General features: G+C 70.0%; 194 protein-coding genes, 1 tRNA gene and 3 pseudogenes (2 of these 198 running past the window's edge). 116 read left to right on the top strand and 82 right to left on the bottom strand.

The features are described from left to right. Both ACIOJD_RS18960 and ACIOJD_RS18955 read right to left on the bottom strand, forming a co-directional pair. Positions 1-141, bottom strand: the start of a protein-coding gene (locus ACIOJD_RS18960) for a DUF456 domain-containing protein (RefSeq protein WP_401914762.1). It extends 342 nt beyond the left edge of the window; 141 of the gene's 483 nt are visible here — the first part of the coding sequence; it begins with the start codon at positions 139-141; its stop codon lies beyond the left edge, outside the window. An 87-nt stretch (positions 142-228) separates the two neighbouring features. Next, a complete protein-coding gene (locus ACIOJD_RS18955) occupies positions 229-1221 on the bottom strand; it encodes a helix-turn-helix domain-containing protein (protein ID WP_401914760.1) in 993 nt (330 codons plus the stop codon). Positions 1222-1589: 368 nt separating this feature from the next. On the opposite strand from ACIOJD_RS18955, the gene ACIOJD_RS18950 reads away from it, so the two are divergent. Continuing rightward, complete coding sequence (locus tag ACIOJD_RS18950) at positions 1590-3116, top strand: protein phosphatase 2C domain-containing protein (protein ID WP_401914758.1); 1527 nt, start codon at positions 1590-1592, stop codon at positions 3114-3116. Between the two features lie 110 nt (positions 3117-3226). After that, the gene (locus tag ACIOJD_RS18945; protein ID WP_401914757.1) at positions 3227-4969 is read left to right on the top strand and encodes a pyruvate dehydrogenase; all 1743 of its coding nucleotides are present in this window, start codon (positions 3227-3229) and stop codon (positions 4967-4969) included. Positions 4970-5373: 404 nt separating this feature from the next. On the opposite strand, the gene ACIOJD_RS18940 is transcribed toward ACIOJD_RS18945, so the two are convergent. Continuing rightward, positions 5374-8487, bottom strand: coding sequence for an alpha-mannosidase (locus ACIOJD_RS18940; protein WP_401914755.1), 3114 nt, complete (start codon positions 8485-8487; stop codon positions 5374-5376). Between the two features lie 223 nt (positions 8488-8710). On the opposite strand from ACIOJD_RS18940, the gene ACIOJD_RS18935 reads away from it, so the two are divergent. Next, positions 8711-9133 carry an ATP-binding protein gene (locus ACIOJD_RS18935; RefSeq protein WP_401915539.1) on the top strand — a complete coding sequence of 141 codons (423 nt, stop codon included), beginning with the start codon at positions 8711-8713 and terminating at the stop codon, positions 9131-9133. 207 nt (positions 9134-9340) lie between these two features. Here the strand turns inward: ACIOJD_RS18935 and ACIOJD_RS18930 are convergent, their stop codons facing one another. Both ACIOJD_RS18930 and ACIOJD_RS18925 read right to left on the bottom strand, forming a co-directional pair. Continuing rightward, positions 9341-10393, bottom strand: coding sequence for a DUF2637 domain-containing protein (locus tag ACIOJD_RS18930; RefSeq protein WP_401914752.1), 1053 nt, complete (start codon positions 10391-10393; stop codon positions 9341-9343). Positions 10394-10626: 233 nt separating this feature from the next. Then, positions 10627-11475 (bottom strand): (2Fe-2S)-binding protein, encoded by an 849-nt coding sequence (locus ACIOJD_RS18925; protein WP_401914749.1) that lies wholly within the window; start codon positions 11473-11475, stop codon positions 10627-10629. A 449-nt stretch (positions 11476-11924) separates the two neighbouring features. On the opposite strand from ACIOJD_RS18925, the gene ACIOJD_RS18920 reads away from it, so the two are divergent. Then, the gene (locus tag ACIOJD_RS18920; RefSeq protein ID WP_401915536.1) at positions 11925-12797 is read left to right on the top strand and encodes a GntR family transcriptional regulator; all 873 of its coding nucleotides are present in this window, start codon (positions 11925-11927) and stop codon (positions 12795-12797) included. Between the two features lie 225 nt (positions 12798-13022). Here ACIOJD_RS18920 and ACIOJD_RS18915 read toward each other — a convergent pair whose 3' ends face one another. From ACIOJD_RS18915 to ACIOJD_RS18880, 8 genes are all read right to left on the bottom strand, one after another. Continuing rightward, complete coding sequence (locus tag ACIOJD_RS18915) at positions 13023-13790, bottom strand: enoyl-CoA hydratase/isomerase family protein (protein WP_401914747.1); 768 nt, start codon at positions 13788-13790, stop codon at positions 13023-13025. A 79-nt stretch (positions 13791-13869) separates the two neighbouring features. Next, the gene (locus ACIOJD_RS18910; protein WP_401914744.1) at positions 13870-15123 is read right to left on the bottom strand and encodes a cytochrome P450; all 1254 of its coding nucleotides are present in this window, start codon (positions 15121-15123) and stop codon (positions 13870-13872) included. Positions 15124-15225: 102 nt separating this feature from the next. After that, positions 15226-16593 (bottom strand): cytochrome P450, encoded by a 1368-nt coding sequence (locus tag ACIOJD_RS18905; protein WP_401914742.1) that lies wholly within the window; start codon positions 16591-16593, stop codon positions 15226-15228. 11 nt (positions 16594-16604) lie between these two features. Then, the gene (locus ACIOJD_RS18900) at positions 16605-17195 is read right to left on the bottom strand and encodes a GTP-binding protein (protein ID WP_401914739.1); all 591 of its coding nucleotides are present in this window, start codon (positions 17193-17195) and stop codon (positions 16605-16607) included. Beyond that, a complete protein-coding gene (locus ACIOJD_RS18895) occupies positions 17170-17574 on the bottom strand; it encodes a DUF742 domain-containing protein (protein WP_401914738.1) in 405 nt (134 codons plus the stop codon). Before ACIOJD_RS18895 ends, ACIOJD_RS18900 begins: the two co-directional genes overlap by 26 nt. After that, on the bottom strand, positions 17571-17981 hold the full coding sequence (locus tag ACIOJD_RS18890; protein WP_401914735.1) for a roadblock/LC7 domain-containing protein: 411 nt from the start codon (positions 17979-17981) through the stop codon (positions 17571-17573). Before ACIOJD_RS18890 ends, ACIOJD_RS18895 begins: the two co-directional genes overlap by 4 nt. Beyond that, positions 17978-19135: an ATP-binding protein gene (locus tag ACIOJD_RS18885; protein ID WP_401914732.1), complete on the bottom strand. Its 1158-nt coding sequence runs from the start codon at positions 19133-19135 to the stop codon at positions 17978-17980. Before ACIOJD_RS18885 ends, ACIOJD_RS18890 begins: the two co-directional genes overlap by 4 nt. A 630-nt stretch (positions 19136-19765) precedes the next feature. After that, positions 19766-20581 (bottom strand): hypothetical protein, encoded by an 816-nt coding sequence (locus ACIOJD_RS18880; protein WP_401914729.1) that lies wholly within the window; start codon positions 20579-20581, stop codon positions 19766-19768. A gap of 444 nt (positions 20582-21025) precedes the next feature. On the opposite strand from ACIOJD_RS18880, the gene ACIOJD_RS18875 reads away from it, so the two are divergent. Next, positions 21026-22696, top strand: a complete 1671-nt coding sequence (locus tag ACIOJD_RS18875; protein ID WP_401914726.1) for an FG-GAP repeat domain-containing protein — start codon at positions 21026-21028, stop codon at positions 22694-22696. A 92-nt stretch (positions 22697-22788) separates the two neighbouring features. On the opposite strand, the gene ACIOJD_RS18870 is transcribed toward ACIOJD_RS18875, so the two are convergent. Continuing rightward, positions 22789-24603 carry a PucR family transcriptional regulator gene (locus tag ACIOJD_RS18870; RefSeq protein WP_401914723.1) on the bottom strand — a complete coding sequence of 605 codons (1815 nt, stop codon included), beginning with the start codon at positions 24601-24603 and terminating at the stop codon, positions 22789-22791. 413 nt (positions 24604-25016) lie between these two features. Here ACIOJD_RS18870 and ACIOJD_RS18865 point away from each other — a divergent pair, with 413 nt between their 5' ends. The 4 genes from ACIOJD_RS18865 to ACIOJD_RS18850 all read left to right on the top strand — a co-directional run bounded on the left by ACIOJD_RS18865 (position 25017) and on the right by ACIOJD_RS18850 (position 30186). After that, complete coding sequence (locus ACIOJD_RS18865; RefSeq protein ID WP_401914721.1) at positions 25017-25910, top strand: FAD binding domain-containing protein; 894 nt, start codon at positions 25017-25019, stop codon at positions 25908-25910. Positions 25911-25912: 2 nt separating this feature from the next. Then, positions 25913-26527, top strand: a complete 615-nt coding sequence (locus ACIOJD_RS18860; RefSeq protein WP_401914718.1) for a (2Fe-2S)-binding protein — start codon at positions 25913-25915, stop codon at positions 26525-26527. A gap of 2 nt (positions 26528-26529) precedes the next feature. After that, positions 26530-28914 (top strand): xanthine dehydrogenase family protein molybdopterin-binding subunit, encoded by a 2385-nt coding sequence (locus ACIOJD_RS18855; RefSeq protein WP_401914715.1) that lies wholly within the window; start codon positions 26530-26532, stop codon positions 28912-28914. Positions 28915-28977: 63 nt separating this feature from the next. Beyond that, positions 28978-30186, top strand: coding sequence for an XdhC family protein (locus ACIOJD_RS18850; protein ID WP_401914713.1), 1209 nt, complete (start codon positions 28978-28980; stop codon positions 30184-30186). Positions 30187-30594: 408 nt separating this feature from the next. Here ACIOJD_RS18850 and ACIOJD_RS18845 read toward each other — a convergent pair whose 3' ends face one another. Both ACIOJD_RS18845 and ACIOJD_RS18840 read right to left on the bottom strand, forming a co-directional pair. Then, a complete protein-coding gene (locus ACIOJD_RS18845; protein ID WP_401914710.1) occupies positions 30595-31629 on the bottom strand; it encodes a LacI family DNA-binding transcriptional regulator in 1035 nt (344 codons plus the stop codon). A gap of 214 nt (positions 31630-31843) precedes the next feature. Continuing rightward, positions 31844-33667 carry a dihydroxyacetone kinase family protein gene (locus tag ACIOJD_RS18840; protein ID WP_401914708.1) on the bottom strand — a complete coding sequence of 608 codons (1824 nt, stop codon included), beginning with the start codon at positions 33665-33667 and terminating at the stop codon, positions 31844-31846. 273 nt (positions 33668-33940) lie between these two features. Between ACIOJD_RS18840 and ACIOJD_RS18835 the strand changes: the two genes are divergently transcribed. Continuing rightward, positions 33941-36379: a right-handed parallel beta-helix repeat-containing protein gene (locus tag ACIOJD_RS18835; RefSeq protein WP_401914707.1), complete on the top strand. Its 2439-nt coding sequence runs from the start codon at positions 33941-33943 to the stop codon at positions 36377-36379. 36 nt (positions 36380-36415) lie between these two features. Here the strand turns inward: ACIOJD_RS18835 and ACIOJD_RS18830 are convergent, their stop codons facing one another. Further along, a complete protein-coding gene (locus tag ACIOJD_RS18830) occupies positions 36416-37633 on the bottom strand; it encodes a lactonase family protein (RefSeq protein WP_401914705.1) in 1218 nt (405 codons plus the stop codon). Here ACIOJD_RS18830 and ACIOJD_RS18825 point away from each other — a divergent pair. The 3 genes from ACIOJD_RS18825 (at position 37632) to ACIOJD_RS18815 (ending at position 39992) form a co-directional block, all read left to right on the top strand. Further along, on the top strand, positions 37632-37778 hold the full coding sequence (locus tag ACIOJD_RS18825; RefSeq protein WP_401914702.1) for a hypothetical protein: 147 nt from the start codon (positions 37632-37634) through the stop codon (positions 37776-37778). The genes ACIOJD_RS18830 and ACIOJD_RS18825 overlap by 2 nt on opposite strands. A 79-nt stretch (positions 37779-37857) precedes the next feature. Next, positions 37858-39132, top strand: a complete 1275-nt coding sequence (locus ACIOJD_RS18820) for a VWA domain-containing protein (RefSeq protein WP_401914699.1) — start codon at positions 37858-37860, stop codon at positions 39130-39132. Further along, positions 39132-39992, top strand: a complete 861-nt coding sequence (locus ACIOJD_RS18815; protein WP_401914696.1) for a hypothetical protein — start codon at positions 39132-39134, stop codon at positions 39990-39992. The genes ACIOJD_RS18820 and ACIOJD_RS18815 overlap by 1 nt, the downstream gene beginning before the upstream one ends. 100 nt (positions 39993-40092) lie before the next feature. Here the strand turns inward: ACIOJD_RS18815 and ACIOJD_RS18810 are convergent, their stop codons facing one another. Next, positions 40093-40974 (bottom strand): response regulator transcription factor, encoded by an 882-nt coding sequence (locus ACIOJD_RS18810; RefSeq protein ID WP_401914693.1) that lies wholly within the window; start codon positions 40972-40974, stop codon positions 40093-40095. Positions 40975-41105: 131 nt separating this feature from the next. Between ACIOJD_RS18810 and ACIOJD_RS18805 the strand changes: the two genes are divergently transcribed. Together ACIOJD_RS18805 and ACIOJD_RS18800 are read left to right on the top strand one after the other, a co-directional pair. Beyond that, positions 41106-42920 (top strand): AMP-binding protein, encoded by a 1815-nt coding sequence (locus tag ACIOJD_RS18805; protein WP_401914691.1) that lies wholly within the window; start codon positions 41106-41108, stop codon positions 42918-42920. A gap of 88 nt (positions 42921-43008) precedes the next feature. After that, positions 43009-44634, top strand: coding sequence for an AMP-binding protein (locus tag ACIOJD_RS18800; RefSeq protein ID WP_401914688.1), 1626 nt, complete (start codon positions 43009-43011; stop codon positions 44632-44634). 60 nt (positions 44635-44694) lie between these two features. On the opposite strand, the gene ACIOJD_RS18795 is transcribed toward ACIOJD_RS18800, so the two are convergent. Continuing rightward, positions 44695-45549: a hypothetical protein gene (locus ACIOJD_RS18795; RefSeq protein WP_401914685.1), complete on the bottom strand. Its 855-nt coding sequence runs from the start codon at positions 45547-45549 to the stop codon at positions 44695-44697. A gap of 300 nt (positions 45550-45849) precedes the next feature. On the opposite strand from ACIOJD_RS18795, the gene gcl reads away from it, so the two are divergent. Beyond that, complete coding sequence (gene gcl, locus ACIOJD_RS18790) at positions 45850-47631, top strand: glyoxylate carboligase (protein ID WP_401914682.1); 1782 nt, start codon at positions 45850-45852, stop codon at positions 47629-47631. A gap of 309 nt (positions 47632-47940) precedes the next feature. On the opposite strand, the gene ACIOJD_RS18785 is transcribed toward gcl, so the two are convergent. Beyond that, positions 47941-48762: a TIM barrel protein gene (locus ACIOJD_RS18785; RefSeq protein ID WP_401915535.1), complete on the bottom strand. Its 822-nt coding sequence runs from the start codon at positions 48760-48762 to the stop codon at positions 47941-47943. 260 nt (positions 48763-49022) lie between these two features. Between ACIOJD_RS18785 and ACIOJD_RS18780 the strand changes: the two genes are divergently transcribed. Beyond that, on the top strand, positions 49023-50183 hold the full coding sequence (locus ACIOJD_RS18780; protein WP_401914680.1) for an FAD-dependent monooxygenase: 1161 nt from the start codon (positions 49023-49025) through the stop codon (positions 50181-50183). A 76-nt stretch (positions 50184-50259) separates the two neighbouring features. On the opposite strand, the pseudogene ACIOJD_RS18775 reads toward ACIOJD_RS18780, so the two are convergent. From ACIOJD_RS18775 to ACIOJD_RS18765, 3 genes and pseudogenes are all read right to left on the bottom strand, one after another. Continuing rightward, a pseudogene (locus ACIOJD_RS18775) lies at positions 50260-50564 on the bottom strand (hypothetical protein). 368 nt (positions 50565-50932) lie between these two features. Further along, positions 50933-51940 (bottom strand): 1-aminocyclopropane-1-carboxylate deaminase, encoded by a 1008-nt coding sequence (locus tag ACIOJD_RS18770; protein ID WP_401914678.1) that lies wholly within the window; start codon positions 51938-51940, stop codon positions 50933-50935. An 86-nt stretch (positions 51941-52026) separates the two neighbouring features. After that, on the bottom strand, positions 52027-52740 hold the full coding sequence (locus tag ACIOJD_RS18765; protein WP_401914676.1) for a GntR family transcriptional regulator: 714 nt from the start codon (positions 52738-52740) through the stop codon (positions 52027-52029). A 180-nt stretch (positions 52741-52920) separates the two neighbouring features. Here ACIOJD_RS18765 and ACIOJD_RS18760 point away from each other — a divergent pair, with 180 nt between their 5' ends. The 7 genes from ACIOJD_RS18760 to ACIOJD_RS18730 all read left to right on the top strand — a co-directional run bounded on the left by ACIOJD_RS18760 (position 52921) and on the right by ACIOJD_RS18730 (position 58863). Continuing rightward, the gene (locus ACIOJD_RS18760; protein WP_401914673.1) at positions 52921-53202 is read left to right on the top strand and encodes a thiamine-binding protein; all 282 of its coding nucleotides are present in this window, start codon (positions 52921-52923) and stop codon (positions 53200-53202) included. Beyond that, positions 53199-53585: a helix-turn-helix domain-containing protein gene (locus ACIOJD_RS18755; protein ID WP_401914671.1), complete on the top strand. Its 387-nt coding sequence runs from the start codon at positions 53199-53201 to the stop codon at positions 53583-53585. Before ACIOJD_RS18760 ends, ACIOJD_RS18755 begins: the two co-directional genes overlap by 4 nt. A gap of 245 nt (positions 53586-53830) precedes the next feature. Then, a complete protein-coding gene (gene uraD, locus ACIOJD_RS18750; protein ID WP_401914669.1) occupies positions 53831-54379 on the top strand; it encodes a 2-oxo-4-hydroxy-4-carboxy-5-ureidoimidazoline decarboxylase in 549 nt (182 codons plus the stop codon). Between the two features lie 5 nt (positions 54380-54384). Next, positions 54385-54831 carry a hydroxyisourate hydrolase gene (locus ACIOJD_RS18745; protein WP_401914666.1) on the top strand — a complete coding sequence of 149 codons (447 nt, stop codon included), beginning with the start codon at positions 54385-54387 and terminating at the stop codon, positions 54829-54831. Positions 54832-54836: 5 nt separating this feature from the next. Further along, complete coding sequence (gene pucL / locus ACIOJD_RS18740; protein ID WP_401914664.1) at positions 54837-55784, top strand: factor-independent urate hydroxylase; 948 nt, start codon at positions 54837-54839, stop codon at positions 55782-55784. Between the two features lie 69 nt (positions 55785-55853). Then, positions 55854-57230 (top strand): 8-oxoguanine deaminase, encoded by a 1377-nt coding sequence (locus ACIOJD_RS18735; RefSeq protein ID WP_401914662.1) that lies wholly within the window; start codon positions 55854-55856, stop codon positions 57228-57230. A gap of 94 nt (positions 57231-57324) precedes the next feature. After that, positions 57325-58863 (top strand): nucleobase:cation symporter-2 family protein, encoded by a 1539-nt coding sequence (locus ACIOJD_RS18730; RefSeq protein ID WP_401914659.1) that lies wholly within the window; start codon positions 57325-57327, stop codon positions 58861-58863. A 113-nt stretch (positions 58864-58976) separates the two neighbouring features. Here the strand turns inward: ACIOJD_RS18730 and ACIOJD_RS18725 are convergent, their stop codons facing one another. The 9 genes from ACIOJD_RS18725 to ACIOJD_RS18685 all read right to left on the bottom strand — a co-directional run bounded on the left by ACIOJD_RS18725 (position 58977) and on the right by ACIOJD_RS18685 (position 67924). Next, complete coding sequence (locus tag ACIOJD_RS18725) at positions 58977-59819, bottom strand: chitosanase (protein ID WP_401914656.1); 843 nt, start codon at positions 59817-59819, stop codon at positions 58977-58979. A gap of 140 nt (positions 59820-59959) precedes the next feature. Next, positions 59960-60811: a chitosanase gene (locus ACIOJD_RS18720; RefSeq protein ID WP_401914655.1), complete on the bottom strand. Its 852-nt coding sequence runs from the start codon at positions 60809-60811 to the stop codon at positions 59960-59962. A gap of 264 nt (positions 60812-61075) precedes the next feature. Continuing rightward, on the bottom strand, positions 61076-61666 hold the full coding sequence (locus tag ACIOJD_RS18715) for a TIGR03086 family metal-binding protein (RefSeq protein WP_401914652.1): 591 nt from the start codon (positions 61664-61666) through the stop codon (positions 61076-61078). Positions 61667-61774: 108 nt separating this feature from the next. Continuing rightward, entirely contained in the window at positions 61775-62374 is a 600-nt protein-coding gene (locus ACIOJD_RS18710) for a hypothetical protein (RefSeq protein ID WP_401914650.1), read from the bottom strand. Then, a complete protein-coding gene (locus ACIOJD_RS18705; RefSeq protein WP_401914649.1) occupies positions 62374-64164 on the bottom strand; it encodes an alpha/beta hydrolase in 1791 nt (596 codons plus the stop codon). Before ACIOJD_RS18705 ends, ACIOJD_RS18710 begins: the two co-directional genes overlap by 1 nt. After that, the gene (locus tag ACIOJD_RS18700) at positions 64161-64568 is read right to left on the bottom strand and encodes a hypothetical protein (RefSeq protein WP_401914646.1); all 408 of its coding nucleotides are present in this window, start codon (positions 64566-64568) and stop codon (positions 64161-64163) included. The genes ACIOJD_RS18705 and ACIOJD_RS18700 overlap by 4 nt, the downstream gene beginning before the upstream one ends. A gap of 209 nt (positions 64569-64777) precedes the next feature. After that, a complete protein-coding gene (gene aceB, locus ACIOJD_RS18695) occupies positions 64778-66409 on the bottom strand; it encodes a malate synthase A (RefSeq protein WP_401914644.1) in 1632 nt (543 codons plus the stop codon). A gap of 271 nt (positions 66410-66680) precedes the next feature. Then, on the bottom strand, positions 66681-67400 hold the full coding sequence (locus tag ACIOJD_RS18690) for an NTP transferase domain-containing protein (RefSeq protein ID WP_401914641.1): 720 nt from the start codon (positions 67398-67400) through the stop codon (positions 66681-66683). A gap of 158 nt (positions 67401-67558) precedes the next feature. Then, positions 67559-67924: an SH3 domain-containing protein gene (locus tag ACIOJD_RS18685; RefSeq protein WP_401914640.1), complete on the bottom strand. Its 366-nt coding sequence runs from the start codon at positions 67922-67924 to the stop codon at positions 67559-67561. A 409-nt stretch (positions 67925-68333) separates the two neighbouring features. Here ACIOJD_RS18685 and ACIOJD_RS18680 point away from each other — a divergent pair, with 409 nt between their 5' ends. After that, the gene (locus ACIOJD_RS18680) at positions 68334-68654 is read left to right on the top strand and encodes a DUF5955 family protein (RefSeq protein WP_401914637.1); all 321 of its coding nucleotides are present in this window, start codon (positions 68334-68336) and stop codon (positions 68652-68654) included. Positions 68655-68921: 267 nt separating this feature from the next. Here ACIOJD_RS18680 and ACIOJD_RS18675 read toward each other — a convergent pair whose 3' ends face one another. Next, complete coding sequence (locus tag ACIOJD_RS18675; protein ID WP_401914635.1) at positions 68922-69734, bottom strand: IclR family transcriptional regulator; 813 nt, start codon at positions 69732-69734, stop codon at positions 68922-68924. A 282-nt stretch (positions 69735-70016) separates the two neighbouring features. Between ACIOJD_RS18675 and allB the strand changes: the two genes are divergently transcribed. From allB to ACIOJD_RS18650, 5 genes are all read left to right on the top strand, one after another. After that, on the top strand, positions 70017-71372 hold the full coding sequence (allB, locus tag ACIOJD_RS18670; protein WP_401914632.1) for an allantoinase AllB: 1356 nt from the start codon (positions 70017-70019) through the stop codon (positions 71370-71372). A 47-nt stretch (positions 71373-71419) separates the two neighbouring features. Beyond that, positions 71420-72532 (top strand): allantoicase, encoded by a 1113-nt coding sequence (gene alc / locus ACIOJD_RS18665; protein WP_401915533.1) that lies wholly within the window; start codon positions 71420-71422, stop codon positions 72530-72532. 240 nt (positions 72533-72772) lie between these two features. Next, a complete protein-coding gene (locus tag ACIOJD_RS18660) occupies positions 72773-73999 on the top strand; it encodes a sensor histidine kinase (RefSeq protein ID WP_401914630.1) in 1227 nt (408 codons plus the stop codon). Continuing rightward, positions 73996-74694 carry a response regulator gene (locus ACIOJD_RS18655; protein WP_401914627.1) on the top strand — a complete coding sequence of 233 codons (699 nt, stop codon included), beginning with the start codon at positions 73996-73998 and terminating at the stop codon, positions 74692-74694. The genes ACIOJD_RS18660 and ACIOJD_RS18655 overlap by 4 nt, the downstream gene beginning before the upstream one ends. A 4-nt stretch (positions 74695-74698) precedes the next feature. After that, on the top strand, positions 74699-75889 hold the full coding sequence (locus tag ACIOJD_RS18650) for a cytochrome P450 (protein ID WP_401914625.1): 1191 nt from the start codon (positions 74699-74701) through the stop codon (positions 75887-75889). Positions 75890-75982: 93 nt separating this feature from the next. Here ACIOJD_RS18650 and ACIOJD_RS18645 read toward each other — a convergent pair whose 3' ends face one another. Next, a complete protein-coding gene (locus tag ACIOJD_RS18645) occupies positions 75983-76987 on the bottom strand; it encodes a Gfo/Idh/MocA family oxidoreductase (RefSeq protein ID WP_401914623.1) in 1005 nt (334 codons plus the stop codon). Between the two features lie 101 nt (positions 76988-77088). Between ACIOJD_RS18645 and ACIOJD_RS18640 the strand changes: the two genes are divergently transcribed. Together ACIOJD_RS18640 and ACIOJD_RS18635 are read left to right on the top strand one after the other, a co-directional pair. Further along, positions 77089-77877 (top strand): GntR family transcriptional regulator, encoded by a 789-nt coding sequence (locus tag ACIOJD_RS18640; protein ID WP_401914620.1) that lies wholly within the window; start codon positions 77089-77091, stop codon positions 77875-77877. A 216-nt stretch (positions 77878-78093) separates the two neighbouring features. Beyond that, positions 78094-78971, top strand: a protein-coding gene (locus ACIOJD_RS18635) for an IS5 family transposase (RefSeq protein WP_401915531.1) whose coding sequence is annotated in 2 segments (ribosomal slippage) — positions 78094-78454 and positions 78454-78971 — 879 coding nt in all. Because the reading frame shifts where the segments join, the coding sequence is not laid out codon by codon here. A 15-nt stretch (positions 78972-78986) separates the two neighbouring features. On the opposite strand, the gene ACIOJD_RS18630 is transcribed toward ACIOJD_RS18635, so the two are convergent. Together ACIOJD_RS18630 and ACIOJD_RS18625 are read right to left on the bottom strand one after the other, a co-directional pair. Continuing rightward, the gene (locus ACIOJD_RS18630; protein ID WP_401914617.1) at positions 78987-79544 is read right to left on the bottom strand and encodes an SMI1/KNR4 family protein; all 558 of its coding nucleotides are present in this window, start codon (positions 79542-79544) and stop codon (positions 78987-78989) included. A gap of 239 nt (positions 79545-79783) precedes the next feature. Next, positions 79784-80473, bottom strand: a complete 690-nt coding sequence (locus ACIOJD_RS18625; RefSeq protein ID WP_401914614.1) for a TetR/AcrR family transcriptional regulator — start codon at positions 80471-80473, stop codon at positions 79784-79786. 65 nt (positions 80474-80538) lie between these two features. Here ACIOJD_RS18625 and ACIOJD_RS18620 point away from each other — a divergent pair, with 65 nt between their 5' ends. The 15 genes from ACIOJD_RS18620 (at position 80539) to ACIOJD_RS18550 (ending at position 94031) form a co-directional block, all read left to right on the top strand. Then, complete coding sequence (locus tag ACIOJD_RS18620) at positions 80539-81306, top strand: MBL fold metallo-hydrolase (RefSeq protein WP_401914612.1); 768 nt, start codon at positions 80539-80541, stop codon at positions 81304-81306. Positions 81307-81361: 55 nt separating this feature from the next. Then, positions 81362-81871 carry a cupin domain-containing protein gene (locus ACIOJD_RS18615; RefSeq protein ID WP_401914609.1) on the top strand — a complete coding sequence of 170 codons (510 nt, stop codon included), beginning with the start codon at positions 81362-81364 and terminating at the stop codon, positions 81869-81871. Positions 81872-82004: 133 nt separating this feature from the next. Then, a complete protein-coding gene (locus ACIOJD_RS18610) occupies positions 82005-83021 on the top strand; it encodes a sugar ABC transporter substrate-binding protein (RefSeq protein WP_401914606.1) in 1017 nt (338 codons plus the stop codon). After that, complete coding sequence (locus tag ACIOJD_RS18605) at positions 83018-84085, top strand: ABC transporter permease (RefSeq protein ID WP_401914605.1); 1068 nt, start codon at positions 83018-83020, stop codon at positions 84083-84085. Before ACIOJD_RS18610 ends, ACIOJD_RS18605 begins: the two co-directional genes overlap by 4 nt. Further along, positions 84082-84990 (top strand): ATP-binding cassette domain-containing protein, encoded by a 909-nt coding sequence (locus ACIOJD_RS18600; RefSeq protein WP_401914602.1) that lies wholly within the window; start codon positions 84082-84084, stop codon positions 84988-84990. Before ACIOJD_RS18605 ends, ACIOJD_RS18600 begins: the two co-directional genes overlap by 4 nt. 266 nt (positions 84991-85256) lie before the next feature. Then, the gene (locus ACIOJD_RS18595; RefSeq protein ID WP_401914599.1) at positions 85257-86417 is read left to right on the top strand and encodes an ROK family glucokinase; all 1161 of its coding nucleotides are present in this window, start codon (positions 85257-85259) and stop codon (positions 86415-86417) included. After that, entirely contained in the window at positions 86414-86992 is a 579-nt protein-coding gene (locus ACIOJD_RS18590; RefSeq protein WP_401914597.1) for a hypothetical protein, read from the top strand. The genes ACIOJD_RS18595 and ACIOJD_RS18590 overlap by 4 nt, the downstream gene beginning before the upstream one ends. 91 nt (positions 86993-87083) lie before the next feature. Continuing rightward, positions 87084-88370 (top strand): 4-carboxymuconolactone decarboxylase, encoded by a 1287-nt coding sequence (gene pcaC, locus ACIOJD_RS18585; RefSeq protein WP_401915529.1) that lies wholly within the window; start codon positions 87084-87086, stop codon positions 88368-88370. Positions 88371-88521: 151 nt separating this feature from the next. After that, a complete protein-coding gene (locus tag ACIOJD_RS18580; protein ID WP_401914595.1) occupies positions 88522-89154 on the top strand; it encodes an MBL fold metallo-hydrolase in 633 nt (210 codons plus the stop codon). Between the two features lie 106 nt (positions 89155-89260). Then, positions 89261-90040 (top strand): exodeoxyribonuclease III, encoded by a 780-nt coding sequence (locus tag ACIOJD_RS18575; protein ID WP_401914593.1) that lies wholly within the window; start codon positions 89261-89263, stop codon positions 90038-90040. 107 nt (positions 90041-90147) lie between these two features. Further along, positions 90148-90591 carry a DUF6278 family protein gene (locus tag ACIOJD_RS18570; protein ID WP_401914590.1) on the top strand — a complete coding sequence of 148 codons (444 nt, stop codon included), beginning with the start codon at positions 90148-90150 and terminating at the stop codon, positions 90589-90591. 165 nt (positions 90592-90756) lie between these two features. After that, entirely contained in the window at positions 90757-91500 is a 744-nt protein-coding gene (locus ACIOJD_RS18565; protein ID WP_401914589.1) for an amino acid ABC transporter ATP-binding protein, read from the top strand. Positions 91501-91529: 29 nt separating this feature from the next. After that, entirely contained in the window at positions 91530-92480 is a 951-nt protein-coding gene (locus ACIOJD_RS18560; protein ID WP_401914586.1) for a glutamate ABC transporter substrate-binding protein, read from the top strand. 10 nt (positions 92481-92490) lie between these two features. After that, entirely contained in the window at positions 92491-93135 is a 645-nt protein-coding gene (locus ACIOJD_RS18555) for an amino acid ABC transporter permease (RefSeq protein WP_401914583.1), read from the top strand. After that, positions 93132-94031, top strand: a complete 900-nt coding sequence (locus tag ACIOJD_RS18550) for an amino acid ABC transporter permease (protein WP_401914580.1) — start codon at positions 93132-93134, stop codon at positions 94029-94031. Before ACIOJD_RS18555 ends, ACIOJD_RS18550 begins: the two co-directional genes overlap by 4 nt. Before the next feature lie 162 nt (positions 94032-94193). On the opposite strand, the gene ACIOJD_RS18545 is transcribed toward ACIOJD_RS18550, so the two are convergent. Next, positions 94194-94940: a hypothetical protein gene (locus ACIOJD_RS18545; protein ID WP_401914579.1), complete on the bottom strand. Its 747-nt coding sequence runs from the start codon at positions 94938-94940 to the stop codon at positions 94194-94196. Positions 94941-95045: 105 nt separating this feature from the next. Here ACIOJD_RS18545 and ggt point away from each other — a divergent pair, with 105 nt between their 5' ends. Next, positions 95046-96860, top strand: a complete 1815-nt coding sequence (gene ggt, locus ACIOJD_RS18540) for a gamma-glutamyltransferase (RefSeq protein ID WP_401914576.1) — start codon at positions 95046-95048, stop codon at positions 96858-96860. Positions 96861-97001: 141 nt separating this feature from the next. Here ggt and map read toward each other — a convergent pair whose 3' ends face one another. After that, positions 97002-97769 (bottom strand): type I methionyl aminopeptidase, encoded by a 768-nt coding sequence (gene map / locus ACIOJD_RS18535; RefSeq protein WP_401914573.1) that lies wholly within the window; start codon positions 97767-97769, stop codon positions 97002-97004. A 94-nt stretch (positions 97770-97863) separates the two neighbouring features. Beyond that, positions 97864-98694, bottom strand: coding sequence for a class I SAM-dependent DNA methyltransferase (locus ACIOJD_RS18530; protein ID WP_401914571.1), 831 nt, complete (start codon positions 98692-98694; stop codon positions 97864-97866). A 333-nt stretch (positions 98695-99027) separates the two neighbouring features. On the opposite strand from ACIOJD_RS18530, the gene ACIOJD_RS18525 reads away from it, so the two are divergent. The 8 genes from ACIOJD_RS18525 (at position 99028) to ACIOJD_RS18490 (ending at position 109305) form a co-directional block, all read left to right on the top strand. Then, positions 99028-100338, top strand: a complete 1311-nt coding sequence (locus ACIOJD_RS18525) for an FAD-dependent oxidoreductase (RefSeq protein WP_401915527.1) — start codon at positions 99028-99030, stop codon at positions 100336-100338. Positions 100339-100450: 112 nt separating this feature from the next. Next, positions 100451-100834, top strand: a complete 384-nt coding sequence (locus ACIOJD_RS18520; RefSeq protein WP_401914569.1) for a PPOX class F420-dependent oxidoreductase — start codon at positions 100451-100453, stop codon at positions 100832-100834. A gap of 174 nt (positions 100835-101008) precedes the next feature. Beyond that, the gene (locus ACIOJD_RS18515; RefSeq protein WP_401914566.1) at positions 101009-102574 is read left to right on the top strand and encodes a hypothetical protein; all 1566 of its coding nucleotides are present in this window, start codon (positions 101009-101011) and stop codon (positions 102572-102574) included. Positions 102575-102843: 269 nt separating this feature from the next. Beyond that, positions 102844-103686, top strand: coding sequence for a nitrilase-related carbon-nitrogen hydrolase (locus ACIOJD_RS18510; protein ID WP_401914563.1), 843 nt, complete (start codon positions 102844-102846; stop codon positions 103684-103686). 35 nt (positions 103687-103721) lie between these two features. Continuing rightward, positions 103722-105077 carry an aspartate aminotransferase family protein gene (locus ACIOJD_RS18505; protein WP_401915525.1) on the top strand — a complete coding sequence of 452 codons (1356 nt, stop codon included), beginning with the start codon at positions 103722-103724 and terminating at the stop codon, positions 105075-105077. Between the two features lie 100 nt (positions 105078-105177). After that, entirely contained in the window at positions 105178-106584 is a 1407-nt protein-coding gene (gene hydA, locus ACIOJD_RS18500; RefSeq protein WP_401914561.1) for a dihydropyrimidinase, read from the top strand. Between the two features lie 66 nt (positions 106585-106650). Next, positions 106651-107652 carry a TIGR03842 family LLM class F420-dependent oxidoreductase gene (locus ACIOJD_RS18495; RefSeq protein ID WP_401914559.1) on the top strand — a complete coding sequence of 334 codons (1002 nt, stop codon included), beginning with the start codon at positions 106651-106653 and terminating at the stop codon, positions 107650-107652. A gap of 108 nt (positions 107653-107760) precedes the next feature. Then, complete coding sequence (locus ACIOJD_RS18490) at positions 107761-109305, top strand: NCS1 family nucleobase:cation symporter-1 (RefSeq protein WP_401914558.1); 1545 nt, start codon at positions 107761-107763, stop codon at positions 109303-109305. A gap of 202 nt (positions 109306-109507) precedes the next feature. Here ACIOJD_RS18490 and ACIOJD_RS18485 read toward each other — a convergent pair whose 3' ends face one another. After that, the gene (locus tag ACIOJD_RS18485; protein ID WP_401914556.1) at positions 109508-110200 is read right to left on the bottom strand and encodes an HAD family hydrolase; all 693 of its coding nucleotides are present in this window, start codon (positions 110198-110200) and stop codon (positions 109508-109510) included. Positions 110201-110357: 157 nt separating this feature from the next. On the opposite strand from ACIOJD_RS18485, the gene ACIOJD_RS18480 reads away from it, so the two are divergent. The 3 genes from ACIOJD_RS18480 (at position 110358) to ACIOJD_RS18470 (ending at position 113681) form a co-directional block, all read left to right on the top strand. Next, a complete protein-coding gene (locus ACIOJD_RS18480; RefSeq protein ID WP_401914553.1) occupies positions 110358-111245 on the top strand; it encodes a DeoR/GlpR family DNA-binding transcription regulator in 888 nt (295 codons plus the stop codon). Between the two features lie 104 nt (positions 111246-111349). Continuing rightward, a complete protein-coding gene (locus ACIOJD_RS18475) occupies positions 111350-112699 on the top strand; it encodes an MFS transporter (RefSeq protein ID WP_401914551.1) in 1350 nt (449 codons plus the stop codon). A 124-nt stretch (positions 112700-112823) separates the two neighbouring features. Beyond that, complete coding sequence (locus ACIOJD_RS18470) at positions 112824-113681, top strand: hypothetical protein (RefSeq protein WP_401914548.1); 858 nt, start codon at positions 112824-112826, stop codon at positions 113679-113681. Between the two features lie 50 nt (positions 113682-113731). Here ACIOJD_RS18470 and ACIOJD_RS18465 read toward each other — a convergent pair whose 3' ends face one another. Next, positions 113732-114301: an HXXEE domain-containing protein gene (locus ACIOJD_RS18465; RefSeq protein ID WP_401914546.1), complete on the bottom strand. Its 570-nt coding sequence runs from the start codon at positions 114299-114301 to the stop codon at positions 113732-113734. A 269-nt stretch (positions 114302-114570) separates the two neighbouring features. Here ACIOJD_RS18465 and ACIOJD_RS18460 point away from each other — a divergent pair, with 269 nt between their 5' ends. The 18 genes from ACIOJD_RS18460 to ACIOJD_RS18375 all read left to right on the top strand — a co-directional run bounded on the left by ACIOJD_RS18460 (position 114571) and on the right by ACIOJD_RS18375 (position 139717). Next, positions 114571-115395 carry a transporter substrate-binding domain-containing protein gene (locus ACIOJD_RS18460; protein WP_401914543.1) on the top strand — a complete coding sequence of 275 codons (825 nt, stop codon included), beginning with the start codon at positions 114571-114573 and terminating at the stop codon, positions 115393-115395. Between the two features lie 163 nt (positions 115396-115558). Beyond that, on the top strand, positions 115559-116494 hold the full coding sequence (locus ACIOJD_RS18455; RefSeq protein WP_401914540.1) for a LysR family transcriptional regulator: 936 nt from the start codon (positions 115559-115561) through the stop codon (positions 116492-116494). Between the two features lie 117 nt (positions 116495-116611). Beyond that, positions 116612-117478, top strand: a complete 867-nt coding sequence (locus ACIOJD_RS18450) for an NAD-dependent epimerase/dehydratase family protein (protein ID WP_401914538.1) — start codon at positions 116612-116614, stop codon at positions 117476-117478. Between the two features lie 354 nt (positions 117479-117832). Next, positions 117833-119644 carry a gamma-glutamyltransferase family protein gene (locus tag ACIOJD_RS18445; protein WP_401914537.1) on the top strand — a complete coding sequence of 604 codons (1812 nt, stop codon included), beginning with the start codon at positions 117833-117835 and terminating at the stop codon, positions 119642-119644. Positions 119645-119807: 163 nt separating this feature from the next. Continuing rightward, positions 119808-120668, top strand: a complete 861-nt coding sequence (locus tag ACIOJD_RS18440; RefSeq protein WP_401914534.1) for an inositol monophosphatase family protein — start codon at positions 119808-119810, stop codon at positions 120666-120668. Positions 120669-120852: 184 nt separating this feature from the next. Next, positions 120853-122274, top strand: coding sequence for a phytoene desaturase family protein (locus ACIOJD_RS18435; protein WP_401914531.1), 1422 nt, complete (start codon positions 120853-120855; stop codon positions 122272-122274). A 558-nt stretch (positions 122275-122832) separates the two neighbouring features. Next, positions 122833-123819: a 3-oxoacyl-ACP synthase III family protein gene (locus tag ACIOJD_RS18430; protein WP_401914528.1), complete on the top strand. Its 987-nt coding sequence runs from the start codon at positions 122833-122835 to the stop codon at positions 123817-123819. Positions 123820-123877: 58 nt separating this feature from the next. After that, complete coding sequence (locus ACIOJD_RS18425; protein WP_401914525.1) at positions 123878-125536, top strand: hypothetical protein; 1659 nt, start codon at positions 123878-123880, stop codon at positions 125534-125536. A 5-nt stretch (positions 125537-125541) separates the two neighbouring features. Beyond that, a complete protein-coding gene (locus ACIOJD_RS18420) occupies positions 125542-126654 on the top strand; it encodes a Gfo/Idh/MocA family oxidoreductase (RefSeq protein ID WP_401914523.1) in 1113 nt (370 codons plus the stop codon). An 11-nt stretch (positions 126655-126665) separates the two neighbouring features. Continuing rightward, the gene (locus tag ACIOJD_RS18415; RefSeq protein WP_401914521.1) at positions 126666-127979 is read left to right on the top strand and encodes a B12-binding domain-containing radical SAM protein; all 1314 of its coding nucleotides are present in this window, start codon (positions 126666-126668) and stop codon (positions 127977-127979) included. Between the two features lie 4 nt (positions 127980-127983). Further along, the gene (locus ACIOJD_RS18410) at positions 127984-129090 is read left to right on the top strand and encodes a Gfo/Idh/MocA family protein (RefSeq protein WP_401914518.1); all 1107 of its coding nucleotides are present in this window, start codon (positions 127984-127986) and stop codon (positions 129088-129090) included. Beyond that, positions 129087-129944 (top strand): class I SAM-dependent methyltransferase, encoded by an 858-nt coding sequence (locus tag ACIOJD_RS18405; RefSeq protein WP_401914515.1) that lies wholly within the window; start codon positions 129087-129089, stop codon positions 129942-129944. Before ACIOJD_RS18410 ends, ACIOJD_RS18405 begins: the two co-directional genes overlap by 4 nt. Then, entirely contained in the window at positions 129944-131572 is a 1629-nt protein-coding gene (locus ACIOJD_RS18400; RefSeq protein ID WP_401914513.1) for a serine hydrolase domain-containing protein, read from the top strand. The genes ACIOJD_RS18405 and ACIOJD_RS18400 overlap by 1 nt, the downstream gene beginning before the upstream one ends. Before the next feature lie 30 nt (positions 131573-131602). Then, positions 131603-132691 (top strand): methyltransferase, encoded by a 1089-nt coding sequence (locus tag ACIOJD_RS18395; protein ID WP_401914510.1) that lies wholly within the window; start codon positions 131603-131605, stop codon positions 132689-132691. 163 nt (positions 132692-132854) lie between these two features. Then, positions 132855-133982 (top strand): cytochrome P450, encoded by a 1128-nt coding sequence (locus ACIOJD_RS18390; RefSeq protein WP_401914508.1) that lies wholly within the window; start codon positions 132855-132857, stop codon positions 133980-133982. 675 nt (positions 133983-134657) lie between these two features. Then, positions 134658-137477, top strand: coding sequence for an AAA family ATPase (locus tag ACIOJD_RS18385; RefSeq protein ID WP_401914505.1), 2820 nt, complete (start codon positions 134658-134660; stop codon positions 137475-137477). A 102-nt stretch (positions 137478-137579) separates the two neighbouring features. Beyond that, entirely contained in the window at positions 137580-139157 is a 1578-nt protein-coding gene (locus tag ACIOJD_RS18380; protein ID WP_401914502.1) for an AlkA N-terminal domain-containing protein, read from the top strand. An 11-nt stretch (positions 139158-139168) separates the two neighbouring features. Continuing rightward, the gene (locus tag ACIOJD_RS18375; protein ID WP_401914500.1) at positions 139169-139717 is read left to right on the top strand and encodes a methylated-DNA--[protein]-cysteine S-methyltransferase; all 549 of its coding nucleotides are present in this window, start codon (positions 139169-139171) and stop codon (positions 139715-139717) included. Positions 139718-139861: 144 nt separating this feature from the next. Here the strand turns inward: ACIOJD_RS18375 and ACIOJD_RS18370 are convergent, their stop codons facing one another. From ACIOJD_RS18370 to ACIOJD_RS18360, 3 genes are all read right to left on the bottom strand, one after another. Then, complete coding sequence (locus ACIOJD_RS18370; protein ID WP_401914497.1) at positions 139862-141175, bottom strand: hypothetical protein; 1314 nt, start codon at positions 141173-141175, stop codon at positions 139862-139864. 144 nt (positions 141176-141319) lie between these two features. Beyond that, positions 141320-142519, bottom strand: coding sequence for a MerR family transcriptional regulator (locus ACIOJD_RS18365; protein WP_401914494.1), 1200 nt, complete (start codon positions 142517-142519; stop codon positions 141320-141322). Between the two features lie 89 nt (positions 142520-142608). Further along, on the bottom strand, positions 142609-143106 hold the full coding sequence (locus ACIOJD_RS18360; RefSeq protein WP_401914491.1) for an NUDIX domain-containing protein: 498 nt from the start codon (positions 143104-143106) through the stop codon (positions 142609-142611). A 125-nt stretch (positions 143107-143231) separates the two neighbouring features. Here ACIOJD_RS18360 and ACIOJD_RS18355 point away from each other — a divergent pair, with 125 nt between their 5' ends. After that, positions 143232-144386 (top strand): glycerate kinase, encoded by a 1155-nt coding sequence (locus ACIOJD_RS18355; RefSeq protein WP_401914488.1) that lies wholly within the window; start codon positions 143232-143234, stop codon positions 144384-144386. 22 nt (positions 144387-144408) lie between these two features. After that, positions 144409-146163, top strand: coding sequence for a GNAT family N-acetyltransferase (locus ACIOJD_RS18350; protein WP_401914485.1), 1755 nt, complete (start codon positions 144409-144411; stop codon positions 146161-146163). On the opposite strand, the gene ACIOJD_RS18345 is transcribed toward ACIOJD_RS18350, so the two are convergent. The 10 genes from ACIOJD_RS18345 to ACIOJD_RS18300 form a co-directional block, all read right to left on the bottom strand. Beyond that, on the bottom strand, positions 146147-148060 hold the full coding sequence (locus ACIOJD_RS18345) for an AMP-binding protein (protein WP_401914482.1): 1914 nt from the start codon (positions 148058-148060) through the stop codon (positions 146147-146149). The two genes, ACIOJD_RS18350 and ACIOJD_RS18345, sit on opposite strands and share 17 nt — an antisense overlap. A gap of 112 nt (positions 148061-148172) precedes the next feature. Next, positions 148173-149027 (bottom strand): CDP-diacylglycerol--serine O-phosphatidyltransferase, encoded by an 855-nt coding sequence (gene pssA, locus ACIOJD_RS18340; RefSeq protein WP_401915523.1) that lies wholly within the window; start codon positions 149025-149027, stop codon positions 148173-148175. Next, complete coding sequence (locus ACIOJD_RS18335) at positions 149020-149667, bottom strand: phosphatidylserine decarboxylase (protein ID WP_401914480.1); 648 nt, start codon at positions 149665-149667, stop codon at positions 149020-149022. The genes pssA and ACIOJD_RS18335 overlap by 8 nt, the downstream gene beginning before the upstream one ends. A 180-nt stretch (positions 149668-149847) precedes the next feature. Continuing rightward, on the bottom strand, positions 149848-151053 hold the full coding sequence (locus tag ACIOJD_RS18330; protein WP_401914477.1) for an acyl-CoA dehydrogenase family protein: 1206 nt from the start codon (positions 151051-151053) through the stop codon (positions 149848-149850). A gap of 5 nt (positions 151054-151058) precedes the next feature. Beyond that, on the bottom strand, positions 151059-151565 hold the full coding sequence (locus ACIOJD_RS18325; protein WP_401914474.1) for a MaoC family dehydratase: 507 nt from the start codon (positions 151563-151565) through the stop codon (positions 151059-151061). A 5-nt stretch (positions 151566-151570) separates the two neighbouring features. Continuing rightward, positions 151571-152557 carry an HpcH/HpaI aldolase/citrate lyase family protein gene (locus ACIOJD_RS18320; RefSeq protein ID WP_401914471.1) on the bottom strand — a complete coding sequence of 329 codons (987 nt, stop codon included), beginning with the start codon at positions 152555-152557 and terminating at the stop codon, positions 151571-151573. After that, positions 152554-154566, bottom strand: a complete 2013-nt coding sequence (locus ACIOJD_RS18315; protein WP_401914469.1) for a protein meaA — start codon at positions 154564-154566, stop codon at positions 152554-152556. The genes ACIOJD_RS18320 and ACIOJD_RS18315 overlap by 4 nt, the downstream gene beginning before the upstream one ends. A 16-nt stretch (positions 154567-154582) precedes the next feature. Beyond that, on the bottom strand, positions 154583-155920 hold the full coding sequence (ccrA, locus tag ACIOJD_RS18310; protein WP_401914466.1) for a crotonyl-CoA carboxylase/reductase: 1338 nt from the start codon (positions 155918-155920) through the stop codon (positions 154583-154585). Between the two features lie 557 nt (positions 155921-156477). Beyond that, the gene (locus tag ACIOJD_RS18305) at positions 156478-157290 is read right to left on the bottom strand and encodes a TetR family transcriptional regulator (RefSeq protein WP_401914463.1); all 813 of its coding nucleotides are present in this window, start codon (positions 157288-157290) and stop codon (positions 156478-156480) included. Positions 157291-157372: 82 nt separating this feature from the next. Next, complete coding sequence (locus ACIOJD_RS18300; protein ID WP_401914461.1) at positions 157373-159163, bottom strand: 3-hydroxyacyl-CoA dehydrogenase family protein; 1791 nt, start codon at positions 159161-159163, stop codon at positions 157373-157375. A 380-nt stretch (positions 159164-159543) separates the two neighbouring features. On the opposite strand from ACIOJD_RS18300, the gene ACIOJD_RS18295 reads away from it, so the two are divergent. Continuing rightward, positions 159544-160110 (top strand): HEAT repeat domain-containing protein, encoded by a 567-nt coding sequence (locus ACIOJD_RS18295; protein WP_401914458.1) that lies wholly within the window; start codon positions 159544-159546, stop codon positions 160108-160110. Here ACIOJD_RS18295 and ACIOJD_RS18290 read toward each other — a convergent pair. Together ACIOJD_RS18290 and ACIOJD_RS18285 are read right to left on the bottom strand one after the other, a co-directional pair. Further along, entirely contained in the window at positions 160059-160733 is a 675-nt protein-coding gene (locus tag ACIOJD_RS18290) for a GNAT family N-acetyltransferase (RefSeq protein ID WP_401914455.1), read from the bottom strand. The two genes, ACIOJD_RS18295 and ACIOJD_RS18290, sit on opposite strands and share 52 nt — an antisense overlap. A 66-nt stretch (positions 160734-160799) precedes the next feature. Then, positions 160800-161267: a MarR family winged helix-turn-helix transcriptional regulator gene (locus ACIOJD_RS18285; RefSeq protein ID WP_401914453.1), complete on the bottom strand. Its 468-nt coding sequence runs from the start codon at positions 161265-161267 to the stop codon at positions 160800-160802. 118 nt (positions 161268-161385) lie between these two features. On the opposite strand from ACIOJD_RS18285, the gene ACIOJD_RS18280 reads away from it, so the two are divergent. Then, positions 161386-162129: an SDR family NAD(P)-dependent oxidoreductase gene (locus ACIOJD_RS18280; RefSeq protein WP_401914450.1), complete on the top strand. Its 744-nt coding sequence runs from the start codon at positions 161386-161388 to the stop codon at positions 162127-162129. Positions 162130-162260: 131 nt separating this feature from the next. Here ACIOJD_RS18280 and ACIOJD_RS18275 read toward each other — a convergent pair whose 3' ends face one another. From ACIOJD_RS18275 to ACIOJD_RS18260, 4 genes and pseudogenes are all read right to left on the bottom strand, one after another. Then, positions 162261-163541 (bottom strand): tetratricopeptide repeat protein, encoded by a 1281-nt coding sequence (locus ACIOJD_RS18275; RefSeq protein WP_401915520.1) that lies wholly within the window; start codon positions 163539-163541, stop codon positions 162261-162263. A 631-nt stretch (positions 163542-164172) separates the two neighbouring features. Further along, positions 164173-164330 (bottom strand): annotated as a pseudogene (locus tag ACIOJD_RS18270) (radical SAM protein); the annotation flags it as partial. A gap of 113 nt (positions 164331-164443) precedes the next feature. Beyond that, complete coding sequence (locus ACIOJD_RS18265; protein ID WP_401915517.1) at positions 164444-165142, bottom strand: class I SAM-dependent methyltransferase; 699 nt, start codon at positions 165140-165142, stop codon at positions 164444-164446. Positions 165143-165341: 199 nt separating this feature from the next. After that, entirely contained in the window at positions 165342-166400 is a 1059-nt protein-coding gene (locus tag ACIOJD_RS18260) for an Rv2578c family radical SAM protein (protein WP_401914449.1), read from the bottom strand. Between the two features lie 138 nt (positions 166401-166538). Between ACIOJD_RS18260 and ACIOJD_RS18255 the strand changes: the two genes are divergently transcribed. The 5 genes from ACIOJD_RS18255 to ACIOJD_RS18235 all read left to right on the top strand — a co-directional run bounded on the left by ACIOJD_RS18255 (position 166539) and on the right by ACIOJD_RS18235 (position 174585). Continuing rightward, positions 166539-166988: an SRPBCC family protein gene (locus ACIOJD_RS18255; protein ID WP_401914447.1), complete on the top strand. Its 450-nt coding sequence runs from the start codon at positions 166539-166541 to the stop codon at positions 166986-166988. Between the two features lie 266 nt (positions 166989-167254). After that, the gene (locus ACIOJD_RS18250; protein ID WP_401914444.1) at positions 167255-169810 is read left to right on the top strand and encodes an MFS transporter; all 2556 of its coding nucleotides are present in this window, start codon (positions 167255-167257) and stop codon (positions 169808-169810) included. A 135-nt stretch (positions 169811-169945) separates the two neighbouring features. After that, complete coding sequence (locus tag ACIOJD_RS18245; protein WP_401914443.1) at positions 169946-172408, top strand: SpoIIE family protein phosphatase; 2463 nt, start codon at positions 169946-169948, stop codon at positions 172406-172408. Positions 172409-172867: 459 nt separating this feature from the next. Continuing rightward, positions 172868-173587, top strand: coding sequence for a class I SAM-dependent methyltransferase (locus ACIOJD_RS18240; RefSeq protein ID WP_401914440.1), 720 nt, complete (start codon positions 172868-172870; stop codon positions 173585-173587). A gap of 215 nt (positions 173588-173802) precedes the next feature. Further along, positions 173803-174585, top strand: coding sequence for a thioesterase II family protein (locus ACIOJD_RS18235; protein ID WP_401914438.1), 783 nt, complete (start codon positions 173803-173805; stop codon positions 174583-174585). Positions 174586-174684: 99 nt separating this feature from the next. Here ACIOJD_RS18235 and ACIOJD_RS18230 read toward each other — a convergent pair whose 3' ends face one another. From ACIOJD_RS18230 to ACIOJD_RS18210, 5 genes are all read right to left on the bottom strand, one after another. Then, positions 174685-176256, bottom strand: a complete 1572-nt coding sequence (locus ACIOJD_RS18230) for a fatty acid--CoA ligase (RefSeq protein WP_401914435.1) — start codon at positions 176254-176256, stop codon at positions 174685-174687. Positions 176257-176297: 41 nt separating this feature from the next. Then, complete coding sequence (locus ACIOJD_RS18225; RefSeq protein ID WP_401914434.1) at positions 176298-179402, bottom strand: type I polyketide synthase; 3105 nt, start codon at positions 179400-179402, stop codon at positions 176298-176300. A gap of 5 nt (positions 179403-179407) precedes the next feature. Beyond that, positions 179408-179815 (bottom strand): acyl carrier protein, encoded by a 408-nt coding sequence (locus ACIOJD_RS18220; RefSeq protein ID WP_401914432.1) that lies wholly within the window; start codon positions 179813-179815, stop codon positions 179408-179410. Between the two features lie 293 nt (positions 179816-180108). Continuing rightward, entirely contained in the window at positions 180109-180480 is a 372-nt protein-coding gene (locus ACIOJD_RS18215; RefSeq protein WP_401914429.1) for a nuclear transport factor 2 family protein, read from the bottom strand. Between the two features lie 197 nt (positions 180481-180677). Continuing rightward, positions 180678-181517, bottom strand: coding sequence for a helix-turn-helix domain-containing protein (locus tag ACIOJD_RS18210; RefSeq protein WP_401914426.1), 840 nt, complete (start codon positions 181515-181517; stop codon positions 180678-180680). Positions 181518-182207: 690 nt separating this feature from the next. Here ACIOJD_RS18210 and ACIOJD_RS18205 point away from each other — a divergent pair. The 12 genes from ACIOJD_RS18205 (at position 182208) to ACIOJD_RS18150 (ending at position 193975) form a co-directional block, all read left to right on the top strand. Next, positions 182208-183938, top strand: coding sequence for an aldehyde dehydrogenase family protein (locus tag ACIOJD_RS18205; RefSeq protein WP_401914424.1), 1731 nt, complete (start codon positions 182208-182210; stop codon positions 183936-183938). A 9-nt stretch (positions 183939-183947) separates the two neighbouring features. Next, entirely contained in the window at positions 183948-185087 is a 1140-nt protein-coding gene (locus ACIOJD_RS18200; RefSeq protein ID WP_401914421.1) for an acyl-CoA dehydrogenase family protein, read from the top strand. Between the two features lie 45 nt (positions 185088-185132). Then, on the top strand, positions 185133-186383 hold the full coding sequence (locus ACIOJD_RS18195) for an aspartate aminotransferase family protein (RefSeq protein ID WP_401915514.1): 1251 nt from the start codon (positions 185133-185135) through the stop codon (positions 186381-186383). 39 nt (positions 186384-186422) lie between these two features. Continuing rightward, a complete protein-coding gene (locus ACIOJD_RS18190; RefSeq protein WP_401914419.1) occupies positions 186423-186929 on the top strand; it encodes a type II toxin-antitoxin system RatA family toxin in 507 nt (168 codons plus the stop codon). Next, positions 186929-187426, top strand: coding sequence for a hypothetical protein (locus ACIOJD_RS18185; protein ID WP_401914416.1), 498 nt, complete (start codon positions 186929-186931; stop codon positions 187424-187426). The genes ACIOJD_RS18190 and ACIOJD_RS18185 overlap by 1 nt, the downstream gene beginning before the upstream one ends. Further along, positions 187423-187956, top strand: a complete 534-nt coding sequence (locus tag ACIOJD_RS18180) for a flavin reductase family protein (RefSeq protein ID WP_401914414.1) — start codon at positions 187423-187425, stop codon at positions 187954-187956. Before ACIOJD_RS18185 ends, ACIOJD_RS18180 begins: the two co-directional genes overlap by 4 nt. Beyond that, positions 187953-188909, top strand: a complete 957-nt coding sequence (locus tag ACIOJD_RS18175; protein WP_401914412.1) for a VlmB-like protein — start codon at positions 187953-187955, stop codon at positions 188907-188909. The genes ACIOJD_RS18180 and ACIOJD_RS18175 overlap by 4 nt, the downstream gene beginning before the upstream one ends. Next, the gene (locus ACIOJD_RS18170; RefSeq protein WP_401914410.1) at positions 188906-189916 is read left to right on the top strand and encodes a beta-ketoacyl-ACP synthase III; all 1011 of its coding nucleotides are present in this window, start codon (positions 188906-188908) and stop codon (positions 189914-189916) included. The genes ACIOJD_RS18175 and ACIOJD_RS18170 overlap by 4 nt, the downstream gene beginning before the upstream one ends. Positions 189917-189976: 60 nt before the next feature. Beyond that, a complete protein-coding gene (locus ACIOJD_RS18165; protein ID WP_401914407.1) occupies positions 189977-190228 on the top strand; it encodes an acyl carrier protein in 252 nt (83 codons plus the stop codon). Beyond that, positions 190228-191463, top strand: coding sequence for a beta-ketoacyl-[acyl-carrier-protein] synthase family protein (locus tag ACIOJD_RS18160; protein WP_401914404.1), 1236 nt, complete (start codon positions 190228-190230; stop codon positions 191461-191463). Before ACIOJD_RS18165 ends, ACIOJD_RS18160 begins: the two co-directional genes overlap by 1 nt. A gap of 377 nt (positions 191464-191840) precedes the next feature. Further along, on the top strand, positions 191841-192671 hold the full coding sequence (locus tag ACIOJD_RS18155) for a BTAD domain-containing putative transcriptional regulator (protein ID WP_401914401.1): 831 nt from the start codon (positions 191841-191843) through the stop codon (positions 192669-192671). Positions 192672-192904: 233 nt separating this feature from the next. Then, on the top strand, positions 192905-193975 hold the full coding sequence (locus ACIOJD_RS18150) for an FkbM family methyltransferase (RefSeq protein ID WP_401914398.1): 1071 nt from the start codon (positions 192905-192907) through the stop codon (positions 193973-193975). Positions 193976-194167: 192 nt separating this feature from the next. Here the strand turns inward: ACIOJD_RS18150 and ACIOJD_RS18145 are convergent, their stop codons facing one another. The 5 genes from ACIOJD_RS18145 to ACIOJD_RS18125 all read right to left on the bottom strand — a co-directional run bounded on the left by ACIOJD_RS18145 (position 194168) and on the right by ACIOJD_RS18125 (position 196752). Then, entirely contained in the window at positions 194168-194344 is a 177-nt protein-coding gene (locus tag ACIOJD_RS18145) for an ABC transporter ATP-binding protein (RefSeq protein WP_401914396.1), read from the bottom strand. A 62-nt stretch (positions 194345-194406) separates the two neighbouring features. Next, complete coding sequence (locus tag ACIOJD_RS18140) at positions 194407-195399, bottom strand: bifunctional lysylphosphatidylglycerol flippase/synthetase MprF (RefSeq protein ID WP_401914394.1); 993 nt, start codon at positions 195397-195399, stop codon at positions 194407-194409. A 36-nt stretch (positions 195400-195435) separates the two neighbouring features. Next, a tRNA-Val gene (locus ACIOJD_RS18135) sits at positions 195436-195529 on the bottom strand. Positions 195530-195695: 166 nt separating this feature from the next. After that, positions 195696-196118: a hypothetical protein gene (locus tag ACIOJD_RS18130; protein ID WP_401914391.1), complete on the bottom strand. Its 423-nt coding sequence runs from the start codon at positions 196116-196118 to the stop codon at positions 195696-195698. Between the two features lie 229 nt (positions 196119-196347). Next, positions 196348-196752: a lipocalin-like domain-containing protein gene (locus ACIOJD_RS18125; RefSeq protein ID WP_401914389.1), complete on the bottom strand. Its 405-nt coding sequence runs from the start codon at positions 196750-196752 to the stop codon at positions 196348-196350. Between the two features lie 468 nt (positions 196753-197220). On the opposite strand from ACIOJD_RS18125, the gene ACIOJD_RS18120 reads away from it, so the two are divergent. From ACIOJD_RS18120 to ACIOJD_RS18100, 5 genes are all read left to right on the top strand, one after another. After that, positions 197221-198342, top strand: a complete 1122-nt coding sequence (locus ACIOJD_RS18120) for an aminomethyltransferase family protein (protein WP_401914386.1) — start codon at positions 197221-197223, stop codon at positions 198340-198342. 158 nt (positions 198343-198500) lie between these two features. Beyond that, positions 198501-199334, top strand: coding sequence for a M55 family metallopeptidase (locus ACIOJD_RS18115; RefSeq protein WP_401914384.1), 834 nt, complete (start codon positions 198501-198503; stop codon positions 199332-199334). Between the two features lies 1 nt (position 199335). Then, on the top strand, positions 199336-200676 hold the full coding sequence (locus tag ACIOJD_RS18110; protein ID WP_401914381.1) for a M20/M25/M40 family metallo-hydrolase: 1341 nt from the start codon (positions 199336-199338) through the stop codon (positions 200674-200676). A gap of 55 nt (positions 200677-200731) precedes the next feature. After that, the gene (locus tag ACIOJD_RS18105) at positions 200732-202753 is read left to right on the top strand and encodes a prolyl oligopeptidase family serine peptidase (protein ID WP_401914380.1); all 2022 of its coding nucleotides are present in this window, start codon (positions 200732-200734) and stop codon (positions 202751-202753) included. Between the two features lie 56 nt (positions 202754-202809). Next, the gene (locus tag ACIOJD_RS18100) at positions 202810-203739 is read left to right on the top strand and encodes an LD-carboxypeptidase (RefSeq protein WP_401915512.1); all 930 of its coding nucleotides are present in this window, start codon (positions 202810-202812) and stop codon (positions 203737-203739) included. A 22-nt stretch (positions 203740-203761) separates the two neighbouring features. Here the strand turns inward: ACIOJD_RS18100 and ACIOJD_RS18095 are convergent, their stop codons facing one another. Beyond that, entirely contained in the window at positions 203762-204241 is a 480-nt protein-coding gene (locus tag ACIOJD_RS18095) for a MarR family transcriptional regulator (protein ID WP_401914378.1), read from the bottom strand. Between the two features lie 79 nt (positions 204242-204320). Between ACIOJD_RS18095 and ACIOJD_RS18090 the strand changes: the two genes are divergently transcribed. Both ACIOJD_RS18090 and ACIOJD_RS18085 read left to right on the top strand, forming a co-directional pair. Further along, positions 204321-205535, top strand: a complete 1215-nt coding sequence (locus tag ACIOJD_RS18090; protein ID WP_401914376.1) for an FAD-dependent monooxygenase — start codon at positions 204321-204323, stop codon at positions 205533-205535. Positions 205536-205559: 24 nt separating this feature from the next. Then, a pseudogene (locus ACIOJD_RS18085) lies at positions 205560-205727 on the top strand (GNAT family N-acetyltransferase); the annotation flags it as partial. A gap of 27 nt (positions 205728-205754) precedes the next feature. Here ACIOJD_RS18085 and ACIOJD_RS18080 read toward each other — a convergent pair. The 5 genes from ACIOJD_RS18080 to ACIOJD_RS18060 form a co-directional block, all read right to left on the bottom strand. Then, positions 205755-206120: a VOC family protein gene (locus ACIOJD_RS18080; RefSeq protein WP_401914373.1), complete on the bottom strand. Its 366-nt coding sequence runs from the start codon at positions 206118-206120 to the stop codon at positions 205755-205757. Positions 206121-206125: 5 nt separating this feature from the next. Continuing rightward, positions 206126-206395 carry a methyltransferase domain-containing protein gene (locus tag ACIOJD_RS18075; RefSeq protein ID WP_401915510.1) on the bottom strand — a complete coding sequence of 90 codons (270 nt, stop codon included), beginning with the start codon at positions 206393-206395 and terminating at the stop codon, positions 206126-206128. 286 nt (positions 206396-206681) lie between these two features. Beyond that, positions 206682-207491, bottom strand: a complete 810-nt coding sequence (locus tag ACIOJD_RS18070; RefSeq protein ID WP_401914371.1) for a methyltransferase domain-containing protein — start codon at positions 207489-207491, stop codon at positions 206682-206684. Between the two features lie 121 nt (positions 207492-207612). Continuing rightward, positions 207613-208371: a VOC family protein gene (locus ACIOJD_RS18065; RefSeq protein WP_401914368.1), complete on the bottom strand. Its 759-nt coding sequence runs from the start codon at positions 208369-208371 to the stop codon at positions 207613-207615. A gap of 69 nt (positions 208372-208440) precedes the next feature. Further along, positions 208441-209958, bottom strand: a complete 1518-nt coding sequence (locus tag ACIOJD_RS18060) for a bifunctional phosphatase PAP2/diacylglycerol kinase family protein (RefSeq protein WP_401914366.1) — start codon at positions 209956-209958, stop codon at positions 208441-208443. Between the two features lie 367 nt (positions 209959-210325). On the opposite strand from ACIOJD_RS18060, the gene ACIOJD_RS18055 reads away from it, so the two are divergent. Beyond that, positions 210326-211576: an aminotransferase class I/II-fold pyridoxal phosphate-dependent enzyme gene (locus ACIOJD_RS18055; protein ID WP_401914364.1), complete on the top strand. Its 1251-nt coding sequence runs from the start codon at positions 210326-210328 to the stop codon at positions 211574-211576. Beyond that, complete coding sequence (locus ACIOJD_RS18050; RefSeq protein WP_401914362.1) at positions 211573-212781, top strand: MBL fold metallo-hydrolase; 1209 nt, start codon at positions 211573-211575, stop codon at positions 212779-212781. Before ACIOJD_RS18055 ends, ACIOJD_RS18050 begins: the two co-directional genes overlap by 4 nt. Here the strand turns inward: ACIOJD_RS18050 and ACIOJD_RS18045 are convergent. Then, positions 212761-213522 carry a DedA family protein gene (locus ACIOJD_RS18045; protein ID WP_401915508.1) on the bottom strand — a complete coding sequence of 254 codons (762 nt, stop codon included), beginning with the start codon at positions 213520-213522 and terminating at the stop codon, positions 212761-212763. The two genes, ACIOJD_RS18050 and ACIOJD_RS18045, sit on opposite strands and share 21 nt — an antisense overlap. Before the next feature lie 11 nt (positions 213523-213533). Further along, a complete protein-coding gene (locus ACIOJD_RS18040; RefSeq protein WP_401914360.1) occupies positions 213534-214325 on the bottom strand; it encodes an MBL fold metallo-hydrolase in 792 nt (263 codons plus the stop codon). 209 nt (positions 214326-214534) lie between these two features. On the opposite strand from ACIOJD_RS18040, the gene ACIOJD_RS18035 reads away from it, so the two are divergent. The 4 genes from ACIOJD_RS18035 (at position 214535) to ACIOJD_RS18020 (ending at position 218068) form a co-directional block, all read left to right on the top strand. Further along, positions 214535-214939, top strand: coding sequence for a hypothetical protein (locus tag ACIOJD_RS18035; RefSeq protein ID WP_401914359.1), 405 nt, complete (start codon positions 214535-214537; stop codon positions 214937-214939). Positions 214940-215095: 156 nt separating this feature from the next. Beyond that, positions 215096-217327, top strand: a complete 2232-nt coding sequence (locus ACIOJD_RS18030) for a phage holin family protein (protein WP_401914356.1) — start codon at positions 215096-215098, stop codon at positions 217325-217327. A 91-nt stretch (positions 217328-217418) separates the two neighbouring features. After that, on the top strand, positions 217419-217799 hold the full coding sequence (locus ACIOJD_RS18025; protein ID WP_401914353.1) for a hypothetical protein: 381 nt from the start codon (positions 217419-217421) through the stop codon (positions 217797-217799). A 92-nt stretch (positions 217800-217891) separates the two neighbouring features. Continuing rightward, on the top strand, positions 217892-218068 hold the full coding sequence (locus ACIOJD_RS18020) for a hypothetical protein (RefSeq protein ID WP_401914352.1): 177 nt from the start codon (positions 217892-217894) through the stop codon (positions 218066-218068). A gap of 64 nt (positions 218069-218132) precedes the next feature. On the opposite strand, the gene ACIOJD_RS18015 is transcribed toward ACIOJD_RS18020, so the two are convergent. Then, entirely contained in the window at positions 218133-219182 is a 1050-nt protein-coding gene (locus ACIOJD_RS18015; RefSeq protein WP_401915506.1) for a LacI family DNA-binding transcriptional regulator, read from the bottom strand. Between the two features lie 421 nt (positions 219183-219603). Here ACIOJD_RS18015 and ACIOJD_RS18010 point away from each other — a divergent pair, with 421 nt between their 5' ends. The 5 genes from ACIOJD_RS18010 to ACIOJD_RS17990 all read left to right on the top strand — a co-directional run bounded on the left by ACIOJD_RS18010 (position 219604) and on the right by ACIOJD_RS17990 (position 227629). Further along, positions 219604-220896: an ABC transporter substrate-binding protein gene (locus tag ACIOJD_RS18010; protein ID WP_401914349.1), complete on the top strand. Its 1293-nt coding sequence runs from the start codon at positions 219604-219606 to the stop codon at positions 220894-220896. A 152-nt stretch (positions 220897-221048) separates the two neighbouring features. Then, the gene (locus tag ACIOJD_RS18005; RefSeq protein WP_401914346.1) at positions 221049-222044 is read left to right on the top strand and encodes a carbohydrate ABC transporter permease; all 996 of its coding nucleotides are present in this window, start codon (positions 221049-221051) and stop codon (positions 222042-222044) included. 104 nt (positions 222045-222148) lie between these two features. Further along, positions 222149-223018 (top strand): carbohydrate ABC transporter permease, encoded by an 870-nt coding sequence (locus ACIOJD_RS18000; protein ID WP_401915505.1) that lies wholly within the window; start codon positions 222149-222151, stop codon positions 223016-223018. 71 nt (positions 223019-223089) lie between these two features. Then, entirely contained in the window at positions 223090-224388 is a 1299-nt protein-coding gene (locus tag ACIOJD_RS17995; RefSeq protein WP_401914344.1) for a glycosyl hydrolase, read from the top strand. A 157-nt stretch (positions 224389-224545) separates the two neighbouring features. Continuing rightward, positions 224546-227629, top strand: a complete 3084-nt coding sequence (locus tag ACIOJD_RS17990; protein WP_401914342.1) for an alpha-mannosidase — start codon at positions 224546-224548, stop codon at positions 227627-227629. A gap of 102 nt (positions 227630-227731) precedes the next feature. Here the strand turns inward: ACIOJD_RS17990 and ACIOJD_RS17985 are convergent, their stop codons facing one another. From ACIOJD_RS17985 to ACIOJD_RS17975, 3 genes are all read right to left on the bottom strand, one after another. Next, positions 227732-228019 (bottom strand): hypothetical protein, encoded by a 288-nt coding sequence (locus tag ACIOJD_RS17985; protein WP_401914341.1) that lies wholly within the window; start codon positions 228017-228019, stop codon positions 227732-227734. Between the two features lie 39 nt (positions 228020-228058). Further along, entirely contained in the window at positions 228059-228931 is an 873-nt protein-coding gene (locus ACIOJD_RS17980; RefSeq protein WP_401915502.1) for an RNA polymerase sigma factor SigF, read from the bottom strand. Positions 228932-229102: 171 nt separating this feature from the next. Continuing rightward, positions 229103-229780 carry the 3' portion of a helix-turn-helix domain-containing protein gene (locus ACIOJD_RS17975; RefSeq protein ID WP_401914338.1) on the bottom strand. The gene runs 144 nt beyond the window's last position, so the window shows 678 of its 822 coding nt (coding positions 145-822); the start codon falls outside the window, past its right edge — the gene reads right to left on this strand; its stop codon occupies positions 229103-229105.

Genomic DNA, 229780 nt, shown 5'->3' with positions numbered 1-229780 from the left:
GGCCAGGCGGGTGGGGGAGGTCAGCGCCCACCAGAGCACCGCGGCCCATACGATCGCCTGCCCCGGTACCCCCGGGACCAGCACGCCGAACAGCCCGAGCAGCAGGACCAGGCCCACCAGCACGAGCTGCCACACGTCCATCTGCCAACTGTGCAGGACCCCGCTCCTTCCCGCAGGTCGCGACCCGGCTCGTATCCCCGGGCCCGCCCCGGGGCATGGGCATCCGCTTCATGTCTGCCGCTCGCGTGCCACCCAGCCCTTCTCGTACGCGTGCCAGCCCAGCTGGAGCCGCGTCGTCACCCCGCCCAGCTCCATCAGTCCCCGTACCCGGCGCTGGACCGTCCGCAGACCCAGGTCCAGTTGTTTGGCCACGCTGGCGTCCGTCATCCCGGCGAGCAGCAATGAGAGGATCTCCAGGTCGGTGGTGTCCGGCCCCGGCAGCTCGCCCTCCGTCACCGTGCCGTCCGTGCCGAGCCGCAGCGGCAGCCCTTCGCGCCATACCGCCTCGAACAGGCCCGTCAGAGAGTCCAGCAGACCGCTGGCATGGACGACCAGGGCGGTGGGTTCGGTCCCGCGGCAGGTCAGAGGGACCATCGCCAGACTGCGGTCGGCGATCACCAGTTTCGTGGGTACCCGCTCGGTCGTCCGGACCCGTTCGTGCCGGCCGAGCACCGTGGCGAGTTCGGTCATGGCGGCGGGCAGCGAGAGCACCTCGCGCTCGATCACCACCCGGTAGGCGACGCCCCGGTCCGCCGCCCGCGCCTCGGCCTCGTGGTCGATCCAGTTCACGGCGGTGGGTTTCGCCGTGACCAGGGCGCGGACCTCCTCGGTGGCGCTCAGCTGGAGTTGGAAGAATCGGTGGGCCACGGCACTCGCGCCCGTCACCACCTCCACCAGATCGTGTACGGCAGGCTCGGTGGCCTCCGCGCGGTACTCCTCGGCGAGCAGTACGGCGGTCAACTCGGCCCGTTCCAGCTCATGGCGGTGCTGGGTGAGCAGCGCGCCCAGCGCGACGGCGGGCGACGCCGCGACCCACCGGCCCGTTCCGGACGAGGACTGCGCGGCCAGACCCTGCCGTTCCAGCCTGCGCAGGGCTTCTTCGGTGTCCGGCTCGGGGAGCGCGAGCCGATGGGCCAGATCCACTACATCCGAGGCTCCGACCGCCACCAGCGCGCGATACGTGGACTCCTGTCTCTCGTCGAGACCTATCGCTCCCAGCATCCTGTTCCTCCCTGAAGCGCCGGTCCCTGACCGCCGGCACGGCCTCTGCGACGCGCCTGTTCGGCGCGCCGAGGCGGGTACCGGCCACGGCGTAAACCCGCCACGCCCATCATCCCCGTACGGCCTGACACTCTGCCAGGGTGGGCGCCATCACAGCAGCAACAGACCCCGGTCATATGCGCCTTCGGTGCTCATGGCCTGGATTTGCCCGGGAGAGCGATGCGTGCGGCTCCGCTTCGGCGTATCCGCCCCCGCGCTGAATCTGTGACGGTTCGCCGGGCGTCCTTCCCGTGGGGGGTGGGGCCGCCCGGCGAACTCATTTTCCGTGAGCGCCGTTTCGTACGCACGGGGCGGTCGACAATAGGAGCATGAGCCAGCAGCGGGAGAGGCCGTCCGGCGACGACTGGTGGAACCGGCTGTACGACGGGTCCGTGCCGGACACCGGCACCGGCGCCACGGCTGCGGGCGACACACTCGACGACCGCTTCGACTCGGCGGTGGACGCGGTCGGACACAGCGCAGGGGACGTGCCGGGGCGCGCGGCAGGCGACATGCCGGGGATCCCGGGCGAGACGCCGGACAAGACGCCGGACAAGACGCCGGACAAGACACCGGACAAGACGCCGGACGAGGCCTCGGGCACGAGTCGGGACACGAAGCCCGACACGGAGCCCGACACGGATGTCGACCTCGATCTCGACCTCGACATGGAGACCCTCGCGGAAGAGGGGATGACGGCGCAGCGCGCTTGGTGGGAGCAGCCGGAACCGCCGGCCGTACCCCCGCCGGCGGTGGTTCCACCGGCCGCGCCGCGCCGCGCGGAGCACCCGGATCCCCGCGTCCCGTACCGCGCGACCCCAGCCCGTGTCCCCGTCACCTCTCCGGGCGGCGGACCACCGGCCTATGACCCCGATCCCACCGCGCTGCCCCCGGCGCACGCCGAGCGCGTGGACGAGATCGTCGCCGACACCGTCCTCGACGGCGCGCGTTACGGGACGTACACCCTGCGAGCCGTGTCCGTACGGGGGGATTCCGCACGCGACCGGGGCGAGCCACGACGGGACGCGCTGCTCACCGCCCGCTTCGGGGAAGGCGCCGACGCGCTCGTCCTCGTCGCCGTGGCGGTCGCCCGCAGCACGCGTGCCACCGGCGGCCCCCGCGCCGCTGTCGACGCCTGTCACTGGATGGGCGGCGCCGTCGGACGCAGCCATGTCCGGCTCTCCGAGGACATACGGGCCGGCCGCAGGGGCGAACTCAGATCGGGGCTGCACCGGCTCACCGACCGGGGTCTCGGCCGGCTCCGCGCCCGCGCCGCCGAACTCGGCGTGGAGCCGCGCGAGTACACCGCGAGCCTGCGCTGCCTCCTGCTCTCCGCCGATCCGGAGTGCCGTACCCGGGTGTTCTTCGGGGTCGGCGAGGGCGGTCTCTTCCGGCTCAGGGACGGCGTCTGGCAGGACCTGGAGCCGCAGCTCCCCGATCCCGCGGCCATCACCGGTGAGCCTGTCGTCGGCTTCGGTTCCCCGCCCGCCGAGACCCCGGAGGGCGAGCGGCTCAGGACGGACCTGGGGATCACGAAACCGCCGTCGCCCGCCGCCGAGGGGCCGGTGCCGCCGCCCGCCGAACCGTTCCGGTTCCGGGCCTCCATCGCCCGGCGGGGTGACACGCTCCTGCTGTGCAGCACCGGTCTCGCCGAGCCGCTGCGCGCCGGGCCTTTCCCGGCACACGGACCGGCACACGGACCGGCGGACGGAAGGCCGTTCGGACTGGCCGGTGAGCTGGCCGACCGCTGGAGCCCCGTGGATCCGCCGGGTTTGACCCAGTATTTGTCGGACACCCAGCTCAAGGTGAAGGGGTACGCCGACGACCGTACGGCCGTCGGCGTCTGGGAGGCGTAACCGCGCCCGGCATGGGTTGATGGACACCGGAGGCCGGACCGGGGCCGGGCCGTGACAGGGCACGGCGCACCGCCCGAGGCCCCACCGGAGAGAAGAAAGGGCGCGCTTCCATGGCCAAGCAGAACGTGGCGGAACAGTTCGTCGACATCCTCGTCAGGGCGGGCGTCCAGCGCCTGTACGGAGTCGTCGGCGACAGTCTCAACCCCGTCGTCGACGCCATCCGCCGTACCCCCGCCATCGACTGGATCCAGGTCAGGCACGAGGAGACCGCCGCCTTCGCGGCCGGCGCCGAGGCCCAGATCACCGGGAAGCTCGCCGCCTGCGCGGGCTCCTGCGGCCCCGGCAATCTGCACCTCATCAACGGTCTGTACGACGCCCACCGCTCCATGGCCCCCGTGCTCGCCCTCGCCTCCCACATCCCGGCCGGCGAGATCGGCCTCAGCTACTTCCAGGAGACCCACCCCGACCGGCTGTTCCAGGAGTGCAGCCACTACAGCGAGATGATCTCCAGCCCGAAGCAGATGCCCCGGCTGCTCCAGACGGCGATCCAGCACGCCGTCGGGCAGAGCGGTGTCAGCGTAGTAACCCTGCCCGGCGACATCGCCTCCGCGCCCGCCCCGGAGAAGGCGGTGGAGCACGCGATGATCACCTCGCGGCCGTCCGTACGCCCCGGGGACGCGGAGATCGAGAAGCTCGCCCGCATGATCGACGAGGCGGAACGTGTCACGCTCTTCTGCGGCAGCGGTACGGCCGGTGCGCACGCCGAGGTGATGGAGTTCGCCGAGCGCGTGAAGTCGCCCGTCGGACACGCCCTGCGCGGCAAGGAATGGATTCAGTACGACAACCCCTTTGACGTCGGCATGAGCGGACTGCTCGGCTACGGCGCCGCCTACGAGGCCACCCACGAGTGCGATCTGCTGCTCCTGCTCGGCACCGACTTCCCGTACAACGCCTTCCTGCCCGACGACGTCAAGATCGCACAGGTCGACATCAGGCCCGAACACCTCGGCCGCCGCTCCAAGCTGGACCTCGCCATCTGGGGCGATGTACGCGAGACGCTCACCTCCCTGACCCCGAGGGTGCGTGCCAAGACGAACCGCCGCTTCCTCGACAAGATGCTCAGGAAACACGCCGACGCGCTGGAGGGCGTGGTCAAGGCGTACACCCGCAAGGTCGAGAAACACACACCGATCCACCCCGAGTACGTCGCCTCCGTCATGGACGAACTCGCCGACGACGACGCCGTGTTCACTGTCGACACCGGCATGTGCAATGTCTGGGCGGCCCGCTATCTCACCCCGAACGGACGCCGCCGTGTCATCGGCTCGTTCAGCCACGGCTCGATGGCCAACGCCCTGCCCCAGGCCATCGGCGCGCAGTTCGTGGACCGGAACCGCCAGGTGATCTCGATGTCCGGGGACGGCGGATTCTCCATGCTGATGGGCGACTTCCTCACCCTCGTCCAGCACGACCTGCCGGTGAAGATCGTCCTCTTCAACAACTCTGCCCTCGGCATGGTCGAGTTGGAGATGATGGTGGCCGGACTGCCGTCGTACGGCACGGCCAACCACAACCCCGACTTCGCGGCGATCGCCCGCGCCGCGGGTGCCTACGGAGTACGGGTGGAGAAGCCCAGGCAGCTCACGGGCGCGCTCAAGGACGCCTTCAAGCACAAGGGCCCCGCCCTGGTGGACGTGGTCACCGACCCGAACGCGCTCTCCATCCCGCCGAAGATCAGAGCGGACATGGTGACGGGCTTCGCCCTCTCGGCCAGCAAGATCGTCCTGGACGGCGGGGTGGGCCGCATGGCCCAACTGGCCCGCTCCAACCTGCGGAACGTACCCCGGCCGTAATTTTGGGGCTCGGTTCGCCTCCGGGGCACTCTCAGCCACAGTCGACGGCCGACCGTGCCCCGGTTTGCTCGTACCTCACAAACCTGCGCGCTCTCCTTCGGCTCACTCGCCACCGGACGACCCCGACCTGGACGTACCCTCACCCACCGATCCGGGGCGGAACCAGCTCAACTCCCGCCGGGCCGCAGGCGGAGATCCGGCGGGAGGGGGACGGGGGTGCAGGAGGTGCGTGTCCGGACACTAAAGCGTGATTTGTGGCGCACACTGACAGCACTTCAAAGACGAGACCCGCACGCGCCGTAAATCATGCCGTCCGGACATGTACCTCCGGAGGCCCCGGCCCCCGTACCCACAACGGCGCGCACCGCACCCCCGAACCCCCGCCGGACGGCGACACCGCCTCCCTACGCCGGCGTAAGCCGCAGCGTAAGGATCTGGAACGGCCGCAGCCGCAACCGCAGCCCCTCCTCACCCGTCTCCGCGTCGTGCAGCGGCCGTTCCAGCAGGTCCGTCACCTGGGCGCCGGTCACCGGGAAACCGACCCGGAGCGTCGCTTCTGCCCGGCCGCCGCCCGATTCGTAGAGCCGTACGACGACATCCCCACCGCGGTCGTCGGCGAGCTTGACCGACTCCACGGTGACGGCCGGAGAGTCGACGGTGACCAGTGGCAACTGCTCGGGCGCGGGAGCCACGCGCAGCGGCAGATTGAGCGCCAGGCCCTCCTGCACCGCCTCCTCCGTCGTAGCGCCGGGCAGCAGCGCGTAGCTGAACCGGTGTGTGCCCAGGTCGGTCTCCGGGTCCGGGCTGTGCGGGGCGCGCAGCAGCGTCAGCCGTACGGTCGTGCCGAGCCCCTCCGGGTGCGGCAGCCGGGTCACATCGTGCCCGTACGTCGAGTCGTTGAGCACCGCGACCCCGTAGCCGGGCTCGGCCACCCGCAGCCAGCGGTGCGCGCAGATCTCGAACCGGGCCGCGTCCCAGCCGGTGTTGTCGTGCGTGGCCCGGTGCACATGCCCGAACTGGATCTCGGCGGTGGACCGTTCGGCGTGTACGTCGAGGGGGAACGCGGCTTTGAGGACCTTCTCCGACTCCTGCCAGTCGACCTCGTTCACCACATCGATTCGGCGGCTGTCGGCGGTGAGCCGGATCTCCTGCGTGATCCGCGACGCCCCGAACGTACGCACCACCCGCACCGCCGCCCGCAGCGGCCCCGTCTCGATCAGCTCGACGGAGTCGGCGGCGGTGAGGTCGGTGTGCCGGCGCCGGTAGTGCCGGTCGATGTCCCAGGCGTCCCACTGATTGGGGTGGTCGGGATGCAGTTGCAGCAGATTGCCCCGGCTGCCGGGCGCCAGCACCTCACGGCCACCGGCGGCGAGGTCGCGTACGGAGGACAGCAGCCCGTCCGCGTCGACGACGACCTCCAGCAGCTGGTTGCGCAGCGTGAAGGCTCCGCCCTCCGAGGCAGACGACGCGGCCGACACGGGGGACGGCGCCAGCGAAGTGAACGTGCCCGGCGCCAGCGCCCGTACCAGCGCGGGAGCCAGCACCCGGCCGTCGGCCAGCGGCTGCGTCCCGACGGTCTCCGCCACGTCCGAGGCACGAGCGACGACGACATCGCGACGCGGGTAGGGGGACGCGTTCCACACCCCCACGGCGTCACCGCCCGAGGAAGGGCTCAGCACCGCCAGCGCGTCAGCGACGATGCCCTCCAGCTCCTCCCGTACCAGCTCGTACGTCGCACGGGCCTCCCGGTGCACCCAGGCGATCGAGGAACCGGGCAGGATGTCGTGGAACTGGTGCAGCAGCACCGTCTTCCAGATCCGGTCCAGGTCCTCGTACGGATAGCTGTACGAAGCCGAGCGCAGCGCCGCGGCCGTCGCCCACAACTCGGCCTCCCGCAGCAGGTGTTCGCCGCGCCGGTTGCCCTGCTTGGTCTTCGCCTGCGTGGTGTACGTCGCCCGGTGCAGCTCCAGATACATCTCGCCCGACCAGACCGGGGCCTGTGCCCCGTACTCCTCCTGGGCCGCCGCGAAGAAGGCCGAGGGCCGCTCGACCTCGACCCGGGGAGAGCCTTCGAGCGACTTCAGGCGCCGTGCCCGCTCCAGCATCTCCCGGGTGGGACCCCCGCCGCCGTCGCCCCAGCCGAACGGCACCAGCGACCGGGACGCCCGCCCCTTCTCGGCGAAGTTCTTTTCCGCGTGGGCGAGTTCGCCTGCGTGCAGCTCGGAGTTGTACGTGTCGACCGGCGGGAAGTGAGTGAAGACCCGGGAGCCGTCGATGCCCTCCCACCAGAACGTGTGGTGCGGCATCTTGTTGGACTGGTTCCAGGAGAGCTTCTGGGTGAGGAACCACTTCACCCCGGCGAGCTTCGCCAATTGCGGGAAGGCCGCCGTGTATCCGAAGGAGTCCGGCAGCCAGATCTCGTCGGTGTCCACGCCCAGCTCCTCCAGGAAGAAGCGCTTGCCGTGCGTGATCTGCCGGGCCAGTGCCTCGCCGCCCGGCATGTTGGCGTCCGACTCCACCCACATCGAACCCACCGGGTCCCACGTGCCGTCCGCCACCGCCTTCTTGATGCGCTCCCAGATGTGCGGCTGGTTGTCGCGCACCCAGGCGTACTGCTGCGCCTGCGAGCAGGCGAAGACCAGCTCCGGGTAGTCGGCCGCGAGCGCCGTCACATTGGCGAAGGTCCGGGACGCCTTCCGTACGGTCTCGCGCAGCGGCCACAGCCAGGCCGAGTCGATATGGGCGTGCCCCGTCGCCGAGATGCGGTGCGCGCTCGGGGACGCGGGACGGGACAGCGCGTCGGCCAGCTCGCTCCGGGCGGCGGCCGCCGTGCCCGCCACGTCGTGCAGATCGAGCGCGTCCAGCATGTTCTCCAGGGCGCGCAGGATCTCGTGGCGCCGCGAGCGGTCCGTGGGCAGCTCGCACATCAGCTGCGAGAGGACCTCGATGTCCAGGATCAGATGCCAGACCTCCTCGTCCAGGACGGCCAGTTCGGCGGACGCGAAGCGGTAGAGCGGGCGGTCCGGCGCGGTCAGTACGTCGCCGAGCGGCGTCGGTGTCCCGCCTTGCGGTACGGCGGGATTGGCGGCGGCCTCCAGCAGCAGCCGGACGGACTCACCGCCGGCCGCCGGCGCGGCGACCGGGATGTACCGGTTGCGCGGATGGATGCCCTTGAGGGGGACGCCCACCGAGTCGTATACCAGTCCCTCGGCCTGGAAGCCGGGGCCCGTACCGGTGAATCCGGGGTCGATGACCGCCTCGACCCGGCGCCCGGCCCACCCGTCGGGGACCACACCCTCCAGCCGGAACCAGCTGGTGGACCAGGGCGCGCCCCATTCCGTGCCCGTCTCGAACGGTTGGTAGGTGCCCTGGAGCGCCTGCTCCACCGGCACCGGTTCACCGGGCGCGTGCCAGACGGCGAGGGTGAGCGGCTCCCGGTCCGCGTACTGCGCCGGGCGGATGAACTGGCGCAGTGCGCGTTCCAGGCGCCCTTCCACCTGAGTGCGGTCGTCATGCATCGAGGCTCCTCGGTTCGGCCGGCGCGGTCGGTCGGTCGGTCGGTATGCGTTCGCCCTCCCTCACTTCCCCGGGCGGGCCCCGCGCATCCGCCTCCTGTGGCGAAGAGGTGACGACGGGGTGACGAACGCCATGAGTGGCATTTCCGGGGGAGGGGAATGCATCCGGTGTAGACGTTCGAGGGCAGGGGCAGTCACCGGCACAAGCGGGGGGACAGACGTGACGATGGGGACGGGATTGCGGCGCAGAGTGGGCGGCGCCGATCTCGCGGCCGTTCCGGAAGTGCGGCATGCCTTAAGGGAGATGCTGAGACATTGGAAGGAGCGCGATTCCGCCGACGTGGCCGAGCTGTTGGTGAGTGAGCTGGTCACCAACGCGCTGGTTCACACGAAGAGCGGCGCCGTGGTCACGGCGACGGTCGCGGACTCACGACTGCGGGTGGAGGTGCGGGACTTCGTCGCCCCACTGCCCGAAGTGGCCGCGCTCACCGCGCTGTCCGCGCGAACCGGCTCCGTCAGGCCGGTCCCCGACGACTCCACGCACGGCAGGGGGCTGGCGTTGGTGCGGAGCCTCGCGGACGACTGGGGGATACGGACCCGGCCGCTGGGCAAAGTGGTGTGGTTCGAGCTGAACGGCGAGGCAGCGTAAGGGTCTTGCGGAATCGGGCACCGCCGTCAGGCGCGGGTCGGGACGGGACACAATGGCGAACCGGCGTGACGGTCGTCCGCCACGCCGGTCCTGGGCAACACGCCCTTGGTGCTTTCCGCCGGTGCTCTCCGCTTCCGGAAGGGGCAGCCGTACTGAAGGCCAGCCGTACTGAAGGCCAGCCGTACTGAAGGCCAGCCGTACTGAAGGTCAGCCGTACTGTCGCTCGAGATCCGAGAGCTTGCGCTCCAGGGAGTCGAGCCTGGGAAGTGCCTGGGTGTCGTCCTCCGCCGTCAGGTCCACCATGCGTGTCTCGGGAGTGCCCGCGGGCTGAAGCGACAACCGGGACCGGTGAGGCAGCTGGGCCTTTTCGGCTATGGCAGGCTCCGCGGCTGCCTCGACGGCGGCCGGAGAACCGCCGGCCACCGCGGGCAGCGGCACCTGTCGGCCGCCGCCGCGCCCCCGGCCCCAGGCGACCCGGTGCTGTCGGTTGAGCGCCTTGATCTGCGCGCGGTCCAGCTTCTCCTGCTCCCGCCTGCGGTGCCGGGACTGCTCCTTCTGGCGCCGGTCCTCGCGCACCTCGTCGACCGCCTCGTCCAGCGTCCGCACGTTCTCCAGGAGCATCAGCGACCAGGCGGCGAAGGTCTCGCGGGGAGCGCGGAGCCACCGTACGATCCGGATCTGCGGCAGCGGACGGGGGACGAGCCCCTGCTCGCGCAGCGCCGCCCGCCGGGTCTGCTTCAGCGCGCGGTCGAACAGCACCGCGGCCGAGAGCGACATGCCCGCGAAGAACTGCGGAGCGCCGTCGTGGCCCAACCCCCTGGGCGCGTGGACCCAGTTGAACCAGGCGGCAGCACCGGCGAACGTCCACACCAGCAGGCGCGAGCCGAGGGCCGCGTCACCGTGGCTGGCCTCGCGCACCGCGAGCACCGAGCAGAACATGGCCGCGCCGTCGAGCCCGAACGGGACGAGGTACTCCCAGCCGCCGCTCAGGTTGAGGTTCTCCTGGCCGAAGCCCACGAGACCATGGAAGGAGAGCGCGGCGGCGACCGCCGCACAGCAGAAGAGGAGTGCGTAGGAGGCGGAGCCGTAGATGGCCTCCTTGCGTCGGCGGCGCTCCTCGCTGCGTTCCCAGGAGTCCTCGGTCGCGGCCTTGTCACCGGCGCGCTTGCCGCGGGCGATCACCGCAGCGGCCACCAGGATTCCGACGATCAGCACGCCGAGGGGGAGCAGCCAGTTCAGCGATATGTCGGTCAGTAGCATGCGGTGTTCCTTGCATCGCAGTAGGGCGTTTCGAGCGCCAGTTTGGCGGAAGCGCGGTGCCCCTCAGGGGGTTTCGGGACAAGAGAACACCAACGAGGCGGTGAGGCCCGCAGATTAGCGTGTTTTGTTAGCACTGCCGTGCGGCAAGCTGCTGTCATGTTCGATTAATATCACCCCTGCGGGGGGCGTGGATGACACGGGTGACGGGTAGTCAGACGCTCGCCCTCGGCAAGTCAGACGCTCGCGCTCAGCTTCCGGACCCGGTCGGCGTCGTCCGTGCGGGGGCAGGTGACACACGTGTCCTCGGGGCGCAGTGTGTAGAAGAGGCAGCAACTGGCCCGGTCACGGGTGGGCAGCGATTCGCCGTTCGGCCCCGTCAGTTCGCGGAAACCCGCCGCACCGACGTACGGCTTGGTCGTGCCCGGCAGCAGCCGCTCCAGCTCCGCCATCGCGGTCCGCTCCTCGCCCAGCAGGTGGGCGATGTACCAGAGCCCCTCGACGATCTCGTCGGTCGCCATGCCCCACAGCGCCCGCCGTCCGCGCCGCATGCGCGGGGCGAAGCCTTCGAGGACCGGCCCGAGGTGTTCGGCGACGGCCGTCCGCACCTCGGCGCGCAGGGCCTCCTCGTCCGCGACGACCCGGGCGCCGGGCAGGGACGCCGCGGGGTCGTCCGGCAGGCAGGCGAAGTCACCTATCCGGACGGTCATGCGGCCCAGCGCCCGCTGGAAGGAGACATCCTCGACGGGTACGCGCGGGACCCTGCGGTGCAGGAACCAGGGCACGGTGACCAGCAGGCAGGCAGGCCAGGCGTAACGGTGGAGCGCGAAGCTGGCGACCACGTCGGGGCGGGCCCGCTGTCCGTAGTCCCGCAGCACCTGCGCCTCGTCCCAGGCGAGGAAGGCGTCGAGGGCCGGACCTCCGGCGGCGAGTTCCGCCGCGCTCACCCAGCCGCCGCCGTGCGGGGGCCGCTCACTGCCGGTGAGCTGGTCGACGCGCAGCGCGGGAAACACCTCGGTCAGACGCGCGTACGCGTCCGTCACGGGAGAGGCGAGGAGGCCGGGCAGCAGGGCGGGGACGGTCATGCAGGGGACCACCGAATCGCGATCGTTTGCAGGTAAGCCTTACCTTACCCGATACGAACGATGTTTGAACTGCGGCCCGGTCGGCCTATCGTGCACCTGTGAATCCCGGCTTCCACGAGCCGGCGGACAGGACCTGATGGGCGGAGTGGACCCGAGTGGAGCAGCGCAGAGTGCGGGGAACCGCGGCGCCGCGGCCGAACGTATCCGGGGCGGCCAAGGCGGCCCCGTCCCTACCGTCGCCGGGTTCTGTGCCGGAGGGCTCCGTGCCGCCCGATCGCGTACCGACCGGTTCCGTACCGACCGGTTCCGTACCGACCGGTTCCGTACCGACCGGTTCCGTGCCGGACGGTACTGAGTCGACCGAATCTGTGTCGGACGGTTCCGTACCGACCGGTTCCGTGCCCACCGGCTCCGTGCCGCCGGGGGCGGGCCGGGTGCCGCGGCAGCCGATGACGACGGCCCGGCCCGGTGAGGATCCCGCGGAGCGGGGGCCGGAGCGGGCACGCGGGGAGCACACGCACAGTGAGTACACCGACGGTGAGCACCCAGGCGCTGAGCACGTCGGTGGCGGCCACGCCGGAGGTGGGGGCGTCGACGCTGGAGACGTCGGTGGTGAGCTGCCCCCGACCACGCCGCCTTCCCCGACCACGTCGCCCTCCCCGGTCGCCTCACCTTCGCCGACCGCGCCGCCGCCCCGGCCGGTACGGCGTCACTCCGTGCGCGGTCAGATCCTCGACGCCCTGCGCGGGGCGCTCGTCAGCGGTGACCTCGTTCCCGGCGAGGTCTACTCCGCCCCCACGCTGGGGGAGCGTTTCGGCGTCTCCGCCACCCCGGTGCGCGAGGCCATGCACCAACTGACGCTGGAAGGCGCGGTCGAGGTCGTCCCCAATCGGGGATTCCGCGTCACCGAGCGCAGCGCGCGCGAACTCGCCGAACTGGCCGAGGTGCGGGCGCTGATCGAGGTGCCGGTGATGCTGCGGCTGGCCCGCACCGTACCGGCCGAACAGTGGGCGGAACTCTCCCCGTTGGCGGAGGCGACGGGCCGGGCCGCGGCCGTCGGGGACCGTGCCGCGTACGTGGAGAGCGACCGCGCTTTCCACCGGGCCCTGCTCTCCCTCTCCGGAAACCGGCAACTGGTGATGGTGGCCGACGACTTGCACCGCCGTTCCCAGTGGCCGCGGGTCAGCGCTCCGGCCACCCGCCGCGCCGACCTGGTCGCCGACGCGGCGGAACACTCGGCGCTGCTGGACGCCCTGATGGCACGGGATCTGCCGGTGGTGCAGTCGTTGATACGGGAGCACTTCACGGGCGCGGCCGACTGACCTCGGTGGCCGCGCCCGTGCGCGGAGGGCGTTGAGCGTGTGGTGCTGAGCGTGTGGCGTTGAGCGTGTGGCGTTGAGCGTGTGGTGCTGAGCGTGTGGCGTTGAGCGTGTGGTGCTGAGCGTGTGGCGTTGAGCGTGTGGTGCTGAGCGTGTGGCGTTGAGCGTGTGGTGCTGAGCATGTGGTGCTGAGCTTTTGGTACGAGCGCCGTGGTGCGGGATGCCGGCTCAGCGGGCCGCGGCGGCCGCCTGGGCGGTGGCGACGGCGCCGGTCAGGATTTCCGTGTCGAACAGCGTGCCGTCGGCCAGCCGGTGGGCGCCCGCATAGGCGTTCAGCATGGCCTTCGCCGTACGCAGGGCCGACGGAGACCGGCGGAGCAGCGGCTTCGTCCAGCGTGCGACCGTCTTGTCCAGCTCGTCCTCGGGGACGGCCTTGTGCAGGATGGTCAGCTCCGCGGCCTTCTGGGCGTCGAAGTTGTCGGCGGTCAGGATCAGTTCCCTGATCCGGGCGGCCCCCGTCTCGTGGAACATCCGCGGCATGATCCCGCCCCAGGCCGGCGGGATCCCGATGCCCAGTTCCGGCAGCCGGAAGCGGCAGTCGTCCGCGCCCACCCGCAGATCGCAGAGCACCGCGAGGCCCAGCCCCGCTCCCACCACGCTGCCGTGCAGCCGCGCGATGGTGACCACTCCGGTGGTCGCCATCAGGTCGCACATCCGGCGCGCCTTGTTGCCGGCCGCGCGCAGACCCGCGCCGTTGGGGTACGCGGCCAGGAGGTCGGGGAACTCTCTGCGGTCCGCGCCGAGGCAGAAGTCGTCGCCCGCCGCGGAGAGGATCAGGACACGAATATCGGGATGCTCGTCCAACGCGCCAAAAACAGCCAAGAGTTCATCGAGAAGAAGTCCGGATATGGCATTACCGGTCTCCGGGCTGTTGAGCCGCACCTTCAGTACGGGGCCTTCGTGTACGACATGAAGAGCCTTGAGGTCATCAAACATGCTGTCCTTGTTTCGTGTGAGCCCTACGGGGCGCGAGAGGGCTTGTGGGAACGAATCGACACGTTGTGCTGGCTCTCCATCAGCTCACCGTCACCATCAAACTGGTGAGGCGGCGGAATGTGACTTGTGGTGCCCATGAGGGGGGTGAGCCGAGGCGCAGTCCCGGCATACGCGCCATCAGCCCGGTCAGGAGTGACGTCGCTTCCAGCCGGGCCAGCGGGGCGCCGAGGCAGTAGTGAATCCCGCTGCCGAAGCCGAGGTTCGGGGCATTGCGGCGGAAGTCGAAGACTTCGGGGTCGGTGTACTTCCGCGGGTCGTGATGGGCCGCGCCGACCATGAGTTGCACCATCTCGCCCTCGCGGATCCGGACGCCGGCCAGTGTGACGTCTTCGGGCGCCGTCCGGCTGAACAGGTGGATCGGCGGGTCGTAGCGCAGGGCCTCGTCGACCGCGTCGGGTATGTGCTCGGGCTGGGCGCGCAGTTGCTCCAGCTGCCGGGGGTGCTTCAACAGCAGGTACGTCATGCTGTTCAGCAGGTGCGTCGTGGTTTCCAGCGCGGCCTCGAGGACGAAGAACGCCAGGGAGTGGACCGCCGCGTCGGCCAGTTCCCGGTCCGGCTCCAGCGTGTCCCACGTCTTGATCCATGAGGAGACCGGGTCGTCACCCGGTGCCTTGCGACGTTCTCGTACCAGCTCGGTGAAGTAATGCTGCAATTGCCGGGTGGCTGCGTCCGCAAGGCCGAGTTGGCTGGGCGAGGGGAACAATTCCTGGGTGAGTACCTGGTCGTTGACGAGTGAGTTCAACAACCGGTAATCGGAGGACGGCAGCCCGAGCCATCGCCCTATCGACATCACAGGAAGCTGCTCGGATATCAGCGAACTGAAGTCGGCTTCCCCTTGCCGCAATTCTTCGGCGAGTCCGTCGAGCAGTTGGTCGACGGACTCGTCGATAGATCGCTTGATTTTACCGAGAGATTTACGGTCGAAGGGATTTCCGAGCGATTGCCGCATCTTCGTATGATGCGGCGGATTCAGCATGGGGAGCGTTTTTGCGGCCTGTTGTGAGGCCGGTGTGTTCCAGCGCTCGTGATTGCCCTGGGTGGCCCGCCACTGGCTGTCAAGGGCTTTCCACTGTCTGCTCCGGAGTATCTGATCGCACAGGTTGTACGAGGTCACAAGGTGTCCGCCCCAGGGTGCGGCGAAGACTTCACCCATATCTCTCAGCTCTGCGTAGAGCGGCAGATGGCGTGACTGCCCCTCCCTTGTGCGCAGTCGGGAAAAGAGAGAGATCACGGTGCGTCGGTCGACGGGAGAGGCGGTCGGGGAGGGATTCACAACGAGTCCTTCAAAAGGAGAGCGCGTACGATTCGCTCAACCTTTCTACCCCTTTAGAGTAACGTCCATGCGACAGTCAGTCACCTTGCGCTGTAGCGAACGTCACCCTTTGAACCAGGTGAGGAAGCCACTCCAGAAGCTATTCTTCTGCGACCTTGACCGCTCGTCAGGCGCCGGTGCGGCCGGGGCCGTTCGCGACTGCCCGCCATAACGGGGGGATGTACTGGTTTCGCTGCGTACCGGAGTAAAGCGGGCAGGAAGAGCGTTAAGCGCCCGGTGAATGGGACCGGGGCGCCAGGTCAAAGTCTCCGCGGGTACGCCGAGTTCAATGTCCGGCAGCTTGTTGAGAAGCTTTTCGATGGCCAGTACGGCGATGAGCATCGCGGGGTCCTTGGCCGGGCACGCGTGCGGACCCGCACCCCAGGCCAGATGGGCACGCTTGCTGAGCGTCTGACGGCTCGTGGACAGGCTCGGATCGCTGTTGGCCGCGGCGAAGCTGATGACCACGGGGTCTCCGGCGTCCAGCTTGCTTCCCGACAGGTCCACGTCGTACACCGGGTAGTGGATGGCGTAGTTGGCTATCGGCGGGCTGTTCCAGAGCACGTCGTTGATGGCGTCCTCGACCAGCAGACCCGCGCCGTGCTGGTCGCCGGCGTACTTCTCGTCGGACAGCAGCAACAGCAGGGCGCTGGCGATCACGTTCTGTGTGGGTTCGGTGCCGGCGCCGATCAGAGTGACCAGCTGATGGATCATCTCCTCGTCGCTCAACCCCGCCGGGTGCTGCATCAGCCAGGACGTGATGTCGTCCCCGGGCTGGGCGCGCTTGCGCTGCACCAGATCCAGCAGGGTCTCCGTCACCAGTTGGTTGGCCTTCGCCGCGTCGACACCGTCCATGAGGCTGGAGATGCCGAAGACCAGCCGGTCACCGATCTCCGCCGGGCAGCCGAAGAGTTCGTTGAAGACCAGCAGCGGCACCAGCTGCGCGTAGTCCGCGACCAGATCGACCTGGCCGCGGCCGGTGAACTGGCTGATGAGGTAACGCGAGACGCGATCGACATGCCGGCTCACCCGGTGCGTGTCGATCTTGGCCAGCGACTCCGTGACCGCCCGACGCACCCTCAAGTGTTCCGCGCCGTCCGAGAAGAGACAGTTCGGGCGGTACGCCATCATGGGAACGATCGGGCTGTCCAGGGGCACCCGGCCTTCGTTGAGCCCACGCCAGCGCCGGGCGTCCCGGACGAAGGTGTCCGGGTTCTGGAGCACATGGAGCGCCGCCGCGTAGTCCGTGACGAGCGATGCCTCCACGCCGGGGGCCAGTTCGACGGGCGCGGCGGGACCGAAGTGCCGCATGTACTCGTAGTAGGCGTCCGGGTCCCTGGCGAACTCCGGCGTGTACACGGGGATTCCCTTGCCGCTGTTGTGCGCCGGGCAGCCTGGCGGCGGGGCGGGGAATTCCGCAGGGGATTGCATGTGTCGAACTCCTAGTTGAGGCGTGACTGGAGGTAGCGGACGAGGTCGATCAGCGCGTTCGCGGAGGAGCGCTGGTCGCGCGCGTCGCAGGTGACCAGGGGTGTCTCGGGGAGCAGGTCGAGAGCTTCCCTGATCTCCTCGTCCGTGTGACCCGATGTGGTGTCGAACCTGTTGACGGCTATCGCGTACGGGATTCCGTAATGTTCGACGAGGTCCATCACGGGGAAGGACTCCTGGAGGCGATTCGGATCGACGAGCACCAGGGCTCCCAGCGCACCCCGGGTCATGTCCTCCCATACCTGAACGAAGCGCTGCTGTCCGGGTGTTCCGAACAGATACAGGACCAGCTTCTCGCTCAGGGTGAGACGGCCGAAGTCCATGGCGACCGTCGTCGTGGTCTTGCCGGTGGTGCCCTTGAGGTCGTCGATGCCTTCTCCGGCCCGCGTCATCACCTCTTCGGTACGCAGCGGCGGGATCTCGGACATGGTCCCGATGAACGTCGTCTTCCCCACGGCGAAATGCCCGACCACCAGGATCTTCGCGGCGGTCTGCACCGAATCGCGCAGGTAGACCCCGTCATCCAAAGCGGGCTTGAAGGCCACTCAGCACCTCTTCGAGTATTTGTCTGTCGACGAGCTTTGCGGGAGGTATGGGGGCGCGCGTGTGGAGATACCCCTCCGCCGTGAGGTCGGACAACAGGATTTTGACGACGCCCACCGGCAGCTCGGTGTGTCCGGCGATCTCGGCGACCGCGAGATAGCCCCCCGAACACAGCTCCAGAACACTCTGCTTCTCAGGGTCGAGCTGGCCCGCCCGGGGTGCGCTCTCGGCTGCCGTGACCAGCGTGATCAGTGAGAACTCGTTGTCATCCAGCAGGGTTCTGCCGTTGGTGATGACGTACGGACGCACTAACGGGGCTGCTTCCGGCTCCATCTCGTCATTCAGTCGCCGCTCCGGATCGGACTCATCTGGTGATGTCATGCCTTGGTGTCCGCAATCTCGCGAGGAGGACTGGTCAGGGCCTTGCCGAGCTGTCCGACGAGCTGCTGCATACGGAAGGTGATCTCGGCCATGTCGACCTCGGGTGTCGCCGAGACGGCGAGATAGGCACCTTCGCCGGCGGATATGAGAAAGGCCCAGCCGTGGTCGAACTCCACCAGCGTCTGGCGCCACTGCGGCCGGTTGTTCGGCGGCACGCCGCAGAACTCGGCCACCGTACGACTCAACGACTGCATGCCACTCATCGCGGCGGCAACGGTATCGGCATGGTCCTTGCCGACGTCTTTCGAGCGGGCCATGAGGAGACCGTCGGCGGAAACGAGGATCGCATGTCGCGCTTCCGGCACTTCAAGGGCGCTGTCAAGCATCCAAGACAGGTCGTAATTCACTGAGTCTCATGCCCTTCGCTGCGTGCGTTGGTGGAACGGCGGCCCGATTGCGTTCCGCGCTGGAACGCGCCCATGACGGATGCGGCCTGCTCGCTGGAGCGGGCCGGTGCGTCCGTGTTGTCCGCTGTCGGCACGATGGAGATCGCGCCGCGTCGACGGCGTTTCGGCAGACCGCCGAAGGTGGTCGAGGGAGTCGTCTGAGCCTCTTCGGGCGGCATCGGGGAGGACGCTGCCACGGTGGGGAATTCCTCGGGCTCGGGCGTGGGCGTGGGCTCGGGCTCGGGCGTAGGCATGGACGTCAGGAGCTCCTCGGGCAGAAGCACGACCGCGCGCACGCCACCGTACGGGGAAGTGGAATCCACGGAGACGGTGAAGCCGTAGCGGGCGGCGAGCACACCGATCACGGTGAACCCGAACTGTGGCGGATTGCCGAGCCCCGAAACACCGGGTGAGCGTTCGCTCGACAGGAGCTTGGCGGCCCTGGCTTTTTCTTCCTCGTTCATGCCGACACCGGCATCGTCGACGATGATGCAGACGCCCTTGGGCACGGGCCGGATATTGATCTCGATCACCGTTTCCGGCGCCGAATAACTGGTGGCATTGTCCAGCAGTTCGGCGAGGGTGAGCGCGACCGGCTCGACGGCCCGGCTGACGATGGCGAAATTACTCTGGGCCCGGATCTCGACACGCGTGAAGTGCCGGATGCGGCCCTTGGCGCTGCGGACCACGTCGTACAGCGAAGCGGCGGCTCGCTGCCGGCCGAGCCAGCCGTCGCAGAGCACCGCGATGGACTGGGCGCGCCGTGCGAACTGCGAATTCATGTGGTCGATGTCGAGGAGGTCCTGGAGAACCTGGAGTTCTCCGTACTTGTCCTGGAGCTTGGAAATAGCAAGCTGCTGCTCACTGGCGAGACCCTGGAGTGTGCGCATCGCCGACTTCAGAGCGGTCTTGGTGTCCTCTTCCGCTCTTTCCTTGGCCTCTTCCACGGCCTCGGCGTAGTGCTCTTCCAGGTTGGTGTAGTGAGCCCTGAGCTCCTGTTTCTCCCTACGTAGCTCGGCGATCGACTTTCTACCGCGAATGATCGCGGTAGCGGCGACAGGAGTACCAACGGCAATGAGACCCCAAAGCGCTGGATCCTGGAAGTATTGCGTCATAAGGCTCTCTTCGGGCGACTGGACCACCGGGTGCTGAATGTCTGGAGAGTACATTCGAACGCGCGCGCCGTCACAAATACCACTTGTTCACGGACATGCGTTCACAGACATACGGGATCGGTCGCGCATGCTCGCCTGCCGGGCTGCCTCGAAAGGCTCGGCTAATGGCATAGTTCTCCCCCGGGCCGGCGGATTTCTGGGCCGATGCGCTGATTTCCCTTTATGCCGTAGCGGGTTCGGCGCCGCTTGGCAAGCCTGGCGATCTTATCATCAGGCGGTGGTGTGTCATCCGTCAGGTTCCGGTTCTTTTTTGGCATCTGACGGGAATTCAGCATCACTTCCCTTTTGGGGTTGTTGGCGACTGTTTCCGGCCCGTCGCGGGACGCTCCGGGCCGGGTGACTTGCCGTCGGTTCGGACGTATGTCCATTTTGCTCATCCGTCCGTCACATGCCAGAGGCGAAGTCGTGACGGGTTCGTGTCGGGGTTGTGGGGAGCCCGTGCGGACTTGTGGTGCGGGTGGCGTCGCGAGCCGGGAGGGGTTTGCCGGACAGGCTCTAGCACAAGGCATGCCGTCTTGGGGGCTGGTCGGGATTTTCCGTGTTCGCCGTGAGGGGTGGCCCTCCGCGCGATCAGGCGACGGGCGCCGGTGGGGTGAGCTGGTCGGCCAGCCAGGTGGGTACACCGCCCAGCAGCCGGAACAGCCGTCCGGCCTCGGCGCGCAGTCGTGCCGCCTCCGGCTCGGGTTCGGCGTCCGCGAGGGCGGCGAGGGCCGGGGCCGTACCGACGAGATAGCCCAACTCCTCGCGGATGCGGAGGGATTCACCGAAGCCGTGACGCGCCTCCGCCAACTCCCCCTCGCGCAGGGCGAGTCCGGCCAGGTGGCGCCAGGTGAAGGAGAGCAGCAGCGTCTCGCCGGCCGCCGTGGCGGCGGCGTGGGCGCGGCGGTAGGCCGCGCGGGCCGACTGTGGGGAGTCGGAGAGATGCTCGGCGACGAGTCCGCGACGGAAGTCGAGGAGCGCGCGGCCGGGGGCCGTCGGGTCGAGCAGGGCCGCCGCCCGGCCGAGGGCGGCACGTGCCTCGTCCGCCCGGTCCCGTACGCCGAGGACCGTCGACGCGTAGGCGAGATGGCCGCGTTCGCAGGCGGCGGCGCCGCGTTCGTGGTCCTCGCGGGCCGCGGCCTCCGCCGCGCGCAGGGCGTCCTCGGCCTCCGGCCAGCCTTCGCCGGTGAACAGGCAGCGCTCGACGAGCAGCGCGGCGCGTTGCAGGGCCAGGGCCGGGGTGCTGCCGGTGGTGGTGCCGGAGCCAGTGGCGGGCAAAGTGTGCGAGGGGCTCAGGGCGTGAGGTGTGAGCAGGGCTGCCGCGTCGGTCCAACAGCCGCGTGAGCGCAGCCGCCATACCGCGGTCTGGAGAGGGTCGTCACCGACAGTGGTTCCGGTACCAGACATGGCGGTATACGCCACATTGCCCTCCCGAGCGCGCCATTGTGCTGTGAGTGTGGACGCATCTCAGCACGGAAGGGCACGCCGGGCCAATAGGTCAGGTGAAAGTTTTCACAATCACTTGCGGCCCGGGGTGGTCCTGAGATGTCGGCGGTACAGGGGGCCAGGACTGCCGGAAGGGGGCGCTGGGATCGACGGGAGGGCTGTCACCTGCGGTGACCGGGGTGGGCCGGTCGGTAGTGGCGGTGCGGGGTTCGGTCTCCGTCGGGAGTTGGATCTCCCTATGACCGTATCGAGTGACGCCGGTCAACGCCGGTCAACTTCGGTCGGCATGGCACGCGGTGACACGGTGACACCGTTACACGGAGGCGCGATGGCCCGCGGGGCGCCGTCGGTCCACCGTTACTCCAGAGTTGGGATGGGCTCCGGTCGGTATGATCCGATGGGCCGATGAAACGCCGTCACCACCTCGTCGCCCTCGCTGGTCTCACCTCGGTGGCCGTGCTCACCACAGGCTGTTCGGGCGGGGACGAGCACGGCGCGGCCATACCGCCGAAGGACTGCCGATCGCTTCCGGACGCACCGGTGTCCCCGGGGCCGGGGACACCGGTGGGCAAGGTACCGACGGCCACGGATCCGCGGGGCACGGATCCGCGAGCCACGGACCCGACGCACGCTGACCCGCGTGGCACGGCGGCCCCGAGGCCCACGGATCCGACAACCACGGCCCCGACCGGCGCGGATCCGACGGGCGTGGACCCGACCGACACCGACCCGACCGACACCGACCCGACCGACACCGACCCGACGGGCACCGACCCGACCGGCACGGCATCGATGTACGAGGCCCAGAACACCGATGACATCAACGGTGACGGCTATCCGGATCTGTCCGCCGACGGCTGGTACCGGCCGGTCTCCGGCGGGGGCTGGCAGCGCAACCGGGCGATCGCCTTCGGCTCCGCCTCCGGGATCGACCCGGCCAAGGGCCTCTCCCTCACCCGGCGTTACCCCGCTCTCGGTCCGTCGGCGAGCGCCGAGGGTCCGGCCGGGCACGGCGCGGGCGCGCAGCTGCGGGCCGACGTGAACGCCGACGGCTTCGCCGACATCCTCATCCCCGCCGACCCGGCGCTCCCCGGCGACCGCTCCCGGATCGTCTGGGGCGGCCCCAAGGGTACGGACGGTACGGCCGAACTGCCCGCCAGGACACCGCCGTTGGAGCTGATGGCCGACTTCGACGGGGACGGCAGCCCCGATCTCCTGGCCGAGCCCACCGTACGTGCCGTCGCCGACGACTCCGCGCAGAACCAGTGCGCGACGCTGCTGCGCGGGCCGTTCACCCACGACGGCAGGCCGCGTGACGTCTCACGTGTCGATCTGTCGGTCGGCGGCCTGGTCCAGAAGCGTGAGATGAGGACGGGCGACTTCGACGGCGACGGCAGGGACGACCTGGTGGTCACCGGGGTGAAGGGCGCCCCCGACCCGTACGACGAGGCGGACGGGAAGCCGGCGGCCGACCATACGGAGTTCTACCGGGGTACGGACGAAGGCCTCGCCCGGGTCGGTGAGCTGAAGGGCTTCCCGACCCGGATCGGGACGAGCGGGGACTTCGACGGCGACGGACGCGACGACCTGGTGGCCGGTGCGTACGTCCACTTCGGCGGGCGCGACGGCCTGGCGGACGCCCGCCGCGAGCCCTCGAAACTCCCCGGCGGTCTCGGCGTCCGGCCGGTCGGCGATGTGAACGGTGACGGCCGCGAGGACCTTGTCGACGTCGACCGGGGCGGGCCACGTCCCGATGGCGCCGTCACCGTCTACCTTGGGGGCCCGGAAGGGCTCGAGGCGCAGGATTCGAGTCCGTTCAGCCGCGCGTCGCTGTGGCCGCCGCGCACTTCGGGCCACGACGGCTTCGGCCGGGACATCCAGCTCACCGACCTCGACCGGGACGGCTGCGACGACCTCGTCGTCGGACACCTGGACTACGACAAGTCCGGTGGGGAGAACGGTTATTGGATTCTCCGCGGCTCGCCCCGGGGAGTCACCGCCGAGGGCGCCCGCTTTGTGAAGGCGGCCGACATCGGAGGCGGTGGAGGACGGCTCAGGCCGGTTGAAGCCGACTGAGGCCGGGCGAGTCCGCTTTGGGCCGAGTCCGATGGTCCAGCCGGCCGGCGGCCCGCCGACGCGGAGTGGCCGCCGCCCCCGCCGCACCGGCCTCAGCGCATCCGTAGCGCCAGGAAGAAGTCCAGCTTGTCTTCCAATCGCGACAGGTCACGGCCAGTCAACTGCTCGATCCTGCCGACCCGGTACCGCAGCGTGTTGACATGCAGATGCAGCCGGGCCGCGCACCGCGTCCATGAGCCGTCGCAATCGAGGAAGGACTCCAGCGTCGGGATCAGCTCGGCCCGGTGACGGCGGTCGTAGTCCCGCAGGGGGTCCAGCAGGCGTGCGGTGAAGGCCCGGCGTACGTCGTCGGGGACGAACGGCAGCAGCAGTACGTGCGAGGCCAGCTCGTGGTGGCCCGCCGCGCAGACACGGCCCGGACGGGCCGCCGCCACACGGCGGGCGTGGCGGGCCTCCTCCAGGGCGCCGCGCAGGCCCTCGGCCGACGCGACCGCCGCGCTCACACCCAGCGTCAGCCGTCCGTCGTCCGCGAGTCCCGACGACAGGGGGTCGCGTACGGCGGCCAGGAGCGCGTCCGCGTGCAGGCCCGGGTCCGTCGCGGAGACGTCCCCCGGCTTCCCGGCTCCCGCACCGACGCCGGTCTCAGCGCCCGTCGCCGTCCCCACCCCTGCCCTCATGCCCCGGTCCTCGTACCCCGAGGCCGGGGCCGTCATCGGCAGCGGCACCAGCGCGATCGCCTCGTCGCCCATGTGCGCCACCGCGATCCGCTCCGAGGTGTCCGTTCCCGCTGTCGCCGGGTCGACCAGGATCTCCTCCAGCAGTGACTGGGCCACCGGGCCGCCCTCGACCGCCGCCCTGCCCGCTGCTCCGCCGTCCGTCCAGTCCACCTGGGCCACCACGACCTGCCAGTACGGCGCCGTGCTCAGTCCGGGCAGCAGCACCGGGGCCGCGACCCGCAGGCGCCCGGCGATCTCGGAGGGGACCGCGCCGGCCTGGACCAGTTCCAGGACCTCCTGCGCGAGCCGGCGGCGTACCGTACGGGCCGCGTCGCGGCGGTCGCGTTCCACCGCGATCAGCTGCGTCACCCCTTGGAGCAGGTCGAGCCGGGCCGCCGGCCAGTCGCCCGCGTCCGCCTCGACCGCGAGCAGCCAGTCGGACAGCACGGTCTCGCGCACATCCCGGGAGCCGTGGGGCGCCCCGCCGCGCCCGCCGTCGCGCACGGGGACAGGGACGGGGATGTCGCGGACGGGGAGAGGGAAGAGGGAGTACGCCGTCCCCTCGACGGTCACCTGGTACGGACTGCGGCGGCCGGCGCGGGTCGCCGCCAGATGTTCACCGGCCAGCGCGGCGGCCCGCGCGGCGGGCAGCGGCTCACCGGCCCCGGCGATCCGCCGGCCGACGGGGGAGAGCACCCAGGCCCGCAGATCGAGGTCGGATCCGAGGAGATCCAGGACGGCGTCGGGGCCGCCGCCCGCCGGGCCCGAGGTCATCAGCCTGCGGTGCCGGTCGACGACCGCCGCCAGGTCTCCGGCCCGCTCCCCGGAGACCTGGCGGACCACGTGCTCGGTGATCGTCGCGAACGCCACATCCTCGGTGACCGCGAAGAGCGGCAGCCGGTGGTTCGCGCAGGCCGTGATCAGATCCTCCGGGACCGGCCCCAGCTCCGCCTCGCCCGCGGCGATCCCGGCGACCCCGGCGCTCGCGAGGATGCGGACGAACGGTTCGGAATCCTCGGCGGAGCGCCGCCAGGCGAGTCCGGTGAGGACCAGCTCACCGCCCGACAGGTAGCGGCTCGGGTCCCGCAGATCGGTGGTCATCACCCCGCGGACGGTCCGGTTCAGCTCGTCCTCGCCGCCGAGCAGCCGCAGGCCCAGCGCATCGGTGTCCAGCAGTGCGCGCAGCCGCATCTCGTCGCCGCCGATCCTTCTCGTTGTTGGTCGGTCCCGCCGGGTCGTCACCGAGTCGTCACCGGGTCGTCGCCGGGTCCCGTCGGGTCCCGCCCGGCCGGGACCGGTACCGCTCGGCCGAGACCCGTACCGGCCAGCCTTGATCGATCCTGTCGAAGGAGTGCCCGATCCTGACCGGAAGGCACTCGATCCTGATCGGTGAGCGGCTCCTGTGGGTACTTATGTTTCAGGAGGAAAACCTTACGGTTACCGCGCCCCATCATTCGTTCGAATCTACAAGACTCGGGGAGCGACCAGCCAATTCCTTCATGGTTTCGGTGACTGCACCAGCCGGAGCGCGCCTTGTGTACTTGTGAGAGAAGCCGGGCCGGCCGTCCCCCGGACCCAGAGAATGATCAAGAAGAGAGCCACTCATGGACTTCCTTCGCCCCGCCGGCTGGGAGGACGCGCTCGCTGCCAAGGCCGAGCACCCCACGGCCGCGCCCATCGCGGGCGGCACCGACATCATGGTCGAGATCAACTTCGACCACCGGCGGCCCGAGTACCTGCTGGACCTGAACCGCATCGCCGTTCTGCGCGAGTGGAGTGTCGGTGAGGAGAGCGTCCAGCTGGGCGCCTGCGTCCCGTACTCCGACATCATGGAGCACCTCAGAGGGCCGCTGCCGGGCCTCGCGCTCGCCTCGCACACCGTCGCCTCGCCGCAGATCCGCAACCGCGGCGGCGTCGGGGGCAATCTCGGCACCGCGTCCCCGGCCGGTGACGCGCATCCGGCTCTGCTGGCCGCGGGCGCCGAGGTCGAGGTCGAGTCGGTACGAGGCGCCCGCCGCATCCCGATCGACGCGTTCTACACCGGGGTGAAGCGCAACGCGCTCGCCCCCGACGAGCTGATCAAGACCGTGCACATCAAGAAGGCGGACGGACCCCAGCAGTTCTCGAAGGTGGGCACCCGCAACGCGATGGTCATCGCGGTCTGCGCCTTCGGGCTCGCCCTGCATCCCGGGACCCGTACCGTACGGACCGGCATCGGATCCGCCGCCCCGACCCCCGTGCGCGCCCTCGACGCCGAAGCGTTTCTGAACGCGGCGCTGGACGAGGGCGGTTTCTGGGAGAGCGGGAAGATCATCACCCCGTCGATCGCCAAGCAGTTCGCGACTCTCGCCTCGGCGGCCTGCAACCCCATCGACGACGTGCGCGGCACCGCCACCTACCGCCGCCACGCGGTCGGGGTCATGGCGCGCCGCCAACTCGGCTGGACCTGGGAGCAGTACCGCGGCACCACCGGCCGCGCCCTGGAAGGAGCTGCCTGAACATGCGCCTGAATTTCACGGTCAACGGACGCGAACAGGAAGCCGACGACGTCTGGGAGGGCGAGAGCCTGCTGTACGTACTGCGCGAGCGCATGGGCCTTCCCGGCTCCAAGAACGCGTGTGAGCAGGGCGAATGCGGTTCTTGTACGGTACGGCTCGACGGCGTGCCGGTCTGCTCCTGCCTGGTCGCCGCCGGTCAGGCGCAGGGCCGCGAGGTCCTTACGGTCGAGGGCCTCGCGGACTACGCCAGGCACCGCGAGGAGACCCACCCAGGAGGTGGCTGCACCGCCGGAGCTTCCGGGGCCCCCGGCTCGTGCGGCGTCACGCTCGACGAGGCCAGGAGCTGGCAGGCCAAGGGCTCTTCCGGCGCGCAGGCGGGCGAGGGCGGCGAACTGTCCCCCGTACAACAGGCGTTCATCGACGCCGGTGCCGTCCAGTGCGGTTTCTGCACCCCCGGCCTGCTGGTCGCCGCCGACGAGATGCTGGAGCGCAATCCCTCCCCGAGCGACGCGGACATCCGCGAGGCCCTCTCGGGCAACCTCTGCCGCTGCACCGGTTACGAGAAGATCCTCGACGCGGTCCGCCTGGCGGCCGCCCGTCAGGAAGGCGGGGTCTGACCATGGCCACCACCGGTACCCCCACCGAGATCAGCCAGGGATCGAAGACCAGGGGCGGCATAGGCGAGTCGACGCTCCGCCCCGACGGCACCCTCAAGGTCACCGGAGAGTTCGCGTACGCCTCGGACATGTGGCACGAGGACATGCTGTGGGGCCACACCCTGCGCTCCACCGTGGCCCACGCCGCCATCCTGTCCATCGACACCGCAGAGGCCCTCGCGACCCCCGGCGTCTACGCCGTCATGACCTACGAGGACCTCCCGGCCGATGTCAAGAACTACGGCTTGGAGGTCCAGGACACCCCGGCCCTCGCCACCGGCAAGGTCCGCCACCACGGCGAACCGGTGGCCCTCGTCGCCGCCGACCACCCGGAGACCGCGCGCCGCGCCGCCGCCAAGATCCGCGTCGAGTACGCCGAACTGCCCCTCGTCACCGACGAGTCCACGGCGACCGCCCCCGGCGCGCCACTGGTCCACGAGCACCGCGGGGACCGGCACGCACCCCATGTCCCGCACCCGAACATCGTCCACCGCCAGCCCATCGTGCGCGGCGACGCCGACGAGGCCGCCCGGCGCGCCGATGTGATCGTCTCCGGCGACTATGTCTTCGGCATGCAGGACCAGGCGTTCCTCGGCCCGGAATCCGGCCTCGCCGTGCCCGCCGAGGACGGCGGTGTCGATCTCTACATCGCCACCCAGTGGCTCCACTCCGACCTGCGCCAGATAGCGCCCGTCCTCGGGCTCCCGGAGGACAAGGTCCGGATGACGCTGTCCGGTGTCGGTGGTGCGTTCGGCGGCCGGGAAGACCTGTCGATGCAGATCCACGCGTGCCTGCTCGCGCTGCGTACCGGCAAGCCCGTGAAGATCGTCTACAACCGCTTCGAGTCCTTCTTCGGGCATGTCCACCGCCACCCGGCGAAGCTCCACTACGAACACGGCGCGACGCGCGACGGCAAGATCACGCACATGAGGTGCCGGATCGTGCTGGACGGCGGTGCGTACGCCTCCACCACCGCGGCCGTCGTCGGCAACGCCGCGTCCCTCTCGGCCGGACCGTACGTCATCGACAACGTCGACATCGAGGCGATCGGGCTCTACACCAACAACCCGCCCTGCGGGGCGATGCGCGGCTTCGGCGCGGTCCAGGCGTGCTTCGCCTACGAGGCGCAGATGGACCGGCTGGCGGCTCAACTGGGCCTGGATCCCGTGGAGTTCAGGCAGCTCAACGCCATGGAACAGGGCACGGTCATGCCGACGGGACAGCGGGTGGACTCCCCGGCGCCCGTCGCCGAACTGCTGCGCCGCGTCAAGTCCCGGCCGCTCCCGCCCGGTCAGCAGTGGCTCGCGGCCGGCGAGTCGGCGGACGTCCGGGCCCTGCCCGGCGGTCTCTCCAACACCACGCACGGCGAGGGGGTGGTACGGGGAGTCGGCTACGCGGTCGGCATCAAGAACGTCGGTTTCTCCGAGGGCTTCGACGACTACTCCACCGCGCGGGTACGGCTCGAAGTCATCAACGGAGCGCCGGTCGCCGTCGTGCACACCGCGGCGGCCGAGGTGGGCCAGGGCGGAGTCACCGTCCACGCGCAGATCGCCCGGACCGAACTCGGCGTCGCCCAGGTCACCATCGTCCCCGCGGACACCCAGGTCGGCTCGGCGGGATCGACGTCCGCCTCCCGCCAGACCTATGTCACGGGCGGCGCGGTGAAGAACGCCTGCGAGCACGTCCGGGAGAAGGTCCTGGAGATGGGCCGGCGCAAGCTCGGCACGTACCACCCCGCATGGGCCACCGCCGAACTGCTGCTGGAGGGCGGCAAGATCGTCACCGACGGGGGCGAGGTCCTCGCCGGTCTGGTCGACGTACTGGAGGACGAGGCGGTGGAGCTGGAGCTGGAGTGGCGCCACCGCCCGACCGAGCCCTTCGATCTCCGTACGGGACAGGGCAACGGCCATGTCCAGTACTCGTTCGCCGCACACCGTGCGGTCGTGGAGGTGGATACGGAGCTGGGCCTGGTCAAGGTCATCGAACTGGCCGTCGCCCAGGACGTCGGCAAGGCGCTCAACCCGCTGTCCGTCGTGGGCCAGATCCACGGCGGATCCACACAGGGGCTCGGCGTGGCGGTGATGGAGGAGATCATCGTGGACCCCAGGACCGCGAAGGTGCGCAACCCGTCCTTCACGGACTACCTGATCCCCACGATCCTCGACACGCCGACCATGCCCGTCGACGTGCTCGAACTGGCCGACGACCACGCGCCGTACGGTCTGCGCGGCATCGGCGAGGCGCCGACCCTGTCCTCGACCCCGGCGGTCCTCGCGGCCATCAGGGACGCGACCGGGCTCGAACTGAACAGGACACCGGTACGTCCCGAGCATCTGACCGGGACCTGACCGGGACCTGACCGGGGTTCTCTTCGTTCCGCATGACTGCCCATCAGCCCCCAGGAGACCGACATGCTTGACATAGCCGAAGAGCTCAGCCGGTGGGTCGAGCAGGGGCGGGATGTCGCCGTGGCCACCGTCGTGGCGGTGGGTGGCAGCGCGCCCCGGCGGCCAGGAGCCGCGCTCGCCGTCGACAGCGAGGGCGCGGCGATCGGCTCGGTCTCGGGCGGATGCGTGGAAGGCGCCGTGTACGAGCTGTGCCGACAGGCCCTGACGGACGGACGTACCGTCCTGGAACGGTTCGGTTACGACGACGAGGACGCCTTCGCCGTGGGGCTGACCTGCGGCGGAGTCATCGACATCCTGGTGACGCCGGTACGGGCCGACTCGCCCGGCCGTCGGGTGTTCGCGGCGGCGCTGGCCGCCGCGGCCCGTGGCGAGGCGGCGGCGCTCGCGCGGATCACCGTAGGGCCGGACGAACTGCGCGGCCGTGCCCTGCTGGTCCGCCCCGACGGCTCGTACGAAGGAAGCCTGGGCGGACACCCGGAGCTGGACCGTACGGCGGCGGGGGAGGCCCGGGGCATGCTCGACGCGGGCCGCACCGGCACCGTGGTCGTCGGTGAGCGGGGATCGCGCTGCGGGCAACCGCTGACGTTCCTGGTCGAGTCGAGCGTCCCGCCCCCGCGCATGATCGTCTTCGGTGCCGTCGACTTCGCCTCGGCGCTGGCGAGGGCCGGTGCGTTCCTCGGCTACCACGTGACGGTCTGCGACGCGCGTCCCGTCTTCGCCACGCGGGACCGTTTCCCCGACGCCGACGAGATCGTCGTCGCGTGGCCGCACCTCTATCTGGCGTCGGCCGTCGCGGACGGCCTGGTCGACGGCCGTACGGTGCTCTGCGTCCTCACCCACGACGCCAAGTTCGATGTGCCCCTGCTGGAGCTGGCCCTGCGGCTCCCGGTGGCCTTCGTCGGTGCGATGGGCTCCCGGCGCACCCACGAGGACCGGAACAGGCGGCTGCGCGACATCGGGCTCACCGAGCGGGAGTTGGCCCGGCTGCACTCGCCGATCGGCCTGGATCTCGGGGCCCGTACGCCCGAGGAGACCGCGCTCTCGATCGCCGCGGAGATCGTCGCGGCCCGGCGGGGCGGCAGTGGGGTCTCGCTGAAGGGGGCGCACATCCCGATTCATCATGACGGGCCGCCGGTTGCGGCGCGGGGGCCGGCCGCCATGCGCGCGCCGAAACCGGCGGCGCGGGTGGGGCGGATCGAGTCCGTGGCCTGACCGCCTGACCGCCTGCCTGACTTGCTGACTCGCCGACGGCACCCTTGGCCTCGCGCACCGTTCCGTGCCGCGTCCCCCACGGATGCGGCACGGAACAGCGCTCTCACCCGCCTCGCGGCAGGGTGCGCCCCCGCACCGGGCAGGGCAGCTGTGCGGGGCGGCGTGACAGGAGCCGCCACCTTCCGGTGTGGGAGCGCTCCCATGAGCCTTGTCCAGGAGCGCTCTCTTGTCAAGAGTGGGTATGTCACGGGCAATTCGAGGTGCGGCCCCGACAGCCGTCCGCGTGCGGCGGTTCAGGATGTGTCGTCCGCGAATGCGCCGTTACCGTCTCCGTCGGCCGCTACCCGGAGCCCGTGTGGGCGTACCGTCGCGAGCCGGGACGCCAACACCGGGCCCCGGCAGGCTTGTTCAGCCCGACGCCCGCCGCACCAGTTCCGTGCGCAGCACCACATGCTGCCAGGCCGCCGAGGAATCGTTGATCATCTCCAGCAGCACCCGCGCCATGGTGCGCCCCATCTCCTCCACGGGCTGGCGCACCGAGGTCAGTTGAGGATCCGTGTGCTGTGCGACGGGGGAGTCGTCGAACCCCACCACGGCCACATCCTCCGGGACCCTGCGCCCCGCCGCCCGCAGCGTGTGCAGGGCGCCCACCGCCATCAGGTCCGAGGCGGCGAACACCGCGTCGAGAGCGGGGTGCCGCGCCAGCAGCTCCGCCATCGCGCGGCGTCCGCTCTCCTCCGTGAAGTCGCCGTGGGCGATCCAAGAGGTATCCGGAGCACCAGAGGTGCTGGACCTTTCCCGTACCGCCTCCTCGTATCCCCGCAGTCGGCACTGCGCCACATACATGTCCAGCGGTCCGGTGATGGTGGCGATCCCGTGCCGTCCCGAGTCCGCCAGATGACGTACGGCGGCGCGGGCACCGCCCGTGTTGTCGGAGTCGACGTACGACACGGATTCGTCCCCGGACCTGCGCCCGCTCAGGACCGTCGGCATCTCCATCCCGGCCAGCAGATCGGGCAGCGGGTCGCTGCCGTGGACGGAGACCAGCAGGACTCCGTCGATCCGGCGGGCGCGCGCGTACTGGAGGAAGCGCTGCCGTTCCTTCTCCGTACGGACGAGGGTGAGGAGGAGTTGCAGGTCGGTGTCGGCGAGAGCGCCCCCCACGCCGTGGACGATCTCGGAGAAGTACGGTTCGGCGAAGAACCGCTTCTCGGTCTCCGGAATCACCAGCGCCACGGCGTCGCTGCGGCTGCCCGCGAGGGCGCGGGCGGCGCGGTTCGGTATGTAGCCGAGCTGGGCGATGGCCTGCTCGACCTGGTGCCGGGTGGTGTCCTTCACCCGTGGCGAATTGTTGATGACGCGGGACACCGTGCCCCGGCCGACGCCGGCGAGCGCGGCGACCTCCTCCAGGGTGGGCTGGCCCGTACGTCCCCTCGTCACCATCGTGCGACCTCCAGTCTGGGCCCGAGCTGCCGACGGCGAGCGGAGTGCGGAGTGCGGTGCGAGCAGGGAACGGGCTGGCTGTCATCCAATCACTGGGGACGCCGCTGTACGAGTTCGAGGCACGGACCGGGCGCCCGCGATCCCGTTTCGGCCGCGCTCTCCTCCGCCGTACGCTCGGCGAGCAGCCTTCCCACCGGCCTTCCCGGCCGCCACATCAGCCGTTCTCCGCAGGGGAGTTGAGAGCTTCCTGAACGGCGGCCGGGGCCAGGGCGGCGACGATCAGGGCGAACGAGACGGCTCCCGCGTCGGGTGTGCCGAGGCTGTGGTCGCCGTGGGTACGGGCCCTGCCCAGGCGCGCGGCGATCGCGGCGGTCGCCTCCGCCGCCTCGCCCGCCACCCGCGCAGCCTCCGCCCACGCGGCGGCGAATCCGGCCGTCGGGAGCGCGGCCTCCAGCCGCTCGACGAACGGCACCGCCGCGTCCACCAGCGTCTTGTCGCCGGGCCTGGCCCCGCCGATCCGCAGCACGGCGTCCACCGCGGCCCGTACGCCCTGGGCGAGCGGCGCGCCGTGACCGGGCCGTTCCGCGTCGCCCGGCGGTGAGGCCTCGGCCGGCGGTGAGGCCTCGGCCGTACGGCCACCGGCCGCGTCACCGTCGCCCAGTACCGAGCCGAACGCGGTCAGCGCCGCGCCCCACAGCGCGCCGGACGTGCCGCCCGCCCGCTCCGCCCAGGCCGCACCGGCCCGGAACAGGACCGTACGCGCGCCGCCCCCGAGGGCGACCGCCTCGTCCGCCGCCTCGACGGCGGCCTCGGCCCCGCGCCGCATGCCGATGCCGTGGTCGCCGTCGCCCGCCACGGCGTCGATGTCGCCGAGGCGCCGTTCGTGGGTCACCACCGTGTCGCGTACGGTCCGCAGCGCTCCGGCCAGCCGCGCTCCCAGAGCGCGTGAATCGGTGCTGCCCGGTACGACCGGCGGCAGCCGGTGGGTGGTGGCGAGGTCATCCGTACGGGGCGGCCGGGGGCCGACGGCGCCGCGCCGGAAGGCCGGGGTGGCGGCCGGAGCCGTCCACAGCGCTTCGAGTCCGGCGTCGAGGAAGGTCAGGGTGAGGGAGAGACCGGCCATGCCGAGGCTGGTGATCTGCTCGCCGACCACGGGGGCGACGACGGTGAGCCCCTCGGCGGCCAGCCGCTCGGCGACGCGACGGTGGACGACGTACAACTCCTCGTAGGTGGTGGCGCCGAGGCTGTTGAGGAGCAGCGTCACCCGGTCGGAACCGCCCCCGGCCACGGCTCCGGCCGCTGCCTCGCGCTCGGCGAGGAGGCCGTCCACGAGCAGGTCGGCCACCTCGTCGGCGGTGGTCAGGGGCAGCGTCTCGATGCCGGGCTCGCCGTGGATGCCGAGACCGAGACTCATCTGCCCGGCCCGGACCATGAAGGGTGGCCGGTCGACACCCGGCAGGGTGCAGCCGCCGAAGGCGATACCGAGGGTGCGGGTGGCGGCGTTGGCCTTGCGGCCCGCGCGTTCGACCTCGTCCATGCCGTGGCCGGCCTCGGCCGCCGCGCAGAGGATCTTCAGTACGGGGAGGTTGCCGGCGATGCCCCGGCGCCGGGCCCGGTCGTCGCTCGGTCCCGACGCGATGTCGTCGGTGACCACGAGGATCCGTACATCCATGCCCTCGGCGCGCAACTGCTCGGCGGCGTGGCCGAAGTGCAGGAGGTCTCCCGCGTAGTTGCCGAAGCCGAAGATCACGCCGCCGCCGTTGTGGGCGGCGCGCGCCACCGAGCAGATCTGCGAGGCGGACGGTGAGGCGAAGACATTCCCGCAGGCCGCGCCGTGCGCGAAGCCGGGACCGACCCAGCCCGTGAACGCGGGGTAGTGGCCGGTGCCCCCACCGACGACGACGGCGACCTGGCCCGGTGGAGTGGCCGAGGCGCGGACGACTCCGCCGTGCACGGTGCGGATCTCGTCGGGATGGGCGGCGGCGAAACCGGCCAGGGCCTCGTCGGCGAAGGCGCGCGGGTCGTTCGTCAGCGGCATTCTGACGATGTATCACGACCAGGGCCCGATCGCGATGAAGCTCATGGGCTTCGACGGCGGTGTCACACTCGCCGACGGACCCGCCCCGCGTCCCCCCTCTCCGGTCCGCCCTGACCTGGAGCACCCCGGCCCTCGAACGGAATTCCGGTGCAACGGCGCCGCCGTCCCGCTCGTCCTCCATGCGCGGGGCGGCGACCGGGACGCCGCCCCGGGCCCAGGTCCTTTCCGGGCGTTCCGGGCCCGGAACGCCCGGAAAGGACCTGACCCACCCGGATGGACATCAGCGTCAGCCCAGTGGCCCCGGCCACCGGCTCGACCGGCGGGAGACAGCACGTGCTCTACATCTTCGGCGGCAGCCCCTCGGCCGTACTCACCGACGCGACGGGCGCGGTCGTGCCCGACTGTCCCGTCGTGGTCACGGTCGTCGGCACCGGCGCCACCGTCACGGAGCTGTACGAGGAGGACGGTGTCACCCCGATCGGTTCCCTGCGGTCCGACCCCGTGGGCAGCGACACCCCGGGTGCGATCCGTACGTTCACGGCCGTCGACGTACGGGCGGTCCGCTACGAGTACACGGGCGCGGACGGACAGCCGGTCCGCCGCTACGAGACGGGCCGCGCGGCGGCCCCGGTCCCGGATGTGGCCGCGATCCCGAACGTGCCCCTGTCCCTGGCCGATGCCCCGGTGGCCGGTCTCCACGTCGTGCGGGACGCGGTCGGCGACGGTGTCACCGACGACGCCCCGGCCATCCAGGCGGCCCTGGACGAGGCGTACGCGGCGGGAGGCGGGATCGTCCTGATCCCCGGCGGAAGGACGTACGGCGTCGGTACGTTCCTCGTCGTCAAGGCCCGTACGACCGTGTGGGCCTACGGGGCGACGATCCGCAGCGTCCACGCCAACCGGGGGTGCCTGCGCAACTTCATGCCGGACGACTCCTTCACCGGTTACGGCGGCCACTCCCGGATCTCGGTCCTGGGCGGAGTGTGGGACGGCAACGCGAGCGACGGAGCCGGTGGCGGCCTGGTGACCGGCACGACGAACATCGCGTGTTTCATTCACTGCCAGGACATCACCGTGCGGGACGCCGTCTTCCTGGACACCTCCGGCGCCCACGGCCTGGAGTTCAACGCCGTGTCCGGAGGACGGGCGCTGAACTGCCGTTTCGAGGGGTTCCGCGACAACTCCTCCGACGGCAGCCGGCTGTCGTCGGAGGCGATCCAGATCGATCTGGCCAAGTCCGGATCGTCCTCCATCCCCGCCTACGACGGCACTCCGTGCAAGGCGATCACCATCGACGGCTGCTGGTTCGGGCCGTCCGCCCGGCTGGGCTACTTCGGCCGGGCCGTCGGCAGTCACGCACAGGTCGCAGGCCAGTACTTCGAGGACATCTCGATCACCGGGAACGTCGTCGAGGGCGCGCTCGAATCGGGGATCCGGGGCTGGTGCTGGCGCCGCGCGGTCATCAGCGGCAACACCGTCCGGGACGCGGCGGCGAGCGGCATCCACGTCTCCGTGCCCGACCCCGCCGCCGGTACGGTCTACACCTCCTACGGCGTCACGATCAGCGACAACCTGATCGAGGGTGCGCGCAGCGGTTCCGGCATCCGCGTGCTGGGATACGACACCGCGCCCATCGCCGACGTACGGATCAGTGACAACACCGTCATCGGCAGGAGCGGCACCACCGCCAACGGCATCCAGACCCAGTACACGCCCCGCGCGATCGTCGCCGGGAACACGGTCGGCCCCGTACCGTCGACCGGCATCTATCCGCAGTACTCGGACCGTGTGAACGTCACGGGCAACATCGTCACGGGCACGTCCTCCAACGCGGTCAACGTCGCGGGCTGCGCTTCGGCCTCGGTGACGTCCAACCTGATCGACACCACCGCCGACCACCACGGAATCGTCATCGGCGCCGGCACCGACGGCCGTACCGGCCCGGGGGCGCTGGTCGTCGGCAACCGGATCGAAGCGGCAGCCGTCGCCGGTGTCCGGGTGTCGCAGACCGGCTGCCACATCTCCGCCAACAAGGTGATGAAGGGCTCCGGCACCACCGCCAACGGCGTCAGCCTCACCAGTACCGCCACGGGCTGTGTCATCACCGACAACGACCTGTCCGGCAACGGGTGGTCCACCTCGGCGGCCCTTCTCACCTCCACCGCCCTGCCCGTCACCGGCGCGGGCGGAGGCACCGCCCTCCCCGGCTCGAACGTGGTCAACGCCCTGCGGCCGCCCACTCTGGCGACCGTGGCGAACTCCACCGCGCAGACCCCGATCGCTTCGGTGAGCATCCCCGCCAACGACGCCGCACCGGGCGCCGGTTACCGCTTCACGGCACGGGGGACAGCCTCCACGACCGGCGCCCCGACCCTCGCCCTGGACGTCTCTCTGGGCGGCACCTCGCTCATGCCGTTGCGGGGCGCGATCGCCACCGCCTCCGCGCTGTCCTCGGCGGGCTGGGACCTCGAAGTCCTGCTCACCTGTGTCACCGCGGGCGCCTCGGCGACCTGGACGGGGCGGGCCACGCTCCTCAGCCGACTCACCAACGGGTCCACGGGAGCCGTCGTACAGGACCTCGGCCTCGTCGACACCACGGTCGGCAAGGACAGCGGCGCGACCCAGTCCCTCGCCGTACGCGCCACCTGGGGCACGGCCAGCACCTCGAACGCCATCGGGGCGACGGCGGCCACGATCGACCGCGTCGGCTGAGCCGGTCCGGCCCGGCTCAGCCGAAAGGGCCCCGCTCTACAGCGGCAGGGCGCACACCGCGACCGGCGAGGTGAACGGGGCGCCCGCCGACCGCAGTTCACCGGTTTCCTCATCGACGTGGAAGACCGTGACCGAGTTCGACCGCTGATTGGCGGCGAACAGCAGACCTCCCCCGCCGCCGGCGGCTCCGGCGGGGGAGAGGGCGAGCTGGCGCGGGAAGTCGCCGCCGACGGGCACGGTGTCCAGCAGGCGGAGTTCGGCGCCGTCCGCCTCGACGGCGTACCGCGTGAGGCTGTTGTGCCCGCGGTTGGCGAGATAGGCGAACGCGCCGTTGCCGGTCACCACCAACTGCGCGGGAAAGCTGCTCCCCGCGCTGCCCGCACCCGTGGACCGGGGCTCGCCGGGCGTGAGCCGGCCCGACGCGGCGTCGTAGGCGCAGACGACGACCGTGTTGTCCAACTCGTTGGCCAGATAGGCGAACGCGCCCGACGGATGGAATGTGAGATGCCGGGGGCCCGCTCCGGGGCTCAGGCTCGCGTGCGAGATCCGTGTGAGCGTGCCTGCCGTGGTGTCGAGGCGGTACGTGTAGACGGTGTCGTTGCCGAGATCGACGGCCAGCACATGGCCGCCGTCCGGGGCGGTGACGATCTGGTGGGCGTGCGGGCCGCTCTGGCCGGGGCCCGGCGGCGGGCTGGAGTGCGTGCTCAGGTCCGTACGTTCGCCGAGCGCGCCCGAGGCGTCGATGGGGTGTACGGCGACGCTGCCGGAGGTGTAGTTGGCGCTCAGCAGCCACTTCCCGCCGGGATGCACCGACAGGTGGGTGGGTCCGGCGCCACCCGTGCTCCGGGTGCCGAGAATCCGGTGATCGCCGTCGTCGGCGAGGGCGATCGCCGTGACACCGCCGTCCTCCTGCTCATTGACGGCGTAGAGCGTGCGACCGTCCGGACGCACGGCGAGATACGAGGGGTTGTCGACGCCCGAGAGCGTGCCGGTGCCCGTGATCGTGCCGGTTTCGGGGGCGTACGTCGCCAGGCCGACGCCGGTGCCGCCGCCTTCGACGGAGGTGTACGTACCGAGGAACAGCGGCCGGTCGGCGGCGCGCCCGGGGGAGGGCGCGGGAGCGGCTCCGCCGGTGGCGGTGCCGGGCGTGGCGCCGTCGGGCGCGGTGCCCCCGGGGGTGATGCCGTCGGGCACGGTCGCCGCCACGACGGCCGTGGTCGCGGCGAGCGCGCCCACGCCTATACCCACTCCCATGAAGCGACGGCGGCTCAGCGCGGTCGCCGAGCCCGCCGATCTCGGCGACCCCACCGACCTCGGTGATCCCACCGATCCCGCCGATTCCCCCGGTCCCGTCGGTTCCGCGTTGCCGCTCATGCAGGTCACCTCGTTCGTCGATTAACTTGCCTGTGCCAACTGGTTATTGACGCTGCGTCAGTTTTTGTTTGGCTCCGTCGAACCAACCTCACTATCATCCGGCGATGATCATAAGTAGACGGTCGGCAGCCGCCCTGTGCGGCCTGTTGACCACCCTGGCCGTAGGGCTCTTGCCTCCCGCCGCCATCGCCGCCGACGAACCTACCGAAAATCCGGCTCCGAAGGTCGATCTCGTCCTCGACGTCAGCGGATCGATGCGGGCCCGCGACATCGACGGCGGATCGCGGATGGCGGCGGCGAAACAGGCGTTCAACGAGGTGCTGGACGCCGTACCGCAGGAAGTGGAACTGGGCATCCGCACCCTCGGGGCGAACTATCCCGGGAAGGACACGAAGGTCGGCTGCAAGGACACCGAGCAGCTGTACCCGGTGGGTCCGCTCGACCGTACCGAGGCGAAGACCGCCGTCGCCACCCTCGCCCCCACCGGCTGGACGCCCATCGGACCGGCCCTCCTCGGCGCGGCCGACGACCTCGAAGGCGACGGCGACGCCACCCGCCGCATCGTCCTCATCACGGACGGCGAGGACACCTGCGCCCCGCTCGACCCCTGCGAGGTCGCCCGCGAGATCGCGGCCAAGGGCATCCACCTCACCATCGACACCCTGGGCCTGGTGCCCGACGACAAGACCCGGCGGCAGCTGACCTGTATCGCCGAGGCGACCGGCGGCACCTACACCTCGGTGCGGCACACCGATGAACTCTCCGGACGTGTCAAGCAGTTGGTGGACCGCGCCGCCGACCCGGTCGTCACGCCCGTGGCGACCGAGGGTGCCGCGCGCTGCGCCGACGCTCCCCGGGTCAGGCCCGGCCTCTACAGCGACCGCGAGAAATTCTCCGAACACCGCTGGTACCGCGTGGACGTACGGCCGGGCCAGGAACTGCGCGCCTCGGTCAGCGTCGCCGCCGACCGCGCCGTCGACCGGGACTACGGTGTGCTGCTGCGTGCCGTGACCACGCACGGCAGAGAGATCGTCCGGGGCTCGGAAGCGGGCGACGGGCGCACCGATGTGATCTCGTCCGGTCTGCGCTATCCGAAGCCGGAGGCCGACGGCCTCGACGACGAGAACCCGCCCGCGGAGACGGTCTGCCTCCAGGTCAGCAACGCCTTCTCGGCGCCCGACTCCGTGAAGACCACGCCCGGCCTGCCTGTCGAGCTCTCCGTCGGCCTGGTCGACTCGCCCGACGAGCCCTCCGACATCGCCGCGTTCGGGCTCGGCCGTGGCTGGTGGCTGCTCGGCGCGATGGTCCTCACGGGCCTGCTCGCCGGACTGCTGTGGGGCTGGATATCGCGTCTGCGTGTCGTCTGGAGGACCAACTGATGCGTATCACCGGTAGCTTCCGCCGTTCCCAAGTCTTCCGCACCGCCGGTCTGTTCACGGGTTCCCTGCTGGCCGGTGTGCTGCTCCTCGGCACGGCGGGCGGTGCCCTGGCCGACGAGTCCCCGACGCCCTCCGGCACCGCCTCGGGCGATTCCGAAGGCGCCGAGGCACCGACCGAGGCGGGCACGTCCTTCCGTACCGCCACCGCGTTCCGGCCGGACCAGCGGGCCACGGCCGACGCCTCCACGGGTGACTACCTGTACTGGGTGCTCCCGGTGGACGCGGGACAGCGCGCCACCGTCACCGCCAAGGTCACGCTCCCCGAATCCGCCGCTGTCAGGAAGGGCGCGGCCACCTGGCAGGTGGACGTCTACGACGGACTGCGCCGCCACCAGCCGTGCGTGTACGGCGCCCGGACCAGGGCGCTGGCGGCCGACGCCCGCGAGGTGGAACTGCGCTGCACGCTGCGTACGGTACGGGCCTGGGCCGAGCCGTGGTCAGACGATCCGCTGCCGGGCAGCTACTACGTACGTCTCACCGTCGTGAACGCGCAGGAGGAGGACCTCGGTCTGCCGGTGCGTACGGAGATCGGGGCGTCCGTCTCCGATCAGGGCGGGGCCGAAGCGGTCGACGGCCGGCTGGCCGTCCCGTTGACCCCGGGCCGTACCACCGTCTCGCAGAGCGACAGCGGCGGCGGATCGAGCGACGGGGCGCGTCCGGCCGCGTCCGGTGTCGAACCGGAGGACGGCTGGTCCTCCGGCTGGTGGACGGACCGCTGGCTCTGGACCGTGGCCGGAGGTGTGCTCGGCGCGCTCGCGGGCATCGCCGGCTACACCCTGGCGCGTCCCGCCCGCCGGTGAGATCCGGCTGAGTACCGTACGAGGCACGCGACAACGGCAGGCGCGAGCGGGTGGCGGCCGGGGGCAACACCCGCCGCCACTCGCCTCACCCTGTGCGTGTCTACGGAAGCACCCCCGCCCGCCTGGCCGCGACCACCGCTTCCAGGCGCGTGTGCGTGCCCAGTTTGCGCATCGCCGAGCGCAGATAGCCCTTCACCGTCTCCGGTCGCAGGCCCAGCAGTTCGGCCGCCGTCGCGTTGGTCGAGCCCGACGCGACACAGGCCAGGACATCCACCTCGCGGGGCGCGAGCGCCACCGGTACCCCGCGCGAGGGGTCACCGACCGCACCCGGCGAGCCCGCCGCCTCCACCGCCCCCACCGCGCCCGCCAGGCGACCGCAGACGGACAGCAGTTCCGTGCGCAGCTGCGCGTCCACGAGCTTCGGCGCCAGCGCCCGCAGCTCGCCGTGGGCCGCGCGGACCTCTTCCCAGGCACCGGGGCCCGCCGCCGGATCGCGGGGAAGCGACTCGCGGGTCACCGCGAGCAGGCGCCGCACCTCGTCGCGTACGAGCAGGGCCTGTTCCACGTCCCGGGCGGCGGCGACCGCCGCGTCGAAGGTCCGCTCGCCGACCGGCAGCGCGCTGCGCAGCGCGCCGTACAGCACCCCGCGCACCGTGCGCCGGACGACCACGGGCACCGCGAGCACCGAGCGCAGGCCCTCGGCCGCCACGGCCGCGTCGTACTCGTGGCTGATGTGCCGTGCCTCCCGGTAGTCGGTCACCGCGCACGGCCGGGCCAGGGCGATCGACTTGCCGCCCAGGCCGTTGCCCGAGACGACCGTGAGTTCGCGCAGCGCCCCCGTGGACGCGCCGTTCAGCTCGGCGATACGCAGTTGTCCCACGTCCTCATGGAGCAGCCCGCCGAATGCCACGGGCAGCCCGGTCGTACGGCGCAGCCGCAGCAGCGCCGACCGCATTTCCACCGCCTCGACCGCTTCGGCCACGTTCTCCGCCTCTCGCCATGTCCTGATGTCCGGTTCCGCCGGCGTCCGGCAGCCACCCCCGTCCGGGGGTGGTGAGACGCACGTCACTGATTACACGATGTCAGTGAACGGTCCGGCAATGAGGAGGACATATGACGTCAAGCGCGGCACGGCCGACGGGAGCGACAGGAGGGACGAGAGTGACGCGCGGTGCGGGCGATGCGGGCGGCCCCGCCGGTGCGGGCGGTCCGGGCGACGCGACCGGTCCCACCGGGCTGTTCCGGGCGGCCCGGGACTTTCTCCTGGCGCACCGCGAGGACTACGCGACGGCGTACGAGGGCTTCACCTGGCCGCGACCCGAGCGTTTCAACTGGGCCCTGGACTGGTTCGACCGGATCGCGGACGGCAACGACCACGTCGCGCTGCACATCGTCGAGGAGGACGGGAGCCGCACGCTGCGGACCTTCGCCGAGATGTCCGCCCGCTCCGGCCAGGTCGCGAACTGGCTGCGTGAGCAGGGGGTCCGGGCGGAGGACCGGATCGTCGTCATGCTCGGCAACCAGGTCGAGCTGTGGGAGACCGCGCTCGCCGCGATGAAGCTGCGGGCCGTCGTGATCCCCGCGACGCCGCTCCTCGGCCCGGCCGATCTGCGGGACCGTATCGAGCGCGGCCGGGCCGGACATGTGATCGTCCGCTCCGAGGACACCGCCAAGTTCGCCGGCATCCGGGGTGGCTTCACCCGGATCGTGGTGGGCGGGGAGCCCGGCGCGAGCGAGACCGACGGTGCTTCCGGCCGCGCCGTGTCCGGCTGGCGGCCGTACGAGAGCGCCTACGACGGGCCCACGGCCTTCGAACCCGACGGCGTCACCCACGCGGACGATCCGCTGATGCTGTATTTCACCTCCGGCACGACCGCCCGGCCCAAGCTGGTCGAGCACACCCACGGTTCGTATCCCATCGGCCATCTCGCGACGATGTACTGGATCGGACTGAGGCCGGGCGATGTCCATCTGAACATCGCCTCACCCGGCTGGGCCAAGCACGCCTGGTCGAATCTCTTCGCGCCGTGGAACGCCGAGGCGACCGTCTTCATCCACAACTACACCCGCTTCGACCCGGTACGCCTGATGGCGGAGATGGACCGGACCGAGGTCACCAGCTTCTGCGCCCCGCCCACCGTGTGGCGGATGCTCATCCAGGCCGATCTGTCCCAGCTGCGTACCCCGCCGCGCGAGGCCGTCGCGGCGGGCGAACCGCTCAACCCCGAGGTGATCGAGACGGTCCGCCGGGCCTGGGGTGTGACGATCAGGGACGGCTTCGGCCAGACCGAGACCGCCGTCCAGGTCGCCAACTCGCCCGGCCAGTTGGTGAAGACCGGATCGATGGGCCGGCCGACCCCCGGCTTCAAGGTCGAGCTGCTCGACCCGGTCACCGGCGCACCCGGCGCCGCCGAGGGCGAGATCGCGCTCGACCTCGCCGCCCGTCCGGTCGGCCTGATGACCGGCTACCACGGCGACCCGGACCGGACCGCCGAGGCGATGGCCGGTGGCTACTACCGGACCGGTGACATCGGCGCGCGCGACGCCGACGGCTACATCACCTACGTCGGCCGGTCCGACGATGTCTTCAAGGCGTCCGACTACAAGATCTCGCCGTTCGAGCTGGAGAGCGCGCTGCTGGAACACGAAGCCGTCGCCGAGGCAGCGGTCGTCCCCGCGCCCGACCCGCTGCGGCTGGCCGTGCCCAAGGCGTACATCGTCCTCGCCGAGGGCTGGGAGCCCGGCCCGGACACGGCGAAGCTGCTCTTCGCCCACTCGCGCGCGGTCCTCGCGCCGTACAAGCGGGTCCGTCGCCTGGAGTTCGCCGAACTGCCCAAGACCGTGTCCGGGAAGATCCGCAGGATCGAGCTGCGTGAACGGACGGCCGGGGGATCGGCCGCCGAGTACGACGAAGGTGACCTGCGATGACGGACGAAGGAGATCCGCGATGACGGGCGAGGGCGATCCGCGATGACGGGCGAGGGCGATCCGCGATGACGGACGAAGGAGATCCGCGATGACGACCGGCAACCGGGCGGCGGCCGACTCGTATACGCACGGCACCGGTACGGTCCCGCTGCTCGGAGACACCATCGGCGCCAACCTGGACCGGGTGATCGGCCGGTTCCCCGACCGGGAGGCGCTGGTCGACGTACCGTCCGGACGGCGCTGGACGTACGGGGAGTTCGGCGCGGCGGTCGGCGATCTGGCGAGGGCCCTGATCGGGCGCGGGGTGGCGAAGGGCGACCGGGTCGGGATCTGGGCCGTCAACTGCCCCGAGTGGGTGCTGACGCAGTACGCCACCGCCCGCATCGGCGCCATCATGGTGAACATCAACCCGGCCTACCGCGCCCACGAGCTGGAGTTCGTGCTCAACCAGTCCGGGATCTCGGTGCTGATCGCCTCCGTCGCCCATCGGACCAGCGACTACCGCACCCTGGTCGAGCAGGTGCGCGGTCGCTGTCCCGAACTGCGCTCCGTCCACTACGTCGGTGACCGGACCTGGGACGAACTGCTCGGCTCCGCAAGCAAGGTGACGGATCATCAGCTCTACGCGCGTGAGGCGGAGTTGTCCTGCGACGACCCGATCAACATCCAGTACACCTCGGGCACCACCGGCTTCCCCAAAGGCGCCACCCTCTCCCACCACAACATCCTCAACAACGGCTATTTCGTGGGAGAGACCGTCGGTTACACCGAGCGGGACCGGGTCTGCCTGCCCGTCCCCTTCTACCACTGCTTCGGCATGGTCATGGGCAACCTCGGAGCCCTGTCGCACGGCGCCTGCGTGGTCGTCCCCGGGCCGTCGTTCGAGCCCAAGAAGACCCTGGAAGCGGTCCAGCGGGAGCGCTGCACCTCGCTCTACGGCGTCCCGACGATGTTCATCGCGGAGCTGAACCTCCCCGGCTTCGCCTCCTACGATCTCTCCTCGCTGCGCACCGGGATCATGGCGGGCTCGCCCTGCCCGGTGGAGGTGATGAAGCGGGTCGTCGCCGAGATGAACATGGCCGAGGTGTCCATCTGTTACGGCATGACCGAGACCTCGCCGGTCTCCCTCCAGACGCGGCGCGACGACGATCTCGAACGCCGTACGGGCACGGTCGGCCGGGCGCTGCCGCATGTCGAGGTCAAGGTGATCGACCCGGTGAGCGGGGTGACACTGCCGCGCGGCGAGGCGGGCGAACTGTGCACGCGCGGCTACAGCGTGATGCTCGGCTACTGGAACGCGCCGGAGCGCACCGCCGAGGTCATCGACGCGGGCCGCTGGATGCACACCGGCGATCTCGCGGTGATACGGGAGGACGGCTACGCCCAGATCGTCGGCCGTATCAAGGACATGATCATCAGAGGCGGCGAGAACGTCTATCCACGGGAGATCGAGGAATTCCTGTACGGCCACCCGAAGATCGCGGACGTGCAGGTGGTCGGCGTACCGGACGAGAGGTACGGCGAGGAGATCCTGGCCTGTGTGATCCCGCGCGACCCGGCGGATCCGCCGTCGGAGGACGACATCGTGGCGTACTGCCGGGAGCGGCTCGCGCACTACAAGATCCCGCGCAGGGTGGAGGTCGTGGACGCGTTCCCGATGACGGTGAGCGGAAAGGTCAGGAAGATCGAGCTGAGGGAGCGGTTCTCCGGCTAGGCGCGTCCGGGGCCGGCCCTTTCTGTTTCCGTCCGGTCCCGGACCGCCCCGCGCCGCTTCCTACGCGCCGGCCGAGACCAGTTCGTCCGCAGGCCCGTTGACCGGCTGGGGCGCGCCCGTGAGATCCATGACGAAGAGCGGGAGGCCGAGGTCGTCCGCGCGGGCGCGGGCTTCGTCGGCGTACCCCGCCAGCGAGAAGTAGACGCTCACCACCGACGCGCTCAGCCCGTTGAGCCAGAGACACTCGACGGAACGTACGGAGGCCGGGGCGGCGGTCGGGTCGACCTGGGCGACCACACCGGGCCCGCGCAGATCGATGCCGGAGGCCGGCTGATCCTCGGCCCGGACGACGCTCTTGAAGCCCAGCCAGCCCAGGTACAGCGCCGCGGCCGTCACCGCGTCATGCGGTGTACGGATGGTCGGCGGGCGGAACGACGGGCGCGGTGACGCCGCCGTCCGAGGCAGCGGGATGTGTGTGGGCGGTCCGGCCGTCGGAGGCCCGGTGTCCGGGGCCGAGGTCCTGTCGGCGCCCGTGGCCGCTCCCGTGGCCGCTCCCGCATCCGTGTCCGCGTCCACGCCGACATCCAGCTCCAGGTCCGCCTCCGTGTCCGGGCCCACGGGCGTCTCCGTGTCCGAGGACTCCGCCGTCGGGCTCACCGGCCGTACCGGAATCCGCAGCAGCGAGCCGCACGCGCAGCCCAGCTCCGGCTGTGGCCATTGGTCCTGCCGCCCGCACTCCGTACAGCGGATCCGCACCCAGTCGTCGTCCCAGGTGCGGTGTGTGACCGGTTCCACCGGTACGTCCGTGAGCAGTGGCGGTGCGACCGGCGCCCCGCACACGCAGGGGTAGACCGACGCCATGAAGGCGTGACGGCTGCCGCAGGACGGGCAGTGCACGGAGACGCTCTCTCCCATCACGACCCCCTTCGTTCCCTCGGGCCTCTTCGGCCCCGCTGATCTCTTCGCCCGCGCTCCGTTGCGCTCCGTGCCCCATCGTCCACCAAGAGCGAGGCCATGGGGAGGGGCTTGGGTTCATCCCTTGACGCTCGCCCGGCCCGCACTTAGATTGATTCCGTATTACAGAAAGCATATTCCGCATTACGGAAGATTGATAGGAGGGCTGCTGAGAACCGACTCTCCGGTGGCGCGACAGAGCCCGGCTCCACAGCGTCCGTGTCCTCCGCATTCGCCGGCTGAACTCAAGCAGGAGCACCCATGCCTCGAATGACCGCGGCCCGAGCGGCCGTCGAAATCCTCAAGCGGGAAGGCGTGTCGCACGCGTTCGGCGTGCCGGGCGCCGCGATCAACCCCTTCTACGCGGCCCTCAAGGCGTCCGGCGGGATTCAGCACACGCTGGCCCGCCATGTCGAGGGCGCCTCGCACATGGCCGAGGGCTACACCCGTACCCGCCCCGGCAACATCGGTGTGTGTGTCGGTACGTCGGGGCCCGCGGGCACCGACATGATCACCGGCCTGTACTCCGCGACCGGTGACTCGATCCCGATCCTGTGCATCACCGGCCAGGCGCCGACCGCGGTGCTCCACAAGGAGGACTTCCAGGCCGTCGACATCGCCTCGATCGCGCGGCCCGTCACCAAGGCCGCGACGACCGTGCTGGAGGCCGCGCAGGTCCCCGGCGTCATCCAGCAGGCCTTCCACCTGATGCGTTCGGGCCGGCCTGGGCCGGTCCTCGTCGACCTGCCCGTCGATGTCCAGCTGACCGAGATCGAGTTCGACCCGGAGACGTACGAGCCGCTGCCCGTCCACAAGCCGGTCGCGAGCCGCGCGCAGATCGAGAAGGCGATCACGCTCCTCAACGCCTCCGAGCGCCCCCTGATCGTCGCCGGTGGCGGTGTCATCAACGCCGACGCCTCCGAACTGCTCGTCGAATTCGCCGAGTTGACCGGCATTCCGGTCATCCCGACCCTGATGGGCTGGGGTGTCATCGCCGACGACCACGAACTGAACGCAGGCATGGTGGGCCTCCAGACCTCGCACCGCTACGGCAACGCGACCTTCCTGGAGTCGGACTTCGTCCTCGGCATCGGGAACCGCTGGGCGAACCGCCACACGGGGAACCTTCAGACGTACACCGCGGGCCGGAAGTTCGTCCACGTCGACATCGAACCGACGCAGCTCGGCAAGATCTTCCCGCCGGACTACGGGATCGCCTCCGACGCCAGGGCGGCGCTGGAGCTGTTCGTCGGGATCGCGCGTGAGCTGAAGGCGGCGGACGGGCTCCCGGACCGCGGCGCGTGGGCGTCCTCGGCCCGGGAGCGCAAGTCCAGGCTCCAGCGCCGCACCCACTTCGACGACGTGCCGATCAAGCCGCAGCGCGTGTACGAGGAGATGAACCGCGCCTTCGGCCCCGAGACCCGGTACGTCACGACCATCGGCCTCTCCCAGATCGCCGGCGCGCAACTGCTGCATGTCTACCGGCCGCGCCACTGGATCAACTGCGGCCAGGCGGGACCGCTCGGCTGGACCATCCCCGCCGCACTCGGCGTCGCCACCGCCGACCCCGGGGCCACGGTCGTCGCCCTCTCCGGCGACTACGACTTCCAGTTCATGCTGGAGGAGCTTGCGGTCGGCGCACAGCACAGGATCCCGTACGTCCATGTCCTGGTGAACAACGCGTACTTGGGCCTGATCCGCCAGGCGCAGCGCAACCTCGACATCAACTTCCAGGTCAACCTCGAATTCGAGAACATCAACACCCCCGAGATCGGCGTCTACGGCGTGGACCACGTCAAGGTCGCCGAGGGGCTCGGCTGCAAGGCGGTCCGGGTCACCCGCCCGCAGGATCTGCTCCCCGCCTTCGAGGAGGCGAAGAGGCTCGCCGCCGAGCACCGCGTCCCGGTGATCGTGGAGGCGATCCTCGAACGGGTCACCAACATCTCGATGGGCGTCGACATCGCCGCCATCAACGAGTTCGAGGACCTGGCGACCGAGCCCGGCCACGCGCCGACCTCGATCCTCCCGCTCGACATCTCCTGACGCGCGGCGCCCCTCCCTCGGGGAGGTGCGGTACGGGGACATGCCTGCCTCACACTCCAACTCCCCCGCAAAAAAGTAGAGTTGGAGTGTGAGGCTTTATGCGAGTGCCACCCCCGCTCTCCTGAACCTATTGCTGGGCGTACATCGTGGACGGGTTCGCGACCCCGATGCCCTGATCGGCTCATCCGTCGGGATCCGAGTGAAGGGAACCGGGCGGCGGCAGTGCCGGGGCGCGACCTGACAGGTGTCGGCGCTGCCACCGCCCGGGGTTCAAGGGGCCCGGGTCCGGACGGACCGGGGCATGTGCCGTCAGCCGGGCAGCCAGCCGAAGGACTCGGCGCTCGGGCGGTCGCCCGGCTTGTACTCCAGGCCGACCCAGCCGTCGTAACCGGTCGCGCGCAGGCGGCCCAGCAGGTCCTCCAGCGGCAGCGATCCGGTGCCCGGCGCGCCACGGCCCGGGTTGTCCGCGATCTGTACGTGGCGGGTCCGGTCGGCGTAGCGGTCGATGGCGTCGTTCAGGTCCTCGCCGTTCATCGACAGGTGGTAGAGGTCGAGCAGGAACGCCGTATTGCCCAGGCCCGTGGCCGCGTTGACCCGGTCCACGACCTTGATCGCCGACTCGGCGCTGACCAGGGGGCAGCGCGGGGACTCGGGCTTGTTGAGCGCCTCGATCAGCAGGGTCGCCCCGATACGGTCGGCCGCTCGGGCGGCCATGACCAGGTTCTCCAGGGCCAGGGCGTCCTGCACCCGAGGCTCGACGCCGTCGACGCGGTTGCCGTAGAGCGCGTTGAGCGCCGTACATCCGACGGAGGCGGCGAAATCCGCCGCGACCTCGACGTTGGCGCGGAACCGCTCGGACTCCTCGCCGGGTACGGAGAGCGCGCCCCGGTCGGGACCCGGCAGCTGTCCGGCGTAGAAGTTCAGCCCCACCAGCCGGGTGCCCGCGTCGTCGAGTGCCTTCTTGAGGGCGTCGAGTCCGGCCTGCGGCGGGGCGGGGTCGTCGGGCCAGGGCCACCACAGCTCCACGGCGGTGAAGCCCGCGGCGGCGGCGGCCGCGGGGCGCTCCAGCAGCGGGAGTTCGGTGAAGAGGATGGACAGGTTCACATCGAAGCGCGAGGTGCCGGTGAGCATGGGGCCAGGCACTCCTTCCATACGGATCAGGGGGCCGCGGCCCTCCATGGACTCGGTAGATTCCATATTGCGGAAGTTATTTTCTTCTTTGTGGAAGACTGTCGCGACGCTCCTGGGCTGTCAAGTGGTGGTCCCGGAAATTCCTCACCGCCGGGCCGCGACTGAGTACGGCGCGGATCGTCCATCCGCCGGCTCACGCCGTCATTTCGGTTCGGTGACGGCGCGGACCGGCTCGGTGAGGGGCCGTACGTTGTATCGGCATGAGACCCCGTATCGCCGTGATCGGCAGCGGCCCCGCCGGCCTTACCCTCGCCCGCGTCCTGCACCGTCATGGTCACCCTGTCACCGTCCTCGAACGCGATCACGCCCGCGACGCGCGTCCCGCGGGCGGCGCGCTGGACCTGCACGAGGGGCTGGGCCAGCTGGCGCTGGAGAAGGCGGGGGTGCTGGCGGAGTTCCAGGCGCTGTCCCGTCCCGAGGGGCAGGCCATGCGCATCCTGGACACGGACGGAACCGTCCTGCGCGACTGGCGACCTCGTCCGGGTGACCGGGCCAATCCCGAGATCGACCGCGGGCAACTCCGTGACCTGTTGCTCGGACCCCTGGACGTTCAGTGGGGGCGGGGCGTGACGGAAGTGGTGCCGGAGAGGCGGGATGGCGCGCTGGTCCATTTCGCGGACGGGCGACAGGAGACGTTCGACCTCGTGATCGGCGCGGACGGTGCCTGGTCCCGGGTCCGCCCGGCGGTCTCGTCCGCGACGCCGCGGTACACCGGCGTCACCTTGGCCGAGACCTCCCTGGACGACGTCGACACCCGTCACCCCGACCTCGCCCGGCTGGTCGGCGACGGTTCCGTGGCCGTGTACGGCGTGAACCGCGCGCTCGTCGCCCAGCGCAACAGCGGCGGCCACGTCAAGGTGTACGCCCAGTTCCGCGTGGAGCCGGACCGGCATACGAACCCGGACCGGCACATGGGCGCGAACCAGCGCGCGGGCCTGGACCCGGCCGACGCCGAGGCCGTGAGATCAAGGCTGCTGGCCCTGTTCGACGGCTGGGCCGCTCCTGTCCTCGAACTCCTCCGCCACGGGCGGGCTTTCGTCCACCGCCCCCTCTACGCCCTTCCCGTGTCCCACACCTGGGGCCACGTCTCCGGGGTGACGCTACTGGGCGACGCCGCCCACCTGATGCCCCCGTTGGGAGTGGGCGCGAACCTCGCGATGCTGGAAGGCGCCGAACTCGCCGAGGCCATCGCCGCCGCCCCCGGCCCTGGAGATCTGGACGAGGCCGTCCGCGCCTTCGAGGAACACATGTGGGCACGGGCCGGCAGGTGGGCGAACTTCACGATGGCTGGTCTGGAACGCCTCGTGAGCCCGGACCCCTCCGAAGCTCTCGCCCTCTTCGACGAGGTCCAGTCTTCCTGACCGCCGAGCGCGAGAGCATGGCCCGGTCCGCCGGTTCCTCGCCCCCCGGCCATCCCGACGCGGATGATGAGTCACCTCACTTCAGGTGCCGGCCGAAGAACCGGTTCCCGTCGTCCACCTCGAACCACGGGGTGCCGGTGTGCCCGCCCAGATCGGCGTGCAGTGTCTTCTCCTTGGTGCCGAAGGCGTCGAACAGGTCCAGGGCGCGCTGGCCCGCGCCACCAGCCGGGGTTCCCGCTTGGGCAGGCCGTTGTTGTGGGCCATCAGGATCAGCGGGGCCGGTGCGGATCCGGGCGTCCACAGGGTGCCGGGGATCTCGCCGAGGGTGAATTCGCGTTCGAGGACGCCGTCTTCGAGGCGCTGTTCGGAAGTGAATCGCATGGTCGTGCCTTTCGGGAGTGCGCTGAAACGGCGCTCCCGGACGACCTATCGTCCGGCCGTGACCCCGGAGGGGAGCACCCATGTCGATACTGCGTTCACGGGTACCACCTCCTCGTTCTCTCGCACGGCCCCGGAAAAGTAGCAGTGGCCGCCGTGGTCCGCCAACGGGTTTTCGCGGGGGCTCCGTGGCCGGTCGGTGGCGCTCCTTGAGCCGGCCGAACCCGGTGCGGGTTCCGGCGGGTTCGCTGGTGAGCCGCTGGTCGAGGTTCCGCGACCGAGCGATGCGCGCCTCGCGTCCGACAATACGGGGAGGTGCCGCCGCACCTCCCCGTATTGCCCGTCCCCTCCGGGGATCGCCGGGACAGCCCTCAGCCGAAGACGCCGCTGTAGGCGTTCAGGGCCTGCTGGCCGCCCAGGTGCGCGTAGAGCACGTTCGAGTCCTTGCCTATCTCGCCCTTGCGCACCAGGTCGATGAGCCCGGCCATGGACTTGCCCTCGTACACCGGGTCGATGATCATGCCCTCCAGCCGGCCGGTGAGCCGGATCGCGTCCAGCGTCGACTGCACGGGGATGCCGTAGTAGTCGCCGGCCCACCCCTCCAGCACGCTGATCTCGTCGTCGCGCAGCTCACGACCGAGGCCGATCAGGTCGGCGGTGTGCCGGGCGATACGTTCGACCTGGTCGCGGGTCTCCTGGAGCTTGGCCGACGCGTCGATGCCGATCACCCGTCGCGGCCTGTCCTGTCCGGCGAACCCGGCGATCATTCCGGCGTGCGTGGAGCCCGTGACGCTGCAGACGACGATCGTGTCGAAGAAGACGCCGAGTTCGGCTTCCTGGCGCTCCACTTCGTACGCCCAGTTCGCGAACCCCAGGCCGCCCAGCCGGTGTTCCGAGGCGCCGGCCGGGATCGCGTACGGTATGCCGCCCTCGGCGCGCACGTCGTCGATCGCCTGCTGCCACGAGTCCTTGATCTCGATGCCGAACCCGGCCGAGTCGAGCCGGACGTCGGCGCCCATGATGCGGGACAGGAGGATATTGCCCACCTTGTCGTTCACCGAGTCGGGCCAGTCGACCCACTTCTCCTGTACGAGACGGGCCTTGAGGCCGAGGTGAGCGGCGACGGCGGCCACCTGGCGGGTGTGATTCGACTGGTAGCCGCCGATCGACACCAGGGTGTCCGCGCCCTGGGCCAGCACGTCGGGGACGATGTATTCGAGCTTGCGCGTCTTGTTGCCGCCGTACGCGAGCCCGGAGTTGCAGTCCTCGCGCTTCGCCCAGATACGGGCGCCGCCGAGATGCTCGGTCAGGCGCTTCAACTCGTGTACCGGGCTGGGGCCGAAGAGCAGCGGGTAGCGTGCGAAATCCTCGATGGCCATGGTGGAGTCCTTTCCTCGGTCTCTGCTTCTCTGTGTTTCTCTTCCGGTGCTGTCCGGCCGTGCGGGGTCGTGGAGGGGAGGCGCGCTCAGCGGGAGCGCACCAGGCCGTGGCCGCCGGAGACGACCGGCGCGCTGTGCTCCGCCGGGTGGCCCGTGGGGTGTTCGTCGGCGAGGGTCATCCAGGTCGTGTGAGCGACGGCCGCCGCGGTGCCGGCGTCACCCGCCGCACAGGCGTCGATCATCCGGTCGTGCAGCGCGACGGACTCGAGACCGGCCTCGGAGGAGAAGCGGACCCGCTCGACGCGTCGCAGCAGGGGCGAGTACTGGTCCAGGACTTCCGCGACGATGGTGTTCGACGCGGCCGTCACACACACCTGGTGCAGGGCGTCGTCGGCCGCCAGCGCGGCGCCGACATCACCGCGCCGCAGGGCGGCGGCGAACGCCTCGTTCTCCTTCCGCATGGCCGCGACATGACCCGAGTCGAGCAGGGGAGTGGCGAGCCGTACGGCGAGTTCGTGCATCGTCGCCACCACCGGCTGGGCGTCCTGGACCACCGCGGCCTCCAGCGCGCTGACGGTGGTGGACTGGCCGGGCCTGGTCACCACCAGCCCGCAGCGCTCCAGTCGCATCAGCGCCTCGCGGATGGGGGTGCGGCTCACACCGATCCACCGCTGTAGCTCGGCCTCGCGCAGCTGCTCCTCGGGCTTGAGCGTTCCGTCGACGATGGCGTCCCGGAGGACGATGAAGGCGCGGTCCCGGAGAAGGACCCGGGCTGCGATGGGTGTAGTAGGAACCGGCATGCAATATATTGCATGTCGGTCCGGGCTTCCTGTCAACCCTTGAGTTCTGTCCCCGCGGAGGGCGAAGGCCGCCGGACCCCACGCTCAGCGGCATGCCTGCGCATCTCCGCTGATCGCCGCGGGGGAGTCCGTTAGGGTCGTGTCGGAGCGACTGGGGCACATCAACGCCATGGGGGCACCGTGCGATTGAGAGTCGAGTTCACGACCGAACCCTTCGATCTCGACGAGGCGCCCGCCCATGCGGTGGTGGCCCGCGAGGTGGTCCAGGGGGCCGAGCTGGACGCGGTCGATGTCGGCCCCTTCGGCAATACGGTGGAAGGCCGCGCCGACGCGGTGCTGGCCTCGGTGGACACACTGCTGCGGGAGTCGCTGGCCGCCGGAGCGACCCGGGTGTCGCTCCAGGTCAATGTGATCGCGGATGCGGATGCGGACGCGGGTCCGGATGCGGAGGGCGGTCGGTGACCGAGCCGCGGGATCATCCCTTCATCGCCGCCGTCAAGCCGCTGGTCGATGCCATGGGCGGTGAGCTGGTGGCGCCCCACGAGGCCGAGCCCGACGATGTCGTCCTCGCCTGGGAGGGCGAGAACCTGCTGGCCGTACGGCTGCCGCAGCTGTCGGAGTCCCTGGATCACATCCTGGCCGCGCTGGAGCGCCGGTACGGCATGCCGCTCGCCGAACTCGACCGCAAGTCGAAGCAGTCGGTCGTCCGGACGCTGGAGGCGCGCGGTGCGTTCTCCGTACGGCACGGCGTCGAGACGGTGGCGACGGCCCTGGGGGTCAGTCGCTTCACCGTCTACAACTACCTCAACCGGGAGGCCGCCGCGAAGGGTGACCCGGTGCGGTGACCAGCGGCGTTGTGTACGCGGCCGAGGCGAGACCTCCGATGGGGGCGGTGTGACGGTTCGGACCGGCGCGGTGTGACAGTCATGAAACAGGCCGCCGCCTCACACTCCCGTGGGCGGCGGCCTCCCCGTATGCGCGCACCCTGCCCGCGTGAGTTCCGTATACGAGATTTCAACAAAGTGTTGACGATGTGTTGTCGAGGGCGTTAGCTGTCCGCAGCCCGCCCAGCACAGCCACGGAGGCTCCCGTGACTTCGACACCGACACCGCCGGGCCTGGCCCGGTTCAACACCCTGCCCGACCGTGCGGCGCTGGCCGCACTGCACGAGGTGTGCGCCAGCTCCGCCTGGGGCAGGAAGCTGCTCGCCCGGCGCCCGTACGCCACGGTGGACGCCCTCTTCGACGCCAGTGACACCGCAATGGGGGAACTGGACTCCGGAGATCTGGCCGAAGCGATGGCAGGGCACCCGCCGATAGGCCGGCCGAGGCCCGGGGACCCGGCGTCCTCCCGCGAACAGCGCGCAATGGCCGGTGCCTCCGAGGAGCTCAAGACCGAGATGCTCGAACTGAACCTGGCGTACCAGGAGACGTTCGGTCATGTCTTTCTGATCTGCGCCACCGGCGCGAGCGGTGAGCGGATGCGCGACGCGCTGAAGGAGCGGTTGACCCGTACACCCGAGCAGGAGCGCGCGACCGCGCGCACCGAGCTTGGCAAGATCAACCGCATCAGACTGGCCCGTCTCGCCACGGAACCCCGGGCGACGGCGGCGTGCGCGCCCGGAGAAGAAGGAGAGTGACGGCCTTGAGCACCGACACCACGGCCTCGGTGTCCACGCACATCCTGGACACCAGCATCGGACGCCCCGCCGAGGGCGTCGCCATCTCCCTCGCGGCCCGGAGCGGCTCCGGCGCACAGTGGGTGGCGCTCGGTGGTTCGCGTACCGACGCGGACGGGCGCTGCAAGGACCTTCCGGCGCTGCCGGAGGGTACGACCCACGTACGTCTCGGCTTCGAGACCGAGGCGTATTTCCTCAAGTTCACCGAGTCGGGGGCGCTCACCGAGTCGGCGGTGTCCGCCGCGTCCGCCGGGCAGCAAGCCGAGGCGCCGCAGGACGCCCCCCGCTCAAGGTGCGGCGGTGCACCGTTCTTTCCGGAGGTGGCGATCACGTTCACCGTCACTCCCGGCGAGCATTTTCACGTACCGCTGCTGCTCAACCCGTTCGGCTATTCCGTATACCGAGGGAGCTAGCGGCCATGCCCACGATTCTCGGCCAGAACCAGTACGGCAAAGCGGAGAACCGCGTCGTCAAGATCACCCGGGAAGGCGGCACCCACCACATCAAGGATCTGAACGTCTCCGTCTCCCTCTCGGGCGACATGGAGGACGTCCACTACTCCGGCTCCAACGCACATGTGCTGCCTACCGACACCACCAAGAACACGGTGTACGCGTTCGCCAAGGAGCACGGCATCGAGTCGGCCGAGCAGTTCGGCATCCTGCTGGCCCGGCACTTCGTGACCAGCCAGGAACCGATCCGCCGGGCGCGCGTCCGGATAGAGGAGTACGCCTGGGACCGCATCGAGTCCGCCGGAACAGCGGACGGCGAAGGGGGCGACGGGGGCGACGGGGGCGACGGGAAAGAACACTCGTTCGTCCGCAAGGGCCAGGAGACCCGCGTCACCCAGACGGCCTTCGACGGCGAGACGTGGCAGGTCATCTCCGGACTCAAGGACCTGACCGTACTGAATTCGACCGACTCCGAGTTCTGGGGATACGCCAAGGACAAGTACACGACGCTCCAGGAGGCGTACGACCGGATCCTCGCGACCGAGGTGTCCGCCAGGTGGCGTTACAGCTGGTCGAGCGATGACGAGCCCATGCCGGACTGGGACGAGTCCTACGAGCGCACGAAGCAGCACCTGCTCCGGGCCTTCGCCGAGACGTACTCCCTCTCGCTCCAGCAGACGCTCTACCAGATGGGTACGCGGATCATCGACAACCGGAGCGAGATCGACGAGATCCGGTTCGCACTGCCGAACAAACACCATTTCCTGGTCGACCTGACGCCGTTCGGGCTGAAGAACGACACCGAGGACGGCGCGGTGTACGTCGCTGCCGACCGTCCGTACGGCCTGATCGAGGCCACCGTCCTGCGTGACGGAATCGAGCCGCGGATCCCGCTGGACCTGACCGCGCTCTGACCGCGCTCGGACCTCCGCACCCCGGAAACAGACCTTCGTACCCCGGAAGCAGCAGGGAGAGGAACCGCAATGGCGGCTTCGCGCATCGTCATCGAGAACTGCGCCATCGCGACCGTGGACGCACGGGACACCGAGTACGCCTCCGGCCACGTCGTCGTCCTGGACAACCGGATCGAATCGGTCGGCCCCGGCCGGGCCCCCGCCGGCCTGGAGAACGTGGTCCGCCGTATCGACGGCACCGGCCACCTCGTCACACCCGGCCTGGTCAACACGCATCACCACTTCTACCAGTGGATCACCCGGGGACTGGCCACCGACCACAATCTCTTCAACTGGCTGGTCGCGCTCTATCCGACCTGGGCACGTATCGACGACGCCATGGTCGGCGCGGCAGCCCGCGGCTCCCTCGCGATGATGGCCCGCGGCGGTGTCACCACCGCGATGGATCACCACTACGTCTACCCGCGCGACTCGGACGACCTGTCCGGCGCGATCATCGGGGCCGCCGCGGAGATGGGCGTACGGTTCACCCTCGCCCGCGGTTCCATGGACCGGGGCGAGTCGGCCGGCGGACTGCCCCCGGACTTCGCCGTGGAGTCCCTCGACGGGGCGCTCGCCGCGACCGAGGAGACCATCGACCGGCACCACGACTCCTCGTTCGACGCGATGACCCAGATCGCGGTCGCGCCGTGCTCACCGTTCTCCGTCTCCACCGAACTGCTCGGGCAGGGCGCCGAGTTGGCGCGACGCAAGGGCGTACGGCTGCACACCCACGGCAGTGAGACCGTGGAGGAGGAGCAGTTCTGCAAGGAACTGTTCGGCATGGGCCCGACCGACTACTTCGAGTCGACCGGCTGGCTCGGCTCCGACGTATGGATGGCCCACTGCGTCCATATGAACGACGCCGACATCGCCGCTTTCGGCCGTACGGGTACGGGAGTCGCCCACTGCCCGTCCTCCAACGCCCGGCTGGCCGCCGGTATCGCCAGGGTCCCCGACATGCTCAGGGCGGGAGTCCCGGTCGGGCTCGGCGTCGACGGCACCGCGTCGAACGAGTCGGGCGAACTCCACACCGAACTGCGCAACGCACTGCTCATCAACCGCCTCGGCACGCACGGCGAGTCCGCGCTCACCGCCCGTCAGGCGCTGCGTCTGGGTACGTACGGCGGCGCCCAAGTGCTCGGCCGCGCAGGGCAGATCGGCTCGATCGAGGCGGGCAAGCTCGCCGACCTCGTGCTCTGGAAGATGGACACACTGGCGCACGCGTCCATCGAGGACCCGGTCGTCGCGCTGGTCCACGGCGCGGCCGCCCCGGTCACGCTCTCGCTGGTCAACGGCAGGACCGTGGTCGAGGACAACCACCTGACCACGGTGGACGAGGACGCCGTCGCCCGCGCCACGCGCAGCGAGGCCCGGCGTCTGGCGAGGATCGCCGCGCAGGGCTGATCCCTCACACCCCCGACACGCCCTCCCGGCATCCCCCCGCATACCCTCCCTGACACCCACGTCGCCCCGACGTGCAACCGACCGGAGGAACACCTTGGCCGCTCAGCCCAGGATTCACAAAGCAGCATCGGAAGGCACAGAAGACGCGGAAGATATAGGAGACATAGGGGACATAGAAGCCTCGGCTGCCGAGTCCGGCGCGGAGCCGGGCACGGAGTCCACCGAGTCCGGCACGGAGTCCGGCCGGGCTCATCCGGTCGACCAGACCCTCCCGCCCGTCAAGACGCTCACCAGCGGCCTCCAGCATGTGGCCGCGATGTACGCGGGCGTGGTGGCCCCGCCCATGATCGTGGGACCCGCGCTGGGCCTCGGCGCCAAGGACACGGCGTTCCTGATGGGCGCGAGCCTCTTCACCGCCGGCCTGGCCACCCTGCTCCAGACCGTCGGAGTCTGGAAGATCGGCGCCCGGCTCCCCTTCGTCAACGGCGTCTCCTTCGCCGGTGTGACCCCGATGATCGCCATCGGCAAGGACCGGGGCGCCGACGCCCTCCCCGTCATCTTCGGCGCGATCATCGTCGCGAGTGTGCTGGGCTTCGTCCTCACCCCGTACTTCTCGAAGCTCGTCCGCTTCTTCCCGCCCGTGGTCACCGGCACCGTCATCACCCTGATCGGTGTGTCGCTGCTCCCGGTCGCCTTCAACTGGTCCCAGGGCGGCGATGCCACGGCCGACGGCTACGGCTCGACGCGGAACATCGCCATGGCCGCCCTCACCCTGGTGATCGTGCTGGCACTGCGGAAACTCCTGCGCGGATTCCTCCAGCAGATCTCCATCCTCCTGGGCCTGGTCGTCGGTACGGTCGTCGCCGTCCCGATGGGGATGACCAGCTTCGACGCCATCGCGGACGCCGATCCGGTCGGCTTCCCGACACCGTTCCACTTCGGTGCCCCACAGTTCGAGATCGCGGCCGTCATCTCGATGTGCATCGTCATGCTCGTCTGCATGACCGAGTCCACCGCCGACATGCTCGCGCTCGGCAGGATCGTGGGGCGCCCGGCCGACGAGCGGACCATCAAGGGCGGGCTGCGCGCCGACACTCTGGGCAGCGCGCTCAGCCCGCTGTTCAACGGCTTCATGTGCAGCGCCTTCGCGCAGAACATCGGGCTCGTCGCGATGACCAAGGTCCGTAGCCGCTTCGTCGTCGCGGCCGGCGGCGTCATCCTGGTCCTGCTCGGGCTCAGCCCGCTGCTGGCGTCGGTCATCGCGCTGGTACCGCTGCCCGTCCTGGGCGGGGCGGGGATAGTCCTGTTCGGCTCGGTCGCGGCGAGCGGCATCCAGACCCTGGCCACGGCCGCGCTGGAAAAGGGCGAGAACGCGCTGATCGTCGCGGCGGCCGTGGGCATAGGCCTGATCCCGATCGCCGCGCCGGGCTTCTACGACGCCTTCCCGAAGGACCTGATGGTGGTGCTCGACTCGGGTATCAGCACGGGGTGCGTGGTGGCCATCGTCCTCAACCTCGCCTTCAACCACCTGGGTGGGAAGGGCGGGAGGGACGAGGGGGCCGGTACGGGCGACGGTACGGAGCCGGACCGGCGGGAAGCAGTGCCGGAACCGGCCGCGTCGGCCTCGCACTGAGCACTACGGCGGGTACCGCGGGTAGGGCGGGTACGGCACCGAGGAGATGCCGTACCCGCCGTCGTACCCGCCGCTGGGCCTGTGCTGTGTCCCGCGTCGGGTACGGCCGGTGCTCAGCCGATGTGGAAGTCCTCGCCGTACACCTTCCAGTCGAGCGGCGGATCCAGGTTCAGATTGCCCTTGTCGAGGAACACCCGCTGCGCGGTGTCCACCCGGCTGGTGTCCTCGTGTGCCTCCTCCTGGCGCATCGCCCAGACCCGGGCGTCGAGGTAGGCGTGCAGATATTCCTCCTCGCCGCCGCCCTGGGCCGGTGTCCTCGCCTCGGCCAGCGCGCGGTTGCGGATGCTGCCGAAGCTGGTGCTGTCGCCGCCGTTGCCGTGCATGACGATGGCGTCGTAGTAGATGAACTGGCCGAGCGTGCCCAGGCCGTCCTGCTTGGCGCGCGCCACGGCCGGGTCGAAGTAGACCCGGTCGCGTTCGTCGTCCTGTGCGCCCTTGAACACCGAGTCCCGGGCGGCCTCTTGCCAGGCGCCGGTGAAGCCGGGGTCGAGCCCCTCGTGCGAGTCCGTGCCGTCGACCTGACGCAGGGCGGGCAGATACCTGGCGAGCGGGTTGTCCGGCTTGCGCGCGGTGTACAGCTCGACGAGATCCAGCATGTCGCCCGTACCGGAACAGAATCCGATGATGCCCGCGGTGTAGCCGCGCCCGTCGCCGATGTCCTCGATGTAGCCGTACTGCGCCTTCCAGTCCAGCGAGGAGTTCTCCGCGCTGGAGACGAGCCGCATGGCGATGTCCTTCTTCACGGCATCGTCAAGTCCGGTGGCCGCGGCGGCTGCCGCGGCAGCGCCGACGGCCGGGGCAGGGGGCTGCTGCGCCGCGTTCGCCACGCTGGTGGCGGGGACGGCGAGCAGTGTGAGTGCGAGCAGAGCGGTGCGTATGTGGGGGGTGAGCACCATGCCTCCGTGAGTGTGTTTGCGCGTCACTTCTTCTGTTAGGAAGCTTTCCTACCGAAAAAAGGGGACGGCGTACACCCGTTCGTATGTGAAGGAGGGGTGAAGGGTGGCCGGTGAGCGGTTGGCGCGGTGCTGCGGGTGCGCTACTCGGTCTGCTCGGTGTCGATCCGGTAGCTGTCGCCGTACACCTTCCACGCGAGCGGGGCGTCGAGGTTCAGGTTCCCCTTGTCGAGAAACACACGCTGTTCCGTATCGACGCGGCTGGTGTCGGAGTGGGACGGTTCGCGGCGCATCGCGGCGACCCGCGCGTCCAGAAACGCGTGCAGATACGTGGACTCGTCGCCCCCGGGACCGGGTGATTCGGCCTTGCGCAGGGCCTGTTCACGGATCGTACGGAAGCCGACCGAGCCCCTTGCGTTGCCGTAGCCGTGCATCACATAGGCGTCGTAGTAGATGAACTGCCCCAGTGTGCCGAGCCCGTCGGCCTTCGCGCGGGTGACGGCCGGGTCGAAGTACAGCCGGTCGCGCTCCGCGTTCTGGGCCTTGCGCATGGCGGGATCCTCGGCGGCCTTCTTCCAGGCCTCGGTGAAGGCCCGGCCGAGTCCGTTGTGGGACGCGCTGCCCTTGACGGCGCGCAGCGCACCGCGGAAGGGGGCCAGCGCGTTGTCCGGCCGGGCGGCGGTGAACCGCTCGACGACCATGAGGAGATCGCCGCAGCCGGTGCAGAACCCGACGATGCCCGCCGTGTAACCGCGCCCGTCGCCGATGTCCTCGATGTAGCCGTACTGGGCCTTCCAGTCCAGCGAGGAGTTCTCGGCGCTGGAGACCAGCCGCATCGCGAGCTCCTTCTTGGCCGGTGCGTCAAGTCCCGCCGGGGCGCCCGAGTTTGAGGCACCCGGGGACGAGGCACCCGAGGCCGAGGTGCACGCGGCGCAGAAAGCGAGGACCGACAACACCAGGACGAACGGCAGCAGTCGGCGGAGCGTGTGGGTCACGTAACGGCTCTTTCCCTGTGGGCGCACCGGTCTCTGTGCACCGGTTTCCGTGCACCGGTCTCTGTGCACTGGTCTCTGTGCACCGGGACAGGTCCTGAGATTACGTGAGGGCTTCCGGAGCATCCTGAATGTGTGGTGATCCGAACGTTCGAGGGCTGCCCGGGGCGTATCCACGAAGTAGCGCCGTCGGCCGGACTCTGCGGACACGCCCCGGTCCGGGCTACCGGCCGTTGGGCCCCCCGACCCTCGGTCGGCCGGCCCGGATCATTCCCCCGGCCGCCAGTCCGGGCGGCGGCCGCTCAGGCCGACCACCCGGTCCAGCAGTGGGGCGTCCTCGGGTGTCGGGACGGGCGGCCCGAACAGGCCCTCCTGGGCCGGACCCGGGTTGTCGGGGTCGGCCATCGGGGCCAGCATCGCGTACGAAGCCCGGAGGCTCGCCTCGTCCGGACCGTAGGACTGCCCCGTGCTCCGTGCCAGGTCCCAGCCGTGGAGCTGCACCTCGTTGAGTGCCACGATCCCGGCCACCGCGCCCGGCAGGTCGACCCCGCCGATACGGGTGAAACCCTCCCAGGCGGCGGGGGAGCGCCAGGCGGTGGCGAGTTCGTCGAGCTGCCGGGGCAGGACCTCACGCCAGTCGGTGTCCAGCACGGGCAGCGTGGTGTTCGGCGCCGTGTCCGTCGTCGGCCCCAGCTCCTTGCGTGCGGCGTCCCGGAACCCCGCCGTCAGCCCGACCAGATGCGCGAGCACCTCCCGGACCGCGTAGTCGGGACACGGCGTCGGCCGCGTGAGCTGGTCGTCGGTGATACCTCCGAGCAGCCCGGCCACCTCCCGGCAGGCGGGTCCGAGGTCGAACATGTCTGCCTTCGTATGTGTGTCCATACAGAGGTGGACCGGCCCGGCCGCCGAAACTCATCGCTCCGGCCCCGGCCACCCGCCTTCGCCCGGCGGCTGTCTCGGAAGGCGTCAGAAGATGCCGTTGAGATCCGTGCCCTCGGGGGCGCGGAAACAGCCGGAGACGACGCGGATCTGGATCGAGGGCCGCGCGTTCGCGGACGGCGCGTTCTTCGAGGAATCGGTGTCGACCCGTAGCTCCGCGTTGAGCGAGTAGTGCTCCTTCTCGGAGTCCGCGGTGAGTTCCAGGGTCTTGGCGGCGCTGCTGTTCGGTCCGTATTCGACGATCTTCCACCCGTGCTTGGGCAGATTCTCCTTGAGCCGCTGGAAGCCCTGCTTCAGCTCCGCCTCGGAGACACCGTAGAGCGACCAGGGATGGCGCGAGAGGAAGAGATGCTCGGGGTCCTGTTCGCAGGTGGAGACGCCGGGGCCGGGCTCTGTCGTGGTGGCCTGCTTGATGCCGATCAGGTCGAAGATCTGGCTGGAGACGGCCTTCGTCTTCGTCCTGGCTTCCTCGACACCGAGAGTGGTGGGGGTGTATCCGAGATCGTCCATGTCTTTCGAGCATCCTGTGGTGAGAGTCGCCAGTGCGAGCAGGGGCATGAGCGCGCCGAGTGAGTAGCGCCGAAACCGTTCGGCGGTACGGGATCGTTCGGCGGTACGGGGGGCCATCAGTCGTCCTCTTCCACGCGTTCGTATTGGCCTACCACGACCGATGCCTGGTTCTTCAGACTCTGCGAGTCGCGCGTCCAGTAGTCGCTGTGTCCGCTGGTGTCGACGTCCATCCGGTGCGCGCCGAACGCCTCGTCGGAAGGCACGGTCTGGATGTATCCGGCGTTGTAGGGGATGCCGTTCCAGGTCTCGACACCCCACTTGTAGCCGCCCAGCCCGGCGACTTTCCCGCCGGCCGGGACAAAGTCGTCGGACGCGGCTTCGGACCATACATGGTCCTTGCCGACGTCGAGGTCGTCCGCGTCGCCGGTCAGCATGCCCGGACTTCCGGCGACCACGATGTCGTCGGCCGAGAGGTCGCCCTTGTTGGAGGCGTCACCGACGACGGTGGAGCCGTAGCTGTGGCCGATGACCGTGGTGTGACTGTTGTCGGGGCCGCCCTGGGCGGTCTCCAGGCCGTCCATGAAGTTGTTCAGCTTGGGCGATCCGTCGTACGCCCACTGCTTCTGCATGGCCTCGGGGATGATGCTCTGCGGGGCGTCATAACCGAGCCAGGTGACCGTGGACAGCGACTGTCCGGGGGCCTGGGCGTTGCCTTCCCTCCACAGTTCGGTCATCCGGTTGATGTCGCCGCTGATGCCTTCGAGTTTCGACGTGGTGCCAGGCACGTACACCGCCGTGTGGTCGGCCGTGTCCGGGTTGCCGTTCGCGATGATCGCGCGTCCGGTGCCCTTCTCGTCGAAGCCGAGGAGGAAGGCAGGCGGGAGGCCGGCCGCGGGCGGGGCGTCGAACCGCTTCTGGATCGCGTCCATCCCCTTGGTTTCGGCCTTGAGACGGCTACCCCCGCCCTCGTCCCACTTCTCCCACGCCGGGTTCTTGATGGCGGCGGGATAGGTGCCGTTCGGATTCTGGATCATCTTGGGGGGCTCGGGGCCCAGCTTGTCGAGGTCCAGTTGCGCCCTGGCACGGGTTTCGGCGAGCACCATGCGGTTGGAGTCGTCGCGGACATCGCTGGGGATCCCGTCGAGGGCGCCGACCGAGGCGGGATAGAGGGTGGCGTATTCGTCGCGCTGTTCCTGGGTGAGCCCCTTCCACCAGGCGGCGTTGTCGGCGGGGGACTTGCCCTGGGGAATCTTCGCGCCGTCGGCGTATTTCCCCGCCGCCTGCTGCAAGGCCGTGGTGTCGGCGGCGGCGTCGGCGAGCATCGCGTCCGTGACCTTGAGTCCGCCGGTGGTGTTCAGGCGGCGCAGGGCTCCGGCGTACCGTCCGTCGATCTCGGCGGCGTCGCGGAGCGCGGCGGATATGCGTTCGGCTATGTCCTCGGCCTTGCCCTTGTTGGCGTCGGCGCCGCCCTCCGCCTTCCCGGGCAGAAGCGGTATCGGGGCGCCGGGTGTCGCGGTGCCGTTGCCGGGCGCGAGGGGAGCGACGGGCGAGTGCGGGTACTCGACGGAGCCGTCGGCCTTGACCGTGAACTTGAGGTTCTCGGCGTCTTCCAGTGCCTGCTTGAGCTTCTTCTGTGGCGCGGCCAGCTCGGCGGCCAGTCCGTTCAGCGCGGTACGGATCAGGCCGCACTCGGTGTGGATGTACTGGTAGTTGCGGCTGAGCTGGGTGAGATCATCGATGGCCTTGGTGGCGGTCTCGCCCTTCTCGGTCTCGCGGAGTGTGCCGAGCATCTCGTTGTCGACTCTGTCCTTCGCGGCGTTGGCGCGGCCGGAGACCTTGCCCCAGCCGTCCGCCGCGTCCTCGTACTCCGAGAGCCTCACGTCACGCAGTTGTTGCCAGGTGGTCACTTCGGCCCCTGACCTTCGAACCGCTGCTTGGTCTTGACCTCTTGCTCGCCGAACTCCTTGCCGGCGCTGCGCAACGCGCCTTCGAGCCGGGTGCACTCGTCACGGACCGAGGTGAGACGTTCCTTCCAGGAGGTACGGATCTCGGTCAGCCCCGCCGTACTGCTGAAACCTTCCGTACCGCCGGCAACGCCCTCCAGGGCCGTGTCCAGCTCTGTCAGAGCCGAGGCCGAGGACGTGTACAGGCCGCCGGCCACCCCGGAGGCGGAGGTCCAAGGGCCCTGAGCCGCCTTGAGATCGGGCTCACCACCCCCGCCGCTCCCGGGCGCGTCGGCCGAGGCCAGCTGCATCCCCGTACCGGAGCCGTCGTGACCGAACAGCTCCGACCATTTCTGATTGAGTGCCATGTGCTTCCCCCTGAAATCCGTGAAACTCACGCCAAACGGATCGATTGCCGCCGCGAATCTAACTGATTTGCGATGTGCGGTCAGCATTTCGGGGGCCGAACCGGACGTCCGGGGGCCGCACTCGATGTCCTTGTCCGAAGTCATCGGGGGAGAGTGCGGCCCCCGGCGCCGTCCTGCGGGGCCGGGGGCCGCGTTTCCGTACGGGAGGGTCAGCCGCGCAGCTGCTCGTACGCCGGAAGAGTGAGGAAGTCCGCGTAGTCGTCGTCCAGCGCGACCGTCAGCAGCAGGTCGTGGGCCTGCTGCCAGCGGCCGGCGGCGAAGGCCTCCTCGCCGATGTCGGCGCGGATCGCGGTGAGTTCGTCGGCGGCGAGTTCACGGGCCAGGTCCGGGGTGACCTTGACGGTCCGGCCTTCGTGCTCGAACTCGACTCCCGCGTTGATCCACTGCCAGATCTGCGAGCGCGAGATCTCGGCGGTGGCCGCGTCCTCCATCAGGTTGAAGATCGCGACCGCGCCCATGCCGCGCAGCCAGGCCTCGATGTAACGGATACCGACCTGGACGGCGTTGCGCAGACCCTCGTACGTGGGCCTGGCATCGAGGGAGTCGACGGCGATCAGGTCGCCGGCGGCGACGGAGACGTCCTCGCGCAGGCGCTCCTTCTGGTTGGGCCTGTCGCCGAGGACCGCGTCGAAGGAGGCCATGGCGATGGGAACCAGGTCCGGGTGCGCGACCCAGGAGCCGTCGAAGCCGTCGGCCGCCTCACGGTCCTTGTCGGTCTTGACCTTCTCGAAGGCGACCTTGTTCACCTCGGCATCGCGCCGGGACGGGATGAAGGCCGCCATGCCGCCGATGGCGTGGGCGCCGCGCTTGTGGCAGGTGCGGACGAGGAGTTCGGTGTAGGCGCGCATGAACGGCGCCGTCATCGTGACGGCGTTGCGGTCCGGCAGGACGAACTTGGCGCCGCCGTCACGGAAGTTCTTCACGATCGAGAAGAGGTAGTCCCAGCGGCCCGCGTTCAGCCCGGACGCGTGGTCGCGCAGCTCGTAGAGGATCTCCTCCATCTCGTACGCCGCGGTGATCGTCTCGATCAGCACGGTCGCGCGGACGGTGCCCCGGGGAATGCCGATGTAGTCCTGTGCGAAGACGAAGATGTCGTTCCAGAGGCGGGCCTCCAGATGCGATTCCGTCTTCGGGAGGTAGAAGTACGGGCCCTTGCCCAGCTCGATGAGGCGCTTGGCGTTGTGGAAGAAGTACAGCCCGAAGTCGACCAGCGCACCGGGCACCGGCTCGCCGTCCAGCTGGAGGTGACGCTCCGCGAGGTGCCAGCCGCGCGGACGGGTCACGACGGTCGCCAGTTGGTCCGCGTCCTTGAGGGCGTACGACTTGCCGGAGCCCGGGTCCGTGAAGTCGATACGGCGCGCGTAGGCGTCCATCAGGTTGAGCTGGCCCAGGACGACGTTCTCCCAGGTGGGGGCCGAGGCGTCCTCGAAGTCCGCGAGCCAGACCTTCGCGCCCGAGTTGAGGGCGTTGATGGTCATCTTGCGGTCGGTCGGACCCGTGATCTCCACGCGCCGGTCGTTCAGCGCGGCCGGAGAGGGTGCGACCCGCCAGCTGTCGTCCTCGCGGACGGACGCGGTCTGCGGCAGGAAGTCCAGTCTGGAGGTACGGGCGATCTCGGCGCGGCGCTCGGCGCGGCGGGCGAGGAGCTCGTCACGGCGGGGGGTGAACCGCCGGTGCAGCTCCGCCACGAAGACGAGGGCCGCCTCCGTGAGCACCTCGTCCTGCCGCGGCAGGGGCTCGGCTTCGACGATGGCCAGCGGGGACGGCGCTGGTGCTGACATGAGCTGTCACTCCTTCGCGGGCGGGGTCGCCCGGCTGGTCGCCGGGCCGCTCCGGACGGCACGGGCGAGCCCGGATGGCACAGGGTGCCGGGCTGCCGGTGGACCGGTCACGGGTGCCGACCGACGTGTCGGACGCTTCTGACCTGTGGATAATAGTTTTCTCATGGTGGAAGTTCAATGGTTTGCCGATGCCGGTGTCCTCCCGGTCGGCCGGTCCTGGCAGGGCGTGCCACCGCCTCACTCCATGTACGACCTCACTCCGGGCGCGGCCTCACTCCAGATGGGACAGGTCTTCCTCGGTGTCGATGTCGTACGGCCGCGCGACATCTCCGCATTCGACCAGAACGATGTCGCTCTCCCGGGCCTTCAGGTAGTCGCGTGCCCCGCGATCGGCCGTCGCGTCCGCCGCGATTCCCGCCCAGTGGCCGGCGCCGAGCAGCACGGGATGGCCGCGCTTCCCGTCGTACGAGGCCGATACGAGCGCGTCCGAGACGGATGTGCGCGCGTCCGAGGCGGACGTGGGCGGGTCCGAGGCGGACGTGGGCGGGTCCGAGGGCGATGCGAGCCCGGTCGAGGCGCGGTACGCGGCCACCAGCCGGGCCACCGCCGCAGCTCCGATGCCCGGCTGGTCCACCAGGAGAACCAGAGCCGCCCGTACGTCCGTACCGGCCAGGGAAGCGAGCCCCGCACGCAGCGAGGACCCCATGCCATCGGCCCACCGGGGGTTGTCGACCAGGACGCAGTCGGGCAGCTCGGCCCGGCCGCGTACCTGCTCCGCCGCCGCCCCCAGCACCACGTGCACCCGGGCGCAGCCCCCCTCGCGCAGCGTCCGTGCGGCGTGTTCGACCAGGGGGCGGCCCCGGTGCTCCAGCAGCGCCTTCGGCCGGCCGCCCAGCCTGCGGCCGCCGCCCGCGGCGAGCAGCAGCCCGGCGACGGCCGGGCGCGTGCCGTCGTCCGTGTCTTCATGTGTGTCGTCGTGTGTGCCTGCCATGGGCACTGCCTACCCGATCCGCGGACGGTCCGCAGGTGTTCCGCAGACGGTCCGCAGGCCCGTTCGGCAGGTGGTGAGCACAGAAGAAGAGGCCGGTGGGCTCCGGCGCCGATTCGGAGCGAGGCCCACCGGCGTTCAGTCAGCCGTGCGCCGCTGGATCAGGCACACGTGCCCAGGTACGTGTTGGAGATCCAGACGCCGGACGGGCCTCCCCAGAGGTTGCCCTGGCGCCAGTTCCCGCTGGAGCCGGTGATGTTGAATCCCTGGCCGCGGTTGACCTGCCCGAGGGACGGATAGTTCGTCCCCGGGCCCGAACGGAAGTGGACCCGGTCACCGATGACGCAGGTGTACGCCTGCGGCCCGGCCGCCGTCCCGCTGTTCGCGGCCCGGTGCGGTGCCGCTCCCGGAGAAGCGGCCTGAGCGGTGGTCCCCCCGAGCGCGAGTGCGCCCACGACCAGAATCGCCGAGATGCCGGTCGTCATCGCCGAGATGCCGGTCGTCGATTTCTTGAGCAGCGAAGCCATGAAACCCTCCCTGTTGACGGTCGCCGGTCGGTGAACCGGCTCCTTGGCATCAGGAGAGCACCCGGGCGTTGTTCATGATCGCCCGAGCTGAGGTGAACAAACAAACGCCGAACAATGCGGATATTTAGTCGTATAAGAATCACCACTCCTCGGTGTCCTTCCCGGCGGTGGTGTGGGAGTGGTTGTTTCTCTCTGCCGCCGACCGGCTCCAGACCCTGTCCTAGCAGGTCACAGCCGCTTCTTTGTCATCGGTGCAGGTCAGGGCGTGGTGTTGGAATTACCGCGCGTAATGGCGTTAACTTGCCCGCGAACCTTGGCGCTTGACCACCGTCCGGGCGAGGTAGGCATATAAATGCGCGGATGTGCCCGGCACAACGACGTGCGCGGGCGGGGAGCAGGGGGAAGAGCTTTGTTGCGGAGCGTGGGGCAGGCGCCGGTGACAGAGAAGGACAAGGATCCGAGGGTGGCGGAGCTGCACGCCGCGGTGTCCCGGCTCCGGCGTGAACTGGCCGGGCATCCGGCCGAGTTCAGGGACCGGGCCATAGCGGAGGACGAACTGGCGGCCTTGGCCGCGATGGTGAAGAGCGGTACTCCCGAGATCGCCCGCATGCGACGTTCGCTGCTGCTGATCGTGGGCTCGATCGGTTCGGTCAGTGCGCTGGGGCCGGCGCTGATGGGTGTACGGAGCGCGGTCGACCTCTTCGGGGACGTGCCCCGCCAGCCTCGGTAGGGCTGCCTCCCTCGATCGGTCGGCCGGTCAGGCCCTGTCCGGCCGGTCTTCGCCAGGCCCGGAACGCCGCGGCGACATCAGCCGCCACCGCGGCGGGCGCCACCTCGCCGCGTTGCCGAAACGCCACAGGAAACCACCCTGCGGGCGCCCGGCGCCTTGCGACCCACGGCGCCGGACGCCCCGGGTCGATCCGACAAGACCGACCGGACAGGACCTGACCGTGCGCCCGTCCGTCGACCACCCGTCGATGCGCGGCGCCCCGGGCCCTCAGGCCTGGGGCGTCGTGTTCGCCAGTGCCTCCGACAGATCCCGGGCGACCTCCTGGAGCACCGGGACGATTCTCTGTGTGGCATCCTCCGTCACCCGGCCCGCCGGACCCGAGATCGAAATGGCCGCCGCGGTGGGGGAGTCGGGGACCGGGACCGCCAGGCAGCGGACCCCGATCTCCTGCTCGTTGTCGTCGATGGCGTACCCCGACCGGCGCACCAGTTCCAGGGCGTCCAGGAAACCGTCCGGTGTCGTGATCGTCTTCTCGGTGGCGGCCGGCATGCCCGTACGGGCGAGCAGGGCGCGCACCTCCTGCGGGGTGGCATGTGCGAGCAGCGCCTTGCCCACGCCCGTGGAGTGCGGCAGGACCCGGCGGCCCACCTCGGTGAACATCCGCATCGAGTGCTTCGACGGGACCTGTGCGACGTACACGACCTCGTCGCCGTCGAGCAGCGCCATGTTCGCGGTCTCGCCGGTCTCCTCGACGAGCCGGGCGAGATACGGCCGGGCCCAGGTGCCGAGCAGCCGGGACGCCGACTCGCCGAGGCGGATCAGGCGCGGGCCGAGCGCGTACCGCCGGTTGGACTGCTGGCGTACATAGCCGCAGTCCACCAGTGTGCGCATCAGGCGGTGGATGGTCGGCAGCGGCAGACCGCTGCTGGCGGACAGCTCGCTCAGCCCGACCTCGCCGCCCGCGTCCGCCATCCGTTCGAGCAGGTCGAAGGCGCGCTCCAGGGACTGGACGCCCCCGCCACCGGCCGGGGCGGACTTGGTGGCGTCGGTTGCGCTGGCGCTGGCGGGGGACGACGGCACGTCATCGGTCCTTTCGGGACGGGCGGGGCAGGCAAGCAGCCTACCGGGCCCCGGTCGAGGTATCCGGCGGATCGGATGCTGTCCTTGCCGGTCAGGACTTGTGCATCCGCTGCTCGCGGCGTCTGACGGCGCTCTCTTAATTCTACGTTACGAAATTCTAATTTCACTTTACGGAAATGCTCGCATGGGGCATGGTCTTGACGACGCGAGATCCGGGAGTGAAGACTTCTTCAACAGTTCGTTGAACTTTGCTCTCCGGGAGGCTTCGCGCGAGCGAGAACCATGGGTGGAGGAGCACGAGTGTCCGATGTGAACCTGGTACTGCGTTCGACACGTGTCATCACCCCGGAAGGGACGCGCGCCGCCTCGGTCGCCGTTGCGGACGGGAAGATCGCGGCCGTCCTGCCGTACGGTGCCGAGCCGCCGCCCGGCGCCCGGCTGGAGGACGTCGGGGACGATGTCGTACTGCCCGGTCTGGTCGACACGCACGTCCATGTGAACGATCCGGGCCGCTCGGAGTGGGAGGGCTTCTGGACCGCCACCCGGGCCGCCGCGGCCGGCGGGATCACCACGCTGCTCGACATGCCGCTCAACTCCCTTCCGCCCACGACGACGGCCGCCCATCTGGGCACCAAGCGCGCGGTGGCCCGGACGAAGGCCCATGTCGACGTGGGTTTCTGGGGCGGCGCCGTCCCGGACAACGTCAGGGAACTGAGGCCGCTGTACGACGCCGGGGTCTTCGGCTTCAAGTGTTTCCTGTCGCCCTCCGGCGTGGACGAGTTCCCCGAGCTGGACCAGGACGGGCTCAGCCGCTCGCTCGCCGAGATCGCCGGCTTCGGCGGGCTGCTGATCGTGCACGCCGAGGACCCGCACGAGCTGGCCCGCGCACCGAGGCGCGGCGGGCCGGCCTACGCCGACTTCCTGGCGTCCAGGCCGCGCGGCGCCGAGAACACGGCGATCGAGAACCTCCTGGCGCAGGCCGCGCGGTACGACGCCCGGGTGCATGTGCTGCACCTGTCGTCGTCGGACGCGCTGCCGCTGATCGCCGCCGCCAAGCGGGACGGCGTACGGATCACCGTCGAGTCCTGTCCGCACTTCCTGACCCTCACCGCCGAGGACGTCCCGGACGGCGCCACGGAGTTCAAGTGCTGCCCGCCGATCCGTGAGGCCGCGAACCAGGACGCGCTGTGGCAAGGGCTCATCGACGGCACCATCGACTGCGTCGTCTCCGACCACTCGCCCTGCACACCCGATCTCAAGACCCCCGACTTCGCGACCGCGTGGGGCGGCATCTCCTCGCTCCAACTGGGGCTTCCGGCGATCTGGACCGAGGCGCGCAGGCGCGGCCGGTCGCTGGAGGACGTCGTCCGCTGGATGTCGACGGCCCCCGCCGCGCTCGCGGGACTGACCCGTAAGGGCGCCATCGAGGCGGGCCGTGACGCCGACTTCGCCGTGCTCGCGCCCGACGCGTCCTTCACCGTCGACCCGGCCGAGCTGTACCACCGCAACCAGGTCACGGCGTACGCGGGCAGGAACCTGTACGGAGTCGTCAGGTCGACCTGGCTGCGTGGCACCCGGATCGTCCGGGACGGCGTCCTCACCGAGCCCACCGGCCTCCTCCTCGAAAGGAACAACTGACCGTGCCCGAAGCTCCGTCGCCCGAAGCCCGACCGTCCGAAGCCTCCGTGCCCGTACCCTCGTTCACCGGTGACGCCCGTCCGTACGGCGGCGGTCATCCGTACGCCGACTACCGCACCGCCGACTTCCCGTTCACCCACTTCACCGATCTCGCCGACCGGCGGCTCGGGGCCGGGGTGATCGCCGCCAACGACGAGTTCTTCGCCGAGCGCGAGAACATGCTGGAGCCGGAGGCCGCCGAGTTCGACCCGGAGCGCTTCGGCCACAAGGGCAAGATCATGGACGGCTGGGAGACCCGGCGCAGGCGCGGCACCGGCGCCGAGCGTCCGCATCCCACCGACGAGGACCACGACTGGGCACTGGTCAGGCTCGGCGCACCCGGCGTGATTCACGGAATCGTCGTCGACACCGCCCATTTCCGGGGCAATTACCCGCAGGCGGTCTCGGTGGAGGGCACCTCGCTGCCCGGCTCCCCGTCCCCCGACGATCTCCTCGGCGGGGAGATCAAGTGGACGACGCTCGTACCCCGTACGGCCATCGGCGGCCATGCCGCCAACGGCTTCACGGTCGACACCGCGCAGCGCTTCACCCATCTGCGGGTCAACCAGCATCCCGACGGCGGGATCGCCCGGCTGCGGGTGTACGGCGAGGTCGCGCCCGATCCCGCGTGGCTCGGTGCGCTCGGTACGTTCGACCTGGTCGCGCTGGAGAACGGCGGCCGGGTCGAGGACGCGTCCGACCGCTTCTACTCGCCCGCGACCAACACCATCCAGCCGGGCCGCTCGCGCAAGATGGACGACGGCTGGGAGACCCGGCGGCGCCGGGACAAGGGCAACGACTGGATCAGCTACCGGCTGGTGGAGCAGGCGGAGATCCGTGCCGTCGAGATCGACACGGCCTACCTGAAGGGGAACGCGGCCGGCTGGGCCACGCTGTCCGTCCGTGACGGCGGGACGGGCGACTGGTCCGAGGTCCTTCCCCGGACCCGGCTCCAGCCCGACACGAACCACCGCTTCGTGCTGCCGGCCGGCGCGGTCGCGACCGACGTACGGATCGATATCTTCCCCGACGGCGGGATCTCACGGCTGCGCCTCTTCGGCTCGCTCACGGAGCAGGGCGCGTCCCGACTGGCGGCCCGTCACCGGGAGTTGGGTGGCTGAACCGTAGCGGTCCACCTCCGGGCGGTCCGGCGGGGCGCGGGTGCGGTGCGCCCCCCCGGCGCTCCGGGGACGCGGAGGTGGTGCGCCTCCCGGCGGGGGTGCGGTGCGCCGGGGCGCGGATCCGGCGACCCGCCCCCCACGGGCAGGCGCACCGCCGAAAGTCGACCCCCGCGCGACTTTGGTCGCTTCCTTCGGTCACGGCGTCCCGACCGGCCATCCCCCCCACGTAAATTCGGGGACATGACACGCACGGACTACGCCTGGCTGCTCCCCTCGGAGATGATCGGTCCGACGAGGGGGCCCCGACTGCCCGGTGACCGGGGCAGTGCCAGGCCACGCCGTACCGTGCGCGACTGGGGCGTCGACGCCCTGATGTTCCTCGTCGCCGTGGGCATCGGCCTGGTCGGCCTCGCGGTGAGCGAACGGGCCGGCAATTCGGACGGTGTCGTCTTCCTCGACACGGTCGCGGGAGTGTTGGCCTGCTGTTCTCTGTGGGCCCGGCGGCGCCGGCCGATGGGCATCGCCCTGGTGCTGGCGCTGCTCAGCGCGGTGGCGCCGGCCGTCGGCGGGGCGGCGCTGGTGGCGCTGTTCGTGGTGGCCGTGCACCGGCCGTTCCGGCCCGTCGCGATCGTCGGCGGGCTGTCCACGGTGACCGGGGCCGTCCAGCCCCTGATACGGCCCGATCCGGCGACCCCCTTGCTGACCGGGGTCGTCGCCAGCGTGGTCCTGGTCCTGCTGGTGACCGGCTGGGGCATGCTCGTACGGGCCAACCGCCAACTGGTCGTCGCGCTCCGCGAGCGGGCGTCGCGCGCGGAGGCCGAGGCGGATCTCCGGGCCGAGCAGGCGCAGCGGCTCGCCCGCGAGGCGATCGCCCGGGAGATGCACGACGTGCTCGCCCACCGGCTCACCCTGCTCAGCGTCCACGCGGGCGCCCTCGAATTCCGGCCGGACGCACCCGCGCCCGAGGTCGCCAGGGCCGCTGGGGTGATCAGGGACAGCGCGCACGAAGCCCTCCAGGATCTGCGCATGATCATCGGTGTGCTGCGCGCGCCGGGCGACGAGGGCGACCGGCCGCAACCCACCCTCGCCACCCTCGACTCCCTGGTCGCCGAGTCCCGCCAGGCAGGCATGGCGGTCACGCTCGACAGCAGCGTCGACGATCCGTCGGCCGTGCCCGCGAGTATCGGCCGTACCGCCTACCGCATCGCCCAGGAGGGCCTGACCAACGCCCGTAAACACGCGCCCGGCACCGGCTCCACCGTCGAGGTGGGCGGCGGACCGGGGGACGGGCTCACCGTCGAGGTGCGCAACGCCGCGCCCGTGGGCGAGGTCCCTAAGGTGCCGGGATCGGGACAGGGGCTGATCGGTCTGGCCGAGCGCGCCGCGCTGGCCGGCGGCCGGTTCGAGCACGGACCCACCGGCGACGGCGGATTCGCCGTTCGCGCTTGGCTACCGTGGACGTCATGACGATCCGGCTGATCATCGTGGACGACGACCCGCTCGTCCGTGCGGGACTGACCTTCATGCTCGGCGGCGCCGATGACATCGAGATCGTGGGGGAGGCGTCCGACGGCACCGAGGTCGCTGCCCTGGTCGAACGGTGCGCGCCCGATGTGGTGCTGATGGACATCCGGATGCCGGTCATGGACGGACTGACCGCCACGGAGAGCCTGCGCCGCACCCCGGACGCGCCCGAAGTCCTCGTCCTGACCACCTTCCACGCCGACGAACAGGTGGTGCGGGCGATGCGCGCCGGAGCCGCCGGGTTCGTGCTCAAGGACACCCCGCCCGCCGAGATCGTCCGTGCGGTACGGCGCGTGGCGGCGGGCGATCCGGTGCTCTCACCGGTCGTGACCCGTCAGCTGATGACCCAGGTGGCGGGAGTGCCCGCGGGCACCCGCGGAGCCGCCGCGGCGCAGGCGGTGGCCCGGCTCGCGACCCTCGCCGAACGGGAACGGGAGGTCGCGCTCGCCGTGGGACAGGGCCGGTCCAACGCTGAGATCGCCGCCTCCCTCTATATGAGCGTCCCCACCGTCAAGGCCCATGTCTCCCGGATCCTGGCCAAGCTCGACCTCAACAACCGCGTGCAGATAGCCCTGTTGGCGCACGACGCGGAGCTGATCACAACCGACACCCACGCTCGCGACAGCGACGTACGCTGACCGGATGACGCTCATCGATTTAGCGGACTATGGACCGGACTTCATCGCCAACCCCTTCCCGTACTACGCGAAGCTGCGGGAGACCGGCCCCGTTCACCAGTTGAAGGGCCCGGACGGCAAGGGCGCCTGGCTGGTGGTCGGTTACGAGGAAGGGCGCGGGGCACTCACCGACCCCCGGCTGACCAAGTCGTCGGCGGCCGTGGGCAAGGAGCAGATGGACGCGATGTTCGGTCCGCATGTCCTGGCCCTCGACCCGCCCGACCACACCCGGCTGCGGAAGCTGGTCGCGCCCGAATTCACCGCGCGCCGGGTGGAGCACCTGCGCCCGCGCATCCAGCGGATCACCGACGAACTGCTCGACGCCATGCTCCCGGCCGGGCGGGGCGACCTGGTCGACGGACTGGCCTTTCCGCTGCCCATCATCGTCATCTGCGAACTGCTCGGCGTACCGCTCGCGGACCGTGACGTCTTCCGTTCCTGGTCCAACGAGATCGTCGCGCCGACCAGCCCGGCCCGTGCGCACGAGTCCCTCGCCGCGCTCTGCGCGTACCTCGACGAACTGATCGAGGCCAAGCGTTCCGGCGAGAGCGCCGACGATCTGCTCTCCACCCTGCTGCGCGCCCGCGCGGAGGACGGCGACCGGCTTTCCCTGGACGAACTGCGCGGCTGGGCCTACGTACTGCTGATCGCCGGCCATGAGACGTCCGTCAATCTCATCTCCAACGCGGTACGTTCCCTGCTCGCCCACCCCGTCCAACTGGCCGAGGTACGCGCCGACTTCGGCCTTCTCGACGGGGCGATCGAGGAGACGCTGCGCTACGAGGGGCCGGTGGAGACCAGCACGATGCGCTTCACCCGGGAGCCGGTCCCGTTCGGTGACACGGTGATCCCGGCCGGCGAGATGGTCCTGGTCGGGCTGGCCTCGGCGGACCGCGACCCGGCCCGCTTCCCGGACCCGGACACCTTCGACATACGGCGTTCCACCACACCGGGCCGAAGCCAGAGCCACCTCGCCTTCGGCCACGGCGTCCACTTCTGCCTGGGCGCCCCGCTCGCCCGCCTGGAAGCGCGGATCGCCCTGCGTTCGCTGTTGGAGCGCTGCCCGGACCTGGCGCTCGATCCGGACGCGGGACCGTACGAATGGCTGCCGGGCCTGCTGATCCGCGGGGTGCGCCGACTGCCGCTGCGCTGGTAGCGCAAGCACGGTCCCCGCGAGCGCCCGGGGCACTTCCCGCCTGCCGGCCGTCGCAGGAAGGCGGGACGGCGCGCCGGGCGCTCGCGAACGGGCTCAGATACCCGGGATCTCCGCCAGCGGCACCGGGCGCCGCTCATGCCGGGACAGCTCGCATGCCTCCGCGATCCGCAGCGCGTGCAGCGCCTCCCGACCGTCGCACGGGTTGTCCAGCTCCCCGGTGACGACCTTGAGGAAGGCGTCCAGCTCGGCCTCGTACGCCGGGGCGAACCGCTCGAGGAAGCCCGGCCACGGGTTGTCGCAGGGCGGCGGGCCCTTCGGCTCGGTCGAGGTGATCGGCGTACGGTCGTCGAGACCGACCGCGAACTGGTCCAGCTCGCCCGCCAGTTCCATACGTACGTCGTAGCCCGCGCCGTTGCAGCGGGTGGCCGTGGCCGTCGCGAGCATCCCGTCGTCCAGGGTCAGCACCGCGGCCGCGGTGTCGATGTCACCGGCCTCGCCGAACATCGCGGGCCCCGCGTCCGACCCCGTCGCGTACACCTCCACCACCTCCCGTCCGGTGACCCAGCGCATCATGTCGAAGTCGTGGACCAGACAGTCGCGGTACAGCCCGCCGGACAGCGGCAGATACGCGGCGGGCGGCGGCGCCGGGTCGGAGGTGATGGCCCGTACGGTGTGCAGCCGGCCGAGCCGGCCCGACCGTACGAGCCCGCGCGCCGCGCCGTACCCCGCGTCGAAGCGGCGCATGAAGCCCAACTGGAGCACCGTGCCCGCCGACTCGACCTCGCGCAGCGCGCCCAGGGTGCCCGCCAGGTCCAGGGCGATCGGCTTCTCGCAGAAGGCGGGCAGACCGGCCCGCGCCGCGCGGCTGATCAGATCGGCGTGGGACGAGGTGGCCGAGGCGATCACCACGGCGTCCACGCCCCAGGAGAAGATCTCGTCCACCGAGGGTGCGGCGGTCGAGCCTGTCCGGTCGGCGACCTTCGACGCCCGTACGGCGTCCGTGTCCGCGACTACCAAGGAGCCGACCTCGCGATGACGACTGAGCACGTCAGCGTGGAAAGTGCCGATACGGCCCGTGCCGATGAGTCCGATGCGCATGGCCATAAGGTGACCGTCCGCCACTCACGGTGTCAAGCGTTTGTCCTGACAATCGAACTTCACGACTTCCCGTCATCATTCAGTGCGACTACGCTCGCCCCGTGCCCCATCAGCCAAGATCAGCCCAACCCGGACAGGAGACGGATCCCGCCGCGCCGCTCCAGCTCAGCGTCGACCGCACCAGCCCGGTCCCGCTCTACTTCCAGCTCTCGCAGCAGTTGGAGGCCGCCATCGAGCGGGGCAGGCTGGCACCGGGCAGCCTGCTCGGCAACGAGATCGAGCTGGCCGGCCGCCTCGGGCTGTCCCGTCCCACCGTCCGGCAGGCCATCCAGTCCCTGGTCGACAAGGGCCTGCTGGTGCGCCGCCGGGGCGTCGGCACCCAGGTCGTCCACAGCCAGGTCAAGCGCCCGCTGGAGCTGAGCAGTCTCTTCGACGATCTGGAGGCGGCGGGCCAGCGCCCAGCCACGCGCGTGCTGCGCAACACGGTCATCCCGGCCACGGCCGAGGTGGCGGCGGCGCTCGCGGTGACGGAGGGCGCGGAGGTCGTCCTCATCGAGCGGCTGCGGTACGCGCACGACGAACCGATGGCGTTCCTGCGCAACCACCTGCCCACCGGGCTGTTCGACTGCGACAGCGCGCGCCTGGAGACCACCGGCCTGTACCGGATGATGCGGTCCGCCGGGATCACCCTGCACAGCGCCCGGCAGACGGTCGGGGCGCGGACGGCCACGGACGAGGAGGCCGAGCGACTGGCGGAACCGGCCGGGGCCCCGCTGCTCACGATGGAGCGGACCACCTTCGACGACACCGGACGGGCCGTCGAGTTCGGCTCGCACACCTACCGCGCCTCGCGCTACTCCTTCGAGTTCCAGCTGCTCGTACGGTCCTAAGGGCTGTCCCGTAATCCCTGGTGGATCAGCGTGCGGCGTCGGATGCGGTGCATCGCAAGGCGGAGGGGCGTCCGCATACTGGATGTATGTGGACGTTCCGACAACGTGGCGAGGCGACCTAGCTGTCGTCGTGCGCCCGCCGGGGATTGCGGGACACCCTTAGGCAGTGTCCGGCGGATCATGTGACCGTCGGATTGCCTGCTCGTTGTATCCGGCATCGGGCGGGGTGATCTGACGAATGCGGAGTGGGTGCGGCTGGAGCCGCACTTGCCGATGCCGGGACAGCGTGGCGGGCGGTGGACGGATCACCGCATGGTGATCAACGGGATCTTGTTCCGGGTCCGGACTGGCACGCCGTGGCGGGACCTTCCTGAGCGTTTCGGCAGTGGGAAGACCGTCTATGAACGACACCGGCGCTGGTCGGCGGACGGCACGTGGGATTGGATCCTGCGTGCCGTCCAAGCGGATGCCGATCTTGCGGGCCGGATCGACTGGAGCATGGTCAGCGTCGACTCGACGTCCTGCCGTGCCCATCAACACGCGGCCGGTGCCCGAAAGAGGAAACCACGCGTCCCGAAAAAAGGACAACGCCCCGGCACCACCGCCCGGACGAAGGACTTGGACGGTCCCGGGGCGGTCTGACCTGCAAGATCCACCTCGCGGGTGAAGGCGGATGCCGACCGATGGCCTTCCTGCTCACCCCCGGCCAGTGGGGCGACGCGCCACAGATGATCGAGGTCCTCGAACGCATCCGTGTCTCCCGCCCGCAGGGCGGCCACCCAGGCGCCCGGCCGGACCACGTGGGCGGCGACAAGGCATACAGCTCACGCCGAAACCGACGTTACCTGCGCAGACGACGGATCAAGCACACCATCCCCGAGCCGAAGGACCAACGGGCCAACCGCCAACGACGCGGCAGCAGGGGCGGCCGGCCCACTGGCTTCGACGGCGATGTCTACAAACGCCGCAACGAGGTCGAGCGGACAATCAACCGGCTGCCCCCCCGAGCCGTCGCCACCCGCTACGACAAGAGGGCCTGCGTCTTCCACGGCACGATCACCGCTGCGGCAATCCGCTTATGGCTCCGACCATGATCAGCCGCACAGAACCTAGGAGTGCACTGCTTCCCGCACCATGGCAGCGAAGTCGTGGCAAGGCTCGGGGTCGTCACCGTCGCCGGGCCACCACTCATACACGGTCCACTCGCCGTTTTCCCCGATGCTGTCGGCGTGCAGCAGCCAGTAGCAGCCGCTGCCGCCGTTGTCGTCGCCGATCAGCAGACAGCGCTTGAGTATGGCGAGATGGTCCACGAAGGAGTCGATGTCCGACCACGCTTCGATGAGGTCGGCGCACAGGTCGGCGAACCAGCCGATGTCCCCGACCTGGAACAGGTCGACGAACCCGATGTCCTCCCAGCCGTCGCTGACCCGGAGGAAGTTTCGGTACGAGGGAGGAAGCCTCACCCCGAGCCGCTCCTCGGCGGCCACGATCGCTTCCTCGCCGGCCGGTTCGGCACCGGCCCACCCGGCCTCCAGCCGTTCCTCACTGATGACCTGCCGATGCTCCTCGATGGCCTCACGGACCTCGTCCGAGTTGATGTGCCTGGCGTTGTAGTCGCTGAGGAACGCGCGCCATTCCGCGACCGTCACGGGCGAAGGGGTCGTCATACCTGAACTCCGGTGATTCATACGGTGGGTCTGGGACAGCCTCACACGACCCACTGACAATCGAGGCGTGTGCTGCCCCGGCGGCGACCTGGCCCTTGAAACCGCCGTCGGGACGCAGCACGGCCTCGGCGGATCCTGCGGCGGGTGCGGCTTGGCTTGCAGCGATCCCCCCCCCGCACGGGCGCGGCCTGTAGGCAGACGATTCATGGGTTAGCCGGGGAAGTCGCGAGGGGCTGGCTCTACTGCTCGTCACAGCTCCGACCACGATCCGCCGCACAGAACCTCGGTTCCGTCCAGCGCAGCAGCGTGGCTGTGAGCGTGGTGGTCAGCCACTTCTCGTACGTCTCGATCGACCAGCCCCGTCCCGCTGTGAGCTGGGTGTACAGCTGCGGGCCGGTCAGGGCCCAGAGGGCGTCCGACAGATGGGCCGGATCCGCGTCCGGTGCCAGCGCGCCGGTCTCGTCGAGGTGGGTGACGAACGCGGTGACGCCGGTGAGCCGCTCCCGCTCGCCGGTCTCCAGGACCTCCCCGACGTCCGGCCCGGCCTGGGTCAGCAGGGCGAACAGCGGGGCGGTCCGTTCGAGGATGCCGCGCACGTACGCGGCGTAGAGCCGGAGCTTGACGACCGGGTCCCGCGTCCGCAGGATCTCCCGTGTCTGGGGGCGGTCCGCCATGGGCACCGGTTCGTCGTCCCCGGCCAGCGTGGCATCCCACAGGGCTTTGACCATGCCTGGTTTGCCGCCGAACGTCTTGTACACCGTCTCGGCCGACACACCCGCCCCCTCGGCCACGGCACGCACGGTCGTGGCGTGGTAGCCGTCCCGGAACAGCAGCTCACGGCAGGCCGCCAGCACGGCGGCGCGGTTGCGGCACGCGGCCTCGCGCCGGCGCTCGGAGTTGTAGGACCGGCGTGGCGTCTCACCTGCCATCAACGCATCCTCCAAATTTGCTACAGTCGACTGTATCGAATTCTGCCCGGTTGCAGGAGGCTCGTATGCCCTATCCCGCGCCCGCACAGGTGGCCCCCGGTGTCCATCTCCTCGGCGATCACGGAGTCAACTTCTACCTGATCGAGGGCGCCGACGGTCTCGTCCTCGTCGACGCGGGGCTGCCCTCCCACTTGGAACAGCTGCGCGGACTGCTGAGCGGCCTCGGCCGCTCCCTGTCCGATGTCCGGGCCGTGCTCCTGACTCACGGCCACCTCGACCACACCGGCCTGGCCCGGCCCCTCCAGGAGGCCGGCGCCGCCATCTGGATCCACGGACCGGACGCCGTCATCCTGCGCGACGGCCCGCGCAGCGCGATGCGGCACGCCAGGCCCGAGCGCTCGATGCTGCCCTATCTCCTGCGCAGGCCCTCCGCGCTCGCCCTCCCCCTCCGACTGGCCCGCGCGGGAGCCTTCACCGCGCCCGCTGTGCGGGGTGCGCGGGTCTTCGACGCCGACCAGGTGCTGGACGACGTCCCCGGCGCCCCGCAGGCCGTCGTGCTGCCGGGTCACACTCCCGGCAGTGCCGCGTATCTCTTCGCCGACCGGAGGCTGCTCTTCACCGGTGACGCCCTGGTGACGGAGGACGGCTTCGCCGGCCGCACCGGACCCACGCTCGTGAGCCGCTGCTTCACCCACGACAGCCGGGCCGCGCTCGCCGCGCTGGACCGCCTCGACGAATTGAAGGCGGATCTACTGCTGCCGGGCCACGGGGCACCGTTCGGCGACGGAGTCCGTGCGGCCACTCGGCGGGCGCGGGAGGCCGGCGTCCACTGACCGTCCGCGCACCTCCGACTCTCGACTTCCGGCTTCCAACTCCTGAGGAAACGAAATGAGTTACTACGCTCCGCGTGTCCTGCACGTCCCCGCCGGGAAGGGGGTGGTCAAGTGGATGTCCGGCGACGTCTACGAGACCATGGCACCGGCCGCGTCCACCGACGGCGCACTGGGCTTCACGGTCTGCTGGGTGCCTCCGGGCAGCGGTCCGGTGGCCCATGTGCACAAGAGCGCCGACGAGTCCTTCTACCTCATATCGGGTTCGCTGGAGTTCCTGAACGGCGATCAGACCTTCGTGGCGGACGCCGGTGACCTCGTCTTCGTGCCGAGGGGCACGCGGCACCGGTTCCGGAACGTCACCGACGAAGAGGCGCACATGGTGTCCTTCTTCACCCCCGGCGGCGGCGAGGGGCTGTGGCTGGAGGGCGGGGACGACCCCGTCGCCGGCCGGAAGCCGGAGTTCTGGCCGCCGGAGCGCGGCATGGCGCTGGGCCCGCTACTCGGACGGGAGGACATCGACATGGTGATCCTGCCCGAGGATACGGACTCGAACGGGCCGGTCTGAGCCCTGTCCGGCGGATCTTGTGATGTACCCGCCACCCACCCTCCGAACAGGCATGACCGATACTTGGGCGGCCGGGCCGGGACTGAACGAGCCCCGGCCGCACCGAGGAGTACAGCAAGAAGGGCACGGCGTCGTGGCAACGGTTCGGACAGGGGTACGCGCAATCGGCGCGGTGCTGGCGGCAGCGCTGGGGGTCTCGACCCTCGCCGGATGCAGCAGCACGGGCGGCAAGCGCGCCGAGGAACGGGCCCAGCAGGCCACCGCCGAGGGACGGTCCGCCGTGAACACCCCCAAGTGGACCGTGGCGATGGTCACCCACTCGGGAGACGGCGACACCTTCTGGGACATCGTCCAGAACGGCGCCGAGCAGGCGGCCGTCAAGGACAACATCAATTTCCTCTACGCGAACAGCGACGAGGGCCAGGAGCAGGCCCAGCTCGTCCAGTCCTACATCGACAAGAACGTCGACGGACTGATCGTCACGCTCGCCAAGCCCGACGCCATGAAGGCCGTCGTCACCAAGGCCGTCAAGGCCGGAATCCCGGTGATCACCGTGAACTCCGGCGTCGAGAAGTCGAAGAGTTTCGGCGCGCTCAGCCATATCGGCCAGGACGAGACCATCGCCGGTGAGGCCGTCGGCGAGGAGCTGGACAAGCGCGGCAAGAAGAAGGCGCTCTGCGTCGTCCACGAGCAGGGCAACGTCGGTCACGAGCAGCGCTGCGCCGGAGCCAGGAAGGCCTTCGGCGGGCAGCTCCAGAACCTGTACGTGGACGGTACGAGCCTGCCGGACGTCCAGGCGTCCATCGAGGCCAAGCTCCAGGCCGACCACGGCATCGACTCCGTCGTCACGCTGGGCGCCCCCTTCGCCGACGCCGCCGTCAAGGCGAAGGAGACCTCCGGCAGCGAGGCCGAGGTCGACACCTTCGACCTCAACGCCAAGGTCGCCTCCGACCTCGAGTCCGGCACGCTCGGCTTCGCCGTCGACCAGCAGCCGTACCTCCAGGGGTACGAGGCCGTGGACCTGCTCTGGCTCTACCGGTACAACGCCGATGTGCTCGGCGGCGGACGCCCGGTCCTCACCGGGCCGCAGGTCGTCACCAAGGAGGACGCCGGGGCGCTGGAGGAGTACACGAAGAGGGGGACGCGATGAGCGCGACCGCACCACCGGCGGACGACCGGCCGGAGAAGACCGCGGGCGACGACGAGCGTCTGCTCCGTACGTCACCGCTGCGCAAGCTGCTCGGCCGGCCCGAACTGGGCTCGGTCGTCGGCGCGGTGGCGGTCTTCCTCTTCTTCTCGGTCTTCGCGGACTCCTTCCTGCGGGCCTCCAGCTTCGGCACCGTGCTCTACGCGGCCTCCACGATCGGGATCATGGCGGTCCCGGTGGCACTGCTGATGATCGGCGGGGAGTTCGACCTCTCGGCCGGTGTGATGGTGGTCAGCTCCGCGCTGATCTCCTCGATGTTCAGCTTCCAGATGACGGCGAACGTATGGGTCGGCGTCCTGGTGTCGCTGCTGGTCACGCTGGCCATCGGGGCCTTCAACGGCGTCCTGCTGACCCGTACGAAACTGCCGAGCTTCATCGTCACGCTCGGCACCTTCCTGATGCTCACCGGTCTCAACCTCGGCCTGACGAAGCTGATCAGCGGCACGGTCTCGACCAAGAGCATCGGCGACATGGAGGGCTTCCCGTCCGCCAGGAAGGTCTTCGCCTCGCAGCTGACCATCGGCGACGTCAGCCTGAAGGTCACCATCCTGTGGTGGGCCGCGCTGGTCGCGCTGGCCACCTGGATCCTGCTGCGGACCCGCTTCGGCAACTGGATCTTCGCGGCGGGCGGTAACGCGGACGCCGCCCGAGCGGTCGGTGTCCCGGTCATGAAGACCAAGATCGCGCTGTACATGGGCGTGGCCTTCTGCGCCTGGATCTCCGGCCAGCACCGGTTGTTCTCGTTCGACGCCGTCCAGTCCGGCGAGGGCGTCGGCCAGGAGCTGATCTACATCATCGCGGCCGTCATCGGCGGCTGTCTGATCACCGGCGGCTACGGCTCCGCGATCGGCTCCGCGGTCGGCGCGTTCATCTTCGGCATGACCAACAAGGGCATCGTGTACGCGGAGTGGAACGCCGACTGGTTCAAGTTCTTCCTCGGAGCGATGCTCCTTCTGGCCACCCTGCTCAACGCGTGGGTACGCAAGCGTGCGGAGGCTTCCCGATGACGGCACCGGCCGACACGACGACACCGGCGCAACCGACGGCCTCACTGGTCGAACTCGACAACGTCAGTAAGTACTACGGCAACGTCCGCGCCCTGGAGGGCGTCTCGCTGGAGGTCCGCGCGGGCGAGATCAGCTGCGTGCTCGGTGACAACGGCGCCGGCAAGTCCACCCTGATCAAGATCATCGCGGGGCTGCACCGGCATGACGCGGGTGACTTCCTGATCGAGGGGGAGAAGACCACCCTCGCCTCCCCGCGCGACGCCCTGGACCGGGGCATCGCCACGGTCTACCAGGACCTCGCCGTCGTACCGCTGATGCCGGTCTGGCGGAACTTCTTCCTCGGCTCCGAGCCGACCCTGGGCCGTGGGCCCTTCAAGCGGCTCGACGTCCGGCTGATGCGCGAGACCACCCGCACGGAACTCCTGCGCATGGGCATCGACCTGCGCGATGTCGACCAGCCGATCGGCACCCTGTCCGGCGGCGAACGCCAGTGTGTGGCCATCGCCCGCGCCGTCTACTTCGGCGCGAAGGTCCTCGTCCTGGACGAGCCGACCGCGGCGCTCGGGGTCAAGCAGTCCGGCGTGGTGCTCAAGTACGTGGCCGCCGCGCGTGACGCGGGACTCGGAGTGGTGCTCATCACCCACAACCCGCACCACGCGTACCTGGTCGGCGACCGTTTCGTGCTGCTCAAGCGCGGTGCCATGGCGGGCAGCCACACCAAGGACTCGATCACTCTGGACGAGCTGACCCGCCAGATGGCGGGCGGTTCCGAACTGGAGGAGCTGAGTCACGAGCTGGAGCGGGCTCCCGTCCCCACTCACCTCGGTGGTCATCCGAGCGACAAGAGCGGTCATCCGAGCGACGTGAGCGGTCATCCGGCGGACGGGAGCAGGGGCGAGGACTGACACGTCCGGTCGCGACCGGAACTGACCGGACGCGACCGGACCCGTGGGCCCCGGCGGCGGCGTCGAACGCCTCCGCCGGGCCGCACAGCGTCCTCACCCGCCCCGGATGGCAGAATCTGCCACGGCGGACGCCGTCCGCCGCCGCCGCCCACCCGGGCGAGCGGCCCCCGACCCGCAGGGACGACACGACTCGTGCGAGTACTCAGAGGCCGAGCACACAGGTGGGGCGGCGAGCCGGAGCCGACGGGCCCGAGGGGGCGGGGCCGATGAGCACCTACCGCGACTTCGCGACCCACCGGGGCACCGCCCGCGCCACCGTCCTGCGGACCGTCGGCGCCCGTGAGCGCCGCTCCCTGCTCGCCCCGCCGCGCGTCCCGACCGTCGGAATCGACATCGGCGGTACGAAGGTGATGGCCGGGGTCGTCGATCCGGACGGCAACATCCTGGAGAAGCTCCGCACCGAGACGCCGGACAAGTCCAAGAGCCCCCGGGTCGTCGAGGACACCATCGTCGAGCTGGTGCTCGATCTCTCCGACCGGCACGATGTGCACGCCGTCGGCATCGGCGCGGCCGGCTGGGTCGACGCCGACCGCTCCAAGGTGCTGTTCGCGCCCCACCTCGCCTGGCGCGACGAACCCCTCAGGGACGCCCTCTCCTCGCGGCTGGCCGTCCCCGTGATGGTCGACAACGACGCCAACACCGCCGCCTGGGCCGAGTGGCGCTTCGGCGCCGGACGGGGCGAGGACCACCTCGTCATGATCACGCTCGGCACCGGCATCGGCGGCGCCATCCTGGAGGACGGCCAGGTCAAGCGCGGCAAGTTCGGTGTCGCCGGCGAATTCGGCCATATGCAGGTCGTGCCCGGAGGCCACCGCTGCCCGTGCGGCAACCGAGGCTGCTGGGAGCAGTACAGCTCCGGCAACGCCCTCGTACGGGAGGCCAGGGAGCTGGCGGCGGCCGATTCCCCGGTCGCGTACAACATCATCGACCGCGTCAAGGGCAACGTCCACGAGATCACCGGACCGCTGATCACCGAACTCGCCCGCGAGGGCGACGCCATGTGCATCGAGCTGTTCCAGGACATCGGGCAGTGGCTCGGCGTCGGCATCGCCAATCTCGCCGCCGCCCTCGACCCGTCCTGCTTCGTCATCGGAGGCGGTGTCAGCGCCGCAGACGACCTGCTGATCGGCCCCGCCCGTGACGCGTTCCGCCGCCATCTCACCGGCCGCGGCTACCGCCCCGAGGCCCGGATCGTCAAGGCGCAGCTCGGACCCGAGGCGGGCATGGTCGGCGCCGCCGACCTCTCCCGACTGGTGGCCCGGCGCTTCCGCCGCGCCAAGCGGCGCCGGGTGGAGCGCTACGAACGGTACGAGCGTTACGCCCAGGCCATCCGTACCGCCCGCCCGACCCAGGAACCGCCCTCATGACCGTGTCCCGACAGCCATCGACCCCGGGCGAGGGCGGCAAGCCGCCGGAGGACCGCCGCCACCGCAACCGCCGCCGCTGGCTGACGGCCATCGTCATCGTGCTGCTCATCGGCATCCCGGCCGGCTATCTGGTGATCTCGGCCGGACAGAGCCGGGAGAGCGGCCGGAGCAAGGAGGCCGAGTCCTCGGCCACCGGACTCCAGCATCTGCGCCCCTCCAAGATGAAGCGCGCCATCTATGAGGTGCCGATCCCCGCCGGGGCCACCGGCGTGCGCTACTTCGAGACGAGCAACTGGAAGACCAGCCGGCTCTACGTCCAGTTCGACGTCACCTCCGGGCGGCTCGACACCTTCCTGACCGAGATGGGGACCAGCCGCTCCGCGCTCAAGGACGGCGCCATCACCATCACGCCCCGAGACCGGGCCACCGTCGGCTGGAACTTCGCCATCCCCGGCCACGACTGGGCGGGCACCCGCCACCGGCAGGAGCGGCCGCGCCCCAGTCAGGACGTCGTCGTCGATCTGTCCGATCCCGGCTTCCCCCGGGTGTACGTCGTCTCCACCACAACTCCATGATCTCCACACCGGCCTTCACCTCGTGGTGACGGCCACCCCGTGACCGTCGCGACGCCACGCCCTTACTAACGTGGCGCGAGTGAGTGAGACGATGACGCCCCCCAAGACCCTGCAATACCGCATGGACGGTCCGGAGGACGCCCCCGTCCTGATTCTCGGACCTTCCCTCGGCACCACCTGGCACATGTGGGATCGCCAGATACCCGAGCTGGCCCGTCAGTGGCGAGTGCTCCGCTTCGACCTGCCCGGCCACGGCGGTGCCCCCGCACACCCCGCCACCAGCGTCCCCGAACTGGCGGAGCGGCTGCTGGCCACGCTCGACGGAATCGGCGTGCAGCGCTTCGGGTACGCGGGCTGCTCCATCGCCGGAGCCATCGGCGCCGAACTGGCGCTGCGCCGCCCCGACCGGATCGCCTCGCTCGCGCTGGTGGCGGCCTCGCCCCGGTTCGGTACGGCCGACGAGTTCCGCCAGCGCGGGGTGATCGTCCGGGCCAACGGACTGGATCCGATGGCCCGCACCGCGCCCGAGCGCTGGTTCACCCCGGGCTTCGCCGCCGCCCAGCCCGCCATCGTCGAGTGGGCCGTCCAGATGGTCCGCACCACCGACCCCGGCTGCTACATCGCCGCCTGTGAGGCTCTCGCCGCCTTCGACATACGGGCGGAACTCGGCCGTATCGGCGTACCGACCCTGGTCCTGGTCGGCGCCGAGGACCAGGTCACCGGACCGGCCGAGGCGCGCACCCTGGTCGCGGGGATCCCCGACGCGCGGCTGGCGCTGGTGCCCGGAGCGTCCAACCTCGCGCCCGTGGAGCAGCCCGTCGCCGTCACGGACCTGCTCGTCCACCATTTCTCCACCGCCTGGTACAACCCGTCCGACACCTCCACCGGCCTGACGGTGATGCCCGACCGGATGGCCGCGCCCCCGCTCTCCGCCACGGTCGGCCCGGTCGCCGAGATAGCGCCCGCCGAACAGCCCGAGGCCGTGGCGAACGGGCGCTCCGACCCGTACGAGACCGGTATGAGAGTGCGCAGAGAGATCCTCGGAGACGCGCATGTGGACCGCGCCATGGCCGCCGCCGACGGCTTCGGCGGAGACTTCCAGGACCTGATCACCCGCTACGTCTGGGGTGAGGTGTGGACCAGGGAGGGCCTGGACCGCCGTACCCGCAGCGCCGTGACGCTGACCGCGCTGGTCGCGGGCGGACACCTGGAGGAGCTGGCCTTCCACACCCGGGCCGCGCTGCGCAACGGACTCACCCCGGCCGAGATCAGGGAAGTGCTGATCCAGGCGGCCATCTACTGCGGCGTTCCGGCCGCGAACACGGCTTTCCGGGTGGTCGGTGCCGTGATCCAGGAAGAGACGACGCCCGAGGCGTAGCACGATGGCCTAGAGGCCCGTCCTCCGTAAGGAAGCCCCGGGGAACGTGCCTCCGTATGGAAGAGCACGGGAGGGAAACGCGAGCGCCCCGGAAACCCCGAGCGCCCCGGAATCCCCTAGCGCTCCGGAAACCCAGGAAAGGCGGTCAGCGATGAGGTTCACCAAGAAGACGCACGCCTGCGTCCGGCTGGAGAAGGACGGGCGCACGCTCGTCATCGACCCCGGCTCCTTCACCGAGGAGGACGCCACGGACGGCGCCGATGTCATCCTCGTCACGCACGAGCACCCCGACCACTTCAGCGAGGACCGGCTGCGTGCCGGCCTGGAGGCCAATCCGGCGGCCGAACTCTGGACGCTGCGCAGCGTCGCCGGGCAGCTCTCCGCGGCCTTCCCCGGCCGGGTGCACACGGTCGGCCACGGCGACGCCTTCACCGCCGCCGGCTTCGATGTCCGCGTCCACGGAGAGCTGCATGCCGTGATCCACCCGGACATCCCGCGCATCACCAACGTCGGCTATCTCGTGGACGGCTCGGTCTTCCATCCGGGCGACGCGCTGACCGTTCCCGACCACCCCGTCGAGACGCTGATGCTGCCCGTCCAGGCGCCCTGGAGCAAGATCTCCGAGGTGATCGAGTACGTACGGGAGGTCGCGCCGCGGCGTGCTTTCGATATCCACGACGCCCTGCTCACCGATCTGGCCCGGCCCATCTACGACGCCCAGATCGGCGGTCTCGGCGGCGCCGAGCACGGCCGCCTGGCCCCGGGCGACTCCACCGACCTGTGATCCCCGGCCCTGTGGCCTCCGCGTCCGATGATCACCGGACCTGGTGATCCCCGGTCCTCCGGCTGTCGGGTCCTCGCTGTCAGACCCCGCCGATAGGCTGTCACGCATGCGCATCGCCACCTGGAACGTCAATTCGATCACCGCCCGGCTGCCCCGGCTGCTGGCCTGGCTGGAGAGCAGCGGCACGGACGTGCTGTGCGTCCAGGAGACCAAGTGCGGCGAGGAGCAGTTCCCCGCCGACCAGCTGCGTGAGCTGGGCTACGAGTCCGCGGTCAACGCCACCGGCAGGTGGAACGGAGTGGCACTGCTCTCCCGGGTCGGCCTGGCGGACGTCGTCAAGGGCCTCCCCGGCGGACCGGAGTACGACGGGGTGGAGGAGCCCCGGGCGATCTCCGCGACCTGTGGCCCGGTCCGTCTCTGGTCGGTCTACGTGCCCAACGGCCGCGAGGTCGGCCATGATCACTACGCGTACAAGCTGCGCTGGTTCGAGGCGCTGCGGACGGCGGTGGCCGACGACGCGGCGGGCGCGCGGCCGTTCGCCGTCCTCGGTGACTTCAATGTCGCCCCGACCGACGAGGACGTCTGGGACCTGTCCCGGTTCGAGGGGGCCACCCATGTCACCCCGGCCGAGCGTGACGCGCTCGCCGCGCTGCGTGAGCGGGGTCTCTCCGATGTGGTGCCCCGTCCGCTCAAGTACGACCGTCCGTACACCTACTGGGACTACCGTGAGCTGGGCTTCCCCAAGAACAAGGGAATGCGCATCGACCTGGTGTACGGCAACGGACCGTTCGCGGGCGCCGTCAAGGACAGCTATGTGGACCGCGAGGAGCGCAAGGGCAAGGGCGCCTCGGACCATGCCCCCGTCGTGGTGGACATCGAGGTCTAGTTCCGCGACCGGCAAGGCCGCCGAGGGTCCGGGGGCGGTGGTCGCCCCGCGCGGCCGGTCCGCGCGTCCTATGGTGCCCCGCCAGGGGGAATGGCAGGCTGACCGGTATGAACAAATTCCCTTTCCTGGACAACTGGCGCAAGAGGCACGGCGACGAGGAGGGGACGTCGCCGGCCTCGGCCGGCGGCGGTGAGCCGGAGGGTGTCGCCGAGTTGCTCTCCGAGTGCGAGCTGCTGCGCGCTCGGGCAGGACAGCAGGGACTCGAACTGGACGACTCCCCGGCCTCGTTGGAGGCCCTCGACCAGCTTCCGCCGCGCTGGCGGGACGACCCGGAGGAGCTGCCCTGGCTGGGCAACGACGCGGGTCTCTACCTGGGTACGGTGATCGTCTGTACGGTCCCCGGCGCGGTCTGGAACATCTGGCCGGGTGGACATCCCGTGGTCACTCTGGTCTCCGGGCGGGAGATCGAGGTGGTCGAGGCCGGCCTCGACTGGGCGGCCACCGGAGCGCCCGAGTTGTCCCAGGTGTACGCGGAGGCGGCCGAGTCCTGACACAGGCCCGGCGCCCGGCGCTGCCGCACCGGCTCCTCGCCGCCGCGTACCCCTTGGCAGTAAATACGGCTTATGCCCTTTTCATGCGTGTCGTCTGTGAAGTCCCTTGTCCGGCTGGATAGTTTGCGCTGACCTCGACACAGCCGAGAGTGGGTGGGGCAGCGTATGGCCGTCGATTCGTTGATCGAACTGCGTGACGTCAATAAGTACTACGGGCAGTTGCACGTCCTTCAGAACATCGATCTCACGGTCGGCCGAGGCGAAGTGGTCGTGGTCATCGGCCCGTCCGGCTCCGGCAAGTCCACGCTCTGCCGGGCCATGAACCGGCTGGAGACCATCGAGTCGGGCCGTATCACCGTCGAAGGGCGGGCGCTGCCCGAGGAGGGCCGGGGCCTCGCCCGGCTCCGCGCCGAAGTGGGCATGGTCTTCCAGTCGTTCAACCTCTTCGCGCACAAGACCGTCCTGGAGAACGTCTCCCTCGCGCAGATCAAGGTCCGCAAGCGCAAGAGGGAGGACGCCGACCGGCGTTCCCGGGAACTGCTCGACCGGGTGGGGCTCGCCTCGCAGGCCGACAAGCTTCCCGCGCAGCTCTCCGGCGGCCAGCAGCAGCGCGTCGCCATCGCCCGCGCGCTCGCCATGGACCCCAAGGCCCTTCTCTTCGACGAGCCCACCTCCGCGCTCGACCCGGAGATGATCAACGAAGTGCTGGAGGTGATGCGGCAGTTGGCCCGCGAGGGCATGACCATGGTCGTCGTCACGCACGAGATGGGCTTCGCCCGCTCCGCCGCCAACCGTGTGGTCTTCATGGACGAGGGCCGCATCGTCGAGGACCGCACTCCGGAGGACTTCTTCAACGCCCCGGAGAGCGACCGGGCCAAGGACTTCCTCTCCAAGATCCTCAAGCACTGACGGGGGTGCGGTTGATGATGACCGGCTGCATGCCACGGAAGAGCCGTACGCCGCGCGCGAACCGCGTGCCACGGGCGGGAAGAACCCTCACGGCACTCGTCCTCCTCCTGATCACCGTGCTCGCCGCCGGCTGCGGGAAGCCCGGCAGCCCGCCCGTGAAGGGCCCGCGGCCCGACGCGCTGCCCCACTACCGGGTGGATCACGGCTTCCGGTTGCCCGACTCGCCGACCTGGTCCAAGGCCAAGCGGCGCGGGTACCTGGTCGTCGGAGTCAAGGAGGACCAGCCGTACATGGGCGAGAAGGACCCCGCCACCGGCGTCTACTCCGGCTTCGACATCGAGATCGCCAAGATGATGTCGGCGTCCCTGGGCTTCGATCCGAAGACGATCCGCTTCCGTACGATCGCCTCCGCGAACCGTGAAACGGCCCTCCAGAACGGCCAGATCGACTACTACGTCGGCACCTACACCATCAACGAGAACCGCAAGAAGCTCGTCGGCTTCGCCGGTCCCTACTACATGGCCGGCCAGTCCCTCCTCGTACGGACCGACGAGAACGACATCCACGGCCCCCAGGACCTCGACGGCAAACGCGTCTGCTCGGCCGCCGGGTCCACTCCGTACCAGCGGATCCAGCACGACTATCCGCGCGTCCAACTCGTCGGCTACGACACCTACTCCGTCTGCGTGGACAATCTGCTGACCTTCCAGGTCGACGCCGTCACCACCGACGACACCATCCTCCAGGGCTACGCGGCCAAGGTCCCCGACGAACTCAAGGTCGTCGGCAAGCCCTTCTCGAAGGAGCCGTACGGCATCGGCGTCCCCCGCAGCGACAACGCCCTGCGCATCGCGCTCGACGACGCCCTCGCGGTCAACGAGAAGAACGGCAACTGGCAGAAGGCGTACGACGCGACCCTCGGCCTCTCCGGCCGCCCGGCGACCCCGCCGCCGCCCATCGACCGCTACCCGGCGAGCTGAGGCCCGCGCCATGAACGTACTCACCGACAACTTCTCCCTCTACGGCAAGGGCTTCCTCGGCACGGTCGAGCTGACGGTCTACGCCTCACTGCTCGCGCTCGTGCTGGGGTTCCTCATGGCCTCGTGCCGGGTGGCGCCGGTGCGCTCCCTGCGGGCCCTGGGCACCGTATGGGTCACCGTGCTCCGCAACACCCCGCTGACGCTGCTCTTCTTCGCGGTCGTCCTCGGTCTGCCGCGCTTCGGACTGGTCCTGCCCTTCCAGCTCTTCGCGGTCCTCGCACTCGGCTGCTACACCTCCGCGTTCATCTGCGAGGTGCTGCGCTCGGGCATCAACACCGTGCCCACGGGGCAGGGCGAGGCGGCCCGCAGTCTCGGGATGAGCTTCGGCCAGACACTGGGCGACGTCGTCCTGCCCCAGGCGTTCCGCACGGTCATCCCGCCCATCGGCTCCACCCTGATCGCCCTCGCCAAGAACTCGGCGATCGCCGGGGCGTTCAGCGTCACCGAACTGCTCGGCACGTACAAGCCCCTCAGCGAGATGGGCTACAGCATCATCTGGACCTTCGTCTGGATCGCCGTCGGCTACCTGATCATCACGTTGACCATCGCCGCGCTGTTCAGATTCCTGGAGAAGCATTACGGAGTCGCCCGATGACCCAGACGACCCAGGGGCGCAGGGCCCGCGCGACCCGGGCGCGCGAATCGACCGCCCTCTACGACATTCCGGGACCCAGGACCCGGCGGCGGCACCGCACGTACGGCCTGGTGTCGACGGCCGCGATCGCCGCGCTGCTGGGCTGGCTGCTCTATCTGCTCTTCGACACCGACCAGTTCACCGCCACCAAATGGACGCCCTTCGAGTACCAGGGCATCCAGGACCTGCTGTTGCGCGGACTCGCCAACACGCTCAAGGCCTTCGCGTACGCGGCGGTGCTCTCGCTCGCGCTCGGCGCGGTCCTCGCCTCGGGGCGGCTCTCGGACCACCGCCAGGTGCGCTGGCTCGCGACCGTGCTGGTCGAGTTCTTCCGCGCCATGCCCGTACTGGTGATGATCTTCTTCATCTTCGTGGCGCTCAAGGTGCAGGCCCTGCCCGCCCTGGTGGCCGGCCTGACGCTCTACAACGGCTCCGTGCTCGCCGAGGTGTTCCGTACCGGAGTCAACTCGGTGGAGCGCGGTCAGCGGGAGGCCGCGTACGCCCTCGGCATGCGCAAGACGCAGGTCATGACGTACGTGCTGGTGCCGCAGGCGGTCCGCGCCATGCTGCCCACGATCATCAGCCAGCTGGTGGTCGCTCTCAAGGACACATCACTGGGCTATCTGATCACCTATGAGGAGTTCCTCCATGCCGGAAAGCTCGTCGCGTCGAATCTCGACTACGATTTGCCGTTCATCCCTGTGGTGATGGTGATTTCGCCGATCTACATCGGGATGTGCATGCTGCTCTCCTGGTTCGCCCACTGGATGGCCAGGCGGCAGCGGCGCAACCCGAGAATCGAGGCCGTGGCTGTCACCCCGGCCTCCCCAGGGACGCTGCTGCCGGGCGGGCAGTAGCTCAGGGGCAGCGGCCCGCCGGCAGCAGCCGGAGATCACTTCGCGTGCGGCGGTACCGACGGATACGACGGGTCGGCCGTGGACGGGGAGAAGGTCAGCTGCGCGCCGGTCGGGTTGTGCTCCGTGTCGAGTGCCTCAGGACCGGAGGCCGTCCCGGGAGCGTCAGTCCGTGGCGCGGTGGGACGCAGGCGCGACGGCGGGAGCGGGCTCACGGGCCGCCCGGGTCACATCGGCGACCAGCTCCACCACATCGGGGCCGTACACCTGCGCGTTGACCACCTTCAGCAGCAGACAGAACGAGTTGCCGCCGTGCTTGCGCGCCAGCTTCTCGTGGTGACGGGCCAGGTAGCGGGAGGCCGCCTGATTGGTGATGGCGCGCTGGCCGCAGAAGAGGAACACCGGGCGCGCCCCGTCCCCGACGGTCAGCCGCGCCAGCAGGACGTACTCGGTGACACCGGGCTCCACACCGTAGCGCTCGGAGCCGATCCGGAAGGCGCCCCGCTCGGAGACGGGTTCGGGACTGGTGTTGACCTTCACGCCGGGCAGCATCGAGTGGAGATGTGCCGCCATACGCCGATTGGAGTACGGACCCCCGAGACAGAATTCCGTGCGCTCGCCGAAGCCCTGCCGTGCGATGTCGTGCTGGACGATCTCGGAGTGCGCGCCGCAGTCCTTGATGAGGGCGGCCAGTTCCAGCAGGGCGGCGACGTCGTAGCGGTGGACCGCGGCTTCGGTGTCCGCGTCACGGTTGACGACCAGCAGACACCCCGAGTTGCTCGGCAGTCCGAAGAACGCCTGCTTGCGACGGAGCCTGCGCCGCCAGAGGTGGGTACGGGTGAGCCAGCCCAGTGCGGCGCTGACACCGGCGGCGAGAACGCCGAGCACGATGTTGCGTATGTCGTCATTCATGGGCGCGCATCGTAGCGGGACGGCGTGACCAATGTACGAAGTGATCCTGACGCGGGCCGGGAGCTGGGGTTACGCTGCGCGGACAGTTCTCGACTGGAGGTACGGATGCGTCGCTCCGCCGCGCGGAATGTTTCGGTTGTGGTGGCCACCGCTGCCATGCTCTCGGTCGGTGCGGCCGCTCCGCCCTCCTCGTCCGCCGCGAAGACCCCGAAGCCCCCGGAGAAGATACCGGTGGCGGCGGGGTACGGGGGCGCGGTCGCGAGCGTCGACCCGGACGCCTCGGCCGCCGGCATCGAGGTCCTCAAGAACGGCGGCAACGCCGTGGACGCGGCCGTGGCCACCGCCGCCGCGCTCGGTGTCACCGAGCCGTACTCCGCGGGCATAGGCGGGGGCGGCTACTTCGTCTACTACAACGCCAAGTCCCGTACGGTGCACACCGTCGACGGCCGCGAGACCGCGCCGAGGTCGGCGGACAGCTCGCTCTTCCTGGAGAACGGCAAGCCGATCCCGTTCGCGGACGCGGTGACCAGCGGGCGGAGCGTCGGAACGCCCGGCACCCCCGCCACCTGGGACACCGCGCTCGACGCGTGGGGCAGCCGATCCCTGGGGCAACTGCTCAAGCCCGCCGAGCGGTTGGCGAAAGACGGCTTCACCGTCGACGACACCTTCCGCTCCCAGACCGAGTCCAACCAGGAGCGGTTCGCGGACTTCCCCGACACCGCGAAGCTCTTCCTGCCCGGCGGACAGCTGCCGGTCGTCGGCTCGGTCTTCAAGAACCCCGATCTGGCACGTACGTACAGGGAGTTGGGGCGCGAGGGCACCGGCGCGCTGTACGAGGGCGAGCTGGCCCGCGACATCGTCCGTACGGTACGCAAGCCGCCCGTCGACCCGGACAGCGGCCGGAACGTCCGCTCCGGCGACCTGACCACGCGGGACCTGGCCGCGTACCGGACGAAGCGGCAGGCGCCGACGAAGGCCTCCTACCGGGGCCTCGACGTGTACGGCATGGCGCCGTCGTCGTCGGGCGGCACGAGTGTCGGTGAGGCGCTCAACATCCTGGAGCGCACGGACCTTTCGAAGGCGAGCCAGGCGAAGTATCTGCACCGCTTCATCGAGGCGAGCCGGATCGCGTTCGCGGACCGGGGCCGCTGGGTCGGTGACCCGGCCTTCGAGGACGTGCCGACGAAGGGGCTGCTCTCGCAGCGCTTCGCCGACTCGCGCGGCTGCCTGATCAAGGACGACGCGGTCCTCAAGAGCCCGCTCGCGCCCGGGGATCCGAGCGATCCCACACCGTGCGCGCCAGGTGGGACCGCCGCGCCGACCACCTTCGAGGGCGAGAACACCACTCACCTCACGGCCGCCGACAAGTGGGGCAATGTCGTCGCGTACACCCTGACCATCGAGTCGACGGGCGGCAGCGCGATCACCGTGCCGGGGCGGGGATTCCTGCTCAACAACGAGCTGACGGACTTCTCCTTCGCCCCGGCGAACCCCGCGGTGCACGACCCGAATCTGCCGGGTCCCGGCAAGCGGCCTCGGTCGTCCATCTCGCCGACGATCGTGCTCGACTCGCACGACCGGCCGGTCCTCGCGGTCGGCTCACCGGGCGGCGCGACCATCATCACCACCGTGCTCCAGACGCTGACGGGCCGTCTCGACCGAGGGCTGCCGCTGGTCGACGCGATCGCGGCGCCCCGGGCCAGCCAGCGCAACGCGGCGGCGACGGAGCTGGAACCGGGACTGTGGAACAGCCCGGTGCGCGGCCAACTGGAAGCGCTGGGGCATGTGTTCACCCAGAACCCGGAGATCGGCGCGGCGACCGGAGTGCAGCGGCTGCCGGACGGGCGGTGGCTGGCCGCGGCGGAGAAGGTCCGCAGGGGCGGCGGCTCGGCGATGGTGGTGCGTCCGGCGGGCGAGTAGGCGGAGGCGGTGGGGCGTTCGGCCCCGTAAGGCGGCTGCTCCGAGCGCCGGTCGGGCCATCTCGGTCCGTCCGGCGCTCGGTCCGTCCGGTGGTTGCTCAGTCCGGTGGTTGCCTCAGTCCGGCGCTTGACGACAGCCGGGTCAGAGTACGGTCAGGACACGCGGGCCGTCGTCGGTGATCGCGACGGTGTGTTCCGCGTGGGACGCGCGGCTCGCGTCGAGTGTGCGGACCGTCCAGCCGTCGCGGTCGGTGAAGTTCCGGTCCGTACCGCTCGCGATCAGCATCGGTTCGATCGCCAGCACCATGCCGTGGCGCAGCGCCAGACCGCGTCCCGCGCGGCCTTCGTTGGGGACGCCCGGGTCCTCGTGCATCGTGCGGCCCACCCCGTGGCCGCCGAAGCCTTCGGGGATGCCGTAGCCCGCCGAGCGGCAGACGCGGCCGATCGCGTGGGCGATGTCGCCGATGCGGTTGCCGACGACGGCGGCGGCGATACCGGCCTCCAGCGCCTCGTTCGCCGTGTCGACCAGCCTGAGGTCGTCCGGGCGGGCGCGGCCGACCGTGAGGCTGACCGCCGCGTCGCCGACCCAGCCGCCGAGCACCGCCCCGCAGTCGATGCTCACGAGATCGCCGTCGTGCAGCCGGTACGAGTCCGGGATGCCGTGCACGATCGCGTCATTGACGGACGTGCAGATGACGGCGGGGAAGGGCGTGGGCGCCCAGTCGGGGTGATAGCCGAGGAAGGGCGAGCCGGCCCCGGCCTCGCGCAGGACGGCGCGGGCGGTCTCGTCGAGGGTGCGAAGCGCGACTCCCACCGCCGCGGCTTCACGTACCGCTGTCAGCGCCTGCGCGACGACCCGTCCCGCGGCTCGCATGGAATCCAATGACGCATCGGTCTTGATCTCCACCATTCCAATAACTGTACCGGCCGGTGGTCGGTACGGGTATGACGATGACGGGCTGTACGGGGAGAAACGCACCGACGCCGTCGTGCTTCACCGCGCCTCAACGTGAGGTGGGAAAAGGCTCGCTGTGAGGCTCGCGGCTGTTTTTGCGGGCGGCGATCAGCATGAGCCAATGGTCGCGGTCGACGGTTCCCGGCACCAGTTCCGACTGGTCCGGAGACAGTCCGTAGCGCCCCAGTGCCGTCATTCCCGCCTCCTCCAGCAGACGTTCGGCGGTATCCGCGGAAAAGTGGAACAGGTGGTGCTGGAGCGTGGTGAGGTTCCAGGTGCGGCCGTCCGCGGAGGAGAAGCAGTCCATCCGGAAATCCAGCAGATGGTCGAGGGGGGCGGGGTATCCGCGCATGACGACCATGCTGTTCGGGTTGTCGAAGACCCGCGGTCCCGACAGGAGAGACTCCCGCAGGCCCAGCGTGCCCAGGTCGAAGACGAACAGCCCGCCTGGGCGCAGCAGCCGGGACACGCCGTCGAGTGCCGCCCGCAGTTCCGACTCGTCGTGCATGTAGTTCAGCGGGCTGCCGAGTGTGACCGCCACGTCGAACGGGTGGAGGGGTGGCAGCCTGCGGAGATCTCCCGGAGCGAAGTGCACCTCGGATGCGCCGGGTTTGGCCGCCGCCGCCTTCAGCATTCCCTCGGAGTAATCCACTCCGGTCACCGAGAACCCGGCCTTGGCGAACCTCAGTGCCCCCTTGCCGGTACCGCACGCCAAGTCCAGGAGACGGTCGCCAGGCGCCCCGTGTTTCCTGATCAACTCAAGATAGAGCGAGCAACGGATGTCGTAGTCCTCGCCGTCAGTAATGTTGTCGTAGCGGTCGGCAAGATGATCATAGCTCTGCCGTGCTCGCTCGGAGTGGGGGAGTGAAGTCGCGCTCATCGTCATCATCAAAGGCCAATCGGCATCTCGGACGGAAAGCGTCGCCATGGGAAAGCGTGTCGAAATCCCAACGTGCGCGCGGATGAATCATGTCGGACCATTCCCGCGAGAGCGGTGAGCGAAATGCGAAGTCGCAGGAAAACCGCTGCCCCGCAGGGTTTCCGTCACGACCCGACGTCAACAGGATCTCCGCGGGTGGCGGTGCGAGGCCCGGTGTCCGGACGCGTGGGCAGTCCGAAGCCGCCTTCCCCTCACTTCCGGTATCCGCGACAATACGCACCGGAGTCGCTTGAGGGGAGATCCACGTTGACGGCTGGGACAACGGGCCATGCGGTGGTGGTGGGAGCAGGACTGGCCGGCCTGCTTGCCGCTCACGCGCTGGCGAGACGGTTCGAGTGCGTGACGGTAGTCGAGCGGGACACGCTCCCCGACGGGACACCCGCCTTCCGCGCCGGCGTGCCGCAGTCGAGGCACGCGCACATCCTGTGGTCCCGTGGCCTCAGGGCTCTCAACGAGCTCCTGCCGGACGTCGTCACCGAAATCGAAACGGCCGGGGGCACCGTTGTAGAGGCCCCCGAGCGGATGCGCTGGCTCTCTCCCGCCCAGTGGTTCACGGGAGTGAGCGGATCGCACTACCTGTCCGCCTCACGCGAACTGCTGGAATCGACCCTGCGACGCAGGATCTTCGGCCAGTCCTCGATCGTGCTGATGGACGGTCATGAGGTGACCGGGCTCCTTCAGGCTCCCCGGGCGGGGGCGGTGGAAGGAGTACGGCTGCGTGAGAGAGGAGGCCACGGCCAGGAGTCCACCCTTCGCGCGGAGTTGGTCGTCATTGCCGCCGGACGCGGTTCCCGCGCCGCGCAATGGCTGCTCCAACTCGGTTGCCCCACACCGGCCGTCGAGCGGATCGATGCCCATCTCGGCTACTCCTCCCGCTACTACCGGCGCCCGGCCGGCGAGAGCCACTGGAAGGCGATGTACCTACAGGGCAACCCGGGCGCACCGCGAAGCGGAGTGATCCTTCCGATCGACGGCGGCCGGTGGCTGGTCACGCTGATCGGACAGGGTGAACACCGGCCCCCGGTCGAGGAGAAGGCCTGGCTCGCCTTCGCCTCGTCGCTGCGCTCGGAGGAGCTGTCGCAGGCTCTCGCGGGGGCGGAGCCGTTGTCGGACGCGGTCGCCTTCCGGGCGACCGCGAACGAGTGGACCCACTTCGAGCAGGTGAAACGGTGGCCGACCGGGCTCCTCGTGATCGGGGACGCCCTGTGCCGGTTCAATCCCGTCTACGGGCACGGAATGACCGTCGCCGCACTCCAGGCCGAGGTGATCCGTGACCAGGTGTCAGCGCGCGGGGCGGTGGAGTTCACCGCTCGGGCGTCGCAGATGCAGAAGGCCGTGGCGAAGTGTCCGTCAGCCGCATGGGCGATCGCCACCGGAGAGGACTGCCGGTATCCCGGCACGGACGGACCGAAACCGGGCCGGCTGGGCCGGATCCAGCAGAACTACATGGGCCGGGTGCTGGCAGCCGCCAACACGGACCCGGTGATAGCGGAAGCGTTCTTCGCGGTGCTCTCACTCGACCGCCGGCCCGAGACGCTCCTGGCGCCGCGGATCGCGGCACGCGTCGGCCGCCGCCGCACATAACCACCTCATCGGCCCAGCAGGGGCGGAGACCGGCGCGGTGGCCAATGCTCCTCCCACTCGGGGTGAGACGGGCATCGTGCCGGGAGCGACGCAAGCGCGTAGCCTCCGGACCATGACGACCCTCGACGAACTCGGCCGCAGCCGTTATGTCAGCCTCACCACCTACCGCAAGGACGGTACGGGCGTGTCCACGCCTGTCTGGCACGCGGTGGACGGGGGAGAGCTGTTCATCTGGACCAACACCGACTCCTGGAGGGTCAAGCGGATCCGCAACAACGGCCGTGCGGTGGTGACGGTGTGCGATGTGCGCGGGCGGATCGCGGAGGGAGCGGCGACCGCCGAGGGTACGGCGCGGCTGCTCGACGCGGCGGGCACCGATGGCGTGCGGAAGCTGATCGCCCGTAAGTACGGCTGGCAGTTCTGGCTGGTCGACGCTCCGGCCCGGCTCGTGCGTCGCGGCAGGCGTCCGCACACCGGTATCGCCCTCTCGTTCTGATCCGGGCCCCGGCCGTGGCGGTGAGGGCACCGCACCGTGCCGGAAAACCGCGCGTAGTCGTCCCGTAACACGACTGAGGTCGAATGCCTGCGGACTCGGAGGGCTTCCTCCCTCCGGCAAGGCAACGCAGGACCGGCAGGCGGTCGCGCGACGGAACGGGCGGGCAGGCGGGCGATGACGGTGCATCAACTCCCGGTGGAAACCGGCACGTTCGCCCGATATTTAACGGACCTGACCGCGCTGCTCGACCCGGGCGGCGGCTGGTACGGAGTCTTCCTGCGCCGGGATCCCGACGGCATGCGCGCCTGCCGCGACGGGTCCGAGGTGCCGCCCTGGGACGTCGTGGAGTCACTGCTCCAGGACTTCGCGGCCGACCGCGACGAGCAGCTGGTGGCGCGCGAGAGCGCTCGGGCGGCGCAGCTGCACGCGGCGTCGGCCGCCGCGCACGACCGGCGGTACGGGGGCGCCGACGCGCTGACGGAGCGGCTTCGGCTGATGCTCCGTGAGCGGGCGAGCGCGGCGGGCCGTGCCGAGGAGCTGGTCCGCCGGCTCCGTACGGTCCCGGAGGGCTCGCCCCACGCGGAGCAGCTCGCCCATGACCTGGCCTGGATCCGCGACGACCACGCCCGCGCCTCCTCGCGCTGCGCCGAACTCGGCGCCAGGCGGGCGGCGTTGACCGGGTCGTACCCGGCCGGCGCTCCCGCTGCGGAGCCGCGACGGCCGGCCCCGGACGACTGGTTCCACCCGGCGGAGCCGGCCCCTGAGATGAGGACGGCCCCCGAGGCGGGGACGGCCCCCGAGGCGGGGACGGCCCCCGAGGCGGGGACGACTTTCGGCGGCCGGTCGGGCGCGCAGGCCGCCGCTTACGCGCCCGAGCGCACGACGGACACACCGGCTGAGGCACTCGTACAGGTCGCACCGGCCGCACCGGCCGACTCGGCCGAACCGGACCCCGCGCCGCAGAAGCCGTCGAAGAAGCAGAAGCCGCCGAAGAAGAAACGTGACACCGCCCCCCGGCGCAAGCCGCGTGGCGCCCGGTTCGCCGGGCTGGAGTTGGACGAGTTCGCGGAGGACGACCAGCCCGGGACCGAACCAGCGCCCATGACCGTACTGCCCCCGCCACCGGTCGCCGCCGCCGCGCCCCGTGGAGCACGCTTCGGCGGGGCGTCGGAGGCGCCCGCCAAGGAGGCGGCGCCCGCCCACTCGCCCGAAGACCGGCAGGCCGCCGCCGCGATGGTTGCCACACTGATCCGGCTGCGCGCCGAAGGCCGGAGCGGAGAGGCGCATGTCGTGCTCTGCGAGGCCGCGGGGCGGCCGCCCGAGCAGTTGCCCCTGCTCGCCGCCGAACTGCACCGCGCCGGACTGGGCGCCGACTGGGCCGAACTGCTGTGGGAGGCCGCCTCCCTGCCGCCCGCGCGGCTCGCCGCCGCTGCCGGGGCACTCGCCGTGGCAGGCAGGGACAGCGACTGCGGACAACTGCTGCGCCAGGGCGTGTCCCGTCCCGCCGAGGAGATAGCCGACGCCGTTCTCGCGCTCGGGGAGGCGGGCCGGGCGCCCGAGGCGCGGGCGCTGCTCAGCGCCTTTGTGCAGGTCCGCACGCCCGAGGACGCGGCGCTCGTCGCCGTACTCGATCCCCGTCGTCTCGTCCCGCAGCTGATCGACGCGGCGCGTGCCATTTCCGGGGCCCGCGAGCGCGATCTCGTACACGCCCTGCGCGTGGCCGGGTTCGCCACCCCCTGACCGCTCCGGGGCGGGCGGCCGGACCCGGGTGGCTCCCCGCGGCCGTCCCGCCCGCCTTCCCTTCAGGCGCCGATCCCGTACGATCCGCCGGAAGGCGGCCTGGTCAGACACGATCCGCCCGATGTCGACCGCTCGGGTGTGAAACTTGATCGACTCTGCGGGTTAACGACGATGGTCTTGCCCCTGTGTGGGACGGGGCTTACGTTCTCCTCCTACGCATCGCGTCTACGTGCGTAGAGCTCATCGTGCCCCCGCCGAAGGAGCAGCTCGTGGCCTCAGTCGTACGCGCCGCACTCGTCCAGGCGACCTGGACCGGCGACACCGAATCCATGATCGCCAAGCATGAGGAGCACGCCCGCGAGGCGGCCCGACAGGGCGCGCAGGTCATCGGTTTCCAGGAAGTGTTCAACGCGCCCTACTTCTGCCAGGTGCAGGAGCCGGAGCACTACCGCTGGGCCGAGCCCGTCCCGGACGGGCCGACCGTCAGCAGGATGCGGGACCTCGCCCGGGAGACCGGGATGGTGATCGTCGTCCCCGTCTTCGAGATCGAGCAGTCCGGTTTCTACTACAACACCGCGGCGGTGATCGACGCCGACGGCTCGTACCTCGGCAAGTACCGCAAACACCACCTCCCGCAGGTCAAAGGCTTCTGGGAGAAGTACTACTTCAAGCCGGGCAACGCCGGCTGGCCCGTCTTCGACACCGCCGTCGGCCGCGTCGGTGTCTATATCTGCTACGACCGCCACTTCCCCGAGGGATGGCGCCAGCTCGGGCTGAACGGTGCCCAGCTCGTCTACAACCCCTCCGCCACCTCCCGCGGTCTGTCCGGTTATCTCTGGCAGCTGGAGCAGCCGGCCGCCGCCGTCGCCAACGAGTACTTCATCGCGGCGATCAACCGTGTCGGCCAGGAGGAGTACGGCGACAACGACTTCTACGGGACGAGCTACTTCGTCGACCCGCGCGGGCAGTTCGTCGGTGAGACCGCCAGCGACAAGGAGGAGGAACTGCTCGTGCGGGACCTGGACTTCGGTGTGATCGACGAGGTGCGGCAGCAGTGGGCGTTCTACCGGGATCGCAGGCCCGACGCGTACGAAGGACTGGTGCAGCCGTGACGCGGCCGGCCGGAACACACTCGGCAGCCGATCCGATGGACGGGCCGGCGACAGGGGCGACCCCCCACCCGGAAAGCCGTCCGACGGAGCCCGCGCCGGTTCCGCTCGCGGCGACGGATCTGCACAGCCGCCACCGCGCGGTCCTCCCCGACTGGCTGGCGCTCTACTACGACCGGCCCATCGAGCTCACACACGGCGAGGGACGCCATGTGTGGGACGGCGACGGCAACCGCTATCTCGACTTCTTCGGCGGCATCCTCACCACCATGACCGCCCATGCCCTCCCCGAGGTCACCAAGGCGGTGAGCGAGCAGGCCGGAAAGATCATCCACTCCTCCACGCTCTACCTCGACCGCCCGATGATCGACCTAGCCGAGCGGATCGCCGGCCTCTCCGGCATCCCGGACGCCCGGGTCTTCTTCACCACCTCGGGCACCGAGGCCAATGACACCGCGCTGATGCTGGCGACCGCGTACCGACAGTCGAACCAGATCCTGGCGATGCGCAACAGCTACCACGGCCGGTCCTTCTCCACCGTCTCCATCACCGGCAACCGCGGCTGGTCGCCGACCGGTCTCTCGCCGCTCCAGACGCTGTACGTGCACGGTGGCGTCCGCAACCGCGGTCCGTACGCCGGGCTCACCGACGAGCGGTTCATCGAGGCCTGTGTCGCGGACCTGGAAGACCTGCTCGGGCACACCCGGGTGCCCGCCGCGCTGATCGCCGAACCGATCCAGGGCGTCGGCGGGTTCACCGCCCCGCCGGACGGGCTGTACGCCGCGTTCCGCGAGGTCCTCGACCGGCACGGCATCCTGTGGATCACCGACGAGGTGCAGACCGGCTGGGGGCGTACGGGCGATCACTTCTGGGGCTGGCAGGCGCACGCGGAGAACGGGCCGCCGGACATCCTCACCTTCGCCAAGGGCATCGGCAACGGCATGTCCATCGGCGGTGTCGTCGCCCGCGCCGACATCATGAACTGCCTTGACGCCAACTCCATTTCGACCTTCGGCGGCAGCCCCGTCACGATGGCTGCCGGCCTCGCCAACCTCTCGTATCTGCTGGAGCACGACCTCCAGGGCAACGCCCGCCGCGTCGGCGGACTGCTGATCGAGCGGCTGCGGGCCATCGGCGCCGGGATCGACTCCGTACGCGAAGTGCGCGGCCGGGGGCTGATGATCGGGATCGAGCTGATCGACCCCGCGACGGGGAAGGCGGATCCCGCGGCCGCCTCGGCCGTCCTCGAAGCGGCGCGCGAGGGAGGGCTGCTGATCGGCAAGGGCGGCGGCCACAACACCAGCGTGCTGCGGATCGCCCCACCGCTCTCCCTGACCGTCGCAGAAGCGGAAGAGGGCGCGGCCATCCTCGAACTGGCCCTGCGCGGCGCCTAGTTCCGGCCAAGAGCCGGCCTGATGGTCCATCAGGCCGGCTCCGGCCACTCGAACCGGCCGACCGGCTCGGCCGAACCGTACGAAAGGGAGCGCCACCAGCATGAGCAGCACCCGCACCCTGATCCGTGGCGGACTCGTCATCACTGCCGCCGACGAGACCCACGCCGATGTCCTGATCGAGGACAGCCGGATCGTCGCACTCGCGGCCCACGGCTCCGAGGTGGCCGAGGGCTGGACCGCCGCCCGTACGATCGACGCCACCGGCAAGTACGTCATCCCGGGCGGAGTCGACGCCCACACGCACATGGAGATGCCGTTCGGCGGCACATTCGCCGCCGACACCTTCGAGACCGGCACCCGGGCCGCCGCGTGGGGCGGCACCACCACCATCGTGGACTTCGCCATCCAGGCGCCCGGACAGGCGCTGCGCGAAGGACTGGACGCCTGGTACGCCAAGGCCGACGGCAAGTGCGCGATCGACTACGGCTTTCACATGATCATGTCGGACGTCAACGAGAGCTCCCTCAAGGAGATGGACCTTCTCGTCCAGGAGGGCATCACCTCGTTCAAGCTGTTCATGGCCTACCCGGGCGTCTTCTACAGCGACGACGGCCGCATTCTGCGTGCCATGCAACGCGCCTCGCACAATGGCGGGTTGATCATGATGCACGCCGAGAACGGCATCGCGATCGATGTCCTCGTGGAACAGGCCCTGGCCACCGGCCGCACCGATCCGCGCTACCACGGTGAGGTACGGAAGGTCCTGCTGGAGGCGGAGGCCACTCACCGCGCGATCCAGCTCGCACGGGTCGCGGACGCGCCGCTGTACGTTGTGCACGTCTCGGCCGAGGAGGCGCTGGCCGAACTGGCCGCCGCCCGTGACAAGGGGCTGCCCGTCTTCGGCGAGACCTGTCCGCAGTACCTCTTCCTGTCCACCGACAACCTCGCCGAGCCGGACTTCGAGGGTGCCAAATACGTGTGTTCCACGCCCCTGCGGCCAAAGGAGCACCAGGCGGCGCTGTGGCGCGGGCTGCGCACCAACGATCTCCAGGTGGTGTCCACGGACCACTGCCCGTTCTGCTTCACGGGCCAGAAGGAGATGGGCCGCGGCGACTTCTCCAAGATCCCCAACGGGCTCCCGGGGGTGGAGAACCGGATGGATCTCCTTCATCAGGCCGTGGTGGAGGGGAAGTTGAGCCGCCGCCGCTGGATCGAGATCGCGTGTGCCTCGCCGGCCAGGATGTTCGGCCTCTATCCGCGCAAGGGCACCATCGCGCCGGGAGCCGACGCCGATGTCGTCGTCTACGACCCGCACACCGAGCAGACCGTCTCCGCCGAGACACACCACATGGACGTCGACTACTCCGCGTACGAGGGCAAGCGGATCACCGGGCAGGTGGAGACGGTGCTCTCGCGCGGTGAACTCGTCATCGACCGGCGGGAGTTCGCCGGACACGCCGGACACGGGCAGTACACACCCCGCTCCACCTGCCAGTACCTCGGCTGAGACGTACCCCCGTACCCGTAGGTCAGCGCTACCCGTACTTCACTGAGACTGAGGAGTGACCAGGTCATGGATTTCGGACTCGTCCTCCAGACCGACCCGCCGGCCTCGGAGGTCGTCGGGCTCATGCGGCGCGCGGAGCGCAACGGCTTCCGCTACGGCTGGACCTTCGACTCCGCCGTGCTCTGGCAGGAGCCCTTCGTCATCTACAGCCGCATCCTGGAACACACCACCGACCTGATCGTGGGCCCCATGGTCACCAACCCGGGCACCCGGACCTGGGAGGTGACCGCCTCCACCTTCGCCACGCTCAACGAGATGTACGGCAACCGGACGGTGTGCGGAATCGGACGCGGTGACTCCGCGATGCGTGTGGTGGGCCGTAAACCCAACACACTGGCCCGGCTGGGCGAGGCGATCGATGTCATCCGCGATCTGGGGGAGGGGCGCGAGGCGCGGGTCGACGGCGGGACGGTACGGCTGCCGTGGGTGCGGGACGGGAAACTGCCGGTGTGGATGGCCGCGTACGGGCCCAAGGCACTGGCCATGGCGGGGGAGAAGGCCGACGGTTTCATCCTCCAGCTCGCGGACCCGTTCCTCACCGAGTGGATGGTCAAGGCCGTCCGTACGGCCGCCTCGGACGCCGGGCGCGATCCCGACTCCGTCACGATCTGTGTCGCGGCGCCCGCCTATGTGAGCGACGACATCGCACACGCGCGTGAGCAGTGCCGCTGGTTCGGCGGGATGGTCGGCAACCATGTGGCCGACCTGGTGTCGCGGTACGGGGAGCACTCCGGGCTGGTGCCCGAGGCGCTGACGGACTACATCAAGCGGCGCCAGGGGTACGACTACAGCCACCACGGCCGGGCCGGGAACCCGTCCACGGACTTCGTGCCCGACGAGATCGTGGACCGGTTCTGTCTGCTGGGGCCCGCCGAGGCGCATATCGAGAAGCTGAGGGCGCTGCGGGACCTGGGCGTCGACCAGTTCGCCGTCTACGACATGCATGACGCGAAGGAGGCGACCATCGACGCGTACGGCGCGGAGATCATCCCCGCGCTGCGGAGCTGACCCCCGCCTTCAGAGCTGACCCCAGCCGCACTCTGCCGAACTGCCCGCCCGCACGGCCTCGTTCGATGTCTCCGGCCTTCTCTCTCTCGAACGAAGGGTCCCGCCGCCATGACCGCGACCGTACCGCCCACCTCCCCCTCGGACGGACCGATGGCCGATCCGCAGGGCCGCGTCGAACTGCCGCCCGGCGCGGTCCCCGACGACAGCCGTTTCGCCAACGCCGATCTGCTGCCCGTACCGGTCGCCCGCCGCAACTGGACGACGTACAACTTCGCCGCGCTCTGGGTCGGCATGGCGCACAACATCCCGTCCTGGCTGCTGGCCTCCAGCCTGGTCACGCTGGGCATGGACTGGAAGCAGGCGGTCTTCACGATCGCGCTGGCCAATCTGATCGTGCTGTTCCCGATGCTGCTGACCGGCCACGCGGGGCCGAAGTACGGCATCCCGTTTCCCGTGCTCGCCCGCGCCTCGTTCGGGCTGCGGGGCGCCAATCTGCCCGCGATGATCAGGGCGGCCGTCGCCTGTGCCTGGTTCGGGATCCAGACCTGGATCGGCGGGCAGGGCATCTTCATCCTGCTCGGCAAGATCTTCGGCGGCTGGGCCGAGGCGTCGAAGATCGGCGGTCAGCCCTGGACGCTGTGGCTCTGCTTCGTACTCTTCTGGGCGCTCGAACTCGCCATCATCCACCGGGGGATGGACACGCTGCGGCGCTTCGAGAACTGGGCGGCGCCCTTTGTGATCGTCGGCGCGCTGGTACTTCTCGCCTGGATCACCGTAAAGGCGGGCGGATTCGGCCCGTTGCTCGACCAGCCGTCCACACTGGGCTGGGGCGCCGACTTCTGGCCGGTCTTCTTCCCGTCCCTCATGGGAATGATCGCCTTCTGGTCCACCCTGTCCTTGAACATCCCGGACTTCACCCGCTTCGGCGCCGGCCAACGCGCCCAGATCCGGGGCCAGTCGCTCGGGCTGCCGACGACCATGACCCTCTTCGCGCTGCTGTCGGTCTTCGTCACCTCGGGCTCGCAGGCGGTGTACGGGGCGGCCGTGTGGGACCCGGTCGAGCTGGCCGCCAAGACCGACAATGTCTTCGGACTGCTCTTCGCGCTCGTGACCGTACTGATCGCGACGGTTTCCGTGAACATCGCCGCCAACGTGGTGTCGCCCGCGTACGACCTCGCGAATCTCGCCCCGAAAATCGTCAACTTCCGTACCGGCGCGCTGATCACGGGTGTGGTCGGCGTCGTGATCATGCCATGGAAACTCACCGCTACGCCGGAGCTGTACATCTTCACCTGGCTGGGACTGGTGGGCGGTCTGCTCGGTACGGTCGCGGGCATCCTGATCGCGGACTACTGGATCGTCCGGCGCACCGTCCTCGACCTCGGCGACCTCTACCGCCCCGGGGGCCGCTACTGGTACACCAACGGCTGGAATCTCCGTGCGGTGCTCGCCTTCGCCGTCGGTGGTGTGATGGCGGTGGGCGGTTCGCACTCGGCGCCCGGGAAGGGGCCGTTTCCCGAGGACGGTCTGATCCCCTTCCTGAAGCCGCTCGCCGACTACGGCTGGGCGGTCGGGCTCGCGGCCTCGCTGGTGCTGTACGCCGTACTGATGCGGCCCAACGGACGGGCGGGCGCGGCCGGCCGGGTGCCGTAGGCGTGGAGGCGGAACGTTCCCGCCTCAGTGGTGTGCCGGGTCTCGGCGTTCCTCGTACGTCTTGATCACGACGGCCTTCTCCGCCGACGGGGAGGTCTCGTCGAAGCGTGGTCGAGCCAGTCGCCGGCCAGGGCGCGGGCCAGCTTCAGGCCCTGACGGGGATACCGGTGGCGGTGGCGGTGGCTGAAAAACAGGACCGTGGTCATACCCGGTCACCCTCCTTCTCCTCGAGGTCCTTCTCCTTTAGCCGGCCGAGCAGGAAGTCGCGTACCGCGCCGTGGTCGGAGGCGGCGAAGGAAGCGCCCGCCAGAGCGTCCTCGGCCGGTGGATACCGCGGATTGGGGATGGCCGCGACGATCATCCCGGCGGCCGCGGCGGCGCGCAGTCCGTTGCTGGAGTCCTCCACGGCGAGGCAGCGCTCGGGGGCCACGCCCAGTTCGCGGGCCGCGGCGAGGTAGACGTCCGGACTGGGCTTGCCGCGGGGGACCTCGGCGCTGGAGACGGTCGCCCTGAAGTGGTGGTCGATGCCGTGGTGGACGAGGACGGCGTCGATCACACGGCGGGGCGCGGAGGAGGCGAGCGCGACGGGGCCGAGCGCGGCGGTGGCGGCGACCATGTCACGGGCTCCGGGCAGCAACCCGATGCGGCCGTCCTCCAGCGCCTGGACCATGCCGTCGACGACGTCCCGCTCGGTATTCTCGGCGGGATCGCCCCTTCCGCAGAACCCGGTGAGGAAGGCCGCCCACTCGGGCGCGCTCATCCCCTGGACGCCACGGGTCTGTTCCGGGCCCCATCGACTGCCGCGTTCGGCGGCGTAGGCGGCCCACAACTCCTCCCAGAGGTGCTCGCTCTCCACCAGTACGCCGTCCATGTCGAAGACCACTGCGTCGGCCACGGATACCCCTGCCTCTCATCGCTGATCGCTCGGATTCTGACCGCACGGAGCGCGACGGCTTAACGGCGCCGCACCAGCAAATTAACATTCTGAATGTTAGCTGTCACGGGTATTGTGTTATTAATCGGTATCGCAGGATCACGGCAGGATGGGAGACATGACATTCCAGCCCTCGCGCGCCCCGCGCCGGCGACGACAGCAACTGATCATCGACCATGTCCTGGCCCGGGGTGATGCCACCGTGGCCGAGCTGACCGAGCTGACCGGCGTCAGTCTGATGACGGTCCACCGGGACATCTCCGAGCTGGCGGACCGCGGCATCCTGCGCAAGTACCACGGGGGCGTGTCGGCGCAGCCCTCGACCGTCTTCGAGTCCAGCTCCGACTTCCGGTTGCACGCCCACTGGGCCGAGAAGCAGGCGCTGGCGCACGCCACCCTGCCGTTCGTGACGCCCGGGATGTCGCTGATGCTGGACGACTCGACCACGGCGCTGGCCCTGGCGCGGCTGCTGCCGGAGGTGGGACCGATGACAGTGGTGACCAACTACCGCCTGATCACGGAGGAGTTGAGAAACGTCGAGGGTATACGGCTGATCTCGGTGGGCGGCGAGTACTCGCGTACGCACGACTCCTGGATCGGGCTGCCCGCGCTGGACATGATCAGCGGCATCTCCGTGGACCTCGCCGTCCTGTCCACGTCCGCGATGACGGCGGCCATGACCTTCCATCAGGAACAGGAGGTCGTCAGCATCAAGCGGGCGGTCCGGCGGGCGGCCGCGAAGAGCGTGCTGCTCATGGACCACAGCAAGGTGGGCCACCGCGCGCTGCACCGGCTGGAGAGTGTGGACTCCTTCGATCATGTCCTGCTGACCGGGCCGGTGGACGAGGAGCTGGTGAAGGAGATGCGGGCGCTGACGGATGTACGGGTCGTCGAGACGGACGCGCGGGCCGCGGAGGCGGACGGGGATGAGGCCGGAGGAGGCGGCGGAGGAGGCGGCGCGGGGCGGCGGATGGCCGGAATAGCCGGACGGCCCGAGGGGGAGTAGTTAACAAGAGAATCGGTTATCTTTACCAGCCCTCTTGATATTTCTCCTGCTTCGTTTGAGTATCTCCGGTCGTACGCCGTGTTCACCTCAGAGTGGAGGTCGCGATGCCGGGACAGACGGCCGGTTCGGAAGCGAAAGAGGGAAGGAAGGGTCTGCTGGACCGGCTGGGGCTGCCGAAACCCCTGGTCCTGGGCTATGTCGGCGTGCTGCTGTTCATGATCGGCGACGGAGTCGAGTCCGGCTTCATCGCTCCCTACATGGCCGACCACGGCGCCGGTACGGACGTCCGTGCCGGGTACGTCATCACGGTGTACGGCGTGGCCGTGATGCTGGCGTCCTGGTTCTCCGGCGCGCTCTGCCAGGTGTGGGGGCCGCGCCGGGTGATGTGGGTGGGGCTCGCGATCTGGGCCGTCTTCGACGCCGCGTACCTGGTCCTCGCGCTCGGCACGGAGAACTACCCGATGATGCTGGTCCTCTACGGCATCCGGGGCTTCGGCTATCCGCTCTTCGCGTTCGGCTTCCTCGTGTGGATCACCAACACGGCGCCGACGGCCCGGCTGGGCACGGCGGTGGGCTGGTTCTACTTCGCCTTCACCGGAGGCCTGCCGACGCTCGGTTCGCTGTGGTCGAGCCTGACGATTCCCTCGCTCGGCCGACTGGGAACGCTGTGGTCGGCGCTCGCCCTGATCCTCATCGGTGGCGCCTTCGCGCTGGTCGGCGCCCGCCGCCGGCCGGGCGGCGACCGGATGGCACCGCCCGAGGTCACCACCGGCCAGAGCCTGTTCAACTCCATCTCCATCATCTGGACCCATCCGCGCGTCGGAGTGGGCTGCCTGGTGCGGATCATCAACACCGCACCCGAGTTCGGCATGCTCGTGTACCTGCCGCGGATCTTCTCCGACGACGTCGGGTTCGGCACGGACAAGTGGCTTCAGCTGCTGGCGATCATCTACGGCACCAACATCTTCTTCAACCTCATCTTCGGCGCCCTCTCCGACCGTATCGGCTGGCGCACGACCATCGCCGGCTTCGGCGCGCTGGGCTGCGCGATCAGTGTGACGACGCTGTACTTCGTGCCGGTCTGGCTCGGCCCGGACTACTACTGGGTCGCGGTGCTGGCCGGCATGTTCTACGGGGCGACCCTCGCCGGATTCGTACCCATCTCGGCGCTCATTCCGTCGATGGCGCCCGAGAACAAGGGGGGCTCGATGGCCCTGCTGAACCTGGGCGCCGGCGGCGCGGCATTCGTCGGACCGGCGATCGCCAGCCTCTTCTTTCCCCTCGTCGGCGCCGGGGGTGTCACCCTCATCTTCCTCGGGCTGTACCTGGTGGCGTTCGTGCTGACGTTCTTGCTGAAACTGCCCACGGAGAAGGGCGGAAGGCGTCCGGTGCCCGGTTCGGAGAAAGGGAATTCCTCCGACGCGGCGTCCGCCGGGGCACCGGCACCAGGATGAGCGATTCCGTCCTCGAACTCGGTTCTCCCACGCGGAGCTTCGCCGTATCCGGGGGGAACGGCCGTCGCCGACGACGGGACCGCACCGGAAGTGGCGGCCATCGGGTGACGTAGCGTGCATGTCCATGACCACGCCGCCTCAGCCGCCCCCGGGCCCCTACGGACCTCCCCAGCAGCAGTATCCGCCCCAGCCGTACCCGCCCCAGTCGTACGCGGGTCAGCCTCCGTACGCGGGTCAGCCTCCGTACGGAGGCCGGCCGCCCTACGGCGTCCAGGGCGCCTGGGGACAGCCGCCGATGGGACCGCCGCCACGCAAGAACCGCACCGGCCGGACTCTCGGCATCGTCGGCGGCTCGATCGTCTTCGTGCTCCTTCTCTCCTACTTCGGCAACAAGGGAAGCGATGCCAGGGGGACCGCGAATTCCGCCGACTCGTTCCCCGCGGCCGAATACCGGCTCACCGTCCCGAAGACCCTGCTGGACACGGAGTACGAACTGGTCAAGGACGACTCCGCGGCGACGAACGACGAGATGGAGAAGGGCGGTTACACCTCAGGCCCGAACGAGCGCAATGTGAAGGTGGCCGCAGGCACGTACACCGGAACCGGCACCGGTGGCGGCGGTGCCACCTCTCGTGGGTTCGTCCTCGCCGGTATGCACGGCCAGTTCAAGGACCCGGAAACGACAAAGGCGAATCTGCTCGACGGTATGAGGGAGACGGACGGCATGAGCGAGCCGAACCCCCCGAAGACCATCACACCGCCCGGCTCCGACCTCGATCTCACCTGCACCGTCTTCCTCTCCGAGGAGCAGGGCACCACGTCCACCGTCCCCGTGTGCGCCTGGGGCGACGAGAACACGGCCGCCTACGTCGCGTTCGTGAACCCGGGGGAGGCCCAGCAGGACCCCGATTCCGTCGATCTCGACGCGACGGCGAAGACGGTCCTGAAGGTGCGCGAAGAGGTACGGCAGCCGATCGGCTGACACACGGCGAGCGGGGGCGGCGCGCGGAGCGCGCTCCGTCAAGTGACTGATCAAGTCCAGCCGTTGTCCGCCCCCCGGCGCAGAACCCGTCGCGCCACCATGTGCGTTCCGGCCGTGGCCGCCGCGGCCAGCGCCAGCCCCTGTAGCGTCTCGCGTGGACGCGTGGGACGCAGGACACCGGCTCGCCGCAGCCGGCCGCGAGCCCAGAGTGCGAAGGGGATGACCACCAGCGGTGAGGTGACCGCACCGGGCGTGTATCCACGGACGGCCGCGGCCTGGGCCAGATGCACCAGGGCGTGCAGCCCGAATCCGTTGAGAGCCGCTTGATAGAAGCCGGAGCGTCCACCCGTGCGGTGCCCGTCGGCAGCAGCGGTGGCTACCACCACGGCCATCCCGGCGACGGCCGTTGCGAACTCTCGCCCGTCCATGGATTCCAGCTGCTGCCACACTCGTTCCGGCACGTGCGGAAACCGCTGTCGCAGCCCGGGGACTCGCCCGTGTGCCCAGCCCGGCACCGTGGCCACTTCCTCCAGATCGTGCACCGCCCACGCAGCCAGCAACCCGAAAGTCACACCGGCCCCGACCCCTGCGCCACCATCGCCCACATCATGTCCGCTCATGGACAGGAAGTCTGGCAGCACGCGTCCCCCACTTCCGAAGAGCCCCTGGCCGCCGTCCCGTAGCCAACGCGGTGCTCGATCCCGTACGCGACCCCGTACCCGACCCCGTACGCGGCCCAGTGCCAACTGGCTCCCAGCACCGCACAGTTCGAGACACGGTGAGGTCCGTACGCAGGCAGCCGAATGGCAGGATGGCCCGAGCGGCCGGACCGAAAGATGCGCCGGAGCCCACCTTTTCCCCCATCCCCCCACAGCAGAAAAGGGAAGCCATGCACCGCAGGAACGCCCTGAGTGCCCTCGCCCTCGCCCTGGTCACCACCGTCGGCGGCACCGCGTACGCCACCCAGACGTACACCGTCCGGGAGGCCGCCGCATCCCGCGGAACCAAGACGCTGCTGGACACGGTGCCCGAGCGCGGGACGCTGCGCGTGTGCACCACCGGTGACTACCGGCCGTTCAGTCACCTCGACCCCACCACCAAGTCGTACACCGGCATCGACATCGACATGGCCAAGAACCTGGCGACCAGTCTCGGTGTGAAACCCGACTTCGTGGCCACTACCTGGGCCGGGCTCATGGACGACTTCACCGCGGGCAAGTGCGACATCGCCATGGGCGGCGTCTCCGTGACGCTGGCCCGTGCGCGGAAGGCGTACTTCAGCACGCCGTACCTCGTGGACGGCAAGGCCGCGATCGCCCGTTGCGAGGACAAGGCCAAGTACCAGTCCCTGGACGCGATCGACCAGCCCGGGGTGCGTGTCATCGTCAACCCCGGTGGTACGAACGAGGCGTTCGCCAAGGCCAACATCGACCGGGCCACCCTCGTCCCCCACCCCGACAACACCACGATCTTCGACGAGATCGTGGCGGGTCGCGCGGACGTGATGATCACGGACGGGAGCGAGACGAAGTACCAGGCCAAGCTCCACCCCGAACTCTGCGCGATCAACCCCGACAAGCCCTTCAACTTCGTCGAGAAGGCGTACCTTCTGCCGCGCGGCGACGCGGAGTTCAAGGAGTACGTCGACCAGTGGGCGCACCTGGCGACCCACGACGGCACCTACGACGGCTACGCCGCGCCCTGGCAGAGCTGATCAGGGTCGCACCAGTGATGACCAGATCGCACCGGTGGTGACCAGATCACACCGGTGGTGACCAGGTGGTGGTGCCATTCATCGCTCGTACTGACTCTTCGGTGGTCTGCCTGACTCTCGGGAGGTCCGCGGTGTCGTTCATGGATCCGGCCGGTTACATTGAGTGAGTGAGACAGACGGCACCTGGACCCTCCGGCACGGCTCCGGAATCGGACGCGTCTGCACGGTGGGGGATGTCGTGGACGTAGATCTGCGCAAGGTGCGCTACTTCGTGGTGGTGGCCGAGGAATTGCACTTCGGCCGGGCCGCCGAGCGGCTGCACATCACGCAACCGGTGCTGTCCCGGCAGATCCGCGCGCTGGAGCAGGAGCTGCGCGCGCAGCTGTTCATCAGGAACAGGCAGACCACCGAGTTGACTGACGCCGGCCGTCAGCTGCTGGAGGACGCGCGCCCCCTGCTGGCCACCGCGCAGGCTCTGTGCCGCAGGGTCCAGCAGGCCGCCCACGGATCTTCGACGTTCACGGTCGGCTTCATGCCCGGGATCACCGTGACCGCGGCGGTGCGCGCCTTCTCCGCCCGGCATCCCGAGCTGAGTGTGCGGGTGATGCGCACTTCCTGGGGCGATCAGGTCCAAGGGGTGCACGAGGGCCTCCTCGACGTGAGCTTCGTACGGCTGCCCGTCGACCGTCGAGGCCTGGAGCTGCGCCCGCTCTTCCAGGAGCCCCGCGTCGCCGTGCTGCCGGCGGACCACCGGCTGGCGGGCAAGGAGTCCATCGTCATCGGCGATCTGGCGCCCGAGCGGCTGTTGCAGGACCCCGACGCCGTCCCCGAGTGGCGTGATCTCCCCGAGCGGAGCGGAGGCGAGGGGGCCGGGCCGTGGCCCTCGTTCGCCACCGTCGAGGAGAAGCTGGAACACGTCGCGACGTCCGGGGGCGTCCTGGTCCTTCCGCTGTCCACCGCGCTCTATTACAGCCATACCGATGTCGCGCATGTGCCCATCGACGGGATCGGCCCCAATGAGGTCTGCCTTGCCTGGAGCGCCGGCCGTCGCTCTCCTCTGCTCCCGGAGTTCGCCGACATCGCCGCTGCCCAGCACTGATGCCCTGAGGGCATCACCACTGACGGAAGAGGTCTTGGACGCGGGCCGTGGCACGGGGCCAGGGTGGAAGAGCGGCGGCGGAATCCCCCGCCGCCATCGACAAGGACCGTGAGAGCGATGCAGATCTTCATCACAGGCGGCTCCGGCTACATCGGCCGCTCCACCATCCAGGCACTGACCGGCCACGGCATCGGCGTGAGGGCGCTGGCGCGCAGTGAGCACGCGGCGCGCATCGTGTCGGACCTCGGTGCCACCCCGGTCGCGGGGGCGCTCACCGACACCGATGTCCTTCGTGAGGCGGCCCGCGGGGCCGACGGGGTCATCCACCTCGGGGCGGACAACTCCGAGGGCGCCGCGGACGTCGACCGCGCGGCGGCGGAGGCGTTGCAGGACGGCGTGGGAAGCGGCCCCTATGTGCACACGGGCGGAGTGTGGGTGTACGGCGACACCGACGGGGTCGTCGACGAGGACGCCCCGCTGAGCCCGCCGCGCATCACCGCGTGGCGGGGAGAGAACGAGAAGCGGGTGCTCGCCCGAGCCGCCACCGGAGAGCACCCGGTGGTGGTGATGCCGGGGCTGGTCTACGGCCGTTCCGGCGGACTGACGCAGGCGTTCTTCGTCGAGCCGGGGCGCACCGCGGGTGCCGTGCCCTGCATCGGTGACGGCTCCAACCACTGGGCGCTGGTCCACGTCGACGACATCGCCGAGCTGTACGTCCTGGCGCTGAACGCCCCGGCCGGTTCCGTTTACGCCGGAGCCGGCGGCCAGAACCTGCCGCTGTCCGACATCACCCGCGCCCTCAGCCACGCCGCGGGATGTCCGGGCAGCATCGAGACGCTGACCCTCGATGAGTCCGTGCGGCGCATGGGCCCGATCGCCGAGGCCTTCGCCCTCGACCAGCAGTTCAGCGGCGCGCGGGCGCGCCGCGAGCTCGGCTGGACGCCCACCCGGATCGACGCCCTGGCCGAACTGGCCCAGGGCTGAGCCACCGGCGAGCCCAGGGCTGAACCACCAGGAAGCCCTGGGCTGAGCCACCAGGAGGCCTGAGGCTGAACCACCGAGGGAAGGGGTCCCTGCCCCGCCGGGAGGGCGGTGCCGCCTACGGGGGCCTGGGAGCCATCACCGCCCATCACCCCGGTCACCACGGCCACTTCACGCCCGAGGCGGGGCGTGAAGGGCCGACAGGCAGTCGATAGTCTGCTCCCCGATCAGGCGAAAGCCTGCTCACCGATCGGGCGAGCGAGAACCGTGGCCAGGACTCCCCGGCAACTCCCCGGGTGGCGTCGTGAGCGCTGATCGGTCCGATGGTCTCCGACACAAGCGCAGGTGAGACGCGGCATGTTCACGACCCGACCGACTCTCCAGGGCACCTTCGGCATGGTGTCCTCCACCCACTGGCTCGCCTCGCAGTCCGCGATGGCCGTCCTGGAGGACGGAGGCAACGCCTATGACGCCGCCGTCGCCGCCGGATTCGTTCTCCATGTCGTCGAACCGCACCTCAACGGCCCCGCCGGTGAAGTGCCGATCATCCTCGCGCCCGCCGACGGCGAGGTCCGGGTGCTGTGCGGTCAAGGCCCTGCCCCCGAGGGCGCGACCATCGGCCATTACCACTCTCTCGGCCTCGAACTGGTCCCCGGCACCGGGCCGTTGGCCGCGGCCGTGCCCGGTGCCTTCGACGCCTGGATGCTGCTCCTGCGTGACCACGGCACCCGGTCCCTGCGCCAGGTGCTGCGGTACGCCATCGGCTACGCGCAGGACGGCCACGCGCCCGTCGAACGGGTCGGCCAGACCGTCGAGACCGTCCGCGAACTCTTCGAGACCGAGTGGACCTCGTCCGCCGATGTCTACCTCCCCGGCGGCCGGGCGCCGGGCCCGGGGGAGCTGTTCCGCAACCCCGCGCTCGCCGCGACCTGGCGCCGTCTGCTGGCCGAGGCCGAGGCGGCGGGCGAGGACCGGGTGGCGCAGATCGAGGCCGCCCGCGCCGTGTGGAGCGAAGGCTTCATCGCCGAGGCGCTGCTGCGGCAGTCGGGCCGGCCCACCATGGACACCAGCGGTTCGCGCCACACCGGCACCCTGACCGCGGCCGATCTGGCGGACTGGTCCGCGACGTACGAGGCGCCCGCCACGTACGACTGGAACGGCTGGACCGTGTGCAAGGCGGGCGGCTGGAGCCAGGGCCCCGCCTTCCTCCAGCAGCTGGCCCTGCTGCCGTCCCCCGTCGCCGAACTGCCGGAGTACGGCTCCGCCGCATACGTCCACCTGCTCATCGAGGGCTGCAAGCTCGCCATGGCGGACCGGGAGGCCTGGTACGGCGATGCCGCCGAGGTGCCGCTCGCCGCGCTGCTCTCCGAGCCGTACAACACCGGGCGCCGGGCGCTCATCGGCGACCGGGCCTCCTGCGAACTGCGCCCCGGCAGTCCCGAAGGCCGCGCCCCCGTCCTCAGCGCCCACGCCGGCGCCGTCTCCACTGGCGAGGCCGGATTCGAGGCGTTGGGCCTTCCGGCGGCCGGTGCGGGCGAGCCGACCGTCGCCAAGGACGGCGGCACCCGGGGCGACACCTGCCACCTCGACATCGTCGACCGCTGGGGCAACATGATCGCCGCCACGCCCAGCGGCGGCTGGCTCCAGTCCAACCCGGTCGTGCCCGAGCTGGGATTCCCGCTGGGCACCCGGCTCCAGATGGCCTGGCTGGACCCCGGCCTGCCTAACTCCCTCACCCCGGGCCGCCGGCCCCGTACCACCCTCACCCCGTCGATCGCGCTGCGTGACGGCGTACCGGTGATGGCGTTCGGTACGCCCGGCGGTGACCAGCAGGACCAGTGGCAGCTGCACTTCTTCCTGGCGGTCGCCCTGCGCGCGTCCGTACGCGGCGGGCTCGACCTCCAGGGCGCCATCGACGCACCCAACTGGCACAACGACAGTTTCCCCGGTTCCTTCTACCCGCGCGGAATGCGGCCGGGCAGTGTGACGGTGGAGGCCGGGATGGACCCCGAGGTCGTCTCCGAGCTGCGCCGCCGCGGCCATGACGTGACCGTGGGGGACGCCTGGTCGGAGGGGCGGCTGTGCGCGGTCGCGAGGGACCCGCGGACCGGTGTCCTGTCCGCCGCCGCCAACCCGCGCGGGATGCAGGGGTACGCCGTCGGCCGCTGAATCGGCGGTACGCCTCGTCGGACGCTGTCCCCGCGGCCTGATCCGCGAAGATCCGCCGGACAGGCCCTGGGCCCGGTATGGACTCGTCCCCGACGCCGTGATCTCCGCCTCCCGGACCCGACCTGTCCCCCTGCCCGTCACAGCGGCGTGATTGGCTGGGGGCATGATCGATGACTCTGTGTACGGAACGGTTCCCCTGCCGGGTGCGGCCCACGGACCCCGCGTGTCCGCTGTCGAGGCAGCGGTCCGTGCCGCTGCCGCCGCCGAGATCATGCCGCGACACCGGCAACTCGCCGCGCACGAGATCATCGAGAAGAGCGGCCCGCACGATCTCGTGACCATCGCGGACCGGCGCGCGGAGGACCACCTCACCGCCGCGCTCACCGCGCTGCTCCCGGGCTCCCTGGTGGTCGGCGAGGAGGCGGTGCACGCGGACCCGGCGGTGTACGGCGCGCTGCGCGGCGACGCTCCGGTCTGGATCGTGGACCCGGTCGACGGCACCCGCCAGTTCGTCCGGGGCGAGCCGGGCTTCTGCACTCTCGTCGCCCTCGCGCAGGGCGGCGAACTGCTCGCCTCCTGGACGTACGCGGCGGCCCTGGACGAGATGGCGATCGCGGTACGCGGCCGGGGCGCGATGCTCAACGGAACCCCGCTGCGTTCCGGCGCGCCCGCGCCCGGCCAGGTCCTGGAGGTCGCCATGTCCCATCCGGACTACACGACGGACGCGCAGAAGCGCGCCCTGCTGGGCCTGCACACCGAGGGCATCGCCCCTCGCCCGTGCGGCTCGGCGGGGCTCGAATACCTGGCGGTCGCGCGGGGCGCCCTCGACGCGGTGGCCTTCAACTGGGAGCTGGCCTGGGACCACGCGGCGGGGCTGCTGCTGGTCGCGGAGGCGGGTGGCGCCCAGATGACGCTGTCGGGCGAGCCGTACCGCATCACGGGTGGCAACGCGCTCCCCTTCACCGCGGCCCGCGACGTGGCGACGGCCCAGCGGGTACGGGAGTGCCTGCGGGCCGGGGCCTGATGTGGTCTTGACCGGGCCCGAGCCGGTCTTGACCGGGCCCGAGCCGCGGCGGGGCGTCGCGGAGTTCGAAGCAGGCCCCGGGGGCCGACGCCGGTGCGTTCGACGTCGTGGACAGGACCGGGGCCAGGACTGTCGGTGCCCGGGAATATCCTTGGGCTTCGTCGGCTGACAAAGGAGTCCGAAGGTGACGTCGATGCTCGATGCCGTCGTCGTGGGGGCGGGGCCCAACGGGCTGACCGCCGCGGTCGAGTTGGCCCGGCGTGGCTTCTCCGTGGGCGTGTTCGAGGCCCGGGACACCGTGGGCGGGGGCGCCAGGACGGAAGAGCTCACGCTCCCCGGCTTCCGGCACGACCCGTGCTCCGCTGTGCACCCGCTGGGCATCGGTTCGCCCGTGTTCAAGACCATGCCCCTCGCGCGGTACGGACTCGAGTGGCTGCACCCCGAGCTGCCGATGGCGCACCCCTTCGACGACGGCACGGCCGCCGTGCTGTCCCGTTCGGTCGCCGAGACGGCCGCCTCGTTCGGGCCGCGCGACGCGGGCGCGTACCGGCGTCTGGTTGAGCCGTTCCTCGGCAAGTGGGACACCCTGGCCCGCGACTTCATGTCCCTGCCGCTGTCCGCGCTGCCACGCGATCCCGTCACCCTCGCCCGTTTCGGCCTCGCCGGACTGCCTCCTTCGACCTGGCTGTCGCTGCGTTTCCGCGACGAGCGTGCGAAGGCCCTGTTCGCGGGGCTCGTCGCCCATGTCATCGCCCCGCTCAGCGGCTTCGCCACCGGAGCGGTCGGCCTGATCTTCGCGCTCGCCGCGCACGCGGGAGGCTGGCCGCTGGCGCGCGGCGGCTCCCAGTCGATCTCCGACGCCCTCGCCTCCTACCTGCGTGACCTGGGCGGCACGGTCCACACCGGATACGAGATCAAGCGCCTGGACGACCTGCCGCCCGCGCGGGCGTACGTCTTCGACACCTCACCGACCGCCCTGGCCCGGATCGCGGGTCTCGGCAGGGCGTACGACGGCTACCGCTACGGCGCGAGCGTCTTCAAGATCGACTACGCCCTGGACGGCCCGGTGCCCTGGAGTGCCGAGGCGCCCCGCCGCGCCGGCACCGTGCAAATCGGCCCCACCGTCCGGGACATCGGCCTCGCGCTGCGCCAGGCCACGAGCGGGCAGGCGCCCGACACCCCGTTCCTGATCACCGCCCAGCCCAGTGTGGTCGACGCGTCCCGCGCCCCCGAGGGCAAGCATGTCTTCTGGGCGTACGGCCATGTCCCGAACGGCTGGGAGGGCGACTTCACGGAAGCGATCGAGCGGCAGATCGAGCGCTTCGCCCCCGGTTTCCGCGACCGCGTCCTGGCCCGCGCCACCGAGGGCCCGCCCGAGCTGGCCGCCCGTAACGCCAACTATGTCGGCGGGGACATCGCGACCGGCGCCGCCACCGGACTCCAGCTTCTGCTGCGTTCCAAGATCTCCCTGTCCCCCTACACCACCTCGCATCCCGCCGTGTTCCTCTGCTCCTCCGCGACCCCGCCGGGCCCGGGGGTACACGGCATGTCCGGGCACAACGCGGCGAAGGCCGTCTGGCGACGGCTGCGCGAGGTCCGGGACTGAACGCGACGCCAGGCGTGATGCGCGACAGACTCCGACCGGCGTCTGCCCGATCTCGATCCGGGCACTGATCCCGGTTCCGGGGCTCCTGATGTCTCGACGCCGCCCCGGGTAACCGCCGCCGTTCGCCGCCGAGTTGGGCGTACGGATCGCGGGCCCCAACCCTCTTGCGCGCTGAGGCGCCGCCGGGCCGCCCTGACCCCTACCGTGCGGCCTCACCCCGCCCCGTACCGCCCTTCCCCCGGGCCCCACCTGCGATCCGACGTGTCGTCAGAGTCCCTGCGTACGGCCGGTGTTCGACGGCCGGTCCGCCCCGGACGCGACCGCGGTAGGGGCTGATAGGGGTTGTAAGGGGATGAGCTTCAGGCGCCGGTCTTCGTAAGGTGGATTTGCCGAAGGGAACACAGAGGCGGCCGGTCCAGAATTTCACCGAACCGCATGGGGGCGGCAGTTGTTGCCTCTTCGTTGTCCTTCCGGTGATGCGTACTCGGCGTCCCATTCTTCTCCAAGGAGGACGAGCGGCGAAGGTTTTCCAGTGCTGTGGAACCAGGGAGGTCGGAAATGCCGGTCGGTATCTTGGGGCTTGGATTTCATGTGCCCGAAGTGATCGTCGACAATGCGCTCATCAGTCAGTGGGCGGACGTTCCGGAAGAATGGGTGGCCCGGCGCACCGGCATATATGAGAGGCGTTACGCACCCGCCGGAGTGGCGACTTCCGACCTCGCCCACGAGGCGGTCACCGACCTGCTGAGCAGGGCCCCCGGGGTCGAGCGGGACATCGGTCTGGTGATCGTCGCCACCGCCACCCCGGATCAGCCGCAGCCCGCGACGGCCGTGGCCCTGCAGAGCGCACTGGGCCTGGAGGCGTCGGCGGCCTTCGATGTCAACGCCGTGTGTTCCGGGTTCGTCTATGGGCTGACGATCGCCGCCGCCCTGCTCTCGTCGTCCGCCGCCTACGGTTCCCACGCCCTCGTCGTGGGCTCGGACATGTTCTCCTCCGTCATGGACCGCGGCGACCGGAGAACCGTCAGCCTCTTCGGTGACGGCGCCGGCGCCGCGCTGCTCGGACCGGTGCCGGACGGCTACGGAATCGGCGCTTCGCGGATGGTGGCCCACGGCAGCCTGCGCTCCCTGGTGGAGGTGCCGGCCGGCGGTACCAGAAAACCGTTGACCCCCGAGGCGCGCGCCGCGGGCGAGCATCTCTTCAAGATGGACGGACGGCCCGTCACCGAGTACGCGCTGCGCACCCTTCCGGAGATCATCGGCGCGGCCGTGGCGGACAGCGGACTCTCGATCGAGGACATCGACCGGTTTATCTTTCATCAGGCCAATGTGCGGCTGCTGGAGAGAATAACGTCCGAGCTGAAGCTCGATCCGGACCGCGTTCCCATGACGGCCGATGAGTACGGCAACACCGGAGCGGCATCCATTCCCATCACGATGCGGAAGGCGCAGATGCGCCGGCCGTTCCAGCGCGGTGAGCGAATTCTCCTTGCGGCGGTTGGGGGCGGTATGACAGCTGCCGCAACTGTTCTGACGTGGTTCTAGACCTGTCTCCTCCTGGACAGTCATTTGCATTTGATCGCGCATGAGAAGAGGTTGGAAAGTGGCAGTCTTCGAAACCGATTCGGTACGTGACGCAGTCGATGGCAGGGGGGCCGAAGAGCCTCCCGAGGGTCTGTACGAGGTGCTGGACGGCCGGATGACCTGCGACGAACTCCACGACGTCATACGGGCGGTGATCTACGACGAGGGCCGGTCGCCGGCGGAGCCGAGGCTGGAGGTCCTCAAACCCGGGAACTTCCGGGTGTATCTGGGCGACACCCGCCTGGATATCCGCAGTCAGGCCCTGCCGGACGTCGCGCCCGACACCCTCGACCACATCCTGCCCGCGGCGGGCAGCAGGCGGGTGCTTCTCACCACATCCGGCCCGCTGCCCGACGAGGTGCGTGCCGTATTCGTCCGCCTGCTGGAGAAGTTGACCCTGCGGGGCCAGTGCTACAGCGAGGCGGAGATCGACTCCATCGTCCGGGCCATGCCGCTGGTCGACCGGTACGCCACGAAGGAACCCGCCCTCGCCAACTGGGCGTTGATCTTCCGCGACCACTACGTGGAGAACAGCGTCGGCTTCCTCCTCGGCATGGAGCGCGCCGGTCTCGACCCGGACTGGGTCTTCGCCCTCTCCAAGGGGGACCGCACCCTGCACCGCAGCCGGGTCCACGCCTGGTTCCTGAACCACGGTTACCTGAGCGACGTCCTGGACAACTCGGTCATCAACGGCTCGGCGGACACGACCGCCCAGGCGTACGCGCTCGCCGTCAACGAACGCGTCAACGGCTTCATCCGGCAGGCGCACGCCGCCGGCCGCAAGGTCATGGTGATCGACGACGGCGGGCTGCTGGCCCAGGGATACGGCGCGGACGGCGTGCTCACCGAGTACATCGACGCCGCTCTCGAACTGACCGTGAGCGGTCTGAAACGTATCGCCAACGCCCCGGGCAAGCTGTCCATCCCCGTACTCAACATGGCCCGGTCACGGCTGAAGACGATGCTCGGCTACAACGAGATCGCGGACTCCTGTGTCCGCCGGCTGCGCGCCATCCTCCCCGGCGAGAAGTTCATCGGCCGCCATGTGCTCATCCTCGGCTTCGGCACGCTGGGAGCGCGCGTGGCGCACGCACTGCGGGCCCTCGGCTGCCGGGTGAGCGTGGTGGACACCGACATCCTCGCGCTCATCACGGCCGCGGAGCACGGCTTCGAGACGTACCGCACCGCCGCCGAGGCGCTGCGCGGCCACTCCCCGTTCCTGGTCATCGGCGGTACCGGAGAACTCGCCATCACGGCGGCGGACCTGCCGCTGCTGCCCGACGGTGTGTATCTCGCCGGGTTCGCCACGAAGGACTTCAGCCTCCTCAGCGAGGGATCGACGGGCATCGAGTCGACCGTGGTGCCGTACGTCGGGGTGCGCTACATCCTCCCCTCGGGAGCCGCTGCCACGGTGCTGGGCGACGGCCGTTCGCTCAACCTCTTCGAGTACGAGGGGATCGCCAACCGCGGTTACGACGCCTACCGGGCGGGCACGCTGATCGCCGCCAAGACCCTGTGCCGCGACCTCGACTCACTCGGACCCGGCCTCCACCTGGCGCCGGTGGACCAGGCCATCGACGAGGCCGAACTCTTCAGCGCGTACTACGGGGAGTACCTCTCCGGAACACAGCACCGAACGGCCGCCGCCGAACCCGCTTCCACCACCACCGCCTGGTAGCGCGGATGTCCAGGACACACGTGTGTGTGGTCGGCCACGGGGTCGCGGGCCGACTGCACGAACGGCTGCTGAGCCGTCTCGGGTTCACCGTCACCGTCGTCGACCCCGTTACCGACGCGCTTGCCACCGGGGCACTTCCCCCAGGGGCGCCCCGATACCGCCGGATAGCGGACGTGCCCCGTGACGCCCCGGTCGACGTGTGGTCGGTGTGCTCGCCGACCGAGACACATCTGCGGGCCGTGGCCGAGGTGCTCGACCGGGATCCGGCGGCCCGGCTGCTGGTGGAGAAACCGGTCTGCCGGTCCGGGGAGGGCCCCGTCCTCGCCGCGCTGCTGCGCCGGTACGAGCGGGCCCGCCTGGTGGTGATGAACCAGTACCGGCACGCCCAGGCCGTTCCCGTCCTGAGCGCCATGAAGGAGGAGTTCGCGCCCGGACATCCGGTGAGCGGCGTCCGGGTCGGATTCGGCAAGGACCGCAGGGAGGACATCGCGGCCGGCCGGTTCGTGGACCACGACTACGGGATCTTCGGCTACGAATGGCTGCACATGCTCGCGCTGGTGAGCGGTGTTCTGCCGGCCGAGACGTATGACCGGTACCTGCTCACCGACCCGTCCAGGCACGACGTCCGCGTGGCGGTCGACCCCGAACTGACCAGCACCGCCGCCCACGAGACCACCACGCTCGACGATCTCACCGTCGAGCTGTACTCCACCATCGTGGGCCCCGACGCCCATCCGCTCGTGCCCGCGCCGAAATGGATGCCCCCGCCCCACGAGGGCGCGGAGAGCAGACAGCGACTGGTCGAGATCACCGCCGGGCCGGTGCGCTTCACCCTCGAGCTGGACCCCGTGACACTGCCGGGCGGCACCGCGCTGCAACGCAACACGCACCGGCTGGCCGTCGAAGGACCCGACCTGCGGCGCGAATGGTTCTTCCACGATTCCCCGATGGACAACGCGCTGCGGTGGTCCGTGGGCGTCCTGCTCACCGAACCCGGCCCGCCCGCGGTCGACCTGCGGCCCATCTCCCGCATCAGCCGTATGGCCGAGACAGCCCGCCCCCGCGAAGGGCTGCTCCCCACGGCACATTCCACCGCCACCCCTTCCGCCCGTCTGTGAGGTCATGTGCCATGAGCCGAGTCTGCCTGGTGATCCCCAGCAACAAGTTCGACCAGTACTTCATCCAGGTCCCCCTGGACATCCTGATGGCCGCGGGCCAGTTGCGCGCCGAAGGGCACGAAGTCAGCATCTGGGACCAGCGGTTGCGGGACGCGCCCCCCGCCGGGGACGAGCCCGACATCCTGCTGATCTCCTCCGCCATCGCCGACCGGGCCCAGTGCTACCCGCTGGACCTGGGGCCGATCCGGATCGCCGCGGACAGCGCCAAAGCCCGCTTCCCCGGCGCCCGTACCGTCGCCATCGGGCCGCACGGCACCCACCTTCCGCACGCGACCAGGCTCGACCTCGGTGTCCAGCACGTCGCGATCGGTGAGGCGGACTCGGCGGCCGTCCAAGCCGTCCGCAGCCTGAGCGCGGGCGTGTCGGCGCCTGTCCTGTCCGCCGACACCATGGCCCTGTCCTCGTCCTCGCTCCCCATCGTCGGGGACCGCCCGAAGCCCTACCCGAACATCCCCCTGGAGGAGTTCGCGCTCCCCGCCTACGACCTGGTGCCCATGCGGGAGTACACGGCCGAGGTCATCGTCGACGGCCTGCCCCAGCCCGGCCCCTGCGGGATGGTGCTGGCCGCCCGCGGCTGCACGTACGGCTGCACCTTCTGCCACCTGCCGTTCGGCAACCGGATGCGGGTCCAGCCCGTCGACCGGGTGATCGCCGAGGTGGAGGCCCAGCAGGCGATCGGGCTGGAGTTCCAGTTCTTCCTGGACTACGTCTTCGGGATCAACAAGACCTTCTACACGGACATCTGCCGGCGCCTGCGCGGCCAGGGTGTCGGCTGGGTCGGCCAGACCCGGGCCGAGATCGTGCTGAAGAACGATGTCACCGAGTGGGCCAAGGCCGGCTGCCAAGGCATGTGGCTGGGCGCCGAGTCGCCCGCCGTGGCGGGCACGGGCGTGCACAAGAGGGTCACCGAACAGCAGATCCGCGACGCCGTGCTGAAGCTCAAGGACGCCGGGATCACCCCGTTCGCCTTCATCCTCCTGGGGCTCCCCGACGACGACGCCTGCATGTCGGACTGGCTGGTCGACTGGGCCGGGGGCATCCCCGCGTGGTTCGGCATCAACCAGCTGTTCCTGCGGCCCGGGACCAGCCTCTACGACCAGCTCGCCCCCCAGCACAACGGCGGTGTGGTGCCCGCGAGCTGGCACGAGATCCAAGAGGTGACCCGGAACTACCGGGAGACCTACCCGGCGGACCTGGACGACCAGGAGCGCCGTCTCACCGCGCTGCCGAACTACCTGGGCAACGCCATTGTCCCGGTCGGGTGATCCGGTGGCGCTGAGGTTCGGGATCATCGGCTGCGGATCCATCGGCGGTTTTCTGGGGCGGCTCCTCACCCGGGAGGACCCTGAACTGGCCGGGCGGGCCCGGCTGACCGCCGTCGCGGGCCGGGACCGGGCACGGACCCGGGAACTGGCCGCCGAACTCGGCTGCGACCCCCTCGGCGTGCCCGAACTGCTCGCCTCCGCCGATGTGGACGCCGTCCTGCTCTGCACCCCCAGCGGAACGCACGCCGAATTCGGAGCGGCCGTGCTGCGCGCCGGCAAACACCTGCTCGTGGAGAAGCCCATCGACGTGTCACCGGCCGCCGCCGACCGGCTGATCTCGGTGGCGCGGCAGGAGGGCGGAACGCTCGGCGTGATCTCCCAGCGCCGCTTCGATCCGGCGGCCCGCCTCGCCAGGACGGCGATCGAGGCCGGGGAGCTGGGACGTATCACCTCCGTCGTGATCGAGCTGCCCTGGTGGCGCGAGCCGTCCTACTACACCTCGGGCACCTGGCGCGGCACCCGCTTCCTGGACGGGGGAGGGGCCCTGATGAACCAGGGCGTGCACGCGGTGGACCTGGCCCAGTGGCTGGCCGGACCGGTGGTGGAGGTGGCCGCGCACACGGCCCTGCTCGCCCACGGCGACATCGAGGTGGAGGACGTCGCCACCGCCAGCCTCAGGTTCGCGAACGGCGCGCTCGGTGTGCTGCTCGCCACCACCGCCGCCTATCCGGGCCGCACCGCCCGGATCTCGGTGCACGGCGACCGGGGCTCGGTGGTCATCGACAACGACGAACTGGAGTACTTCCACGCCGCACACGAGGGTGAACGAGCGCCCGCCTACGGGGCGTTCGGCAGCGCCAACCAGGCCGCCGAGCACGCGCCCTCCCAGAAGCGCGACGAGACCAGGGACCGCATCGGCCTGCTGTACCAGCCGCACCGCGACCAGCTCCTGGACTTCCTCGACGCCGTGCGGGAAGGCCGGCCCCCGCTGGCGGACGCGGACGCCGGACGGCAGGCGGTGGCCGTCGTGACCGCCGTCTACACATCGGCGGCGACCGGAGGACCGGTACGCGTCAGCACCGGTACGCAACACGAGGAGGACACACGGTGAGTGGCATCGCGCACGACGGGGTCGCCGAACGGAAGGCGGCGCTGGCCCTGCTCTTCGACCGCAGCGCGCCGGACTACGAGCGGGTCGGGGTGGAGCACTTCAACGACCTCGGCCGCCGGCTGGTCGGCCGCGCCAAGGTCACGGCCGGGCAGCGGGTGCTGGACGTCGGGTGCGGCACCGGCGCCGTGCTCGTCCCCGCCGCGCGGGCGGCCGGACCCGACGGAGAGGTCATCGGCGTCGACCTGTCCGGCGGGATGGTGGCACGGGCCCAGGAGGAGGCCGCCCTGCAAGGACTGCGCCAGGCGCGGGCCGTCGTCGGCGACGCGGAGAGCGTCGTCCTGGACGGCGTACCCACCGCACCGGGCTCGTTCGACACCGTCCTCGCCGGGATCTCCCTGTTCTTCTTCCCCCGCCCGGAGGTCGCAGCGGCCCGCTACCGCGAACTCCTCAAGCCAGGAGGGCAGTTCGCCGTGTCCTGGTGGGGACGGCCGGACCCGCGGTGGGACCCGGTGTTCGCCGCCAGCGCCCCGTACGGCCGGGGCCCCTCCTCGCACACCCTGCCCGAGGAGAGCCCGTTCCGCTCGGTCGACGCCTTCCACACGATGCTGAACGAAGCCGGCTTCGCCGAGGCCGAGACGGTCGAGGAGGACTGCGTCACCCACTTCGCCGACCCGGAGCAGTGGTGGCGGTGGGTGTGGTCGACCGCCGGGCGGCAGTTCTGGGAGACCGTTCCCGACGACAAGCGCGAGGAAGCCGTCGGGGCCGTGTACGCGGTTCTGGACACCCTGAAGGCTCCCGACGGCAGCCTCACCAGCACCTCGAAAGTGCGCTTCACCGTGGCCAAGAGGTACTGATGGGGACGGCCCCCGCCAGGACGGACCTGTCCGCCGCCGCTCCCACCAGGTACGAGCTGTTCTCGCCGGAGTGGCTCGCCCGTGCCAACGCCGCGTTCACCGTGCTCCCGGCGGACGAGACCTCGGCCATCCGGGTCGAGCTGACCGTCACGGACGCGCCCGCGGGCACCGCGGGCACGCTCGGCATCCTCGTCGACCTCACCACCGGCGCCCTGCGGTTCTCGGCGGGCCACCGGGCCGGAAGGCCCGCCCTCGCCTTCACACTCAGCCACGCGGACGCCCGCACCCTGCTGTTCGGGGACCAGACACACCGGACGCGCCTGTTCGAACACGGCGGGCTCCGGCTGGAAGGCGCGTTCCTGTTCGTCTTCATGCTCGACCGGATCCTCCAGCAGGACGTGTCGGGGGCGCTGGCGGCGGTACGGGCCCGGACCACCGGCCTGCCGGACGGCCCGCTCCCGACGCCCGCTTGGCGCAAACGCCCCGCGGCCGAAGTACCGCGGGACGAGACCGCGGGGATACGGGAGGCCCAGGACACGCTGCCCCGGACCATGGCGGCCCTGCGGGCCGAACTCGGCCGGACCACTCCCGGCGCGCAGGTGTACGTGTCGCACGCCCCGACGCGTACCACCGTGTCCGTGGCCCTCGGCGAATCCCGGCCCCACGTCCCCTTCACCCGCCGGTCGTCGCCGATCTGGTACTGCTGCTCCAAAGCGGTCGGGGCGGTGGCCGTCGGGCAGCTCTGGGAGCGGGGGCTGGTGGATCCGCTGCGCCCGGTCGCCGAGTACCTCCCCTGGTTCGACGGCGAGGGCCGGGAGAAGATCACACTCTTCCAGCTGCTGACCCACACCAGCCCCGTTCCCATGGCGCTGGACCCGCTGCACGGCACCTTCGCCGCGGACGTGGAACTGCGCCGGGAGCAACTGCGCACGATGCGGATCCCCGCGGACGCCGAACCCGGGACAAGGATCAACTACGCGCCCTGGTGGGCCTGGTTCCTGCTGGCGGACATCGTCCAGGCGGTCGACGGCCGCGATTACGAGCGCTACCTGACCGAAGAGGTGCTGGCCCCCTGCGCGATGACCGGCACCCGGATGGTGCTCACTCCCGAGGAGTACCGGAAGGAAGCCGGCCTGCTGCCGCTGATCCACATCACGGGAGGTGACTTCCCGGCCGAGCCGACCCGGTGGTACGCCACGGAAGCCTCGTGCACCCGGCCCATTCCGGGGCTCAACATGCGCGGCCCGGTCCGGGATCTCGGCCGTTTCTTCGAAACACTGCTGGCCGACGGTCAGGCACCGGGCGGCCGGATCCTGCGGCCACAGACGGTCATGGCCATGACGGCACGTCACCGGGTCGGCCTCACCGATCCCTTCGGCAACGCCGACTGGGGACTGGGGTTCCGGCTGGAATCACACCATCTCGGCGAGGCGTACACGGCCTTCAGCCGCTACTCCTCGCGCCGCACCTTCGGGCACTACGGACTGTGGACGTCCGTGGCCTTCGCCGACCCGGACGCCTCGGTGGTGGCCGCCGTACATCTCAACGGCAAGGCGTCGCAGGACGAACACCAGGAGCGGATGCTCGCCATCGGCGACGCCATCTATCACGATCTCGGCCTCGTGTGATGTACCCGTTGTTTCAAGAGAGGAATCAGCATGACCACACTGCGAAATGATGTCGGGTCGCCCCACACCATCATCTCCATCGCCACTGCCTTCTGGAAGTCGAAAGTACTGCTGAGCGCGGTCGAACTCGGCATTTTCGCCGAGCTGTCCGAGCAGCCCCGTACGGGTGAGGAGTTGTGCGCGCTGCTCGGCATCAAAGGCCGGGGCGCTCCCGACTTCCTGAACAGTCTTGTCTCGCTGGGAATGCTGGAGCGCGCGGACGGGCTCTACCGTAACTCGCCGCTGGCCCAGGAATATCTCAACCCGCACAAGCCCGCCACGGATGTGTCCGGTTATCTGGCCTTCCTGAACTCCGGATTCGGCTGGTGGTCACGGATCACGGAAGGGCTGCGCAGCGGCGACCGTCTCGACTTCTCCGGAGCCCTCGCCGAATCGGGCGGTGGCGACGGCGGTACGGCGGGCGACGGCACCCTGGTGGAGGCCGACGCCGACAGCGACACGTTCGGCGAAGCGTTCGCCACCCCCGAGCAGGTCACGGGTTTCGTCCGGGCCATGACCGGCTACAGCATGGGCGCGAATCAGGCCATCGCCACCGCCTTCGACTGGAAGCCGGTGCGCACGGTCGTGGACGTGGGCTGCTCCGAGGGCGCGTTGCTCGCCCAGGTGCTCGGCGCCCACGAGCACCTGCACGGTGTCGGGTTCGACCTTCCCGCCGTGAACGCCCGCTTCACGACCCACCTCGACCAGACCGGTGTCACCGGCCGCGCCGAGTTCGCCGGCGGTGACTTCTTCACCGATCCGCTGCCGAGCGGGGACGTGATCGTCATGGGCCATGTGCTGCACGACTGGAACCTGGACATCAAGCAGATGCTCATCCGCAAGGCCTACGACGCCCTGCCGTCCGGCGGTTCGCTGCTCATCTACGAGTCGCTCATCGACGACGACCGCCGGACCAACACCACCTCGATGCTGACCAGCCTCAACGTCTCGCTGGTCTCCGCCGGGGGCCTCGGCTACACCGGTGCCGAGTGCCGGGGCTGGCTGACCGAGGCGGGCTTCCGGGACATCACCGTCAGCCACCTCGACGGGCCCGAGTACATGGTCGTCGGGATCAAATGACGGGCCCGGCCAGATGACGACCGACGCACAGGAGCCGTCCCCATCCCTGACCGCTCCCGGTGGCGGCCCCCGGACATGTTCCGGGGGCCCACCCCCGAGTGCCCCCGGAACATGTCCGGTCGCCGCGCGTACCGCGCACGCCACCGCGACCCAGCGCGGCCCCGTGCTGCCCTATCTGCCACGGCATCCGGTGCCGGACGTGGTACGGGTCCGCTCGCCCACGGGTGACGATCTCTGGCTCGTCACCCGGTTCGAACTCGGGCGTCAGGTGCTGACCGACTCCCGGTTCAGCCGGGCCATGGCCGTCGCCGAGTCCGCGCCCGCCATCCATCCCCTGCGGGCGGATCCGGCGGCGCTCACCAGTCTCGATCCGCCCGCGCACGGAAGACTGCGCAAGCTGGTCAACCGTGCCTTCGCTCCCCATGCCGTCGCCGCCCAGGAGGACTCGATCCGGCGAACGGCCCGCGCCCTGCTCACGGACAGGCGTGAGATCGACCTCGTATCCGGTTTCGCGATGCCGCTGTCGTCGGCGACGATCTGCGAGGTTCTGGGTGTCCCACCGGCCGAACGGGAGCGCTTTTCCCGGCTCGCCGACCGCGCGCACGGCATCACCCCCTGCTCACCACAGGAGTCGGAATCGGCCAGAGACGAACTGCGCGCGTACTTCGTCTCACTGGTGGACCTGGCCAGGCATGACCCCGGCGGACACCTGCTCGGCAGACTCGTCCTCGCCCAGGAGCAGGACGGGGCCCTGGACGAAAGGGAGTTGCTCGCCCTCGTCGAGCTGCTGCTCAACGCGGGGTACGAGACCACGATCGGCCAGATCGGTCTCGCGGCGCTCGCCCTGCTGGAACATCCGCGGCAGTGGCGCGAATTGGTGCGCCGGCCGGAGCTGATCCCCGGCGCGGTGGAGGTGCTCCTGCGGTACGCGCCCGTCGTCCCGATCAGTTTCACGCGCGTGGCGGTGCGGGACGTCGAACTCGGCGGAGAGCGGATCGCGGCGGGGGACGGTCTGCTGGTGTCCCTGCTGCACGCCAACTTCGACCCGGCCGAACAGCCGGACCCGGAAGTCCTCGACGTCGGGGACGACATGGCGAGACACCTCACGTTCGGCCACGGACCGCACGTGTGTCTCGGTGCCCGGCTGGCCAGGCTCCAGCTCCGCGTCGCGCTGGAAGAACTGGTCAGGGCCGCCCCGGACCTGTCGTTGACCGTGGCCCCGGCCGCCCTGCGATGGCGGCCCGCCGAGGCCGTCGTACGCGGGCCGACCACCCTCCCGGTGTCCTGGTGACGCGTGGCCCTGGAGGGGGTCGCGAACAGCACATCACACGGTACTGAACTCCCGTCCGCCCGGCCCCGGCCGGTGACGGGATCGTCGCCCGTCGCGGTTCCCGCGGCGGGCGACGACTGTTGTCATGACATCGCGCTCATGACGTCGCGTTTGCGAACTGATAAGGCATTGGCTGGATTTCACCAGGATCATGGTACGCACCATTGGGGCGCGTGGCGGAATTTTTCCGGCAAAGCATAGCTGTGCGGCCGAATCTTCCGTGTGGCGGACGGAAGGGTGCTTACCGTGTCACTCCATCACTAAATTGAAACTCTGTTGCTCGGTTACTCACAAAACATTCATCAGTTGTTCTCACGGGAGGGCGGTTCTTGTTCGGAAACCGTGATCCCGGCTGGTTGGAGTGGTGCGCTCCGCGGCGACCCGAACTCCAAGATGGCGCATATCCATGCTCCTGTGCGGGAACGGACTCAGGGCCCTTCGGACGCTGCCGAATGACTGGGGGATGCCTGGTCGTCCGGGTGGTAAACGCGTACGAGAGAGGTCCGGTGAGTTCACCGACGTACCCAAGACAGCCCGCACTCAGCTGATTACACTGGATTACCGAAGCGATAGATGACGCTGATTCTGCGTTCCTGAGTTTCGGGAACCCCTTTCCCTGAGTGCAGAGGTGAGACGATGAGCTGGGCGAGCCGCCGACAGGATTATGTGGCTGAATTTGGCGCGCTTGTGAGGGAAGTCGGACCTCATCAGGGGTGTGTGATCGCCCTGCACGGGGGGCCGGGTACGGGGAAGACCACTCTGCTACGGAGATTCAGAGAACAAGCCGCGGAGTCCGGCGCGCTGTTTCTGGCTGCCACCGGTTTCCGGAACGAGCGCAGCGTTCCCTTCGCCACGATAGAGCAACTGACATATTCCTCGGGAATACCTGAGGAGGCGCGCGCGGCGGTGGCCCGGCTGTGGGAGCAGGGCGTGCCGCGGGACGCGTCCGACAGCGACCACGTCGGCCGACTGCGGGACCTGACCTCGGTTCTGGAAGCCGTGGCGCGGGAAAAACCCCTGGTCATCGCGGTCGACGATGTGCTGTACGCGGACGCGCTGTCCCAGGCCTGCCTGTTGCACCTGGCCCGGCGCGCCCAGAGCAGCGGCATCGTCATCGTCATGACGTCCGGTCAGACGGAGGTGCGGGCGGAGGGCACCCCCGAGCGATCCGATTTCCTCGGCGTACCGGGCTGCCGCATGAGGGACATCCTCCTGCTGCCCGAAGCGGAGGTGCGGCAGCTGCTGGAGGGCGAGCTGGGCGCCGAGACGGCGGAGGAAACACACACCGCCGTTCACCGTGTCAGCGGAGGCAACCCCGCGCTCGTGCAAGCACTGGTGCGCGACCACAGGACGTCCCTGAGGACACCCCCCGAGCATGCCGCGGCCGTCGGCGGGGACGCCGTGGTGGGCGAGGCGTTCGAGCGGTCGTACCTGGGCAGGCTGCTGCGCCATCCCCATCTGATGTCCTGCGTACGGGCATTGGCCGTGCTCGACCGGTCGAGCACCCCGGCCAGGATTGGGCAACTCCTGGACCGCTGCCCGGACCGGGTGGCCGTGGAGATCGCCGAGCTGGAGTCGGCGGGGCTGCTGGAGGGGGGCTGGTTCCGCCATCCGGCCGCCCGCAGGGCCGTGATGGGCGCGCCCGAGTGCGCCAAACTCCACTCGCGCGCGGCGGGCATACTCCGGGCGGAGGGCGCGCCCGTCACCACGGTGGCAGAGCATCTCGTGGCCGGGGACGGGGTGCTGGACGACACGGAGGTCGCCGTACTGCTGCGGGCGTCCCGGCAGCTCCTGGGGGAGGGGAGGGCGGACGCCGCGCTGCGGTGCCTGCGGCTCGCGGACCGGGCCGAGTTGGACGAACCACGGCGGGTGGAGATCATCCGGGCCCTGGTCGGCGCGTTGTGGTGCGTCAACCCCGCGGCGGCGGAGCCGGAGGCGAGCCGTCTGATGTCCGCGATGCGTTCGGGGGCGCTCGACGCGCGGGACATCCACGGGCTCATCGCGTGGCTGTTGTGGTTCGGCCGGGCGAAAGAGGCAGGCGAGGCGATCGCCCATCTGATGAATCTCTTCGATCCGCGGAGTCCGAGCGACAGGGAACAACTGACAGCGACCCGGACGGTGGTGGCGCACTTCGGACCGGCCTTGCTGAGCGCGCTGCCGGAATCCGATCCGCCTTCGGGGGAACTGGACACCATGGCGGCCGCCCATCTGGAGTACGCGGCGCGCGCGTCCATCGGCCAGCTGTCCGCACCGGCCGGCCGCCGTGAGCTGCTCCCCCTGCCGGCCGATCTCGACGAGACGGTCGGCGGGGCCGCCTTGCCACCCATGGTCCGGGACCGGCGGATCTTCTGGGACCGTGACGCGCTGGCGCTGCTGGAGCTGATCCAGCACGGTCGTCTCGATCTGGCCGACAAACTCTGCGGGGCGTTGCTGGCCCGGCTTCCCGTCGGGGGCTCTCCCGCCCGTCACGCGATCTTCCTGAGTATCCACGCCCGCGTCGCCGTCCAGCGCGGTGACATGACCGCCGCCGCCGCGCGCGCGGCCGGCGCCCTGGAGCACCTTCCCCATCACGGCTGGGGTGTGGTCGTCGGCTCCCCGCTCTCCACCCTGGTTCACGCCTACACGGCCATGGGGCGGCACGAAGTAGCCGCCTCCTATCTCGAATATCCCGTTCCCGAAGAGATGTTCCAGTCCACCATCGGCCTCTTCTACCTTGTCGCACGCGGCTACCACAGCCTGGCGACCGGCCGCGCCTACGCGGCCCTCAACGACTTCACCGCCTGTAGCCCGATGGCCGAACAATGGCGCTCCTCCTCGCGCCACCTCCTCGGCTGGCGCACCGGGGCCGCCGAGGCCTACCTGGCCATCGGCAAACCCCACCGCGCCCGCCCCCTGGTCGAACGCGAACTCGCCGTCATCGATCCCGGTCCGTCCACCTTCCGCGGCAACGCCCTGCGTGTGCTGGCCGCCGCGAGCCCCCCGGACCAGCGCGAGACGCTGCTCGGCCAAGCCGTGGATGTCCTGCGTCAGTCCGACAACCGCCTCGCCCTCGCACAAGCCCTCGCCGACCTCAGCCAGAGCCATGCCGACAACGGCCGCTCCCAGGAGGCCCACACTCTGCGGCAGGAGGCCCAACAGCTCAGCCACCATCAGGGAGACCGGACGTCCCTCCAGCCCGAGTGGACGGCCGGCCAGGACCGCACCGCAACCGTCCCCCCTGCCGACGCCCCCGAAGGTGTCGACAGAACGCTCCTGTCCAACGCCGAATGGAGGGTCGCCGTCCTCGCGTCCGAAGGCAAGTCCAACCGGCAGATCGCCCGGCACCTCTACATCACCGTCAGCACCGTCGAACAACACCTCACTCGCGTCTACCGGAAACTCTCGGTTCGTCGCCGGGCCGAACTCTCCCGGCTCTTCAGGCCGCTCACGAACGGAATGGACGTTCTCGCCGACTGAACCGGCCGGCGGGGCACAAGGCAGGAGAGGCTGGAGAGACCTCCGAAGGCTGATGTCGTTTTCCTGCCAGCCGGGAGGACTCTCCTGCCGGATGCTTGAGACATGTACACCGACACCGAGCGCTGCGTACGGGCTGTCAGGTCGAAGGACGCGCGGTTCGACGGATGGTTCTTCACGGCCGTCCTGACGACGCGCATCTACTGCCGGCCCAGCTGCCCGGTCGTGCCGCCCAAGGCCGAGAACATGACCTTCTACCCGAGCGCCGCGGCCTGCCAGCAGGCCGGGTTCCGCGCCTGCAAGCGATGCCGCCCCGATACCAGCCCCGGCTCCCCGGAGTGGAACGCCCGCGCCGACAGCGTTGCCCGTGCCATGCGGCTCATCCAGGACGGGGTCGTGGACCGCGAGGGCGTACCCGGCCTGGCCGGACGGCTCGGCTACTCCGCCCGCCAGATCGAACGGCAGCTGCTCGCCGAGCTGGGCGCGGGACCGCTCGCGCTGGCCCGCGCCCAGCGGGCGCAGACCGCCCGGCTCCTCATCGAAACGACCGGTCTGCCGATGGCCGAGGTCGCCTTCGCGGCGGGCTTCGCCTCGATCCGGGCGTTCAACGACACCGTGCGCGAGGTCTTCGCACTGTCGCCGAGCGAACTGCGCACACGCGCCTCACGCACCTCGCCCACCTCACGGACCTCACCCACATCACGCGCCTCACGCGGCGACAGCAGTGATCGCGGAGGCCGGCCCGGCGCTCCCGACACGTCCGGCACAGAGCGCACGCCCGGCGGCCCCGGCACCCCGGGCGTGATCTCGCTGCGCCTGCCGTTCCGCGCGCCGCTCACCCCGGACAACCTCTTCGGGCACCTCGCCGCGACGGCCGTACCGGGCGTCGAGGAGTGGCGCGACGGCGCGTACCGGCGCACGCTCTCCCTCCCGTACGGGCACGGCATCGTCGCCCTCGCCCCGCGCCCCGACCACATCGCCTGCCGGCTCTCGCTCACCGACCCGCGCGATCTCACCCTCGCCATCAGCAGCTGCCGCCGGATGCTCGACCTGGACGCCGATCCGGTCGCCGTGGACGAGCAGTTGCGCGCCGACCCGTCGCTGGCACCGCTGGTCGACAAGGCGCCGGGGCGCCGGGTGCCCCGTACCGTGGACGCCGCGGAGTTCGCCGTACGGGCCGTGCTCGGCCAGCAGGTCTCCACCGCCGCCGCCCGCACCCACGCGGCCCGGCTGGTCACCGCGCACGGTGTGCCGGTCGACGATCCCGAGGGCGGGCTCACCCACCTCTTCCCGTCCTCCGAGGCGCTGGCCGCGCTCGACCCGGAGGCGCTGGCCCTGCCGCGCAGTCGGCGCACCACCCTCACCACGCTCGTCGCCGCCCTCGCGGACGGGTCGATCCGGCTCGGCCCCGACAGCGACTGGGAGCGGGCGCGCGAGCAGCTCATCGCCCTGCCCGGGTTCGGGCCGTGGACGGTCGAGGTGATCGCGATGCGCGGGCTCGGTGACCCGGACGCCTTCGTGCCGACCGACCTCGGCGTCCGGCGGGCCGCCGCGGGACTCGGTCTGCCGTCCACCCCGGCCGCGCTCACGGCCCGCGCGGCGGCCTGGCGCCCCTGGCGCGCGTACGCCGTCCAGTACCTGTGGGCCACCGACGACCACGCCATCAACCACCTTCCCGGCTAAGGAAGTTCGCCATGACTCAGCAGCACACCGACCACATCGTGCACACCGTGGCCGACAGCCCGTACGGACCACTGACCCTCGTCGCCACCGACGGTGTACTGAGCGGCCTCTACATGGCCGAGCAGCGCCACCGCCCGCTGGAGGAGACATTCGGTGCCCCGGACCCCCGGCCGTTCACCGAGACGCTGAGCCAGCTCGCCGCGTACTTCGACGGGGAACTGACGGAGTTCGACCTGCCGCTGCGGCTGAACGGCACACCGTTCCAGCGCGCCGTCTGGGCCCAGCTCCAGCGGATTCCGTACGGCGAGACCCGGTCGTACGGCGAACTGGCCGACGCCCTGGGCAAACCGGCCGCCTCGCGCGCGGTCGGACTGGCCAACGGCAAGAACCCGATCAGCATCATCGTGCCCTGCCACCGGGTGATCGGCTCGACCGGTGGCCTCATCGGCTACGGCGGCGGACTCGACCGCAAGCAGCGGCTCCTGGTCTTCGAGGGAGCGGACGGGGCCGCGCGCGGCGGAGCGCACAGCCCCGCCGCTGCCCCGGCCACCCTCTTCTGACACGGGCGGGTCTGACACGGGCGGGTCCGACACCGGCGGCTCTGACACGGGCGGGCCCGATCGACACGGGCGGGCCCGATCCGAAGACACCTGTTCTGCAACCCTGAAGACCCCTGTTCTACCACCCTGTTGACACCCGGCGGCTCAGCGCGTCACCGGCGCGAAGGGGTTGGGGGTCAGGCCCGTCCAGCGGTTCAGGACCGCGAGGCCGGTCTGCCGGGTGACCCCGTCGACCTCGACCGTGCCGATCGCGGCGACGTAGTAGCGGCCGTCGTCGAGCGAGACCAGCCCGTACTGCCCGGCCGACTCCCAGCCGTACACACCGGAGGCCGTGTCGTGCAGCCCGCGGGGGAGGAGCGAGAGGATCTGGCCGCGCTCGGGCTTCGCCTGGCCGCGCACGGTGCCCCAGGCGGCGCGCTTGGAGCCGTCGAGGACGAAGAGGGAGTAGTTCGGGAACCGGGTCTTCTTGCCCTTGTAGGCGGCCATCAGCCAGTTGCCGCTGTGCGCGTCGTACTCCAGGTTCTGCACGCCGTAGGTGGTGTTGCCGGTGTACGCGAAGTACTTGCCGTCGGGCGAGGCCGGTCCGGAGGTGTGCGGGGCATCCTCGGACAGCGGCTTCTCGTACTTCTTCCACTGCCGTACGTCGTACTGGAGCAGGACCTGGTTGTCGTTGTCCTCGCGGCTGTTGTTGGCGTAGATCCCGTACGCGACGGTGAGTTTGGAGCCGCCCTCGCGGTTCAGCGCGGGGCCGAAGGCGACACCGTCGATGCCGCTGCATCCGTACCGGTGGTCCGGGGTGTTGGCGGTGTCACCTCCGAAGACGCCGTCACCGTTCATGTCGGCCGTGTAGTCCTTCGCGACCTCCTTGAGATGGACGGTGGAGACCACACCGGCGGACTCGGCGTCCATGTTCATGCGGTTGACGTGGTCCCCGTCGAAGACGGCGATGTAGAAGGACTTCGCGGTCTTGTACTCGAGGGACCCGTAGACGCGGCCGTCCTGCTCGTTGAAGTCCAGGTCACCGAGGTGCCCGGTGAAACCGGTGACGGAGCCGACGGGCTTGCCGCGCAGATCGGTCTTCACCAGGAGATCGGTGAAGGAGAAGTACATGTAGCCCTTGCGGCGGTCGACGGCCGTGCCCTGGAGATGACCGGACGGCCAGGTGCCACCGTCGACGGTCTTGGGCAGGGCGGGAAGCTGTCGCGTCGCCCGGCCCGCCGCGTCCACGGTCCCGGCCTGGGTACGAGCCTGCGCCTGGGCCTGAGTTCGCGCCTGCGTCTGGGGCTGAGTCCGCGCCTGCGTCTGGGGCTGAGTCCGCGCCTGCGTCTGGGGCTGCGTCTCGGTCCGGGGCTGTGTACGGATCTGTGCCTGGGCCGCGCCCGCTCCGGCCATGACGGTCGAAACGATGACAACGGACGTGAACAGGGCCGTCGTTCGGCCTCGATTCTGCCTTGGCATGCTTCCTCCGGGTTCCTGGACGAACCTCCAGAATGATCCTGGGCCGGCATGCACGGCGTACCAACGCGGAATGAACGTGAAGTTGCCCCTGACGGGTCATCAAAATACCGCCCGAGATGACCCGTCCGTCGCGGGGAGCGAGCGTCAGCTGCCCGGAGCGGCGAGGCCGACGGGCATGACCAGGGTGCTGAAGCTGCCCTGGTCCGCCGAGCGCACCACGACCGGTTCGTCCACCGCCGCGATCTCCAGCAGGACGTCCGGGCCGACGCTCGCTTCGAGGGCCGGGGCGAGGACGGCGGGGTCGAAGCCGATACGGACCGGCAGGTCGCCCAGGCAAGTGGCGTGCAGCAGCTCGGAGTTGGAGTCGTCGGGCAGGGAGACGGTGACCTTGTCCTCGCCGAGCCGCAGAGCGATCGCGGGTATGCCGTGCGGCGCGTCGCCGGACATGCCGGCGCGGCTGTCGACGGCATCGAGGAGAGCCGAACGGTCCACGATCAGGCGGTGGCGGGGCTCGGCGGCGGCGGACAGCATCTCGCGATAGGCGGGGAACCGCCCCTCGGCCGACGGCAGATCACGCGCTCCGGACCCGCCCGCGTCCAGCACCCTGGCCCCCGCCGGTCCGGCCTCGATCGTCACCGCGACACACCGGGCCGCCCAGGCCCCGACCTCGGTGAGGGCGTCGGCCTCCACGAGCAGGTGACGGTCGGGCCCCTCCACCGCGACCACCGGCCGCAGGACGCGCATCGACATGCGGTAGCGGTCGGTGGCCACCAGCCGGATCTCGCCGTCACCGATCTCGATGAGAACGCACCCGAGGACCGGGTGCTCCGCGTCCTGGCCGACGGCCGGTACGACCTGGCGCAGGGCACTGGCCAACTCCGCGCCACCGAGCCGTACACGCGTCGCAGGCGTGTCCGCCCCGGGGAAGGCGGTACCGGCGTCCGCGCCGGAATCCGGGCGTCGGCCGGTGTAGGGGCCGGAAGGGGAGAGGGATCCCAGCACGGCGGCGATCGTGGCGTCGGCCGCTCGCTGCTGCTCCCGTACCGCGCTCCGGTGCCGTTCCAGTACGGTGCGGGCCTCCTCCTCGTCACCGTCGAGCACGGTGGTGACATCCGCCAGCGTGAGCCCCGCCGCCCGCAGACTCCGCAACAGCCCTGCCCGCGTGGTCTGGTCAGGGTTGTAGTAGCGGTAGCCGGTCGCCTCGTCGACCCGCGCGGGCGGGAGGACGCCGCAGTCGTCGTAGAAGCGCAGAGCGCTCGACGCGAGACCGACGCGTCGCGCGAAGTCGCCGATGCTCAGGAGTTTCGTGAGGCCCTGTGTGGCGCTGAGTGTGATGCCGTCCATGGCGGCGATTGTCGTCGTTCAAGGAACGTGAAGGTCAACTTTCGCCGAAACGAGCCGATCGGACCGCCCCACCAAGGACGGCCATGGGCCTACCGCGCTCGCACTCCGTTCTCCAGTTCCACCGCGCCCGCGCCGGACTCCAGCGCGTCGAGCGCCGCCAGCACCCGGGACCCGAGTGACCCCGGCAGATACGAGGAGAGCTCGGCGGGGTCGGCCAGCCGCCACGACAGCAGTTCCTCCTCCTGGAGCCGGATCGCCGCCAGCTGATCCTCGCCCAGCACCCCGCCGTCGTACAGATACGCGGCGATCGGCGGCCGGGCCGCGCCCTGGACCCAGTCCACTGCCAGCAGCTGCCCCGGCTCGATGTCCAGGCCGATCTCCTCGAGGGTCTCCCGGCGGGCGCCCTCACGCGGGGTCTCACCGTCGTCGGACTCGATGGTCCCGCCCGGCAGCGCCCAGCCCTCCCGGTAATTGGGCTCGACGATCAGTACATGGCCCCGGACGTCCCTGAAGAGCATGGCGGCGCCGGCCAGCACACGGGGGAGACCGGCGATGTACGCGGCGTAGTCTGTATCGGTTTGCGTCACACCAGAAGCTTAAGAGACCGCGGCCCGGGGCCCGCGCGATCCGGTGGCCGATCATGGGCAGGGGGCCATCTGTACGGATAAGGTCGGGTCGGCGCGACTATCTGTTCGAAAGCAGAGGATGCACAGTGACGGACGGAGCAGCAAAGCAAGCCGCGCACGTACTTGTCGCGGCGGACAAGTTCAAGGGTTCACTCACGGCCGTGCAGGTCGCCGAACGGGTCACGGCGGGGCTGCACAGGGTCGCCCCCTCGGTGACTGTCGAGACCCTGCCGGTCGCGGACGGTGGCGACGGCACCGTGGCAGCCGCACTGGCCGCCGGTTTCGAGCGCCGTGAGGTACGGGTCACCGGGCCGCTCGGTGACGAACTGACCGCGGCGTACGCCCTGCGGGACGGTACGGCCGTCGTCGAGATGGCGGAGGCCTCGGGCCTCCAGTGCCTGCCCGAGGGGGTCTTCGCGCCGCTGACGGCGACGACGTACGGCTCCGGCGAACTGCTGCGCGCCGCGCTCGACGCGGGCGCGCGGAGCATTGTCTTCGGCGTCGGCGGAAGCGCCACGACCGACGGCGGCGCGGGGATGCTCGTGGCGCTCGGCGCACGCTTCCTGGACGCGGACGGGCGGCCGGTCGGGCCGGGCGGCGGCGGACTGCGTGATCTCGCCACCGCCGATCTCTCCGGTCTGGACGACCGTCTCGCCGCCACGGAGATCGTCCTGGCCAGCGATGTCGACAACCCGCTGACCGGTCCCAAGGGCGCCCCCGCCGTCTACGGGGCACAGAAGGGCGCGAGCGCGCGGGACATCGCGACGCTCGACGCGGCCCTCGCCCACTACGCCACGGTCCTGGAGACGGCCATCGGTTCCCGGGCCGCGGATCTCGCGCTCTCGCCGGGCGCGGGCGCGGCGGGCGGTATCGGCTACGGCGCGCTGGTCGGCCTCGGCGCGAGCTTCCGCCCCGGGATCGAGATCATGCTCGATGTGCTGGGCTTCGCCCCCGCCCTGTCCCGGGCGTCCCTGGTGATCACCGGCGAGGGCTCCCTGGACGAGCAGACGCTGCACGGCAAGGCCCCCGCGGGCGTCGCGGCGGCGGCGCGGGCCCGGGGGATCGAGGTCATCGCGGTCTGCGGCCGGCTGACCCTGCGCCCACAGGCGCTGGGCCGGGCAGGCATCCGCCGCGCCTACGCCCTCACCGAACTGGAGCCGGACCCGGCCGTCAGCATGGCGGAGGCGGGGCCGCTGCTGGAACGCCTGGCGGCGAACATCGCGCGGGACTTCCTGGTCTGACCGGACCGCCTATGGTCGGGGCGTGCGGATACGCGAAGCGCGCCCCGACGAGGCGCAGGTGCTCAGCGGACTTGCGCTGCGCTCGAAGGCCCACTGGGGGTACGACGACTCCTTCCTGGCGGCGTGTGCCGATGAACTGACCCTTTCCGCAACAGATGTGACGGCGCGTCGGGTCATCGTCGCGCAGGACGAGGAGTCCGGTGAACTCCTCGGTGTCGCCTCGCTGGAGGGCGAGCCCCCCGACGGCACACTCGGGCTGCTCTTCGTCGAACCGCACGCGATCGGCCGGGGCATCGGCCGGACCCTGTACGCCCATGTCCTCGACGCCGCCCGTGACCTGGGGTTCGAGCGGCTGACGATCGACTCCGACCCGCACGCCGTGGACTTCTACCGGGCGCTCGGAGCGCGGCCCGTACTCGGCGGCCCGCTGCCCCGGCTCCGGGTCGACGTGCTCCCGCGCGAGGAGTGGGTGCGGGCGTGGACGGGCGGGCGGCGGACCGTACAACTCGGCAATGTCGCCGAGTTCCAGGCACAGTTCGGCGCTTTGTCCGGGACCGCGCGCCTGGCGAGCGGCCACTACTCCTGCCTGGCCGCGCTGGGAAGCCCGCATCCGGCCGTGATCGTCCTGCCCCGGACCGTACCCCCTGGCTGGATCGAACTGCTCTCCCGCCAACTCGCTTGGGGAGCCGTGGAGTTGTACGACGGACTCGCCCCTGGCCCAGCCACCGCACCCGCCGGGACCGCGGCCGGACTCACCGCCGAGTTGCTCGCCCGTCCCGTACTGACCGCCCATCTGCGCGGGCTCGGACTGCCCTTCGTACCGTGGGGCCACTCGGCCGCGTCCGGGGAGCTGTCCGGCCGGCCGCTGCCGCCCGGAGCGCTGCGGTACGAGTCCAAACGGGCCGCCAACGCGCTGTTCCTGCGGCTGGCTCCCGCGCATCGCGACGACATCACCGTTCCCGCTCAGCGACCGGCGGCCGACCGCCGCGCGGCGGCCCGGCTGGTCCTCGCACGGGCCCGTTGTGGCGAGGCCAGCATCCTCAAGTCCGAGCACGGCGTGGGTGGTTCGGGCACGTACGTGGTGCGGTCCGTACGGGATCTGCCGCGCGCGCTGCGGGCGCTGCCCCGGGGCCCGCTCCTGGTGGAGGACTATCTGACCGGCGCCCGCGCACCCCATGACCTCACCTACGACGGCATCGTGGACGCCACCGGCGCGGTGTACGACGTGGGCGTCGCCGTGATGGACGTGCGGGGCACCGCCTACCGGGGAGCGACCGTCGGCCCCGGCGTCGTACCGGACCGGTCGGCCGCCATCGCGCTGCGGTTCGGGCGCGCGGTCGGCCGGGAACTCGCCGCGAGCGGCTACCGGGGCTGGTACGACGTCGACTTCGTGACCGCACCGACAGGCGGACTCGGACACGTCCTGGCTCCGACAGAGATCAATCTGCGGCTGACGGGCCCCTCGGTCGCCTTCATGGTGAAGGCGCGCCTCGACGAGACCCGGGGCGGTGGCCATCTCGTACGCACCCTGGACCACATCCCGCTGGCCGCCCGCCTCCCCGACGCCGAACTCATCGTCTGGCTGAGGGAACTGACGGACCGTTGTACAGCCCTCGGGGCGGTTCTGCTGCCCTCGATCCCCACGGCCGCCTTCGACCCCGCCCCGTTTGTGGGAGTCCTGCTCGCGGCCCGTACGGCGGACCGCCTCGACGCGGCCGAGGCCCTGGTCCGCGGTGCGGGCCGGGACCTCGGCGGGATCTTCAGGTCCGCTCGTTGACGGCGGGCCGTTTGTTCACCCAGACCACCACGATCGCCGCCGCGAGCATCAGCGTCACATTGAAGGTGTAGACGAGAGCGGCCTGCCTAGGCCAGTCGGTCTTGGCGGCCAGCCGGTAGAAATTGTCCTGCGGCCACCAGGCGGCCAGCAGCCAGACGATCGCCAGATGCGCCAGGGTGGTGATCCCCCGTGGCGCGCCGTGCCGGAGCATCGGCTGCCGCCCCATCGCCAGGAATCCCATGCCCAGGCCGAAGGCGAGCCACTCGAAGAAGTACAGAAAGCCGAACAGCACGTTCCACGGCGTCGGTACACCGGTCAGGTCGGTGGAGCCGGGCCAGAACACGTTGGTGAGCGCGGCGGACAGGAAACCCGCGCACAACGTCACCACGACGGCGATCACGGCGTTGACGTCCTCGGGGGACATCTCGCCGCCCTTGCCGCCGCCGCTCGCGGCCCGGGGGACCGGCGGCAACGGCAGCTTCGCGCGGTCCACCTTCCCGGCGGCGTTCCTCGGCAGCCGCGGGATCCGCACCACCGAGCCGGGAATGTCGCCCGCCGGGACCAGGCCGGTGAGCCGGGAACGCAGCTCGGTCGGCCCGGAGACGGGAGCGACGAAGGCGATCAGCCGGTTCCCCGTGCGCCCTTTGTCCGCCGTGACGGCCACTTCCCGGAGGCCGGGATGACCGCCCAGCGCCGATTCCACCCGGTACGTGTCGACCGTCCTGCCGTTGACCGTGACCCGGTCCGCCGTCCGGCCGCGGAACTCCAGCGGCCCTTCGGCCTGCCTGCGCCCCACGTCGCCGGTCGCGACCGCGTCGCCGCCGTCCGGAGGGGTGAGCCAGATCCTGCCCTTGCGCAGCTCCGCCGCACAGCCGGGGAACGGCCTGCCGAGATACGCGGCACGCTCCGGATACTCCACGGCACCCGGCAGCTGCTCGGGCTCGAACCACGTACCGCAGCCGACGACCTCCGCCGGACCGTACACACTGACCACCCGCGCCTCGGGCGTCGGCAGCAGTTCCTGGAGGCGCAGCTGCTCGTCCAGCCGCAGCGGCTCGCCGCCCACCGCGAGCAGCCGCAGCGCCGGCAGGTCACGTGTCAGCAGCCGGGCGGCCGTCCTCGGGTCGGCTTCGACCACCGTGACACTCTCCGTGCTGATCAGCCGGTCGGAGAGCACCAGCGTCCCGCCGGAGCACAGGGCCCGGATCCAGCCCCCGGTGAACTCGGTGGTCTCGGGGAGCGCGGTCACCAGTACCTGATCCTGCGGTGACAGCGCGTAGACCTCGGCCCAGGCGGTGTACGCGGCGATCCACCGGTCGTGCCCGGACACGACCGCCGTGCGCTTGCCGGTCGTCCCGGCGGTGAACAGCACGGTGGCCCTCGTCCTCGCAGCCGGGCCGGCTCTCTTCCTGGTCCCGTTCCTGGCCATGTCCCGGCCGCCCGTGCCACGGGCCGTGGGCGGCGCCACCCCCGAGTGCGCCGCGATGGCCTCCGCGTCCCGGTCCAGGCAGACGGCGGTCCGGTCACGGCCGTCGTCGATCCGTGGCAGCAGCGCCCGCTGGGTGATGACGGCCTTGGCCCGCGCGAGCCCGAGCAGCCGGTGCAACTCCTCGCCCGGTGTCCGCGGCGCCACGACGGCGTACGCGTGGCCCGCCTTGAGCACGGCCAGCATCGCCACCAGCGCGTCCAGCGGCCGCTCCGTACAGATCGCGACGGTGGCGGCGGCGGAGCCGGAGCCGGGCAGCCCACCGCTCTCGACGAGATACGCCGCCAGCCGATTGGCCTCGGTGTCCACACGCAGATAGCTGTACTGGTCACCATCGGTGACCACCGCGACACGGTCGGGTGCCTGCCGTGCCCGCTCTTCGAAGAGCTGATGTATCGATCCCCCGGTCATGGCGGTAAATGCTTCCAGAGGGAGAGGGCGGGCGGAAGACCACAACGGGTAAGGGCCCGGGTGCGATGCGCACCCGGGCCCTTACCCGTACCAGTCGTTCCCCGCTGCGGGCCTACGGCAACTGCGCCGCCCGTGCCTCGCGGCGGTTGCCGCGGAAGGTGTTCACCCGCCGTGCCGTGGCGAAGAGCGGAATCACCGCGCCCGTCACCACCTGGAGCGCACAGCCGGTCTGGAGCAGCAGCTGACCGCCGGGGGCGTCGAACGCCCAGGCCGCCAGCAGCCCCATCGCGGCCACGATCCAGGTGAGCATCGCCACCGCGAGAATGCCCCGCGGCTTCGGATACTCGACGCGGCTCACCATCAGCCAGGCCACTCCGATGATCGCGAGCAGCGTCGTGACGAAGGGAAGTTCCAGCAGGACGATCGAGACGACCGTCAGTGCCCCGAAGGGGCTCGGCATGCCCTGGAACATGCCGTCCTTCAGCGTCACACAGGAGAATCTGGCCAGCCGTAGCACGACGGCGAGCAACACCACGATCGCCGCCAGTGCCGACACCCGCTGATGTGCGTCGTCCGCGACCATTCCGTACACGAGCACGAAATAGGCCGGTGCGAGACCGAAGCTGATCAGGTCCGAGAGGTTGTCCAGCTCGGCGCCCATCGGGGAGCTGCGCAGCTTGCGGGCCACGAGTCCGTCGAACAGGTCGAAGATCGCCGCGGCCAGCATCAGGATCACGGCCGTCGCGGCGGAGTGCCGCGCCATGCCGCTCTCATCGCTTCCCGTGAGGTGCGGGATGAGAATGCCTGTAGTGGTGAAGTACACGGCCATGAAGCCGCACGTGGCATTACCGAGCGTGAGGGTGTCCGCTATCGACAGCCGCATCGACAGCGGCATGTCCTCCGCGTCGTCCTCCGCTTCGGCCTCAGCCTCGGCGACCCAGCCGGCTTGCGTATCAGGATCAATCACGGTCAATTCGAGTCACCCCTGCGGTCGTGGTCTGACCGACCTCGACAGCGACTTCGACACCTTCCGGAAGGTAGATGTCGACGCGCGAGCCGAAACGGATCAGGCCGATGCGCTCGCCCTGTTCCACCTTGGTCCCCTGGGGCAGATACGGGACGATCCGCCGCGCCACCGCGCCGGCGATCTGCACCATCTCGATGTCACCCAGCTCGGTGTCGAAGTGCCAGACAACGCGCTCGTTGTTCTCGCTCTCCTTGTTGAACGCCGGGACGAATCCGCCGGGGATGTGCTCCACGGATGTCACGGTGCCCGCGAGCGGGGCACGGTTGACATGGACGTTCAACGGACTCATGAAGATGGCGACCCGGGTGCGCCCGTCCTTCCACGGCATGATGCTCTGCACCACACCGTCGGCCGGGGAGATGACCCGGCCCTGCGTGATCTCGCGCTCCGGGTCGCGGAAGAACCACAGCATGCCCGCCGCGAGCGCGGTGGCGGGCACGGCGAGTACTGCGGCGCGCTTGGAGCTGCGCGCGCGGGCCAGGCCGATCGCTGCGGTGGCGACGGTCGGCAGGAGCCACGGCGATGCTCCGCGCGCGAGGCGGACCCTGCCGCGTGGTGCGGAGGTTTGGCTGTGGGGCATGGATGACCTTCGTAGCGGATGATGCCGCGCTGGCAACGGGGGACGGCGGCTTTCCAGCGATGGTATCGGTTGCGGGCCGCAACTGAGCAAGCCAGCAGCCGAGTCGAGCGCCGTGAAGCGAGTCGCGCCGGAGGACAGGGTGTGATCTTCTTCGCGGCCAAAATAGCTCAAAGGTGGCATTCAACCCTGGAATCGGTACTCCTCCAACAGGCGTCGACCGATGATCATTTTCTGGATCTCGGCGGTACCTTCGCCGATCAGCAGCATCGGAGCCTCACGATAGAGGCGCTCGATCTCGTACTCCTTGGAGAAGCCGTAACCGCCATGGATGCGGAACGCGTCCTCCACGACTTCTTTGCAGTATTCGGAGGCGAGGTACTTCGCCATCCCTGCCTCCAGGTCGTTTCGTTCCCCGGAGTCCTTTTTGCGTGCGGCGTTGACCATCATTGCATGGGCGGCTTCGACTTTGGTAGCCATCTCGGCCAGCTTGAACTGGATCGCCTGATGCTGGGCGATCGGCTTGCCGAACGTGTGCCGCTGCTGTGCGTAGGAGATCCCCAGCTCGAAGGCGCGCCGGGCCACCCCGCAGCCGCGCGCGGCGACATTCACCCGGCCGACCTCGACTCCGTCCATCATTTGGTAAAACCCTCGGCCGGTGGCGCCGCCGAGCACCCTATGGGCCGGAATGCGCAGTCCGTCCATGATCAGCTCGGTGGTGTCGACGCCCTTGTAGCCCATCTTGTCGATCTTCCCGGGGATGGTCAGACCGGGCCGCACCTGACCGAAGCCGGGCTCCTTCTCGACCAGGAACGTGGTCATCGACTTGTGCGGAGCGGTGCCTTCCGGGTGGCCCTCGTCGCTGCGGCACAGCACGGCGACGAGCGAGGACGTGCCGCCGTTGGTCAGCCACATCTTCTGGCCGTTCAGTACGTAGTCGTCGCCGTCCCGGACTCCCTTGGACGTGATCGCCGAGACGTCGGAACCCAGGCCGGGCTCGGACATCGAGAACGCCCCGCGCACCTCACCGGCCGCCATCCGCGGCAGGAAGGTCTCCTTCTGTTCCTCGGTGCCGTGCTGCTTGAGCATGTACGCCACGATGAAGTGGGTGTTGATGATGCCGGACACCGACATCCAGCCCCGGGCGATCTCCTCCACACACAGCGCGTAGGTGAGAAGGGACTCGCCCAGACCGCCGTACTCCTCGGGAATCATCAGCCCGAACAGGCCGAGTTCCTTCAGGCCCTCCACGATCCGGGTCGGATACTCGTCGCGGTGCTCCAGCTCCGTGGCGACCGGGAGAATCTCCTTGTCGACGAAGTCCCTGACGGTCGCCAGGATCTCCCGCTGGATGTCGGTCAGGCCGGCGGTCTGGGCGAGTGGGCTCATCTCGGTCACTTCTCCTGGGGTTCGGGGCGGCCTGGCTGTTCGCCTCCGCGTGCCTTGACGTACGTCTCGGTCGGGACCATCACCTTGCGCCGGAACACACAGACCACGGTGGAGTCCTGCTTGTAGCCCCTGGTCTCCACGTACACGATTCCGCGGTCGCTCTTGGACCTGGACGGGGTCTTGTCCAGGACCGTCGTCTCGCCGTAGATCGTGTCGCCGTGGAAGGTCGGCGCGACATGCTTGAGCGACTCGACCTCCACATTGGCGATCGCCTTCCCGGAGACGTCCGGCACCGACATGCCCAGCAGCAGCGAGTAGACGTAGTTGCCCACGACGACGTTCTTCCCGAAGTCCGTCGTCTTCTCGGCGTAGTTGCTGTCCAGGTGCAGCGGGTGATGGTTCATGGTGAGCAGGCAGAACAGGTGGTCGTCGTACTCCGTGACCGTCTTGCCCGGCCAGTGCTTGTAGACCGCGCCGACCTCGAACTCCTCGAAAGTGCGTCCGAACCGCATGGCTCTCACGCCTCCGGGGCTTCGAAGGAGGTGGTGCGCCGCAGGCCCGCGGCCCGGCCCTTGCCCGAGATGACCAGTGCCATCTTGCGGCTGGCCTCGTCGATCATCTCGTCGCCGAGCATCGCGGAGCCCTTCTTCCCGCCGGCCTCGGACGTGTAGTAGTCGTACGCGTCCAGAATCAGTTCGGCGTGGTCGTAGTCCTCCTGGGAGGGCGAGAAGATCTCGTTCGACGCCTCGATCTGGCCCGGGTGCAGCACCCACTTGCCGTCGTAGCCGAGCGCCGCCGCACGGCCGGCGACCTCGCGGTACCCCTCCACATCGCGGATCTGGAGGTACGGACCGTCGATCGCCTGGAGATCGTGGGTGCGGGCCGCCATCAGGATGCGCATCAGGATGTAGTGGTACGCGTCCGCGCCGTATCCGGGCGGCTGCTGTCCGACGACGAGCGACTTCATGTTGATGGAGGCCATGAAGTCGGCGGGGCCGAACACGATGGTCTCCAGCCGGGGCGAGGAAGCGGCGATGTCATCGACGTTCACCAGGCCCTTGGCGTTCTCGATCTGCGCCTCGATGCCGATCCGGCCGACCTCGAAGCCCATCGTCTTCTCGATCTGGGTGAGCAGCAGATCGAGGGCGACGACCTGCTGCGCGTCCTGGACCTTCGGCAGCATCACACAGTCGAGGTTCGCTCCCGCGCCCTCCACGACCGTGACCACATCGCGGTAAGTCCAGTGCGTCGTCCAGTCGTTGACCCGTACGACCCGTGTCTTGCCCGTCCAGTCGCCCTTGTTGAGCGCGTCCACGATCGTGTGCCGGGCGCCCTCCTTGGCGAGCGGCGCGCACGCGTCCTCCAGATCGAGGAAGACCTGGTCGGCCGGCAGCCCCTGGGCCTTCTCCAGGAAACGCGGGTTGGAGCCCGGAACGGCCAGGCAGGAGCGGCGCGGACGCAGCCGGTCGGGCCGGGCGGTGGCGGGCGGCAGATGGGCTGTCATGCGGAGACCTCCAACGGGTCGAGCTTGTTCGCGGTACGGATCTCGTCGACGATACGGCCGATGATCTCGGTGATCCCGAAGTCCTTCGGGGTGAATACGGCGGCCACCCCGGCCGCCCGCAGTTCCTCGGCGTCCGCGTGCGGGATGATCCCGCCGACGATCACCGGGAGGTCCCCGGCGCCCGCCGCGCGCAGCCGCTCCAGTACGTCGGGCACCAGCGCGGCGTGCGAACCCGACAGGATCGACAGGCCCACGCAGTGCACGTCCTCCGCGAGCGCGGCGCTCACGATCTGCTCGGGTGTGAGCCTGATGCCCTGGTAGACCACCTCGAAGCCGGCGTCCCGGGCGCGTACGGCGATCTGCTCGGCGCCGTTGGAGTGCCCGTCGAGACCGGGCTTGCCGACCAGCAGCCGCAGTCGCCCGGCGCCCAACTCCTCGGCGGTACGGGACACTCTCTCCCGTACGGCGGCGAGCGCGCTGCCCCGTTCCGCGGCCACGGCGACCTGAGCGCCGCTCACGCCCGTGGGCGCGCGGAACTCGCCGAAGACGTCGCGCAGCGCCCAGGACCACTCGCCGGTCGTCACCCCGGCCCGCGCGCACTCCACGGTGGCGGCCATCAGATTGGCGGTGCCCGCGGCGTCCCGCTTCAGGGCGGTCAGCGCCTGCGTGGCGCGGGCCTCGTCACGGTTGTCCCGCCAGGTGTGCAGGGCCGCCACCACCCGTGCCTCGTTCGCCGGGTCGACTGTCATGATCGCGGTGTCGAGGTCCGCGGTGAGCGGACCGGGCTCGGTGGACTCGTAGCAGTTGACGCCGACGATCTTCTCCTCGCCGGACTCGATCCGCGCCCGGCGCTCGGCGTGCGAGGAGACCAGCCGCGACTTGAGATAGCCGGACTCGACGGCCGCCATCGCGCCGCCCATCTCCTCGATCCGGTCCATCTCGGCGAGGCTTTCGGTGACGAGGCCCGCCACCTTGGCCTCCACGACCTGCGAGCCCTCGAAGATGTCCTCGTACTCCAGCAGGTCGCTCTCATGCGCCAGGACCTGCTGGATACGCAGCGACCACTGCTGGTCCCAAGGCCTCGGCAGGCCCAATGCCTCGTTCCAGGCCGGGAGTTGGACGGCGCGGGCGCGGGCGTCCTTGGAGAGGGTGACCGCCAGCATTTCCAGGACGATCCGCTGGACGTTGTTCTCCGGCTGGGCCTCGGTCAGGCCGAGGGAGTTGACCTGGACGCCGTAGCGGAAGCGGCGCTGCCTGGTGTTGTCGATGCCGTACCGCTCGCGGGTGACCTGGTCCCAGATGCGGGAGAAGGCCCGCATCTTGCACATCTCCTCGATGAAACGCACCCCGGCGTTGACGAAGAAGGAGATCCGGGCGACGACATCCCCCCGGCGGTCCTCGGGGATCCGCCCGGACGCGAACACCGCGTCGAGCACGGCGATCGCGGTGGACATCGCGTACGCGATCTCCTGCACCGGGGTCGCCCCCGCCTCCTGGAGGTGGTAGCTGCAGATGTTGATGGGGTTCCACTTGGGGATGTGGTTCACCGTGTACGTGATCATGTCCGTGGTCAGCCGCAGGCTGGGCACGGGCGGGAAGACATGCGTCCCGCGTGAGAGGTACTCCTTGACGATGTCGTTCTGGGTCGTCCCCTGGAGCAGGGCGATGTCCGCGCCCTGCTCCTCCGCCACCACCTGGTAGAGCGCCAGCAGCCACATGGCGGTGGCGTTGATGGTCATCGAGGTGTTGGTGCGCTCCAGCGGGATGTCCTGGAACAGCCGCCGCATGTCGCCGAGATGGGAGACCGGCACCCCGACCCGGCCGACCTCGCCCCGGGCCAGGACGTGATCGGGGTCGTAACCGGTCTGCGTCGGCAGGTCGAACGCGACCGAGAGGCCGGTCTGCCCCTTGGCGAGGTTGCGCCGGTAGAGCTCGTTGGACGCCTCGGCGGTGGAGTGACCGGCGTACGTCCGCATGAGCCAGGGCCGGTCTTTGTGACGATCAGTCATGAAAAGCCTTCAGCCTTCAGACGTTACGGAAGCGGTTGATGGCGTCGAGGTGCCGCTCGCGCAGCTCCCGGTCCCGCACGCCGAGGCCCTCGCGGGGTGCCAGCGCCAGCACCCCGACCTTGCCCTGGTGGCGGTTGCGGTGGACGTCGTACGCGGCCTGGCCGGTGTCCTCCAGCGCGTAGACCTTCGACAGGGTGGGGTGGATCTTTCCCTTGGCGACCAGCCGGTTGGCCTCCCACGCCTCGCGGTAGTTGGCGAAGTGGGAACCGATGATGCGCTTGAGCGACATCCACAGATAGCGGTTGTCGTACTCGTGCGTGTAGCCGGAGGTGGAGGCGCAGGTGACGACCGTGCCGCCCTTGCGCGTGACGTACACACTGGCTCCGAACGTCTCGCGCCCCGGGTGCTCGAAGACGATGTCCACGTCCTCGCCGCCGGTCAGTTCGCGGATGCGCTTGCCGAACCGCTTCCACTCGCGCGGGTCCTGATGGTGTTCGTCCTTCCAGAACGCGTAGTCCTCGGCGGTGCGGTCGATGATCGCCTCGGCGCCCATCCGACGGCACAGCTCCGCCTTCTGGTCGCTGGAGACGACACAGACCGGGTTGGCCCCGCCGGCCAGCGCGAACTGCGTGGCGTACGAGCCGAGTCCGCCGCTCGCGCCCCAGATCAGGACGTTGTCGCCCTGCTTCATCCCGGCGCCGTTGCGGGACACCAGCTGCCGGTACGCGGTCGAGTTGACCAGTCCGGGAGCCGCGGCCTCCTCCCAGCTCAGGTGCTGCGGCTTGGGCATCAGCTGGTTGGACTTCACGAGCGCGATCTCGGCGAGGCCGCCGAAGTTGGTCTCGAATCCCCAGATCCGCTGCTCGGGGTCGAGCATCGTGTCGTTGTGTCCGTCGGACGATTCCAGCTCGACGGAGAGGCAGTGCGCGACGACCTCGTCGCCCGGCCGCCAGACGTTGACGCCGGGGCCGGTGCGCAGCACGACGCCCGCCAGGTCCGAGCCGATGACGTGGTACGGCAGGTCGTGGCGCCTGGTGAGTTCGCTGAGCCTGCCGTACCGCTCCAGGAACCCGAAGGTCGGCAGGGGCTCGAAGATGGAGGTCCAGACGGAGTTGTAGTTCACGGAGCTGGCCATGACGGCCACCAGGGCCTCGCCGGGGCCGAGTTCGGGCACCGGGACCTCATCGAGATGGAGAGACTTGCGGGGGTCCTTCTCCCGGGTGGTCTGGCCCGTGAACATCTCCGTCTCGTCCTTGTGCACGGTCACCGCGCGGTACGAGCCGGGGAGGGGCAGTGCGGCGAAGTCTGCGGATGTGCTGTCCGGCGACTGGATCGCGTCCAGGATTTCCTTCACGGTGTTGCCTCCGGTGAAGCCGAGGGAGCGAGATGCAAGGGGGCTGCTTGCTGGTGCGGTGGAGGTGTGCCGTCGGTTCGGCGGGGGCGCGGTGCCGGTCGTGCTGATCGGCGGCGCCGGGTGAGCGCGGAGATGCCTGTGACGCAGGCGTCCGGGCGCACAAGCGGGATGGCTTGCGGGAACAGCCGGACAACTTCACGCTATGGCACCCGGTGACACCTGGCAAGGCACTGGGTGCCAAAAATCTCTCTCATGTGTCACTCGTACGGCACGCATGAGCAATGTCTACCGCTCGATCGCCGGCGAATATCACTTCAGGTGCCGAGGTGTGCGCATGGCGTATCGATGTGAGGGCGTGCGCGAGCCAGGCCGGTGGGTGCGGGGAACGAGAGGCCCCAGGGCCTCTCGTTTGGATCTTGCCGGGCTCGCGTGCCCCGGCACCGCGCCTCGCCGCGTTGCCGTCACTCCACGACGCTCCGCGTCGCCTCACTCCCCCGCCTTGCGATCCACGGCACCAGACCCTGCCCCCTGATCCGGCCTGATCCAAACGAAAGACCCTAGGCGCCCTTGAGCGCCTGCTTGATGGTCCGCATGACCTCGTCCAGCGGGGCGTCCGTGTGCGCCACCGTCACCAGCACGTCCCCGCTGGTACGCGCGGTGGCGGCCGGCTGTCGCGGCTTGTCGCCGAAGCTCCTGCCCGCGCCGATACCCGTGCCGAAGGTGTCACGCACGATCGCGAAGGCGTGGTCCAGCTGTGCCTCGACATCGCCTTGGCCACCGGCCCGCAGCCAGCGCCGCAGCACATGGTTGTGCGCCGTGACGACCGCGGACGCGGCCACCTCCGCCAGCAGCGGGTCGTCATTGCCGTCGGCGTGGTCGCGCTCGTCGAAGTGGCCCAGCAGATAGCGGGTGAACAGCCGCTCGTAGCGGGCCACCGAGGCGATCTCGCGCTCGCGGAGCGTGGGCACCTCGCGGGTGAGGCGGTAGCGCTCCACGGAGACCGCGGGGGAGGCCGCGTACATCCGCATGACCTCCTTGATGCCCCGGCAGACCGTGTCCAGCGGGTGCTCGTGGGCCGGCGCGGCGTTGAGTACCGACTCCGCCCGGACGAGCGTGTCGTCGTGGTCCGGGAAGATCGCCTCTTCCTTGGAGCGGAAGTGCCGGAAGAAGGTCCGGCGGGCGACCCCGGCCGCGGCGGCGATCTCGTCGACGGTCGTCGCCTCGTACCCCTTGGTCGCGAACAGCTCCATGGCCGCGGCCGCCAATTCACGGCGCATCTTGAGGCGCTGGGCGGCCGCGCGAGTGCCGGCGGCGCTCTCCGTGCCGGCGGTCTTGGAGTTCGTACGGGAGGACTTGGCGGACTGGGACATGGAGTGAACGTACTGCATCGGCGCAGGAGAGCGTGCCTGCGGGGCGGACCGGCCGGGCGGTCCGCCCCCTCTCGCGCCGGGGTCAGCGCCGCGCGTACTCACGGAAGCCGCGCCCCGTCTTACGGCCGAGGCAGCCCGCCGCCACCAGGTGTTCCAGCAGCGGCGCGGGGGCCAGGCCCGGGTCGTGGAACTCGCGGTGCAGGACCCGTTCGATGGCCAGGGAGACGTCGAGGCCGACCACATCGAGCAGTTCGAAGGGGCCCATCGGATAGCCGCCGCCCAGCTTCATCGCGGCGTCGATGTCATCGAGGGTCGCGTAGTGCTCCTGGACCATCTTGACCGCGTTGTTCAGATACGGGAAGAGCAGCGCGTTCACGATGAAACCCGCGCGGTCGCCGCAGTCCACCGGATGCTTGCGGACGGCGTGGATCACCTCGCGCGCGGTGGCGTGGACATCGTCGGCGGTGAGGACCGTACGGACCACCTCGACCAGCTTCATGGCCGGGGCCGGATTGAAGAAGTGCATCCCGATGACGTCCTGTGGGCGCGAGGTCGCGCGGGCGCAGGCGACCACCGGGAGCGAGGAGGTCGTGGTGGCCAGCACCGTGCCCGGCCGACAGACCTTGTCGAGCGTGGCGAAGAGCTGCCGCTTGACCTCCAGGTCCTCGGTCACCGCCTCGACCGCCAGATCCACCTCGGCGAACGCGTCGAGCGAACCGGCCGGTGCGATCCGCGCCAGCGCAGCGTCCCGGGCCTCGGCGGTCAGCCGGCCCTTGTCGACCGAACGGGCCAGGGACGTGGCGATACGGCCGACGGCGGCCACCGCCTTCTCCGGGTTCCTGGCCGCGAGCACGACGTCGTACCCCGCCTTGGCGAAGACCTCCGCGATGCCGCTCGCCATCGTGCCGGAGCCCGCGACGCCGACCGACCGGACGGCGCGGCCGGAGCCCGCGGCGGCGCCTTCCGGGGTGTTCGTCGGTGTCAGGGCGTCCGGCACCACCGTGCCGCCGCCGGGTGCCTCGTACGTGTAGAAGCCGCGCCCGGCCTTGCGCCCGGTCAGCCCGGCGTCGCTGAGCTGTCCGAGAACCGGCGCGGGGGCGTGCAGCCGGTCGTGGGACGCCGCGTGCATCGCGTCCAGCACGGTACGCGCGGTGTCGACGCCGATCAGGTCGAGCAGGGCGAGCGGCCCCATGGGCAGCCCGCAGCCCAGCCGCATCGCCGCGTCGATGTCCTCGCGGGAGGCGTACTTGGCCTCGTACATCGCGGCGGCCTGGTTGAGGTAGCCGAAGAGCAGGCCGTCCGCGACGAAACCGGGCCGGTCGCCCACCGCGACCGGCTCCTTGCCCAGCTCGCGCGCGAGCGCGGTGACGGCCGCCACGGCCTGCGGCGAGGTGAGGACCGAGGAGACCACCTCGACCAGCTTCATCGCCGGGGCGGGGTTGAAGAAGTGCAGTCCGAGCACCCGCTCGGGGTGCGCCGAGTCGGCGGCCAGCCGCGTCACCGACAGCGCGTTGGTGCCGGTCGCGAGAACGGCCGTGGGACTGACGATCCCGTCCAGCGCGCGCAAGACCCGCTGCTTGGCCTCGTACGACTCGGGCACGACCTCGATCACCAACTCGGCGTCGGCGGCGGCGCGCAGGTCGCGGAACGTACGGAACCGGGCGAGCGCGGTACGCCGTTCCTCCTCGGTGAGCCGGCCGCGCTCCACGCTGCGCGCGGTGGACGCTTCGAGCGCGGCGACGGCCTGCCGGGAGGCCGCGTCGCTGATGTCGATGCCGATGACCTCGCGGCCGGCCACGGCGAGGATCTCGGCGATGCCGGTCCCCATCGTGCCGAGGCCGACCACGGCGATGGTGGAGAGAGGGATGTCCATCACGGGACTCCAGGGGAAGAAGTGACGGCTGGTTTTCGAGGGCTCGGCCGACGGACGTGTACGTGCCCGTGCGCCCGTGAGCCTGCCGCGGCGGGCCCTGTTCCGTAGCCACGCCGTGTGTACGGTCCGGACGGGCCGGGCCGTGGAAGTGCTGAACCGACAGCACTCGCGATGGCTGCGTCACCAGGCCATCGGAGTCGCGAGTGGATAACCCGCTCATCTGAGGTTAACCGACGGGTAACGAGCGCGCCAGAGCGCGGTCGTAGTGCGCTGTGTTCCGGGGCGCGGCCGGTACGGGTGATCCGCGCGCCGCGCGCGCCGGCCGATCGGAGCCGTGAATCGCCGCCGGTCGCGTGCCCGGCGCCGATAACCTGGCAGGCATGGATGAGGACTTACGTTCGCTCGCGGACCGGGTGCGGGACGAGTCCGGGGACTCGGAGGCGTATCGGCGGCTCGTGCACACCGAGGACCGGGAAGAGCTGGCCGGTATTCTCACCGCGCGCGAACAGCCCTTGTGGGCACGGGAGATGGCCGCGTTCAGGCTCGGGTGCGCCGGGGACCGGCGGGCCTTCGAGGCGCTTGTACTGCTCCTCAACCACCGTGATCCCGAGCGCTGCGTCTCCGCTTCGTACGCCCTCGCCCGGCTCGGTGACCCGCGCACCCCCAGGGCCGCCGCCGCGCTCGCCACCAACACACTGCGCACCGCCTACGCGCTCCATCCGATACGGCTGCTCACCGAGTTGCGTGCCGCCGAGTCCGTACCGGTGCTGATCGCCACGCTGGAACGGCTGCTGGCGCCGGACGAACCGTACTGGCGGGTGGCGCTCGCCTGTGTCGAGGGACTGGGGCAACTCGGGGACAGCGGCGCGCGCGACGCCCTCGAAGCGGCCCGGGTTCATCCCCGCCTGCGCACCGCCGCCGACGAGGCGCTCAGCCGCCTCGCGTAACGCACTTCGGGCACCGCGACCCCGTCCACGTCGAAGGACTCCTCGGCGCGGTCCGGCATGAAGCCGGCCTTCGCGTAGAAGCGGCGGGCGCGCCCGTTCTCCCTCAGCACCCAGAGCAGCATCGACGTGTAGCCGTCCCCCGCGGCCCGCGACGCCAGAGCGTCCATCAGCGCACGGCCGATACCGGTGGACAGCAACTCGGGCTCCGCGTAGATCGCGTACAGCTCAGCCGTCCCGGCGTCCGCGTCCGCGTCGCGGCCAGGACCGTAGCAGCCCCACCCGACCACCCGGCCGTCGTGCTCCGCAACGAGATTGACCACCTGGCCGGCGCCCTCGGCGAGCCGTTCACGACGCAGGGCCGTCTCCTCCGGGAGGCTCATCGCGTCCAGATACGCCTGCGGTATGAGCCCCGCGTACGCGTACCGCCAGCCGCGCAACCGGATGTCGGCGACGGCCTCGCAGTCGGCGACGGTCATCTCACGGACCCGGACCCCGGCCGTCACCTCGCCGGGTATCGCTGCGAACAGGCCCACGTCCCCGACGACTTGGCCGTATCCGGTGTCGGATGCGACGCCGTCGGGTGAGGCGCCGTCGGGGGAGCAGGGCCGGGTGGATTCACTCATGGGCGCCATCCTCGCGGACACCACTGACAGCGGGCACGGGTTTTCCACGGCCCGTGCCGCTGTCGCTCAGTGCTGTTCGACGATACGGGTCAGGAGCCGGTCGAGGACCTGTAGCTCCTCTTCGCTGAGGACGCCGTACACCTCCGCCATCGTGCGCTGGACGGCGGCGTCGGCGTCCTTGAGGCACGTGCGGCCGAGGCCGGTGAGGTTCACGGCATGAGCGCGCCGGTCGGCCTCGTTACGGTGTCGCTCGACGAGACCCCGCTGCTCGAGGTCGTCGATCTGACGCCCCATCCCCGAGCGGTCGACCCCGACGCGGTTCACCAGCTCGGTCTGGCTCAGCGGCTGGTCGGCGGCGAGGGACAGCAGCACGTTGTACTGCCGCGGTGTCAGCTCGAACTCGCTCAGCGCGTCGGCGAAGTTGCGGTCGGAGATGCGCCACGCGAGAAACAGCGACATCCCGACGTGGACACCGTGGGCGCCGGCCAGCGCGCGCCGGCTGCTTGCCCGAAGGTCGCTGGAATCCCTGATCACGCCGCCTGATGCTACCCGGCGCCAGATGCTCCCAGATGATACTTTCCCAACTGGGAGTATTTGATCGAGGTCGCGGCGCCGTGAGCCGCCGTGCCCGCTGTGAAAGGACTGAGAACGCATGGGTCGTCGTCTGGAGTCGAAGGTCGCTGTTGTCACGGGCGGAGCGCTCGGGATGGGGGCGTCCCATGTGCGGACGTTCGTCGCCGAAGGCGCGCGCGTGGTGATCGCCGACATCCTTGAGGCGGAGGGCCCTGCGCTCGCCGCCGAACTCGGCGACGCCGCTCGCTTCGTCCGTCTGGACGTGAGCGACCCGGAGCAGTGGGCCGCGCTGGTCGCCGAGACCGAGCGAGAGTTCGGGCCGATCACCGTACTGGTGAACAACGCCGGTGCCGCGGGCCCCTTCCTGCCCGCCGCGGAGCTGTCGATCGCCGACTACCGCCGCACGGTGGAGGTCGACCTGAACGGCACCTTCTACGGAATGCACGCCGTCATTCCGGGCATGGTCGCGGCGGGCGGCGGGTCGATCGTGAACATCTCCTCCACGGCCGGGTTCCAGGGCAGGACTCCGAATGCCGCGTATTCGGCGTCGAAGTTCGGCGTACGGGGTCTCGCGCGGGCCACGGCCAAGGACTACGCGGCGGCGGGCGTTCGCGTGAACTGCGTCTGCCCGGGAATCGTGCGCACCCCGCTGCTGGAGGCCACATGGGACGAGGACGCCCAGGCACGGGAACTCCTGCGGGTGCCGATGGGCCGCTTCGGGGACTCCGCGGAACTGTCCGCCGCGGTGCTGTTCCTGGCCTCTGACGAGGCGTCGTACGTGACGGGCACGGACCTGCTCGTGGACGGCGGGATGACCGCCTGAGGCGCTGCGGATCCGTTTCGTGGGGGGATCCGTTTCGCGTGGGGCGTGCCAACGGCCACGCCCCACGCGCACGGTCGGTGAGTCGTTGCTTCCCCGAATCGGCGGATCCATCAGGGATTACGGGACAGCCCTTAGGGCCTGAGCGTTTTCGGGGTGATCGAACGGGCCCGCTCGTAGACATCGCGAACTACATGACTCTTGAGATGAGGCCTGGCCAGCTGCAATAGGCTTTGCATTCGCTGATCTGCCCTTCCTGATTGAATCAACGGATAGTCCTCCAATGCGCTGTTCCAGGTGACGCAAGCAGATTCCACATGCCCGACCGCGAACTGGCGCTCGGCGAGAATCGCACGCTCTTTTACGCGCGTGCGTCGATAGATGTTGTAGCGCAATTTGTCGGACTGCTGCATCGCTTCTACTGCTCCCACTGCATCGCCAAGCTCATACCTGACCTGACTGGTGTGGTAGTTCAATGCGGCCGGATCATAGGAACCGAAAATCCTCTGCTGAGATTCTGCTTTATCCATGGCAACTTCGGCTTCGCGCAGATGCGTGAGGGCGTTGGAGCGGTCTCCGATTTGTGCTGCTGCGTGGGCTTGTTGCCCGGCCAGGAATGCGCGCATTCGAGGGCCGGTCTGTGGGGAAGCCGCAGCGGCGGCATCGGCGAGTCGCATTGCCGACCTTCCGTGTCCCAGGTCAACGGCCTGGACGCTCATGCCTCGTAGCGTGGTGCAGTATATGAGATGGTCTTCTGATGCTCCGGCCAGCTCCAGTGCTTTCAGGTAATACCGCTGAGCCAGCCCGTGGATTCCCTCGTCAACTGCCATGTATCCGGTGAGGTAACACAGGTCGGAGGCGGCGGACATCATCGCTTTGCGTACCTCCTCCGACGCGTCAGCCTTCAGGTAAGGGGCGACCGTATTTACGAGGAACGCCGCTGCCATCGGCCGTGCGTGGCGCCCGCCGAATTGGTCGTCCAGTTCGGATACCCGTTCCGTCATGGCGATGACCATGTCGACTTCGGGCATTCCTATGCGCAGCGGCCTCCCGCCCTGAACGGCTTCCATGCGGCCCAGGACATCTGGCCAGTTGGGGACGGTGAGGGCTACGGAGAACAGGGCGGCTCCCACGACGCTGCGGCGGGACGGGTCCATGTCTTGCCTCCCGAGGTCGATCAGCCCTTCCACGGTACTCGGATGGGGGTTCGACTCCTGGGGGAGTGAAGGGAAGCCTGCTTCGGACCGGGTGACGGGTCGTCGCAGTCGTCGGGCGAACGCTTCCAGGATCAGTGGGCGGACGGATTCCTTGGGCAACTGCCCCTTCAGCCACTGACTGACCGATGGCTGTTGGTACTTGAGGGGAGTTCCCCGCTCGGTTCCGATGCGGTTGACCTCCTGGGCGAGTTGACGCATCGTCCACCCGCTCTCGCGGTACAGCCGCTCAAGTGCTGTGTTCGGCTCCAGCGCCTTCACCGTTCCTATCCCCTTCACAGCGGCCTTATGGCTCTTATGCCTTCGCGCCGCGGCAAGCGTAGCGCTGTGCGTAGTCGTCCAGTTGCCTAGAGTGAGATGAGATCGCGGGGCAAGGAGGAGCGGTGAACTCGGATGTCGGGGAAGGCGGTGACCTTCCGATGGTGTCGGCTACCAAACTGGGGCCTTGCGCTTGCCCGTTGGGGGAGGACTGCCCCGAACGGGCCGGCCATGTCCCGGGCAATGGTGAGCCCGAGCATTCTCGCGCGGACGACCGGTCGCACAGCCCGACCATAGAGCGACTGCGGCCCCTGGTGGGGAGGGAAAATCGTTGGTCGAGCGGAAGTTGGCGATGAGCGAGCCGGAATGCGCGCAGTGTGCGGAACTGGCGGCGAAGAAGGAAGCGGCCGAAAAGTCGGGTGACCTCACCGCCGTCACCGACTGCGTGGGGCTGCTCCGCAGGCATCCGCACACGGCCGCTTGGCGGTGTCGGGCCCCCTCGATGCCCATTGGGCATGGTGGTGACGCAGAGAGTGGGGGCTGCTCGCGGTCCCTGTCTCTCGTCCTTGTCCCTTCACAGCAGGGTGAGTTGTGTCGCCTCGGGCGCGGGGCCCGGCGTCTCGTCCCGGGGGCTGTCCTGGTCCGTGGTGATGTGGCGGGCCTCGCCCCGGCTCTCGCCGGGCCTATTCCGAACTCGTCGGCCAGCTCGTGCACCTGCCGTGTGATCCGGCGCCCGCGGCGGCTGTCGCACAGTCCGGCAACAGCCCCAACATGCAGGACACGACCCTCAAGGAGATTCGACCTCCACTCCGGGCACCACCATTCTCCTCGTGCCAGCGGGCACGCTACCGTCCCTCACCGGCCGGAATGGCACGTACCCACGTGCGGTCCTCGGTCAGGTAGGAGTCGAGGGCAAGCCCGGCCTCGCTGAGGGCGAGTTCGAAAGCCTCGGTGGTCAGTGGACGTGACAGAAATGTCTGGGTCCACCGAGCGTCCGGGAAAAGGTATTCGACATGGACGGACCGCACACCAGGGCCCACCGGGTCGGAGGACACCACCCTGACGAGACCGCCGGCGATCTCCCGCTCTCGTGGCAGGTTCTCGTGCCGGTCCTCGGCTTCTCGCTGAATGAGCACACAACCGTGGTCTTCGACATGCCGCCGGCAGGTCTGTAAGAGCCTTTGCCGCACTTGTGGATCACCGTAGTGAACAAGGAACGATCCCAGCAACACGACATCGAAGAGCTCATCGAGCTCCAATTTCTCGATCGGTCCGCAGACAGTCCGGGCGTCGCGAACCTTCTCCAGCATCTCGGGAGACTCGTCGACGGCCGTCACGTCGAAACCTCGTCTTACGAGCGGATGCGTCACGCGGCCCACCCCGGAGCCCAGTTCGAGGATACGGGCCCGGGCAGGGACCGCCCGTTCGATGATGTCCGGTTCGTCACCCGCAGGGAGGCGTTCGTACAATTCGACGGAACACCCGTCCGGTGTGACTGCCCCCGGACCGGTTCCTTGATGGCCCTCGCGCATCCGACCCCTCATGCGCCCATCGGAACACAGCGGCGCCGCTTGCGAAAGACCGTGTCGTACGTCGACTGGTGGCACCCCGTCTTTCCGGGCGTCGGCCTCGCCGTCATCGGCCCCTCTTGAGCCCCCGCCCGTCTGTCGCTCCCGTGGCAGACGGGCGGGGGCCACTCGCGGTCCGTGTCTCCCGTCCTTGTCCCTTCACAACAGCGTCCCGTCACAACAGGCTGAGTTGTGTCGCCTCGGGCGCGGGGCCCGGCGTCTCGTCCCGTGCGCCGTCCCGGTCCGTGGAGATGCGGCGGGCCTCGCCCCGGCTCGCCGGGCCTATTCCGAACTCGTCGGCCAGCTCGTGCACCTGCCGTGTGATCCGGCGCTGGTACCACTTGGGGGCGTACGCCCCGTCCGCGTACAGGCGCTCGTAACGCGCCACCAGGTGTGGATGGTGCTGTGCCAGCCAGGCCATGAACCACTCGCGTGCCCCCGGCCGCAGATGCAGTACCAGCGGGGTCACCGATCCGGCGCCCGAGGCGGCTATCGCCTTCACCGTCGCCCGTAGTTGGTCGGGGCGGTCGCCCAGGAAGGGGATGACCGGGGCCATCAGTACCCCGCAGCCGATGCCGTTGTCGGTCATCGCGCGGACGACATCGAGGCGGCGCTCGGGTGACGGTGTGCCCGGCTCGACCGTGCGCCACAGGTCCTGGTCGATGAAGCCGACCGAGACCGAGATGCCCACCTCGGTGACGGAGGCGGCCTCCCGTAGCAGTTCGAGATCGCGGAGGATCAGGGTGCCCTTGGTGAGGATGGAGAAAGGGTTGGCGTGGTCGCGCAGCGCCGTGATGATGCCCGGCATCAGCCCGTAGCGCCCCTCCGCCCGCTGGTAGCAGTCGACATTCGTGCCCATCGCTATGTGCTGCCCCTCCCAGCGGGCGGAGGCCAGCTGCCGGCGTACCAGCTGTGGCGCGTTGATCTTGACGACGATCTGGGAGTCGAAACCCAGCCCGGTGTCGAGATCCAGATAGCTGTGCGTCTTGCGCGCGAAGCAGTAGACACAGGCGTGTGTGCAGCCCCGGTAGGGATTCACCGTCCATTCGAACGGCATACGGGACGCTCCCGGCACCCGGTTCACGATCGACCGGGCGCGGACCTCGTGGAAGGTGATCCCGCGGAATTCCGGGGTGTCGAACGTGCGAGTGACCACCGCGTCCGTGCCGAAGAGCGCCATGTCCCCGCTCGGCCCCGTCGTCGGCGGGCTTTCGGCCAGATTGTCCCAGCGCATGCGTGCCTCCTCGGTAGCTCTGACCCCAGAATAGAACAAGTGTTCCCTTGATCGTCGCAACCCCGGATTTGGCGGGCGTACCGGAGGGTGGTTGGCTGGCCGCGACTCACTGAAGAACCGAGTGCTGGAGGAAACGCCATGGCGCAGGTCGAGGCCACGACGGAGCGGATCATCGCGGCGGACGCGGAGACGCTGTTCGATGCGCTGGCCGACTACGAGAACACCCGCGCGAAGGTGCTCCCCGGCCAGTTCAGCGAGTACGAGGTACGGGAGGGCGGCGACGGAGAGGGCACCCTCGTCCACTGGAAGCTCCAGGCCACCAGCAAGCGCGTGCGCGACTGCCTGCTGGAGGTCACCGAGCCGAGCGACGGCCGGCTCGTCGAGAAGGACCGCAACTCCTCGATGGTCACCACCTGGACCGTCACCCCTGCCGGTGAGGGCCGTTCGAAGGCCGTCGTCACCACCGTCTGGGACGGCGCCGGCGGCATCGGCGGCTTCTTCGAGCGGACCTTCGCCCCCAAGGGCCTCGCGCGCATCTACGACGAGCTGCTCGCGAAGCTCGCCGCCGAGACCGAGAACGCCTCCTAGACCGGACTGGATCCGCCTGGGCGCGCCCCGGCAGATCTCCGCAGGCCGCCCCTGAGGTCACCGTTTCGGGTGGTTTTCCCCGCGGCGCCGTCGCGCACCTCTCGCGCGACGCGTCGCGGGAAATCCCTGATGAGCGCCCCGGAGCGGGCGCCGCCGCCCAACACGCCCCCGTCGCAACCCCTTTCGGTAGTCACCGTTCCGCTTGCCCCCTCTTGGCGGGCGGTGCGAAGAATGACGCCGCGCAGGTGCGACGAGGGGAGCAGTACGTGGGCGGTACCACTCTGCCGAAGGGCGCGGAGGAAGTGGGGGAACAGGGCCCCGGGCAGCAGGGCCCCGACCCGCTCCACCCCGGCTGGGCCCCGGCACCTCCCGCCCCGGCCCCCGCCGAATCCCTCAGCCCTCGTCGGCTGCGTCTGGTCGTGTTCGGGCTGATACTCGCCCTGTTGCTGGCCGCGCTGGAACAGATGATCGTGGCCACCGCGCTGCCGAAGATCGTCGGCGAACTCCAGGGCCTGGACCGGATGTCCTGGGCGATCACCGCGTACCTGCTCACCGCCACCATCGGACTGCCCGTCTACGGCAAGCTCGGGGATCTCTACGGCCGCAAGGGCGTCTTCCAGTTCGCGATCGTCGTCTTCGTCATCGGATCCGCGCTGGCGGGCTGGTCCCGCACCATGGACCAGCTGATCGCCTTCCGCGCCGTCCAGGGCATCGGCGCCGGCGGACTCATGATCGGCGTGCAGGCGATCATCGCGGACATCGTGCCGCCCAGGGAGCGCGGACGCTTCATGGGGCTCATCGGCGCGGCCTTCGGTCTCGCCTCCGTGGCGGGCCCGCTGCTCGGCGGCTTCTTCACCGACCATGTCTCCTGGCGCTGGTGCTTCTACTTCAATGTGCCGCTGGGCGTCGTCACCCTCGCCGTGGTCTCCGTGGTGCTCCGGCTCCCCAAGCCCGCCGCCCGCGGCCGGCTGGATGTCCTGGGCACGCTGCTGCTCGCCGCCGCGTCCACCTTCCTGGTGCTGCTGACCAGTTGGGGCGGTACGGAGTACGCGTGGGACTCCCGCGTCGTCCTCGGGCTGGCCGCGGGCGCTGCCGGAACGACTCTGCTCTTCCTGGTCGTCGAGAGCTTCGCCCCCGAACCGATCATTCCGCTGCGGCTGTTCCGCGACTCGGTCTTCAACATCACCGGCCTGATCGGCGCGGTCACCGCGGTGGCGCTGTTCGGCGCCAGCAGCTATCTGCCGACCTTCCTCCAGATGGTCGACGGGGTCGGCGCCACCGAATCGGGCCTGCTGATGCTGCCGATGATGGGCGGAATCGTCGGCGGCTCCATAGTCTCGGGACTCCTCGTCACCCGTACCGGGCGCTACAAGATCTATCCGCTGCTCGGCTGCGCGATCTCGGTGGAGGGGATGTGGCTGCTGTCCCGTCTGGAGGCAGGCACCTCCCTGCTCGAATGCGGCATCGCGCAGGGGGTCCTGGGGCTCGGCATGGGCCTGGTGATGCCGGTGCTCGTCGTCGCCGTACAGAACTCCGTTCCGCCCGCCGACCTCGGCACCGCCACCAGCGCCAGCAACTACTTCCGGCAGATCGGCGGCAGTGTGGGGGCCGCCGTCTTCGGCACGCTCTTCGCCGGCCGGCTCACCGACGCACTCGCCGACCGGCTCCCCGCCGGGGCCGATCTTCCCGAGCCCAAGTCGATCACCCCGCAACTGGTCCACGCCCTGCCGCCCGCGCTGCGCGACCCCTATGTCCAGGCCTACGCGGACGCGATGCCGCGCATCTTCCTCTACCTCGTGCCGGTGCTCGTGCTCGGCCTGTTGATCACTTTCTTCCTCAAGGAGAGACCGCTGGTGTCCCAGAACGCCGCCGAGCCCACCGCATTCCCCACCGAGCCGACCACGTTCCATGCCGAGCCCGCCACGTTCCACATCGAGCCCACCGCTTATCCCGCCGAGCCGGCACCGGTTCCCCCGCCGCGCGCCGCAGCCCCGCCGGCCGCACCCGCCTTCCCGGCCGCCTCTCAGGGCCCGGCCGCCTCCCAGGGCCCCGCTCCGTACATCTCGGGTGTGGCCGTGTGCGGCACCGTGCAGCACCACGACGGCACCGTCGTGCCCCGCGCCGCGCTCACCCTCATCGATGTCCACGGACAGCAGATCGGGCGCGGGGCGAGCGGAGGGGACGGGCGGTACGCGCTGAGCGTGCCCGGCTCCGGTTCGTACGTGATGATCGCGGCGGCCGGTGGCCATCAGCCGCAGGCCGTCACGGTGACCGTCGGCGAACGGCCCGTCGAGCTGGACGTGGTCCTCGGTGGCGCGGGCCGCCTGGCCGGAGCCGTACGCACCGCCGACGGCACCCCGGTGCGCGACGCGGCCGTGACCCTCACGGACGTACGCGGCGAGGTCGTCGCGAGCACCCGCAGCGGCCGTGAGGGCGCCTATGTGATCTCGGAGCTGGTGGCGGGGGAGTACACCCTGGCGGCGAGCGCCCCGGCCTTCCGGCCCGCGGCCCTCCCGGTCAGCGTGCAGGCCTCGCGCGAGACCCGGCAGGACATCGAACTGGCGGGCGGGGCAGTGCTGCGCGGTACGGTACGGGCCGGCGGAGGCCGTCCGGTCGAGGACGCGCGCGTCACTCTGCTCGACGCGGCGGGCAATGTGGTGGACACCCTCACCACCGGTCCCGACGGCATCTTCCGGTTCGTGGATCTCTCCTCGGGCGAGTACACGGTGATCGCCGCGGGCTATCCGCCGGTGGCCACCGTGCTCCGCATGGCGGGCGGCGGACGCACCGAACGCGACCTCCAACTGGGCCACGAGGACTGACTTATTTTCAGTCAACTGTGGGTTGTGCGCGGGCGCACTACCTATTAGTTCATTGACCGGCGCATCGTGTGTGCAGGGCCTTACCGTGGAGGGCGGAGCCGCGGATCCTGGCGGCAGGGAAGGAGCCTCCCACCCATGGACAGTGGTATTCCGCCGGGACTGCCGCAGGACTTCGCCGCGGCCGGCCGGATCCCGCTCGCCGTGGTCGTCGTGGACGGTGACGGACTGGTGTCGCACTGGTCGACCGGCGCACGGCGACTTTTCGGCCACGCGAGGGAAGAGGCGATCGGGCAGCCCGCCAGCGATCTGATGCCGGTCGCCGGAGCCCTCGCCGAGGGCGAACAGGGGGTGGCCCACGGCACGTACGACTCGTACGACGATCTGGGTCCGGAGCTGCACACACGGGGCTCCTATCCCACCGGGGGATGCGCGAAGCTCTCCGCTCCCGGGCGTGGCCGGCTCGACGTGCTGTGGTGGGCGTATCCACTCATCGGTCCGGGGCCGGGACGACACCTCGTACTCGCCGCCGACGCGGCCCAGTTCCGGCGGGACGAAGAGGAAGCCACGAACGACCGGACGGGCGCTCCGCGGATCTTCCCGGGCTTCGCTCCGTACACCGAATTCCAGGACTCCGACGCGCTGGCCCGGCGGCTGCCGGACATTCTGCCGAACATGGGCCCCGCCGAGTCCAACCGCATCGTCGACCAGGTCCTCGAACTGGGTTATCCGGTACTGGAGTTCAGTCATCAGGAACGGGTTCCCGTCACCCCGGACTGGGGTGTGCCGCGCCGGGCGGCCGGACGAGGGGGCACTGCCGTCGCCACGCCCGCCGGACCCGGGCAGCCCCGGCGGGCGGCGGTTCCCCGCCCCCAACTCGACCTCGAATACGCCGCCGTGCGCGAACGGCTGGAGTTCCTGAACGAGGTCAGTGGCCGCATCGGCTCGTCCCTGGACCTGGCCCGTACGATCCGTGAGGTCACCAGCGCCGCCGTCCCCCGCTTCACCGACTTCGCGGGTACGCATCTGCGTGCCGCGGTGCTGGCCGGCGAGGGATTCCCGGACGGGCCGCCCGATGTGACCACCATCTGGCACCGGGTCTGGGTGGAGCACAACGACGAGCCGGGCCGCTGGGACGACACGGTGCCGGTCGGTGAGGCCATCGCCTTCCCCGAACACACGCCGTTCTTCCAGTGCATGGTCACCGGCGAGCCCGTGCTGATCCCACGGATCAGCGAGGAGGACGGCAACCGCATCTCCGGCGAGTTCGAGAAGCGGGATCTGCGTCCCCTCATCAATCACCGGTCCATGCTGCTCGTGCCGTTGAAGGCGCGCGACGTGGTGCTCGGCTTCATGGTGCTGATGCGACGGCCCGAACGCGAGCTGTTCGACGACATGGACCGTACGACCGGAGCCGAACTCGCCGCGCGGGCCGGTCTCGTACTCGACAACGCCCGGATGTACACGTACCAGGAGAATGTCGCCGAGACGCTCCAGGACAGCATGCTGCCGCAGGTCGCCCCGCGCATGGCGGGCTGCGACATCGCCACCCGCTATCTGCCGGGCACCCGGCTCGGCCGGATCGGCGGTGACTGGTTCGACGCCGTCAAACTGCCCGGGTCGCGCACCGCGCTCGTCGTCGGCGATGTGATGGGCCACGGACTCAACTCGGCCGCGATGATGGGCCAGTTGCGTACCGCCGTTCAGACCATGGCGACCATGGAGATGCCACCCGCACAACTGATGCGCAATCTGGACGACTTGGCGCAGCGGCTCGGCGAACAGTACCTGGCGACCTGCCTGTACGCGGTGTACGACCCGATCACGTCCGAGCTCCAGATCGCCAACGCCGGACATATCCCTCCCGTCCTCGTCCGCGCCGAGGACGGCAGGAGCGAAGTGCTCGACCTGCCGACCGGAGCGCCCATCGGGGTGGGCCAAGTGGCCTTCGAGACGGCGACCGTGAAGGTCGGGCCGGGGGACCGGCTGGTGTTGTGCACCGACGGGCTGGTCGAAGTGCGCGGCGCGGACATCGGGGACGGCCTGGCGGCCCTCTGCGCGTCCGCGGCGCACCCCGCCGCCTCGATGGACAGCGCCTGCGACACCATCATCCGCGCGCTGAACACCCGCGACGGCCGCAAGGACGATGTGGCCCTGCTGATGGCGAGGCTGAACGGGATCCCCGACGAGGACGTGGCCGAGTTCCAACTCGACCTGGATCCACGGGAGGTGGGCAGGGCCAGACGTCTGGCGCGTGGGCAGCTGCTCGACTGGGAGCTGCCCGACGCGGTGGAGGCAGCCGAGCTGATGGTCAGTGAGCTGGTCACCAACGCCCTGAACCACGCGCGGTCCCGTCAGGTCGGGCTGCGCCTGGTCCGTACGGACGCGCTGCTGTGCGAGGTGACCGACGACGAACCGGCCCCGGCCGCCCTGCTGGACGCGGGCCATGACGACGAGTTCGGGCGCGGACTGCGGGTGGTGAGCCGGCTGGCCCGGGAGTGGGGCACCAGCAGCTCGGCCCACGGCAAGACGGTCTGGTTCGAGCAGACCCTGACACGGAGGCCCACCACGCGGCCGTCCCGGTCCGCGCGGGCCGCCTAGGGTCTTTCGTTTGGATCAGGCCGGATCAGGGAGCGGGGTCTGGTGCCGTGGATCGCAAGACGGAGGAGCGCGGCGACGCGGAGCGTCGTGGAGTGACGACAACGCGGCGAGGCGCGGTGCCGGGGCACGCGAGCCCGGCAAGATCCAAACGAGAGGCCCTGAGGGCTGTCCCGTAATCCCTGGTGGATCAGCGTGCGGCGTCAGATGCGGTGCATCGCAAGGCCGGGGGCGTCCGCATACTGGATGTATGTGGACGTTCCGGCAACGCGGCGAGGCGCCGTAGCTGTCGTCGTGCGGCCCGCCGGGGATTGCGGGACAGCCCTTAGGACCTCTCTTTCCCCGGCCCTCCCGCTCGAAGGGGAAGTGAAGATTTTTCCCGCGCTCTTGTCCCCGGACCTGCGCAAACGGTAGTCCGGTCTCCACACCCCCGCGTTCCGCGGGCCTGACCTGGGGAGACAAATGGACGTGTCGCAGCGGTACCGGGAGGCATGGGACGGCTTCTGGCGGGAGACCTCCGGCACACCGGGTGAGGCGATCTGGGACTGCGATCCGTCCCTCGCCTCCGTACCGGACAGCGAACTGCTGCTCCGGCACGCCGACACCTCACTGCCCGTGGTCGACCTGGGCTGTGGCAACGGCACCCAGACCCGATATCTCGCCACCCTTTTCGCACGGGCCATCGGTGTGGACCTGTCGTACGCGGCGATCGAGCACGCGCGCCGCGCGGACACCATGACAGCCGCCGAGTTCGAGCAGCTCAACCTGGTCGATCACGACGCGGTGCGCGCGCTGCGGGAGCGGACCGGCGACACCAACGTCTATATGCGGGCGGTGATACACCAGAGCGAACCGCAGGACCGGCCCGCCGTCGCCGAGGCCGTCGCGGAGCTGCTCGGCGCGCGGGGCCGCGCCTTCGTCGCCGAGCTGACCAGTGGATCGAGGGCGGTGCTGCGGCAGGCTTCGGAGGGACCGGGCGGCCCGCCGGAGAAGCTGCGGCGGGTGTTCGACCACGGACTCAAGCCGGCCGGGGCCGAGGACGAGGAGGTGCCCGGACTGCTGCGCGCGGCCGGGCTGACGGTCCTGGCGAGCGGGGACACCGCGCTCGTTCAGACGGAGCGGCTGGCGGACGGGACACGTATCGATCTGCCGGCCCGATGGTTCGTCCTCGCGCGGGCGTAGCGGGAGTCGGCGTAGCCGGAGTTGGCGGAGGCGGAGGCGGCGCGCGGCGGCGTCCCCGGCGTGTTTTCTCCGTTTTTCTCCGTGTCGATTACCTGGCGGGTAATCGCGCCGGACCGATGCCTGGTTGTACCGTTGCTGGAATCTCGATCCCCTCTCTCAATTCCGCCAGATCCCCCTCTCTCTTGAATTCCGCCAGGTGTACCGATGGAGGCCCGATGAGTTATGACAAGGGGCAGATCACGAGCCGCTGGTTCCAGTCGAGTGCGCCACGCCCGGACGCTGCCATCCGGCTGTTCGTCCTGCCGTACGGGGGCGGTTCAGCCGTCGCGTATTCCAGATGGGCCTCGCTGTTCCCGGCCGATGTGGAGCTTCAGGCCGTACAGCTCCCCGGCCGTCAGGGCCGCCGGAACGAGGAGGTCTTCACCGAGGTCGAGCCGCTCGTCGAGGCGCTGTACGACGCGGTGGAGGGCGAGTTGGACGGCCGGCCCTTCGCGTTCTTCGGGCACAGCATGGGCGCGATGCTCAGCTATCGGCTCACCGTCGCGATGGAGAGCGAGGGAGGTCCCAGCCCCGCGCTGCTCGCCGTATCCGGCTGGGCGGGGGCGGCGCACCGGACCAGCCCGGTACCGATCAAGGATCTCTCGGACGACGAATTCATCAGCAGAATCCAGGAGTTCGGTGCGCTGCCGCCGGAGATCACGGAGAACGAGGAGTTGCGCGAACTGGTCCTCCCCGCGCTGCGCGCGGACTTCTCGGTGATCAACGACTACTCCGACGACGCCGCCCCGGTCTCCTGCCCGGTCGTGGCCTACGGGGGGAAATCCGATCCGCTGCTGGAAAACGGCTCGATGGCCACCTGGGCCGGCCTGAGCGAGAAATTCCTCGGGCTCGGCGAATTTCCCGGATCGCACTTCTACCTCTTCGAGCACGCCCTGTCCGTCGCGACGGATCTGGGACGGCATCTGAGGCGCGCCGCAGGCACGAGTTCCCGGGGCTGACCGGAAACGGTCCACAGGAGCACGGGTTGGTCCGACCGGCGCACTCCGGTCGGGCCAACCCGTGCTCTGTGGCGGCCTCTTCGGCTTCTTCGGCCGTGATCAGTGAATGCCGCTCTGCCTGCCCTGCCAGAACGTCTCACGCAGCTCACGGCGGAGGATCTTGCCGGTCGGGTTGCGCGGCAGGCTGTCCACGATGTCGTACTTCATGGGAATCTTGTAGTCGGCGATGGAGCCCTTCAGCGAGAGCATCAGCTCTCGCGGGCTGACCCGCTCCCCGGGCCGCAGCACCACACAGGCGTGCACGGCCTCGCCCCAGTTCTCGTCCGGTACGCCGATCACGCCCGCCTCGGCGACGGCGGGGTGCCGTTCCAGCGCCTCCTCGACCTCGGCGGGATAGACGTTCGCACCGGCGACGATGATGATGTCCTTGACCCGGTCGCACAGGTAGAGGTATCCGTCGGCGTCCAGATAGCCCGCGTCGCCCATGTGCAGCCAGCCGTCGACCAGGGTCCTGCCTGTGACCTCCGGCATCTTCCAGTAGCCCAGCATGGCCGCGGGCGTACGCACACAGACCTCGCCGATCTCACCCGTGGCCACCTCGCGGCCGTCCTCGCCGACGATCTTCAACTCGACGCCGGGGACGGGATATCCGGCCGCCTTGAGCCGCGGACCGCCCGGCACATGCTCGGACGGCGGCAACAGGGTCACCGCGTTTCCCGCCTCCGTGGCCGAGTACGCCTGGACGAAGTCGGCCTTGATCACATCGAGGCACTGTCCCAGCAGCGCCTCCGAGATCGGTGACGCCCCGTAGACGATCTTGCGCAGCGAGGCGAACGCCTCGGTGTCGGCGGCCGGTTCGGCCAGCATCATCTGCAGCATGGCGGGCGCGACGAACGTCGTCGTGACACCGAGGTCACGGATCGCCCGGACGGCGTCCTGGCCGACAAAACTGCGCAGCACCACATTCGTGGCACCGGCGCAGAAGCCCTGCATGGACCAGTTCAGCCCCGCCATGTGCAGGCCGGGCAGGCTGATCAGGCTCGTGTCGTCGGCGCTCCAGTCCACCCAGTCGAGCCCCGCCCGCCGCAGGGACTTGCCGAGCGCGAAGAAGCTGCGATGCGGGATCACCGCGCCCTTCGGTGAACCGGTGGTGCCGCTGGTGTACACCTGGGCCATCGGGTCCTCGGGGCCGACCCGCACCGTGAGGTCCGAGTCGCTGTGGCCCGCCTTCCACGCGAGGTAGCCCGCTCCCCGTTCCTGAGCCGAGTCCAGGGCCACCACGGCCCGCAGCTTCGGCAGGTCGTCCGCCACCTTCGCGACGGTGTCGGCGAACTCGCGCTCCACAAAGACCAGTTCGGTGTCGGAGTCGCGCAGGATGTGGTCGACCTCCGACGCGGTCAGCCGCCAGTTGACCGGTACGAGTACGGCGCCGGTCTTGGCGCAGGCGAAGGCGATCTCGTAGTAGTGCTGGGACTCCTTGCCCAGATAGGCCACCCGTCCACCGCGCGTGACGCCCGCAGCGGACAGCGCGTGCGCGCTGCGATTGCTCTCCCTGTGCAGTTCGCCGTAACTCACCTCGGTACCGAGGAAGTTGATGGCGATGTGCTCGGGCCGGTACCGGGCGTGATGGCCGGGTATGGCATTGAGTGTGTGCAGTTCGGGCTCGTTCATACTCTCTCATCTGACGGGCCGGCTCAGGCCGGACGAGGAGGTCAGCTCGGTACGAGCTGCTGGTCGACGTAGGCGGCGAGGCGCCCGGCCGTGGGGTGGTCGAACAGCGTCGAGACGGGGAAGGTGATGCCCAGCGCGGACATGAGTCCGGCGCGCAGTTCGTCGGCGGCCAGCGAATCCAGTCCCAGCTCGGAGAAGTTCGCCTCCTTCTCCACTTCGTCGATGTCGCCGAAGTCGAGGGTGAGGGCCAGCCGGCCACGGATGAAGTCGGTGAGCGCGGCCCGGCGTTCAGCCGCCTCCAGCGCCGTGAGCGCCGCCGGATCGAGGGTCACGGCGGCCGCGGCCGCGGCCGCGACGGGGGCGGGCGCCGAGGCGGGCCGCCGCGTACCGGTGTCGTCCGCGGGGCGGGGCCGGTCCGTGAGCGGCAGCCAGTACCGCTTGTGGTCGAACGCGTACGTGGGAAGAGCGACCCTGCCGCGGACGGCGGCACCGTGGAAGCCCGGCCAGGAGAAGCGGATGCCCGTCTCGTACAGCTGGGCCACCGCCTTCAGGAGCGTACCGTCGTCCTGCGCGGCCGGCCGCAGGCTGGTCAGCCACACCTGGTCCTCGGCGGCCACACACCGCTTGGCGAGCGCGGAGAGCGTGCTCGCCGGGCCGATCTCGATGAACACATGGGGGCCCCGGCGCTCGGCGGTGCGTATCCCGGTCATGAAGTCCACCGGCTCGGTGAGATGCCGCACCCAGTAGTCGGGGCGGGAGATCTGCCGCCAACGGGCCAGCTCGCCGGTCAGGTTGGAGACGAAGGACAGCTCGGGCTCGTGGAACGTGACCCCTTCGAGCACCGCGCGGAATTCCTCGGCGACCTCGTTCATCAGCGGGGAGTGGAAGGCCTGGGAGACCGACAGGCGCTTGATCCTGACGCCCTGCGCCTCCAGTTCCCCGACGAGGTCGTCCAAGGCCTCACGGCCGCCGGAGACCACGCACTGCGAGGGAGTGTTGACCGCGGCGATCGCCAGGTCCGGATACTTCTCCACCAGAGGTTCGACCGTCTCCACGGCGGCCCGTACAGCGGCCATGCCGCCGGGCGCCGACACGGAGTCCATCAGACGGGCCCGTGCGGCCACCAGCTCGACCGCGTCGGGCAGGTCGAAGAGACCGGCGACCGTCGCGGCCACGATCTCGCCGATGCTGTGGCCGATCATCGTGCTGGGACGTACTCCCCACGACAGCCACAGTTTCGCCAGCGCGTACTCCAGCACGAACAGCGCGGGCTGGGTGGAGCGGGTCCGGTTGATCTCCTCCGGGTCCTCGGTCCCGCCGAACATGACGGCCTTGACCGAACGGCCGAGATGCGGTGCGAAGAGCTTGTCGCACTCGTCGACCACGCGGCGGAACTCCGGGTGGCGCCGGTAGAGTCCGGCCCCCATTCCGGCGTACTGGGCGCCCTGCCCGGTGAACAGGAACGCCACCTTGCGGATGCCGCCGCTCTCGCCGTGGCCACCGCGCTCCAGCAGGGCCAGCCGGTCCGCGAGCAGGCTGTCCAGCTCCTCGCGATCGCGGACCACACCGGAGACGCGGTGCGGGAAGTGGGCCCGGCCGACATGGCCCGTGTAGCAGATCTCCCCGACACCGAGTCCGAGATGAGCCGACAGCGCACGCTGGTAGCGCTCGATCTGGAGCCCCAGTGACTTCTTGCTCTTCGCGGAGAGTGTGAAGACATGGCTCGCGCCCTCCTCGGACGGCTGAGCGGGCCGCGGAGCGGCGGACGGCGGCGCCTCCTCCAGCACCGCCGACGCGATGGTTCCGGTGAATCCGAAGGAGTTCACCAGCGCCCGGCGGGTCTGCCCTTCCCAGGGCAGGCACTCCGTCGGCACGGTGACGGGGTAGTTCGCCCACGGGATACGAGTGGAGGGCGTATGGAAGTTCACGTGCGGGAAGATGGTGCGGTTCCGTAGCTGAGCCACCGTCTTGACGATGCCCGCGATACCGGCCGCAGGTTCCAGATGCCCGATATTGGTCTTGTGGGAGCCGACCACGACCGGGGCGTCCACGCTGTGCGAATCGCCGAACACATCACTGATCGCGCCCATCTCGATCGGGTCGCCGAGCGGGGTGCCGGTCCCGTGTGCCTCGACGTACTGGATGTCCGAGGGCTCCAGCGGGGAGGCGGCGAGCGCCCGGCGCATCACCGCCTCCTGCGCCGTCCCGTTCGGTACGTGCAGTCCGGCGCTCTCGCCGTCCTGCGCCACGGCGGTACCGCGGACCAGCGCGAGTACGGTGTCCCCGTCCCGCTTGGCGTCCGACATCCGCTTGAGCACCAGCACGCCACAGCCCTCGGCCCGGCCGTAGCCGTCGGCGCTGTCGTCGAAGGTCTTGCAGCGGCCGTCGGGGGAGAGGGCCTCCATGTCGGAGAAGAGCACACTCCCGCGCGGATGGTGAATGGTGTTCACACCCCCGCACAGCGCGATCTCGCACTCGCCTCGGCGCAACCCCTCCACGGCCTGGTGCAGCGCGACGAGGGAGGCCGAACAAGCGGTGTCGACACAGATGCTGGGGCCGCGCCAGCCGAGGAAGTACGACAGCCGGCCGCAGATGGCGGAGTGGGACACACCCGCCGCGACATGACCGTCGAGCTCGTCGTACCCGAGCCCCTCCAGCTCCATCGCGTAGTCGAGAGCGCTGGCGGCCATGTACACGCCGCCGTTGCCGTGCCGGAGCGCGGTGGGATCGATGTTCGCGTTCTCCAGGGCCTCCCAGGCCGTCTCCAGGATGAGACGCTGCTGCGGATCGACCCAGTTGGCCTCCTTCGGGGAGATGTTGAAGAACTTGGCGTCGAACTGGTCGATCCGGTCGAGGAAGCCGCCGGCCCCCGCGCGCATGGACCCCTTGCCCGCGCCCTTCGTGAACGCGGCCATGTCCCAGCGGTCCTCGGGCACCGGGACCGTCGCCGACCGGCCGTCGCGGAGGAACTCCGTGAACTCGTCGAGGGAGTTGCTGCCTCCCGGGAAGCGCAGCCCGACGCCGACCACCGCGATCGGCTCGTACTTCTCCAGCATCAGCCGCTGGATGAGTTCGCCCTGCTGGTGGATGGTGCTCAGGGCCTCGTCGAGCTGGGCGGCCGCGGAAACGGCCTCTGCGTTCGCCATGGTTCCTACCTCTGGTAGAGATTCTTCAGCGCGGCATCGAGAAACGCGTTGGGGGTCGTGGCCGAAGGCGCTGCCGTGGCGGCCGCAGGCGCGTGGAACAGATCGGTGAGGAGGTCCTCCGTGAGATGCCTCAGCAACGCCTCCACGGTCGGACTGTTGAACAGCAGATTGGCGTCGACCTCGATGCCCAGGAGCCGTTCGAACCGCTGCTTGAGGCCAGTGATGCTCAGCGAGGTCATACCGAGGTCGAAATAGCTCTGGTCCGGCGGGAGGTCGTCCTCGTCGGTCATCAGCAGTACGGCCTTGAACTCCTCCGTCACCAGCTCCTCAAGCGCGTCCCGGCGCTCGGACCTGGGAAGGTCCAGCAGCATCCGCATGGTCGGCGTGGCCGTTTCCGGCGTATCCGGTGTCATTCCGCTCCCTCCGGGCCCGCGGCATCACGTCTCGACTTCCATCCCGTCGCGCGGGTGCCGCGGAGTGCGTCGGACGGCTCCGCCGGAACCGCTCGGCCTTCATCAAGCCATCCGTCACGGGGGCCGTCCAGGCCACGGGAGCGGCGCGGCAGCACGCCGTCAGCGCGGCATCAGGCGGGCCCGCGCACCGCACACGCCGAACTCCCGCCGCGGCCGGGGCGCTGCGACGGGAGTTCGGGACAGACGGGGACCCCAAGGGCCGTCCGTGGACGGCCCTTGCACAACCAGGGGAATCAGGCGGCCGGCTCCATCACCATGAACTGGTAGTCCGTGACGATGAGACCGTCCTTGTCGCGCACGATGTACTCCGTGCCCACGGCCGCCACATCGCCGCCACCGGCGGGAACCATGTGCCAGGTGATCCGCAGGGCCCCGTGGTTCTCCACGTACTCGTGCGCGGTGAAGACGAAGCCCTTCACGATGAAGTCCTCGTACGCCTCGTCAATGGCCTCGAGGACCTGCGCGTGCCCGAGGAACTCCCGGTTCACGTTGGCGTAGTGGCCGTCGCTCGTCCAGAGTTCGCCGACGGCCTTCCGGCGGCGGTCGGGATCCGACTCGTTCCACAGGTCGGTGTAGCGCTCCACGAAATCGGCGACTGTGCTCAAGGTGTTTCCTCCCAGAAAGAAGACCGAGGTATCCCGGCGCCGGCCCCGACCGATGGGTACCGCCGCCTGGAACGTCTCTCAATCTGGCAGTCCGTTCGCGAGACGTCGATTACCTCGGAAGTAATCGTGCGCGACACGCGCCTTCAGCGCGTACGAGGGGCCCCGGCCCTCGACAGCGCGGGGCCGCCCGGCCCGTGCTAGTGTCCGCTGATACTTCGGGGCCTGGAGAGGTGATGGTGAAGCGCTGAGGCCGTATGTGCGTCACCCGGGTGAAATGTCGCTATGGAGAGCGCATTGATATCGCCGTCGGCGGAGGCGAATTCCGTGGTGGAACTGAAAAAGCGGAGCTCGGTGTCCAGGGCGCGCAGATGCAGGGACCCCACGAAGATCTCCGGACGGTCCCTCTCCTGGTACGAGGAGAGCCGTCCCCGTCCCGGATAGGCATAGGCGCTGACCTCGCCGTACAGCGAGCGCAGCTGTTCGTTGCCGGACGATCTCGCCAGAGAGCGGAGCCTGGACAACTCCTCGTCCCGCCACTCGGTGAAGTTGATGACATGGCCCGCCAGCCCGTCCGGATGAAGGCTGAGCCGGAGGGCGCTGACCGGCGGTTCCAGCAACTCCGGTGCCACCGCCTCCGTCAGCAAATTCATCAACGCCTGGTTGGTCTGCACGATGTTGAGAGCGGTGTCGTACGCCAGGGCGGGGTAGGGTTCGTGCCCCTTCAGCAGGCGATAGGCAGCCTCCTTGGCGGTGTACGTCCGTGATTCCACGACCGGTGGCCGCTCCGCCAGCGGGGCGTATCCCGAAGCCAGGAGCATGGAATCCCGTTCCTGGGTGGGGACTTCGAGGACATCCGCCAGTCGTAAGATCAATTTTCTGCTCGGCCGCGCACGGTCGTTCTCCACGAAACTCACATGCTTGGCTGAGCTGTTGGCCATGAGCGCGAGAGCCATCTGGCTCAGGTTCCGCTGCTGACGCCACCCGCGGAGCAGGGTGCCGGTCGTGACGTGTCCAAGTTGTCCAGACCTATCAAGCATGGAGTTCATAGTACGGGACCGGTCTCATTTTGGTATCTGGCGTGCGACTGACCGTCATTGCCATCCGGGGTCCTGGCCTGGCCTTTTCTCGCGCCGAGTTGATGACTTGCCCAGGAAGCCGCCATGTCGTTTGTGGTGATGTTTGTACTGGGCTGTCCTGACGTGTGCCCACCGCCTCGCGCACGCCGGCCGCGACTCGCCTTCCGCCGCCGGGTATCGGTTGCTGATGGAGCGCTGACGCGGCACTGACCGATTTCGCCTTCGAGTCGCCATCGGCTTCACCCATCGCCATGGCCGGTGTTAACTGGTCACCGTTCTCGAGTGGTTCTCGAGGCAACGTGAAAGCGGTCCGGAAATAAGAGCCCGTTCGAAGGAACGAGCTCTGAATTTCAAGGGAGAGGTACCCGAAGCGGCCTAACGGGGGCCTTTACGGCCGGGTTGACGCCCTCGCAGGTTCGAATCCTGCCCTCTCCGCACACCGTGAGGAAGCCGCCGACGCGGCAGCAGTATCGGACACGGCTGAGCGGTCCGATCAGGGCCCTCCCGTTCCCTTGTGGCGTGGGTCCGGCGAGTGACGCCGGACAACTCTGTCCAGACGCATATGAGTGGGCCACTCCAATTCCTTCGGAACGCCATGGCAATTCATGAGCCTCGCCGTGTGTGCGAATCTCGGAAAGACAGGGTCGAAGCATGGAATCATCGACCGGGATCTGGCCGGATCATGTGAGGGTCAACCCCTCCCATCCGGGCAGGATCATCCCGACCTACCCCTCCTACGTGGGAGGCCGTGACCTCCCGTCGGACGCGTACGTCTACACCGTCACGACATCCTCGATCCTGGACGACGTCTTCGAGAGCCTGACGCTCAAGCGGAAGCTGGAACGCGGTTCCGTCGATGTCTCCGAGGCCGCCGACTTCGTCGTCGGACGGTGTGCCGTGGCCGACGGAGCGACCGTCGAAGCGGCGACGGCCGCCGCGGCGGCCGCCGCGCCGCAGTGGGCCCGGATGCCCCTGCGGACCAGGATGCGACTGGGCGCGGGCATCAGGGAGCGGCTGCGGCTGCGGCACGCGGAATTCGTCAAGCTGCTCATCGCCGAGGGCACGCCCCGCGCACTCGCCGAGTGGCAGGTCGCCGGCCTGCTGGAGATCTTCAGCGAGGAGACCCTCGGCTGGTGCGCCGACCAGCTGTGGCAGGAGATCGACCACAGCGGCCGCCGGATGGTGCTCCGCCGTGTCGCCGACGGTGTCGTGGCGGTCAACCCACCGCAGAACGCGCCCGCCAGCAGCGCCCTGTTCGGCATCACCCCGCTGCTGGCCGGCAACGCGGTCGTGCTCCGGGCGCCGCGCAGCGCACCGTTCGGAGTCATGTTCGCGATGCGCGAGCTGGTGGTCCCCGTTCTCGAGGAGATCGGCGCGCCGCCCGGCACCCTGAATGTGTTCTGCGCCCGTCCGGGGCCGGTCCTCAAGGGCTGGCTGGACAGCCCGCGGATCAACGACATCTTCTACACCGGCGGGGTGACCAGGGGCCTGGACCTGGAGCGGGAGTGCGTGGCCCGTGGCAAGAAGCCCATCCTGGAACTGGCCGGCAACGACTGTGTGCTGGTGTGGCGCGACGCCGACATCGAAGCCGCCGCCGAGGCCCTCAGCGAGTGCTTCTTCGGGTCCGGTCAGATCTGCATGGTGCCCAACCAGGTGCTGGTGCACCCGGCCGTCGCCGACGAACTGCTGGAGCGACTGCGGCTCACCGCGTCACTGATCCGGCCGGGGCTGCCGGAGGACCCGGGGGCGTTGCTGTCACCCGTACTGCGCAGCGAGCGGTTCTTCGAGTACGTGCGTGACGCGCTGGACAAGGGCGCCACCGTGGTCCACGGGGCGCGTCGGCTGGAGACGGACGGCAGTCCCTCGGACACCGGGCTGTTCCTCGAACCCACCGTGCTGCGGGTCGACGGGCTCGAGCACTGCCGGGACATCGAAGCGGTACGGGAGGAGACCTTCTTCCCGCTGCTGCCGGTCGTGGTGCCGGAACCGGCCTCCGACGCCGAACTGCTCGACGCGATGCTCGGCTACGTCAACGAGAACCCCTACGGTCTGCGCAACTCCCTGTGGGCGAAGGACAAGGCCGTCATCGACAGCTTCGTGTCCGAAGTCTCCAACGGCGGGCTCCTGAAGGTCAACGACTCGCACATCGGCTTTCTGCCCTACCTGCCGACCCACGGCGGCACCGGCCGTACCGGCGGAGCGTTCGGCCAGGCCAACTACCCCATGCTCAGCTGCACCCACCTCCAGGGGGTGTCCATCGCCGAAGGGATCAGGCCCCGCGAGGCGGTCTTCGGCGCCTACGCCGAACTCCTGAAGGGCGATTCCCCGAGCGGTGACGACACGACGGGCACCGCGGACGCGGTGTCCGCGGCCAACACGTGAGGAGCGGCCATGCGGTTCATGCAAGCCGACCGTGACACCTGCGACACCCTCCTGCCGGGACTGCGCGCCGAACTGGCCAAGCTGCCCCTGTCCGCGCTGGAGGCCGAGGACAGCCCGGCGATCGAGCTGTTCCGAGCCCACGGCGGACCGAACCTGCTGGTGCCCAAGGCGTACGGAGGGCTCGACGCCTCCGCGCTGGACGCCACCCGGGTGGTCCGGGTGCTGGGCTCCCTGGCGCCCTCGCTGGCCGTGGCGACAGCCATGCACCACTTCTCCATCGGCACGCTCTTCGGCATCGCGGATTCCTTCGGACAGGGCACCGACCTCAACGAGTTGCTGCTGAAGCGGGTCGCCGAGGAACGGCTGCTGGTCGCGTCCGGATTCGCCGAGGGACGCAGCGGCCAGGGCATCCTCAGCCCCACGATGGAGGCCGAGCCCGTCGACGGCGGCTACCTGCTGAACGGTTCGAAGAAGCCGTGCAGCCTGTCGAAGTCCATGGACCTGCTCACGGCGAGTGTGGGCATGCGGCAGCCGGACGGCTCGGTCGAGATGGGCTTCCTGCTGCTGCCCGCCGACACACCGGGCGTCAGTGTGCACCCGTTCTGGTCGAACTTCGCGCTGGCCGGCGCGGAGAGCAACGAGGTCCGGCTGACCGACGTGTTCGTCACCGACAACCAGATCCTCCAGCCGCCGGCCGATCTTCTGGACGACCTCAGCGAACTCCAGGAAGTCGGCCTGATCTGGTTCCAGATGATCGCTTCCGCCGCATACACCGGGCTGGTCAGCGCACTGGTCGGCCGGCTGCTGGAGCAGGGCAGGGGGAGTGCGTCCGACCGGGCCGCGGTCGCGGTACGGGTCGAGTCCGCGGCCCTGCTCGTCGAGGGCCTGGCCCGGCGGGTGATGGACGGTGACACGGGCAACGACGTGCTGGCCGCCGCGCTCGTGACCCGCTTCTCGGTCAAGGACCTGCTCGCCGACACGGTCAGGGACGCCGTCGAACTGCTCGGCGGAATGGCCTATGTGTCCTCCTCGGACGTCGCCTACCTGTCCGCGGCTTCCCACGCGCTCGCGTTCCACCCACCGTCCCGTACGAGCACGACCGACGGCCTGCTCGACTACTACGCCGGCAAACCGCTGGTCGTGGGCTAACCCCGTCGGAAGAGATGGGCCGACCCATCGGAAGAGAGATGGATGATGACCGCTCCCGTCGCTGACGTGGACCCGTACACCCAACTGGTCGACCGGTACCGGAAATACCTGAGCAAGGGCCGGGCATCGCTCGGCGAGATGTTCGGCGGGGATGTGGAGGCATCCTCGTCCGGAGCGTGGATCCACACCGCGGCCGGACGCAAGATCCTCAACTGCGGGGGATACGGCGTGTTCCTGATGGGTGCCCGGCACCCACGGGTCATCGCCGAGGTGGCCAGGCAGCTCGAGACCAACCCGATCGCCACCAGGCTGCTGCTGGAGCCGGAGGTGGTCGACGCCGCGGAGGCCCTCGTGTCGGTGGTGCCGGCCGGGTTGCAGAAGGTGCACTTCGCCTGCGGTGGCGCGGAGGCCGTCGAGGCCGCCATCAAACTGGCGCGCGCGCACGGCAAGCGCCATCTGGTCTCCATGGAGTCCGGCTATCACGGCAAGACCATGGGTGCGCTCAGTGTCACGGCCAAGGACACCTTCCAGACTCCGTTCCTGCCCTTGCTGCCCGATGTGTCGCGGGTGCCGTACGGCGATGCGGCCGGGCTCGAAGAGGTGCTGGCCCGGCACGAGGGCGAGGCATGCGTCATCGTCGAGCCGGTGCAGGGCGAGGCCGGTGTCATCATCCCGCCCGACGGCTACCTCCGGGATGTCGAGCGGCTGTGCCGTGAGTACGGGGCGTTCTTCGTGCTCGACGAGATCCAGACGGGCCTCGGCCGGCTCGGGCACTGGTGGGGTGCCGACCGTGAGGGTGTCACCCCCGATGTCCTGCTGGTGGGCAAGGGACTCAGCGGTGGTGTGGTGCCGGTGTCCGCGCTGGTGGCCTCTCCCAAAGCCTTCCGGCCCTTCGACAAGGACCCGTTCATCCACACGTCGACGTTCTCCGGCAACCCGCTCGCGATGGCCGCCGCGAAGGGCGCCATCGCCGCGCTCAAGGAGGACGGCCTGGTCGAACGGTCCGCGGTGCTGGGCGAGCAGCTGCGCACCGAGATCGAGCAGATCTCCAGGAAGGTGCTGGGGGACCGGGTGCGCGAGGTGCGCGGAGCCGGACTCCTCATCGGTATCGAGTTCACCGTGCCCGGCATGGCCGGCGACCTGCTGCTGGAACTGATCGGGGCGGGTGTGCTCGCCAACCACTCGCTGAACTCCTCGACCGTCATGCGGCTCACCCCACCGGCCGTACTCACCGACGACGACGTGCGGTTCCTGCTCGACGCCTTCGAGCGCGCGGCCCACGCAGTTCTCGCCTGAGCAGCCAGTACCCGCCCCCACGAAGGAGCCTGACCAGCCGTGCGAAGCATCCATCTCCGTGTAGACGTCGCCACTGCCGATCCCGCAGCGGCCTTCGAGACGATCACAGAATTCACCAGGTTCCCGGATCTGGCCAAGGACGTGCATGTCGTCGAGACCACCCCCGGTGACCCGCGGCACTCCGACTGGGAGGTCAACTTCCGGCGCGGCATCATGCGGTGGACCGAGTGGGAGACGATCGACCGCGAGCGTCTGCGTATCGAGTTCGACCAGACCGACGGGGACTTCGAGGAGTTCCGCGGCAGCTGGCAGCTCACCCCGGTCTCCGGGGGAGTCGAGGTCCACTTCGAGGTGACCTACGACTTCGGTATCGAAAGCCTGGTCGGGATCATGGATCCCATCGCCGAGCGCGTGATCAAGCGCGTCGTCTGCTCGGTGCTCGCCGCACTGTTCGTCGATGTCACGGTGCGTGAGGGCGGAGAGTCCTTGAACGACCTCGAGGGGCCCGCCTCGCAGCCGAATCCCCAACCCGTCGGAGGCAGCTGATGGATGCGCTCAACCACTTCGAGACGAAGACCACCTACCGGCTGCTCCGGCTGGAGTACCTGGTCGCCCTGGGCGTCAGTTTCTACTTCCTCTTCACCCACCTCGGCGACATCAACTGGTGGGCCTTCGCCCTGCTGTTCGTCTACATCGACGTGATCGGCTACATCCCCGGAGCCATCGCGTACCACCGCAGCAGCACCAAGCGGATACCGAAGGTCTACTACGTCCTCTACAACATCATGCACAGCCTGGCCACCCAGGCCGCGGTGGCGCTGGTGTGGGTGCTGGCGGGCGGGTCGAAGTGGGCGCTGCTGGCGCTGCCGATCCATCTGTGCGGTGACCGGGCCCTGTTCGGCAACTTCCTGAAGCCGTTCGGCCTCGGCTTCGAGCCGGTCGTGCATCCGGTCTTCGCCGAACTCCAGCGGGATGTCGAGGCGGCCGGCAGGGAGCAGGGGCCCGCCGCGGCCATTCCCGCGAAACAGCCCCTCGTCTCGTGACCACGGCCCTCAACAACCAGCAGGGGAAGGTCGCCGCCGAGGCGGTGTGGTCGGCGGCGCAGCGGTTCACCACCGGGGTCTCCGTGGTCACCGTGGGCACCGGGGAGGCGGTGCACGGCAGCACCACGAGCGCGTTCACCTTCATTTCCCGGGAGCCGCCGCTGGTCGCGGTGACCCTGCGACGGGACAGCCGGCTCCTGGCGCTGATCAAGAGCCACGCGGTCTTCGGGGTCAATGTGCTCTCCAGTCGGCAGGCCGGACTGGCCCGGCATTTCGCGAGCCGCAAGCGAGGCACCGGGACGGAGCAGTTCGAGGGGGTCGGCTGGGCCCCCGGGGACGGCGGGCTGCCCAGGCTGGCCGGCACCGTGTGCTGGCTGAACTGCACGGTTCAGCGGCACATCGAGTCGGGGGACCACGAGATCGTGCTGGCCGGTGTCAGTTCGGTGGACGAGGGTGACGGCGCCCCCTTGCTGTACTTCGCCGGAGCTCTTCACCCAGGAAGCATTCAGGACGAACAGGAGCGATCATGACGACGCACATTCCCCGCGAGGCGGACTGGGACCAGGCTCCAGGACTGCTCGAAGGGGCCATGGACCTCGAACTGACGGCCCAGCAGTGCAATCTGCGCTACTGGCTCCAGGCGGTGCCGCAGGGCACGCTGCGCGGCAGGCCCGACGGACACGACCCCGCGCTGAAGGTGGGGGAGCACATGAAGAAGGGGCCGTTCTTCGACGCGCTCACCCAGGAGTACTCCTTCCGGGCGCTGGCGGAGGAGAAGGCCACCCGGGTGCTGTCGTTCCTGGTGGCCAACGCGCCGGACAACGACACCATGGAGTTCTACTCCACCCAGCTGCTCGACGAGTGCCGGCATTCCATGATCTTCCGCAACCATCTGCTCTCGCTCGGGATCCCGGAGCACCGGCTGGTTCAGGCGGTGGACGAATTCGCCTCTCCCTACCGGGAGACGGTGCTGGTCCCGCTGGAGGACCGCTGCCTCGAAGTGATGCGTGACAACCGCGACTTCATCGGTGGCGTCGTGATGATGACCATCATCCTGGAGGGCGCTCTCGCGCCGGCCGCCGAACTGAGCGAACGCAAGTGGCGCCCCATCAACCCGGCCGCCGCCGAGATCGACAAGGGTGCGGGCATCGACGAGATCCGCCATCTGACGGTCGGCGCCGACGTCGGCCGACGGCATCTTCTGGCGCACCCCGAGGACAAGGACCGGGTCGTGGAGATGATCCGGGAGGGGATGAACATGTGGGACGAGCTGCCGACCCACCAGATGGTGTACGACCGCGAGGTCCGCTTCCAGGAGGGGCTGACCCAGTACGCCGACCTCGTCGGGGACTACGAGATCTGGCCCGGCCGGCGGCTCCTGGACACCACACCGCAGGAGCGGCAGGACACCGCCGATCAGTGGTCCGACGACATGAAGGAGAAGCGCCTGAAGTACATGGGCCTTGAGGAGGCGCTCGTATGAGTACGTCGCCCCCTGGGCAAGGCCCGGCGGCGGTCCTCGCCGGACTGGGTACCTGGCTCCCGCCGAAGGTGGTGAGCAATCACGAACTGGCCCGTGAGCTCGACACGTCGGACGAATGGATCCGGACCAGGACGGGCATCGGGCAGCGTCATGTCATCGAGCCGGGCAGCGCGACATCCTGGCTGGCGGTCGAGGCGGGACGCAGGGCCCTCAAGTCCGCCCAGTGCGACGAGGCCGGTGCCGTGGTGGTGGCCACGAGCACCCCGGACAGGCCCTGCCCGGCCACCGCCCCCGAGGTGGCCAGTCGTCTGGGCCTGTCCGGGATCCCCGCCTTCGACGTGGGCGCCGTCTGCGCGGGCTTCGTCTACGGGCTGGCCACGGGCGCCGGACTGATCAGCGCGGGCATCGCCGACAACGTCCTGGTCATCGGAGCCGACGCGTTCTCGACCATCCTCAACCCCGGTGACCGTACGACGCGGGCGATCTTCGGCGACGGCGCCGGTGCCGTGGTGCTGCGGCGCGGGGAGCACGACGAGCCGGGCGCGCTGGGGCCGTTCGACCTCGGCAGCGACGGGGAACTGTCCGATCTGATCATGATCCCCGCAGGCGGCTCACGGCAGCGGGCCACGGGTACGCCGGCCTCTCCCGCCGACCACTACTTCACGATGAGCGGCAAGCCGGTGTTCATGCAGGCCGTGCTGCGGATGACCGAGTCGGTCCACCGTGTGCTCGGGCAGGCGGGCTGGACGGTCGACGACATCGACCGGTTCGTGGGCCATCAGGCCAACTCCCGGATTCTCACCGCGCTGGCCGAACGGCTGGAACTCCCCGAGAACCGGATCGTGAGCAATATCGAGCGGGTGGGCAACACCGCGGCCGCCTCGATCCCGCTCGCCCTCGCCGACGGCGGGCTGCGGCCCGGCGAGCGGGTTCTGCTCACCTCGTTCGGCGGTGGCCTCGCCTGGGGATCCACCGTACTGCGCTGGCCGGATCTGATCCCGGGCTGACAAGCCGTCATCAATTTTTGAGAGCCGCGTGAACACGCGGACCACCACAAGGAGAATCTGATGAGTTCTGTTTCCGACCAGGTAGCCGAGTTGCTCGTCGCACGGTTCGGCGTGGGCGCCGACGAGGTACGGATCGATACCAGCATGCGTGACCTGGACCTCGACTCCCTCACGCTCGTCGAGTTCGCGCTCGTCGCGCAGCAGGAGTTCGGCGTGGACGTGGGCGAGGACGAGGTCGGCCTGGAGAACACCGTCCGGGAGATCGCCGAGCTGATCGACGGAAAGATCAGCAACAAGGCGGCGCTGAACTGATGGCCGGCCGCGATGACGGCCGCGACATCGCGGTGACCGGTCTCGGTCTGGTGACTCCCGCCGGTATCGGTGTCGAGGCGAACTGGGCCCGGGTGCGAGCCGCCGAGCCCACCGCCGCCGTCGATCCCGAACTGGCCGGCCTCATCGTGGACATCGACTGCCGGGCCGGCGAATTCGACGCCGACGCGGAACTGGGCAAGCGGCTGGCCTGGCGCCTGGACCGTTACGCGCAGCTCGCGCTCGTGGCCGCCAGAGAGGCGGTCAAGGACTCCGGTCTCGATCCGGACAGCTGGAACGGCGCCAGGGTCGGCGTGGTCCTGGGCAACGCCCTGGGCGGTACGGCCACCTACGAGCGGCAGACCGGGAACCTGCTGCAGGAGGGGCCCGGCGCGGTGTCACCGATGCTGGTCCCGATGGCGGCGGTCAACATGGTCTCCGGGTATGTCGCCATGGACTGCGGGGCGACCGGGCCCAATCTGGTCACGGCCACGGCGTGCGCGTCCGGTACCACCGCCATCGGTACCGCACGGGACCTGTTGCGCTCCGGCACGTGCGATGTGGTGATCACCGGCGGCACCGAGGCCAGCCTCTCCCCGGCGATCGTCACCGGATTCGCCAGGATGAAGGCGCTGTCACGGCGCACCGGCAACCCCGCGGCCGCCTCCCGGCCGTTCGACGCCGACCGTGACGGCTTCGTCATCGCCGAGGGCGCCGGCGTGCTGGTGCTGGAGCGGGTGGCCGACGCGCAGGCCCGCGGCGCCAGGGTCCGGGCCCGTATCAGTGGGTACGGAGCTTCGGCCGACGCCCATCACGCGACCGCTCCGGACCCGGAGGGCAAGGGAGCCGAGCGGGCGATCCGGGCCGCGCTGGCCGACGCGGGGGCGCTGCCGGACGAGGTCGATCACGTCAACGCTCACGGCACGTCGACTCCGCTCAACGACGTCATCGAGGCGCGGGTCCTGAACAGGGTGCTCGGCCAACGTGCCGCGGTGACGTCCGTCAAGGGCGTGACGGGGCACTCTCTCGGTGCCGCCGGGGCGATCGAAGCGGCCTGCACCGTACTGGCGGTCCAGGAGGGTCTGGTGCCGCCCACCGCGAACCTCGACAGTGTCGATCCTTCGATCGATATCGACGTGGTGGCGAAGATTCCCCGCATGCGCCGCATTGAAGTGGCGATGAGCAATTCCTTCGGTTTTGGTGGTCAGAACGCCGTATTGGTCGTCACCGAGGCGTGACTGCCGGTTCAGCCGGTTTCCGTCTGTTGGTGATGCGAATGAATGTGCCCAGGGTTGTGGCCCTGGGCACATTCACGTGTGGGGCGAGCCCGTGAGGCGACTCCACCCTGTCCCGGGTTACCGCCAGTCATCAGCGGTTTCTCAGAGTGTAGGCAAAACTGATGGGTCATCACATGCCGCTGAGCGTATACATCATGATGTGTCAATAGCCAAACGGGTAATGGACGTTGCTGCTTGCGTAGTGCAAGATCGGTTGTCTGGGAATTGCTTCATGATTGCTCCGGCGGGGGGTTGACAGGTACTTCTGTTTCTACTCGGCAGTATTTGTGCCGAGAGGTATGGAAATGGCTTAAGGGTAATTAAAGGAGCGGGGAGAGATGAAGTTTCAGATCCTGGGTTCCATGGGTACTGTCGTCGACGGCAGGGTGAAGGCTCTCGAGGGCACGCGTCAGCGTACGCTGCTCGCGCTCATGCTGATCAATCCGCAGAAAGTGGTCACCAAGGAGCAGTTCTTCGAAGAGGTCTGGGGGAATAAGCTGCCCAGCTCGCCCGGCAATGCATTACAAGCGGTCGTGGCCCGGGTGCGGAAGGCCCTCGCGGTCGAGTTCGGTGAGCAGTTCGCCCGTCAGCGGCTCGTCACCCACACGAACGGGTATGCGATGGATGTCGACCCGTGCGACATCGACGCCCACCTCTTCGGGCAGCTCGGCGCCGAGGCCGCGATCATGGCGCGGGCCGACCAGACGGCAGCTCGTGACCTGCTCGATCGTGCCCTGGAGCTGTGGCGGGGGCCCGCGTTGCAAGGGGTGACCGGCGGCCTCATCTGTGAGAGCGCCGCCGCGCAGTTCGAGGAGGACAGGCTGGCCGCCGTCGAGGCCCGGGTCCAGCTGAACATTGCCGTCGCCGGATACTCCTCCGTCATCAGTGAGTTGAAGAAGGTGGCGTTCCTCCATCCCTGGCGGGAGCGTTTGTTTGAACTCTTGATGATTTGCCTCTACAAGGTGGGCCGGCAGGCCGAAGCGGTGCAGGCGTACAACTACCTCCGCCGCCGGCTGGTCGAGGACTTCGGAATGGAACCGTCGCCGAACTTGCGGAAGTGCATGCTGGCCATACTTCACCAAGATCCCTCGCTCGGCAGCGTGGAACGAACCGTGGTGGGCCGTCAGCCGTTCCCCGCGCCGTCCTCGTTGCCGGCTCTGGCCTTTTGACGGTTGCTTCGACATCGTTATCGGCGGCCTCTGCGTGCCTTCCTCGGAAGCAATTCTGATATCGGCCTGATGAGCAACTGACGCCCCGGAAAGCGATACTGGACCGCCGAGCCGCGATGGTATGAACTCGGTCTACCGCCAAGAAACTGTGAGACTCTGTACGAGGAGCCACCATGCCGGATTCTGGTCGACCTGTTGCAACGGATAACTCCAGGGACATCTCCCCAGCGGAAATGAGCAAGATCCGTGATGTGCTCCTGCGATTCCCCGGAGTCGCGAGGGTGCGGCTCACGCACACCGGGGAGGGCCGACTGGAGGCCCACGTGCTCGGCTGGGACAAGCCGATGCTGTCCCCCGACACCGGCCCGTTCGCCGAACTGGCCAAGAACAACCCCGACGAGTTGCAGTTCCTGCACGACGAGATCTTCATAGCCGAGTCCTACCTCCAGGGCGGGATCGTGCTGCGTGAGGACGCGGTCGTCTTCGACGTCGGCGCGAACATCGGCATCTTCAGCCTGTTCGTCGGCGCCCGGTGCCCCTCGGCCGAGGTGTTCGCCTTCGAACCGGTCCCCGATGTCTTCACCCAGCTGCGGACCAACGTGGAGCGGCACGGTGTCTCCACCCGGCTGTTCGAGATCGGACTGTCCGACCGCGAGCAGCAGGTCACCTTCAACTTCTACCCGGATCTCTCCATCATGTCCTGCCGGTCCGACTACGCCGACCTGGACAACGAGACCGAACTGGTCAAGAAGTACGTGGCGAACGCGCGGGAGACCGGTCCGGACGGCCGCGACGAGCACCTGGCCAGGGTGGCGTCCCTGGTGGACAAGGACTTCGATCTGTCCGAGCGGCGCTGCCAGTTGCGCCGGCTGTCCGCGGTGATCGACGAGGCCGGGGTGACATGCGTCGATCTGCTGAAGATCGATGTCCAGCGCTCCGAACTGGACGTGCTGAAGGGTCTCGACGACCGGCACTGGGCGCTGGTGCGCCAGATCGTCATGGAGGTGCACGACGAAGTCGGTACCCCGACCGAGGGCCGCGTCGAGGAGGTCAGGGCCCTGCTGATGAAGCACGGCTTCGAGATCGCCGACACCGAGGTCGATCTGCTGCGGGGCGCCGGACGCTACACCGTCCAGGCGGTGCGTCCGGGCTACGAGAACGACCCGCGGCCGGTGATCGCCAGTGTGGGGTCCGGCAAGGAACTGGACGAGGCGACGCTGCGCGACTGGCTGGCCGACCGGTTGCCCGAGCATCTGGTGCCGCGACGGATCACTCTGGTCGACATGCTGCCGTCCGTGGACTGACCATCCGCGGGGCTACGAAGACCGGTCCGGCGGAGGGCGATCCGCCGGACCGGTCTTCGTGGCGCGACGCGTGGTGCGCTCTCTCCACGGTGTGCTCGCAGCGAAGAGGTGTTCCGAAGTCCCGTATGTTCGCGGATGCCGAAATGCCCTCGTAGCGAAGCTACGAGGGCATCCCGGTGGTGGTGATCGCGCCTATGTGCCGGACAGGGCCGAAGGGCTGTCGGCCGACTCCTCCAGCGCGGCGTCCAGCGCCCACAGCGCTTTGTCGGCCGCGTCGATGGCAGCGGGGTCCTCGGAGGCGCCGGCCATCGCGAAGAAGGCCTCGCACAGGTGCGCCTGGGCCTGTGCCACATGCTCGGGAGCTGTCATCGGTTGTCCTCCGATCGGACGGGCGTCGGACAGGCGGTGGCGGGAGCCCGGAGGGGCTCCCCTCAGATGGCGTTCGCCGCCTTGAACACATGCAGGAGTCCGCCGAGTTGGGCGGGCCCCTGGAAGGCGATGTACTCCGGCAGGATCGCGTGCGGAGCCCACTTGAGCTTGTACGCGAGCTGGCTCTGCGCCGGGTACACCGCGCTCCCGTTCTCCCAGAGCCAGTGCGTGAACCAGCTGAACGCCCTGCTCGCGCCGGCGACTTCCCTGTCCGGACTGAGGCTGGTGAACGGGGTGAAGCCGAAGTGGAGCCACTCGGCGCCCTCCGACTGGAAGGTCTCGATCGCGGTCTTGTTGATCGCTTCCATGATGCCCGGGACGTCATCGGGCTGCCGGCGGCTCAGATCGTGCATCCATCCGGGGCGGCTGCCGTAGGCGGGGGTGTACGAGATGTACCCGGCCGCCTTTCCGTCGAGCAGGCCGATGAACAGCCTGCGATGGGCCTGCACCGCGCCGCCGCACTCGCCGACGAGGAACTCCAGCGGCTTGACGTGGTCTCCCTTGCCGGCCAGCCATGCCGTGTCCACGGCACCGACCGCGTCGGACCACTCGTCCAGACCGGCTTCGACCACGGTGAGTCCGGCGCGGGCCGCACGGGCCGTCTTGTTGCGCAGCTGCATGAATTTGGTGCCGCGCAGAGTGAACCGCGCGAGGTCGATCGCGTACGAGCCACCCACCTGATTCACCGTGAAGCCGTGCTCGCTGTAAAGATCGGTCTCGGAACGCTGGACCTGAATCGACACCACGGTGCGATTCTGCGAGGCCGCGAACCCAAGGAATTCCTTGAGCAGTTCTGGTGCGGCGTCCGCAGGGGCGAAGGGGCCGCCGAACTGAATCAGGTAGGGCCCGGACGTACGATAGATGATCACGCCGGGTGCGTCCGCGACCGAGAAGTAGGAATTCCCGCTGCTGAGAGCGAGGAATCCGCTGGGATTGTCCCCGTAGGTCGATATCGCGTGCCGGACCGATTCGAGATCAATAGTGGAAGTCGTCATCGCGCACACTCTCATGAGACGAGATGGCTCATTGTCTGGCGGAGAGGGCAGGATTCGAACCTGCGAAGGCCATAAGACCCGACCGGAACGTGAGTTCCGGTCCCCGATCGGCCACTCCGGGCACCTCTCCATTTGTTCGGTGCGGTTTCCCGCTGCCGAACAAGAACAACAATGCCAGACGGATCTGACCTATCGATGACGTGGCGCTGACGCGGCCGGGGACGCGCCTGGCGCCGTCGGCCGGGGCGCCCGCGGGGACGCTCCGGCCGAGTGCCTGATCCAGGGACGGGCCCTGGTCACAGCCGCTTGAGGCCGGCGTACTGGAGCGCGGCGAAGCCGCCCACCACCAGGGCCTGAAGGACGATCCAGACCGTGCCGATACCGGTCGGGTCCAGGACGCCGGAGGCCGCTACCACCAGACTGAGCACGAACCAGAGCCCGTTGGCGGCGATGACCGCCGTCAGCCCCATGCGGTTGATCTCCTGCCGGGTGCCGACGGCCAGCACACCCAGCGCGTACAGGACGAGGAACGCTCCGACCGGGTACTGGACCGCGGTGGCGAAGCCGAAGAAGGAGTCGAGGATGGTGGCGAGCGCCAGATAGGCGATGCCGTTGAGGCCGGTGACCAGCGAGTCCACCTTGAGAGCCAGGCGGGCCAGACCGTCGGACGCGGACGCCCCCGCGGATGCGGCCGACCCGGAATACTGCGTCGAAGCCACTGTCGTCTTCCTCTCGTACGTCAAGGGAGTTGCCTGGATGCGGGAGGGGCCCGCTCCGGTGCCGGAACCGCCGGCCCCCGACGCACCGTAGGCGGACCCGATGGACCGTCACAATTACCTTCGAGGTAATCACCGTGTGCTGTCGAAGGCCGTCCGAACAGCAGAGAACCCAGGCTCGCCTGCCGGCCGGCCTGGGTGGTCGCTCTGCGGAGCGGGGCGTCGGGCGGTCTCAGCCCGTCGCCTCCGACGGCGCCCTGTGCCAGTTGAGGACACCCGTCCGGGGCTGTCCCTGGACGGTGGAGGTGCCCCGCAGGGTCAGCCGGTCCGAGTGGAGTTCGGCATCGCGGATCTGCTCGGAGCCGATCCACTCGAAGGTGGGGGAGACCTGGATGGTGTGTACGGTCTGGTCCCCCTTCAGACGCCAGGTCCCCGCGTACCCCATGTAGTCACGGGACTCGGGCGTCGGCGCTGTTCCCGAAGTCCGCATGACGTTCACCGATATATGGCCGTCCTCGGTGTAGATGAGCATCCCGCTGGGATTCTGGCCCAACGGTCCTTCGAGCTGGACTCCGGCCTCGTCGAGTTCGTAGAAAGAGGTGAGTGTCCACACTCCCACCAGATCTGCCGCGATCATATCTGTCGGCCTCCGAATGGCTGTTGATCGGATGCGGATGTCATCGGAAGTAGATGTCCGAGGAGACTACCTCAGCGGTGATCCGGAGAGGAACCCGAATGTGCGGGTGCCGGGGCGGATTTGAGTGCGGCAGGTGGGGCGATTCGGAGGAAAGCAAACGTGATTGCGTGACCGTCGGGCATTTCGGCACGGAAGACTTCGCCACGGCTGTTGAGATGTGCCGCGGACTCTTTGCCGACCGCGCGGACGGCCATTGACAATTGATCAGGATGGATGGATTCTCGCAGTCGCGACCGCCGGAGCCACACACCTCACGCCGGTGAACGCTCCCGGCGGGCGGCCCTTCGCGCGGCCCGCCGGTCCGCCGCGCCCCCTCGGTCCCAGGACTCTTCCCCCCCCCGACCGGCCGCGGCTTCCCGCGGTCGGTCGACCGCCGGACCACCCCCCCCTCATCGATTCGGAGCTTCCATGACGTCCCCCGAAGGACTGCTCGCCACCCCGTTCTCCTCCCGTTTCGAGGACCGCGTCGAGCAGTGGGCCGATGCCTTCGGCTGCGCCGTACCCGTGGAACTGGACGGAGCGGCCCAGGAGTACGAGGCCATCAGGACCACCGCCGGCGCGAGCGACTACTCGGTGCTCTACAAGTGGCATGTGGAGGGTCCCGACGCGGTCGCCGTGGTGGACGCTCTCTTCTCCCGCGACCTGAGCGCCCTGCCTCCCGGCCGGCTGATGTACGGAGTCGTCGTCACCGCCGAGGGCGCGATGCTGGACGATGTCACCGTCGTCGTCCTCGGCCCCGGCCATGTCGTGATCACGGGCGGAAACCCGGCCCTGCGGGAGCAGTTGGCCGCCCGCCTCCCCGCCCGTACCACGCTCACCGAGCGGCGCGAGGACGTGGCCGTGCTCAGTCTCCAGGGGCCGCGCAGCCGCGAGATTCTCCAGCGCCTCACCGAGCAGGACATCTCGCGGGAGGCCTTCCCCTACTACACGCTGCGCGAGGACGTCCCGCTCGCCGGGATCTCCGCGCGGGTGAGCCGCGTCGGGTTCACCGCCGAGCTCGGTTACGAGGTCGAGGTGGACCGCGAGCACGCCCCCGCGCTGTGGGACGCGGTCTTCGAGGCGGGCGCCGACTTCGGGATGCGTGCCTTCGGGATGGCCGCGCTGATGATGTGCCGTATTGAGGCGGGCATGATCATGGCGGAGCTGGACTACGACCGGACCGTCACCCCGTTCGAATGCCGGATGGGCTGGACGGTCGACCTCGGCAAGGCGTCCTTCCAGGGGCGGGACGCGCTGCTGGCCAAGAAGGGGACCGTTCGGGACCGGCTGGTCAGCGTCGTCGTGGACGCCGGGCCGGAGGCCGCCGAGGGGGCGCGGCTGGAGCTGGGCGGGCGGGACATCGGCCGGCTGAACATGACCGTGCCCTCCCCCCACCTCGGGGGCGCCACTCTGGGCCTGGCGCGGATCGACCTCGACGCGGCCAAGGCCGATTCCGCGCTGACGGCCGTCACCACCACGGGCGCCAGGGTGGCCGCCACCGTCAGGACCACGCCCGTCTACGACCCCGAGCGGGTCCGCGTCCGCGCCTGACGCGCGCACGGACTCCGGGATGCGCGGTCGGCGGTGCTGGATAGGGTAGGGGCCGACCGGGTCCGGCGGGCCCGGTGCCGCAGTCCGGCGCCGGGCACGTGAGGGCCGACGCCAGGTGGCCACTTCGGCGGTCCCGCTCGCGGAGAACGGAGCGACCTGTGAAGATCCTCATCAGCGCCGACATGGAAGGCGCCACCGGTGTGACCTGGCCGGCCGATGTCCTGCCGGGCAAGCCCCAGTGGGAGCGCTGCCGCTCGCTGTTCACCTCCGACGTCAACGCCGCCGTGCTCGGCTTCTTCGACGGCGGCGCCGACGAGGTGCTCATCAACGAGGCGCACTGGTCGATGCGCAACCTGCTGCTGGAGCAGCTCGACGAGCGGGCCGAGATGATCACGGGCCGGCACAAGACGCTGTCCATGGTCGAGGGCGTTCAGCACGGTGACGTCGACGGCATCGCCTTCGTCGGCTACCACACCGGAGCCGGTACGGAGGGCGTGCTGGCGCACACGTATCTCGCCAACTCCCTCACCGGCGTCTGGCTGAACGGCACCCGGGCCAGCGAGGGCCTGCTGAACGCGCATGTGGTCGCCGAGTACGGCGTCCCCGTGGTCCTCGTCACCGGCGACGACCTGACCTGCGTGGACGCGGACGGCTACGCCCCGGACGCCCGCAGGGTCGCGGTCAAGGACCATGTCTCGCGGTACGCGGCGGTCTGCCGTACCCCGGCCCGTACCGCCGCCGACATCCGCGCCGCCGCGAAGGAGGCCACCGCGCTGGCCGGCCGGTACGAACCGGCCGGTGGCGGACCGTTCACCATGGAGATGGAGTTCGACGCCGCGCATCTCTCCGAGGTCGCCACCGTCGTGCCGGGCGTGGCGGTGAGCGGTGAGCGGCGTGTCACATACACCAGCGGGACGATGTATGAGGCCATTCGTACCTTCAAGGCGGTCACCACGATCGTTTCGGCCGCGGTGGAGGAGCAGTATGGCTGATATGAGTTCCACCGACACACATGATTCTCTCGACCGGGCGGCGCTCGACGAGGTGATCACGTTCACCTCCGAGCTGATCCGTATCGACACCACCAACCGGGGGAGCGGGGACTGCCGGGAGCGTCCGGCGGCCGAATATGTCGCCGAGCGTCTCGCGGACGCCGGGGTCGAGCCGACCCTCCTGGAACGGACCCCCGGCCGCACCAACGTCGTGGCCAGGATCGAAGGCACGGATCCGGCCGCCGAGGCGCTTCTCGTCCACGGCCATCTCGACGTCGTACCGGCCGAGCCCGCCGACTGGAGCGTGCACCCCTTCTCCGGGGAGATCAGGGACGGCGTCGTGTGGGGCCGCGGCGCGATCGACATGAAGAACATGGACGCGATGCTGCTGTCCGTCGTCCGGTCCTGGGCCAGGTCGGGCACCCGGCCGCGCCGCGACATCGTGATCGCCTACACCGCCGACGAGGAGGCCAGCGCCGTCGACGGCTCCGGTTTCCTCGCCGACCAGCACCCGGAACTCTTCGAGGGCTGTACGGAGGGCATCAGCGAGTCCGGCGCCTACACCTTCCACGCCGGCCCCGGAATGGCCCTCTACCCGATCGCCGCCGGTGAACGCGGCACGGGCTGGCTGAAGCTCACCGCCCACGGCCGGGCAGGTCACGGTTCCAAGGTGAACCGCGCCAACGCGGTGAGCCGGCTCGCCGCCGCCATCACCAGGATCGGCGACCACCGGTGGCCGGTCAGGCTCACCCCGACCGTACGGGCCGCCCTCGCCGAACTCGCCGCGCTGTACGGCATCGACACGGACGTCCACGCCGACGACTTCGACACGGACGGCCTGCTGGGCAAGCTCGGCCCGGCCGCCGCGCTCGTCGAGCCGACCGTGCGCAACAGCGCCAATCCGACCGTCCTGGAGGCCGGGTACAAGGTCAATGTGATTCCGGGCCAGGCCACCGCCTATGTCGACGGGCGGATGGTGCCCGGTGGCGAGGAGGAGTTCCGTACCACCCTGGACCTGCTGACAGGGCCGGACGTGGAGTGGGAGTTCCACCACCGTGAGGTCGCGCTCCAGGCGCCGGTCGACTCGCCGACCTTCGCCGGACTGCGCGCCGCCGTCGAGCGCTTCGACCCGGCCGGGCATGTCGTGCCGTACTGCATGTCGGGCGGCACGGACGCCAAGCAGTTCTCCCGGCTGGGCATCACCGGCTACGGCTTCTCGCCGCTCAAGCTGCCCCCCGGCTTCGACTACCAGGCGCTGTTCCACGGTGTCGACGAGCGGGTGCCCGTCTCGGCGCTGCACTTCGGCGTCCGCGTTCTCGACCACTACCTGAAGTCCGCCTAGTCCGCCTGATTTGTTGCCTGGTTCGCACAGTTCGCACAGTTCGCTGAGGAGCACGATGCTGTCCATGGGGGGCTACGGAACGTGGCCGTCACCGATCGACGCCACGCTGGCCGCTTCGCACGACGGCCGCCCCGAGTACGTGGGGACGGTCGGCGACGAGGTGTGGTGGACGGAACCGCGCCCCGCCGAGGCGGGCCGGCGGGCACTCGTACGGCAGCGGGCCGACGGTCACGAGGAATCGGTTCTGCCGGCCCCGTGGAACGTCCGCAGCCGGGTGATCGAGTACGGCGGCGTGCCCTGGGCGGGCGCCGCGCGCCCCGGCAGCGGCCCGCTCGTCGTCTTCGTCCACTTCCCCGACCAGCGTCTGTACGTGTACGAGCCGGACGGCACGGACGGCCCCAGGCCCCTGACGCCCGTCTCCGCGACCGGCGGCGGACTGCGCTGGGCCGACCCCCGGATCCACCTGGACCGGGGCGAAGTATGGTGCGTGCTGGAGGAGTTCACCGGCGAGGCGCCCACCGACGTACGCCGGGTGGTCGCCGCCGTCCCCCTCGACGGCTCGGCCGCCGAGGACCGGACAGCGGTACGGGAGCTGTCCGACGACCGGCACCGTTTCGTCACCGGGCCCCGGCTCTCCCCGGACGGGCGCCACGCCGCGTGGATCGCCTGGGACCACCCGCGGATGCCGTGGGACGGCACGGTGGTGATGCTCGGTGAGGTGACGAAGAGCGGCCCGTTCACCGGGGCCGTCCCCGTCGTCGGGGGCACGGACGAATCGATCGCCCAGGTCGAGTGGGCACCGGACGGCTCGCTGCTCTTCGTCTCCGACCTCGGCGACTGGTGGGAACTGCGGCGCATCCGTCCCGACGCCCTGCTCGCGGACGGCGCGGATCGGTCGCCCGGCGCCATCGCGAGCACCGCCCTCTGCCCCGGGCGCGACGAGGAGTTCGGCGGTCCCCTCTGGAAGATCGGCCTCCAGTGGTTCCACCCGCTGGAGAACGGGCTGATCGCCGTCATCCACGGCAAGGGCACCACCGCGCTCGGCATCCTCGACCCGGAGACCGGCGAACTGGCGGACGCGGCCGGGCCCTGGACGGAATGGGCGGCCACACTCGCCGTGCGGGACACCCGGGTGATCGGCGTCGCGGCCGGTCCGCGCAGCGCGTACGAGATCGTGGAGCTGGACAGCGCGACCGGGCATGCCCGCGTGATCGGCTCCGCGCACCACGACCCGGTGGACCCCGCGTACTACCCCGAGCCCCGGATCCGTACCTTCACCGGCCCGGACGGCCGCGAGATCCACGCCCACATCTATCCGCCGCACCACCCCGGCCACCGCGCGCCCGACGACGAACTGCCGCCCTACGTGGTGTGGGCCCACGGCGGTCCCACCGGTCACGCCCCGCTCGTCCTCGATCTGGAGATCGCCTACTTCACCACGCGCGGCATCGGTGTCGCCGAGGTCAACTACGGCGGCTCCACCGGTTACGGCCGTGCCTACCGCAACCGGCTGCGCGAGCAGTGGGGCGTGGTGGACGTCGAGGACTGCGCGGCCGTCGCACAGGCCCTGGCCGCCGAAGGCACCGCCGACCGGGCCCGGCTCGCCGTGCGGGGCGGCAGCGCGGGCGGCTGGACGGCGGCGGCCTCCCTCACCACCACCGACGTCTACGCCTGCGGCACGATCAGCTATCCGATCCTCGATCTGCTGGGCTGGGCCACCGACGAGACCCACGACTTCGAGTCCCAGTACCTCCAGTCGCTGATCGGACCGCTGGCCGAGGTCCCCGAGCGCTACCACGACCGTTCGCCGCTGCACCATGTCGACCGGATCACCACGCCGTTCCTTCTGCTCCAGGGCCTGGACGACGTGATCTGCCCGCCCGCGCAGTGCGAGCGGTTCCTGGACCGGATGGCCGGGCGCGGTATCCCGCACGCGTACATCTCCTTCGAGGGGGAGGGGCATGGCTTCCGCAGGGCGGACACCATGATCCGTGCGCTGGAGGCCGAACTGTCCCTGTACGTACAGACCTTCGGCATCGACCGTAAGGACGTCCCGAGGCTGGAGTTCACCACGTGACCGTGACGCCCCCGACCGCGGCCTCCATGCCCCTGCCCCTCACGCCTCCCGCCGTGATGGTCACGCCCCTGATCCGGCCCGCGCGTCTGCGGCCGGGTGCCAAGGTCGCCGTGGTGGCGCCCAGCGGCCCGGTGGCCGCCGACCGGCTGGCGTCGGGGCTCGACATCCTGCGCGGCTGGGACCTCGATCCCGTCGTCGCCCCGCACGTCCTGGACATCCACCCCCGGCTGGGCCACCTCGCGGGGACGGACGAGGACCGCGCCCGGGACCTCCAGGAGGCGTGGTGCGACCCGTCCGTCTCCGCGGTGCTCTGTGCCCGTGGCGGGTACGGAGTCCAGCGCATGGCCGGGCTGCTCGACTGGACCGCGATGCGGGCCGCCGGGCCCAAGGTCTTCGTCGGGTACAGCGACATCACCGCGCTGCACGAGGCGTTCGCCGTACGGATGGGCCTGGCCACCCTGCACGGCCCGATGATCGCCACCATGACCTTCCTCAAGGACGCCGCCACACAGGAGTCGCTGCGCGCCACGCTCTTCGAGCCGGAGTCGGTACGGACCCTGGGGTCGGCCACGGCCCGGCCGCTGCTACCCGGCCGGGCTACGGGCGTCACGCTCGGCGGCTGCGTCAGCCTGCTCGCCGCCGACCTCGGCACACCGCATGTACGCCCCTCGGCGGCCGGAGGGCTGCTGCTGATCGAGGACGTCGGCGAGGAGCCCTACCGGCTGGACCGTATCCTCACCCAACTGCTGCGCTCCGGCTGGCTGGACGCCGTCGCCGGGATCGTCCTCGGCTCCTGGGAGCGCTGCGGTCCGTACGAGGATGTACGGGCGACGCTGCTCGACCGGCTCGGCGGACTGGGTGTACCGGTCGTCGAGGAGTTCGGGTTCGGGCACGGGGCGACGACGCTGACGATGCCGTTGGGCGTGCCCGCGGTACTGGACGCCAAGAGCGCCACGCTCACCCTGGATGTGCCGGCGCTGACGTGACCCGCGTGCGCCGTCTCCCGGATCAGATCAGCCTCTGCGTCGCTTCCGCCTGTCGGCGTGCCGCCTCTTTGGTGAAGGACGCGATCGCCGCCAGCTCTTCGTCCGTGTAGCGCTCGCACAACTCTCGCACCGAACCGACGAGTTCGGTGAAGTAGTGCATGTTGCGGGCCGCGAACTCCTGGTTGAAGTGCAGCACCACCTTGCGGCCGTCCTCGGGGTGCGGGGCCTTGCGCAGGGCGTCCTTGTCCTCCAGGCGGCCGATGAGGGCGGTCACGGAGGCGGGTTTGAGGGCCAGATGGCGGGCGAGATCGCCTGCCGTCAGCGGGCCGAGCCGGGCGACCAGGTCCAGGGCCTTGGTGTCGGTGGCGCTCAGGCCCTGGCGCGCGGCGAGCGCCGAGTGGAAGAGCACCGCGGCGGTGGAGAGCTCGCGCCCGGCGAGCAGGACCTCGGCCACCAGTTCTTCCCGGCCGGCCGGGAGTGCGGCTTCCTCGCGATTTGTCACAGCGGCATCGTAGCCGTATTGTTTAGTTAGTTTCATCTAAATAACTAAGCGTGATCGATGGTGTGGAAAGGTGACTCAAGTGAAGGCACTGATCATCGGTGGCGGCATAGCCGGGCCCGTCGCCGCCATGGCGCTGCGGCAGGCCGGCATCGACGCGGTCGTCCACGAGGCTCACGCGGGTGGCGCCGATGGCGTCGGCGTCTTTCTGACGCTGGGCTCGAACGGCATCGACGCCCTGCGCGTCATAGGTGCCGACGCCCCGGCCGTCGCCGCGGGCTTCCCGACCAAGGCGATCGACATGGTCTCCACCACCGGCAAGGCGCTGGGGCAGGTGCGCACCAGCCGGCCGGACGGGGACATCGCCAGCCGGACGCTCAAGCGCGCCGACCTGTACGGCGCCGTGCGCGACGAGGCGCTGCGCCGCGGTATCCGTATCGAGCACGGCAAGCGCCTGGTCGACGCGCAGGACACCGGGGACGGTGTGCGCGCGGTCTTCGCCGACGGCAGCGAGGAGTACGGCGATCTGCTCATCGGCTGCGACGGACTGCACTCGACGGTCCGCACGCTCATCGATCCCGAGGCCCCTGCCCCCGCGTACTCCGGCCTCATCGGTCTCGGCGGCTACACCCGCGGGGTGCCGGTGGACACGGAACCGGGCAGCTACCAGATGGTGTTCGGCAGACGCGCCTTCTTCGGCCATGTGCTCGCGCCCGACGGCGAGGTCTGGTGGTTCGCCAACGTGCCGCGCCGGGACGAGCCCGCCCGCGGTGAGGTCGAAGGCATCGGTCCCGAGGAGTGGCGACACCGGCTCACCGAACTCTTCGCCGAAGACGCGGGCCCTGCCGCCGAGTTGATCCGCGCGAGCCAGGAGATCACCCCGGCCGGCCCGATGCACGCCATGCTGGGCGTCCCGGCCTGGCGCCGCGGCCGGATGGTCGTCATCGGCGACGCCGCCCACGCCCCCTCGCCGACATCGGGACAGGGCGCCTCGCTGTCCATCGAGGACGCCGTGGAACTGGCCAAGGCGCTGCGCGATCTGCCCACGATCGAGGGCGCCTTCGCCGCGTACGAGGCGCTGCGCCGCCCTCGTGTCGAACGGATCGTGAAGCAGGCCGCGCGGGCCAACAACAACAAGGCCGCGGGGCCGGCCGGCCGGATCCTGCGCGACCTCCTGATGCCGCTGCTGCTGCCCCGGCTGGCGAACGGCGAGCAGATGCGGCAGACGTACGGCCACCACATCGACTGGGCAGCCTCGCCGACGGCAGCCGAGGGCGGCGGACCCGCGCGGACCTGAGTGCGCGCGTGCGGCGGTGGCCCCCGTCCGGAGGCCGACATCCAGCCGGACAACGCCCCTTCCCTCGCGCTGGTACGGCGCGCCGGCTTCCGGCGGGAGGGCTGCTCGCCGGACGTCCTGTTTGTCGACGGCGCCTGGCGGGAGCACGAACGCTGGGCGGTCACCGCCGAGTTGTGGGCCCGAGGCCGCTGAGCCGGCGGCCTCGGGCGGGGACAGGCCCTACGGCTGTGGTTCCTGGACCGCCTTGCGGTCGACGTACTCGAAGATCGAGCCATCGGGGTGTACGGCGATCAGATTGCGGCCCACCGGCGTCGGCACCGGGCCCGCGAGGACCTGGGCGCCGACCTCGGTGAGGGCGGCGAGCGCCTCGTCGACGTCCTTGACGGCGATGGTCGCCGTCACCTTGCGCAGGACGTCTATCTCCGACGCGGGGCCGCTCATCAGAAGGAAGCAGCCGACGGCGGCGACCGAGACCCCGCCGCGCTCGAAGCGGAGCGCGGAGCTACCGGTGAGGCGTTCGTAGAACACCACCGAGGTCTCCAGGTCATCGACGCAGATGCGCAACGTGGTTCCCAGGATTTCCATACGCATCACATTAGTTGGCGGAGCCGCGACACGAAATCGCGGCGCGGCGAAATGCCCGCATGGCTCGATGGGGCGCCGTCGCCGACGACGACGTTCACCCCGGCGCCCACTGAGCCGAGGCGGTTACGGGACTCTGCCGCGAGCCGGGGGTCCACTTCCACGCTGGTGACTCGTCCGGGGCCGACGCGCGCTGCCAGCAGGGCGGCGTTCCAGCCGGCCCCGGTGCCCAGTTCAAGCACCTGATGGCCGGGCTCGGCCATCAGTGAGTCGAGCATGTCCACCACGACCTGCTTCCTGCGCGTACCGCCGGGCGGCGGAGGCTTGGGCACCTGCCCGTCGGCGTTCCCGGGCGGCGGTGTTCCCTGACCCTGACCGTGACCCGGATCCGGATCCGGGTCACGGTGTTCGCCCACAGCGGTCCTTCTCTTTACGGACAGGGTGGTTCCCGAATGCTGTATCACCTGTACACCGCGTAGATGAAAGGGCGATTTGGCAGATCAGAGCCAAGTCGCATGATGCATCGCATACTTCCGCCCCCGAACGCTCATACGCGACGAACGCTCACACGCGGCAGAGGATCTCCCCGTGCGGGGTCATGAACCAGGCGTCCTCGGCGGCGCCCCACTCCCGCCATGCCTCGGCGATCCCGGCCAGCTGCTCCGGTGTCGTATGGCCGCCGCCGGTCGCCGTCTCCGCGTAGCTCGACGCGATGGTGCGGTCCGCCCAGAGCCCGCTCCACCAGGCGATCTCGTCGGGGGTGGCGAAGCACCAGGCCGCGGCGGTCGCGGTGATGTCCGTGAAGCCGGCCTGGCGTGCCCAGGAGAGCAGCCGTCGTCCGGCGTCCGGTTCGCCGCCGTTGGCGCGGGCCACCCGGCGGTACAGCTCCAGCCAGTCGTCCAGCACCGGTACGGACGGAAACCAGGTGAAGGCCCCGTAGTCCGCGTCGCGCACCGCGACGACGCCGCCGGGCCGGCACACCCGGCGCATCTCGTGCAGGGCGCGTACCGGATCGCCCACGTGCTGGAGGACCTGATGGGCGTGGACGATGTCGAAGGAATCGTCCGGGAAGTCCAGTGCGTGGACATCGGCGACCGCGAAGCGGACATTGTCCACGCCTGCCGCGGCCGCCGCCTCCCGCGCCCGGTCCAGGACGTTCGCGGCGGCGTCGACCGCCGTCACCGTCCCCGGTGCGACGAGCGCGGCCAGGTCGGCGGTGATGGTTCCGGGGCCGCAGCCCACATCCAACAGGTCCTGGCCCGCCCGCAGTTCGGGGAGGAGATACGCCGCCGAGTTGGCGGCGGTACGCCAGCGGTGCGAGCGCAGTACCGACTCGTGGTGCCCGTGGGTGTAGACGGCGTTCTCCTTCGGCATGGCCGGACTCCCTCTCGTGAAGTGGTCCGGCCACGGTACGCCGCCATGTCGAATGATGAGACCCGCGTCTTGTCATGTGGAGCAACAGCGGCACCGACGGGCCCACGGCGTCGGCCTCCGGCTACCCCGTGGCGCCGGTCTCCTCCGGCCGTACGGCGAGTCCGGAGATCGTCGCGGTGGGCGGGCTGCCCTCGGAGAGCAGCAGGGCGGTGATCGCGTCGGCGGGCCCGGCGGTGAAACGCACCTGGCCGAGCGGCAGCGGCACCACCGAGGGGGACGACTCGGCGAGCGGTATGCCGAGCAGCTTGCCCAGCCAGGCGGCCGAGCCGAGTGGATCGGGGGTCTCTATCTCGAAACCGGCCAGGTCGTGGGCTCCCCGATTCACCCGGCCCGCGCTGTACTTCGTCAGGATCGTCTGGCGGTCGGGCGTGTAGGTGATGAAGAACGGCGCCCACGGCGGCGCCCCCTTCAGGATCGCCTCGCGGAACGAGACGGGTGATCCCTCCCGGGCGAAGGTCAGCAACTCCACGTCGTGGCCCTGTCCGCGCAGTCGCCGGGTGGTGGCGCCGACGTCCTGGACGTGGACGCAGAAGTTGAGTGCGCCGCCGCCACGTGCGACGAGTTCGTCGTAGCGAGGCTGCCAGCCCCTCATGGCCCTGCCGTACGGAGACGTGAGGAAGGCGGGCCGGTCGACGACGCTCGACAGTTCGACATAGCGGGTGTCGAGCCGCCAGGCGCCGTTGCGGTACCCCAGATGCTCGGGGTTGGCGTGGGCGGGCAGGCCCGTCTCGCTGTACGCGCGGGCGGCGGTCTCGACATCCGGTACGCAGTGCAGCAGATGGTCGAACTCGGGCGATTCCAGGCTTGGTTCAGTACTCAAAAGGACTCCTTCGCTTGAATTAGGTAAGCCTAACCTTCTCCTTGTTCTGCCGGGAGTGCGGTGCGCTCGCTACAGCAGCGCCTGCGGCCGGTAGACCGTCAGCGCCTCGATCGCCTTGTCCAGCGTCAACTCCTCGGGCGCCTGGGCGACTTCACCGTCGTATGCCAGTGGCGTACCCGGCTCGATGCCCGAGATCCGCACCCTGCGCATCCGTTCCGCCGCGTGCACCGGTGAACGGCTCAGCGGCCCGGCGAGCGCGGCGGCGAGCAGGCGCAGCCCCGGGGTGCGGCCGCCGTGCACGATCCGTACGTCCAGCAGGCCGTCGGCCAGGTCGTGCCGGTGGCCGGGTGTGGGGCCCATCTGCTGGTAGATGCAGTTCCCCGCGAACAGCAGCCACAGCGACCGCCGCCGGCCCTCGAACTCGGCGTCCAGCTGGTGCTCCCCGCGCAGCACCTTCAGCGCGGCGAGGACTCCGGCGGGCCAGCCGCCGATCCGTGGCGCCCAGTGCTCACGCACCCGTACCAGCTCCGGATAGACGCCCAGGCTGAACGTGTTGAGGAAGTGGCCCGGGGCCGTCCCGTCCGGCCCGGGGGTGAAGCGCCCCAGGTCGACCCGTATGGCATCCCCCGCCGTCAGCGCCCGGCAGGTGTCCTGGACGTGCTCGATCCCCAGGTCGTACGCGAAGTGATTGAACGTGCCACCGGGGAAGACGGCCAGCGGCAGGCCGTGCTGCACGGCGATGGTCGCTGCCCGGTTGATCGTTCCGTCGCCGCCCAGGATGCCGAGGGCCTGGCAGCGGCCCGCCGCCTTCTCCAGCTCGGTCTCGACCTCTGCCGGTTCGCACTCCACGATCTCCGCGAACGGCAGTGCGTCGCGCACGAGCGTGGCGTCGTCGGAGGACCCGGACGCCCGGTTGGCCACGACGACCAGCCCCCGGCCGCCGGGCAGCGCCGGGGCCTGTGCGTACGGCCGTCCGGGCGAGGGCATCTGCGAACGGGTCGGCACCAGCCCGCGTACCGCGTAGGCCGCCCCCACCCCCAGCGCCGCGCCGACCAGCACATCGCTCGGATAGTGCACCCCCGTGTAGACCCGGGAGAGGGCCACGGAAGCGGCCAGCGGCGCCACGACGGCGCCCCAGCCCTTCGACTCCAGGGCGACCCCCGTCGCGAAAGCGGCGGCCGAGGCCGCGTGCCCGGACGGGAAGGACGTGGTGAACGGCTGGCGCTTCAGCTGCCGTATCACCGGTACGGCGTCGAGCAGGGGACGCGGCCGGCGTACCGCCCGCTTGCCGATCACGTTGATGGCGGCCGAGGCGAGCCCCAGCGACGCCACGCCCCGCAGGGCGGCCCGGCGAGAACGGGTGCCGTGGCCCAGCGCGGCGATACCGGCGGCGGCGCCGAACCAGAGCAGCCCGTGATTGGCGCTACGGCTCAGCCGGGGCAGTACAGGGCCCGCGCCCGGCCAGTGCCGGGTGGCGACGGAGCGGAAGGCCCGCTCGTCCCAGGAGTCGAGCAGGGCCTTGATCCGGGGGCGGGTCCCCGGCGGTGCCGGCAGGTGGGCCGTAGGACTGGCTGAGTTGTCTGGCATGGAACGCGGGTACCCCGCGAGCGGGGTACCCAAGCAGTGCCGTACGGCACCCGGAACGCACCCCCGTGTTCCGGACGCGGCGGGGCGGGGGCGCGGAAGCGGCTGTACGAGCGGGCGCAACCGGGGCGGATCCAGGATCCCCCGGGGTGCGGATCCCGGAGGGCAGGGTGTGGCAAACCTCCGTATAAAGGGCTCAGGAGCTGCCATGAACGGCTCAGGAGCCGCGCTTCCCGGAGGGGGGCCGGCTCCCGGCCGGTGGACCTGACGCGTGGCCGCGCTCCGCGACCGCGTTCCATGACCGCGTTCCATGACCGCGCTCCACGGCCGCGTTGCGTGGCCGCGCCGGGTGACTGCGGGAGGTGACGGTATGCGGCGGACGGTTCCGGAAGGCTGGGGCCCCGTCCGGTTCGGCCCGTCCGTGCCCGAGGTGGGGCTGCCCGTACTGCCCGAACTGGCCGAGGCCTGCGCCGCTGCCGCCGGACACCCCTCACCCGAGCCGCCCGGTGGCGGCGCCGTCCTGCGGGAGGCGGCCTGTGGCTACTGGGGGCGGCGGGGGCTGGACAGCGGCCCAGAGGAGGTGGCTGCCGCTCCCGGCCCGCAGCCGCTGCTGTTCGCGCTGCTCGCCGCGTACGACGGTGACGTCCTGATGCCACGGCCCTGCCCCGCCTGGTGGACGCCGCAGGTACAGCTCCGGGGCCGGCCCGCCTACCATGTGCCGGCCCCGGTGGACGCGGGCGGAGTGCCCGATCCGTTCGCCCTGCTGGAGACGGTCCGCCGGGTACGGGCCGAGGGGGGTACGCCCCGGGTGCTGCTGCTCTCCCTCGCCGACGACCCCACCGCGACCGTCGCCCCGCCCGAACTGGTCCGGGAGGCCTGCGAGGCCGCGATCGGCGAAGGACTGCGCATCATCAGCGACGAGACCTGGCGCGACACCCTGCACCGGCCGCACGAGACACCGCTGCTCAGCCCGGCCAGGATGTGGCCCGACGAGGTCGTCGTGGTCTCGGACCTGGCGGGCGCGCTCCTGCCCACCGCCTGGCCGGCGGCCGTCGCCCGCTACCCCGCGACCGGGGCCGGGGCCGCCCTGCGGGCACGCACCCTCGACATCCTCACCGCGCTCGGCGCCATGGTCGCGGGCCCCGTCGCGGCGGCCGCCGCCCTCGCGCTGGACGAACCGGCGCCCGTCACGGACAGGGTGCGGGCGGCGGCCGCGCTGCACGCGCGCGTGGCCGCCGCAGCGCACCGCGCGGTACTCGCCTCGGGCGCCGTCGCGCCGCCTCCGCAGGCGGGCCGCCATCTCTACGCCGATCTCGGGCCGTTGCGCGCGCGGTTGGCCGGAACGGGGGTCACCGATTCCATGGAGCTGGAGAACCATCTGAGCGAACGCCTGGGCGCGCCGGCGCCCGGCGGCCACCGGTTCGGCGACGAACTGGACGAGTTGCGCGTACGGCTGTCGACCGGACCGCTGCTCGGGTCGACGCCGGGGGAGCGCCTGGAGTCACTTGCCTCAGCGGCACCGCTGGAATTGCCTCATGTCGCGCGAGCGCTCAGCGATTTCGCCTCCGCCTTCGACGCCCTGCGCCGATTCGACGAACCGAGTGGAACGGAACCTCGATGACGGAACAGACGGAACAGACGGAACAGACGGAACGAGTGAAACGGGCGGAGCAGGCAGAGCAGGTGGAACAGGTGGAACAGGTGGAACAGGTGGAACAGGCGGAGCAAGCCGACACGGCCGACCCGCCCACCGGTACGACCCACCCGTCCGTCGGCACAACCCATCAGCCCCATGAGCCCCATCAGACGCACCCCGCCACCCCCGCGCCGGCCGGCACCCGCCCGAGAGACGGCCTGCGGCCCCTCGGTGAACTCCGCCACTGGCCCCGGTCCTTCGCCGACCGGCTGACCGCCCCGCTGCCCGGCGTCCGCGCCATGGCCCGGCTGGCCAGGGAGGGGGCCGTACGCCCCGGCGCCGACGGCCTCCGTGACGTACCACAACTGCCCTTCGCGCCAGGGCCGTTGCCCTCGGTGGACGCGTCCACCCTCGCCGTCACCTGGGCGGGGCACGCCAGTTGGGTGGTGAGCATCGGCGGGCTCACCGTCCTCACCGACCCCGTCTGGTCCCGCCGTATCTTCGGCACCCCGGCCAGGCTCACGCCCGTCGGGGTCCGCTGGGAGGACCTGCCGCCCGTCGACGCGGTCGTCATCAGCCACAACCACTACGACCATCTCGACGCCCCGACCCTCAAGCGACTGCCACGCGACACCCCGCTGTTCGTACCGGCAGGGCTGGCCCGCTGGTGCCGGCGCCGCCGCTTCACCCGGGTCACCGAACTCGACTGGTGGGAGGCCGCCGAACTGCCCGGCGCCGACGGCGGGACCGTACGCTTCGACTTCGTCCCCGCCCACCACTGGTCCAAGCGCTCCCTCACCGACACCTGCCGCTCGCTCTGGGGCGGCTGGGTGCTGAGCGACAGCCACGGCCGGCGCGTCCACTTCGCCGGGGACACCGGATACGGGCACTGGTTCAAGGAGATCGGCCGCCGCCACCCCGGCATCGATCTGGCGCTGCTCCCGATCGGGGCGTACGAGCCGCGCTGGTGGCTGCGCGATGTGCACGCCGACCCGGAGGAGGCGGTACGGGCCTGCGAGGACCTCGGTGCCAGCAACATGGCCCCGATGCACTGGGCGACGTTCGTCCTCTCCGCCGAGCCGGTGCTCGAACCCCTCACCCGGGTCAGGGCCGCGTGGGCGAGGACCGGCCGTCCGCGCGCGCAGCTCTGGGACCTGCCGGTCGGCTCGTCACGTCTGCTGGCCCTCTGACCCCGCGGCGCCGGGTGCGCCGGCACTCCCCGTACTGCCCGCGCCGTCGGCCCGGACCGGCCCGGATGCCCCGGAAGTCCCGGGGGCCTCTCCCGGCCGCCGTCGCTCCTCCGGCCGTCCTCGCCCTCCAGGCCCGCGCAGCCTGCGCCAGAGCGCCGGCGCGCCGCTGAGCAACAGCGTCAGCACCACCGCGGCGAGCACCCCCTCCCAGGGCTCGTGGAACAGCGAGCCGCCGAGCACCCCGATCAGCTGGTACGTCGCCGCCCAGGCCAGAGCGGCCCACACATCGCCCCGGGCGAACCGGCGCAGCGGCCAGTCCGCCAGCAGGCAGGCCAGCATCACCGGAATCCGCCCGGCCGGCACCAGCCGGGACAGCACCAGCACCATCACGCCGTGCTCGCGCAGCTTGCGCTGCGCCTGCTCCAGCCGGTCGGGTGGAGCGCTCCGGCGCAGCGCGGCCAGCCGGCGCGAGCCGTTCCTGGAGTGGACACCGCGCCGCCCCAGCCAGTAGAGCGCGAGGTCCCCGAGGAACGCCGCGAGCGACGCCACGACGAAGACCCAGAGCACAGGGAGCGGAGCCGTCTGGTGGATGGCGACCACCGTCGCCGAGCTGACCAGCGCGCCCGTCGGCACCACCGGCAGCAGCGCGCCCAGCGCCACCAGCAGGAAGAGCGAGGGATAGCCGACGGCCTGCTGAGCGGACTCGGTCGGCAGCTGGAGGGCCTGCGACAGCTGGGCCATGAGCCGGTCGATCACCGTCCGTCCTCCGCGGGCGCGCTCTCGCCGTGCCCCAGCAGGTGCACGGTGACCTCGGGCGCGAGCCGCGCCGCCTTCCGTACGAACTCGTGGCCCGGTGCGTAGAACTCATGAGGCCTGACGGCGTCCAGGCCGATCGGCCAGTACGTGCCGTAGTGCACCGGCACCGCGGCGCTCGGCGCCAGCCGGGCCAGTGCCTGCGCCGCGCGCCCGGCGTCCAGGTGGTCGGGCCCCAGCTGGGGCCCCCAGCCGCCGACCGGCAGCAGCGCCGTGTCCACCGGGCCCACGGCGTCAGCCATCTCGTCGAAGAGTCCGGTGTCACCGGCGAAGTACGTCCGTGACTCGCCGGAGATCACATAGCCGAGGGCGGGGGAGTGGTGCGGTCCGACCGGCAGCCGCCGTCCGTCGTGCCGCGCCGGTACGGCCCGTATCCGCAGCGCCCCGACCGTCACCTCGTCGCCCGCGTCGACCTCGGTGATCCGCAGACCGCCCGGGTTCCGGCGGGCGTCGAGCCTGCGGAGCCCGGGGACACAACGCCCGGCTCCGCGCGGCACGATCAGCCGGGTGCCGGGCGCGAGCCGGGCCAGCGACCGCAGATGGAGGTGGTCGGAGTGGAGGTGCGAGACGAGTACGGCGTCGGCGACCAGCGCCTCGGACGGCGGCACCCGGCCGAGGCGGCGGCGCAGATGGGCCAGCCGGCGGACGAGGAGCGGGTCGGTCAGCACGCGGACACCGGAGTCCTCGACCGTGCAGGTGGCATGACCCCACCAGGTGATGACAGTTCCCAACCCGACCTCAGCTCCGCCCGTCCGCGTGCCGTCTGTGCGTTCGCGTGTCCGCCCGCCCGCACTCAGCGTACGGCGGCGGGCGCACCGGGCGGGCGAATGCGCCCGGCCGCGCGCTGTTGTCCGCCCTGTACGCGCCTGCCTCGCGCGGGTGTGTGCCCAGTAGGGTGCCCGGACGAGGGCGGGCGTCGGGGGACGAGCGGGGGACGGTCATGGGTGAGGTACGAGTGGCTGCGATCACCAGCCTGACCCCGCTGGAGGAACTCGACAGTGAACCCTTCCTGGTGGACACCCGTGGTCAGCACGTGATGTGCGCACGCTGGGCGGAGGCCCAGGGCTATGTCGTCACCTGTCAACTGCTGCTCTACGGACTGCGCCCCGACCACAGCGGGTTATGGGTGGATGTCGAGGCGGGGCTGGTGGAGGTCTTCGCCGTCGCCAATGAACGGGTGCTCGACCGGGCGTTCACATCCGTGCCGGTGTTCTTCGCGGAGTGCGAGCGGCGCGGCGTACGCCTGGAGATCGTGGGCCAGGACGAACCGTCGTACGACGCGGCCATGAAGGCGGATGTCCACCGCCGGCTCTCGATGCCGACGGCCGGTTACAACGGCTGCTGACCTACGCAGGCCACTGATCCCGGATACCGCGAATACCGCCTGCAATCGCTGCTGAACTGCGACGACTCGTTGTCCGTGCCGGGTTGTCGGCGCGCTGTGCAAGGCTGGGGCGGAGCCCGCGCAGGCGTTCGGGCACGGACGTGAGGTGAAAGCGGAGTGCTCAAGGGGCGATGGCGGACGACGGGCAGAGCCCTGCTGAGAGTGATCATCGTATGGGTGGTGTCGTCACTGACGATGCTGCTGCTCGCCGGGATCCTGCCGGACTTCCAGCTCCGGTCCGGCAACGGGGAGAGCATCACCAGGACCGCCGTCACGGCGGCCTGGGGCGCGGGCGCCTTCGGTCTGCTCAGCGCGCTGGTCTGGCCCCTGCTCGTACGTGCCGTGCTGCTCGTCCCCGCGCTGGTGCTCGGCCTGCTGGTGTTCTTCCTCAACGGCTCGCTGCTGCTGATCGCGCTCCGGCTGATACCCGACGGCCGGGGCGTGGCCAACCCGGAGACCGCGGTGGTGGTCGCCGCCGTGATGTCCGCCGTCGCCTCCGCGACCTCCACGGCGCTCGCGGTCGGCGACGACGCCGCGTACGGGCGCAGGTTCTCGCGGCTGGCGGGCCGGCGCCGGCGCCGGAGCGGTGAGGACGCCGGTCATGGCGGACTGCCCGGTACGGTCTTCCTCCAGCTCGACGGAGTGGGGCACCAGGTACTGCTGGACGCCGTCGCCGACGGGGTGATGCCGCACGTCGCGGGCTGGCTGGGCGAGTGGCCCACGCACCGGCTGACGCCCTGGCGCACCGACTGGTCCAGCCAGACCGGCGCCAGCCAACTCGGCATCCTGCACGGCTCCAGCCATGACGTCCCCGCCTTCCGCTGGTACGAGAAGGACACCGGCCGGATCATGGTCAGCAACCGGCCCGCCAGCGCCGTCGAGCTCCAGCGCCGGGCCATCGAGCGCACCGGCGACGGCGGGCTCCTCACCCTCGACGGCGCCAGCCGGGGCAACCTCTTCAGCGGCGGCGCCGACCAGCTCGCGCTGGTGCTGTCGATGGCCGCGAGGCGAGGCAAGGCCAACCGCTCCCGCGCCGGTTACTTCGCGTACTTCTCCGATCCGGCCAACGCCGTCCGTACGGTGGTCTCCTTCGTCGCCGACGTCGGCCGCGAGATCGGCCAGTCGACACGGGCGCGCCTGCGCGGCGACCGGCCGAGGGTGAGCCGTGGCGGGCTCTACCCGTTCATCCGGGCCTTCGCCACCGTCGTGGAGCGGGACGTGGTGGTCGCCTCGGTGCTGGGGGACATGCTGGCCGGCCGGACCACCGTCTACGCGGACCTCGTCGCGTACGACGAGGTGGCCCACCACTCGGGACCGCACAGCCGGGACGCGGCGCGGGTCCTCGAACGTCTCGACCGTTCGGTCGGCCTGATCGCCAGGGTCGCCGAACTCGCGCCCCGTACCTACCGGATCGTGCTGCTCTCCGACCACGGCCAGAGCCCCGGCGAAACCTTCCGGTCCGCCTACGGCCTCACCCTCAAGGACCTGGTCAGAGCAGGCTGCGGACTTCCCGTACCGCGCCGGGCCGGACGGACGAAGAGCGGCGCCGAGGCGCGCGACGCGGCCCGGCACGCCGTCCTGGGCGCGCTCCACCGGCCGGAGCCCGACGACACCGGTGAACAGCCCGGCGGTACCGGGGAGAAGCCGGGACAGGACCGCGAACCGATCGTGCTCGCCTCCGGGAACCTCGGCCTGATCTCCTTCCCCGAGGTGCCGGGACGCATGAGCCGCGAGCAGATCGAGCGACGCCACCCCGCGCTGCTGCGGACCCTCGCCAACCACCCGGGAATCGGCTTCCTGCTGGTACGGAGCGAGGAACACGGTTCGGTGGTGCTCGGCCCGCACGGGGTGGAGGTCCCGATCGCCGAACTCGGCGACGAGGGCCCGCTGGCCGCCATGGGACCCGGCGCGGCCGACGCCGTACGGCGCACCGACTCCTTCCCGCATGTCGCCGACATCATGGTCAACTCGATGTACGACCCGGCGACGGGCCGGGTGCACGCCTTCGAGGAGCAGATCGGTTCGCACGGCGGGCTCGGCGGCGAACAGTCCCGGGCGTTCCTGCTGTCTCCGCTCGTGCTCTCCGCGCCGGTCCCCGGCGGCGGTGAACTCGTCGGCGCGGAGCGGGTGCACGGGGTGCTCCGGCGCTGGCTGCGCGAGGGCGGCGGACCACAGGTGCCGCTCGCCCGAGGCGGACGTACGACGGCGGAACAGCGGCCCACCGAAGGCGCGTACCCGGCCGGGGGTGTACGGACCGCCGATCCGATCGCCGAAGGCACGTGTTCGGTCGAAGGCACGTGTTCGGTCGAAGCCGCGCGAACCGCCGAAGGGGAGACGAACTCCGCATAGCGCGTGTCCCTCGTGCGGGCGATTTCCGGCGGTAGCAGGACGAAACACGGTCGTCCATGGGCAGAGGTCGCATGTCCAGGAGGTCGTGCCCATGCACCGTGCCCCGATCGCTGCCCCCCGCACCGCGGCGGTTCGCGCTGCCGCCGCGCGCCGGGGCCTGCTCGTGGCGCTGCTGGTGCTGGTCGCCTTCCTCGGCATGTCACTCGAAGCGGGCACGGCGTCGGCCTCCGACGCCGAACTGCCCCCGGTCTCGGCCCCCCGGGATGCCGGGAGCGAGGGACAGCACGACACGGCCGAGTCCGAACAGGCCGCCCCCGGAAGGACGGAGCGGGAGGCCAGGGCGCGCGTCCAGCCCCTGTCCCACTTCAAACCGTACGGAACGGACCAGGCGTCCTACGTCGCACGATGCGCGCCGGCCGGGCAACCCGCGCCCGCGCCGGGAGCCTCGCGCTGTGTGGTGCTGCGCTGCTGACAGGTCAGGCATGGCACGGAGCGCTTGACGCGCTCAAGTGCCCCTCGAACCTCAGCAGTTGACTCAGCCCACTCCCATGTGAGGACACAGCCATGCCTATCGACACCTTCGCCGCACTCAACGCCATGCTCCGCGCCGAGGCCGCACGCGCCGAGGTCACCGAACCCCGCCGCGCCTCCGCCGTCGTCGGCCGGGACACCGAGCCCGTCGCCGCCGCCGAGGACGGGACCACGGAAGCGGAGCGGAACGAGAGCGGCACGACCCAGTAGCAGGGCGACCCGTCGCGCCCGCCCCCACCTGGAGCGGGCGCGACGGGTCACAGAACGGACAGGCTCAGTGCGTGCGTGCTCCCGCCGTGCTCTCCCGCTCGATCAGGTGCGGGAGCGGCACCTGTACGGTGTGGGCCGCGCCGCCGTCCAGCAGTGCGACCAACTCGTGCGCGGCGCCGCGGCCGAACGCGACGGTGTCGCGGGAGAGTGCCGTCAGCCAGGGCCGCACCAGGCGGCACAGCGCCGAGTCCTCCCAGGAGACGACCGAGAGGTCGCGCGGTACGCGGAGGCCCAGTTCGGCGGCGACCGCCACGCCCGCCGCGGCCATCACGTCGTTGTCGTAGACGAGGGCGGTCGGCGCGCCGGCCCCCGCCAGCACCCGGCGGGTCGCGGCTGCGCCCTGGGTGTCGGAGTAGTCCGTGGTCAACGAGCACACCTCGGCGAGGCCGCGCCGCCCTGCCTCGGCCTTCAGGGAGCGCACGCGCCGCTCGGTGTGGGCGAGCGAGGGCAGCCCCGCGATGTGCGCGATCCGCCGGTGCCCCAGCTCGTGCAACCGGCCGACGATGACGGCCATCGCGCCCGCGTCGTCGGCCCGTACCTGCGAGAGGCCGGGATGCGGCACCGCTTCGCCGTCGTCGTTGCGCAGGAGCGGGCCGTCGTCGCCGGGCAGCGCGCCGATGACGACACCGGGAAGGCCCAGCTCTCCCAGCAGGTCGGGCCGGGGATCGTCGGTCCTGGGGTCCACCACCAGGACACCGTCCACCCGGTTCTCCGCCCACCAGCGCCGGTAGACCGCGCACTCGGCGTCCATGTCCTCCACCACCTGGAAGAGCAGGCCGAGTTGGCGTTCTGACAGGATCTCCTGGATGCCGGAGACCAGCTGGAGAAAGAATGAGTCCACGCCGAGGACCGCCGCCGGACGGGCGAGCACCAGGCCGACCGTGGCCGCACCCTCACCCGACAGGGCGCGGGCGGCGGTGCTGGGACGCCAGCCCAGCTGTTCGGCGACCCGGCGGATCCGGTCGCGGGTCACCTCGGAGACGCCGGGGCGGCCGTTGAGCGCGAACGACACGGCACTCTCCGACACTCCGGCGCGCTGGGCGATGTCCTTCATGGTCGGGCGGCGCGCGGGGGTGCGCCGGGCCACCGCGGTGTCCCTGGCCGACGGCCGGTTCGCTGCCACCCGCGAGCCCCTTCTCTCGTGTTCCTTCTGTTTCCCGTGCGTGTCCCACACGTTCCCGATGTACTCGATAAGGGCATCGTAGGGTCTTTTCGACCGTACCGGGCGAGCCAGGTGCAGCCCGGACCAATGCGCTTGAGCCGCGTCATTCTAAAGCGCATTAGTCCTGCACACCAAGGAAAGCAAAGAGCACACTCCGACCTGCTCGAATATCAGACAGAATCACGTGTGTGTGGGGAATGTGTTGACTTTCACCCAGGCGCATTGCATTGTCTGCTGGGCATAAGCAGTCGCCGGTTGCCCGCAACTCCGGCCTGCCGTCCGACGCCTGGTCCGAGCAAAGGAGCCGTTCCCCGTGCGCATCCCCCGAAGAGCAGTAGCCCTCGCCGCTGTTCTCGCCACCGTCCTGCCGCTCAGCGCATGTAGTGGAGGAGCCGACGAGGGCTCCTCCGACGCCTCCGGAGCCATCAAAGGCAAGATCACCTTCCAGACCTGGAATCTCCAGGCCAACTTCAAGGACTACTTCAACGGAGTCATCAAGGACTTCGAGAAGAAGTACCCGGACGCGAAGGTGCAGTGGATCGACCGGCCGGCCGAGGGCTACGCCGACAAGCTCAGCGCGGACGCCGCCGGCGACACGCTGCCCGATGTCGTCAATGTCTCGCCGGACCTGGTGACCCCGCTGGCGAAGGCCGGGCTCGCACTGGACCTCGACAAGGACAAGACGGCGGCCGCCTTCCGCGAGGAGTATCTGCCGGGCGCCTGGCAGAGCCACCAGATACCGGGCATGGACGGGACGTACGGCTTCCCCTGGTACCTGAACACCGGCCCGATGTTCTACAACAAGCGGCTCTTCGAGAACGCCGGACTCGACCCCGAGAAGCCGCCGACGACATACGACCAGGTCTTCGACGACGGCCTGAAGCTGGCCGAGCAGAGCGACGGCAAGATCGCCACCCTCGCCCAGGTGCCCACCATCGAGGACTTCGGCCGCTACGGCGTCGAGTTGATGAACGGCGACGGCACTGGCTTCGCCTTCAACGACGCCAAGGGGGTGGAGATGCTCACCCGCTACAAGGAACTGTTCGACAAGAAGGCGCTCGACCCGCAGGCGCTGACCGCGACCCCCGAGTCCTCCGGGACCAAGTTCCTCACCGAGTCCGTGGCGATGAACCCGGGCAGCGCGCTGGACCTGGAGAACTTCAAGAAGAAGGCCCCGACTCTTTACAAGAACATCGGGATCACCGACCAGGTCACCAGCACCGGCAAGGCCAACATGTACGTCATGGGCGTGATGGTGAACGCCAAGACGAAGCAGAAGCCCGCCGCCGTGGCGTTCGCGCACTTCGTGACCGACGCGACCCGCCAGATGTCGTTCGCCAAACAGGTCGCCATCTTCCCGAGCACCAAGGGCTCCCTGGACGACCCGTACTTCACCGAGGAAGACGGCAGCGACGAGACGCGGGTACGGGTCGCCGCCGCCAAGTCCCTGAAGACAGCGGTCAATTACACGCCCGTCGTGTTCAGCGAGCAGATGAAGACCGAGCTGCGCAACCAGGTCGCCAAGGCACTCCAGGGCAAGGTGAGCCCCCAGGAGGCGCTCGACCGTGCCGTCGAGGCCTGCGACAGGCTGCTCAAGCAGAGCTGATGCTCCGGCCGGCTGCGGTGCTCCGGCTCTCGCTCCGGCGGAGCCTGAGCCCGAGCCGGAGCGAGAGCCGGAGCACCGCAGCCGGCGCCAAGCCAAAGCCAGAGCCCAAAGCCAGAGCCCAAAGCCAGAGCCAGAGCTGAGCGAAAGCCACCATGAAAAGCACCACCGCCCCCGGGGCGCCCCTTTCGGACCCGGCTGCGGCGGGGCTCGCGCCCCGGGGCCCCGGCTCCGGCGGCCGTGAGCCCCGCCGCGGGCCCGCAGGCCGCACGGCCCGCGGAATCAGACGCCAACTCCCTTCCAGCCCCTGGCTGTTCGCCGCGCCGGGACTGCTGATCGTCGGCACCTTCAGCCTCTATCCGTTCTTCAGCACCCTGGTCAACTCCTTCACCGACCGGCGGACCCTTCTCCCCGGCAGCTATGTGGGACTCGCCAACTTCCGGGAGCTGCTCGACGACGAGATGTTCTGGATCGGGCTGCGCAACAGCACGCTCTACGTGGTCTGCGTCGTCCCGGCCCTGATCATCCTGCCCCTGCTGCTGGCCCTGCTCGTGCAGCGGAACATCCCCGGCATCAGCTTCTTCCGCTCCGCCTTCTACACCCCGGTCGTCGCCTCGGTCGTCGTGGTCGGTCTGATCTGGGTCTGGATGCTGGACGACCGGGGGCTGATCAACTCGGTGCTGGAGGCCGTGGGAGTGGGCAAGGTCGGCTTCCTCAGCGATCAATGGCTGCTGCTCTTCAGCGCGATGGCCGTCACGGTCTGGAAGGGCCTCGGCTACTACATGATCATTTACTTGGCCGCACTGGCCAACGTACCGCGCGAACTGCACGAAGCCGCCGCCGTGGACGGGGCGGGGGCCGTCCGCCGCTTCGTCACCGTCACCGTGCCGGCGGTCCGCTCCACCATGGTTCTCGTCGGCGCGCTGTCCTCGGTCGCCGCGTTCAAGGTGTTCTCCGAGGTCTATCTGATGGCGGGCCCCAGCGGCGGCCCCGCAGGCGAGGACACCACCCTGGTGATGCTCGTCCAGCGCGTCGGTACGGGACTGAGCGGCCGGGTCGGCTATGCCTCCGCCATCTCCGTCGTGGTCTTCGTCGTCACCGTCGTCCTGATGCTGCTCGTACTGCGCGCCGACCGTAAGGAGGACGCGTGAGTTCCCCGAAGACCACCGGTACCGTCCCGAAGGCCACCGGCACGGTCCCGGACTCCACCGGCCGCCGCGCCGCCGCCACCGCCGTCACCGGAAACCGCCCCAGGATCCCGGGCGGTCTCCGGAAGCCGTTCACCGACGCCGAGGGCAGGCGCATCGCGCCGTGGCAACTCGCCTTGCGGTACGTCCTGCTGCTGGCCGTACTGGCCCTGACGGTCGGGCCGTTCCTGTGGCAGCTGTCCACCTCGCTCAAGGCGATGACCGAGGACATCTACACCTCCCCGCCGACGTTCCTCCCGAGCGATCCGACGCTGGACAACTACAGCCGGGTCGCCAAGACCATCCCGGTCTGGGAGTACGCGTACAACTCCCTCAAGGTCGCCTCCGCCAGTGTGGTCACCAACTGCGTCGGTGCCACCCTGGCCGGCTACGCGCTGGCCCGGCTGCGCTACCGGGGGCGCAGGGCCGCCACCCTGGTGTTCATCCTCGCCATGCTCGTGCCGGTCGAGGGCATCATCATCGCCCAGTTCACCACCATGCGTGACCTCGGCCTGAACGACACCCTGATCGGGGTGCTGCTGCCCGCGTCCATCGGCGCGATGAACGTCCTGCTGATGCGCAACGCCTTCCTCAACCTCCCGCAAGAGCTGGAGGAAGCGGCCTATGTCGACGGCGCCAACGTCTGGCAACGGTTTCTCCGTATCGCGCTGCCCGCCGTCAAGGGCACCCTCGCCGTGGTCGCGATCTTCTCGTTCATGGGCGCCTGGGACGACTTCCTCTGGCCGCTGATCGTCCTCAGCGACCCGGAGAACTACACGCTGACCATCGGACTGAACTACCTGCACGGCACCTTCGCGCAGGACCCGCGACTGGTCGCCGCCGGCACGGTCATCGCCGTACTCCCGCTGATCGTGCTCTTCGCCTGTCTCCAGCGTTACTTCTTCCGGGGCGTGGGCGAGGGCGCAGTCAAGGGCTGAGCCGCACCGACGCCCAAGAGAACGCCGCATCACAGAACGCCGCATCACAGAACCAGGACAACGATGCCCGTATGAGCTCTCCCGCACCGCGCTTCGGCGTCAACTACACGCCCAGCCAGGGCTGGTTCCACCACTGGCTGGACTTCGACCTCGACGCCGTACGCGCCGACCTGGACTCCATCGCGGCACTCGGCCTCGACCACATCCGGGTCTTCCCGCTGTGGCCGCTCTTCCAGCCCAACCGCACCCTGATCAGGCCCCGCGCCGTCGAACAGCTCGTCCAACTCGCCGACGCCGCAGCCGAACGCGCTCTGGACGTCAATGTCGACGGACTCCAGGGCCATCTGTCGAGCTTCGACTTCCTGCCCGCCTGGACGCGAACCTGGCACCGGCGGAACCTGTTCACCGACAACGATGTCGTCACCGGGCAGGCCGCGTACCTCCGTACGCTCGCCGCCGCCCTCGCCGACCGGCCGAACTTCATCGGCATGACCATCGGCAACGAGATCAACCAGTTCTCCGGGCCCCCGCACCCCGATCCCGACCCCATCACCCCGGAACAGGCGGGCAGTTGGCTCCGGCGGCTGCTGGACGCCTGCGAGGAGGGAGCGCCCGGCAAGCTCCATCTGCACGCCGAGTACGACGCCGCCTGGTACCAGGACGAACACGCCTTCACCCCCGCGCACGCGGCCCGGATCGGAGCCGTCACCGCCGTGCACTCCTGGGTGTTCAACGGCACCGCCCAGCGGCACGGCCGCAGCGGCACCGCCACCGAGCACCACGCCGCGTACCTGATCGAACTGTCCAAGGCCTGGGCGCTCGAACCGCACCGTCCGGTCTGGCTCCAGGAGGTCGGCGCCCCGGCGCCGCTGATCCCGGCCCAACACGCGGCCGAGTTCACCGAGGCGACCGTGGCGGCCGCGCTGGACTGCCAGGATGTCTGGGGCATCACCTGGTGGTGCTCCCACGACGTGTCGCGTTCGCTCGCCGATTTCCCCGAACTGGAATACGGGCTCGGCCTGTTGACAAACGAGCGGCAGGTCAAGCCGGCCGGCGAGTCCCTCGCCCGGATCGTCGCGGAGCGGCGGGGCACGGCCTACGCCCCGGCGCCCCGGACCACGGCCGTCGTGATCGACGCGGGGGACGACGAGATCGCGCCCGCCCGCTCGGTCTGCGCTCCGGGCGGGGCGGTGTTCGAAGCGTTCGCCCGGCTCACCGAGGAGGGCGTACGTCCCACCGCCGTCCTCGCGAGCCGCGCCGAGGACGAGGAACACCTGGCCGCGCGCGGGATCACCGAGGTGGTCCGCCCGGACCAGGTCGTCCCATCGGCCCCGGCCGCCCCGGGTGCCGCCCAGGACCCGGTCGAATGATCCCGGGCGCCGCCCGTTTCGCGGTGCGGAGCGCCGGAGAGGTCTATACCGTCTCCGTCCCGGCCGGGGTCCCGGCCGCGGTCCGTACGCGCACCGCCCGTCCCTGAGAACCCGTGACCCGCACTCGCACCCTTACGCAGTTCAGGAGCAGCCCCTCATGCACGACGACCGCAGCCTGATCGAAGGCCGCCTCAAGCGGGTCCTCGACGAGCGCATCCGGCCCGCCGTACACCCCGAATCGATACCGCTGGACATCGCCGTCTGGGAGGCGCCCGGCGAACCCGTCCCCGTGGCGGAGGGCCTCGCCGGTCCGACGCGGCCGGTCAAGGCCGGTGACCGGTGGGGCGCGCCCTGGGGCACCAGTTGGTTCCGGGTCTCCGGGACCGTCCCCGAGAAGTGGGCGGGCCGTACGGTCGAGGCGATCCTCGATCTCGGCTTCGACGAGAACATGCCGGGGTTCCAGTGCGAGGGCCTCGTCTACCGGCCCGACGGCTCCCCGGTGAAGGGCCTCAACCCCCGTAACCAGTGGGTACGGATCGGAGCCCCCGTCGCGGGTGGCGAAGAGGTGCTGCTGCATGTCGAGGCCGCGTCGAACCCGGTGATCCTCGACTACCACCCCTTCCTGCCGACGAAGTTGGGCGACAAGGAGACCGCGGGCAGCGAACCGCAGTACACCCTGGCCCGGATGGATCTCGCGGTCTTCGACGAGACCGTGTGGCAGCTCGTCCAGGACCTGGAGGTGCTCGGGGAGCTGATGGCGCAGCTGCCCGTCGACGGCGCCCGGCGCTGGGAGATTCTGCGCGCGATCAGCCGTGCCCTCGACGTGGTCGACCTCCAGGACGTGAACGGCACGGCCGCCGCCGCCCGGGAGCAGCTCGCCGGCATGCTGGCGACCCCCGCGCCCTCGACGGCGCACCGCATCAGCGCGATCGGGCACGCCCACATCGACTCGGCGTGGCTGTGGCCACTGCGTGAGACGGTCCGCAAGGTCGCCCGTACGACGGCCAACATGACGGCGCTGCTGGAGGACGAGCCGGAGTTCGTCTTCGCGATGTCGCAGGCGCAGCAGTTCGCCTGGATCAAGGAACACCGGCCCGAGGTCTACGCCAAGGTCAAGAAGGCCGTGGCGGACGGCCGGTTCGTGCCCGCCGGGGGGATGTGGGTCGAGTCCGACACCAATATGCCGGGCTCCGAGGCGATGGCCCGTCAGTTCGTGCACGGCAAGCGCTTCTTCCTCGACGAGTTCGGCATCGAGAACGACGAGGCGTGGCTGCCCGACACGTTCGGCTTCGCGGCCGGGCTGCCGCAGATCATCAAGGCTGCCGGGTCCAAGTGGCTGCTCACACAGAAGATCTCGTGGAGCGCCGTCAACAAGTTCCCGCACCACACGTTCCGTTGGGAAGGCATCGACGGCACCCGCATCTTCACCCACTTCCCGCCCGTCGACACGTACAACTGCTCCATGACGGGCGAGCAGATCGCGCACGCCGCACGGAACTTCAAGGAGAAGGGCGTCGCCAGGCACTCCCTCGCGCCGACCGGCTGGGGCGACGGGGGCGGTGGCACCACGCGCGAGATGATCGCCAAGGCGGCACGCCTGCGCAGCCTGGAGGGCTCGGCCACGGTCGAGTGGGAGTCCCCCGGCGCGTTCTTCGCCAAGGCCGAGGCGGAGTACCCGAACGCGCCGGTCTGGGTCGGTGAGCTGTATCTGGAGCTGCACCGCGCCGCGCTCACCAGCCAGGCCAGGACCAAGCAGGGCAACCGGCGCAGCGAACACCTGCTGCGGGAGGCCGAGTTGTGGGCCGCCACGGCCGCCGTACGGACCGGCTCCCCGTATCCGTACGAGCAGCTGGACCGGATCTGGAAGACGGTGCTGCTGCACCAGTTCCACGACATCCTGCCCGGCTCGTCGATCGCCTGGGTGCACCGCGAGGCCGCGAAGACCTACGCCGGCGTCGCCGCCGAGCTGAACGGGATCATCGACACGGCGCAGCGCGCCCTCGCCGGGGACGCCGACGGCGCCACGACCCTGCTCTTCAACTCCGCCCCGCACGCCCGCGCCGGAGTGCCCGCGGGCGCGGCGGGGCCGGTCACCGGAGCCGGCGACGCCCAGTTGCTGCCGCGTGAGGACGGCGGCCATGTGCTCAGCAACGGTCTGCTGGAGGTCGAGATCGACGGCCGGGGACTGGTGGTGTCGGTGTACGACATCAGCGCGGAGCGGGAGAGCATCGCCCCGGGCGAGGCGGCCAACCTGCTCCAGATCCACCCCGACTTCCCGAACCAGTGGGACGCCTGGGACGTGGACGAGTTCTACCGCAACACCGTCACGGACCTGACGGACCTCGACGAACTCACCCCGGTCGAGGGCGCGGCCGAGAGCGCCGGGGGAGAAGCGGGCGGGGCCCCGGGCCGGGTCACGGGCGGCGGCGTCGCGGGTGTCCGCGTGGTCCGCTCCTTCGGCGCCTCGAAGGTCACCCAGCTGCTGACCCTGGCGCCGGGCGCCAAGCGGCTCGACATCGACACCGAGGTCGACTGGCACGAGACCGAGAAGTTCCTCAAGGCGGCCTTCCCGCTGGACATCCACGCGGAGCGGTACGCCTCCGAGACGCAGTTCGGCCATGTCTACCGGGCCACCCACACCAACACCAGCTGGGAAGCTGCCAAATTCGAGGCCTGCAACCACCGATTCGTGCACCTGGAGGAGCCCGGCTGGGGCGTCGCCCTGGTCAACGACTCGACGTACGGCCACGACGTGACCCGTACCGTCCGTGACGCGGACGCCGGTACGACCACCACGGTCCGGGTCTCCCTGCTGCGCGCCCCCCGTTTCCCCGACCCGGAGACCGATCAGGGTGTGCACCGCTTCCGGCACGCGCTCGCGCCCGGCGCCGCGATCGGCGACGCGGTCAGGGAGGGCTACCGCATCAACCTGCCGGAGCGCAGGGTCCCCGGAGACGCCGAGGTGGCGCCGCTGGTGAGCGTCGACAACGACGCCGTCGTCGTCAGCGCGGTGAAGCTGGCCGACGACGGGAGCGGCGATGTCGTCGTCCGCCTCTACGAGTCGACCGGTGGCCGCGCCAAGGCACACGTGGCTCTGGGCTTCGAGGCGGAGAGCGTCGCCGTGACCGATCTGCTGGAGCGCCCGTCGGCCGATGAGCAGGGGCCGGAACTGGCGCAGGGAGCGGTACGGCTCTCGCTGAGGCCGTTCGAACTGGTCACTCTCCGCGTCACCCGCGGTTGATGTAGAGGCAGGAGCTGGAACACGCGGGTCGGGCACCCCCACCGGAGGCGCCCGACCCGCGACCGCGACAACGTAGCCCGACCGGAGACTGCCCCGGGCGAGCTACCGTTTGGGTACCGCGAAGGCGTACGCCGCGGTGCCGGTGACCGCGAGGAGCAGGGCTGTCCAGGTGCCCGCCGCCGCCCGAGGACCCAGCCCACCGCGACGATCCGCGCGATGTCCTCTCCTCCGAGCTGCTCCAGCCGACGGGGGAGCACCCCGGCACCAGCCCTTGGCGATCAGGGCCCGGGTCAGCTCATCGCCCCTCGCGGCGGCGATGACGTCGTCGCGAGGGGCGATGAGCATGATCTCGCGGGGCCACCGCGGCATCGTCCCGTCCGGCAGTGGCATCGTCCCGTCCGGCAGTACGGCGGTGCGCCGTATCCGCTCTCACTCCTCGACGAGCATCCCCTCGCGCAACTGCGTGAGGATACGGGTCAGCAGCCGGGACACATGCATCTGCGAGACGCCCAGTTCCGCGCCGATCTGGGACTGCGTCATCTCCCGGCCGAAGCGCATCTCCACGATGCCACGCTCACGCTCGTCCAGCTCCTCCAGCAGCGGAGCCAGGGCGTGCAGGTTCTCGACCTTCTCCATGGCCGGGTCGGCCTCGCCCAGCACATCGGCGAAGGTGCGTCCGGCGCCATTGGTCTCGTCGTCGCCCGTGGGCATGTCCAGGGAGCCGGCCGTATAGCCGTTGGTGGCGACCAGGCCCTCGATGACCTCTTCCTCGCTGATCCCGAGCAGCTCGGAGAGTTCCTTGACGGTCGGGTCCCGGTCCAGGCTCGTGGCCAGGAGCTCCTTGGCCTTGGCCAGCTCGACGCGCAGCTCCTGAAGGCGCCGCGGGACATGGACGGCCCAGGTGGTGTCACGGAAGAAGCGCTTGATCTCCCCGACGATGTAGGGGACCGCGAAGGAGGTGAACTCGACCTCGCGGGACAGGTCGAACCGGTCGATCGCCTTGATCAGGCCGATCGTGCCGACCTGGAGGATGTCCTCCATGTCGCCGGCGCCCCGGTTGCGGAACCGGCCCGCGGCGAAGCGGACCAGCGACTGGTTCATCTCGATCAGCGTGTTGCGCGCGTACTGGTACTCGTGGGTGCCCTCTTCCAGGACCTGGAGCTGGTCGAAGAACAACTTCGAGAGCGCCCGCGCGTCCTTCGGCGCGATCTTGCTCGGATCCTCGATGCGCGGCAGCTCATCAGCCGTCGTTCCCGCCTTCACTCCCACCATGGACGTCATGATGGCCTCCGCCTGCTCCATGTCGGCAGCACGCACAGTCTTGGTCGTCATGACATCACCCTCCCGTGTGGCGGAATTCTCAGAGGCGCTCCTGCCCCGTCCGAGCCGACTCATGTCCCCCCAGTACGAGAGATTTCAGGACGCGACGGCGGACACGGCCGGAGGCGGGGCGCACGGCACGGCCGGTTTCCCTCAAGAAGCGTGTGTGGTCAGGTACTTGACGGTCGCCGGGTCCGCGGGAAGGAGGGTCTCGATGGCCAGTTCCGCGACGGTCACATCCATCGGGGTGTTGAAAGTGGCGATGGACGACAGGAAGGAGAGCACCTGCCCGTCGTGCTCGATCCGCATCGGCAGCGCGAAGACCGGCGCCGGCAGGCCCGCCGGGTCCATGCCGGGGTCCTCGCCGTCCTCCGAGCCGGGCTCCGGCAGCGGATAGCCGGCGACCTCGTCGTACAGCGCGCGCAGTGCCGGGGAACGGTTCAGCGCGAACTGGCGCTCCATCTGCTCCAGCAGATGCCCACGCCACTCCCGCAGATTGCGGATACGCGGAGCGAGCCCCTCCGGATGAAGGGTGATCCGCATGGCGTTCAGGGGCGGAGCGAGCAGCGTCTCGGGCAGTCCGTCCATCAGCATGGCCATGCCCCGGTTGGCGGCCACCACGGTATAAGTCCCGTCGACGATCAACGCCGGATACGGTTCGTACCCCTGTAAGAGCTGGCTCAGGCCCCCGCGAAGGGCGTCCATCGCCGGATCGTCCAGCGCGGTCTCGGTGAACCGGGGCGCGTACCCCGCCGCCAGCAGCAGGGTGTTGCGCTCGCGCATCGGAACGTCCAGATGCTCCGCGAGCCGCAGCACCATGTCCTCGCTCGG

This window comes from Streptomyces sp. NPDC088116, assembly GCF_044741745.1.
Classification (GTDB): Bacteria; Actinomycetota; Actinomycetes; order Streptomycetales; family Streptomycetaceae; genus Streptomyces.
This window is presented reverse-complemented; position numbering and strand designations above follow the sequence as displayed.

What these genes read in the sequence shown, in the direction of transcription:
- ACIOJD_RS18650 (WP_401914625.1), top strand. Translation starts at nt 74,699, where the DNA reads ATGACGCTCATCGATTTAGCGGACTATGGACCGGACTTCATCGCCAAC.
- ACIOJD_RS18920 (WP_401915536.1), top strand. Translation starts at nt 11,925, where the DNA reads ATGACGACGGCCCGGCCCGGTGAGGATCCCGCGGAGCGGGGGCCGGAG.
- ACIOJD_RS18275 (WP_401915520.1), bottom strand. Translation starts at nt 163,541, where the DNA reads ATGCGTCAACTCGCCCAGGAGGTCAACCGCATCGGAACCGAGCGGGGA.
- ACIOJD_RS18495 (WP_401914559.1), top strand. Translation starts at nt 106,651, where the DNA reads ATGGATTTCGGACTCGTCCTCCAGACCGACCCGCCGGCCTCGGAGGTC.
- ACIOJD_RS18445 (WP_401914537.1), top strand. Translation starts at nt 117,833, where the DNA reads ATGTTCACGACCCGACCGACTCTCCAGGGCACCTTCGGCATGGTGTCC.
- ACIOJD_RS18550 (WP_401914580.1), top strand. Translation starts at nt 93,132, where the DNA reads ATGACCCAGACGACCCAGGGGCGCAGGGCCCGCGCGACCCGGGCGCGC.
- ACIOJD_RS18545 (WP_401914579.1), bottom strand. Translation starts at nt 94,940, where the DNA reads ATGAATGACGACATACGCAACATCGTGCTCGGCGTTCTCGCCGCCGGT.
- ACIOJD_RS18290 (WP_401914455.1), bottom strand. Translation starts at nt 160,733, where the DNA reads ATGAGTGAATCCACCCGGCCCTGCTCCCCCGACGGCGCCTCACCCGAC.
- ACIOJD_RS18725 (WP_401914656.1), bottom strand. Translation starts at nt 59,819, where the DNA reads ATGGTGCTCACCCCCCACATACGCACCGCTCTGCTCGCACTCACACTG.
- ACIOJD_RS18300 (WP_401914461.1), bottom strand. Translation starts at nt 159,163, where the DNA reads ATGGACATCCCTCTCTCCACCATCGCCGTGGTCGGCCTCGGCACGATG.
- ACIOJD_RS18845 (WP_401914710.1), bottom strand. Translation starts at nt 31,629, where the DNA reads ATGGTGACGAGGGGACGTACGGGCCAGCCCACCCTGGAGGAGGTCGCC.
- ACIOJD_RS18235 (WP_401914438.1), top strand. Translation starts at nt 173,803, where the DNA reads ATGAGTTATGACAAGGGGCAGATCACGAGCCGCTGGTTCCAGTCGAGT.
- ACIOJD_RS18575 (WP_401914593.1), top strand. Translation starts at nt 89,261, where the DNA reads ATGCGCATCGCCACCTGGAACGTCAATTCGATCACCGCCCGGCTGCCC.
- ACIOJD_RS18560 (WP_401914586.1), top strand. Translation starts at nt 91,530, where the DNA reads ATGCCACGGAAGAGCCGTACGCCGCGCGCGAACCGCGTGCCACGGGCG.
- ACIOJD_RS18120 (WP_401914386.1), top strand. Translation starts at nt 197,221, where the DNA reads ATGACGTCCCCCGAAGGACTGCTCGCCACCCCGTTCTCCTCCCGTTTC.
- ACIOJD_RS18305 (WP_401914463.1), bottom strand. Translation starts at nt 157,290, where the DNA reads ATGTCCCAGTCCGCCAAGTCCTCCCGTACGAACTCCAAGACCGCCGGC.
- ACIOJD_RS18155 (WP_401914401.1), top strand. Translation starts at nt 191,841, where the DNA reads ATGAAGTTTCAGATCCTGGGTTCCATGGGTACTGTCGTCGACGGCAGG.
- ACIOJD_RS18605 (WP_401914605.1), top strand. Translation starts at nt 83,018, where the DNA reads ATGAGCGCGACCGCACCACCGGCGGACGACCGGCCGGAGAAGACCGCG.
- ACIOJD_RS18175 (WP_401914412.1), top strand. Translation starts at nt 187,953, where the DNA reads ATGACGACGCACATTCCCCGCGAGGCGGACTGGGACCAGGCTCCAGGA.
- ACIOJD_RS18195 (WP_401915514.1), top strand. Translation starts at nt 185,133, where the DNA reads ATGACCGCTCCCGTCGCTGACGTGGACCCGTACACCCAACTGGTCGAC.
- ACIOJD_RS18955 (WP_401914760.1), bottom strand. Translation starts at nt 1,221, where the DNA reads ATGCTGGGAGCGATAGGTCTCGACGAGAGACAGGAGTCCACGTATCGC.
- ACIOJD_RS18950 (WP_401914758.1), top strand. Translation starts at nt 1,590, where the DNA reads ATGAGCCAGCAGCGGGAGAGGCCGTCCGGCGACGACTGGTGGAACCGG.
- ACIOJD_RS18735 (WP_401914662.1), top strand. Translation starts at nt 55,854, where the DNA reads ATGGCGGCTTCGCGCATCGTCATCGAGAACTGCGCCATCGCGACCGTG.
- ACIOJD_RS18035 (WP_401914359.1), top strand. Translation starts at nt 214,535, where the DNA reads ATGGGTGAGGTACGAGTGGCTGCGATCACCAGCCTGACCCCGCTGGAG.
- ACIOJD_RS18915 (WP_401914747.1), bottom strand. Translation starts at nt 13,790, where the DNA reads ATGTTTGATGACCTCAAGGCTCTTCATGTCGTACACGAAGGCCCCGTA.
- ACIOJD_RS18145 (WP_401914396.1), bottom strand. Translation starts at nt 194,344, where the DNA reads ATGACAGCTCCCGAGCATGTGGCACAGGCCCAGGCGCACCTGTGCGAG.
- ACIOJD_RS18225 (WP_401914434.1), bottom strand. Translation starts at nt 179,402, where the DNA reads ATGGCGAACGCAGAGGCCGTTTCCGCGGCCGCCCAGCTCGACGAGGCC.
- ACIOJD_RS18710 (WP_401914650.1), bottom strand. Translation starts at nt 62,374, where the DNA reads ATGGCCCCCCGTACCGCCGAACGATCCCGTACCGCCGAACGGTTTCGG.
- ACIOJD_RS18320 (WP_401914471.1), bottom strand. Translation starts at nt 152,557, where the DNA reads ATGACAGCCCATCTGCCGCCCGCCACCGCCCGGCCCGACCGGCTGCGT.
- ACIOJD_RS17995 (WP_401914344.1), top strand. Translation starts at nt 223,090, where the DNA reads ATGAGCTCTCCCGCACCGCGCTTCGGCGTCAACTACACGCCCAGCCAG.
- ACIOJD_RS18855 (WP_401914715.1), top strand. Translation starts at nt 26,530, where the DNA reads ATGGCCACCACCGGTACCCCCACCGAGATCAGCCAGGGATCGAAGACC.
- ACIOJD_RS18880 (WP_401914729.1), bottom strand. Translation starts at nt 20,581, where the DNA reads ATGTCTGGTACCGGAACCACTGTCGGTGACGACCCTCTCCAGACCGCG.
- ACIOJD_RS18420 (WP_401914523.1), top strand. Translation starts at nt 125,542, where the DNA reads ATGTCCAGGACACACGTGTGTGTGGTCGGCCACGGGGTCGCGGGCCGA.
- ACIOJD_RS18110 (WP_401914381.1), top strand. Translation starts at nt 199,336, where the DNA reads ATGAGTTCCACCGACACACATGATTCTCTCGACCGGGCGGCGCTCGAC.
- ACIOJD_RS18050 (WP_401914362.1), top strand. Translation starts at nt 211,573, where the DNA reads ATGACGGAACAGACGGAACAGACGGAACAGACGGAACGAGTGAAACGG.
- ACIOJD_RS18530 (WP_401914571.1), bottom strand. Translation starts at nt 98,694, where the DNA reads ATGAGCGCGACTTCACTCCCCCACTCCGAGCGAGCACGGCAGAGCTAT.
- ACIOJD_RS18265 (WP_401915517.1), bottom strand. Translation starts at nt 165,142, where the DNA reads ATGAGGGGTCGGATGCGCGAGGGCCATCAAGGAACCGGTCCGGGGGCA.
- aceB (WP_401914644.1), bottom strand. Translation starts at nt 66,409, where the DNA reads ATGTCAGCACCAGCGCCGTCCCCGCTGGCCATCGTCGAAGCCGAGCCC.
- ACIOJD_RS18835 (WP_401914707.1), top strand. Translation starts at nt 33,941, where the DNA reads ATGGACATCAGCGTCAGCCCAGTGGCCCCGGCCACCGGCTCGACCGGC.
- ACIOJD_RS18630 (WP_401914617.1), bottom strand. Translation starts at nt 79,544, where the DNA reads ATGACGACCCCTTCGCCCGTGACGGTCGCGGAATGGCGCGCGTTCCTC.
- ACIOJD_RS18765 (WP_401914676.1), bottom strand. Translation starts at nt 52,740, where the DNA reads ATGCCGGTTCCTACTACACCCATCGCAGCCCGGGTCCTTCTCCGGGAC.
- ACIOJD_RS18020 (WP_401914352.1), top strand. Translation starts at nt 217,892, where the DNA reads ATGCCTATCGACACCTTCGCCGCACTCAACGCCATGCTCCGCGCCGAG.
- ACIOJD_RS18105 (WP_401914380.1), top strand. Translation starts at nt 200,732, where the DNA reads ATGCTGTCCATGGGGGGCTACGGAACGTGGCCGTCACCGATCGACGCC.
- ACIOJD_RS18170 (WP_401914410.1), top strand. Translation starts at nt 188,906, where the DNA reads ATGAGTACGTCGCCCCCTGGGCAAGGCCCGGCGGCGGTCCTCGCCGGA.
- ACIOJD_RS18805 (WP_401914691.1), top strand. Translation starts at nt 41,106, where the DNA reads ATGACGTCAAGCGCGGCACGGCCGACGGGAGCGACAGGAGGGACGAGA.
- ACIOJD_RS18825 (WP_401914702.1), top strand. Translation starts at nt 37,632, where the DNA reads ATGAAGCGACGGCGGCTCAGCGCGGTCGCCGAGCCCGCCGATCTCGGC.
- ACIOJD_RS18840 (WP_401914708.1), bottom strand. Translation starts at nt 33,667, where the DNA reads ATGCCGCTGACGAACGACCCGCGCGCCTTCGCCGACGAGGCCCTGGCC.
- ACIOJD_RS18590 (WP_401914597.1), top strand. Translation starts at nt 86,414, where the DNA reads ATGACCGTGTCCCGACAGCCATCGACCCCGGGCGAGGGCGGCAAGCCG.
- ACIOJD_RS18045 (WP_401915508.1), bottom strand. Translation starts at nt 213,522, where the DNA reads ATGGCCCAGCTGTCGCAGGCCCTCCAGCTGCCGACCGAGTCCGCTCAG.
- ACIOJD_RS18240 (WP_401914440.1), top strand. Translation starts at nt 172,868, where the DNA reads ATGGACGTGTCGCAGCGGTACCGGGAGGCATGGGACGGCTTCTGGCGG.
- ACIOJD_RS18070 (WP_401914371.1), bottom strand. Translation starts at nt 207,491, where the DNA reads ATGCCGAAGGAGAACGCCGTCTACACCCACGGGCACCACGAGTCGGTA.
- ACIOJD_RS18780 (WP_401914680.1), top strand. Translation starts at nt 49,023, where the DNA reads ATGAGACCCCGTATCGCCGTGATCGGCAGCGGCCCCGCCGGCCTTACC.
- ACIOJD_RS18400 (WP_401914513.1), top strand. Translation starts at nt 129,944, where the DNA reads ATGGGGACGGCCCCCGCCAGGACGGACCTGTCCGCCGCCGCTCCCACC.
- ACIOJD_RS18865 (WP_401914721.1), top strand. Translation starts at nt 25,017, where the DNA reads ATGGACTTCCTTCGCCCCGCCGGCTGGGAGGACGCGCTCGCTGCCAAG.
- ACIOJD_RS18015 (WP_401915506.1), bottom strand. Translation starts at nt 219,182, where the DNA reads ATGAAGGACATCGCCCAGCGCGCCGGAGTGTCGGAGAGTGCCGTGTCG.
- ACIOJD_RS18100 (WP_401915512.1), top strand. Translation starts at nt 202,810, where the DNA reads ATGGTCACGCCCCTGATCCGGCCCGCGCGTCTGCGGCCGGGTGCCAAG.
- ACIOJD_RS18925 (WP_401914749.1), bottom strand. Translation starts at nt 11,475, where the DNA reads ATGACCGTCCCCGCCCTGCTGCCCGGCCTCCTCGCCTCTCCCGTGACG.
- ACIOJD_RS18505 (WP_401915525.1), top strand. Translation starts at nt 103,722, where the DNA reads ATGGACGGGCCGGCGACAGGGGCGACCCCCCACCCGGAAAGCCGTCCG.
- ACIOJD_RS18140 (WP_401914394.1), bottom strand. Translation starts at nt 195,399, where the DNA reads ATGACGACTTCCACTATTGATCTCGAATCGGTCCGGCACGCGATATCG.
- ACIOJD_RS18595 (WP_401914599.1), top strand. Translation starts at nt 85,257, where the DNA reads ATGAGCACCTACCGCGACTTCGCGACCCACCGGGGCACCGCCCGCGCC.
- ACIOJD_RS18185 (WP_401914416.1), top strand. Translation starts at nt 186,929, where the DNA reads ATGGATGCGCTCAACCACTTCGAGACGAAGACCACCTACCGGCTGCTC.
- ACIOJD_RS18935 (WP_401915539.1), top strand. Translation starts at nt 8,711, where the DNA reads ATGGGGACGGGATTGCGGCGCAGAGTGGGCGGCGCCGATCTCGCGGCC.
- ACIOJD_RS18820 (WP_401914699.1), top strand. Translation starts at nt 37,858, where the DNA reads ATGATCATAAGTAGACGGTCGGCAGCCGCCCTGTGCGGCCTGTTGACC.
- pucL (WP_401914664.1), top strand. Translation starts at nt 54,837, where the DNA reads ATGCCCACGATTCTCGGCCAGAACCAGTACGGCAAAGCGGAGAACCGC.
- ACIOJD_RS18795 (WP_401914685.1), bottom strand. Translation starts at nt 45,549, where the DNA reads ATGGGAGAGAGCGTCTCCGTGCACTGCCCGTCCTGCGGCAGCCGTCAC.
- ACIOJD_RS18165 (WP_401914407.1), top strand. Translation starts at nt 189,977, where the DNA reads ATGAGTTCTGTTTCCGACCAGGTAGCCGAGTTGCTCGTCGCACGGTTC.
- ACIOJD_RS18645 (WP_401914623.1), bottom strand. Translation starts at nt 76,987, where the DNA reads ATGCGCATCGGACTCATCGGCACGGGCCGTATCGGCACTTTCCACGCT.
- ACIOJD_RS18365 (WP_401914494.1), bottom strand. Translation starts at nt 142,519, where the DNA reads ATGGACGGCATCACACTCAGCGCCACACAGGGCCTCACGAAACTCCTG.
- ACIOJD_RS18330 (WP_401914477.1), bottom strand. Translation starts at nt 151,053, where the DNA reads ATGAGCCCACTCGCCCAGACCGCCGGCCTGACCGACATCCAGCGGGAG.
- ACIOJD_RS18830 (WP_401914705.1), bottom strand. Translation starts at nt 37,633, where the DNA reads ATGGGAGTGGGTATAGGCGTGGGCGCGCTCGCCGCGACCACGGCCGTC.
- gcl (WP_401914682.1), top strand. Translation starts at nt 45,850, where the DNA reads ATGCCTCGAATGACCGCGGCCCGAGCGGCCGTCGAAATCCTCAAGCGG.
- ACIOJD_RS18335 (WP_401914480.1), bottom strand. Translation starts at nt 149,667, where the DNA reads ATGCCCCACAGCCAAACCTCCGCACCACGCGGCAGGGTCCGCCTCGCG.
- ACIOJD_RS18295 (WP_401914458.1), top strand. Translation starts at nt 159,544, where the DNA reads ATGGATGAGGACTTACGTTCGCTCGCGGACCGGGTGCGGGACGAGTCC.
- ACIOJD_RS18460 (WP_401914543.1), top strand. Translation starts at nt 114,571, where the DNA reads ATGCACCGCAGGAACGCCCTGAGTGCCCTCGCCCTCGCCCTGGTCACC.
- map (WP_401914573.1), bottom strand. Translation starts at nt 97,769, where the DNA reads ATGGTGGAGATCAAGACCGATGCGTCATTGGATTCCATGCGAGCCGCG.
- ACIOJD_RS18160 (WP_401914404.1), top strand. Translation starts at nt 190,228, where the DNA reads ATGGCCGGCCGCGATGACGGCCGCGACATCGCGGTGACCGGTCTCGGT.
- ACIOJD_RS18940 (WP_401914755.1), bottom strand. Translation starts at nt 8,487, where the DNA reads ATGCATGACGACCGCACTCAGGTGGAAGGGCGCCTGGAACGCGCACTG.
- ACIOJD_RS17990 (WP_401914342.1), top strand. Translation starts at nt 224,546, where the DNA reads ATGCACGACGACCGCAGCCTGATCGAAGGCCGCCTCAAGCGGGTCCTC.
- ACIOJD_RS18875 (WP_401914726.1), top strand. Translation starts at nt 21,026, where the DNA reads ATGAAACGCCGTCACCACCTCGTCGCCCTCGCTGGTCTCACCTCGGTG.
- ACIOJD_RS18625 (WP_401914614.1), bottom strand. Translation starts at nt 80,473, where the DNA reads ATGGCAGGTGAGACGCCACGCCGGTCCTACAACTCCGAGCGCCGGCGC.
- ACIOJD_RS18620 (WP_401914612.1), top strand. Translation starts at nt 80,539, where the DNA reads ATGCCCTATCCCGCGCCCGCACAGGTGGCCCCCGGTGTCCATCTCCTC.
- ACIOJD_RS18055 (WP_401914364.1), top strand. Translation starts at nt 210,326, where the DNA reads ATGCGGCGGACGGTTCCGGAAGGCTGGGGCCCCGTCCGGTTCGGCCCG.
- ACIOJD_RS18905 (WP_401914742.1), bottom strand. Translation starts at nt 16,593, where the DNA reads ATGCAATCCCCTGCGGAATTCCCCGCCCCGCCGCCAGGCTGCCCGGCG.
- ACIOJD_RS17985 (WP_401914341.1), bottom strand. Translation starts at nt 228,019, where the DNA reads ATGCCACTGCCGGACGGGACGATGCCGCGGTGGCCCCGCGAGATCATG.
- ACIOJD_RS18025 (WP_401914353.1), top strand. Translation starts at nt 217,419, where the DNA reads ATGCACCGTGCCCCGATCGCTGCCCCCCGCACCGCGGCGGTTCGCGCT.
- ACIOJD_RS18570 (WP_401914590.1), top strand. Translation starts at nt 90,148, where the DNA reads ATGAACAAATTCCCTTTCCTGGACAACTGGCGCAAGAGGCACGGCGAC.
- ACIOJD_RS18210 (WP_401914426.1), bottom strand. Translation starts at nt 181,517, where the DNA reads ATGCTTGATAGGTCTGGACAACTTGGACACGTCACGACCGGCACCCTG.
- ACIOJD_RS18005 (WP_401914346.1), top strand. Translation starts at nt 221,049, where the DNA reads ATGAAAAGCACCACCGCCCCCGGGGCGCCCCTTTCGGACCCGGCTGCG.
- ACIOJD_RS18380 (WP_401914502.1), top strand. Translation starts at nt 137,580, where the DNA reads ATGTACACCGACACCGAGCGCTGCGTACGGGCTGTCAGGTCGAAGGAC.
- ACIOJD_RS18080 (WP_401914373.1), bottom strand. Translation starts at nt 206,120, where the DNA reads ATGGAAATCCTGGGAACCACGTTGCGCATCTGCGTCGATGACCTGGAG.
- ACIOJD_RS18515 (WP_401914566.1), top strand. Translation starts at nt 101,009, where the DNA reads ATGACGGTGCATCAACTCCCGGTGGAAACCGGCACGTTCGCCCGATAT.
- ACIOJD_RS18475 (WP_401914551.1), top strand. Translation starts at nt 111,350, where the DNA reads ATGCCGGGACAGACGGCCGGTTCGGAAGCGAAAGAGGGAAGGAAGGGT.
- ACIOJD_RS18205 (WP_401914424.1), top strand. Translation starts at nt 182,208, where the DNA reads ATGGAATCATCGACCGGGATCTGGCCGGATCATGTGAGGGTCAACCCC.
- ACIOJD_RS18385 (WP_401914505.1), top strand. Translation starts at nt 134,658, where the DNA reads ATGAGCTGGGCGAGCCGCCGACAGGATTATGTGGCTGAATTTGGCGCG.
- ACIOJD_RS18450 (WP_401914538.1), top strand. Translation starts at nt 116,612, where the DNA reads ATGCAGATCTTCATCACAGGCGGCTCCGGCTACATCGGCCGCTCCACC.
- ACIOJD_RS18930 (WP_401914752.1), bottom strand. Translation starts at nt 10,393, where the DNA reads ATGCTACTGACCGACATATCGCTGAACTGGCTGCTCCCCCTCGGCGTG.
- ACIOJD_RS18885 (WP_401914732.1), bottom strand. Translation starts at nt 19,135, where the DNA reads ATGACGCAATACTTCCAGGATCCAGCGCTTTGGGGTCTCATTGCCGTT.
- ACIOJD_RS18230 (WP_401914435.1), bottom strand. Translation starts at nt 176,256, where the DNA reads ATGAACGAGCCCGAACTGCACACACTCAATGCCATACCCGGCCATCAC.
- ACIOJD_RS18870 (WP_401914723.1), bottom strand. Translation starts at nt 24,603, where the DNA reads ATGCGGCTGCGCGCACTGCTGGACACCGATGCGCTGGGCCTGCGGCTG.
- ACIOJD_RS18345 (WP_401914482.1), bottom strand. Translation starts at nt 148,060, where the DNA reads ATGACCGGGGGATCGATACATCAGCTCTTCGAAGAGCGGGCACGGCAG.
- pcaC (WP_401915529.1), top strand. Translation starts at nt 87,084, where the DNA reads ATGACGCCCCCCAAGACCCTGCAATACCGCATGGACGGTCCGGAGGAC.
- ACIOJD_RS18490 (WP_401914558.1), top strand. Translation starts at nt 107,761, where the DNA reads ATGACCGCGACCGTACCGCCCACCTCCCCCTCGGACGGACCGATGGCC.
- ACIOJD_RS18395 (WP_401914510.1), top strand. Translation starts at nt 131,603, where the DNA reads ATGACCACACTGCGAAATGATGTCGGGTCGCCCCACACCATCATCTCC.
- ACIOJD_RS18600 (WP_401914602.1), top strand. Translation starts at nt 84,082, where the DNA reads ATGACGGCACCGGCCGACACGACGACACCGGCGCAACCGACGGCCTCA.
- ACIOJD_RS18770 (WP_401914678.1), bottom strand. Translation starts at nt 51,940, where the DNA reads ATGGCCATCGAGGATTTCGCACGCTACCCGCTGCTCTTCGGCCCCAGC.
- ACIOJD_RS18200 (WP_401914421.1), top strand. Translation starts at nt 183,948, where the DNA reads ATGCGGTTCATGCAAGCCGACCGTGACACCTGCGACACCCTCCTGCCG.
- ACIOJD_RS18895 (WP_401914738.1), bottom strand. Translation starts at nt 17,574, where the DNA reads ATGACATCACCAGATGAGTCCGATCCGGAGCGGCGACTGAATGACGAG.
- ACIOJD_RS18075 (WP_401915510.1), bottom strand. Translation starts at nt 206,395, where the DNA reads ATGCTCGACTCACTGATGGCCGAGCCCGGCCATCAGGTGCTTGAACTG.
- allB (WP_401914632.1), top strand. Translation starts at nt 70,017, where the DNA reads ATGGGTGGAGGAGCACGAGTGTCCGATGTGAACCTGGTACTGCGTTCG.
- ACIOJD_RS17980 (WP_401915502.1), bottom strand. Translation starts at nt 228,931, where the DNA reads ATGGAGCAGGCGGAGGCCATCATGACGTCCATGGTGGGAGTGAAGGCG.
- ACIOJD_RS18370 (WP_401914497.1), bottom strand. Translation starts at nt 141,175, where the DNA reads ATGCCAAGGCAGAATCGAGGCCGAACGACGGCCCTGTTCACGTCCGTT.
- ACIOJD_RS18315 (WP_401914469.1), bottom strand. Translation starts at nt 154,566, where the DNA reads ATGACTGATCGTCACAAAGACCGGCCCTGGCTCATGCGGACGTACGCC.
- ACIOJD_RS18470 (WP_401914548.1), top strand. Translation starts at nt 112,824, where the DNA reads ATGACCACGCCGCCTCAGCCGCCCCCGGGCCCCTACGGACCTCCCCAG.
- ACIOJD_RS18375 (WP_401914500.1), top strand. Translation starts at nt 139,169, where the DNA reads ATGACTCAGCAGCACACCGACCACATCGTGCACACCGTGGCCGACAGC.
- ACIOJD_RS18785 (WP_401915535.1), bottom strand. Translation starts at nt 48,762, where the DNA reads ATGCTCACCGGCACCTCGCGCTTCGATGTGAACCTGTCCATCCTCTTC.
- ACIOJD_RS18260 (WP_401914449.1), bottom strand. Translation starts at nt 166,400, where the DNA reads ATGCGCTGGGACAATCTGGCCGAAAGCCCGCCGACGACGGGGCCGAGC.
- ACIOJD_RS18245 (WP_401914443.1), top strand. Translation starts at nt 169,946, where the DNA reads ATGGACAGTGGTATTCCGCCGGGACTGCCGCAGGACTTCGCCGCGGCC.
- ACIOJD_RS18415 (WP_401914521.1), top strand. Translation starts at nt 126,666, where the DNA reads ATGAGCCGAGTCTGCCTGGTGATCCCCAGCAACAAGTTCGACCAGTAC.
- ACIOJD_RS18255 (WP_401914447.1), top strand. Translation starts at nt 166,539, where the DNA reads ATGGCGCAGGTCGAGGCCACGACGGAGCGGATCATCGCGGCGGACGCG.
- hydA (WP_401914561.1), top strand. Translation starts at nt 105,178, where the DNA reads ATGAGCAGCACCCGCACCCTGATCCGTGGCGGACTCGTCATCACTGCC.
- ACIOJD_RS18700 (WP_401914646.1), bottom strand. Translation starts at nt 64,568, where the DNA reads ATGGCACTCAATCAGAAATGGTCGGAGCTGTTCGGTCACGACGGCTCC.
- ACIOJD_RS18815 (WP_401914696.1), top strand. Translation starts at nt 39,132, where the DNA reads ATGCGTATCACCGGTAGCTTCCGCCGTTCCCAAGTCTTCCGCACCGCC.
- ACIOJD_RS18655 (WP_401914627.1), top strand. Translation starts at nt 73,996, where the DNA reads ATGACGATCCGGCTGATCATCGTGGACGACGACCCGCTCGTCCGTGCG.
- ACIOJD_RS18150 (WP_401914398.1), top strand. Translation starts at nt 192,905, where the DNA reads ATGAGCAAGATCCGTGATGTGCTCCTGCGATTCCCCGGAGTCGCGAGG.
- ACIOJD_RS18440 (WP_401914534.1), top strand. Translation starts at nt 119,808, where the DNA reads ATGATCGATGACTCTGTGTACGGAACGGTTCCCCTGCCGGGTGCGGCC.
- ACIOJD_RS18685 (WP_401914640.1), bottom strand. Translation starts at nt 67,924, where the DNA reads ATGGCTTCGCTGCTCAAGAAATCGACGACCGGCATCTCGGCGATGACG.
- ACIOJD_RS18690 (WP_401914641.1), bottom strand. Translation starts at nt 67,400, where the DNA reads ATGGCAGGCACACACGACGACACACATGAAGACACGGACGACGGCACG.
- ACIOJD_RS18580 (WP_401914595.1), top strand. Translation starts at nt 88,522, where the DNA reads ATGAGGTTCACCAAGAAGACGCACGCCTGCGTCCGGCTGGAGAAGGAC.
- ACIOJD_RS18220 (WP_401914432.1), bottom strand. Translation starts at nt 179,815, where the DNA reads ATGACACCGGATACGCCGGAAACGGCCACGCCGACCATGCGGATGCTG.
- ACIOJD_RS18125 (WP_401914389.1), bottom strand. Translation starts at nt 196,752, where the DNA reads ATGATCGCGGCAGATCTGGTGGGAGTGTGGACACTCACCTCTTTCTAC.
- ACIOJD_RS18480 (WP_401914553.1), top strand. Translation starts at nt 110,358, where the DNA reads ATGACATTCCAGCCCTCGCGCGCCCCGCGCCGGCGACGACAGCAACTG.
- ACIOJD_RS18800 (WP_401914688.1), top strand. Translation starts at nt 43,009, where the DNA reads ATGACGACCGGCAACCGGGCGGCGGCCGACTCGTATACGCACGGCACC.
- ACIOJD_RS18715 (WP_401914652.1), bottom strand. Translation starts at nt 61,666, where the DNA reads ATGTTCGACCTCGGACCCGCCTGCCGGGAGGTGGCCGGGCTGCTCGGA.
- ACIOJD_RS18945 (WP_401914757.1), top strand. Translation starts at nt 3,227, where the DNA reads ATGGCCAAGCAGAACGTGGCGGAACAGTTCGTCGACATCCTCGTCAGG.
- ACIOJD_RS18520 (WP_401914569.1), top strand. Translation starts at nt 100,451, where the DNA reads ATGACGACCCTCGACGAACTCGGCCGCAGCCGTTATGTCAGCCTCACC.
- ACIOJD_RS18850 (WP_401914713.1), top strand. Translation starts at nt 28,978, where the DNA reads ATGCTTGACATAGCCGAAGAGCTCAGCCGGTGGGTCGAGCAGGGGCGG.
- ACIOJD_RS18465 (WP_401914546.1), bottom strand. Translation starts at nt 114,301, where the DNA reads ATGAGCGGACATGATGTGGGCGATGGTGGCGCAGGGGTCGGGGCCGGT.
- ACIOJD_RS18565 (WP_401914589.1), top strand. Translation starts at nt 90,757, where the DNA reads ATGGCCGTCGATTCGTTGATCGAACTGCGTGACGTCAATAAGTACTAC.
- ggt (WP_401914576.1), top strand. Translation starts at nt 95,046, where the DNA reads ATGCGTCGCTCCGCCGCGCGGAATGTTTCGGTTGTGGTGGCCACCGCT.
- ACIOJD_RS18060 (WP_401914366.1), bottom strand. Translation starts at nt 209,958, where the DNA reads ATGCCAGACAACTCAGCCAGTCCTACGGCCCACCTGCCGGCACCGCCG.
- ACIOJD_RS18430 (WP_401914528.1), top strand. Translation starts at nt 122,833, where the DNA reads ATGCCGGTCGGTATCTTGGGGCTTGGATTTCATGTGCCCGAAGTGATC.
- ACIOJD_RS18660 (WP_401914630.1), top strand. Translation starts at nt 72,773, where the DNA reads ATGACACGCACGGACTACGCCTGGCTGCTCCCCTCGGAGATGATCGGT.
- ACIOJD_RS18615 (WP_401914609.1), top strand. Translation starts at nt 81,362, where the DNA reads ATGAGTTACTACGCTCCGCGTGTCCTGCACGTCCCCGCCGGGAAGGGG.
- ACIOJD_RS18280 (WP_401914450.1), top strand. Translation starts at nt 161,386, where the DNA reads ATGGGTCGTCGTCTGGAGTCGAAGGTCGCTGTTGTCACGGGCGGAGCG.
- ACIOJD_RS18325 (WP_401914474.1), bottom strand. Translation starts at nt 151,565, where the DNA reads ATGCGGTTCGGACGCACTTTCGAGGAGTTCGAGGTCGGCGCGGTCTAC.
- ACIOJD_RS18555 (WP_401914583.1), top strand. Translation starts at nt 92,491, where the DNA reads ATGAACGTACTCACCGACAACTTCTCCCTCTACGGCAAGGGCTTCCTC.
- ACIOJD_RS18860 (WP_401914718.1), top strand. Translation starts at nt 25,913, where the DNA reads ATGCGCCTGAATTTCACGGTCAACGGACGCGAACAGGAAGCCGACGAC.